This window comes from Xanthomonas sp. NCPPB 1132, assembly GCF_056629235.1.
This window is the reverse complement of sequence record NZ_CM152819.1, coordinates 1,670,240-1,900,925: the sequence shown is the minus strand read 5'-3', so window position 1 is coordinate 1,900,925 and position 230,686 is coordinate 1,670,240. Positions and strand designations below refer to the sequence as shown.

188 protein-coding genes, 1 pseudogene and 1 riboswitch (1 of these 190 only partly in view) are annotated in these 230,686 nt (G+C 68.7%); of the genes and pseudogenes, 103 read left to right on the top strand and 86 right to left on the bottom strand.

Annotation, left to right across the window (positions count from 1 at the left end):
- Positions 1 to 120: 120 nt before the first annotated feature.
- Positions 121 to 948: a DUF4349 domain-containing protein gene (locus AC1G9L_RS08020; protein ID WP_481071063.1), complete on the bottom strand. Its 828-nt coding sequence runs from the start codon at positions 946 to 948 to the stop codon at positions 121 to 123.
- Between the two features lie 254 nt (positions 949 to 1,202).
- Here AC1G9L_RS08020 and AC1G9L_RS08015 point away from each other — a divergent pair, with 254 nt between their 5' ends.
- Positions 1,203 to 3,017 (top strand): DUF885 domain-containing protein, encoded by a 1,815-nt coding sequence (locus tag AC1G9L_RS08015; protein ID WP_481070633.1) that lies wholly within the window; start codon positions 1,203 to 1,205, stop codon positions 3,015 to 3,017.
- A 243-nt stretch (positions 3,018 to 3,260) separates the two neighbouring features.
- Here the strand turns inward: AC1G9L_RS08015 and AC1G9L_RS08010 are convergent, their stop codons facing one another.
- From AC1G9L_RS08010 to AC1G9L_RS08000, 3 genes are all read right to left on the bottom strand, one after another.
- On the bottom strand, positions 3,261 to 5,099 hold the full coding sequence (locus tag AC1G9L_RS08010) for a S8 family serine peptidase (protein ID WP_019799597.1): 1,839 nt from the start codon (positions 5,097 to 5,099) through the stop codon (positions 3,261 to 3,263).
- A 319-nt stretch (positions 5,100 to 5,418) separates the two neighbouring features.
- The gene (queA, locus tag AC1G9L_RS08005; RefSeq protein ID WP_019799598.1) at positions 5,419 to 6,468 is read right to left on the bottom strand and encodes a tRNA preQ1(34) S-adenosylmethionine ribosyltransferase-isomerase QueA; all 1,050 of its coding nucleotides are present in this window, start codon (positions 6,466 to 6,468) and stop codon (positions 5,419 to 5,421) included.
- Positions 6,469 to 6,605: 137 nt separating this feature from the next.
- The gene (locus tag AC1G9L_RS08000; protein WP_010344072.1) at positions 6,606 to 7,037 is read right to left on the bottom strand and encodes an Lrp/AsnC family transcriptional regulator; all 432 of its coding nucleotides are present in this window, start codon (positions 7,035 to 7,037) and stop codon (positions 6,606 to 6,608) included.
- Positions 7,038 to 7,165: 128 nt separating this feature from the next.
- On the opposite strand from AC1G9L_RS08000, the gene AC1G9L_RS07995 reads away from it, so the two are divergent.
- The 4 genes from AC1G9L_RS07995 (at position 7,166) to AC1G9L_RS07980 (ending at position 13,410) form a co-directional block, all read left to right on the top strand.
- On the top strand, positions 7,166 to 8,662 hold the full coding sequence (locus tag AC1G9L_RS07995) for an aminotransferase class III-fold pyridoxal phosphate-dependent enzyme (RefSeq protein WP_019799599.1): 1,497 nt from the start codon (positions 7,166 to 7,168) through the stop codon (positions 8,660 to 8,662).
- Positions 8,663 to 9,284: 622 nt separating this feature from the next.
- Positions 9,285 to 11,579 (top strand): catecholate siderophore receptor Fiu, encoded by a 2,295-nt coding sequence (locus AC1G9L_RS07990; protein WP_481070632.1) that lies wholly within the window; start codon positions 9,285 to 9,287, stop codon positions 11,577 to 11,579.
- Positions 11,580 to 11,642: 63 nt separating this feature from the next.
- Entirely contained in the window at positions 11,643 to 12,335 is a 693-nt protein-coding gene (locus AC1G9L_RS07985; RefSeq protein ID WP_019799601.1) for a Fe2+-dependent dioxygenase, read from the top strand.
- Between the two features lie 100 nt (positions 12,336 to 12,435).
- On the top strand, positions 12,436 to 13,410 hold the full coding sequence (locus tag AC1G9L_RS07980) for an FAD:protein FMN transferase (protein WP_481070631.1): 975 nt from the start codon (positions 12,436 to 12,438) through the stop codon (positions 13,408 to 13,410).
- 297 nt (positions 13,411 to 13,707) lie between these two features.
- On the opposite strand, the gene xopAW is transcribed toward AC1G9L_RS07980, so the two are convergent.
- The 5 genes from xopAW to AC1G9L_RS07955 all read right to left on the bottom strand — a co-directional run bounded on the left by xopAW (position 13,708) and on the right by AC1G9L_RS07955 (position 16,803).
- On the bottom strand, positions 13,708 to 14,466 hold the full coding sequence (xopAW, locus tag AC1G9L_RS07975) for a XopAW family type III secretion system calcium-binding effector (protein WP_019801686.1): 759 nt from the start codon (positions 14,464 to 14,466) through the stop codon (positions 13,708 to 13,710).
- 332 nt (positions 14,467 to 14,798) lie between these two features.
- Positions 14,799 to 15,032, bottom strand: a complete 234-nt coding sequence (locus AC1G9L_RS07970) for a winged helix-turn-helix domain-containing protein (protein WP_481070630.1) — start codon at positions 15,030 to 15,032, stop codon at positions 14,799 to 14,801.
- A gap of 75 nt (positions 15,033 to 15,107) precedes the next feature.
- On the bottom strand, positions 15,108 to 15,506 hold the full coding sequence (locus AC1G9L_RS07965) for a response regulator transcription factor (RefSeq protein ID WP_481070629.1): 399 nt from the start codon (positions 15,504 to 15,506) through the stop codon (positions 15,108 to 15,110).
- 117 nt (positions 15,507 to 15,623) lie between these two features.
- Positions 15,624 to 16,232 (bottom strand): HutD/Ves family protein, encoded by a 609-nt coding sequence (locus AC1G9L_RS07960; RefSeq protein ID WP_010344080.1) that lies wholly within the window; start codon positions 16,230 to 16,232, stop codon positions 15,624 to 15,626.
- A 238-nt stretch (positions 16,233 to 16,470) separates the two neighbouring features.
- Positions 16,471 to 16,803 carry a ComEA family DNA-binding protein gene (locus AC1G9L_RS07955; RefSeq protein WP_010344081.1) on the bottom strand — a complete coding sequence of 111 codons (333 nt, stop codon included), beginning with the start codon at positions 16,801 to 16,803 and terminating at the stop codon, positions 16,471 to 16,473.
- Positions 16,804 to 17,007: 204 nt separating this feature from the next.
- Here AC1G9L_RS07955 and AC1G9L_RS07950 point away from each other — a divergent pair, with 204 nt between their 5' ends.
- The 4 genes from AC1G9L_RS07950 to murU all read left to right on the top strand — a co-directional run bounded on the left by AC1G9L_RS07950 (position 17,008) and on the right by murU (position 20,883).
- Positions 17,008 to 18,498, top strand: coding sequence for a M20/M25/M40 family metallo-hydrolase (locus AC1G9L_RS07950; protein ID WP_019801688.1), 1,491 nt, complete (start codon positions 17,008 to 17,010; stop codon positions 18,496 to 18,498).
- Between the two features lie 276 nt (positions 18,499 to 18,774).
- On the top strand, positions 18,775 to 19,044 hold the full coding sequence (locus AC1G9L_RS07945) for a GlsB/YeaQ/YmgE family stress response membrane protein (protein ID WP_010344083.1): 270 nt from the start codon (positions 18,775 to 18,777) through the stop codon (positions 19,042 to 19,044).
- Between the two features lie 73 nt (positions 19,045 to 19,117).
- On the top strand, positions 19,118 to 20,146 hold the full coding sequence (locus AC1G9L_RS07940) for an aminoglycoside phosphotransferase family protein (RefSeq protein ID WP_481070628.1): 1,029 nt from the start codon (positions 19,118 to 19,120) through the stop codon (positions 20,144 to 20,146).
- Entirely contained in the window at positions 20,143 to 20,883 is a 741-nt protein-coding gene (gene murU, locus AC1G9L_RS07935; protein ID WP_019801690.1) for an N-acetylmuramate alpha-1-phosphate uridylyltransferase MurU, read from the top strand. Before AC1G9L_RS07940 ends, murU begins: the two co-directional genes overlap by 4 nt.
- Positions 20,884 to 21,032: 149 nt before the next feature.
- On the opposite strand, the gene hda is transcribed toward murU, so the two are convergent.
- Genes hda through AC1G9L_RS07920 form a run of 3 tightly spaced genes read right to left on the bottom strand, consistent with a single transcriptional unit; the run spans position 21,033 to position 24,018 of the window.
- Entirely contained in the window at positions 21,033 to 21,752 is a 720-nt protein-coding gene (gene hda, locus AC1G9L_RS07930; protein WP_481070627.1) for a DnaA regulatory inactivator Hda, read from the bottom strand.
- Positions 21,749 to 22,918 (bottom strand): AI-2E family transporter, encoded by a 1,170-nt coding sequence (locus AC1G9L_RS07925; protein ID WP_019802122.1) that lies wholly within the window; start codon positions 22,916 to 22,918, stop codon positions 21,749 to 21,751. The genes hda and AC1G9L_RS07925 overlap by 4 nt, the downstream gene beginning before the upstream one ends.
- Entirely contained in the window at positions 22,915 to 24,018 is a 1,104-nt protein-coding gene (locus AC1G9L_RS07920; RefSeq protein WP_010344088.1) for a DUF2066 domain-containing protein, read from the bottom strand. The genes AC1G9L_RS07925 and AC1G9L_RS07920 overlap by 4 nt, the downstream gene beginning before the upstream one ends.
- A 106-nt stretch (positions 24,019 to 24,124) precedes the next feature.
- Here AC1G9L_RS07920 and purM point away from each other — a divergent pair, with 106 nt between their 5' ends.
- From purM to AC1G9L_RS07890, 6 genes are all read left to right on the top strand, one after another.
- A complete protein-coding gene (gene purM / locus AC1G9L_RS07915) occupies positions 24,125 to 25,183 on the top strand; it encodes a phosphoribosylformylglycinamidine cyclo-ligase (RefSeq protein WP_481070626.1) in 1,059 nt (352 codons plus the stop codon).
- A 5-nt stretch (positions 25,184 to 25,188) separates the two neighbouring features.
- Positions 25,189 to 25,818 (top strand): DUF2238 domain-containing protein, encoded by a 630-nt coding sequence (locus tag AC1G9L_RS07910; RefSeq protein WP_019800412.1) that lies wholly within the window; start codon positions 25,189 to 25,191, stop codon positions 25,816 to 25,818.
- A gap of 8 nt (positions 25,819 to 25,826) precedes the next feature.
- A complete protein-coding gene (locus AC1G9L_RS07905) occupies positions 25,827 to 26,273 on the top strand; it encodes a hypothetical protein (RefSeq protein WP_481070625.1) in 447 nt (148 codons plus the stop codon).
- Positions 26,270 to 26,923: a phosphoribosylglycinamide formyltransferase gene (purN, locus tag AC1G9L_RS07900; protein WP_481070624.1), complete on the top strand. Its 654-nt coding sequence runs from the start codon at positions 26,270 to 26,272 to the stop codon at positions 26,921 to 26,923. The genes AC1G9L_RS07905 and purN overlap by 4 nt, the downstream gene beginning before the upstream one ends.
- A 63-nt stretch (positions 26,924 to 26,986) precedes the next feature.
- Positions 26,987 to 27,841, top strand: a complete 855-nt coding sequence (locus AC1G9L_RS07895) for a DUF3108 domain-containing protein (protein WP_481070623.1) — start codon at positions 26,987 to 26,989, stop codon at positions 27,839 to 27,841.
- Between the two features lie 2 nt (positions 27,842 to 27,843).
- Positions 27,844 to 28,527 carry a DUF3108 domain-containing protein gene (locus tag AC1G9L_RS07890; RefSeq protein ID WP_010344095.1) on the top strand — a complete coding sequence of 228 codons (684 nt, stop codon included), beginning with the start codon at positions 27,844 to 27,846 and terminating at the stop codon, positions 28,525 to 28,527.
- Between the two features lie 419 nt (positions 28,528 to 28,946).
- Here the strand turns inward: AC1G9L_RS07890 and AC1G9L_RS07885 are convergent, their stop codons facing one another.
- Genes AC1G9L_RS07885 through AC1G9L_RS07875 form a run of 3 tightly spaced genes read right to left on the bottom strand, consistent with a single transcriptional unit; the run spans position 28,947 to position 30,820 of the window.
- Positions 28,947 to 29,261, bottom strand: a complete 315-nt coding sequence (locus AC1G9L_RS07885) for a hypothetical protein (RefSeq protein WP_019799405.1) — start codon at positions 29,259 to 29,261, stop codon at positions 28,947 to 28,949.
- The gene (gene murA / locus AC1G9L_RS07880) at positions 29,258 to 30,532 is read right to left on the bottom strand and encodes a UDP-N-acetylglucosamine 1-carboxyvinyltransferase (RefSeq protein ID WP_019799406.1); all 1,275 of its coding nucleotides are present in this window, start codon (positions 30,530 to 30,532) and stop codon (positions 29,258 to 29,260) included. The genes AC1G9L_RS07885 and murA overlap by 4 nt, the downstream gene beginning before the upstream one ends.
- A gap of 45 nt (positions 30,533 to 30,577) precedes the next feature.
- Positions 30,578 to 30,820: a BolA family protein gene (locus AC1G9L_RS07875; RefSeq protein WP_019799407.1), complete on the bottom strand. Its 243-nt coding sequence runs from the start codon at positions 30,818 to 30,820 to the stop codon at positions 30,578 to 30,580.
- Between the two features lie 52 nt (positions 30,821 to 30,872).
- Here AC1G9L_RS07875 and AC1G9L_RS07870 point away from each other — a divergent pair, with 52 nt between their 5' ends.
- The 13 genes from AC1G9L_RS07870 (at position 30,873) to ptsP (ending at position 41,098) form a co-directional block, all read left to right on the top strand.
- Positions 30,873 to 31,874: a KpsF/GutQ family sugar-phosphate isomerase gene (locus tag AC1G9L_RS07870; RefSeq protein WP_481070622.1), complete on the top strand. Its 1,002-nt coding sequence runs from the start codon at positions 30,873 to 30,875 to the stop codon at positions 31,872 to 31,874.
- Positions 31,875 to 31,962: 88 nt separating this feature from the next.
- Positions 31,963 to 32,511, top strand: a complete 549-nt coding sequence (locus tag AC1G9L_RS07865) for a KdsC family phosphatase (protein ID WP_017910666.1) — start codon at positions 31,963 to 31,965, stop codon at positions 32,509 to 32,511.
- Positions 32,508 to 33,074 carry an LPS export ABC transporter periplasmic protein LptC gene (lptC, locus tag AC1G9L_RS07860; RefSeq protein ID WP_019799409.1) on the top strand — a complete coding sequence of 189 codons (567 nt, stop codon included), beginning with the start codon at positions 32,508 to 32,510 and terminating at the stop codon, positions 33,072 to 33,074. The genes AC1G9L_RS07865 and lptC overlap by 4 nt, the downstream gene beginning before the upstream one ends.
- On the top strand, positions 33,052 to 33,636 hold the full coding sequence (lptA, locus tag AC1G9L_RS07855; protein WP_029562261.1) for a lipopolysaccharide transport periplasmic protein LptA: 585 nt from the start codon (positions 33,052 to 33,054) through the stop codon (positions 33,634 to 33,636). Before lptC ends, lptA begins: the two co-directional genes overlap by 23 nt.
- Positions 33,636 to 34,355 (top strand): LPS export ABC transporter ATP-binding protein, encoded by a 720-nt coding sequence (lptB, locus tag AC1G9L_RS07850; RefSeq protein ID WP_019799410.1) that lies wholly within the window; start codon positions 33,636 to 33,638, stop codon positions 34,353 to 34,355. The genes lptA and lptB overlap by 1 nt, the downstream gene beginning before the upstream one ends.
- Before the next feature lie 43 nt (positions 34,356 to 34,398).
- Complete coding sequence (locus AC1G9L_RS07845; RefSeq protein WP_019799411.1) at positions 34,399 to 35,862, top strand: RNA polymerase factor sigma-54; 1,464 nt, start codon at positions 34,399 to 34,401, stop codon at positions 35,860 to 35,862.
- 50 nt (positions 35,863 to 35,912) lie between these two features.
- The gene (hpf, locus tag AC1G9L_RS07840) at positions 35,913 to 36,230 is read left to right on the top strand and encodes a ribosome hibernation-promoting factor, HPF/YfiA family (RefSeq protein ID WP_010344105.1); all 318 of its coding nucleotides are present in this window, start codon (positions 35,913 to 35,915) and stop codon (positions 36,228 to 36,230) included.
- Between the two features lie 21 nt (positions 36,231 to 36,251).
- Positions 36,252 to 36,704: a PTS sugar transporter subunit IIA gene (locus AC1G9L_RS07835; protein WP_010344106.1), complete on the top strand. Its 453-nt coding sequence runs from the start codon at positions 36,252 to 36,254 to the stop codon at positions 36,702 to 36,704.
- Entirely contained in the window at positions 36,701 to 37,651 is a 951-nt protein-coding gene (gene hprK, locus AC1G9L_RS07830; protein WP_010344107.1) for an HPr(Ser) kinase/phosphatase, read from the top strand. Before AC1G9L_RS07835 ends, hprK begins: the two co-directional genes overlap by 4 nt.
- Positions 37,648 to 38,526 (top strand): RNase adapter RapZ, encoded by an 879-nt coding sequence (rapZ, locus tag AC1G9L_RS07825; RefSeq protein WP_019799413.1) that lies wholly within the window; start codon positions 37,648 to 37,650, stop codon positions 38,524 to 38,526. The genes hprK and rapZ overlap by 4 nt, the downstream gene beginning before the upstream one ends.
- A 152-nt stretch (positions 38,527 to 38,678) precedes the next feature.
- Positions 38,679 to 39,071, top strand: coding sequence for a PTS sugar transporter subunit IIA (locus AC1G9L_RS07820; RefSeq protein ID WP_010344109.1), 393 nt, complete (start codon positions 38,679 to 38,681; stop codon positions 39,069 to 39,071).
- Positions 39,064 to 39,333 carry an HPr family phosphocarrier protein gene (locus AC1G9L_RS07815; protein WP_010344110.1) on the top strand — a complete coding sequence of 90 codons (270 nt, stop codon included), beginning with the start codon at positions 39,064 to 39,066 and terminating at the stop codon, positions 39,331 to 39,333. Before AC1G9L_RS07820 ends, AC1G9L_RS07815 begins: the two co-directional genes overlap by 8 nt.
- A 58-nt stretch (positions 39,334 to 39,391) precedes the next feature.
- Complete coding sequence (gene ptsP / locus AC1G9L_RS07810) at positions 39,392 to 41,098, top strand: phosphoenolpyruvate--protein phosphotransferase (RefSeq protein ID WP_481070621.1); 1,707 nt, start codon at positions 39,392 to 39,394, stop codon at positions 41,096 to 41,098.
- Positions 41,099 to 41,293: 195 nt separating this feature from the next.
- Here the strand turns inward: ptsP and AC1G9L_RS07805 are convergent, their stop codons facing one another.
- Positions 41,294 to 42,217, bottom strand: coding sequence for an IS110 family RNA-guided transposase (locus AC1G9L_RS07805; RefSeq protein WP_481070620.1), 924 nt, complete (start codon positions 42,215 to 42,217; stop codon positions 41,294 to 41,296).
- Between the two features lie 437 nt (positions 42,218 to 42,654).
- On the opposite strand from AC1G9L_RS07805, the gene mgtE reads away from it, so the two are divergent.
- The 6 genes from mgtE to AC1G9L_RS07775 all read left to right on the top strand — a co-directional run bounded on the left by mgtE (position 42,655) and on the right by AC1G9L_RS07775 (position 49,425).
- Positions 42,655 to 44,013 (top strand): magnesium transporter, encoded by a 1,359-nt coding sequence (mgtE, locus tag AC1G9L_RS07800; RefSeq protein WP_010344112.1) that lies wholly within the window; start codon positions 42,655 to 42,657, stop codon positions 44,011 to 44,013.
- A gap of 177 nt (positions 44,014 to 44,190) precedes the next feature.
- Positions 44,191 to 45,009, top strand: coding sequence for a carboxylesterase family protein (locus tag AC1G9L_RS07795; protein ID WP_481070619.1), 819 nt, complete (start codon positions 44,191 to 44,193; stop codon positions 45,007 to 45,009).
- Positions 45,010 to 45,101: 92 nt separating this feature from the next.
- Positions 45,102 to 45,842: a tetratricopeptide repeat protein gene (locus AC1G9L_RS07790; protein ID WP_481070618.1), complete on the top strand. Its 741-nt coding sequence runs from the start codon at positions 45,102 to 45,104 to the stop codon at positions 45,840 to 45,842.
- 313 nt (positions 45,843 to 46,155) lie between these two features.
- Complete coding sequence (locus AC1G9L_RS07785; RefSeq protein WP_481070617.1) at positions 46,156 to 46,608, top strand: hypothetical protein; 453 nt, start codon at positions 46,156 to 46,158, stop codon at positions 46,606 to 46,608.
- 259 nt (positions 46,609 to 46,867) lie between these two features.
- The gene (locus AC1G9L_RS07780; RefSeq protein ID WP_041500366.1) at positions 46,868 to 48,136 is read left to right on the top strand and encodes an arsenic transporter; all 1,269 of its coding nucleotides are present in this window, start codon (positions 46,868 to 46,870) and stop codon (positions 48,134 to 48,136) included.
- Positions 48,137 to 48,453: 317 nt separating this feature from the next.
- Entirely contained in the window at positions 48,454 to 49,425 is a 972-nt protein-coding gene (locus AC1G9L_RS07775) for an IS110 family RNA-guided transposase (RefSeq protein ID WP_481070616.1), read from the top strand.
- A 266-nt stretch (positions 49,426 to 49,691) separates the two neighbouring features.
- Here the strand turns inward: AC1G9L_RS07775 and AC1G9L_RS07770 are convergent, their stop codons facing one another.
- Positions 49,692 to 51,068, bottom strand: a complete 1,377-nt coding sequence (locus AC1G9L_RS07770; RefSeq protein WP_481070615.1) for an amino acid permease — start codon at positions 51,066 to 51,068, stop codon at positions 49,692 to 49,694.
- A gap of 502 nt (positions 51,069 to 51,570) precedes the next feature.
- On the opposite strand from AC1G9L_RS07770, the gene AC1G9L_RS07765 reads away from it, so the two are divergent.
- Positions 51,571 to 52,053: a hypothetical protein gene (locus AC1G9L_RS07765; protein WP_019801155.1), complete on the top strand. Its 483-nt coding sequence runs from the start codon at positions 51,571 to 51,573 to the stop codon at positions 52,051 to 52,053.
- Positions 52,054 to 52,203: 150 nt separating this feature from the next.
- Here AC1G9L_RS07765 and AC1G9L_RS07760 read toward each other — a convergent pair whose 3' ends face one another.
- From AC1G9L_RS07760 to AC1G9L_RS07730, 7 genes are all read right to left on the bottom strand, one after another.
- Entirely contained in the window at positions 52,204 to 54,459 is a 2,256-nt protein-coding gene (locus tag AC1G9L_RS07760; RefSeq protein WP_481070614.1) for a methyl-accepting chemotaxis protein, read from the bottom strand.
- Between the two features lie 787 nt (positions 54,460 to 55,246).
- Complete coding sequence (locus AC1G9L_RS07755; RefSeq protein ID WP_481070613.1) at positions 55,247 to 57,505, bottom strand: methyl-accepting chemotaxis protein; 2,259 nt, start codon at positions 57,503 to 57,505, stop codon at positions 55,247 to 55,249.
- 447 nt (positions 57,506 to 57,952) lie between these two features.
- Positions 57,953 to 59,017 (bottom strand): pectate lyase family protein, encoded by a 1,065-nt coding sequence (locus AC1G9L_RS07750; RefSeq protein WP_019799374.1) that lies wholly within the window; start codon positions 59,015 to 59,017, stop codon positions 57,953 to 57,955.
- Positions 59,018 to 59,427: 410 nt separating this feature from the next.
- Positions 59,428 to 61,434, bottom strand: coding sequence for a M1 family metallopeptidase (locus AC1G9L_RS07745; protein ID WP_481070612.1), 2,007 nt, complete (start codon positions 61,432 to 61,434; stop codon positions 59,428 to 59,430).
- Between the two features lie 211 nt (positions 61,435 to 61,645).
- Positions 61,646 to 62,593 (bottom strand): aspartate carbamoyltransferase catalytic subunit, encoded by a 948-nt coding sequence (locus AC1G9L_RS07740; RefSeq protein ID WP_019801784.1) that lies wholly within the window; start codon positions 62,591 to 62,593, stop codon positions 61,646 to 61,648.
- Positions 62,594 to 62,612: 19 nt separating this feature from the next.
- On the bottom strand, positions 62,613 to 63,095 hold the full coding sequence (ruvX, locus tag AC1G9L_RS07735; RefSeq protein WP_481071061.1) for a Holliday junction resolvase RuvX: 483 nt from the start codon (positions 63,093 to 63,095) through the stop codon (positions 62,613 to 62,615).
- 7 nt (positions 63,096 to 63,102) lie between these two features.
- Positions 63,103 to 63,669, bottom strand: coding sequence for a YqgE/AlgH family protein (locus tag AC1G9L_RS07730; RefSeq protein WP_010344126.1), 567 nt, complete (start codon positions 63,667 to 63,669; stop codon positions 63,103 to 63,105).
- 105 nt (positions 63,670 to 63,774) lie between these two features.
- On the opposite strand from AC1G9L_RS07730, the gene AC1G9L_RS07725 reads away from it, so the two are divergent.
- The 3 genes from AC1G9L_RS07725 (at position 63,775) to AC1G9L_RS07715 (ending at position 67,110) form a co-directional block, all read left to right on the top strand.
- Positions 63,775 to 65,568, top strand: coding sequence for a DUF4153 domain-containing protein (locus AC1G9L_RS07725; protein WP_481070611.1), 1,794 nt, complete (start codon positions 63,775 to 63,777; stop codon positions 65,566 to 65,568).
- A gap of 14 nt (positions 65,569 to 65,582) precedes the next feature.
- Positions 65,583 to 66,122: a DNA-3-methyladenine glycosylase I gene (locus AC1G9L_RS07720; protein WP_019802197.1), complete on the top strand. Its 540-nt coding sequence runs from the start codon at positions 65,583 to 65,585 to the stop codon at positions 66,120 to 66,122.
- An 85-nt stretch (positions 66,123 to 66,207) separates the two neighbouring features.
- A complete protein-coding gene (locus AC1G9L_RS07715) occupies positions 66,208 to 67,110 on the top strand; it encodes a DUF72 domain-containing protein (protein WP_481070610.1) in 903 nt (300 codons plus the stop codon).
- A gap of 267 nt (positions 67,111 to 67,377) precedes the next feature.
- On the opposite strand, the gene AC1G9L_RS07710 is transcribed toward AC1G9L_RS07715, so the two are convergent.
- From AC1G9L_RS07710 to AC1G9L_RS07670, 9 genes are all read right to left on the bottom strand, one after another.
- On the bottom strand, positions 67,378 to 68,520 hold the full coding sequence (locus AC1G9L_RS07710) for an FAD-dependent monooxygenase (RefSeq protein ID WP_481070609.1): 1,143 nt from the start codon (positions 68,518 to 68,520) through the stop codon (positions 67,378 to 67,380).
- An 18-nt stretch (positions 68,521 to 68,538) separates the two neighbouring features.
- Entirely contained in the window at positions 68,539 to 70,605 is a 2,067-nt protein-coding gene (locus AC1G9L_RS07705) for a LodA/GoxA family CTQ-dependent oxidase (RefSeq protein ID WP_019800749.1), read from the bottom strand.
- 37 nt (positions 70,606 to 70,642) lie between these two features.
- A complete protein-coding gene (locus AC1G9L_RS07700) occupies positions 70,643 to 71,989 on the bottom strand; it encodes a hypothetical protein (RefSeq protein WP_481070608.1) in 1,347 nt (448 codons plus the stop codon).
- A gap of 557 nt (positions 71,990 to 72,546) precedes the next feature.
- Positions 72,547 to 73,221, bottom strand: coding sequence for a YitT family protein (locus AC1G9L_RS07695; RefSeq protein WP_010344133.1), 675 nt, complete (start codon positions 73,219 to 73,221; stop codon positions 72,547 to 72,549).
- Positions 73,222 to 73,415: 194 nt separating this feature from the next.
- On the bottom strand, positions 73,416 to 74,012 hold the full coding sequence (locus tag AC1G9L_RS07690) for a hypothetical protein (RefSeq protein ID WP_019800751.1): 597 nt from the start codon (positions 74,010 to 74,012) through the stop codon (positions 73,416 to 73,418).
- 489 nt (positions 74,013 to 74,501) lie between these two features.
- The gene (locus tag AC1G9L_RS07685) at positions 74,502 to 76,001 is read right to left on the bottom strand and encodes a GGDEF domain-containing protein (protein ID WP_481070607.1); all 1,500 of its coding nucleotides are present in this window, start codon (positions 75,999 to 76,001) and stop codon (positions 74,502 to 74,504) included.
- Positions 75,998 to 77,278 (bottom strand): PQQ-binding-like beta-propeller repeat protein, encoded by a 1,281-nt coding sequence (locus AC1G9L_RS07680; protein ID WP_019800706.1) that lies wholly within the window; start codon positions 77,276 to 77,278, stop codon positions 75,998 to 76,000. The genes AC1G9L_RS07685 and AC1G9L_RS07680 overlap by 4 nt, the downstream gene beginning before the upstream one ends.
- Before the next feature lie 155 nt (positions 77,279 to 77,433).
- Positions 77,434 to 78,564: a PilT/PilU family type 4a pilus ATPase gene (locus AC1G9L_RS07675; RefSeq protein WP_010344137.1), complete on the bottom strand. Its 1,131-nt coding sequence runs from the start codon at positions 78,562 to 78,564 to the stop codon at positions 77,434 to 77,436.
- Positions 78,565 to 78,691: 127 nt separating this feature from the next.
- A complete protein-coding gene (locus tag AC1G9L_RS07670; RefSeq protein ID WP_010344138.1) occupies positions 78,692 to 79,729 on the bottom strand; it encodes a type IV pilus twitching motility protein PilT in 1,038 nt (345 codons plus the stop codon).
- Between the two features lie 122 nt (positions 79,730 to 79,851).
- Between AC1G9L_RS07670 and AC1G9L_RS07665 the strand changes: the two genes are divergently transcribed.
- The 4 genes from AC1G9L_RS07665 to AC1G9L_RS07650 all read left to right on the top strand — a co-directional run bounded on the left by AC1G9L_RS07665 (position 79,852) and on the right by AC1G9L_RS07650 (position 83,296).
- On the top strand, positions 79,852 to 80,508 hold the full coding sequence (locus AC1G9L_RS07665) for a YggS family pyridoxal phosphate-dependent enzyme (protein ID WP_481071059.1): 657 nt from the start codon (positions 79,852 to 79,854) through the stop codon (positions 80,506 to 80,508).
- 317 nt (positions 80,509 to 80,825) lie between these two features.
- Positions 80,826 to 81,854 carry a hypothetical protein gene (locus tag AC1G9L_RS07660; RefSeq protein WP_010344140.1) on the top strand — a complete coding sequence of 343 codons (1,029 nt, stop codon included), beginning with the start codon at positions 80,826 to 80,828 and terminating at the stop codon, positions 81,852 to 81,854.
- 129 nt (positions 81,855 to 81,983) lie between these two features.
- Entirely contained in the window at positions 81,984 to 82,829 is an 846-nt protein-coding gene (proC, locus tag AC1G9L_RS07655) for a pyrroline-5-carboxylate reductase (protein ID WP_481070606.1), read from the top strand.
- A 14-nt stretch (positions 82,830 to 82,843) separates the two neighbouring features.
- Positions 82,844 to 83,296 (top strand): DUF4426 domain-containing protein, encoded by a 453-nt coding sequence (locus AC1G9L_RS07650; protein WP_019801954.1) that lies wholly within the window; start codon positions 82,844 to 82,846, stop codon positions 83,294 to 83,296.
- A gap of 281 nt (positions 83,297 to 83,577) precedes the next feature.
- On the opposite strand, the gene soxR is transcribed toward AC1G9L_RS07650, so the two are convergent.
- Entirely contained in the window at positions 83,578 to 84,015 is a 438-nt protein-coding gene (gene soxR / locus AC1G9L_RS07645) for a redox-sensitive transcriptional activator SoxR (protein WP_019801955.1), read from the bottom strand.
- Between the two features lie 101 nt (positions 84,016 to 84,116).
- Between soxR and AC1G9L_RS07640 the strand changes: the two genes are divergently transcribed.
- Entirely contained in the window at positions 84,117 to 85,502 is a 1,386-nt protein-coding gene (locus tag AC1G9L_RS07640) for an MFS transporter (protein ID WP_481070605.1), read from the top strand.
- Positions 85,503 to 85,649: 147 nt separating this feature from the next.
- Here AC1G9L_RS07640 and AC1G9L_RS07635 read toward each other — a convergent pair whose 3' ends face one another.
- Entirely contained in the window at positions 85,650 to 86,450 is an 801-nt protein-coding gene (locus AC1G9L_RS07635) for an ABC transporter substrate-binding protein (RefSeq protein ID WP_019801170.1), read from the bottom strand.
- A 70-nt stretch (positions 86,451 to 86,520) separates the two neighbouring features.
- Complete coding sequence (pdxH, locus tag AC1G9L_RS07630) at positions 86,521 to 87,120, bottom strand: pyridoxamine 5'-phosphate oxidase (protein WP_019801171.1); 600 nt, start codon at positions 87,118 to 87,120, stop codon at positions 86,521 to 86,523.
- 133 nt (positions 87,121 to 87,253) lie between these two features.
- Between pdxH and AC1G9L_RS07625 the strand changes: the two genes are divergently transcribed.
- Positions 87,254 to 87,796: a shikimate kinase gene (locus AC1G9L_RS07625; RefSeq protein WP_010344147.1), complete on the top strand. Its 543-nt coding sequence runs from the start codon at positions 87,254 to 87,256 to the stop codon at positions 87,794 to 87,796.
- Positions 87,793 to 88,902: a 3-dehydroquinate synthase gene (gene aroB, locus AC1G9L_RS07620; RefSeq protein ID WP_481070604.1), complete on the top strand. Its 1,110-nt coding sequence runs from the start codon at positions 87,793 to 87,795 to the stop codon at positions 88,900 to 88,902. Before AC1G9L_RS07625 ends, aroB begins: the two co-directional genes overlap by 4 nt.
- Before the next feature lie 58 nt (positions 88,903 to 88,960).
- Here the strand turns inward: aroB and AC1G9L_RS07615 are convergent, their stop codons facing one another.
- Entirely contained in the window at positions 88,961 to 89,779 is an 819-nt protein-coding gene (locus AC1G9L_RS07615) for a cupin domain-containing protein (protein WP_019799675.1), read from the bottom strand.
- Positions 89,780 to 89,890: 111 nt separating this feature from the next.
- Here AC1G9L_RS07615 and AC1G9L_RS07610 point away from each other — a divergent pair, with 111 nt between their 5' ends.
- Entirely contained in the window at positions 89,891 to 90,916 is a 1,026-nt protein-coding gene (locus AC1G9L_RS07610) for an alpha/beta hydrolase fold domain-containing protein (RefSeq protein WP_019799676.1), read from the top strand.
- Between the two features lie 69 nt (positions 90,917 to 90,985).
- Here the strand turns inward: AC1G9L_RS07610 and AC1G9L_RS07605 are convergent, their stop codons facing one another.
- From AC1G9L_RS07605 to AC1G9L_RS07585, 5 genes are all read right to left on the bottom strand, one after another.
- Complete coding sequence (locus AC1G9L_RS07605) at positions 90,986 to 92,431, bottom strand: efflux transporter outer membrane subunit (RefSeq protein ID WP_481070603.1); 1,446 nt, start codon at positions 92,429 to 92,431, stop codon at positions 90,986 to 90,988.
- Positions 92,431 to 95,631 (bottom strand): efflux RND transporter permease subunit, encoded by a 3,201-nt coding sequence (locus tag AC1G9L_RS07600; protein ID WP_481070602.1) that lies wholly within the window; start codon positions 95,629 to 95,631, stop codon positions 92,431 to 92,433. Before AC1G9L_RS07600 ends, AC1G9L_RS07605 begins: the two co-directional genes overlap by 1 nt.
- A complete protein-coding gene (locus AC1G9L_RS07595; RefSeq protein WP_019801436.1) occupies positions 95,628 to 96,818 on the bottom strand; it encodes an efflux RND transporter periplasmic adaptor subunit in 1,191 nt (396 codons plus the stop codon). The genes AC1G9L_RS07600 and AC1G9L_RS07595 overlap by 4 nt, the downstream gene beginning before the upstream one ends.
- A 365-nt stretch (positions 96,819 to 97,183) precedes the next feature.
- Entirely contained in the window at positions 97,184 to 97,507 is a 324-nt protein-coding gene (locus tag AC1G9L_RS07590) for a cupin domain-containing protein (protein WP_019801435.1), read from the bottom strand.
- Positions 97,504 to 98,127, bottom strand: a complete 624-nt coding sequence (locus AC1G9L_RS07585) for an isochorismatase family protein (protein WP_019801434.1) — start codon at positions 98,125 to 98,127, stop codon at positions 97,504 to 97,506. Before AC1G9L_RS07585 ends, AC1G9L_RS07590 begins: the two co-directional genes overlap by 4 nt.
- 91 nt (positions 98,128 to 98,218) lie before the next feature.
- On the opposite strand from AC1G9L_RS07585, the gene AC1G9L_RS07580 reads away from it, so the two are divergent.
- The 7 genes from AC1G9L_RS07580 to mdtD all read left to right on the top strand — a co-directional run bounded on the left by AC1G9L_RS07580 (position 98,219) and on the right by mdtD (position 104,384).
- A complete protein-coding gene (locus AC1G9L_RS07580) occupies positions 98,219 to 99,172 on the top strand; it encodes a GlxA family transcriptional regulator (RefSeq protein WP_481070601.1) in 954 nt (317 codons plus the stop codon).
- A gap of 63 nt (positions 99,173 to 99,235) precedes the next feature.
- Positions 99,236 to 99,490, top strand: coding sequence for a WGR domain-containing protein (locus AC1G9L_RS07575; RefSeq protein WP_010344159.1), 255 nt, complete (start codon positions 99,236 to 99,238; stop codon positions 99,488 to 99,490).
- 10 nt (positions 99,491 to 99,500) lie between these two features.
- Positions 99,501 to 100,577, top strand: a complete 1,077-nt coding sequence (gene hemE, locus AC1G9L_RS07570) for a uroporphyrinogen decarboxylase (protein WP_019802529.1) — start codon at positions 99,501 to 99,503, stop codon at positions 100,575 to 100,577.
- Between the two features lie 265 nt (positions 100,578 to 100,842).
- Positions 100,843 to 101,784 (top strand): hypothetical protein, encoded by a 942-nt coding sequence (locus tag AC1G9L_RS07565; RefSeq protein WP_481070600.1) that lies wholly within the window; start codon positions 100,843 to 100,845, stop codon positions 101,782 to 101,784.
- A complete protein-coding gene (locus AC1G9L_RS07560) occupies positions 101,781 to 102,068 on the top strand; it encodes a hypothetical protein (RefSeq protein WP_481070599.1) in 288 nt (95 codons plus the stop codon). Before AC1G9L_RS07565 ends, AC1G9L_RS07560 begins: the two co-directional genes overlap by 4 nt.
- A 174-nt stretch (positions 102,069 to 102,242) precedes the next feature.
- On the top strand, positions 102,243 to 102,629 hold the full coding sequence (locus AC1G9L_RS07555; protein WP_019802527.1) for a VOC family protein: 387 nt from the start codon (positions 102,243 to 102,245) through the stop codon (positions 102,627 to 102,629).
- 324 nt (positions 102,630 to 102,953) lie between these two features.
- Complete coding sequence (mdtD, locus tag AC1G9L_RS07550; protein ID WP_019802526.1) at positions 102,954 to 104,384, top strand: multidrug transporter subunit MdtD; 1,431 nt, start codon at positions 102,954 to 102,956, stop codon at positions 104,382 to 104,384.
- A gap of 176 nt (positions 104,385 to 104,560) precedes the next feature.
- Here mdtD and AC1G9L_RS07545 read toward each other — a convergent pair whose 3' ends face one another.
- Both AC1G9L_RS07545 and AC1G9L_RS07540 read right to left on the bottom strand, forming a co-directional pair.
- Positions 104,561 to 108,115 (bottom strand): hybrid sensor histidine kinase/response regulator, encoded by a 3,555-nt coding sequence (locus tag AC1G9L_RS07545; RefSeq protein WP_481070598.1) that lies wholly within the window; start codon positions 108,113 to 108,115, stop codon positions 104,561 to 104,563.
- A 112-nt stretch (positions 108,116 to 108,227) separates the two neighbouring features.
- The gene (locus tag AC1G9L_RS07540; RefSeq protein ID WP_481070597.1) at positions 108,228 to 111,791 is read right to left on the bottom strand and encodes a hybrid sensor histidine kinase/response regulator; all 3,564 of its coding nucleotides are present in this window, start codon (positions 111,789 to 111,791) and stop codon (positions 108,228 to 108,230) included.
- Positions 111,792 to 112,022: 231 nt separating this feature from the next.
- Between AC1G9L_RS07540 and AC1G9L_RS07535 the strand changes: the two genes are divergently transcribed.
- From AC1G9L_RS07535 to AC1G9L_RS07525, 3 genes are read left to right on the top strand one after another with little or no spacing between them, the layout of a single operon-like run.
- Complete coding sequence (locus tag AC1G9L_RS07535) at positions 112,023 to 112,691, top strand: YceI family protein (RefSeq protein ID WP_481070596.1); 669 nt, start codon at positions 112,023 to 112,025, stop codon at positions 112,689 to 112,691.
- Positions 112,688 to 113,254 (top strand): cytochrome b, encoded by a 567-nt coding sequence (locus tag AC1G9L_RS07530; protein WP_017907780.1) that lies wholly within the window; start codon positions 112,688 to 112,690, stop codon positions 113,252 to 113,254. The genes AC1G9L_RS07535 and AC1G9L_RS07530 overlap by 4 nt, the downstream gene beginning before the upstream one ends.
- Before the next feature lie 12 nt (positions 113,255 to 113,266).
- Complete coding sequence (locus AC1G9L_RS07525) at positions 113,267 to 113,836, top strand: YceI family protein (RefSeq protein WP_010344166.1); 570 nt, start codon at positions 113,267 to 113,269, stop codon at positions 113,834 to 113,836.
- Between the two features lie 77 nt (positions 113,837 to 113,913).
- Here AC1G9L_RS07525 and AC1G9L_RS07520 read toward each other — a convergent pair whose 3' ends face one another.
- Complete coding sequence (locus AC1G9L_RS07520; RefSeq protein WP_481070595.1) at positions 113,914 to 114,153, bottom strand: glutaredoxin family protein; 240 nt, start codon at positions 114,151 to 114,153, stop codon at positions 113,914 to 113,916.
- Positions 114,154 to 114,239: 86 nt separating this feature from the next.
- Between AC1G9L_RS07520 and AC1G9L_RS07515 the strand changes: the two genes are divergently transcribed.
- The 6 genes and pseudogenes from AC1G9L_RS07515 (at position 114,240) to AC1G9L_RS07490 (ending at position 122,523) form a co-directional block, all read left to right on the top strand.
- Complete coding sequence (locus AC1G9L_RS07515; protein ID WP_019802316.1) at positions 114,240 to 115,622, top strand: L-serine ammonia-lyase; 1,383 nt, start codon at positions 114,240 to 114,242, stop codon at positions 115,620 to 115,622.
- Between the two features lie 114 nt (positions 115,623 to 115,736).
- Positions 115,737 to 118,826: a two-component regulator propeller domain-containing protein gene (locus tag AC1G9L_RS07510; protein WP_481070594.1), complete on the top strand. Its 3,090-nt coding sequence runs from the start codon at positions 115,737 to 115,739 to the stop codon at positions 118,824 to 118,826.
- 68 nt (positions 118,827 to 118,894) lie between these two features.
- Positions 118,895 to 119,905, top strand: a complete 1,011-nt coding sequence (locus AC1G9L_RS07505; RefSeq protein WP_019801752.1) for an alpha/beta fold hydrolase — start codon at positions 118,895 to 118,897, stop codon at positions 119,903 to 119,905.
- A 425-nt stretch (positions 119,906 to 120,330) separates the two neighbouring features.
- Positions 120,331 to 121,071: pseudogene (locus tag AC1G9L_RS07500) on the top strand (Ig-like domain-containing protein); the annotation flags it as partial.
- Positions 121,072 to 121,134: 63 nt separating this feature from the next.
- Positions 121,135 to 122,382 carry a glycoside hydrolase family 18 protein gene (locus AC1G9L_RS07495; protein WP_481071057.1) on the top strand — a complete coding sequence of 416 codons (1,248 nt, stop codon included), beginning with the start codon at positions 121,135 to 121,137 and terminating at the stop codon, positions 122,380 to 122,382.
- Between the two features lie 6 nt (positions 122,383 to 122,388).
- On the top strand, positions 122,389 to 122,523 hold the full coding sequence (locus tag AC1G9L_RS07490; protein ID WP_019801750.1) for a hypothetical protein: 135 nt from the start codon (positions 122,389 to 122,391) through the stop codon (positions 122,521 to 122,523).
- Between the two features lie 22 nt (positions 122,524 to 122,545).
- Here AC1G9L_RS07490 and AC1G9L_RS07485 read toward each other — a convergent pair whose 3' ends face one another.
- The 3 genes from AC1G9L_RS07485 to metX are packed head-to-tail and all read right to left on the bottom strand — an operon-like array spanning position 122,546 to position 125,879.
- Entirely contained in the window at positions 122,546 to 123,595 is a 1,050-nt protein-coding gene (locus tag AC1G9L_RS07485) for a homoserine dehydrogenase family protein (protein ID WP_481071055.1), read from the bottom strand.
- Between the two features lie 32 nt (positions 123,596 to 123,627).
- Positions 123,628 to 124,845: an O-succinylhomoserine (thiol)-lyase gene (locus AC1G9L_RS07480; protein WP_019801240.1), complete on the bottom strand. Its 1,218-nt coding sequence runs from the start codon at positions 124,843 to 124,845 to the stop codon at positions 123,628 to 123,630.
- Complete coding sequence (gene metX / locus AC1G9L_RS07475) at positions 124,842 to 125,879, bottom strand: homoserine O-succinyltransferase MetX (protein ID WP_481070593.1); 1,038 nt, start codon at positions 125,877 to 125,879, stop codon at positions 124,842 to 124,844. Before metX ends, AC1G9L_RS07480 begins: the two co-directional genes overlap by 4 nt.
- Positions 125,880 to 125,949: 70 nt before the next feature.
- Positions 125,950 to 126,068: riboswitch (SAM riboswitch) on the bottom strand.
- A gap of 148 nt (positions 126,069 to 126,216) precedes the next feature.
- Between metX and AC1G9L_RS07470 the strand changes: the two genes are divergently transcribed.
- From AC1G9L_RS07470 to AC1G9L_RS07440, 7 genes are all read left to right on the top strand, one after another.
- Entirely contained in the window at positions 126,217 to 127,047 is an 831-nt protein-coding gene (locus AC1G9L_RS07470) for a M23 family metallopeptidase (protein ID WP_481070592.1), read from the top strand.
- 64 nt (positions 127,048 to 127,111) lie between these two features.
- Entirely contained in the window at positions 127,112 to 127,507 is a 396-nt protein-coding gene (locus AC1G9L_RS07465) for a GntR family transcriptional regulator (protein ID WP_010344176.1), read from the top strand.
- Complete coding sequence (locus AC1G9L_RS07460) at positions 127,500 to 128,411, top strand: ATP-binding cassette domain-containing protein (protein WP_019801563.1); 912 nt, start codon at positions 127,500 to 127,502, stop codon at positions 128,409 to 128,411. Before AC1G9L_RS07465 ends, AC1G9L_RS07460 begins: the two co-directional genes overlap by 8 nt.
- Entirely contained in the window at positions 128,408 to 129,796 is a 1,389-nt protein-coding gene (locus AC1G9L_RS07455; protein WP_481070591.1) for a hypothetical protein, read from the top strand. The genes AC1G9L_RS07460 and AC1G9L_RS07455 overlap by 4 nt, the downstream gene beginning before the upstream one ends.
- Before the next feature lie 76 nt (positions 129,797 to 129,872).
- A complete protein-coding gene (locus tag AC1G9L_RS07450; RefSeq protein WP_019801561.1) occupies positions 129,873 to 131,477 on the top strand; it encodes a peptide chain release factor 3 in 1,605 nt (534 codons plus the stop codon).
- Between the two features lie 109 nt (positions 131,478 to 131,586).
- Positions 131,587 to 132,258 (top strand): PAQR family membrane homeostasis protein TrhA, encoded by a 672-nt coding sequence (gene trhA, locus AC1G9L_RS07445; RefSeq protein WP_010344180.1) that lies wholly within the window; start codon positions 131,587 to 131,589, stop codon positions 132,256 to 132,258.
- 52 nt (positions 132,259 to 132,310) lie between these two features.
- A complete protein-coding gene (locus AC1G9L_RS07440) occupies positions 132,311 to 134,281 on the top strand; it encodes an AsmA family protein (RefSeq protein WP_019801560.1) in 1,971 nt (656 codons plus the stop codon).
- A gap of 154 nt (positions 134,282 to 134,435) precedes the next feature.
- On the opposite strand, the gene AC1G9L_RS07435 is transcribed toward AC1G9L_RS07440, so the two are convergent.
- The 3 genes from AC1G9L_RS07435 to mtgA all read right to left on the bottom strand — a co-directional run bounded on the left by AC1G9L_RS07435 (position 134,436) and on the right by mtgA (position 136,789).
- Positions 134,436 to 134,864 (bottom strand): CBS domain-containing protein, encoded by a 429-nt coding sequence (locus AC1G9L_RS07435; RefSeq protein WP_371181462.1) that lies wholly within the window; start codon positions 134,862 to 134,864, stop codon positions 134,436 to 134,438.
- Positions 134,824 to 135,846, bottom strand: a complete 1,023-nt coding sequence (locus tag AC1G9L_RS07430) for a glycosyltransferase family 2 protein (protein WP_481070590.1) — start codon at positions 135,844 to 135,846, stop codon at positions 134,824 to 134,826. The genes AC1G9L_RS07435 and AC1G9L_RS07430 overlap by 41 nt, the downstream gene beginning before the upstream one ends.
- 199 nt (positions 135,847 to 136,045) lie before the next feature.
- Entirely contained in the window at positions 136,046 to 136,789 is a 744-nt protein-coding gene (gene mtgA, locus AC1G9L_RS07425) for a monofunctional biosynthetic peptidoglycan transglycosylase (RefSeq protein ID WP_481071053.1), read from the bottom strand.
- An 81-nt stretch (positions 136,790 to 136,870) separates the two neighbouring features.
- Between mtgA and hslO the strand changes: the two genes are divergently transcribed.
- From hslO to AC1G9L_RS07410, 3 genes are all read left to right on the top strand, one after another.
- On the top strand, positions 136,871 to 137,764 hold the full coding sequence (hslO, locus tag AC1G9L_RS07420) for an Hsp33 family molecular chaperone HslO (RefSeq protein WP_209029673.1): 894 nt from the start codon (positions 136,871 to 136,873) through the stop codon (positions 137,762 to 137,764).
- Between the two features lie 115 nt (positions 137,765 to 137,879).
- A complete protein-coding gene (locus AC1G9L_RS07415) occupies positions 137,880 to 138,740 on the top strand; it encodes an XOO1806 family protein (RefSeq protein ID WP_371182839.1) in 861 nt (286 codons plus the stop codon).
- A 222-nt stretch (positions 138,741 to 138,962) separates the two neighbouring features.
- Positions 138,963 to 141,842, top strand: coding sequence for a TonB-dependent receptor domain-containing protein (locus AC1G9L_RS07410; protein WP_019801554.1), 2,880 nt, complete (start codon positions 138,963 to 138,965; stop codon positions 141,840 to 141,842).
- Between the two features lie 127 nt (positions 141,843 to 141,969).
- On the opposite strand, the gene AC1G9L_RS07405 is transcribed toward AC1G9L_RS07410, so the two are convergent.
- A complete protein-coding gene (locus AC1G9L_RS07405) occupies positions 141,970 to 142,581 on the bottom strand; it encodes a TetR/AcrR family transcriptional regulator (RefSeq protein WP_010344192.1) in 612 nt (203 codons plus the stop codon).
- 139 nt (positions 142,582 to 142,720) lie between these two features.
- On the opposite strand from AC1G9L_RS07405, the gene AC1G9L_RS07400 reads away from it, so the two are divergent.
- The 3 genes from AC1G9L_RS07400 (at position 142,721) to AC1G9L_RS07390 (ending at position 146,669) form a co-directional block, all read left to right on the top strand.
- The gene (locus tag AC1G9L_RS07400) at positions 142,721 to 143,641 is read left to right on the top strand and encodes an alpha/beta fold hydrolase (RefSeq protein ID WP_019801553.1); all 921 of its coding nucleotides are present in this window, start codon (positions 142,721 to 142,723) and stop codon (positions 143,639 to 143,641) included.
- Positions 143,638 to 146,124, top strand: coding sequence for an acyl-CoA dehydrogenase (locus tag AC1G9L_RS07395; protein ID WP_019801552.1), 2,487 nt, complete (start codon positions 143,638 to 143,640; stop codon positions 146,122 to 146,124). The genes AC1G9L_RS07400 and AC1G9L_RS07395 overlap by 4 nt, the downstream gene beginning before the upstream one ends.
- A gap of 68 nt (positions 146,125 to 146,192) precedes the next feature.
- Complete coding sequence (locus tag AC1G9L_RS07390) at positions 146,193 to 146,669, top strand: DUF4442 domain-containing protein (RefSeq protein WP_019801551.1); 477 nt, start codon at positions 146,193 to 146,195, stop codon at positions 146,667 to 146,669.
- Positions 146,670 to 146,703: 34 nt separating this feature from the next.
- Here AC1G9L_RS07390 and AC1G9L_RS07385 read toward each other — a convergent pair whose 3' ends face one another.
- Positions 146,704 to 147,057, bottom strand: coding sequence for a DUF1304 domain-containing protein (locus tag AC1G9L_RS07385; RefSeq protein ID WP_010344196.1), 354 nt, complete (start codon positions 147,055 to 147,057; stop codon positions 146,704 to 146,706).
- Between the two features lie 82 nt (positions 147,058 to 147,139).
- Entirely contained in the window at positions 147,140 to 148,486 is a 1,347-nt protein-coding gene (locus AC1G9L_RS07380; RefSeq protein WP_019801550.1) for an MFS transporter, read from the bottom strand.
- Between the two features lie 208 nt (positions 148,487 to 148,694).
- On the opposite strand from AC1G9L_RS07380, the gene AC1G9L_RS07375 reads away from it, so the two are divergent.
- The 3 genes from AC1G9L_RS07375 to AC1G9L_RS07365 all read left to right on the top strand — a co-directional run bounded on the left by AC1G9L_RS07375 (position 148,695) and on the right by AC1G9L_RS07365 (position 153,647).
- Positions 148,695 to 150,293: a choline dehydrogenase gene (locus AC1G9L_RS07375; protein ID WP_019801549.1), complete on the top strand. Its 1,599-nt coding sequence runs from the start codon at positions 148,695 to 148,697 to the stop codon at positions 150,291 to 150,293.
- Positions 150,294 to 150,621: 328 nt separating this feature from the next.
- Entirely contained in the window at positions 150,622 to 152,010 is a 1,389-nt protein-coding gene (locus AC1G9L_RS07370; RefSeq protein ID WP_481070589.1) for a serine hydrolase domain-containing protein, read from the top strand.
- A 713-nt stretch (positions 152,011 to 152,723) separates the two neighbouring features.
- Positions 152,724 to 153,647, top strand: coding sequence for an IS110 family transposase (locus tag AC1G9L_RS07365; RefSeq protein WP_481069675.1), 924 nt, complete (start codon positions 152,724 to 152,726; stop codon positions 153,645 to 153,647).
- A 767-nt stretch (positions 153,648 to 154,414) separates the two neighbouring features.
- On the opposite strand, the gene AC1G9L_RS07360 is transcribed toward AC1G9L_RS07365, so the two are convergent.
- From AC1G9L_RS07360 to nudE, 11 genes are all read right to left on the bottom strand, one after another.
- Positions 154,415 to 154,870, bottom strand: a complete 456-nt coding sequence (locus tag AC1G9L_RS07360) for a hypothetical protein (RefSeq protein WP_010344200.1) — start codon at positions 154,868 to 154,870, stop codon at positions 154,415 to 154,417.
- 314 nt (positions 154,871 to 155,184) lie between these two features.
- The gene (locus AC1G9L_RS07355) at positions 155,185 to 155,568 is read right to left on the bottom strand and encodes a hypothetical protein (RefSeq protein WP_481070588.1); all 384 of its coding nucleotides are present in this window, start codon (positions 155,566 to 155,568) and stop codon (positions 155,185 to 155,187) included.
- A gap of 461 nt (positions 155,569 to 156,029) precedes the next feature.
- Positions 156,030 to 156,425, bottom strand: coding sequence for a glycine cleavage system protein GcvH (gene gcvH / locus AC1G9L_RS07350; RefSeq protein ID WP_010344201.1), 396 nt, complete (start codon positions 156,423 to 156,425; stop codon positions 156,030 to 156,032).
- Between the two features lie 92 nt (positions 156,426 to 156,517).
- Complete coding sequence (gene gcvT, locus AC1G9L_RS07345) at positions 156,518 to 157,624, bottom strand: glycine cleavage system aminomethyltransferase GcvT (protein WP_019798982.1); 1,107 nt, start codon at positions 157,622 to 157,624, stop codon at positions 156,518 to 156,520.
- Positions 157,625 to 157,840: 216 nt separating this feature from the next.
- On the bottom strand, positions 157,841 to 158,272 hold the full coding sequence (locus AC1G9L_RS07340) for an NfeD family protein (RefSeq protein ID WP_019800279.1): 432 nt from the start codon (positions 158,270 to 158,272) through the stop codon (positions 157,841 to 157,843).
- Between the two features lie 3 nt (positions 158,273 to 158,275).
- Complete coding sequence (locus AC1G9L_RS07335; protein ID WP_010343188.1) at positions 158,276 to 159,238, bottom strand: SPFH domain-containing protein; 963 nt, start codon at positions 159,236 to 159,238, stop codon at positions 158,276 to 158,278.
- 66 nt (positions 159,239 to 159,304) lie between these two features.
- A complete protein-coding gene (locus tag AC1G9L_RS07330; RefSeq protein WP_019800278.1) occupies positions 159,305 to 159,607 on the bottom strand; it encodes an Mpo1-like protein in 303 nt (100 codons plus the stop codon).
- A gap of 202 nt (positions 159,608 to 159,809) precedes the next feature.
- The gene (locus tag AC1G9L_RS07325; protein ID WP_019800277.1) at positions 159,810 to 160,133 is read right to left on the bottom strand and encodes a YnfA family protein; all 324 of its coding nucleotides are present in this window, start codon (positions 160,131 to 160,133) and stop codon (positions 159,810 to 159,812) included.
- Positions 160,130 to 160,906, bottom strand: a complete 777-nt coding sequence (gene mazG / locus AC1G9L_RS07320) for a nucleoside triphosphate pyrophosphohydrolase (protein WP_481071051.1) — start codon at positions 160,904 to 160,906, stop codon at positions 160,130 to 160,132. The genes AC1G9L_RS07325 and mazG overlap by 4 nt, the downstream gene beginning before the upstream one ends.
- Positions 160,907 to 161,034: 128 nt before the next feature.
- On the bottom strand, positions 161,035 to 161,835 hold the full coding sequence (gene cysQ / locus AC1G9L_RS07315; RefSeq protein WP_010343192.1) for a 3'(2'),5'-bisphosphate nucleotidase CysQ: 801 nt from the start codon (positions 161,833 to 161,835) through the stop codon (positions 161,035 to 161,037).
- On the bottom strand, positions 161,832 to 162,386 hold the full coding sequence (gene nudE / locus AC1G9L_RS07310) for an ADP compounds hydrolase NudE (RefSeq protein WP_481070587.1): 555 nt from the start codon (positions 162,384 to 162,386) through the stop codon (positions 161,832 to 161,834). Before nudE ends, cysQ begins: the two co-directional genes overlap by 4 nt.
- 74 nt (positions 162,387 to 162,460) lie before the next feature.
- Between nudE and bioA the strand changes: the two genes are divergently transcribed.
- Positions 162,461 to 163,852, top strand: coding sequence for an adenosylmethionine--8-amino-7-oxononanoate transaminase (gene bioA, locus AC1G9L_RS07305; protein WP_481070586.1), 1,392 nt, complete (start codon positions 162,461 to 162,463; stop codon positions 163,850 to 163,852).
- Positions 163,843 to 164,574 carry a 16S rRNA (uracil(1498)-N(3))-methyltransferase gene (locus tag AC1G9L_RS07300; RefSeq protein WP_371181448.1) on the top strand — a complete coding sequence of 244 codons (732 nt, stop codon included), beginning with the start codon at positions 163,843 to 163,845 and terminating at the stop codon, positions 164,572 to 164,574. Before bioA ends, AC1G9L_RS07300 begins: the two co-directional genes overlap by 10 nt.
- 135 nt (positions 164,575 to 164,709) lie before the next feature.
- Here AC1G9L_RS07300 and AC1G9L_RS07295 read toward each other — a convergent pair whose 3' ends face one another.
- Positions 164,710 to 165,732 carry a glucokinase family protein gene (locus AC1G9L_RS07295; protein ID WP_481071049.1) on the bottom strand — a complete coding sequence of 341 codons (1,023 nt, stop codon included), beginning with the start codon at positions 165,730 to 165,732 and terminating at the stop codon, positions 164,710 to 164,712.
- Between the two features lie 875 nt (positions 165,733 to 166,607).
- On the opposite strand from AC1G9L_RS07295, the gene AC1G9L_RS07290 reads away from it, so the two are divergent.
- From AC1G9L_RS07290 to AC1G9L_RS07225, 14 genes are all read left to right on the top strand, one after another.
- Positions 166,608 to 169,259, top strand: a complete 2,652-nt coding sequence (locus AC1G9L_RS07290; RefSeq protein WP_019800836.1) for a TonB-dependent receptor — start codon at positions 166,608 to 166,610, stop codon at positions 169,257 to 169,259.
- Between the two features lie 100 nt (positions 169,260 to 169,359).
- A complete protein-coding gene (locus AC1G9L_RS07285; protein WP_019800837.1) occupies positions 169,360 to 171,054 on the top strand; it encodes an alpha-L-fucosidase in 1,695 nt (564 codons plus the stop codon).
- A complete protein-coding gene (locus AC1G9L_RS07280; protein WP_019800838.1) occupies positions 171,054 to 172,106 on the top strand; it encodes a glycosyl hydrolase family 18 protein in 1,053 nt (350 codons plus the stop codon). Before AC1G9L_RS07285 ends, AC1G9L_RS07280 begins: the two co-directional genes overlap by 1 nt.
- Before the next feature lie 119 nt (positions 172,107 to 172,225).
- The gene (locus AC1G9L_RS07275; protein WP_481070585.1) at positions 172,226 to 174,718 is read left to right on the top strand and encodes a beta-N-acetylhexosaminidase; all 2,493 of its coding nucleotides are present in this window, start codon (positions 172,226 to 172,228) and stop codon (positions 174,716 to 174,718) included.
- Positions 174,719 to 174,734: 16 nt separating this feature from the next.
- Positions 174,735 to 177,434, top strand: coding sequence for a beta-mannosidase (locus tag AC1G9L_RS07270; protein WP_481070584.1), 2,700 nt, complete (start codon positions 174,735 to 174,737; stop codon positions 177,432 to 177,434).
- A 200-nt stretch (positions 177,435 to 177,634) separates the two neighbouring features.
- Entirely contained in the window at positions 177,635 to 180,163 is a 2,529-nt protein-coding gene (locus AC1G9L_RS07265) for a glycoside hydrolase family 3 C-terminal domain-containing protein (protein WP_481070583.1), read from the top strand.
- Positions 180,164 to 180,799: 636 nt separating this feature from the next.
- On the top strand, positions 180,800 to 183,772 hold the full coding sequence (locus AC1G9L_RS07260) for a TonB-dependent receptor (protein WP_019801086.1): 2,973 nt from the start codon (positions 180,800 to 180,802) through the stop codon (positions 183,770 to 183,772).
- A gap of 1,009 nt (positions 183,773 to 184,781) precedes the next feature.
- Entirely contained in the window at positions 184,782 to 186,701 is a 1,920-nt protein-coding gene (locus AC1G9L_RS07255) for a beta-galactosidase (protein ID WP_481070582.1), read from the top strand.
- Complete coding sequence (locus AC1G9L_RS07250) at positions 186,698 to 188,068, top strand: amino acid permease (RefSeq protein ID WP_019801088.1); 1,371 nt, start codon at positions 186,698 to 186,700, stop codon at positions 188,066 to 188,068. The genes AC1G9L_RS07255 and AC1G9L_RS07250 overlap by 4 nt, the downstream gene beginning before the upstream one ends.
- Positions 188,065 to 189,000 (top strand): carbohydrate kinase family protein, encoded by a 936-nt coding sequence (locus AC1G9L_RS07245; RefSeq protein WP_481070581.1) that lies wholly within the window; start codon positions 188,065 to 188,067, stop codon positions 188,998 to 189,000. The genes AC1G9L_RS07250 and AC1G9L_RS07245 overlap by 4 nt, the downstream gene beginning before the upstream one ends.
- Positions 188,975 to 190,417: a family 4 glycosyl hydrolase gene (locus AC1G9L_RS07240; protein ID WP_019802112.1), complete on the top strand. Its 1,443-nt coding sequence runs from the start codon at positions 188,975 to 188,977 to the stop codon at positions 190,415 to 190,417. The genes AC1G9L_RS07245 and AC1G9L_RS07240 overlap by 26 nt, the downstream gene beginning before the upstream one ends.
- Positions 190,418 to 190,587: 170 nt before the next feature.
- Positions 190,588 to 192,027, top strand: a complete 1,440-nt coding sequence (locus AC1G9L_RS07235) for a glycoside hydrolase family 125 protein (RefSeq protein WP_481070580.1) — start codon at positions 190,588 to 190,590, stop codon at positions 192,025 to 192,027.
- Positions 192,028 to 192,138: 111 nt separating this feature from the next.
- A complete protein-coding gene (locus tag AC1G9L_RS07230; RefSeq protein WP_481070579.1) occupies positions 192,139 to 194,481 on the top strand; it encodes a GH92 family glycosyl hydrolase in 2,343 nt (780 codons plus the stop codon).
- Between the two features lie 117 nt (positions 194,482 to 194,598).
- A complete protein-coding gene (locus AC1G9L_RS07225; protein WP_481070578.1) occupies positions 194,599 to 196,443 on the top strand; it encodes a glycoside hydrolase family 35 protein in 1,845 nt (614 codons plus the stop codon).
- Between the two features lie 489 nt (positions 196,444 to 196,932).
- On the opposite strand, the gene AC1G9L_RS07220 is transcribed toward AC1G9L_RS07225, so the two are convergent.
- Positions 196,933 to 197,532 (bottom strand): XAC0095 family protein, encoded by a 600-nt coding sequence (locus AC1G9L_RS07220; protein ID WP_019800004.1) that lies wholly within the window; start codon positions 197,530 to 197,532, stop codon positions 196,933 to 196,935.
- 485 nt (positions 197,533 to 198,017) lie between these two features.
- Here AC1G9L_RS07220 and hsdR point away from each other — a divergent pair, with 485 nt between their 5' ends.
- The 4 genes from hsdR to AC1G9L_RS07200 all read left to right on the top strand — a co-directional run bounded on the left by hsdR (position 198,018) and on the right by AC1G9L_RS07200 (position 205,647).
- The gene (gene hsdR / locus AC1G9L_RS07215) at positions 198,018 to 201,491 is read left to right on the top strand and encodes a type I restriction-modification system endonuclease (RefSeq protein WP_019800016.1); all 3,474 of its coding nucleotides are present in this window, start codon (positions 198,018 to 198,020) and stop codon (positions 201,489 to 201,491) included.
- Between the two features lie 88 nt (positions 201,492 to 201,579).
- Positions 201,580 to 202,782 carry a DUF4172 domain-containing protein gene (locus AC1G9L_RS07210; protein WP_019800017.1) on the top strand — a complete coding sequence of 401 codons (1,203 nt, stop codon included), beginning with the start codon at positions 201,580 to 201,582 and terminating at the stop codon, positions 202,780 to 202,782.
- Positions 202,779 to 204,317, top strand: a complete 1,539-nt coding sequence (locus AC1G9L_RS07205; RefSeq protein WP_019800018.1) for an N-6 DNA methylase — start codon at positions 202,779 to 202,781, stop codon at positions 204,315 to 204,317. The genes AC1G9L_RS07210 and AC1G9L_RS07205 overlap by 4 nt, the downstream gene beginning before the upstream one ends.
- Before the next feature lie 16 nt (positions 204,318 to 204,333).
- Positions 204,334 to 205,647, top strand: coding sequence for a restriction endonuclease subunit S (locus tag AC1G9L_RS07200; protein ID WP_481070577.1), 1,314 nt, complete (start codon positions 204,334 to 204,336; stop codon positions 205,645 to 205,647).
- Between the two features lie 18 nt (positions 205,648 to 205,665).
- Here the strand turns inward: AC1G9L_RS07200 and AC1G9L_RS07195 are convergent, their stop codons facing one another.
- Positions 205,666 to 206,019 carry a JAB domain-containing protein gene (locus AC1G9L_RS07195; RefSeq protein ID WP_481070576.1) on the bottom strand — a complete coding sequence of 118 codons (354 nt, stop codon included), beginning with the start codon at positions 206,017 to 206,019 and terminating at the stop codon, positions 205,666 to 205,668.
- A 220-nt stretch (positions 206,020 to 206,239) separates the two neighbouring features.
- On the opposite strand from AC1G9L_RS07195, the gene AC1G9L_RS07190 reads away from it, so the two are divergent.
- A complete protein-coding gene (locus AC1G9L_RS07190) occupies positions 206,240 to 206,671 on the top strand; it encodes a hypothetical protein (protein ID WP_019799657.1) in 432 nt (143 codons plus the stop codon).
- On the top strand, positions 206,668 to 209,409 hold the full coding sequence (locus tag AC1G9L_RS07185; protein WP_019799658.1) for a hypothetical protein: 2,742 nt from the start codon (positions 206,668 to 206,670) through the stop codon (positions 209,407 to 209,409). Before AC1G9L_RS07190 ends, AC1G9L_RS07185 begins: the two co-directional genes overlap by 4 nt.
- Positions 209,410 to 209,485: 76 nt before the next feature.
- Here AC1G9L_RS07185 and AC1G9L_RS07180 read toward each other — a convergent pair whose 3' ends face one another.
- Positions 209,486 to 210,493 (bottom strand): zinc-binding dehydrogenase, encoded by a 1,008-nt coding sequence (locus AC1G9L_RS07180; RefSeq protein ID WP_019799659.1) that lies wholly within the window; start codon positions 210,491 to 210,493, stop codon positions 209,486 to 209,488.
- Between the two features lie 150 nt (positions 210,494 to 210,643).
- On the opposite strand from AC1G9L_RS07180, the gene AC1G9L_RS07175 reads away from it, so the two are divergent.
- Positions 210,644 to 211,030 carry a winged helix-turn-helix transcriptional regulator gene (locus AC1G9L_RS07175; RefSeq protein WP_019799660.1) on the top strand — a complete coding sequence of 129 codons (387 nt, stop codon included), beginning with the start codon at positions 210,644 to 210,646 and terminating at the stop codon, positions 211,028 to 211,030.
- Positions 211,031 to 211,190: 160 nt separating this feature from the next.
- Here the strand turns inward: AC1G9L_RS07175 and AC1G9L_RS07170 are convergent, their stop codons facing one another.
- From AC1G9L_RS07170 to AC1G9L_RS07150, 5 genes are all read right to left on the bottom strand, one after another.
- A complete protein-coding gene (locus AC1G9L_RS07170; RefSeq protein ID WP_481070575.1) occupies positions 211,191 to 212,048 on the bottom strand; it encodes a Crp/Fnr family transcriptional regulator in 858 nt (285 codons plus the stop codon).
- 216 nt (positions 212,049 to 212,264) lie between these two features.
- Positions 212,265 to 212,606 (bottom strand): RebB family R body protein, encoded by a 342-nt coding sequence (locus AC1G9L_RS07165; protein ID WP_010343221.1) that lies wholly within the window; start codon positions 212,604 to 212,606, stop codon positions 212,265 to 212,267.
- 69 nt (positions 212,607 to 212,675) lie between these two features.
- Entirely contained in the window at positions 212,676 to 213,002 is a 327-nt protein-coding gene (locus AC1G9L_RS07160; protein ID WP_010343222.1) for a RebB family R body protein, read from the bottom strand.
- 437 nt (positions 213,003 to 213,439) lie between these two features.
- The gene (locus tag AC1G9L_RS07155; protein WP_019799662.1) at positions 213,440 to 214,003 is read right to left on the bottom strand and encodes a hypothetical protein; all 564 of its coding nucleotides are present in this window, start codon (positions 214,001 to 214,003) and stop codon (positions 213,440 to 213,442) included.
- A 43-nt stretch (positions 214,004 to 214,046) separates the two neighbouring features.
- Positions 214,047 to 214,496: a hypothetical protein gene (locus AC1G9L_RS07150; RefSeq protein ID WP_010343224.1), complete on the bottom strand. Its 450-nt coding sequence runs from the start codon at positions 214,494 to 214,496 to the stop codon at positions 214,047 to 214,049.
- Between the two features lie 7 nt (positions 214,497 to 214,503).
- On the opposite strand from AC1G9L_RS07150, the gene AC1G9L_RS07145 reads away from it, so the two are divergent.
- Positions 214,504 to 214,917 (top strand): hypothetical protein, encoded by a 414-nt coding sequence (locus AC1G9L_RS07145; RefSeq protein WP_481070574.1) that lies wholly within the window; start codon positions 214,504 to 214,506, stop codon positions 214,915 to 214,917.
- A gap of 52 nt (positions 214,918 to 214,969) precedes the next feature.
- Here the strand turns inward: AC1G9L_RS07145 and AC1G9L_RS07140 are convergent, their stop codons facing one another.
- The 5 genes from AC1G9L_RS07140 to AC1G9L_RS07120 all read right to left on the bottom strand — a co-directional run bounded on the left by AC1G9L_RS07140 (position 214,970) and on the right by AC1G9L_RS07120 (position 219,519).
- Positions 214,970 to 215,203, bottom strand: a complete 234-nt coding sequence (locus tag AC1G9L_RS07140; RefSeq protein ID WP_010343225.1) for a RebB family R body protein — start codon at positions 215,201 to 215,203, stop codon at positions 214,970 to 214,972.
- Positions 215,204 to 215,362: 159 nt separating this feature from the next.
- The gene (locus AC1G9L_RS07135; RefSeq protein ID WP_019802142.1) at positions 215,363 to 215,929 is read right to left on the bottom strand and encodes a sigma-70 family RNA polymerase sigma factor; all 567 of its coding nucleotides are present in this window, start codon (positions 215,927 to 215,929) and stop codon (positions 215,363 to 215,365) included.
- 240 nt (positions 215,930 to 216,169) lie between these two features.
- Positions 216,170 to 216,478, bottom strand: coding sequence for a hypothetical protein (locus AC1G9L_RS07130; protein WP_481070573.1), 309 nt, complete (start codon positions 216,476 to 216,478; stop codon positions 216,170 to 216,172).
- Positions 216,475 to 218,679, bottom strand: coding sequence for a hypothetical protein (locus AC1G9L_RS07125; protein WP_019799112.1), 2,205 nt, complete (start codon positions 218,677 to 218,679; stop codon positions 216,475 to 216,477). Before AC1G9L_RS07125 ends, AC1G9L_RS07130 begins: the two co-directional genes overlap by 4 nt.
- A 714-nt stretch (positions 218,680 to 219,393) precedes the next feature.
- Positions 219,394 to 219,519 (bottom strand): hypothetical protein, encoded by a 126-nt coding sequence (locus tag AC1G9L_RS07120; RefSeq protein ID WP_019799111.1) that lies wholly within the window; start codon positions 219,517 to 219,519, stop codon positions 219,394 to 219,396.
- A 558-nt stretch (positions 219,520 to 220,077) separates the two neighbouring features.
- Between AC1G9L_RS07120 and AC1G9L_RS07115 the strand changes: the two genes are divergently transcribed.
- Positions 220,078 to 221,166: an exo-alpha-sialidase gene (locus AC1G9L_RS07115; RefSeq protein ID WP_019799110.1), complete on the top strand. Its 1,089-nt coding sequence runs from the start codon at positions 220,078 to 220,080 to the stop codon at positions 221,164 to 221,166.
- Between the two features lie 168 nt (positions 221,167 to 221,334).
- Here AC1G9L_RS07115 and AC1G9L_RS07110 read toward each other — a convergent pair whose 3' ends face one another.
- The 7 genes from AC1G9L_RS07110 to AC1G9L_RS07080 form a co-directional block, all read right to left on the bottom strand.
- Positions 221,335 to 222,054, bottom strand: coding sequence for a copper homeostasis protein CutC (locus tag AC1G9L_RS07110; protein ID WP_481071047.1), 720 nt, complete (start codon positions 222,052 to 222,054; stop codon positions 221,335 to 221,337).
- A 14-nt stretch (positions 222,055 to 222,068) separates the two neighbouring features.
- Positions 222,069 to 223,130 (bottom strand): isoaspartyl peptidase/L-asparaginase, encoded by a 1,062-nt coding sequence (locus AC1G9L_RS07105; RefSeq protein WP_019799108.1) that lies wholly within the window; start codon positions 223,128 to 223,130, stop codon positions 222,069 to 222,071.
- A 214-nt stretch (positions 223,131 to 223,344) separates the two neighbouring features.
- Positions 223,345 to 223,812, bottom strand: a complete 468-nt coding sequence (locus AC1G9L_RS07100; protein WP_481070572.1) for a YbbD-related protein — start codon at positions 223,810 to 223,812, stop codon at positions 223,345 to 223,347.
- A gap of 12 nt (positions 223,813 to 223,824) precedes the next feature.
- Positions 223,825 to 224,199 (bottom strand): hypothetical protein, encoded by a 375-nt coding sequence (locus AC1G9L_RS07095; protein WP_481070571.1) that lies wholly within the window; start codon positions 224,197 to 224,199, stop codon positions 223,825 to 223,827.
- Entirely contained in the window at positions 224,189 to 228,886 is a 4,698-nt protein-coding gene (locus tag AC1G9L_RS07090; RefSeq protein WP_481070570.1) for an RHS repeat-associated core domain-containing protein, read from the bottom strand. Before AC1G9L_RS07090 ends, AC1G9L_RS07095 begins: the two co-directional genes overlap by 11 nt.
- Before the next feature lie 318 nt (positions 228,887 to 229,204).
- Positions 229,205 to 229,681 (bottom strand): chemotaxis protein CheW, encoded by a 477-nt coding sequence (locus tag AC1G9L_RS07085; RefSeq protein ID WP_019799106.1) that lies wholly within the window; start codon positions 229,679 to 229,681, stop codon positions 229,205 to 229,207.
- 73 nt (positions 229,682 to 229,754) lie between these two features.
- Positions 229,755 to 230,686, bottom strand: the 3' portion of a protein-coding gene (locus AC1G9L_RS07080; protein ID WP_481070569.1) for a chemotaxis protein CheB. 406 nt of this gene lie beyond the right edge of the window; only the last 932 of its 1,338 coding nucleotides appear in the window; its start codon lies beyond the right edge, outside the window; the stop codon is at positions 229,755 to 229,757.

Sequence of the window (230,686 nt, the reverse complement as noted above, 5' to 3'; positions counted from 1 at the left end):
TGCCCGCTGCTGCTGGACGAGCTGCCACCGCTCCGTCGGCAACGCATCGCAGCACCGCTGCTCGCGCATCACCTCCATCCGTTCCCGCCCGATCCCGTCGGACGGGAACCGCCTCCCCCGCTAGGCGGAACGACGCCGACGTCGGCGCCAGGCGATCAGCCGCCACAACGCATAGCCGAGCAGCACGAACGGGGCCAGCCCCACCACCGCGCGAATCGCCCAAGCGATCGATCCGGCGAAGATTTCGCCGCTGTCGTGCAGCGCCTCGCCGATGTCGCTGCGGCTCCGCTCGGCGGTCGGCGCCGAGAACGTCAGCGTCACCCGCTGCGTATCCAGGCGCCGGCGCTGCTGTGCGGCTTCCTGGCTGGTGGCGAGCAGTTGCGTCTCCACCGCGGCCAGCTTCTCCGACAGCGCAATCATGTCGGCCACGCTGAGATCGCGGTGCTGCTGGAACTCCTGCAGGCGCCGCTGCTCGGCCTGCAGGCGCTGGCGCTGCGCGTCGTTGTCCTGCACCGCCTGCGCCAGGTCCTCGGCATGGGTGGTACGGCTCTCGATCTGGCCGCCCTGGCCCGCCTCCGCGATCAACGGCTCGACCCCGGTGGGCGCGATCCGCACGCTGAGTTCGCCGCGCGGCCGCTCGCCGCCGCGCTGTTCGACCTGCAACACCGTGCACGCGCCGAAACCGGATGTCCGGCAGCGTTCCTGCAACTGCTTGAGCCGTGCGGGAATCTGCGCTGCCGGCAGCGCCACATCGACCTCGTGCTCATAGGCCAGGGACGGCGCGGCGTTCACCTCGCCACTCGGCGGGGGCGCTGCGACGGCCGCCTCTGCCGCCTGCGCCGTGGCCTCGGCGGCACTGGCCGCGCTACTGGCGGCATCGGCGGAATAGAGATGGGCGGCCGGCAGTGCCGCGCTCTCGCCGCCGCGGCTGCAGGCAGCGATGGACACCGCCAGCGCCAGGGAAGCGCCCCAGCGACACCAGCGCCGACGCGCAGGCGCGACGACATCGACCGTGCCATCCGCTGCTGCAACGCCCTCCGGATCGATCGCGGTGTCGCGCACGACATGGCCATGATGGCGACGTCCCTTGTCCTGCATTGCAGTGCTCCTGATTGGCGAAAGCCTTCAGGGTAATCCAATGGCAGGGGCGCTGGCAGCACGGCACGGCTACCCTGGCGGATCGACCCACTCCAGGAACCCCGATGCGCAAGCACCTGCTCGCCGCCGCCCTGCTCGCCGCCCTCGCCGGCTGCCAGAAACCCGCCGACGCGCCCGCCGCCAGCAACGCAGCCCCCAGCCAGGCCGCGGCCGCGCCCGATGCAGCCGCCGACGCCAGCTTCGCCGCGCTGTCCAAGCGCGCCGTCGACACCTGGATGCAGCTGTCCCCGGTCGGCGCCACCCAGACCGGCGACCATCGCTACGACAGCGAACTGGACGACCTCAGCGCCGCCGGCCGGCAGAAGAGTCTGGACGCGAGCAAGCAGTTGCTGGCCGAACTGGACAAGCTCGACGTGGCCAAGCTCTCGCGCGAGAACCAGGTGGACGCGGCGATCCTGCGCAACCAGTTGCAGTCGGACATCTGGAACAGCGAGGTGGCGCAGGGCTGGGCGACCGATCCGCAGGTCTACAACGGCCTGGCCGGCGGCGCGATCTACGGACTGATGGCGCGCGAGTTCGCGCCGCTGCCGGAGCGGCTGAAGTCGGCCACTGCGCGCATGGAGAAGATTCCGGCGCTGTTCGCGCAGGCGCGCGCCAACCTCGACCCGGCCCGCGTGTCGGAGATCAGCGCCAAGACCGTGGCCAAGCAGAACCGCGGCATCCTCAGCATCGTCGACAGCTTCATCGTCCCGCACATCCAGGAACTGCCGCAGGCCGACGCACAGCGCCTGCAGGCGGCGATCGAAGGCCTGAAGAAGGCCGTGGCCGAACAGCAGACCTGGCTGGACCAGACCCTGGTGCCCAACGCCAAGGGCGACTTCCGCCTTGGGGCGGAGAAGTACGACCAGAAGCTGAAGTTCGCGCTCAACTCCTCGCTGTCGCGCGCCGAGATCAAGCAGCGCGCCGAGGCCGAGCTCACGCGCGTGCGCCAGGACATGTACGGCATCGCCCGCACCGTGCTCAAGGACAAACCCGGCGCGCCGCCGCTGGTGGATGCGCCCAGCGACGAACAGCAGCAGAAGGCGATCGAGGCGGCGCTGGAGCTGGCCTATGCGCAGCATCCGGCGCGCGACAAGGTGGTCGAAGCCGCCAAGGCCTCGCTGGCCGATGCCACCGACTTCGTGCGCAAGAAGGATCTGGTGACCCTGCCCGATGCGCCGGTGGACATCATCCTCATGCCCGAATTCCAGCGCGGCGTGGCGGTGGCGTACTGCGATTCGCCCGGTCCGCTGGACAAGAACCTGAAGACCTTCTACGCGGTGTCGCCGATTCCCGACGACTGGACCGCGCAGCAGGCCGATTCGTTCCTGCGCGAATACAACAGCCGCATGATCCACCTGCTGAGCATCCACGAGGGCGTGCCCGGGCATTACGTGGAAGGCTGGCATTCGGCCAAGTTCCCGTCGACGCTGCGCGGCGTGCTGCGCTCGGGCGTGTTCGCCGAAGGCTGGGCGGTGTACACCGAGCGGATGATGCAGGAGCAGGGCTACCTGGACAACGACCCGCTGTTTCACCTGGTGCAGTTGAAGTTCTACCTGCGCAGCATCGCCAACGCGCTGCTCGACCAGGGCGTGCACGTGGACGGCTGGAGCAAGGAACAGGCGCTGCACCTGATGGTCCACGACACCTTCCAGCAGCAGAGCGAGGCCGAGGGCAAGTGGGTGCGCGCACAGCTGACCTCGGCGCAGTTGCCGACCTACTTCGTCGGCGTGCAGGAGCACCTGGACCTGCGCAAGGCGATGCAGGACAAGCTCGGTGCCAAGTTCAACCTCAAGGCCTACCACGACCAGGTGCTGTCCTACGGCGCGCCGCCGGTGCGGTTCGTGCGCGAGCTGATGCTGGACGAGCCGATCAAGTAGTCGGGATTGGGGATTGGCAACGGCGGCATTGCTGACATGCTCAGAGAAAAAAGCCCCCTCGCTTGAGGGGGCTGCCGCAAGCGGCGAAAAACGTGCGGTCCGGATTGTGTGGCTGGAGCTGATGGTCGCAGCGCAAGCAGCCATCTTGCTGCGATCGCACCGCGATCGCGTCAAGCCGATGCGTGACCAGTAGCGCCAAGGCGCTTTGCCAGGCGCCGCCGTCAGCGGCGACGCCTGCGCGGCTCACTCGCCGTACACCTCGATTTCCGAGTAGGCCAGCCACGAATACAGGTTGTTGGCCTCGATCTTCAGGTACTGCGAGACACTGCCATCCAGGGCGATGTACACCGGCGCCACGTCCGACTGGTCGGGCTCGGTGTAGTACTGCGGATTGTCGAAGTACACCGGTCCCGGGCTGGAGCTCCCGCCGAACACCGCGCCGTGACGGCCAGCGGAGACGGCGAAGTCGATCGGCTGCGGCGTGCCCGCGGTTTCGCTGGCTGCGGTGCGCACGGTGATGCGCACGCCGGTGACCTTGCGCATCTGTCCCAGGTTCACGGTGACGCTGCCCCAGTTGGTGCGCGCGTTCCAGTACTCCGTGTCGCTGAAGAAGCGGCCGTCGTACAGCGAGGCCAGGTTGTCCGAATTGGTCGGCGAGGTCGCACCGATGATCGGCAGGCGCTTGATCAGGTTGAGCGAGGACGGCGCCACGTACTGCACCTTGCGTAGCGGCAGGCCCGCCTCGCTGTAGCCGGTGTTGCTCAGGCCGGCCTTGATGTAGGCCTCGCGCTCGATCGGCCGCGTCTGGGTGTTGCCGTAGCGCGAGGCGATCGCAGCGACGATCGGCGCGGCGAACGAGGTGCCGGAAACCGCTTCGGTGAGCCCTTGGGACAGGAGGGTGATTTCGTGCGCGGGCGCCCATGCCTCGATGCAGGGACCCACGGCCGAGCCCTTGGCATAGCCGCCCCAGTTGTCGCTGTTCTGCGCGCCGGCGAATCGTGAGCCGTCACGCTGCAGCCCGCCGACGACGACGATACCATCCATATCGCGCGCATAGCCCTTCTGGGTCTGCGCATCGACGTAGCCGAACGCAACCTTGCATGCGTCCTGCTCCTGCGGCGAGAGTCCGACCGTGTAGGCATTGCCGGCAGATTCGGTAATGAAGAAACGATTACTCGCCGCTCGTATCCTGCGCCCCCACTTCCGATTCGCATCGAACGGATTAGGACTTACGCCGGCGCTCTGGTTGAATGACATGTTCAGCACCGCGAATTCGCCGACCGACTCGGCGTAGCGCACGGCGGCGTTCAGCGCCGTAGCGACGGCGTCCTCTTCAAGGTCGGCCAGCCCGAACGCCTTGATCGGCTGTCCGGGATTGATGCCGCGCACCAGGTACCCATTCTGCTTCCCGCCCACCAAGCCGCCGATTGCCGTCGCATGATCCCTGGGATACACGAACGGTGGGTTCTGCTGATAGGCGACATTGAGTTCCTGGTCCGGATTGTCCATCACCCCGTCGAGCAGATAGAACGGGTTGGTCGTGGTGACCCCATCGTTGGTCTGCGTATACGGCAATGCCCACGACGTGATCTCGCCACCATTGACGATGTCGCCCGCGGCCGAGAACGTGGCGTGCGCCGCCTCGACCCCGCGCACCGACACCACCCAGTCGGCCTTGAGCAGTTGCGCCGCGGTGCGCTCCGGCATCCAGGCATAGACGGTGCTGGAGACCGTGGACAGCACCCGCTCGATCTTCACCCCCGGCAACTGCGCGATCTGGTCGGCGAAATGGACCATGCCGGTGCTGTTCTCGTGCGCGCGGATCGCCGGATCCAGCGTGCGGTAGTCCGAGGGACGGGACTTGGCATACAGGCGCGTGGTCTCCTGCAGCACGAACGGGTTGAGATCGATCGCGTACAGGCGTCGCCCCTGCGTATCGGTGCGCGGCATGGTCGCTTCCTGCAGCATGCGCTTGGCCGGGAACTTGCCGCCGCCGGCCGCTTGCGGCTGCGCGTGCGCGGAGGCGACGGACAGGCTCGCCAGCAGCGCGGCCAGCAGCAGTTCGGTCGATGTCTTCTTCATGGACTCATCCTTTGACTGGGGGATGCCCCGCTCATCGGGGCACCGGAACAGGGGTTCCACCCATCAAGGACGAGAGGCATGCGCACCTCCCCTACCGCATGCGCGGCATCGTCTACTCAGGCAGACGCTGCACGCTGCGCATCACAGTCCGCGCATGTGTCGCATCGCTGCAGCAGCGTCGGCAAGGCGATAGAGAGTAGGCACCGATGTCGCGATGCGATGACGCAAATCCTGTGCGCATGCGCGATGCCTGGCATGCGCAGATCCAAGGCACGAGGCGTCGCAGCGCGCCCGTGTGCGGGCGCGGCGACGCGGCGCGTTATCCGACGCGTTCTGTCGGCGTCTCGCTGCTCCACAGCAGCATCGCGTCGCCGTAGCTGAAGAAGCGGTAGCGCTGGGCGATGGCGTGGCGGTAGGCGGCGAAGATGCGCTCGCGGCCGGCGAAGGCCGAGACCATCATCAGCAGCGTGCTCTCGGGCAGATGGAAGTTGGTCACCATCGCGTCGACGCTGCGGATGCGGTAGCCGGGCAGGATGAAGATCTGCGTCTCGCCGGCGAACGGATGCAGCTCACCGTCCTTGGACGCGCTCTCCAGCGCGCGCACCACCGTGGTCCCGACCGCGATCACGCGGCCGCCGGCCGCACGCGTGCGCCGTACCTGCTCGACCAGGCTTGCACCGACATTGAGCCACTCGCGGTGCATCTGGTGCTGCTCCAGCGCTTCCACCCGCACCGGCTGGAAGGTGCCGGCACCCACATGCAGGGTCACGTGCCCGACCTCGACCCCGCGCTGCTGCAGCGCCTGCAGCAACGGCGCGTCGAAATGCAGCCCGGCGGTCGGCGCGGCGACCGCACCGGCCTCGCGCGCGAACACGGTCTGGTAGCGCTCGCGGTCGTCCAGGCCCGGCTCGCGGCGGATGTACGGCGGCAACGGCAACCGCCCGGCCTGCTGCAGCCAGTGCTCCAGCGCGCCGTCCACATGGAACTGCAACTGGTAGAACTCGCCATCGCGGCCCAGCACCTCGGCCTCGCCGCCGGCATCCAGGGCGATGCGTGCGCCGGCCTTGGGCGACTTGCTCACGCCCAGTTGCGCCCGCGCGCGCTGGCCGCCGAGCAGCCGCTCGATCAGGATCTCGACCCGCCCGCCGGTGCTCTTCTGCCCGAACAGCCGCGCCGGGATCACCCGCGTGTCGTTGAAGATCAGCAGGTCGCCGGCACGCAGCAACTCGGGCAGATCGCGCACATGCCGATCGGCGAAGAGCGCCGGTGCCGGCGGTACCAGCAACAGCCGGCTGGCCGAGCGCTCGGCCAGCGGCTCCTGCGCGATCAGGTCTTCAGGCAGGTCGTAGTGGAAATCGGACTTTTTCAAGGCGCCGGGACGATCAGGAACGGGGCCGGCCATTGTAGCGGCGCCGGGATTGGGGATTCGGGATTGGGGATTCGTTGAAGCAGAAGCGGGATCGCGCTCTTACGAAGCCTCACTCCCTAATTCCGAATCCCGGCCTCTCACCGCTCGAACTTGGTGGACAGAATGATCGACGAAGTGGTGCGCTCCACCCCATCCAGCGCGCCGATGCGGTCGGTCAGTTCGTCCATGTCGTTGACGCCCGGCACCACGCCGAGCGCGATCAGGTCGAAGGAGCCGCTGACCGAATGCAGCACGCGCACCGCATCGATCTCGCGCAGCGCCTTGACCACCGAGGTCATCTTCTTCGGCAGCACGGTGATCAGGATGTGCGCGCGGATGTGGCCCTGTTCGTAGTCGTCGCGGGTGCGCACGGTGTAGCCGCAGATCACCCCCTCGCGCTCCAGGCGCTCGATCCGGCTCTGTACCGTGGTGCGCGACAGGCCGAGGCGGCGGGCGATCTGGGCGGTGGAGGCGCGCGCATCCTCGCGCAGCAGCGACAGCAGGGCGTCGTCGGAGGCGGTGATCTTCATGACCACGGATTTTCGTCGAATCGACGAAATCGCGTCAATTCCTGCACGGATTCACGCTGCCATTCGACGATCCTGTCCCGATAATAGACAGGATCGTCACCAGACAGCCCGCCTTCAGGAGATCGCCCATGACTGTACTCGGCCCCCTCGCCCCGCTCCGTGCCCATGCCGGCGACCGCCTGACCCATGGCCTGGACGACGCCAGCATCGAACGCCTGGCGACGTCGCATCCGGCACTGCGCGCGGCGATCGAGGCCGCAGGCGACGACTACGCGCGCATCGCTGCCGAATTCGGCGAGTTGCTGGAACTGGACGAGGCCGAGCAGATCCGCCGCCTGCAGGCCGGGTTCGTCAATTTCTACGCCGACGACGCGGTGACTCCCTACGTGGCGCTGAGCGCGCGCGGCCCGTGGGTGGTCACGCTCAAGGGCGCCGTGCTGTACGACGCCGGCGGCTACGGCATGCTCGGCTTCGGCCACACCCCGGAGGCGGTGCTGGAGGCGATGGCGCGGCCGCAGGTGATGGCCAACGTGATGACCCCCAACCTGTCGCAGCTGCGCTTCGAGCGCGCGCTGCGCGCGGAAATCGGCCACCGCCGCGGCGGCTGTCCGTTCGCGCGCTTCATGTGCCTCAACTCCGGCTCCGAAGCGGTGGGCCTGGCCGCGCGCATCGTCGACATCAACGCCAAGCTGCAGACCGATCCCGGCGCGCGCCACGCCGGCGCCAAGATCAAGCGCCTGGTGGTCAAGGGCAGCTTCCACGGCCGCACCGACCGGCCCGGCATGTATTCCGATTCCAGCCGCAAGACCTATCTGCAGCACCTGGCCAGCTACCGCGGCGACGATGCGCTGATCGCCATCGCGCCCTACGACGTGGAGGCGCTGCGCCGCGCCTTCGCCGAGGCCGAGCAGCACGGCTGGTTCATCGAGGCGGTGTTCCTGGAGCCGGTCATGGGCGAAGGCGACCCCGGGCGCGCGCTGCCGCCGGCGTTCTACGCCGCTGCGCGCGAACTGACCCGCACCCACGGCAGCCTGCTGCTGGTCGACTCGATCCAGGCCGGGCTGCGCGCGCACGGCGTGCTGTCGGTGGTGGACTATCCCGGCTTCGAGCAGCTCGACCCGCCGGACCTGGAAACCTATTCGAAGGCGCTCAACGCCGCGCAGTATCCGCTGTCGGTGCTGGCGGTGACCGAGCACGCGGCGCAGGTGTACCGCAAGGGCACCTACGGCAACACCATGACCAGCAATCCGCGCGCGCTGGACGTGGCGACCTCGACCCTGGCGCAACTGACCCCGCAGGTGCGCGCCAACATCCGCGAGCGCGGCGCCGAGGCGGTGCAGAAGCTGGAGAAGCTCAAGGCCGAGCTCGGCGGCGCCATCACCCAGGTGAAGGGCACCGGCCTGCTGTTCTCCTGCGCACTGGCCCCGCAGTACAAGTGCTACGGCGCCGGCTCCACCGAGGAGTGGCTGCGCCAGCACGGCGTCAACGTGATCCACGGCGGCGAGAATTCGCTGCGCTTCACCCCGCACTTCGCGATGGACAGCGACGAGCTGGACCTGCTGGTCGGGCTGATCGGCCGCGCCCTGCGCGAAGGCCCGCGCGTCGCCCAGGCCGCGGCGGCCTGAAGCCCGCGCTGACGGCGCCGGCACATCGGCGCCGCAGCAGCCAGATCGCGCACGCATCATCGGCGTGTGTTGTCATTGGCCGGCCGGCATACGCCGTCCCGGCCCGGCCTCGTCGTCAACCGCACAGGAAACACCATCGCGGCACCGGAGCGGGCACGGCGCAGCGCTGCGTGGCCGTGCATACCGCGGATGTTGTGCGACGGCCCGACCGCGCCGATGCACCGTCGGCACCAGGCCATCCCCAGGTACATGCGCTGCCTGACAGCGGCGCTCATTTCTGATCCTTCGCCTCGGACTTTCACGCAGCCACAGCGCTCGCATCGCCGCGCTCGGCGGCGCCGTCCAAACGGCGAACCCGTCGCCACCCTTCCCAATGGTCCGCCTAGGCCAATGGAGCACGCCTTTTGTGTGTGCTGGCGGCATGCAAGCAATCGCGGATCGGCGCCAACCGCAAAAGATATTGCAAACAATTCGCATTTGCATAGAAAATGAACGCCCTGCCTGCAGCGCGTCCGCGGCAGACACCCTTTCGGCCAACGGCCCGATCGAGCCGCCGTCGCTCCCAGCAGGGACGACGGCGCACGTGATCGGGCCGCCCTTCATCCTGCAAACCGAACCGCCCATGACCTCTCCGATCAAGCGCCGCAAACACACCGTGACCCGTCAGGCCCCGGCACCGACCCTCAGCACCGCCGTGCTGCTCGGCGGGCTGAGCCTGCTCTCCACCGCGCATGCGGAGACCGGCGACCAGCCCACCACCCTGGACAAGGTCGACGTGCAGGCGCAGCGCGCCAAGCGCTACCTGGTGGAGGTGCCGGACTCGCCGAAGTTCACCCAGCCGCTGATCGATACCCCGCAGACCCTCAACATCATCGGCAAGGACCTGTTCAACGAACAGGGCGCCACCACCCTCACCGAAGCGCTGCGCAACAGCCCCGGCGTGGGCACGTTCTATGTCGGCGAAAACGGCAATACCAGCACCGGCGATGCGATCTACATGCGCGGTTTCGACAGCTCCAGCAGCATCTTCGTCGACGGGCTGCGCGACCTCGGTTCGATCTCGCGCGACGTGTTCAACATCGAGCAGATCGAGGTCGAGAAAGGCCCGGCCGGAACCGACAACGGCCGCAGTGCGCCGACCGGGGCGATCAACCTGGTGAGCAAGCAGGCGCACCTGGACAACGCCAGCAGCGCCACCCTGTCCGGCGGCGACCATGGCCAGCGCCGCGCGACCGCGGACTGGAACCAGGCGCTGGGCGCCAGCAGCGCGCTGCGGGTGAACGTGATGGGCCAGGACAGCGACGCCATCGGCCGCGACCATGTCGCCAACAAGCGCTGGGGCCTGGCCTCGTCGCTGGCGTTCGGTCTCGGCACCGACACGCGCTACCTGCTCGACCTGCTGTACGTGAAGCAGGACAACGTGCCCGACGGCGGCGTGCCGACCATCGGCCTGCCCGGCTACAGTTCGCCCGATCCCACACGGCCGTGGCTCGGCAGCGCGGCGCGTGTGGACCGCAGCAACTTCTACGGCACCCGCGCCGACCACGACGACGTGACCGCGAAGATGGCCACCTTCCGCATCGAGCACGACGTGTCCGACACGGTCAAGCTGACCAATACCGCGCGCTGGGGCCGCAACGAACAGGATTACCTCTTGTTCGCGTTCATGCCCAACGCCGCCAACCTGCGCACGCCGAATCCGGCCGATCCGGCGACCTGGACGGTGGCGCGCAGCCTGCCGACCTTCAAGGACCAGCAGTACACCCTGCTCGCCGACCAGTTGAACCTGCGTGTGGACTTCGCCACCGGCGCGGTACGGCACAACCTGAGCACCGGCGTGGAAGCCTCGCGCGAGGAACTGCGCAGTTGGGGCCACAACCTCGTCGACCGCGCCGCCTGGCTGGCGGCCAATCCGGCCAACCTGTATGCGCCGGACTGGAACACCACGCCGCTGCGCACCGCACGCAACGGCGCGCGCAGCCACGGCACCACCACCACCTACTCGGCCTATGCCTTCGACACGCTGAAGTTCGGCGAGAGCTTCCTGATCACCGCCGGGGTGCGCGCGGACCGCTACAAGACCGACTTCGACAGCCTGGTGTGCAGTTCCGCCACCTCCACCGCCGCGCCCTGCACCACCGTGGTCGGCCTGGACACCGACATCGCCGACACGTTGTTCAGCTGGAAACTCGGCGCGGTCTACAAGGCCAACGAGGACGTGAGCGTGTACGCGAACTTCGCCACCTCGCAGCAGCCGCCCGGCGGCAGCACGCTGGAACTGAGCGCCTCGGCGAACAACGCCAACAATCCGCGCTTCGATCCGCAGAAGGCCAAGACCGCCGAGGTCGGCACGAAGTGGAATTTCCTCGACGATGCGCTGTTCGCGACGCTGGCGCTGTTCCGCACCGACGTGAACAACGAGATCGTGCAGGGCAGCGACGGGCTGTACTACCAGAGCGGCGCAAAGCGCGTGCAAGGCGTCGAACTGTCGGCGGTGGGCAAGCTGACCGAGCGCTGGTCCGTGTCCAGCGGCTACACCAAGCTGGATGCGCGGGTGCGGCAAGGCACGACGGTCTCGCAGGACGGCAGCCAGGACCTGGCCTATACCCCAGACAGCGCGTTCACCGCCTGGACCACCTACACCTTGCCGTTCGGACTGACCGTCGGCGGTGGCGTGCGCTACTCGGGCGAGATGAAGCGCGGGCGCGACGGCGCGGTCGGCACGCCGGCGTTCGTGAAGTCGTACACGGTGTGGGACGCTGTGCTGAGCTACCCGGTCAACGACCACGTGGCGCTGCGCCTCAACGCCTACAACCTGTTCGACAAGGACTACGTCGCCGCGATCAACAAGAGCGGCTTCCGCTACACGCCGGGCGCGCCGCGCTCGGTGCTGCTGACCGCCGAGGTCCGGTTCTGACCGACCGCGCCTTCCAATGCGCGGTGGACGCCCTATCCTGGGCGTCCACCGCCGGAGCGCCGCATGCTGCTGCATATCCCCTACATCCTCAGCGCCGATGAGGTCGCACGGTTCCGCCAGGCGCTGGCGTCCGCCGACTGGGTGGACGGCCGCGAAACCGTCGGCGCGCAGGGCGCGCAGGTCAAGCGCAACCAGCAACTGGCCGATGCCTCGCCGCTGAAGCAGGAACTCGGCCAGGCAGTGCTGAGCGCGCTGGCGCGCAGCCCGCTGTACTTCGCCGCGGCGCTGCCGTTGCGCACCATCCCGCCGCGCTTCAATCGCTATGCCGGCGGCGGCAGCTACGGCCTGCACGTCGATGGCGCGGTGATGACCCAGGCCGCCACCGCCGCGCAGCCGGCGCTGACCGTGCGCAGCGACCTGTCCTGCACGCTGTTCCTCAGTGCGCCGGAGGAGTACGACGGCGGCGAACTGCTGATCCACGACACCTACGGCGAACACGAGGTCAAGCTGCCCGCCGGCGACCTGATCCTGTATCCGTCCAGCAGCCTGCACCGGGTCGCGCCGGTGACCCGTGGCGCGCGGCTGGCTTCGTTCTTCTGGGTGCAGAGCCTGGTGCGCGACGCCGGCCGCCGGCAGACGTTGTTCGATCTGGACACCGCGATCCAGGCGCTGACTGCCAGCGGCGCGGACGCGGCGGCGCTGCTGCGCCTGACCAACGTCTACCACAACCTGCTGCGCGACTGGTCGGAGACCTGAACGTGCGCGGCGACGCGGACGCGGCCCGCACCGCCAGCGTGCGTGCGCGCAGCGCCGGGTGCCGGCGTCCCGGCATTGCAGCGCAGCGCGTGGTCGACGCATGACCGCCGCATCCCGCCCCAATGCCGGCATCGCCACCCTGCACGGCCGCAGCATGGGCACGCACTGGAGCGCCAGACTGGTCGCACCGCGCGCGCATGACCTGCCGGTGCTGCGCGACGCGATCCAGGCCCGGCTCGATCTGGTCGTCGCGCAGATGAGCACCTGGGACGCGCAGTCTGATCTCGTCCGCTACAACCGTGCCGACGCCGACAGCTGGCACGCCTTGCCGGCCGCGCTGGATACGGTGCTGCGCTGCGCGCTGGAGGTGGCGCAGCGCAGCGACGGCGCCTTCGACCCCACCATCGGCGCCGTGGTCGGCCTGTGGGGGTTCGGCGCCGAGGCCGGCGATCGACGGGTGCCCGGCGTCGCGGCACTGCAACAGGCCCGCGCCGCCGGCGACTGGCGCCGGCTGCACGTCGACGGCGCTGGCCGCTGGCAGCAGCCGGGCGGGCTGCAGTTGGATCTGTCGGCGATCGCCAAGGGCTACGGTGTCGACCTGGCGGCGGCGGCACTGCGTGCGCATGGCGTGGAGAGCGCATTGGTCGAGGTCGGCGGCGACCTCTACGGCTTCGGTCGCAAGCCGGATGGACAGGCGTGGCGCGTGCTGATCGAGGCTGCGCCTGCAGAGGAACGACGTGGCGACGTGGCGCCACGCGCGCTCGCGGTCGACGGCCTGGCGGTGGCCACGTCCGGCGATCGCTGGCACCACTTCGAGCAGGACGGCCGGCGCTACGGACACATGCTGGACCCGCGCAGCGGCCGCCCGATCGCCGCGACGCTGGCCGCGGTCACGGTGGCGGCTGCCGATGCGATGCGCGCCGATGCCTGGGCCACGGCATTGGGCGTGCTTGGGGTCGAGGCCGGACTGGCCTGCGCCGAGCGCGAGGGGCTGGCGGTGCGCTTCCTGCTGCGCCACGCCGACGGCGTGCAGGAACGGCTCAGCAGCGCCTTCGCCACGTTGCTCGACGCATGAGCGTGCGCCGGTCGCGATGGCCGCGCTTCGGCACGAGTGCGTAGACAGCCCGTTGCCTGCCGCCGTTTTCTGCCACCAGTGTCTGCAGTGTCATCACGAGCGCATCGATCGCGCCCCGCCTCCACCGCGCGATGCTCGAAGGCGTGATCGCGCGACATCGGGTACAGCACAGGCGGCGCACCGTGTCGGGCCGTCGCATGCCGGCCGGATGCGCATGTAGCGGGAGGCTCGACAGCGATTCCCGCCTCGCGTCGCGCGCCGATGGCCACGGTCCGCCGCGAAGGCGGACCGTCGCGGTTACGCGGCGACCGAGAACGAGGTCGACGCGCTGGCGTTGCTGCCGTAGCTGCGATACTGGTCCGACGCCAACTTGAGCAGCAATGCGTAGGCATCCTGCGCGCTGCTGGTACTGGAGGCGGAGCTGGAATCGGAACTGCTGGCAGAACTGGAACTCGAACTGCTGGCGGCGCTGCTATCGGCACCGCTGGTACTGTCAGTGGCACTGGCGCTGGCACCGCCCTCGCCACCCCGCGGCGGCGGCGGCCCCATCGGGCGCATGCCGCTCTTCAGTTCCTGCAGGCTGATGCCGCCGTCCTTGTCGCTGTCGAGCTTGGCGAACAGATCGCTGCTGTCGCTGCCATTGGCGGCGGCGCTCAGTTCCTTGCTGCTGATGACGCCGTCGCCATCGGTATCCAGGCTGCTCAGGATCGACTTGGCGTCCTTGTCGGCACCGCCCTGCGGCGGCGGCGGCGGTGCGAGGGCCTGGGAAAACTCGCTCTCGCTGACGGTACCGCCACCGTCCTGGTCCAGCATGCTCATCAGGCCATCGATGTCGATGCTGGAACTGCTGTCGCTCTTGCTGGACTTCAGCGCCGCGCTCAGCTCGGAACTGCTGAGGCTGCCGTCGTTGTCGCTGTCGATGCTCTTGAACAACTTCTGCAGCGGATTCTGCTCCGCGGTTTGCGTCGTTTGCGCCGTTTGCGCGGACGCACTGCTGGCCGTACTGAAGCGGCTGGCAGCATAGGCCGAACTGCCACTGCTGATGCTGCTGATCATGCGAACCCCCTAGTGTCATGAAGTGCAGTCGTGGAATGCAGCGATCGCTGCGGTCATGGCTGCTCCGACGGATCAACCCGACGCCAGCAGTGTCGGGGCATGGGTTGTCAGCAAGATATCGGCTTTGTATCAGAACTGAAACACACGCTGAATTGACATCTAGCGTGCCGGGGGGCGTGTCAGCGGCTGATGTCGCGCGGCACCCGCGCACCGGCGCATGCCCGGGCCAGACGACGCCGCCCATCGGTGAGGCAGCAACGCTGCGGGGCGGAAAACGCAGGTCCGGCAGGACCGGGCACGCCGCTGTGGGCACGCGGCCAGGCCGGCCCCGCTCAGCGGACGGCGGGCGCCCCCACCTGATGCGGCTCGAACAGATACCCCTTGCCGCGCACGGTGCGGATCCATTGCGGCACCAGCGGGTCGTCGCCGAGCTTCTGGCGCAACCGCGAGACCTGCAGATCGATGCCGCGGCTGCCCGCCGCGGCGCTGGCCTCGCCATCGCCCAGTGCGGTGCGCAGCGTCTCGCGCGTGAGCACCTCGCCGGGCTGCTCGAGGAAGACCGCCATCAACCGCAGTTCGCCGGGCGACAGCGGAATCGTCCGCCCGTCCGGCGCCACCGCCTGGTGACGCGCGGCATCGACCTACCAGCCGCCATGCGCCGCCGGCGGCGGCTGCGTGGCACGGACCCGGCGCAACACCGCATTGAGCCGCGCCACCAGTTCGCGCAGGTCGGGCGGCCGCACCAGGAAGTCGTCAGCGCCCAGATCCAGCCCGATCACCCGGTCCACCGGCTCGGCGCGATCGGCCATCATCACGATGGCGATGTCGCCGCGATCGCGCAGATGCCGGCACAGGCGCAGGCCCTCCGCACCGTCGAGACCGGCATCGAGCACCACGGCGTCGTAATGCCCGGCCGCCAGTTGCGCCTGCAGCTGCGGCGCACTGTCGGCGTCGTGGGTCTGCAGGTTGAAACAGGCCAGGTAACCGCGGATCCGGTCGCGCAAGGCCGCGTCCGCGTCCGCCACCAGAATTTTCGCCATCCACCTGTTATCCGAGACCACCTGTCGGCTTCCGCTGTTCGGCCCGGGTGGCCGCGTCCGCGCATTGGACGCGGTCGGCGCCGACGCCGCAAGACCCGCGCGCACGGCGTCGCAGGCTCAGTCGGCGGGGGTCGCCAAGGCCTCGATGCGCATCGCCAGCAACTCCCCGCCCCCGCTCAAAGCGAAGCGGCGCCTGGCATCGGCGGCCAACCAGGCACTGTCGCCGGCCGCCAATGGCGGCAGTCCGCTGGCCGCATCGAACTGCGCTTGCCCTGCCAGAAGATGAACGGCCCAGGCGACACCGGGTTCGGCGAAGAACAGCATCGGCCCGACCAGCGGCCGGTGCAGCAGTTGCGTGCGCAGCCGGTCGCGTCGCCACATGAGGTTGAAATCGTGGGTCGGGCCATCCAGCAACTCGCCGCGCAGCGGCCGCTCGCCGGCGAAGCGCAGGCGCGCGCACGGGTCCTGCAGCACCTGCTCCTCGCCGTCGTCGAAGCGCAGGCGCACGCCATTGCCACGCAGCAGGACCAGTTCGCGATCGATCCCGGGAAACGGTGAAAAGGCGGCGTCCTGCTCGATCTCGGCGATGGACAGGCGCAGCAGCCAGTCATCGCCGACCGCCGGCAGTCGCAGGATCTCCCGGGTCCAGCCCAGGCCGTTGCGCCAGCGTTCGCGGCGATACTCGTTGGCGGGAATGACCCGCGCAGACAGCGTGCACCCATCCATCCGCACATTCTGCCCGATCGCGGCGATGGCACCGGTTCCCCGGCCCGCCCGCGGGGACGCGGGGCAACGCAAGACGCGCCATGGCCCCAAAAAAACATCGCCCGGCTGCACGTCACTGTGCAACGCCGGGCGACGATGTACCTCCCTGTCGGCTTCCTGCCTTCCCCCTTCGCGTCCTGCTCAGTGAGGCTGCGGCCGCGCATCCAGCGCCGGCCCTATCCTTTCGTTGCAAATCCCTTTAACGCCTTTCCACCGGCTTGGCAGCTGCCTGCTTGGCGGCTGTCGGCGCGGGTGCCTTCGTGGCGCCCACATCGATCCGGTCGCGGTTCCGCTCGACCGTCTTGAGTCCGATGCCCTTCACCAGTGCCAGTTCCTCGGCGCTCTTGAAAGGTCCGTGCGCCTGCCGGTAGTCGACGATCGCCTGAGCCTTGGCGGCTCCCACGTTCACCAACACCTGGTCGATTTCCTCCGCTCCAGCGGAGTTGATGTTGACCTTGTCCGCAGCGAGCGCGGAACCGGACAGCATCAGGGCAACGACCAGCGACTTCAGGACCACGATAAAAGACTGCATGGCAACGCTCCTTGTGACTTGGATGGGGACTTCGCCGGCCTTTCCTGCCGGCGTGGTCAGCATCGCTCGCCACATGGGTACAGCCTATCGTCGGAGCGCGTCACAAACAGCAGGTAAACGGCGCGTCGCCGTGTAGGAAAAACCCTACACGGGCACCGGGGCGTAGAATGGCTGCACACGTGTGCAATCACCCCGGAGTTTTTCATGGACAGTGCCAATATCGACCGTTTCCTGAGCGAAAAGTGGGATGACGACATCGTCCCGCAACTGGTCGATTACATCCGCATCCCCAACAAATCGCCGATGTTCGACGCCGATTGGGTCGCGCACGGCTATATGGCCGATGCGGTGGCGCTGATGGAGCGCTGGGCGCGGGCGCAGGCGATCCCCGGCCTGCAGGTGGAGGTGGTGCAACTGGAAGGCCGCACGCCGTTGATCTACCTGGAGGTGCCGGCCAGCAGCGATGCCACCGGCGAGGACACCGTGCTGCTGTATGGGCACCTGGACAAGCAGCCGGAAATGACCGGCTGGGACGCCGACCTCGGCCCGTGGACGCCGGTGCTCAAGGGCGACCGCCTGTACGGTCGCGGCGGCGCCGACGACGGCTACGCCCTGTTCGGTTCGCTGGCGGCGATCCAGGCGCTGCAGGACCAGGGCATCCCGCACGCGCGCTGCGTGGTGCTGATCGAGGCCTGCGAGGAATCGGGCAGCTACGACCTGCCCGCCTACGTCGACCACCTGGCGGCGCGGATCGGCAAGCCCTCGCTGGTGGTGTGCCTGGATTCGGGCTGCGGCAACTACGAGCAACTGTGGTGCACGACCTCGCTGCGCGGCCTGGCCGGCGGCAACTTCAGCGTCAAGGTGCTCAGCGAAGGCGTGCACTCGGGCGACGCCTCCGGCGTGGTGCCGTCGAGCTTCCGCGTGCTGCGCGACCTGCTGTCGCGGCTGGAGGACGAAGCCACCGGCAAGATCAAGGTCGACGGCCTGTACGCCGACATCCCCGAGGAGCGGCTGGCGCAGGCGCGCAAGGTCGCCGAGGTGCTGGGCGACGAGGTCTACAGCAAGTTCCCGTTCCTGCCCGGCATGCGTCCGATGCACGAGGACCTGTCCGAGCTGGTGCTCAACCGCACCTGGCGCCCGGCGCTGTCGGTGACCGGTGCCGACGGCCTGCCGCCGCTGGCCTCGGCCGGCAACGTGCTGCGCCCGGAGACCGCAGTGAAGCTGTCGGTGCGCCTGCCGCCGACGCTGGACGGCAAGCGCGCCGGCGAACTGCTGAAGGAGGTGCTGCTGCGCGACCCGCCGTACGGCGCCGAGGTGTCGCTGGCGCTGGAGAAGTCCTCCTCCGGCTGGAACGCGCCGGCGCAGTCGCCTTGGCTGACCGATGCGATCGAATCGGCCTCGCAGGCCGCGTTCGGCAAGCCGGCGATGTACATGGGCGAAGGCGGCTCGATCCCGTTCATGGGCATGCTCGGCGAGAAGTTCCCCGGCGCGCAGTTCATGATCACCGGCGTGCTCGGCCCGCATTCCAACGCACACGGCCCCAACGAGTTCCTGCACATCCCGATGGGCAAGCGGGTCACCGCCTGCGTGTCGCGGGTGATTGCGGCCCACCACGCCGCAAGCCTGCGCGGCGAGACCACCGGCAGCGCCGCGGTCGCCGGCGGCGAGCAGCATGGTGGGCATGGGTGCTGTTGATGGAGCCGGGATGACCAGCCATTCGGCTGTGTAAAAGCGGGGATTCGGGATTCGGGATTGGCGGAGCCGGTTTCCTGAGTGCCTGATTTTCCCTGGTTTTCTGCAGGAGAGGCGTCGTCTAAACGCGACGTCCTTCCCTAGCGTTGACCATTGGACAGGGCGAGCGGCCAGCCCCCTTGGGCGTGCCGCCTGCGCGGCGCACGCAAGCATCGACGCCATCACAGTCGATCTGGCACGATCCGATGCTGATTCCCTTCCGCGTCCGGATCGCTCTCCATGCACACTCTGTTCGGCAGCGACAGCTGGCTCTACATCATCCTGGTGGGCTTCGTGGTCGGCCTGCTGGCGCGCTTCCTCGGCCCCAGCAGCGGGCGCTCCGGCTGCCTGTTCACCGTGTTGCTGGGCATCGCCGGCGCGTTGCTGGCCGGCTGGTTCGGCCACTACATGGGCTGGTACAGCCGCGGCGAGCCGGCGGGCTTCCTCGGTGCGCTGCTCGGCGCCATCGCCCTGCTCGCCTTGTTGCGGCTGTTCTCCAGCAAACGCTGAGGCACGCGGCGCCGCTCGCCACAGCGGCGGCGCCCGTTTACGCTGTGCGGCTCGTTTCCGCCACAGCCTGCCGATGAGCGCCAGCCCCACCGTTCCCGATGTCCTTGCGGCACGCGCCGCGCACCGCCTGGCCTGGGCGCGTACGGCGCTGGGCGATGCACAGGCGACGCTGGAGCGCGCCTCGGTGGACGCCGGCCAGCGCAGCTACTGGCGCAGCCACGGCCGCGGCATCAGCCGCATCGTGATGGATTCGCCGCCAGACCTGGAAGACGTGCGGCCGTGGCTGCGCATGCACGCCCTGCTGCAGGGTGGCGCGGTGCGGGTGCCGGAAATCCTGGCGCAGGACGCGGAGGCCGGTTTCCTGCTGCTGGAAGACCTGGGGCAACCGACCCTGGCACAACGCCTGGACACGACCACGGCGGACGCGCACTTCGACGCGGCGCTCGGCCAGTTGCTGCGGCTGCAGGCCATCGCGCCGCCACCGGGACTGGGCGTGTTCGGCGAGGCGCTGCTGCAACGCGATGCCGGGCTGTTCGAAGACTGGTTCCTGCAGCGCCACCTGGGGATCACCCTGGAGGCCGACGAGCGCGCGGCCCTGCACGGGGTGCAGCGCCAGCTCATGGACAACGCGCTGGCGCAGCCGCAGGTGCTGGTGCATCGCGACTTCATGCCGCGCAACCTGATGCCGGCAGCCGACGGCCCGGCGGTGCTGGATTTCCAGGACTGCGTGGTCGGGCCGGTGGCCTACGACCCGGTCAGCCTGTTCAAGGACACCACGGTCAGCTGGCCGCTGGCGCAGGTGGACGCATGGCTGGCCGGTTATCACGCGCGCGCGCTGCAGGCCGGGATCCAGGTGCCGCCGCTGGCGCAGTTCCTGCGTGACGCCGAGTGGATGGGCATCCAGCGCCACCTGAAGAACCTGGGCATCTTCGCGCGGTTGAACTATCGCGACGGCAAGGCCTGGTACCTGGACAACGTGCCGCGCTTCATCGCCTACCTCGACGAGGCGTTGCCGCGGCACTCCACCTTGCAGCCGCTGGCGCAGCTGCTGCAGACGCGGATCAAGCCGGCCCTGGCGCAGCGCGCGGCGGCTGGCGCATGAAGGCACTGATCTTCGCCGCCGGTCTCGGCGAGCGCATGCGGCCGCTGACCGCGCACACGCCCAAGCCGCTGCTGGCGGTGGGCGGCACGCCGCTGATCGTCTGGCACCTGCGCAAGCTCGCCGCGCTGGGCGTGCGCGAGGTGGTGATCAACACGTCCTGGCTGGCCGAGCAGTTCCCGCAGACGCTCGGCGACGGCAGCGCGTTCGGGCTGCATATCGCCTATTCCTATGAAGGCGCCACGCCGCTGGAAACCGGCGGCGGCATGCTGCACGCGCTGCCGCTGCTCGGCGAGGCGCCGTTCCTGCTGGTCAACGGCGACATCTGGACCGACTTCGATTTCGCCCGGCTGGCGCCTGAGCCGCCCGGTCTGGCGCAACTGGTGCTGGTGGATCCGCCGGCCTATGCCGCGCATGGCGATTTCGCCCTGCAGGACGACGGGCACGTGCACAACGCCGGCGAACCGCTGCTCACCTACGCCGGCATCGGCATGTACCGCCCTGCCCTGCTGCGCGACTGGCAGACCATCGCCGCCCCGGCGCCGACCGCGCCGGGCGTGCCGCCCCGCTTCTCGGTGGTGCCGCTGCTGCGCGCGCATGCAGACCAGGGGCAACTCCATGGGCTGCGGCACCACGGACGCTGGACGGACGTGGGGACACCGCAGCGGTTGGCGGAGTTGGATGAGGTGCTGGGAATGGGGAATCGGGAATCGGGAATGGGAAAAGCCGAGGTCCCATAGGTTGCCTGCGCCACGGCGGCAAGCGGGCATCTCCAGAACCCTTCGATTCCGAGCACGACACCCGGAACATCAGCGGCGCCGTGCCCGGTCACGCGGCGCGAAGCGCGGTTTTTCTCGAATGCCGCAGTCCGGCTTCGGTTGCGGGAATCTCAGTTTTTCCCCATTCCCGATTCCCCATTCCCGATTCCCACCCTCCGCAAAAACGGCACCGTCACCCGCCGCTGCGCCGCCAGCGATTCGCGGTCCAGGCGTTCCAGCAGGCCGATCAGGCCGGCCAGGTCGCGTCCGGCATGGGTCAGCAGCCAGTCGATCGCCGCATCCTCCAGCACCAGACCGCGGCGCTGGGCGCGCTCGCGCAGCACCGCGGCGCGGCCGGCGTCGTCCAGCGGCGCCAGCGCGATGCGGGTGCACTGCGACAGCCGCGAGCGCAGGTCCGGCAGGCTGAGCGCCAGGCCATCGGGCATGGCCTGCGCGGTGTACAGCAGGGTCACCCCGGCGCTGCGCGCACGGTTGTGGAAATCGAACAGCGCCACCTCGTCCTCGCGCTGCCCGGCGATCGCTTCCAGACCGTCGAGGGCGACCAGATCGCGACCCTCCAATGCTTCCAATGCATCGCGCAGGCGGCCGGCAGCGGCCTGCAGCGGCAGGTAGGCGGCGCTGCGCCCGGCCTGTTCGGTGGCCGCGCACAGCGCCAGGGCCAGGTGGGTCTTGCCGGTGCCGGCGGGGCCGGACAGGTACACCCAGTCGTCGGCGGCGCCGTCGGCGACCGCCTGCAGCTGCGTCAGCAGCCCGTCCGGCGCGCCCAGATAGCGGTCCAGGCGCTGCTCCGGCGGATAGCGCAGGGCCAGCGGCAGTTGCGGCACGCTCACGGCTGGTCGGGGCTGCGCGGCGGCAGTTCGATGATGGTGGTGCGCTCGGTGGCGGTGTCCAGCAGGATCGCCGACTTCTCGCCAGCATACAGATCGCTCTGCCGGTACTGCTCGTGCAGGTAGTGCAGCAGCACGTTGGCCACCGCCGCCACCGGCAGCGCCAGCAGCATGCCGAGGAAGCCGAACAACTGGCCGCCGGCCATCACCGCGAAGATCACCGCCACCGGATGCAGGCCGATCTTGTCGCCGACGATGCGCGGGGTCAGCACGTAGCTTTCCAGCAACTGGCCGACGGTGAACACCACGCCGACCAGGATCAGCAACTGCAGATCGAAGCCCTTGGCCTGCACCAGCGCGGCCAGCACCGCCAGCAGGATGCCGGTGGTCGCCCCCAGGTAGGGAATGAAGCTGATCAGGCCGGCGACGATGCCGATCAACAGGCCGAGCTTGAGCCCGACCAGGGTCAGGCCGCCGGCGTAGATCACGCCCAGCGCCAGCATCACCAGGAACTGGCCACGGATGAATGCGCCCAGCACCTCGTTGGACTGCAGTGCCAGGCGGGTGATGGTGGCCACGTGGTTGCGCGGAATGGTGGCGGCCACGCGCGCGACCAGCAGGTCCCAGTCGCGCAGGAAGTAGAAGGTCAGGATCGGCAGCAGCACCAGGTTGACCACCCAGGTCACCATCGCGAAGCCCGAGCGCGACAGGTAGCCGAAGAAGGTCGCGGCGACGCCGCCGGCCTGCTGCCAGTGCCCGCGGATCCAGTCGATCAGCCGCTCCGGGTCCAGCCAGCCCATCAGCTCCAGCCCAGTCTTGTGTTCGGCCCAGGGGATCGCGGTGCCGATGAACCAGTCGCGCGCCTGCGGCAGCACGTCGATGAAGGTGACGATCTGCCGCTCCAGCATCGGCACCAGGATCACCAGCGCCAGCACCAGCAGCAGCACCATCAGCACGAACACCAGGGTCACCGCCATGTTGCGCGAGCGCCCGGCGCGCTCCAGGCGGTCCACCAGCGGGTCGCCGAGCCAGCCGAGCAGCAGCGCCAGCACGAACGGGGTCAGGATCGGCGCCAGCAGCCACATCACCCACAGCACGCCGACGATCACCGCCGTCCATTTCAGGCGGCGCAGGAACAGCGCGATCTCGGCTTCGGGCGACAACGTCATTTCAGGCGGTACTCCGTCGGCTCGCTGTTGAGGATCACCGGACCCTCGACCGGCGCGACCACCGGCTGCAGCGCGGCGTCCGGGCCGAGCATGCGGTTCAGCCCGGACACGCCGCTGAGCAGGTCCAGATCCAGTTCCAGGCGATCGCCATCGGCGCGGATCGGCACGATGCGCCGCACCACCGAGGCGTTCTGCAGCGCGGCGGAGGCGCGCAGGTAGTCGTCGGCGCTGCGGATGCCGGTGATCACCACCCGGTAGATCCCGGCCGGGCCGGCGCTGACCGCCTTGGCGTAGCGCTTGACCAGGGCGTCGGCGGCACCGTCGGCGCCGCTGGCCATGGCGCGGCGGGCATCGGCGTCGCTGGCCGACCAGGTCGACAGCACCTTGCCGCCATCGACGAAGGTCCAGTCCGCGGTCCAGCCGCCGGCCTTGCCGCGGTACAGCTTGCCGATCAGTTGCATCGGCGGGCTGTAGCGCGACGAGGCGCTGGCCACCGCGGCGGTGTCCTGGCGCCAGATCGCGCCGGCCAGGGCCTGCTCGGCGGCGTTGCCGGTGGGCAGGCCGAGGCGGAAGCCGCGCTCGATCGCCCGGTCGAGCAGGCTGCGCGCGGCGTTGGACTGCTGCACGCCCACCAGGCGCGGGCCGCTGCCGTCGTCGATGGCCAGCCACACCACCGGCTTGGGCCGCGGCTGCGGCCACACCGGCAGCCCCAGCGCCGCGGCCAGGCCGTCCACGTCCTGCGGGCGGAAGCGCGCCACCAGGATGGTGCGGAAGGTGGGCGCGCCGCTCGGCGAGGTGCCCTGGTCCTGGCGGTAGTCGAAGGTGTCGACCAGATTCTTGGCGTTGCGCAGCGCCTGGGTCACCCCGGGCCGCGACATCACGCCCTTGTCGCCGGAGATCTTGCCCAGCACCACGCCGAGCGCGCGGGACAGGGCGCCGTTGCGGTCGGCCTCGCTCTGGCTGTTGACCGGCACTTCGGCGTCGTAGGGGCCGGTGGCGCCGGCCACGTCGCCCTCGGTGCGCAGCTCGGCCTGGGCCAGGGCGCTCACGGCAGGCAGGCACAGCGCGAAAGACAGGAGGAAGGCAAGGCTGCGGCGCATGAAGGGTCCAGTACTCGACGTATCCGGGGCGAATTGTTGCCCGAATGCGGGCCTAGCGCCAATGCGGCCTGTTAAAATCGCCGCCTTTCCGCCGACCCCGCCGCCCGTGACCACTTCCCAGCCCCCCGCCGCCGCCCCGTTGACCTACCGCGACGCCGGCGTCGACATCGATGCCGGCAATGCCGTCGTCGAACGCATCAAGCCCCTGGTCAAGCGCAGTTTCCGCCCCGAGGTGATGGGCGGACTGGGCGGCTTCGGCGCGCTGTTCGACCTGTCCGGCAAGTACCGCGAGCCGGTCCTGGTGTCCGGCACCGACGGCGTCGGCACCAAGCTGAAGCTGGCGCAGCAGCTCGGCCGCCACGACACCATCGGCATCGACCTGGTGGGCATGTGCGTCAACGACGTGCTGGTGCAGGGCGCCGAGCCGCTGTTCTTCCTGGACTACTTCGCCACCGGCAAGCTCGACGTGGAGACCACCGTGGCGGTGGTCGGCGGCATCGCCCGCGGCTGCGAACTGGCCGGCTGTGCGCTGATCGGCGGCGAGACCGCGGAAATGCCCGACATGTACCCGCCGGGCGAGTACGACCTTGCCGGCTTCACCGTCGGCGCGGTGGAGAAGTCGCAGCTGCTCGACGGCGCCCGCGTGCGCCAGGGCGACGTGCTGATCGGCATCGCCTCCTCCGGCCCGCACTCCAACGGCTACTCGCTGATCCGCCGCATCTACGACCGCGCCGGGCGCCCGGCCGACCTGCAGGTGGGCGGCGTGGCCCTGGCCGACGCGCTGATGGCGCCGACCGCACTGTACGTCAAGCCGATCCTGTCGCTGCTGCGCGAGCAGGGCGAAGGCATCCACGCCATGGCGCACATCACCGGCGGCGGCCTGACCGAGAACATCATCCGCGTCATCCCGGAGGGCCTGGGCCTGGACATCCGCGCCAGCGCCTGGACCCTGCCGCCGGTGTTCGAGTGGCTGCAGCGCGAAGGCGCCGTGGCCGACAGCGAGATGTGGCGCACCTTCAACTGCGGCATCGGCTTCGTGCTGGTCGCCGCGCCGGCGCAGGTGGCCGCGCTGGAGCGCAGCCTGGACACCCTCGGCCTGGCGCACTGGCAGATCGGCGCGGTGGTGGCCGCCGCGGACGCTGGCGAACGCGTCCACATCGGCTGAGCCGCATGGCGGCGGCCAAGCGCGCCTGGCTGGCGCTGGCGCTGGCGGTGTTCGCCGCCAGTTGGCTGCGGCCGCTGTGGCCGGCGGAACAGGCCATGCACAGCTCCCTGGCGGTGCTGGGCCTAGCCTGGCTGGTCTGGCACGACCGGCGCTGGCCGCTGCGCACCGGCCATTTCGCCGCCATCTGCCTCTTCATCAGCGTGCACAACGTCGCCGCGCACTGGCTCTATTCCAATGTGCCCTACGACCAGTGGCTGCGCGCGCTGACCGGTGGCTGGTCGCCGAGCGCGGCGTTCGGCTGGCAGCGCAATCACACAGACCGGCTGATCCACCTGCTGTTCGGGGCGTGCTTCGCGCCGGCGCTGCGCGACCACGCGCGCCAGCGCTGGCCGGCGCTGTCGGCGCGGCAGGCCTTCGTGCTGGCGACGATGACGATCATGTGCGCCAGCCTGGTCTACGAATGGCTGGAGTGGTTGATCGCGCTGTTGCTGTCGCCGCAGCAGGCCGAGTCCTACAACGGCCAGCAGGGCGATCCCTGGGATGCGCACATGGACATGCTGCTGGCCACGCTGGGCTGCGCCAGCGCCTGTCCATGGCGACGTGCCGCGCCGCCGCTCCCCTCCACGCCGCGCTGAGACCGACGATGTCGCTGCCACCGCCTCTTCCCGCACGCGGCCACCCCGACACCGAGGTGGCGCGCGCCAACTTCGACTTGAACACCCTGTCGACCTTGTATGGCGTGATGGCGGGGATGCAGATGGTGGCGATGCTGCTGGTGGGCGCCGTCCTGGCCTACGGCGTGCACGAGGAGGCGCAGCTCAACGCCGTCGGCCAGAGCCCGGACGAGGCCCAGGGTGGCGTCGTCGCGATCGCGATGCTGTCGTTCCTGTTGGGCGTCATCCTGCTTTCCCTGATCCTCAACATCCTGGTAGCGCAGGCCTTGCGCCAGCGTCGCCGGCTGCGGCTGTGCTACGCCGGCGCCGCGATCACCTGCTTCGGCTTCCCGCTGGGCACTGCGCTGGGCATTGCCACCTTGCTGACGCTGCAACGCCCCGCGGTGGGCGCCCTGTTCCGGAACCCTGTCCGATGACGCTTCGCCTCGCCGTGCTCGCCTCCGGCCGCGGCTCCAACCTGCAGGCCATCCTCGCGGCGATCGCCGCCGGCACCCTGGATGCCGAGGTGGTCGGCGTGTTCGGCGATCGCCCCGAAGCGCCGGCGCTGGCGATGGTGGCGCCGGACCGCCGCTGGGCGGCCCAGCCCAAGACCTTCCCCGACCGCGCCGCGTTCGACCAGGCGCTGGGCGACGCCGTCGCCGCGGCGCAGCCGGACTGGGTGGTCTGCGCCGGCTACATGCGCATTCTCGGCGCCGGCATCGTGCAGCGCTTCGGCGGACGCCTGCTCAACATCCACCCCTCGCTGCTGCCCAAGTACCGCGGGTTGCACACCCACGCCCAGGCCTTGGCGGCCGGCGACACAGAGCACGGCGCCAGCGTGCATTTCGTGGTGCCGGAACTGGATGCCGGCGCGGTGATCGCGCAAGTACGGGTGCCGGTGCAGGCCGGCGATGGCCCGGACGACCTGGCGCGGCGCCTGCTGCCGCGCGAGCACCGGCTGCTGTGCGCCGTGCTGCGGCTGGCGGCCGCGGGCCGCCTGGCTGAACGGGACGGCAAGGTGTGGCTGGACGGTCAGTGCCGGTTTAGTCCGCTGCGCCTAGATTGCGACGACGTGCTGCTTCCCTGAATGCGCTGCCGCACCTGTCCGCGGCCCCTCCCCTCTTCCCTCCCGCTCACGCCAGCCGATCCCATGAAGCTCGCTCCGCGTCCGTTCGCCCTCCTCGTCGCGTCCGGCCTCGGCCTGCTGGCGCCCATCGTCGGCGCACAGGTCGCGCCGGCGCCCGCCGCGCAGCCGGCGCCGCAGACCGCTCCCGCACCCACGACGCCTGCCACCGGCTCACCCGCGCCAGCTTCCGCAGCGGCGCCGGCGCTGCCGGCGGAGGCCTGGACGCCGCCGCCGCTGCAGCCCTTCGTCGCCACCTACGACGCCCTGTACAAGGGCAAGCCGGCCGGCGACGCGCGCATGGACGTGGTGCATACCGGCGGCGACCAGTGGCGGGTCGACCTGGGCGTGCACGGCCGCAGCGGCTTCGCCAGCATCCTCGGCCTGAACATCGAGCAGAGCACGGTGTTCACCGTGCAGGACGGCCGCTACGTCCCGCAGAGCCAGAGCACGGTCAAGAAGGCGGTGTTCTTCGGCAAGAAGGTCACCGGGGTGTACGACTGGAAGCAGGGCGTGGCGCGCTGGGACGGCGACCTGAAGAAGGACCGGCAGGCGCCGATCCCGCTGCAGCCCGGCGACCAGAGCGCGCTGCTGCTCAACCTCTCGCTGATGCGCGACGCGCAACCCGGCAAGACCATGACCTATCGGTTCGTCGACGTCGGCCGGGTACGCGAACATGTGTACCGCGCCGCCGACCAGACCGAGACCGTGCAGGTCGGCGACATCAGCTACGACGCATTGCGGGTGTCGCGCACCAACGGCGGCCGCAATGAGACCATCCTGTGGATCGCCAACGGCGTGCCGACGCCGGTGCGCATCCTGCAGCGCGAAGACGGCGAAGACCGCATCGACCTGCGCCTGACCGAATACCAAGGAGCCTGACCATGACCCGCATCGCCCGCCCGCTGACCGCCCTCGCCGCCGCCCTGCTGGCCACCGCCAGCCTGCCCGCCCTGGCCCTGGAGCCGTTCACCGCGGACTACCAGGCCAGCTACATGGGCATGCAGGCCAACGGCGTGATGACCCTGGCCAAGCAAGGCGGCGACCGCTGGCGCTACAGCCTGGCGATCAAGAACCAGGTCGCCGACCTCAGCCAGAGCACCGTGTTCGAGGAGAAGGGCGGGCAGTTGCGTCCGCTCAGCAGCGACGACCGCTCGGTGTTCCTGATCAAGAAGAAGGCGGTGACCGCCAACTACGACTGGAGCACCGGCCAGGCGACCTGGGGCGGCGACCTCAAGGCCGACCGCCGCGGCCCGGTGAAGCTGCAGCCGGGCGACATGGACGCGCTGCTGATCAACCTGGCGATCGCGCGCGACGTCAACGCCGGCAAGACCCCGAGCTACCGCATGGTCGACGAGGGCCGCGCCAAGCCGATGACCTACCGCATCGCCGGCAAGGAAGCGGTCACCGTCAACGGCAAGACCGAACAGGCGACCAAGGTCAGCCGCACCGACGGCTCCAAGGAAATCGTGGCCTGGATCGTGCCGGACATGCCGGTGCCGGTGCGCATCCTGCAGCGCGAGAACGGCCAGGACGCGCTGGACCTGACGATCAAGGCGTTGCGCTGAAGGGCCGGGATTGGGGAATGGGGATTGGGAAATCGTGAAAGCGGTTCCCTGGGCGTGATCGTTCCCGTGTGAGGGCTGGGATTGGGGAATCGCAACGGCGGCTTCCCCGCCCGGGTTTTTCCCATGTAGGAGCGGCTTCAGCCGCGACGCGCTGAGCCGGGATTCGGGATTTGGGATTTGGGATTCGGCGGAAATCGCAATAGCAATTCCCTGCCCGTGGTGTTTCCCATGTGGGAGGGGCTTCAGCCCCGACGCGCGGATGCGAATCGTCTTGCGGAAACCAGTTGGCGACTTGCAGCAGACCCCAAGCGGCGCGCGTCGACTCCTATCCACGGCACATGGACCGTGACGACCGACGGGCCTTTCTCTACAGCACTCCCCACGCGGGCGCCACCTAGGCGGCGCCCTGCCCCACGCCGTTACTTCTTCTCCGCCGGCGCGGCCTTGAAGGTAGTGCGGCAATCCACGCGGATCTGCGCGCCGGTGCTGCGCCAGTAGAACGTGCTGCACTCGCGCGGGCCATTGTGGGTGCGGCTGACGCCGACCGCGTAGAACGACTGCCAGATCTCGTCGCGGGTGACCTGGCCGTCGCCGTTCCAGTCCATGTCGCGCTCCTCGATGCCCTGGGTGATGGCGATGCCGGTGTACCAGGCATAGCCCACCCAGGCCAGCAGCACCACCACGATCGCCAGCAACACCTTGCGCCGGCGGCTGAAGCGGCCGCTGAGGATCATGCGACGCGCCGGATGGACGCGCCCAGCGCCCCCAGCTTCTCCTCGATGTTCTCGTACCCCCGGTCCAGGTGGTAGATGCGGTCGATGGTGGTGTCGCCGTCGGCGACCAGGCCGGCCAGGATCAGCGAGGCCGAGGCGCGCAGGTCGGTGGCCATCACCGGCGCGCCGCTGAGCCGCTCGGCGCCGCGCACGATCGCGGTATGCCCTTCGATCTGGATGTCCGCGCCCAGCCGCAGCAGTTCGTTGACGTGCATGAAACGGTTCTCGAAGATCGTTTCGTTGATCACGCCGACGCCGTCGGCCACGCAGTTGAGCGCCATGAACTGCGCCTGCATGTCGGTGGGGAACGCCGGATACGGCGCGGTGGTCAGGCTGACCGCGCGCGGGCGTTTGCCGTGCATGTCCAGGCGGATCCAGTCCTCGCCGGTCTCGATGCTGGCGCCGGCCTCGGTGAGCTTGTCCAGCACCGCGTCGAGAGTGTCGGCGCGCGCGCGGCGCACGGTGACGCTGCCGCCGGTCATCGCCGCGGCGACCAGGAAGGTGCCGGTCTCGATGCGGTCCGGCAGCACCGCGTGGCGACCGCCGGACAGGCGCTCCACGCCGTGCACGACGATGCGCGAGGTGCCGGCGCCTTCGATCTTCGCGCCCAGCGCGTTCAGGCAGTCGGCCAGGTCGCTGACCTCCGGCTCCATCGCCGCGTTTTCCAGCACAGTGGTGCCGTCGGCCAGGGCCGCGGCCATCAGCACGTTCTCGGTGCCGGTGACGCTGACCATGTCGAACACGTAGCGGCCGCCCTTGAGCCGGCCGTTGCTGCTGGCCTTGATGTAGCCGTTCTCGACGCTGATCTCCGCGCCCAGCGCCTGCAGGCCCTTGATGTGCTGGTCGACCGGCCGCGAACCGATCGCGCAGCCGCCCGGCAGCGACACTTCGGCCGCGCCGAACTTGGCCAGCAGCGGTCCCAGCACCAGGATCGAGGCGCGCATGGTGCGCACCAGCTCGTACGGGGCGACGTGCTGGTCGACCTTGCGCGGGTCGACGGTGATCGCGCTGCCGCGCGCCAGCGTGCCTTCGTCGATGGTGACTTCCGCGCCCAGCTCGCCGAGCAGCTTCACCGTGGTGATCACGTCGTGCAGTTGCGGCACGTTGGTGATCTCCACCGGCGCATCGGCCAGCAGGGTCGCGCAGAGGATCGGCAGCACGGCGTTCTTGGCGCCGGAAATGTTCACTTCACCGTGCAGCGCGTTGCCGCCGGTCACTACGATTTTGGCCATGGGTCTCGTGGGGGAAGGGAAAAAGGGAAAAACGGGCGCGGCGGCTCAGCCGGCGGCGTGCCCGGCCTGCTCGGGGGTCAGGGTGGTCAGGGCCAGCGCGTGGATCGCCCCGCCCATCAGTTCGCCCAGGGTGGCATAGACCATGCGGTGGCGGGCCAGCGGGAGCTTGCCGGCGAAGGCGGCGCTGACCACGGTGGCCTCGAAGTGCACGCCGTCGTCGCCCTGCACCTGCACCTGCGCGTCCGGCAGGCCGGCCTCGATGAGTTTACGGATGGTTTCGGCGTCCACCGGGCTTTCCTAATAAAATGATCGGCCATTCTACCCTCCGACCGGCACCCGCATGGATGTATCGCCCCTGTCTCCCACGATGCCCGACGACGCCGGCCTGGTCGCCAGCGGCCGTCGCGTGGTCGAGATCGAACAGGCCGCGCTGGCGGCGGTCGGCGCGCGCATCGGTGCCGACTTCGCCGCCGCCTGCCGATTGATCCTGGGTTCGCGCGGGCGCGTGGTCGCCACCGGCATGGGCAAGTCCGGCCACGTGGCGCGCAAGATCGCCGCCACCCTCGCCTCCACCGGCACCCCGGCGTTCTTCGTGCACCCGGGCGAGGCCGGGCATGGCGACCTGGGCATGATCACCGACGCCGACGTGGTCCTGGCCTTGTCCTACTCCGGCGAGTCCGACGAGATCCTGATGCTGCTGCCGGTGCTCAAGCGCCAGGGCAACGCAGTGATCGCGATGACCGGCCGTGCGCAGTCCACGCTGGCGCGCGAGGCCGACCTGCACCTGGACGTCAGCGTGCCGGCCGAGGCCTGCCCGCTGGACCTGGCGCCGACCTCCAGCACCACCGCCTCGCTGGCGCTGGGCGATGCGCTGGCAGTGGCGCTGCTGGACGCACGCGGTTTCACCGCCGACGACTTCGCCCGCTCGCACCCGGCCGGCAGCCTCGGCCGCCGCCTGCTGCTGCACATCACCGACGTCATGCACCGCGGCGACGAACTGCCCAAGGTCCGCGAAGACGCCAGCCTCAGCGAGGCGCTGGTGGAGATGAGCCGCAAGCGCCTGGGCATGACCGCGGTGGTGGACGCCGACGACCGCCTGCTCGGGCTGTTCACCGACGGCGACCTGCGCCGGGCGCTGGACAGCGCGCTGGACGTACGCCAGACCCGCATCGCCGAGGTGATGACCCGGCAGCCGCGCACCATCGGCGCCGACCAGCTCGCCGCCGAGGCCGCCCGGCTGATGGAGACGCACCAGATCAACGGCTTGATCGTGGTCGACGCTGCCGGCCGCGCGGTCGGCGCGCTCAACATTCACGACCTGTTGCGCGCCAGAGTGGTTTAACAGACTGAACCCGTTCACTGCCCGCGGCGCCCCACGCCGCTGGCCCTGGCCGCTGGAAAGCCGGCCTCCCCGCCCCGATATCCCGAACATGCCCTATTCCCCGCTGGCCGACCTCCCCGCCGACCTGATCGACCGCGCCGCCCGGATCCGCCTGGCGTGCTTCGACGTCGACGGCACACTGACCGACGGCCGCCTGTACTACGACCGCGACGGCAACGAGAGCAAGGCCTTCAACGTGCTCGACGGCCAGGGCCTGGTGCAGTTGCGCCGGCACGGCATCGACGTGGCGCTGATCACCGCCCGCCCCAGCCTGGCCGCGGAGAAGCGCGGCCAGGAGCTGGGCCTGCTGGTGCAGATCGGGGTCAAGGACAAGCGCGCCGGCGTGCAGGCGCTGTGCGACGAGCGCGGCATCGGCCTGGAGCAGGTCTGCTTCATGGGCGACGACCTGCCCGACCTGGCGCCGCTCCGCGTGGTCGGCCTGGCCGTCGCCCCGGCCAACGCGCATCCCTGGACGGCCGAACACGTGCACTGGACCACCCGCGCCCGCGGCGGCGAAGGCGCCGCGCGCGAACTGTGCGACGTGCTGCTGGCCGCACAGGGCCATGTCCCCTCACTGCTGCAGGAGCACGGCGCATGAACTGGCGCACCACCCTCGGCGGCCTGCTGCTGGTCGGGGCGCTGATCAGCGGCTGGTCCGCCTGGAACCAACGCAGCAAGCCGAGCCGCAATCCTTCCGACGAAGCCAGCGTGGACTACATCGCCCGCGACTTCGAGATCGTCAGCCTGGACAAGCAGGGCAAGGAAGCGATGACCCTGCGCGCGCCGCAGATGGAGCGCAGCCGCGCCGACCAGACGATGTCGATCGTGACCCCGCTGTTCCTGCTGCCCGACGCCAACGGCCAGCACTGGGAAATGCGCAGCAAGACCGGCTGGGTCAGCGCCAACGGCGACGAACTGCGCCTGCGTGGCGACGTCGCCGGCGACAGCCCCAAGGTGCCCAGCATCCCGCCCACCACGTTCCGTACCCAGAGCCTGGACGTCTTCCCGCAGACCAACAGCGCGCGCACCGCCGACCCGGTCACGATGACCCGGCCCGGTATGATGCAGACCGGCGTCGGCTTCCAGGTCGACCTGAAATCCCGGCAGTACAAGCTCCTTTCACAGGTCAAGTCCCGTTATGAACCGAATGCTGCCCGCTAAGCTCGCCCTGCTCGCCCTGCTGCTGCCGACCCTGGCGCTGGCCAAGTCGACCGACCGCAACCAGCCGATGGACATCAAGTCCGATGCGCAGGACGGCAACATGATGGCCGACGACGGCAAGGTCCGTTTCTTCGGCAATGTCGTCATCATCCAGGGCACGCTGGAGATCCATGCCGATACCGCCGACCTGTTCCGCAAGAACGGCGACATCGATCGCGTCGTGCTGACCGGCAAGCAGGCCACTCTGAAGCAGGAACTGGACGACGGCTCGCCGATGGACGCGGTCGCCGACAACATCGACTACAAGGTGCCCACCGACACGGTGATCCTCACCGGCAATTACCGCATGACCTCGCCCAAGGGCACCAATGCCGGCCAGCGCATGGTCTACAACACCAAGACCGGCGACATGCAGGGCGGCGGCGACGGCACGCGCGTGCACACGGTGATCCAGCCGAAGAACGCCGGCGCTGCTCCGGGCGCCACGCCTGCCAACGGCGCCAAGCCCGCCGCCAAGCCGGCCGCGGCACCCGCCAAGCCGGCCAAGCAAGGAGGCCAGTGATGCTGCTCGCCGAAGGCCTGCGCAAGCGCTACAAGCAGCGCGAAGTGGTGCGCGACTTCGCACTGACCCTGGAAGCCGGCGAAGTGGTCGGCCTGCTCGGCCCCAACGGCGCCGGCAAGACCACCTGCTTCTACATGATCGTCGGCCTGGTCGACGCCGATGCCGGGCGCATCGTGCTCGACGGCAACGACATCACCGCGTTGCCGATGTACAAGCGCGCCAAGCTCGGCGTCGGCTACCTGCCGCAGGAACCGTCGGTGTTCCGCAAGCTCAGCGTCGCCGACAACATCCGCCTGGTGCTGGAACTGCGCGAGGACCTGGACGCCGCCGGGCAGGAACGCGAACTGGTGGCGCTGCTGGACGAACTGCAGATCAGCCACGTCGCCGACCAGCTCGGCGCCAGCCTCTCCGGCGGCGAGCGCCGTCGCTGCGAGATCGCCCGCGCACTGGCGGCCAAGCCGCGACTGATGCTGCTCGACGAGCCCTTCGCCGGCGTCGACCCGATCTCGGTCGGCGAAATCCAGCGCATCGTCACCCACCTCAAGCAGCGCGGCATCGGCGTGTTGATCACCGACCACAACGTGCGCGAAACCTTGGGAATCTGCGACCGGGCGTATATCCTCAACGAAGGCAGCGTGTTGGCGCAGGGGGCGCCGGAAGCGCTGCTGGCCAACAGCGACGTGCGCCGCGTCTACCTCGGGGAAACCTTCAGGCTCTGACCGCGCACGCGCCGGCTACGCTCCTTCCGCGCTCGGTACAGGCATGAAAGCACGGCTGCAGACATCGCTGGGACAGCACCTGGTCATGACGCCGCAGTTGCGGCAGGCGATCAAGCTGTTGCAGATGTCCAGCGCCGAGCTGGAGGTGGAGATCGCCGAGGCGGTGGAGAGCAATCCGCTGCTGGAATGGTCCGAGGACGCCGCACCCGCGTTCGAACGCAGCGAAGGCGCTGACCAAGGGCTTGACCACGACCACGCGGCAGGCGACACACCCAGCGACGGCGATGGCGACCGCGGCGAATCCGCGCCGGCCAGCGACGGTGCCGACTGGACCGACGCCGAACCGGCCTGGGCCGGCGGCAGCGGCGGTTCGTTCGACGACGACGACCTCGGCAGCGCGGCCGAGCGCGTGGCCGAACCGGACACACTGATCGACCACCTGCTGTGGCAGCTGCACCTGTCGCCGCTGTCGGCGCGCGACCGCAGCATCGGCGCGGCGCTGATCGACGCGCTCGACGACGACGGTTACCTGCGCGAGCCGCTGGCCGCGATCGCCGAGACCCTGCGCCCGGACATCGCCGCCGAGGAGGACGAGATCCTCACCGTGCTGCACCAGATCCAGCGCTTCGACCCGGCCGGCATCGCCGCGCGCAGCCTGGGCGAGTGCCTGACCCTGCAGTTGGACACCCTGCCCGAGGACACGCCGGGCCTGGCGCTGGCCCGCATCATCGCCAACGGTCCGCTGGAGCGGTTGCCGCGCAGCGGCGTGGCCGGGCTGGCCCATGAACTCAAGCGCCCGGCCGCCGAGGTCGACACCGCGGTCGCGCTGCTGCGCTCGCTGGACCCGCGCCCGGGCAAGCAGATCGGCGAGCTGGGCAGCGACACCTACGTGGTGCCGGACTGCGTGGTCTGGCGCCAGCGCGGCGTCTGGCATGCGGCGCTGTCGGCGCACGCCCAGCCCAAGGTCACCATCCACCGCGGCTACGAGCGGCTGATCCGCCAGTGCGGCGAAAGCGACGCCGGCTACCTGCGCGGGCAACTGCAGGAAGCGCGCTGGCTGCTGAAGAGCCTGGAGGCGCGCGGCGAGACCCTGCTCAAGGTGACACGTTGCCTGCTCAAGCAGCAGGCCGGCTTCCTGGAGTTCGGCGAACAGGCGCTGCGGCCGCTGACCCTTCGCGAGATCGCCGGCGAACTGGGCCTGCACGAGAGCACCATCTCGCGCGCCATCGCCCGCAAGTACGTGCGCACCCCGCGCGGCACCATCCCGCTGCGCGCCTTCTTCGCCTCGGGCATCGACACCGACAGCGGCGGCGAGGCGTCCAGCACGGCGATCCAGGCGATGATCCGGCGGTTGATCGAGGCGGAAAATCCGCGCAAGCCGCTTTCTGACGCCAAGCTGGCCGACCTGCTGAAAAGTGCCGGCGTGCCTGTAGCGCGCCGCACCGTGGCGAAGTATCGTGAGGCCATGAGCATTTCCGCCTCCCACGAACGCGTTCGAATCGGCTAGCGGCGGCGGCGATGGTTCATAGGTGTGAAACCCGAACCAAGGAGTATCCGATGCGTATCGAGACCTACGGCCAGCAGATCGAAGTCACCCCCGCCCTGCGCGAGTATGTGGAGACCAAGCTGCAACGGCTGAAGCGACACTACGAGGAAACCATCGAGGTCCGCGCCCAACTGGCGCTGCGCAAGCCCGACCACCACGTCGAGGCCACCGTCAATGTCCCCGGCCGCACCCTGCACGCCGACGCCAGCGCACAGACCATGTACGCGGCGATCGACCTGCTCGCCGACAAGCTGGACCGGCTGATCATCAAGCACAAGGAAAAGAAGCACGACCACCATGCGGCCGAGGTGCGCGACAATCTCGCGTGATCCTCCCCACGTTGCGCCGCCATGCCCTTGACCGATCTGATGGCGGCCGTCAGCACCCAGGTGCTTCCGGCCGCCGATCGCGACACCCTGCTGCACACCGCCGCCGGTCTGCTGGCCTGCCAGCAGGCCGGCGCCGATGAACTCTTCGCCAGCCTGCGCGAGCGCGAGCAGCTCGGCAGCACCGCCATCGGCCATGGGATCGCCATCCCGCACGGCCGTGCGCCGGACCTGGACGCCCCGCGCGGCGCACTGCTGCGCCTGCAACAGCCGATCGATTTCGACGGCCAGGGCACCCTGGTCGACCTGATCTTCGCCATGGCGGTCCCGGCGCACTACACCCACCAACACTTGATGCTGCTGTCCGAACTGGCCGAGCAGTTCTCCATCGAGGAATTCCGCGACGCCCTGCGCAGTGCGCCGGACGCCGCTGCACTGTATGCGCTGCTCGGCGGCGCGCCACGGGCCGCCGCATGAACACCAGCATCGACGCACGCGAACTGTTCGACCAGCAGCGCGACCGCCTGGGCCTGCGCTGGCTGGCCGGGCACAAGGGCGAACACCGGGTGCTGGAGGCCGGCAATGCGGTCTCGCGGCGGCCGTCGCTGGCCGGCTACCTCAACACCATCTACCCCAACAAGGTGCAGATCCTCGGCACCGAGGAGCTGGCCTGGCTGGACTCGCTGGACGCGCGCCAGCGCTGGGAGACCATCGAGAAGATCGTGCAGGTGCGGCCGCTGGCGCTGGTGGTCACCAAGAACCAGTCGTGCCCGGAGGACCTGCGCGCGGCCGCCGACGAATCCGATACGCCGCTGTGGGTCTCGCCCAAGCGCGGCCACGAACTGCTCAATCACCTCTCCTACCACCTGGCACGCACGCTGGCGCCGCGGGTGATCCTGCATGGCGTGTTCATGGAGATCTACTCGATCGGCGTGCTGATCACCGGCGAGGCCGGTTCGGGCAAGAGCGAGCTGGCGCTGGAACTGCTCAGCCGCGGCCACCGCCTGGTCGCCGACGATGCCCCGGAATTCACCCAGATCGCCCCAGACGTACTCGACGGCACCTGCCCGGAACTGCTGCAGGACCTGCTGGAAGTGCGCGGGCTGGGCGTGCTCAACGTGCGCGAGATGTTCGGCGACACGGCTGTAAAGAAGAACAAGTATCTTCGGCTCATCGTGCACCTGACCCGGCCCATGACCGAGCCCACGCCCCACGGCTACGAGCGCCTCACCGGCGATTCCGGCACCCGCCACGTGCTGGACCTGGACGTGCCGCTGATCACCCTGCCGGTGATGCCCGGCCGCAACCTGGCGGTGCTGACCGAGGCCGCCACGCGCCTGCACATCCTGCGCACCAAGGGCATCGATCCGGCGGCGATGTTCATCGCCCGCCACAGCAACCTGCTGGAGCGGCGCAATCCATGACCGCCGGCGCCAACACCTCCACCCTGGTCATCGTCAGCGGCCTGTCCGGCTCCGGCAAGTCGGTGGCGCTGAAGACCTTCGAGGACCTGGACTACTACTGCGTCGACAACCTGCCGGTGGAACTGCTGCCGGCCTTCGTCAAGAGCCTGGTGCGCGAGGACGCCGGCCCGAGCAAGCTGGCGGTGGGCATCGACGTGCGCAGCCGCCACAGCGACCTGACCCAGCTCTCGCGCTGGCGCGAGGCGGTGGCGCAGTTCGGCCTGGATGCGCGGCTGCTGTTCTTCGACGCCAACGACGAGGCCCTGATCAAGCGCTACGCCGACACCCGCCGGCGTCATCCGCTGTCGCACCAGAGCCTGTCGCTGCCGGAGGCGATCGAGCGCGAGCGCGCCCTGACCGAGCCGCTGCGCGAGGCGGCCGATGCGGTGATCGACACCAGCACGCTCAACGTGCACCAGTTGCGCCGGCGGGTCACCACCGAGTTCGCGCTGTCCGCCGAGAACACCTTGTCGCTGCTGTTCGAGTCCTTCGCCTACAAGCGCGGGGTGCCGGCCGAGGCGGATTTCGTGTTCGATGCGCGAGTGCTGCCGAATCCGCACTGGGACCCGGAGCTGCGCCCGATGACCGGCCGCGACAGCGGCGTGCGCGAGTACCTGGACGCGCAACCGGACGTGCAGCGCTACACCGCGCAGCTGATCGACTTCCTCGACACCTGGCTGCCGCGGCTGCGCAACGACACCCGCAGCTACGTGACCATCGCCTTCGGCTGCACCGGCGGCAAGCACCGATCTGTCTACCTGGCCGAACGCCTGGCCCGCCACGCCCGCGAACAGGGCTGGCCGGAAGTGGCGACCTTCCATCGCGAGCAGGATTGATCGAAAAGCCGGGATTCGGGATTCGGGATTGGGGATTCGGGATTGGCAAAAGCGGCATTGCTCTGGCTCTTGCGAATCCCCAATCCCGAATCCCCAATCCCAGCTCCCCACAGGCATTCCCTGCGCCCTGCCTGACCTGTTAACGTTCTCCCATGGCCTGTGGCATTCTTCTCATCACCCACCCTGGGATCGGCGCCGCGCTGCTGAGCGTGGCGACCCGGCTGTTGCGGCAATTGCCGCTGAAAACCGAAGCGTTCGACGTGCCGTTCGATGCCGACCTCGACGCGCTGCTGCCGCAGGCGTCTGCGGCGTTGCGGCGGGTGGACGATGGCGATGGCGTGCTGGTGGTGACGGATCTGTACGGGGCCAGCCCGAGCAACCTTGCCGCGCGGCTGGCGCGCCTGGGCACGCCGGTGCGGCGCGTTTCGGCGCTGAGCCTGCCGATGCTGCTGCGGATCATGAACTACCCCGAACAAGGACTGGAGCAGTTGCCCGCGACCGCCGCCGCCGGCTCGCGCAACGGCGTGGTGATCGACGATGCTTGAACGCGAACTGCTGGTCTCCAACCGCCTCGGCCTGCACGCCCGCGCCACCGCCAAGCTGGTGCAGACGCTGTCCTCGTTCCGCTGCAATGCCACGCTGGCGGCCAAGGGCCGCGAGGTCAACGCCAAGAGCATCATGGGCGTGATGCTGCTGGCCGCCGCGCAAGGCACGCCGGTAACGGTGCGGGTGGACGGCGCCGACGAAGCCGAGGCGCTCAAGGCCGTGGTCGACCTGTTCGAGCGGCGCTTCGACGAGGACAGCTGAGCATGCGCCGCCGGCGGCCGCAGGCAGGGACGCGGTGCTGCCGCACGGGGCACGCGCGGTGAGCGTGCGCATCGCCGGCCATGGCGCCTCGCGCGGCAATGCCCTGGGCCGGGCGCGGGTGCGCCTGCCGCATGCGCTGGAGGTGGCCGAGCAACGCATAGCCGCCGCACAGATCCCCGAGGAACTCGATCGCCTGCACCGCGCGGTGGACGCCGCGCGCGAGGAGATGCACGGCCTGCGCCAGCGCTTGCACGGCGCCCTGGCCAAGGAGGTCGGCGAATTCCTCGACCTGCACGCGCTGCTGCTCGACGACCCCGAACTGCTGCACGGCCTGGACGAACTGATCCGCACCGGCCGCTACAGCGCCGACTACGCGCTGCGCCTGCAGCGCGACCGCCTGGCGACCGTGTTCGACGACATGGAGGACGCCTACCTCAAGAGCCGCATGGACGATCTGGACCATGTGATCGGGCGGATCCATGCGTTCCTGCAGAAACGCCAACCGGACAGCGAAGGCCTGGCCGGCGAGATCCTGGTGTGCGAGAACGTGGCACCGTCGGAGCTGGCGCAACTGCAGGCGCAGGGCGTGGTCGGCATCGTCACCAGCGCCGGCAGCACCTTGTCGCACAGCGCGATCCTGGCGCGCAGCCTGCATCTGCCCCTGGTGGTCGGCGTCGCCGACGCGCTGCAGAAGATCAACGACGGCGACGTGCTGATCGTCGACGGCACCCAGGGCGCGGTGCTGGTCGACCCGACTCCGGACGACCTGCGCGACTACCGCAGCCGCGTACGCGAGCAGGCCAGACTGCAGCGCGGCCTGAGCAAGCTGCGCTCCAAGCCCAGCCGCACCCGCGACGGCGTGGACATCACCTTGCTGGCCAACGCCGAGTCGCGCGACGACGTCACCCGCGCGCATGCACTGGGCGCCGACGGCCTGGGCCTGTACCGCACCGAATTCCTGTTCCTGCAGCGCGACGCCCTGCCCGACGAGGAAGAACAGTTCCACACCTACCGCGACGCGGTGCTGGGCATGAGCGGGCGGCCGGTCACCATCCGCACCCTGGACCTGGGCGCGGACAAGGCCGATCGCACCGGCCTGACCATGAGCAATGAAGAAAACCCGGCACTGGGACTGCGCGGCGTGCGCCTGTCGCTGGCCCGGCCCAAGGTCTCCGACACGCAGTTGCGTGCGCTGCTGCGCGCCTCCGCGTACGGGCCGGTGCGGGTGCTGGTGCCGATGGTCAGCGCGCGCGAGGAACTGCTGGCGATGCGCCGCCACCTCAAGCGCATCGCCGCGCAGTTGCGCCGCGATGGCCATGCCATCGCCGAGCAGGTGCAACTCGGCGCGATGATCGAGGTACCGGCGGCGGCGCTCGCGCTGGACACCTTCATCGACGTCATCGACTTCCTGTCGATCGGCACCAACGACCTGGTGCAGTACCTGCTTGCCGCCGACCGCAACAACGAGGCGGTGGCCGAGCTGTATTCGCCGCTGCATCCGGCGGTGCTGCGCCTGATCGCGCAGGTGATCGCCACCGGCCAGGCCCACGGCAAACCGGTGGCGGTGTGCGGCGAGATCGCCGGCGACCCGGCGCTGACGCCGATGCTGCTGGCGCTGGGGTTGCGCGAGTTCAGCCTGCACCCAGCGACGATGCTGGAAGTGCGCCAGGTGATCCGCGACACCGACCTGCAGGCCCTGCGCCAGCGCGGCGCCAAACTGCTGCAGGCCCGCGACCGCAAGGGCATCGAGCGTTGGCTGGCTTGAGAGCCGGGATTCGGGATTCGGGATTCGGGATTCGGGATTCGGGATTCGGGATTGGGGATTGGGGATTGGGGATTGGGCAGGATGTCCTTCCTTTGATCGCAGGCAAGCGATTTTCTGAAAGGCGCGCGGCTTGGTCTCTGCGAGCACAGCGCTCTCTCGTCAAGAAACCTATCGATTTTCTGTAGGAGTCAACTGTCATGCACCTGCGATGGCAGGAGGAGCGTACGAGGCCTGATCGCGCGCGATGGCATTGAGCCAGCGCAGGAACTTGTGCATGCAGGCGACGATGGCGACCTTGGCCGGCTTGCCCGCTGCGCGCAGGCGCGCGTAAGTGTTGGCCAAGGGGGATTTGGCGCGGATGCTGGCCCAGGTGGCCATGTACAGCACGCGCCGCACGTCGGCACGTCCGCCTTTGATGCGGCGCTGGCCTTTCCAGCAACCGCTGTCGTGATTGAACGGGGCCAGCCCGACCAGGGCAGCGAGCTTGCGTGGCGGCAGCGTGCCCAGCTCTGGCAGCCGCGCGGCCAGAACCGCGCGCAGGATCGTCCCGAGCCCAGGCACCTTGGGTAGGCTTGAGCAGGTCTTGCCCTGCCGCTCGATCTCCTGCGTCAACGTCTGGATCTGCTGGTTCAGCAGGGCGATCACCTCTCGGCAGCGGTGTTGCACCTTGGCGCTGGTGATGTGCTCCAGGCGCCGCCGATGGACATCACGCTGGCTCACCAGGGTGGCACGCAGGTCCAGCAGTTCGCGAAGAGACTGCTGGTGCCCGGGCACCACGGGCGTGGGGGTGGTCGGGATGTGCTGGGCGGCGATGGCCAGCAGGCGCGCGTCCAGGGCATCGGTCTTGGCATGCAGGCCCAAGGCCTGGGCGAGCTTGCGCGGACGATCGGCAGGCATCCGCACCACGGGCAGGTCGGCCTGCCGCAACACTTGCAGCACGGCATGTTCGTAGCCGCCACTGGCTTCCAGCACGATCCGCTCGCAGCCCAGCTCGGCCAGGCGCTGGGCCAGCGCACGCTGCCCCTGTGGCGTATTGGGTTGGGTCCAGGTCTGCTCGTCCGGCAGGACATGAATGACCAGTTCGGCCTTGGATACATCGATCCCGACATGGCGTCGCATAGACGTTCTCCGCAGTAGACTTATGGACGAGAGCGCTCCTGCCGATGCCCATGCTTGTGGAGTTCGAGCTCGTCACTCGGGCAACTGTTCGGGCTTGTCAGGCAGGAGAACCGGAGTGCGGCGGCGCTGACTCCTACTCGTGCTTGCTGGCACTGCGGCTAAACGGCCTGCCGCACTCCGCTCTCACCTGCAACGATAGACCCTTATTTGACACAAGCGGCTTCAGCCGCGATGGGCCTTCCCGGGAATGCCGTCGCGGCTGAAGCCGCTCCTACATGCGCAGACGTCCGGGTGCGGAAACCCGCGAATCCCCAATCCCGACTCCCCAATCCCGGCCGTCCACTGTGCTTCCCGCAACATGCAGGCGATAATGTTGGGATGAACATCTGACCGACCGCGTTTCTCCGGAGCGCGGCCTCACCCAAAGGGAGCAGCGCATGGCCGACGCCGTCCGCCACGACAAGACCGCGCGGCAGCTGCGCATGCTGTCCGATGCGCTGGACAGCGGGCGCCTGGGCCCGGTGCGGCGCCTGGTCAATACGCTGGCACCGGCCGAGATCGGCAACCTGCTGGAGTCGTTGCCGCCGGGCAAGCGCGAGGTGGTGTGGGGGCTGGTCGATCCGGAGGACGACGGCGAGGTGCTGGTCCACGTCGGCGAGGAAGTGCGCGAGAGCCTGCTCGCGGACATGGACCCGGACGAAATCGTCGCCGCGGTCGAAGACCTGGACATCGACGACCTCGCCAACCTGGTCGAGGACCTGCCGGACACGGTCATCGACGAAGTGCTCAAGTCGATGGACCGCGAGAACCGCGAGCGGCTCGAGCAGGTACTGTCGTATCCCGAGGACAGCGCCGGGCGCCTGATGAACCCGGACGTGGTCACCGTGCGCGCCGACGTCAATGTCGATGTGGTGCTGCGCTACCTGCGCCTGCGCGGCGAACTGCCGGACCACACCGACCACCTGTTCGTGGTCAGCCGCCGCCACCAGTATCTGGGGCGGGTGTCGCTGGCGGCGCTGGTGACCCACGAGGATTCCACCCCGATCAACCGGCTGATCGACGACGAGCAGCCGGCGATCGACGTCGGCGAAGGCGCCGACGAGGTCGCGCGGCAGTTCTCCGACCACGACTGGATCTCCGCGCCGGTGGTGGACGACAACAACATCCTGCTCGGCCGCATCACCATCGACGACGTGGTCGACATCATCCGCGACCAGGCCGAGCACCAGGCGATGAGCGCGGCCGGCCTGGACGAGGACGAAGACCTGTTCAGCCCGGTGCGGCGCGCGTTCCGGCGCCGCCTGCTGTGGCTGACCATCAACCTCGGCACCGCCTTCATCGCCTCCAGCGTGGTCGGCCAGTTCGAAGGCACCATCGCCAAGCTGGTGGCGCTGGCCGCGCTGATGCCGATCGTGGCCGGCATGGGCGGCAACGCCGGCACCCAGGTGCTGGCGCTGATGGTGCGCGGCCTGGCCCTGGGCCAGATCGGCGCCTCCAACGTGATCGTGCTGCTGCGCAAGGAGCTGTCGGTGGCGCTGATCAACGGCCTGGCGCTCGGCATCGGCCTGGGCCTGATCGTGCTGCTGTGGTTCAAGCAGCCGCTGCTGTCGCTGGTGATCGGCTCGGCCCTGACCATCAACCTGCTCACCGCCGCGCTGGGCGGCGTGCTGGTGCCGCTGACGCTCAAGCGCCTGGGCTTCGACCCGGCCCTGGCCGGCGGGGTGATCCTGACCACGCTGACCGACGTGATGGGCTTCCTCAGCTTCCTCGGCCTGGCCACCCTGGTCCTGCTGTAGAACGTGCGCGTGCGCGGCGACTGCACGCGTCGCCGCAACCACCCCGGCACAGCGCGCACGCCGCGCCGGCACGCGCCTTGGCCGCCGGCTGACTGGCGCATGTCCGCCGCCGCTGTCCGGGTTGTCGGAAAGACGCCAAGGCCACGATACTGCGGGCTCACCACCCGAGGGCCAGCCATGTCGATGCGTTCGTTGCTGCTTCTGCTGTGCCTGTCGATGGTCGGCTGCAGCAGTTTGCCCAGCGACCCGGCCACCGGCCACTTTGTCAGCCGCCAGCTCACCCTCGATGGACGCATCTACCGCTACCAGGTGTTCGTGCCGGCGCCGGCGCATCGCCAGGGCCCGGTGCCGGTGGTGCTGTTCCTGCACGGCTCTGGCGAGCGCGGCGACGACGGCCGCGACCAGACCACGTCCGGCCTGGGCCCCTACCTGCGCCGCCACCTGGCTGATTTCCCGGCCCTGGTGGTGATGCCGCAGGCGCCCGACAGCGAGGAATGGAACGGTGCCAACGCGACCATGGCGCTGCAGGCGCTGGACGACAGCAGCGCCGAGTTCAACGGCGACCCGCAACGCACGTATCTGACCGGCATGTCGATGGGCGGCTACGGCACCTGGGAGATCGCCCTGAAGCAGCCGCAGCGCTTCGCCGCGCTGGTGCCGATCTGCGGCGCGATCCTGTCCCCGCACGAGGACCGCGAGTACCTGGTGGTGACGCCGGTGGCCTATCTGGCCGATCCCTACAGCGCGCTGGCGCAGCGCCTGCGGCACGTGCCGGTGTGGATCTTCCACGGCGCCCAGGACGACGTGGTGCTGCCGCACGACGACCGCAAGATTGTGCGTGCGTTCAAGAACCTCGACGCCGACGTGCGCTACACCGAATACCCGCAGGGCAACCACAACGCCTGGGATGCCACCTACCGCGACCCGAAGATGTGGCAGTGGCTGTTCGCGCAGAAGCGCAGCGACGCCGCCACGCCGACCACCGCCGACAACTGAGTGCTGCAGCCATGCGCTGCGCGCTTGCCTTGGTGTAACCGGGATGCTTACCTGACAGCGACTTTCCACCACCGTTCGATGCAGGGGGATGCATGCGACACAAGGGGATGCTGCGCGCCACAGCGTGCGCGCTGTTGGCCTGCGCCGGCCAGGGCGCGGCGGCACAGGCGCTGACCGAGCCGGTCACCACCTACCTGCAAGGCAAGGCGGCGACCGCACGCCCAGGTGTGGAGTACCGCAAGGACATCGCCACGCTGCAGACACGCTTGGACAGCATGGATGCGGCGGACATCGCCCTGCTGGACCGGATCATCGCCCATTGCAGCAGCTGGCAACGGCCCGGCCTGCGCGTGATCAGCGTCGCCGACGTGCACGAGTACGAGGCCTACATGGCCGCGCATGACGACGGCCAGCCGACCGAATGGATCGACCTCAGTTGCGCCAACGCGCTGCAAATGCGCGGCTTTGCCGCCGCCGCACAACGGCAGTGGTCGGAGGCGCTGACATGGCTCGACCAGGCGATCGCGCTCGGGCCGTATCTGTTCTCCGCCTATACCGAACGCGGCTATGCGTTGCGCAACCTCGGGCGCACGGACGAAGCGCTCGCCAGTTATCGGCAGGCGCTGGCGCTGGCCGACGTCTCGCCACGGGCGCGCGCGGGCCGCGCGATCGCGCTGCGCGGCATCGGCTCGCTGTTGATCGACACGCCGGACAAGGCCGGCGCCCGCGCGGCCCTGCAGCAGTCGCTGGAGCTGGAACCCGGCAATGCCGTCGCCCTGCACGAACTGCAGTATCTCGACCGGATGGAGGCAGCAGCGTCGCCACCGCATTAGGCGCCGCCCACGCTCCCGCGCATATCGCGCCATGTTCGTAGACGCCTGCGGCAAACAACGACGCAGATCTGTACGCGCCAATGCGCCACGGCCAGGCCTGTCGACTTCGGCCTGCCATTACGCGCGGCATGCGTCGGCGGCCAGCACCACCGCGGGTGCGATCGGGCACGACGCGGCAAACATGGAGCGCGGCGCTGCAGGCAGGGCGCAGCGGTCCTGCGGTGACGCAGGACAGTCTCCATCGCGCGACGCCATCACCTGTCGGCGATGCGCCAAACCGCGTACAGTCCGCGCTTTCGCGCACAGGGCCGGCATGGCGACCATTCCTTCCGCATCGCAGACCGCCTTCCACGCCCGCCTGCGCGCCCTGGATCCAGGTGCGGCGACGATCCCCGGTGCGGCGATTCCACCGCTGCTGCTGCCGGCATGCGACCACGATGCCTCTCCCCTGCAGCTCAGCGACAGCGGACGCTGGCTGTTGCAGGTGCTGGACGCACTGGACGCCCTGCACCAGGCCGCGCAGGCCAGCCGCCTGTCCGCCGATGCGCTGCGTCGCGACCAGAAGTTCGCCCCGCCCGGGCGGCCGTCGCTGCACCTGGTGCAGTTGCGCCAGCAGCAGGCGGCCGCGCAGCAGGCCGTGCGTCGCGCCAACCAGGCACTGGCCCAGGCCGCCACCGGCTTCGTGCGCAGCGCCGGGCTGACGCCGCCGCCACGGACCGGGCCGGTGGCGTTCGTGCAAGGGTGGATCGCACGCCATCTGGGGTAGCGGCACCGCGGTGCCGCGCGGCCCTGCCATGCAGGGATGTGCGGACAGCCCGGCGACGCGTGTCTACGCAAGCTAAACCGCGGGCGCCGGAGCGCCCATGTCGGCCCGGCCTGCACCTGCCCCGCTGCTATCCTGCACGCCCCTCGGACTGCGCTGCCCGACGCCCCATGCCCGTTCCCTCCCCCATCGCCCTCCCCTGCCTCGTTCCAGCGACCTCTTCGCGCGCGCGCATCGGCGCCCGTGCCACGGCAGCGGCGGCATGAGCATGCCCGTCGCGCATACGGCCAATCTCGCCACCTGGAGCATCTGCGCGCTGGCCACCGCCGGCGTGATCGCGCGGCCGTTCAAGCTGCCCGAGGCGTGCTGGGCGGTGGGCGGCGCGCTGCTGCTGATGGTGCTGGGGCTGATGCCCGGCGGCGAGGCGTGGCAGGCGGTGCTCAAGGGCCTGGACGTGTACCTGTTCCTGATCGGCATGATGCTGCTGTCGGAGACCGCGCGCGCCGAAGGCCTGTTCGATTGGGTGGCGATGCATGCGGTGAACCTGGCCAAGGGCTCGACCCAGCGTCTGTTCGCCCTGGTATTCGGCGTCGGCATCGTGGTCACCGCGTTCCTGTCCAACGACGCCACCGCGGTGGTGCTGACCCCGGCGGTGTACGCGGCCGCGCGCAAGGCCGGCGCCAAGCCGCTGCCGCTGCTGTTCGCCTGCGCGCTGATCGCCAACGCCGCCAGCTTCGTGCTGCCGATCTCCAACCCCGCCAACCTGGTGCTGTACGGCGGCAAGATGCCGACCCTGGGCGCGTGGATGGCCGCGTTCGCGCTGCCGTCGCTGCTGGCGATCGGCGTGACATTCGTGATGCTGCGCTGGGCCGAGCGCAAGGACCTGACCGGCCATTGCGCCGCGCGCGTGGACACGGTGCCGCTGACCCGTGGCGGCACCTTCGCCCTGGTCGGCATCCTCGCCACCGCGGTGCTGCTGGTCGGCGTCTCCGCGCTGGGCCTGGACCTGGGCCTGCCGACCTGCCTGGCCGGCCTGGCGACGCTGGGCGTGGTCTGCCTGGGCGGCCGGCAGTCGCCGCTGCCGATGGCCAAGGCGGTGTCGTGGTCGGTGCTGCCGCTGGTGGCCGGCCTGTTCGTGCTGGTGGAGGCGCTGTCGCGCACCGGCGTGATCGGCCTGCTCGCGCGCACCCTGGCCGACGCTGCCGCGCACTCGCCGCAGGCCACCGCCGGCGTCGCCGGCACCCTGCTGGCGTTCGGCTCCAACCTGATGAACAACCTGCCGGCCGGCCTGATCGCCAGCACCACCGTGGCCCAGGCACAGCCGCCGCAGTTGGTGGTGGATGCGCTGCTGATCGGCGTGGACCTGGGGCCGAACCTGTCGATCACCGGCTCGCTGGCGACCATCCTGTGGCTGACCGCGATCCGCCGCGAAGGCGAGGACGTGGGCTTCTGGCGCTTCCTCAAGGTCGGCGCGCTGGTGATGCCGCCGGCACTGCTGTGCGCCCTGGGCGCACGCCTGCTGCTGGGCTGAGCGGCGCGCGTGCACGTCGTGGATTCGGCCGCGGCGGCTTTCATCGCAGCGCGTCGCGGCTGAAGCCGCTCCTTGTATCTGGACATGTCGCCCTTAAACAGGCGTCATGTCTTCCGACTGATCATCGGAGGAGGTGTGGGAGGTCCAGTCGCTCCTAAAGCTTCGAGCTTGCATCGTAGATCGGCTCCGCCCTCCACATGCTGGCCCTTGTGTGTCCGAACGGTATCCAGAGTCCGCCCTCGGGCGTGAACTCGCATCGACAAGGCAGGACCGGGCCCAGCGCCGATCATGACCCTGACACGATGGAGGAATCGCGTATGTCTCCCGTCATAGGCATCGACGTCGCCAAACGCAGTTTCGATGTGGCCATCGATCTGACCAATGGCAAGCACCGTACCAAGGCCAAATTGTCCAACGATGCCAAGGGCTTCCAGACCCTGCAGGCATGGCTGCAGACGCATGCGCAGCCCGATAGCTGGATCGCCATGGAGGCCACCGGCACCTACCACCAGGCGCTGGCCGAGTTCCTCCACGCACGCGGCTATCGGGTGTGCGTGCTCAACCCGGCGCAGACGGCCGCGTACGCACGCAGCCAGCTCAGCCGGGTCAAGACCGATCGCAGCGATGCCAAGCTGATCGCCAGTTATGCCCTGCGTCATCGCGAGCAGTTGCGCCGTTGGTCCCCTGATCCGCCGGCGCTCAAGCAGCTCAAAGCGCTGGTGCGCCGGCGCCAGGACCTGCAACAGATGCTGCAGATGGAGCGCAACCGGCTGGAGGTCGCTCCGGCCCAGGTGAAGGACTCGATCCAGGTCCATCTGGCCGATCTGCAACACCACATCGCCCAGATCGAGCAGGCCATCGATGACCATATCGACCAGGATCCGACCTTGCGTGGGCAGCGCGAGCTGCTGGTGAGCATCCAGGGCATTGCCGACACCAGCGCGGCCTTGATGCTGGCCGAGCTTGGCGATGTGAGGCGCTTCGCCGATGCCGCGGCGGTAACCGCCTTCGCGGGCCTGAATCCGTGCCTGCAGGAATCGGGCGAGCGCAAAGGCCACGTCTGCATCTCGCGCACCGGCTCGCCCCGCCTGCGCGCGGGCCTGTTCATGCCGGCCCTGGTGGCCATGACCCACAACCCGATCATCCGGACGCTGAAACAGCGGCTGAGCGAACGCGGCAAAGCCGGCAAGCAGATCGTGTGCGCTGCCATGCGCAAGCTGCTGCACCTGGCCTACGGGGTTCTCAAATCGGGCACGGCGTTCGACCCGAAAAGGGGCCTTGCCTGCTAGGGGGTAAGACGGTATCTACAAGGGCAGGTCCGCGAGCTGTCGGTGCCGTCGCAGGAGCGGCTTCAGCCGCGACAGGCCTTACCGCGACACCTGCCGCGGTTGCTCCATGAAAAGCAACACGCGCCGCCGCTGCGGCGACACACGTGACGCGCGCAAAGCGCTGTCATGCAGCCGCGACGAACAAAGCAAACGCCGTCCGATACCCTCACGCGTCGGGACTGAAGTCCCTCCCACAACGGCGTGCCGCCACCGCCGGAGCGCGCACCCTACCCCGCGCGCAGCCGCCGCGCCACGCCGCTGACCACGGCGATCACCGCGGTCAGCGCCGCCATCGACAGGAACTGCGTGCGGGTGTCCGGCGAGGCCACCAGCAGGCCGAAGATCAGCGCCAGGATCGCCAGCGCCAGCACGGTGAGCACCGGATAGCCACGCATGCGGAACGGCAGGCGGGTGCCGGCGCGGTCGGCGCGCGCGCGCAGGATCAGTTGCGACAGCAGCGAGATCGTCCACACCAGCAGGCAGGTGGCGCCGACGATGTTCAGCAGTACCGGCAGCACCCGGTTGGGATACAGCAGCTCCAGCACCGCGGCGACGAAGCCGAACAGCACGCTGGCCAGCACCGCCAGCCACGGCACCTGCTGGCGGCTGGACGCGGCCAGCGCGCGCGGCGCTTCGCCGCGCTGGGCCAGCGAGAACATCATCCGCGAGGCGCCGTACAGATTGGCGTTGAGCGCCGACAGCAACGCGATCACCGCGATCAGGGTGATGCCGGTGGCGGCGCCGGGGATGTTGGCCACCTGCAGCACCGCGGCGAACGGCGAACTCAGCGCCTTGCTCTGCCAGGGCACCACCGCGATGATCACGCTCAGCGAGCCGATGTAGAACACCAGGATGCGCCAGGCGACGGTACGGATGGCACGGGCGATGCTGCGCTCCGGGTCGGCGGTCTCGGCCGCGGCCACCGCCACGATCTCGGTGCCGCCGAAGGCGAACACCACCACCAGCAGCGCCGCGCCGATGCCGGCCAGGCCCTTCGGCGCAAAGCCGCCGTTGCCGGTGACGTTGGACAGGCCCGGCGAGGGAACACCAGGCAGCCAGCCGGCCAGCAAGGCGATGCCGACCAGGATGAAACCGACGATCGCCGCCACCTTGAGGATGGCGAACCAGAATTCGAATTCGCCGAAGTTGCGCACGCCCAGCAGGTTGATCGCGGTGAACGCGGCCATGAACGCGATCGCGGCCGCCGGCACCGGCAAGCCCGGCCACACCGTCGCCAGCAGGCCGGCCGCGCCCACCGCCTCGGCGGCGATCACGATCACCAGTTGCAGCCACCACAGCCAGCCCACGGTGGCGCCGGCGGTCGGCCCCATCGCGTCGGTGGCATAGACCGAGAACGCGCCGCTGGCCGGCTTGGCCGCCGCCATCTCGCCCAGCGCGTTCATCACGATGATCACCAGCGCGCCGGCGACCAGGTAGGAGATCAACACCGCCGGCCCTGCCGCGTGCACGCCGACGCCGGAGCCCAGGAACAGACCGGCGCCGATCGCGCTGCCCAAGCCCATCATGATCAGTTGCCGTGGTTTCAGCGCATGGCGCAGAGCGGGAGCGGCGGCAGGCGGGACAGGCGCGGACGGATGCGGCATCGGCTCGGTCGGGTGCGGAAAACGCGACACGATACAGGCTGACGGCGACGACGTGCGGCTGCGCATGCGTTTGGCCGCTTGCGGCCGCGGATCGGCCCGCCGCAGCGGGACGGCTGCTGCAACGCAGCGCGGATCCGCGCACGTGGTTGCCAGCGACACCGCGCGGGGATGCCGACGGCCGCCTTTCGCTGCAAACGACACGGCGGAACGGCCCAACCCTGCCAATGTACGGAATCCCCTTACATCCGACACCAACGCCATTCCCGCTTACATGGTTGATTTTTCTTATTGACAGAGATACTAACGTCAGAAATACTGAACTCGACGCCTGCAAAGTCTCCTATTTCCGCACCTGCCGATGAGGGCGAACACGGAGCCGGGAGGACCGCAGGCGACGACGGACCGGGAGACGGCCCGTTGCGGGCGCCCCGGCCGGAAAGGACCACGGCTGTCGCTCGTCCCATGGCGTACAGGTCCGTACATCCAGACAAGGAGAGACACCATGATCAAACCGCTGCTGACCCTCACCGTACTGGCGGCTGCGCTGGCCGCGCCCTGCCTGCAGGCCGCCCAGCGCGCGCCGCTCAACGCCGCCGACGCGATCCAGGGCATGGGCGAACGCCTGCCCATCGGCAAGCAGAACGTCAGCCTGTCGCCGCTGTTCAAGGTCTACACGTTCGAGAAGGCCGGCCTGCGCTTCGTGCAGATCAACTCGCTGCAGGACGAGGTCATCACGGTGCTGAGCGCTACGCCCGGCACCGACACGCGGCTGCCGATCGGCAGCGCCGCCGAGGAGCAGATGATCGCGGTCAACGACGCGAAGAACCAGCCGCTGGGCATGGTGACCGCCGCGGCCAGCTGCCCGTGCAACGCCACCGTGGTCTACCGCGATGCCAACACCACCATCGTGGTGGTCTATGACTCCAATGGCCAGTACATCACGTCCTACGTGATCAGCACTCCGCGGGGCACGGCGCCCAAGTAAGCTGACATGTGTGTCTTTGCTGCGTCCTGCAGCGAAGGAAAGTGATTTCACGCACTTGGGGTTACCGCCCCACAGCGTTCGCACGGCATGACCCCCTTCTATCTGAGGGGGTCACGCACGCTGCAACTCAGCAATGCCAGGCTGACAGGCTCAGAACTCCTGCCAGTCCTTGTCCAGCGCCACCGCCGCGGCGAACGCCGGCGCGCGTCGTGCCGGTGCGGCCGCGGCCAGCGGGCGCGGGCCGCGCATGGCCGTCGGCACGGCAGTCCTGGCACGCGCCTGCACCGGTGCTGGCGACGGCGCGGCAACGGGTGCGCCGTCCAGCTTGAACAGCGCCACCGCCTGGGTCAGCTCCACCGATTGCTGCTCCATCGAACGCGCGGCCGCGGTGGCTTCTTCCACCAGCGCCGCATTCTGCTGCGTGCTTTCGTCCATCTGGGTGACGGTCTGGTTGACCTGCTCGATGCCGGCAGACTGCTCCTGCGAGGCCGCGGAGATCTCGCCCATGATGTCGGTGACGCGCTGCACCGAGGCGACGATCTCCTGCATCGTGCTGCCGGCGCGATCGACCAGCGCCGAGCCCTCGGCAACGCGGGTCACCGAGTCGTCGATCAGCGTCTTGATCTCCTTGGCGGCGTTGGCCGAACGCTGCGCCAGGGTCCGCACTTCGCTGGCGACCACCGCAAAACCGCGACCCTGCTCGCCGGCACGCGCCGCTTCCACCGCGGCGTTGAGCGCCAGGATATTGGTCTGGAAGGCGATGCCGTCGATGACGCCGATGATGTCGGCGATCTTCTTCGAGGACGCCTCGATCCCGCTCATGGTCTCGACCACCTGGCCCACCACCACGCCGCCCTGCGAGGCCACCGAGGCCGCACCGCTGGCGAGTTGGTTGGCCTGGCGCGCGTGTTCGGCGTTCTGCTTCACCGTGGAGGTTAGCTCCTCCATCGAGGCCGCGGTCTCCTCCAGGCTGGCGGCCTGCTGCTCCGTGCGACGCGACAGATCGTCGTTGCCGGTGGCGATTTCGGTGGCGGCGGCATTGATGCTGACCGCCGCGGTCTGGATGCGGCCGACGATACCGGTCAACTGGTCGGCGGTGGCATTGGCGTCGTCGCGCATCCGCGCGAACACCCCGTGGAACTCGCCGTGCATGCGCGCGGTGAGATCGCCGGCGGCGATGGCCTGCAGCAGGGACGACAGCTTGCCCAGGTTACGATCGCTGACCTCCATCATCGCGTTGAGGTCCTGCACCATCAGCCGGAAGTCGTGCTGGAAACTGGCCGCATCGCCGCGGGCACTGAAGTCGCCGGCCGCGGCCGCCGCCGCCAGACGCTTGATCTCGGTATTGATCGCCAGCAGGCTGGCCTTGGCCGCGTCCATCGATTCGTGCAGCACCGCGCGGCTGCCGGGCAGGCGGCGGGCATCGCGGCGCAGGTCGCCGTTGGCGTATGCGTTGAGCACGTCGATGGCGTCGACGATGGCGTCCAGGTGCTCGAACATCATGGTGTTTATGCCCTTGCTCAGTTCACCGTACACGCCGGGGAAGTCCTGCGGCATGCGGTGGCTCATGTCCTTGTCCGCGTGCAGCTCGATCATCAACGTGGTTTCGCGGGAGAAGCGCTGCAACTGCGTCTGCATCCCATTCATCGCCAGCAGCAGGCGGCCAGGTTCGTCGCGCGCGTCGGTGGCCACGTCGTTGTCCAGGCGGCCGGCTGCGATGGCCTCGGCGGCACGGGTGGCGCGATTCAGCGGCACGGTCAGGCTGCGGGTGATCAACCAGGCCAGCACGCTGCTGACCAGCACCACCGCCAGGCCGCCTGCGATGAGCATGGCGCGCCCACGCGCCATCGCCGCCGTCGCCGCCGCATAGGCCTCGTTGCTGCGGGTGGCCTGCAGATCGGCGTAGCGGGCGATGGCGTCCTGCCACTTCTGCGTCAGCGGCGCGGACTGCCCCATCAGCAGGGCCAGTGCTTCGTCAGGCTTGTAGTGCATGCCCAGATCGATGACGCGGTTGTTGACGTCCACGGTCAGCTGCCGCGCGCGATCGACTTCCGCCAGCACGGCCTGGCTCTGCGCACCACTGGGAATGGCGCCCGCCCGCTTGCGCGCCTCCTGGTAGCGCGCGCGCTGCTCGGTAATGACCTTGGCGAAGCGGATGTTGTCCTCCTGGGAGGTCGGCAACACGATGTTGCGGACATTGATCGCCACGGCCGAGCTCGCGTTGAGCATCTCGCTGGAAGCGCGGATCGCGGCGATGTTGCGCTGGACGATGCCGTCCAGCCGCTCGCGTGCCTGGAACAGGGTGAACAGCCCGGCAACGACCAGCGCCGAGGACAGCAGGATGAGGAGGCCGAACGCGGTGGCGAGCCGGGCACCGACGTTGTAGCGCTGAAGGAATGCAATCATGGAATGGCCTGTTTGGGGGAATTTGAAAGGGGCGATCAGGTGCCCCGGACCGCGCACGCCGACCAGTCGCCGTTGTGCGCGCCCGCATCGAATCAGGATGAAGAAACCGTGAAAAAAGCGTTTCAAATCAAACGCTTGATACCGCACCCTGCTCAATGTGCGGGCGATGTAACGGCCCCCCGTGGCCGGACTTGAGAGGCGATTGCAGAGAATTTATTGAACACCCTCAGGCATATGACAGGGGTGTGGAGAGCCCATGCGCGCGACGCGCGAACCGACGGTTTTGCGTGAAAGGCGTGTGCATTCCTTGTTGCAACAAGCGGCATGACGTTTGCTTGCAGCACGCACGCGCGGCGAACGGGAAATGGGTCGATCCGATGGCGCACGCCCCCATCCGGATGCGCGGCACAGGCGGGGAAACGCGATCGCGTTCGCATTGCCGCATCTGTCGGAGAAGAGAAGTTGCGCGACGGCGCTCGGCGCGTGCGCGACATGGAGGCACGTCGACGGTGACGCGCGATGGATGCACGGATGACGGCGACGCATGCGGCAGACTGCGCGCGCGCCTGCGCAGGAGGAGCAACGTGACGGCGATGCACGGCGCAAAGGCACGCGGTGGCGACGCCCTCCGGCCAGTCGCCGCATCGACCAGGATGCGGTCGCTCGGCTGCCGCACGCGGCGCCCGGATCGGCTGGACACGACACCGGCGGCACCAGGGCCGCCGGCCTTCGACAGAGCGAGCGGCGCGCACTGCGCCGCCCGCCCGATGACACAACCTCGTGCGGCTCAGAACTCCTGCCAGTCCTTGTCCACCGCCATCGCCGCTGCCGGCTGTGCCGCACGTCGTGCCGGCAAGGCCTTCACGACTGCCGGACCGACGCTGCGCTTGCCTGCGGGCGCCGGGGCGGCGTGCTGACGCGGCGCCTGGACCACCGGCGTGGCCGCCGAGGCGTCCAGCTTGAACAGCGCCACGGCCTGGCTCAGTTCTACCGCCTGCTGCTCCATCGAGCGCGCCGCCGCACTGGCCTCTTCCACCAACGCAGCGTTCTGCTGGGTGCTCTCGTCCATCTGCGTCACGGTCTGGTTGACCTGCTCGATGCCGGCCGACTGCTCCTGCGAAGCCGCGGAAATCTCGCCCATGATGTCGGTGACGCGCTGCACCGAGCTCACGATCTCGGTCATGGTCTTGCCGGCCTGGTCGACCAGCGCCGAGCCCTCGGCGACACGGCTCACCGAGTCGTCGATCAGACCCTTGATCTCCTTGGCAGCGCTGGCCGAACGTTGCGCCAGGGTGCGCACCTCACTGGCGACGACGGCGAAGCCACGGCCCTGGTCGCCGGCGCGCGCCGCTTCCACCGCGGCGTTCAAGGCCAGGATGTTGGTCTGGAAGGCGATGCCGTCGATCACCGAGATGATATCGGCGATGCGCCGCGACGCATCCTCGATCCCGCTCATGGTGGTCACGACCTGGCCGACCACCGCCCCGCCCTGCGAGGCGACCAAGGCGGCGCCCACCGCCAACTGGTTGGCCTGGCGGGCATGCTCGGCGTTCTGGCGCACCGTGGAGGTCAACTCCTCCATCGAGGCTGCGGTTTCTTCCAGGCTGGCGGCCTGCTGTTCGGTGCGGCGCGACAGGTCGTCGTTGCCGGCGGCGATCTCGGTGGCCGCGGCATTGATCGACACCGCCGAATGCTTGATGCGGCCGACGATGCCGGCCAGTTGTTCGGCGGTGGCGTTGGCGTCGTCGCGCATCTGCGCGAACACGCCGCGGAAGTCGCCGTGCATGCGCGCGGTCAGGTCGCCCGCGGCGATCGCCTGCAGCAGCGTCGACAGCGCCTGCAGATTGCCGTCGGCGGTGGCCATCAGCTGGTTCAGGCTCTCCACCATCACCCGGAAGTCGTACTGGAAGCGCTCGGCGTCGCCGCGCGCGCTGAAATCGCCGTCCGCGGCGGAGGTGGCGAGTTGCTTGATCTGCCCGTTCATCGCCGACAGGTTGGCCTTGACCTCGTCCATGGTCTGGCTCAGCACCGCTTCTTCGCCCGGCAAGCGGTCCATGTCCTGCGACAGGTCGCCGATCGCGTAGCGGCCCATGATCTGCGCCAGGCGCGTCTTCACCGCCAGGTGCGAGGCGACCAGCGCGTTGGTCTCGGCGGCCATGCGGCCGTAGTCGCCGGGGAAGGCCTGCGCTTCGATGCGATGGCTGACTTCGCCGGCGTCATGGCGCTTGGCCATCTCCAACTGCGCGCCGATCAGGTTGCTGACCTGCTGCTGCATGCCCTGCATCGCGACCAGCAGGCGCCCGGTCTCGTCGCGGGCATCGGTGCGCACGTCGTTGTCCAGCTTGCCGCTGGCGATGGCCTCGGCGACGCGCGTGGCACGGGTCAGCGGCACGGTCAGGCTACGCGTGATCAGCCACGCCAGCAGGCCGCTGACCAGGACCACGACGATGCCGCCGGACACCAGCAGGCTGCGGCCGCGGTCCATCGCCGCGTTGGCGCTGGCGTAGGCTTCGGCGCCGCGCACGCGCTGGCGGTTGGCATAGGCGGTGATGGCGTCCTGCCATTGCTTGTTCGCCGGCGCGGCCTGGCCCAGCATCACCTTCAGAGCTTCGTCGGGCTTGTAGTGCATGCCCAGCTCCAGCACCTGCTGGTTGGCCGCGCGGGTGCGCTGGTAGGCGTCGTCGATCTGCTTGCGCATCTGCGTGCCGGTGGCGTCGCTGACCGGAATCGCATAGAGCTTGTCGTGGATCTGGTCGTAGTAGCGGCGTTGCTCTTCGACGATCTTGGTGAAGCCTTCGTTCTCCTCCTGCGTGGTCGGCAGCACGATGTTGCGCAGGTTGATCGCGATCAGCGAACTGGCGTTGCGCATCTCGCTGGTGTAATCGAGGATCTGCATGCGTCGGTTGACGATGGTGTCCATCATGTCGCGCGCCTGTTTCAACGTCAGCAGACCGGCGACGACGAGCGCACAGGACAGCAGGATGAGGACGCCGAAGGCGGACGCGAGCCGCGTCCCGACGTTGTAGCGTTGCAGGATTCCGATCATGAGCAGGCACCAAGTAAGAAAAGGAGAGCGACCCGCGCCACGATCTGGATCGCGCAGGACGCCCTCAGGCCAACGGCCTGGGCGCGATGCGACGGAGAAGAAGGAAAGGACACTTCCAGCCCCGACCGCATCGGCGATGTCCCGTGCGGGTACTCGCAGTAGGTAACGGCGGTCGGCTGCGATTCTTGATGCGCAACTGCGCACAGTTTTTTGAATTGGGTCAACCTTGTGACCGGCGCGTGCACGCCGCACGGGGACCGTTCCCCGATCGGTCCGCACGTGTGAAATCCATGTGAATTAATGGCCTGCTCTGGCGTCGCCGATGCGATACGGCCCGAGCGGCCGTTGCCGCGGCCGCGACGCGGGTGCGGCCGACATGCGGCAAACGACACACAGTTCAGCCGCCGTCGACCGCCTCCGCGCCATCGGGCACGGAGGCGGGGCGCTTCATTCGGCCAGATTGGTGCCTGCACCGGCGGTGGCGATGACCTTGGCCTTGACTTGCGCGGCGGGGATCGCCGTGTACAGATAGCCCAGCGGCTCCGGGTAGGTCTTGGACGAAATCCAGGTTGTCGCGTTGGCGTAGGGCTTGCTGGTGCTTTCCGGCACGGTCCAGGTGATGCCGCTGCCGACGTAGTTGTTGATCAGGTCCCAGTAGCCGATCTCGCTGCTGTCGCGCGAGGTGACCGGGTTCTTGATGTTCTCGAAGTAGTTGGCCTCGATCAGCGCCACGCCGCCCATGCGCACGTTGATGCCGGAGGTGAAGACGTTGTTGAAGTAGTTGTTGTAGATGTGGCTCAAGCCGCGCCGCTGCAGCGGCAGGCGCGATTCCACGTTCTCGAAGCGGTTGTGGTGGTAGGTGGTGCGTGCGGCGGCATTCTGGGTGTCGCTGTCGCTGTAGCCGTTGAGCGCGACCTTCTGGTAGTCGTGGATGTAGTTGTAGGACACGGTGACGTGGTTGACGCCCTTCTTCATGTCGATGCCGCCGTCGAAGGAGGCGTCGCCGGCGCCGGCGCACTTGGTCAGCGAGGCGAAGATGGTGTTGTGGTCCACCCAGATGTTGGACGGCTGGCCGCTGGAATTGCCTTCCAGGGAGATCGAATCGGCATCCTCGCCGCCGGGCAGCAGGCCGATGGTCATGTTGCGGATGATGACGTTGTGCGCGTTGCCGACCACGCGCACGCCGAAGTTCGCCGACGAGCCATTCGCGCCCTTGATGGTGATGTCGCGCTTGTTCTTGATCTGCACGGTCTTGGCCGGCAGCTTCCATTGCGTGCACACGTCGGTGATGCTGGCGAAGTTGAAGCTGCCGGTGTAGTTGAGCACCAGGCCGCCGGAGCCGGCGTAGTTGTCGATCGCCGCCTGCATCGCCTCCATCGTGGCGACGTTGACCGGGATGGCACTGCCGCCGCCGGTGGTGTTGGCCCCATAACCGACCGGGCCGGCGAAGGCCGGAGCGGCGCACAAGGCCAGAGCGAGCGCCAATGCGCCCTTGCGGAACTGCTGCTGCATGATCTCTCTCCCATCTGTCGCGATGAGTGCAGGCCACATGGCAGTGCGCGCATGCGCCAACACGGGGGCGTGGGGGCCGGCGCATTCTTGGAATGCGCGCGGCGGCCCACGCAATCGCCGCGACACCGAACTGGAATCCCACACTCCGTTCGCCGCACAGGACAGGACAAGCGGACACGCACGGTCCGCAGGAGACAGACAGCGACAGGCGGAGACAGGCCGTCTGCACGCGCGCCACGGTGGGCGCCGGCCGCCGGCAACGACGGCGAACGCACGCGCATCGCACGCGCCGCCAACACCAACGGCGCGGCGAACAGGGACAGGCGCGCGCCGATGGCGGGCGGCCGCGAATGTTGCGGCCGCAGCACGTTTGCGCGGGCGCGGCGGTACTGCGGACCGCCGCGCGCGGCTCAGCTCACCGTATCGAGGCGGTTGTCGCTGCGGTCGGCGTCGGGCAGCACGTGGTCCGGATCCAAGGTCACGTGCAGCACCTTCTGCGTGCTCGGCACACGGATCTGCGGCTGGGTCTGCTGCATCCAGGTCTCCACCGGCACGCGCTGGTCGAGGTGGCTGCCGTCGGCGAAGTCAATGCGCAGGGTCGCCGGCATCACCAGCTTCTGGCGGCTGCGCAGGGTCACCAGCAGGCCCTTGGCCGGGTCGTGGTCGACGTAGGCGGCCGCGCGCACGCCCATGTCCAGCTGCCAGTTGTTGAAATACCAGCCGCGCCACCACCAGCTCAGGTCCTCGCCGGACTCGCTCTCCATCAGCCGGAAGAAGTCCGACGGCGTCGGGTGCTTGTAGGCCCAGGTGGCGATGTACTTGCGGAACGCCGGATCGAAGCGCGCCGGCCCGAGGATCTGTTCGCGCAGCAGCACCAGGCCCAGCGCACCCTTGAAGTAGGTCAGCGGATGCCGGTAGGTCTCGCTGGTGGCGTCGGCGCGATCGAGCAGGGTCGGCGCTTTCGCGTCGGCCAGCAGCGGCAGGATTTCGTCCACCGGGTTGCCGCCGCCGGGCGCGTACTCGCCATCGCGCTTGGGCGCGAATTCGCCGTGATTGATCGCGTCGGAGGCGTAGACGTCAATGAAGGTGTTGAAGCCCTCGTCCATGAACGCATGCCGGCGCTCGTTGGAGCCGACGATCATCGGGAACCAGCCGTGGCCCAGTTCGTGCGCGGTGATCCAGAACAGTTGCTTGCCGCCGTCCTCCATGTCGTCGAAGACGATGCCCGGGTACTCCATGCCGGCGCCGTGGCCGCCCAGGTTCACCGCCGCCGGCCACGGGTACGGATACCACTGCGAGAAGTGCTCGATCGAGGCCTTCACGAACTCGGTGGAGCGGCCCCACTTGTCACTGCCGACCGCGCTGCGCGGATACACCGACATCGCCAGCGCATGCTTGCCCGCGGGCAGGTTGATCCGCGCCGCATCCCAGACGAAGGCCGGCGAGGCGGCGAACGCAACGTCGCGGGTGTGGTCCATGTGGAAGCGCCAGGTCTGGGTGCCGCTGGCGCTGGGCCGGCTGGCCGGCGTACCCACTTCATCGGCGCCGCGGATGGTCACGGTGCTGTCGCTGGCGGCCGCCTGCGCCAGACGCTGGCGCTGGGTGGCGGTGAGCACCTGCGCCGGGTTCACCAGTTCGCCGGACCCGGCGACCAGGTAGTCCCACGGCACCGTCACCGCGTAGTCGAAATCGCCGTACTCCAGGTAAAACTCCGCGCCCAGGTAGGGCTGGGTGTCCCAGCCGCGCAGGTCGTCGTACACCGCCATGCGCGGATACCATTGCGCGATCTCGTAGATGTCGCCATCGGCGGTGGGCGTGACCGCGGTGCGGCCGCCCCAGGTACCGGGCACGGTATAGGCGTAGTCGATGTGCAGCTTCAGCGCCTTGCCGCTGGCCAGCGACTGCGGCAGGTCCACGCGCATGCGCGTGTCGTCGATCAGGAAGGTGGCCGGCACGCGCTTGCCGCCCTGCTCCAGTTCGACCTTGGCGATGCGGTAGCCGTCGGTGCTCTGCGGTGCAGGCCGGTCGGCGCGCACGGCGCGCAGGGTGCGGGCGCGGGCATCGGCGCGGTACAGGTTCTGGTCCAGTTGCAGCCACAGCACGTCCAGGGTGTCCGGGCTGCGGTTGCTGTAGGTGATGGTCTCCTGGCCGCGCAGCGTGTGCGTGGCCGGTTCCAGGGTGGCGTGCAGGTCGTAGTCGGCGCGGTTCTGCCAGTACTGCGGGCCGGGCACGCCGCCGCCGCTGCGGTGGGCGTTGGCCGGCTGCGGCAACTGCAGCGGTGCGAACAGCGCCTGCGGATCGTAGGTGCCGGCGCTGTCCGCGGCAGCCGTAGCAGCAGTGGCGGCGTCGGCCTGGGCGGCGGCGACAAGGGAAACACAGGCCGCGGCGAACGCAGCGCGGCGCAGGACAAGGATCATGGTGGCGTCCGTGGGGAGGATCGCTACCGATGGTAGGCCGAATCGGGATGGCGCGGATGTGCCGATCGCCATCTTCGGCAGCGGATGCATGGCAAGACGGGGTAGGAGCGGCTTCAGCCGCGACAGGCCTTACCGGGAATGCCTGTCGCGGCTGATCCCCGAAAGGGGGACAAGAGCCGCTCCTACGACAGCGGGGAGACACTTGCCGCGCTCAGCCCAGCAAGGTCTCCAGCACCGCCATGCGCACCGCCACGCCGTTGGCAACCTGGCGCAGGATGCACGACTGCGCGCCGTCGGCGACCTCGTCGGTGATCTCCACGCCACGGTTGATCGGGCCCGGATGCAGCACCACCGCGTCCTTCGACGCACGGCGCAGCCGCTCGGCGGTGAGGCCGTACTGGCCGTGGTAGTCCTCCAGCGAGGTCACCAAGCCTTCCTCCATGCGCTCGCGCTGCAGGCGCAGCATCATCACCGCGTCCACGCCGTCGAGCATGGCGTCGAAGTCCTCGCCCACCACGCAGCCGTCCAGGGTGCCGTCGTCGGGCAGCAGCGCGCGCGGGCCGCAGACGCGCACCTCGCCGGCACCGAGGGTGCGCAGCGCGTGCAGGTCCGAGCGCGCCACCCGCGAGTGCTTGACGTCGCCGACGATGACCAGCTTGAGCTTGGAGAAATCGCCGCCCTTGGCGTGGCGCAGGGTCAGCATGTCGAGCAGGCCCTGGGTGGGATGCGCGCTGCGGCCGTCGCCGGCGTTGATCAGCGCGGTGCCCTCGCCCGCCGCCTCGGCCAGGCGCTCCACCGCACCGTCCTCGGGGTGGCGCACGACGAAACCGCGCACGCCCATCGCTTCCAGGTTCTTCAGCGTGTCGCGCGCGGTCTCGCCCTTGCGCGTGGACGAGGTGGAGGCGTCGAAGTTCAGCACGTCGGCGCCGAGCCGCTGCGCGGCCAGGTGGAACGAACTGCGGGTGCGCGTGGACGGCTCGAAGAACAGCGTGCACACCGCGGTGCCGGCCAGCACGTTGCGCTTGCCGACCCGGCCCACCGCCGCGTCGCGGATCTGCCCGGCGCGGTCCAGCAGTTGCAGCAGGGTCGCGCGCGGCAGCCCTTCCAGGGTCAGCAGGTGGCGCAGGCGCCCGTTCGAATCGAGTTGCGGATCAGTCATGGCGGGTCCGGGCTGTGGATCAGGAAAGGGGAATGGCGTCGTCGGGCGCGGCCAGCCAGCGCTCCACGATCACCGCGGCGGCGACCGCGTCCAGCGCGGCGGCATCGCGGCGGCGCTTGCGGCCGGCGGCACGGTCGACGGCGAAGCGTTGCGCAGCCTCGACCGAACTGGAGCGTTCGTCGACCAGCACCACCGGCAGGCGGTAGCGCGTGCCGAGCTCGCGTGCGAAGGCATGCGCACGCTTGCGGTTGGGCTGGTCGGCGCCGTCGAGGGTGAGCGGATCGCCGACCACCAGGCCGTGCGGCCGCCATTCGGCGTGCAGGCGGTCCAGCGCCGGCCAGTCCGGCCCCTGCGCGTGCACGTCGATCACCGCCAGCGCGCGCGCGCCGGTGCCGAACGGGCTGCCGACGGCCACGCCGATGCGGCGGTGGCCGACGTCGAAGCCGAGCACGGTGCCGTCGCGGCGGATCGTCGCGGGCGCCGGCGCACCAGCCTCAGGCAGGCCGGACTCAGGCATGCCCGCTGTAGTCGGTGAGGCGGAACAGGTCCACGCCGATGCGCCCGGCCGCGGTCTGCCAGCGCCGCTCCAGCGGCAGCTCGAACAGCAGTTCGGCATCGGCCGGTGCGGTCAGCCAGCTGTTCTCGCCCAGTTCGTACTCCAGTTGGCCGGCGCCCCAGCCGGCGCAGCCCAGCGCGACCACCGCGTTGCGCGGGCCTTCGCCGCGCGCCATCGCCTCGAGCACGTCGCGCGAGGTGGTCAGGTACAGGCCGTCGGCGAACGCCAGGCTGGAATCCCAGCCGTGCGCGCCGTCGTGGATGACGAAGCCGCGCTCCGGATGCACCGGGCCGCCGCTGAGCACCACCTGCTCGCGCAGCGTGGCGTCGATGGTCTCGATGCCCATCTGTTCCAGCACTTCGCCCAGGGTGTATTCGGAGGCGCGGTTGACCACCACGCCCATCGCGCCGTTTTCGTCGTGCTGACAGATCAGCGCCACGCTGCGGGCGAAGTTGGGATCGGACAGCGCCGGCAGCGCGATCAGCAGTTGGTTGGCCAGAGGCGTGGGCAAAGCGGACATGGCCCCATTCTATCGTCCCTCCCGCGTGCGCGCTGCCCGGGCGGCGGCGGGCTGCCATAATCCGCCCGACCGCGGCCGCGACCGGTCGCCCAGGAGCACGCACGCATGGACACGCCCCCCGACCTGCCACGCCAGACCCGCGCCTTCATCGTGCTGGTGGCCCTGCTGCAGGGCGCGCTGCTGTACCTGGCGCAGCGCGGCGCCGAGAGCGGCCTGTGGCCGTTCGGCTCCCTGGGCGGTCAGGTGTGCTGGTACACCCTGGTGCTGACCGTGCCGACCATGACCCTGCTGTCGGTGCGGCACCTGGGCGCGCTGCGCCTGTGGCAGCACACCATCGCCGTGGCGGTGCTGGTGGCGGCCCTGTCGGCCTGGGCCGTCTGGAACGCCACCGGCGCGCCCGGCCTGCGCGCCAGCGAGGTGCTGGGCCCGTTCGGCGCGACCCTGGCGCTGGCGATGTTCGTGCTGCTGCCGTGGCTGCAGTGCCGACTGCAGTACGGGCGCTGGCACGCGCCGTACCGCGACCTGTTCGAGCACGCCTGGCAGAACGCGCTGACCCTGGCGCTGGCGCTGCTGTTCGTGGGGATCTGCTGGCTGGTGCTGTGGCTGTGGGGCGCGCTGTTCGCGCTGGTCAAGCTAACCCTGTTCCGCGACCTGTTCCGGCAGACCGCCTTCGTCTATCTGGCCACCGGCACCATGTTCGGCCTGGGCATCCTGATCGGCCGCACCCAGCAGCGCGCGGTGCAGGTGATGCGGCAGATCCTGTTCGCGATCTGCACCGGGCTGCTGCCGCTGCTGGCGTTCGTGGCGGTGCTGTTCGCGCTGAGCCTGCCGTTCACCGGTCTGCAGCCGCTGTGGGAAACCCGTGCGGCGGCCAGCATCCTGGCCGCCGTGGTGGTCACGCTGGTGGTGTTCGTCAATGCGGTGTACCAGGACGGCACCGCCGACGCGCCCTACCCGGCCTGGCTGCAACGGGTGATCGACGCCGGGCTGCTGAGCCTGCCGCTGTACGCAGGGCTGGCGCTGTACGCGCTGTGGCTGCGCATCGCGCAGTACGGCTGGAGTACCGAGCGCTTTGCCGGCGTGCTGGTCGCGGTGGTCGCCTGCGGCTACGCATGTGGCTATGCCTGGGCGGTGCTGCGCCCGGGCGCACGCTGGCTGCAGCCGCTGGCTCCGGTGAACCGGGTGTTGTCGTGGGTGGTGATCGGCGTGGCGCTGGCGACCAGTTCGCCGCTGCTGGACCCCTACCGCCTGGTCGTCGGCAACCAACTGCAGCGCCTGGCCGATGGCCGCACCAGCGCCGCGCAACTGGACCTGGCCTATCTGCGCTTCGACAGCGGCCGCCGTGGCTACCGCGCGGTGCAGGCGCTGCGCGAGGTGCCCGCGTTCGCCGACGATCCAGTGCAGCGCGAGCGCCTGCAGCGGATGCTGCAGCGCCAGAAGCGCTGGGGCGACGAGGACGACGAAACGCCGCGCAGCGACGATCCGCTGCAGGTGCGCCAGCGCGTGGTGGTGGCCGCCGGCAGCGTCGATCCCGACGCCGCGTGGTGGCAGGCGCTGCTGGCCGGGCGCATCGAGGACGCCAACTGTCGGCGCGAGCACGCGCACTGCGTGGCGCTGCGCCGCGACCTGGACGGCGATGGCCACGACGAGGTGCTGCTGTGCAATGCCAGCGTCGGCTATGGCGTCGAATGCCGCATCCACACCGACCCGGGCAGCGGCTGGCGCGACGTGGCGCGGACGCATTTCTTCCCGCGTCGTGGCGACAACGCCGAGGCGCTGTACCAGGCACTGCGCGACGGCAAGCTGCAGGTGCTGCCGCGGCGCTGGCCCGACCTGCAACTGCCCGGCACCCAGCGGACCGAGCTGTACCCCGCCGACCCCAACGACCAGATCGACTGACGGACACCCGCCGCATGAGCAGCTATTGCGATATCGCCCCTGGCCATCCGGTGCATGGCCACTACCACGACCACGAGTATGGCGTCCCGCAACGCGCCGAAGCCGACCTGTTCGAGCGGCTGGTGCTGGAGATCAATCAGGCCGGGCTGAGCTGGGAGCTGATGCTGAAGAAGCGCGCCGGTTTCCGCGCCGCCTACGCCGGCTTCGACGTGGACACGGTGGCGGCCTTCGGCGAGGCCGACGTGCTGCGCCTGCTCGGCGATGCCGGCATCATCCGCAACCGGCTCAAGGTGCAGGCGGCGATCCACAACGCGCAGGTGATCCAGGGGCTGCGGGCCAGCCACGGCAGCTTCGCCGCGTGGTTGGACGCACACCATCCGCGCAGCAAGGCCGAGTGGATCAAGCTGTTCAAGCGCACTTTCCGCTTCACCGGCGGCGAGATCACCGGCGAGTTCCTGATGAGTCTGGGCTACCTGCCCGGCGCGCACCGGGAAGACTGCCCGGCGTTCGCGCGCATCGCGCAACTGGATCCGCCGTGGATGCGCGCCGGCTGAGGACGCCGGCACGCAAGCGCCGGCACGACGTCGCCTTGGCGCGGCCTGCACGAGCGCTGCACGACAGCGACGGCATGGTCGGCGCATGGCTTTGCGCATCGGCATTTCCGGCTGGCGCTACCCGCGCTGGCGCGGCGTCTTCTACCCGTCCGAGCTGACCCAGCGGCGGGAGCTGGAATATGCCGCGCGATGCTTCCGCTCGGTGGAACTCAACGGTTCGTTCTATTCGCTGCAGACCCCGAAGAGCTACGCCGCCTGGCACGACGCCACCCCGGGCGGCTTCGTGTTCGCGGTCAAGGGCCCGCGCTCCGTCACCCACCTGAAGCGGCTGCGCGACTGCGAGCAGCCGCTGGCCAATTTCTTCGCTTCCGGCCTGCTCGCGCTGGGACCGAAGCTCGGGCCGCTGCTGTGGCAGTTGCCGCCGTCGCTGGCCTTCGATCACGACCTGCTGGATGCCTTCCTGACGCTGCTGCCGCGCACCAGCGAGGCCGCCCTGGCGCTGGCGCGCAAACGCGACACTGCGCGCATGCGCGAACGCAGCGTGCTGCGGATCGACCGCAACCGGCGCCTGCGCCATGCACTGGAAGTGCGCCACCCCAGCTTCGCCACGCCGGAGGCGGTGGCCTTGCTTCGGAAACATCGGGTGGCGCTGGTGCAGGCCGACACGGGCGGCAAGTGGCCCTACCTGGAAGACGTGACCGCCGACTTCCTGTACCTGCGCCTGCACGGCGATGCGCAACTCTATGCCAGCGGCTACGACGACAAGGCGCTCGACGCCTGGGCCAGGCGCATCGACGCCTGGCACCGCGGCGGCGAGCCGGCCGACGCACAGCGAGTCGGTCCTCGCGCCCCGACGCGGGCGCGCCGCGACGTGTACTGCTATTTCGACAACGACATAAAGGTGCACGCACCGTTCGACGCGCGGCGCCTGGCGCAACGGCTGGGCGTGCCGACGCCGTGCCCGGCGCGCGGCGACAGCGACGATTGAGCGGCCCGCTATGCCGGGACTACGCGTCACACCACGGCGCTGTCCCGCCGCTATCGCGTAGGAGCGGCTCTTGTCCCCTGTTTGGGATCAGCCGCGACGCGGCGTTACCGGCCATGCCTGTCGCGACTGAAGCCGCTCCTGCGCACTGCCTTTCGTCATGATGAAAGGATCGCGGACGTCACGCCTGCGCGTGCTTGCCTCTCCCATCGTGCTCAAAGACGCGATACGCACTGGGCAAGCCAGGCGCCGCGCTCCAGTGCCGCCGCATCACTCCGCCAGCCGCGCCTGCCAGAACGGCGCCTGCGCCCAGCGCCGCTCGCGCGCGTACAAGGCCCCGCGCTCGCGCAGGTAGGCGCGGAAACGCGCGAACACACCGTCCTGGTACGCCGCCAGCGGTGACGGGCCAGCACCTTGCAGATGCGCCGCCAGCGCATGCGCGGCTGCCTCGCCGTCCTGCAAGGCCTTGACGATGCCGTGGGCGGTCAGCGGATCGTAGGCGCTGGCCGCGTCGCCCACCGCCAACCAGTCGGCGCCCACCACGCGGCTGAGAATCGCCGACGGCCCCAGCGCCGCGATCAGGCCATCGGTCTCGGGCGCGCGCGCCGCGCCCTGCGCCAGCCACTGTGCAACATGCCGGGTCTGGTGTGCCGCCGCCAGCCACGCGTCGCGGTGGAGGAAGTCCCGCTGCCGGCGCGGCTCCAGCGCCAGGGCCAGCATCAGGCGCTGGCCCGGCAACTTCGCCGCATACCACCAACCGTCGGCGCAGGCCTCCAGCAAGGCCTGCGACGGAATCGCCTCGGCCCGCTCCAGTGCGAACACGCCGGCGACGAAGGCCAGGCAGTCCACCTCGTTGCGGGCAACGCCCAGCCGACGCACGGCTGCGGCGGCGATGCCGCTGGCATCCACCAGGAACCCGGCGCGCAGCCGGCGCACGTCGCCCTGCGCGCCGTGCAGCTCCAGCACGTGATCGCCATCGGCGGCGCGGCCGACTGCACCCAGGCGCAGACCGCGCAACAGCGTCCCGCCCTGCGCCGACACCGCCGCGGCCAGCATCGCGTCGAAGGCGGCGCGGTCCACGTGCCAGCCCTTGCCCTGGCCGGCGACGATGAAGTCGTTGTAGCCCAGCTCCGGCCGGCCCCAACTGGCACAACTGCCGGCCGAGGCCAGCGGCCGCTGCGCCAGGAACGGCTCCCACACGCCCAGCCGCTGCAGCGCCGCGCTGGCGGTCGGCGCCAGCGCCTCGCCCAGCCGCCAGCCCGCGGCGCGACCCATGTCGACCACCACCACGTCCTCGACCCCGCGCGCGGCCAGCGCCAGCGCGGTGGCGCAGCCGGCGGCGCCGCCGCCGACGATGGCCACCGCATGGCGCGCATCCGGCGTCGTCGCTGCCGCCGGCTCAGCCACGCGCATCGCACTCCACGTGCGCGCTCATGGCAGATCCGGATCGACTGGCACGTTCGCCATCGGCCAGGGTGCGACGAACTCCTTGCCCGGATCGAACCGGCTCGCCACTTCGAGAAACAACTCGGGCGGATACGGCGGCTTGCCGGGCACCTGGGCGATCCGCGCGCCGCTGATGACGAAGCCGACCTTGGACCAGTTGGCGACGAAGTCCGCATACGCCTGGAAGCGCCCTGCCCTGGTCGGATACGGGCTGTCGGTGCCGGTGCCGCGCACCGAGTACACCTGCGGTCCCAGGTACCAGGTGTCGTCGTCCGGATCGACCTGGCACAACTGCGCCGGATACACCGCGAACGGCCGCTCCGACGGCCACGACCAGAACAGGGTGTTGTTCGGATTCACCGTGTCCTTCCCCGGATTGGGATCGGGCAGATGGGTGGCGCAGGAGTTGTAGTCGGTATGCCACGGCACCGACATGAACTTGGACAGGTCGCCCGGCTCCACCGGATGCGTTTGCAGCGGCACATAGCCGAAGCTCAGCAGCGCGCTGTCCTTGCTCGCCTTGCTGTAGTCCAGCGGCGCCTGGTTGATGCGGAACGGCCCGCAGTCCTTGGCCTGCCAGTCCTGCACGTAGAGATTGACGTCGCGGATCGGGAACGACACCTCGATCCCCGGGCTGTAGCGCCCGCCCAGGCAGTTCTGCAGGGTGACACGGTCCAGCACTTCGCCGGCACCCAACACGGGTGCGCCGCCTTGCGCGTAGTTCTTGCCGTGCCATTGGCTCAGCAAGAAATACTGGGTGGAACTGACGCTGAGGAAGCTCTTCTGCGCGTCGCCTAGAGAAAGCGGCATCATCGGCGAGCCGGTCTTGGCATCGTCGCTGGAGGCCGGGTCGCGGATCAGCGTCTTCAGATTGGGGATCTTCACGGTCGGGTCGTCGGTCGGCTGGATCGCCCCGATCATGTCGTGTCCCTTGATCGCCCCCTTCGGCAGGTTGGTGTTCCACCGCTGCAGCATCGCCGCGTGGAAGATCGGCTGGATGTCGTCGCTGAAGGACGGCCGGTAGCTGGCAAGGAAATCGCCGTTGGCGTACAGCGACGGCACCAAGCCCAATTCGCGTACCCACACGTCGTAGACGTCATCCCAGGTGGAGACCACGTTGCGCGTCTGCGGCGCATAGCCCGGATCGCCGGTGACGTACCACGCGCCCTGCACGCTGGCGGTGCTGCCGTCGGTGAAGAGCAACACGGCATTGACCGGGCCATCGGCGGCATCGTCGTACCACAGGCCGTTCTCGGTCGGGTCGCCCAACTCCGGATACTTGCCGTCGGCCCCTATCACCGCCGAGGTCCGGGCGAAGCCGCCGGCGACGATCAGCGCGCCTGTGCCCGGCTCCACCCGCATGTCGCCGAGCGAATCCAGCGGCCCCAGCGGCTCATGAAGCTGATGGAAGTCGGCCGGGAAGCTGCGCGGATAGTCCGGCTGCTGGCGGATAGCGCCACTGGCATCGGCATAGCTGGCCGGAGTGCGCGTGTCGAAGCCGACCACGGAGGCATTGGCAGCCGCGGCGCTGATCGCGCGCGGGCCGGGATCGATCACCAACTGCCGAAGGCGCACCGGGTCGTTGGGGTCGCCGGACTTGGTGTAGTCCGCATTGCGCAGTTCCAATAGGCTGGGTGACTCGTATGCGCCGATGCCGCGAAACTTGCCGTCCTTGCTCACCGTCGAATAGTTGTTGAGCTTTTTGTTGGCAAGATGCACGGTCCAGACGATGTCCTTGACCCGCTTGCCATCGACGACGCTACCCACGTCCACGCGCACGCCGCCGCCGTTGGGATAGGTGCCGGAACTGCCGCTGGGATAGGCGTAGATATGGAAGCGCGCCGCCTGGCGCTTGACGTTGCCGGCGGCATCGCGGAAGTCGTGCTCGGAGATCGGCGTGGACTCGGTTCCCGGTTGCACCGGCAGTCCGCCGAACAGGCCGTCGGCGTCGCGGGTACCGGCCGCGGTGACCGGTGCCAAATAGAACTCCTGGCTGTCGCCGACGCGGCCGATACCGATCGCCGGATGCACGCGAAACACGTTGCTGGTCATGATGACTTGCTCCTGATCCGGGTGAGAGGGGCGCGCTTCAGCGCGGCGTGGCCGGCCGCGCTGCCGGTGGTGCCTTCTGCGGCACCTGCGCCTGGAAGTAGTCGTTGATCACCACGTGGCTGATGTTGACGTTCAGCCCCGGCAACGACTGCGCGCGCGGATCGGACGAGATGACCTGCGTGGTGTTATGGCAGGCGAAGCAGTTGTTCTGCGTGCTCTGCACCTGGGTGAAGGTCTCGATGGTGGAGTTGGACAGCTTGATCGAGCCGGTGATCAGCGGCGGCGCACCCGCGGGTGTCGGCTTAGGAATGCACTCCAACGCCGACCCGGGCTGGAACGTGCAATTGGGCTTCAAAGCATCGGGGGCGACGAACCAGATGGCACCGACCTCGAAGTAGTTCTTCCACACATCGTTCAACTGGGTCTGTACCGAGGCATTGAGCGCCTTGATGTTGTCGATGTTGCAGTCGCTGCCGCTACACGGCTTTTCTCCGCCATAGGGCTCCATGCGGCATACCTGGGTGACGGGACTCAGCGTCTGCGCCGTCTGGTTCAAGGTGAGCGCACCGGCACCGGCCGCGTTGACGTTGCATTGCTCGATCGGGGTACCGGCCTTGTAGAAGGTCCAGTCTCTCTTCGAGACGGGCTCGCCAGGATTGAGGTTCTTCGTCACGTCCGGCGCGTTGTTGCGGTGCTCGAAGGTGGCCCAGATCATTTCCGGGTGGCCCTTGACCGTGCCGCCAATGTGGAAGCCGACCAGGGCCACGGTCTCGGTCCTGGGCACGGTCTTGCCCGACTTGTCCGTGCTCACGATCTTGCCCTTGCGTGTGTAAAGTGTCGCGATCTCCGCCTGGCGGGTATAGAACCCGGACACATCCTCGCCCGGTTGCACCACTTTCCAGGCCGCCTTCAGGGTCATGCTGCCGACCGGGAACGGCGTGTCGGCATCGAAGTGGCGCAGCGTCTCGGGATCCTTCAAATTTTTGCTGGCGATGAAGTTGCCGAACACGTCGTTGGAGTGGATCGAGTAGTACACCGCGCGTCCGTCGCGATCCACCAGCACGCCATCCGGCCCTGCCTGCTCGATCAGTTCAACGGTGCGCGCCTGCTGCGAGCGCCCGATCAGCGGGTCGAGCACGCCATCGGGGATACCGGCGATGCCGTCGGCGGTCATGCTCAGGAAGCGCGGCTGCCCTTCCCCCACGTCCTGAGTCAGCCACAGAAACGCATTCCACGACCACTGATGGAACTGGCAATTGGTCTCGAACGTAAATGACGCCAGGTTCGGGTCCTGCGTCTTCGCGTGCGGGAACCAGCTCGGGAAGTCGGGAGAGGGGGGCGGCGGCAGGCATGGTCGTGGTGCTGGTTGGTCGGTACTGGTCACCACACTGCTGTTGGGGCCGGGGCCCGTGTCAGGACGTCCATTGGCACCCGGATTCACGGCAGAACACGCCGCGACCACCACACAGACCAATGCCGCGAATCCCATCGCACGTTTCATCGCACTGTCCTCGTTCCGTGGAAAAGCTGTAGGCGCCGGCATCCGCCGCAGTGCACCGGACAGGCGGCACCGCGCCGCCGCGCAGGCGCGGCGTCGAACATCGTGGTCATGTCGTGCAGGTGGATCGCGCTCCCCGCGATCGCGTGCGCCGTCTGTGCGCACTCACCTTTTCTGCAAGGTCAGCATGCGCTGCGTCACACTCGGGCGGCAAGACCATTCCGTAGACACCGCGGAGATTCCGTAGACAGTTGCCGTGCTGCGCGGCGGCTGTTGCGCGCAGCACGGCGCGACAGTGCGTCGTTGGCCTGCAGCCAGTGCATGCAGGTCATGCGTAACCAGATGCGGTGCGTGCAGATCGCGAGACGTTCGCGCATCCGCGAGGAACATCTGCATGCGCGATGAGCACAGCGCCGATCGCGCGACGGCGACCGGCCGTGGACTCACACGCCCATGTAGCGCCCGGCGCGATGGTTGAACATCAGCACCAGGCTCAGCACCACCGCGCCGATCGCCGAGTACAGCACCTGCTGCGGCGCCAGCAGCCAGAACGCCACCGCCATCAGCGCCGCGTCGAAGCTCATCTGCACCTTGCCCGCGCTCCAGCCGCGGCTGCGCTGCAGGTAGACCGCCAGGATGCCGACACCACCCAGGCTGGCGCGGTGGCGGATGAAGAACAGGATGCCGAGCCCGACCAGCGCGCCGCCGACCAGTGCCGAGAACAGCGGCGTCATCCTCGCCCACTGCGCCCAGCGCGGCAGCAGATCGGTCAGCAGGCCGCAGGCGGCGACCGCGACGAAGGTCTTGAGGGTGAATTCCCAGCCCATGCGCCGCACCGCCAGCCAATAGAACGGCAGGTTGACCAGCACGAACATCAGGCCGAAGTTCCAGCCCAGCGCGTAGTGCAGCAGGAAGGCCACGCCGGCCATGCCGCCGATCATCAGGCCGCCATGGGCGAACACCGCCAGCCCCAGCGAGGCCACCAGGGTCGCCAGCACCATCCCCTGCACGTCCTCGGCCACGCTGTGGCGCAGCGCGCGCGCATCCTGCACGGTGCCGGCCGAATCCGGCGGCGGGGTCAGCGGTCCGGCGGTGACGACGGTGCCGTCGTCGGGCAATGGGTCCAGGTCCGGACGCAGATCGGAATCGGGAAGGCTCACGGGAGGGGCACAGCGTGGGGGGCGGTATTAGACACCAGCCAGGAGGTGGTTGCACATGAAACTTTGAAGACGCGCAGCGGATCGTCCCTGCCGCGTGTCGGCGCCGGATGCCGACCTTGTGGCCTTCCCCGATTCCGCCGAGCGTTTGGGACCTATCGCTGCGGCAGATCGATGTCGATGGGGAGGCCGACGGTCACCGCCCTCACCATCGAGATCACCACCAGCAGCACCACCGGCCCAGCGATGGCCAGCCACGTCCACGTCCAGGCGTTGAACCGCTCCACCGCGCTGCGCGGCAGCCCGCGCGCCTGCTTGAACCGCGCCAGCCGCTGGTTGACCAGCACGACCGGCGTCCACGTCAGCAGCGTCAACAAGGACAACGCGGAGGGCCACGCGCCCAGCAGGCTCAGGCAGACATAGGCCAGCGCCGGCCCGAGCCAGCCGACCAGCGCGCCGCGCTGCGCGCCGACGGTGCGTTCAAGCCCGCGAAAGCAGGCGAACACCCAGATCAACGAGAACACCGAGCGCCACACCGGGGAGATGCGCCGGCGCCCGGGCAGCAGGCGCAGGGCGCGCCAGTTGCGGTAGAACCAGTACAGCGCATACCAGCCGAAGCTGGTCGCGCACAGCAACGCCAGCTTGGCCGCCGAGGGCGCGAACAGCGTGGAGAGGGGGTCGGTGGTCGCCGCAGCGGTCTCGGTGTCGGGCAGCGTGGCGACGGGAGCGGCGTAGGGGTTGTCTGTTTGCATGGTGGCATTCTGGCTTACCGCACCCTCATCCGCCCCTTCGGGGCACCTTCTCCCGACGGGAGAAGGAACGGCTAAAGCCCCTCTCCCCTCGGGAGAGGGGTTGGGGTGAGGGTACAGCGCGAAGCGTCTCGCAGCGCCAGGACGCACGAGGCTCCGCCCGTACCCTCATCCGTCCCTTCGGGGCACCTTCTCCCGAGGGGAGAAGGAACAGCAAAGCCCCTCTCCCCTCGGGAGAGGGGTTGGGGTGAGGGTACGGCGCGAAGGCGTCCCGCCGAACCAAACCACGAGGCTCCGCCCGTACCCTCATCCGCCCCTTCGGGGCACCTTCTCCCGAGGGGAGAAGGAACGGCTAAAGCTCCTCTCCCCTCGGGAGAGGGGTTGGGGTGAGGGTCCGGCGCGAAGCGTCCCGCCGAACCAAGACCACGAGGCTCCGCCCTCCCCTCATCCGCCCCTGCAGACCACCTTCTCCAGACGGGACAAGCGGAACCCTCAGCGCACCGCCACGGCGCGGCGCTGCCGCTTGTCCGCGTACATCTCCGCATCCGCACGTGCGAGCAGTTCCTCCAGCGCTTCCGCATCCAGATCCCGCAAGCTGCACAGGACCAGGCCGAAACTGGCCGACAGGGCGGTCGCGAAGCCGTCGTCGTCGCCGGGTTTGGCCAGCGCCCCGCGCAGGGCATCGATCAGCGCGTCCGCCCGCTCCGGCGTGGTCAGCGGCAGGTACAGCGCGAATTCGTCGCCCCCACGACGCCCCAGCAACTGGCCCGGCCGCAGGCAGCGCCGGCAGCGCTTGACGAAGGCGCGCAGGGCGGCATCGCCGGCGGCGTGTCCGAACTGGTCGTTGATCGCCTTGAGGTTGTCCATGTCGGCGACGATCACCGCCAGCGGACGCGGATCCTGCGCGGCCAGTTGCAGATCGTTGAGCACCTGCTCCAGGAATCCGGTCCGCGACAGCGCGCCGGTCACCGGATCGCGTACCAGCGCATGGCGCAACCGCGTGTTGTCGGCGTAGAGCCCGGGGACCGCCAGCCCGAAGTAGCTGTTCGCCGCCAGGCTGATCATGGCGAACTGCAGCGCCAGCGCCTGCGCCTCGAGCCGCAGCAAGGGCGTGGCCAGGGCGATCAGCAGGCTGAAGGCGGCAATCGCCACCAGCGCCTGCAGCATCCCGTGGGTATGCACGATCCACAACTGGATCACCACCACCACGAACAGCGCGAACACCACCGCCGGCTGCCGCGGCAACGCGGCCGCCAGCGCCATCACCGCCAGGGTGACGCCGAGCAGCAGCGCCAGCTTGACCAGATAGCCCGACACGCTGCCGGTGGGCGCGATCATCCCCGAGAAGCGCGGGATGCCCGGCTGCGGCACGATCCGCAGCGCCTCGGCCAGGCGCAGCACCGCGACGATCGCCAGCGGGCCGAGCGCCAGCAGGCCGGCGTAGTCGCCGATCGCCCATGGGATCGACTGGGCAAGCAGGGTCGGCAGATCGATGGCGCCGGTGACGGCCAGCCCGGCCCCGCCCAGGCAGGCCGACAGCAGCGCGGCCACGCCGCCGCCCAGGATGAAGGAGGTGACCACGCGCGGCAGGCTGGTCGAGGACGCGCCACGGCCCACCCGGCGCAGCAGCCAGGCCAGCCCACCCCAGATGCAGAACTGTTGCGCGGTGAACAGCAGCGCATAGGCCAGCACCGCACGGTCGGGGACGGCCGCGTGGTCGCTCGCGCGATAGAAACTGAGCAGCGTGGCCAGCACGCAGGCCGTGGCGATCGCCGGCGCGCCGCGCCAGCCCAACACCATGAACGTGGCCAGCGTCACCGCGACCGGCGGGAACCACAGGCTGGTGTGCGGCTGATAACCCAACACCCGCGCCAGATCGAAGACCGCCAGCCACGCCACCACCAGCACCGCCGACAGCAGCACCAGCACGCCAGGGCGGCGCGGCGCCGCGGCGCGCGTGCGAAACGGCGCCTCGGCGTCCCTGCCTGTCATCCATCCGACTCCGCGCGGCCACGGCCGATGGCCGAACCGGGGCCGACGAAGGCGGTGACCGTGCTGTCGTCGCTGCCGCCCACCACCACCGTGGCACCGCTGTTCAGACGGATCGGCCAGCTCATGTTGCCCGTGCCATAGGACCATTGCTGGGTGCCGTCGCCCGCGTTCCAGAGCGTGAACGCGCCGGGCGTGCCGTCGGGATGGCCATCGGCCAGCCCCAGCCACTGTCCGTCCGGGTCGAACGCCAGGTCGTTGGGCGAGTGCGCGCTGTGCGCGGTCCACTGCAGCGTCGCGGCGGTGCCGGCATCGGCGTACACGGCGACGATGCCACCGCCGCTGAGATTGCCGGCGATCGCGACCTTGTCGCCGGCACGATCGCAGGCCACCCCGTAGATGGTCGTGGCGCCTTCGGGCACCGTCTGGGTCCAGGCCGGCCCAGGGGTTTTCTGGAACGTCGCCACGTCGAACGCGTACAGCGTGCCGTCGCTGGCACCGGCATAGGCCCGGCGCCCATCGCCCGACAGCGCCGCGGCATGCACGCGGGCCTGCTTGGGCAACTGCCAACGCGTCAGCGTCCCCGGTTGTCCCGCGGCGATCGGGAACAGGATGATTTCGCCCTGCGCGCTGGCCACCAGCCCGATCGTGCCATCGGCGGCGATGCCGGTGGCGATGACGCTGTCGGCGCTGTCGCCGGTGCCCCCGGCGGTCAGCGCGATGCACGCGGGCGTGGCGGAGAACGCCGCATCGCCCTCGCGGTAGAACAGATAGCCCTGCTCGGCGCCGGCCAGCAAGGTCCGCCCGCCCGCGTCCAGCGCCACCATGTTGCCGCGGACGGGGAGCGCGAAGGACAGCAGCTCGTCGCCGCCGGGAACCGCCCAGGCACCGACGAAGCCCGCATACGGCGACTGGCTCTTCCAGCCGCAGCTGGCCATGGTGCCACCGTGCGCCGCCACGTCGACCCAGTACACGCCCTGCCAGCCGTCGAACTCCTTCGTCAGCAGACGGTTGCCGGCGCGATCCCAGGCATAGGTGCCGAAGCAGCCCTGCTGGTTGCCGCCGACGTCGCTGCGGGTGGCCGCAGGCGCGATGCGCTCGAAGATCTTGCGCTGCTCGACCGGCACCGCCTCCAGCCCGGGAATCTGCGACAAGCCGCCGTACTGGTGGAAAAAGGTGCCGGCGACGATGACATTGCCATCGTCGGACACCGCCACCGAGTTGATGTAGTAGCCGGCATGCGGCTGGGTCGACCAGAGCAGTTCAGGCACGTCGTTCATCGCGGCTTTCTCCCTTCGGCTGAAGCGTCCGTCCTCCACCGACGGAAAGCAGACGCTGGACTGAAACACGACACCCGTGAACGACGCCGAGCGTGCAGCCGCGACGTGGGGCCCTCAACCGCCCCGGGCGCCGACGCGCGCGCCTGCCGGACGGCTCAGCGCACCTCGGCGATCTCGACCCCGTCCAGGCCCTGCGCCAGGGTGCGCGCGTCGCCGCCCTGGGCCAGCTTGATGCGCAGGCGCACCTCGTTCTGCGAATCGGCGTGGCGCAGCGCATCCTCGTAGCTGATCTCGCCGGCCTGGTACAGCTCGAACAGGCTCTGGTCGAAGGTCTTCATGCCCAGGTTGGTGGACTCCTTCATCACGTCCTTGAGCTTGTGGATCTCGCCCTCGCGGATGTAGTCCTGCACCAGCGGCGTGCCGAGCATGATCTCCATGGCCACGCGGCGGCCCTTGCCGTCCGGGGTCGGGATCAGCTGCTGCGCGACCACGCCGCGCAGGTTCAGCGACAAATCCATCAGCAACTGGCTGCGGCGGTCTTCGGGGAAGAAGTTGATCACGCGGTCCATCGCCTGGTTGGCGTTGTTGGCGTGCAGGGTGCACAGCACCAGGTGGCCGGTCTCGGCGAAGGAGATGGCGTGGTCCATGCCCTCGCGGGTGCGCACCTCGCCGATCATGATCACGTCCGGCGCCTGGCGCAGGGTGTTCTTCAGCGCGTTCTCCCAGCTGTCGGTGTCGATGCCGACCTCGCGCTGGGTGATGATGCAGCCCTCGTGCTTGTGCACGAACTCGATCGGGTCCTCGATGGTGATGATGTGCCCGGTGGAGTTCTGGTTGCGGTAGCCGATCATCGCCGCCAGCGAGGTCGACTTGCCGGTGCCGGTGGCGCCGACGAAGATGATGATGCCGCGCTTGGTCATCGCCAGGGTCTTGATGACCGGCGGCAGGTTCAGCTCGTCCACGCTGGGAATGCGCGTCTCGATCCGGCGCAGCACCATGCCGACCTGGTTGCGCTGGTAGAAGCAACTGACGCGGAAGCGCCCGACCCCGGCCACGCCGATGGCGAAGTTGCACTCGTGGGTCTTCTCGAACTCCTCGCGCTGCGCCGGCGTCATCACGTTCAGCACCAGGTCGCGGCTCTGCTGCGGCGTCAGCGGCGTCTGCGTGATCGGCGTGATCTTGCCGTGCACCTTGATCGCCGGCGGCATGCCCGAGGTGATGAACAGGTCCGACGCCTTCTGGTGCGCCATCAGTTTCAGGAAGGAGGTGAAGTCGATGGTGCTCATGGTCGGCTCCTTCGGAGCTGAGAATCGGGAATGGAGAATCGGGAATCGCAACAGCGGGCATCCGGAAGCGGGAAGGATGGGGCCGTTGCTCTTCCCATTCCCGATTCCCTGCTCCCGATTCCCGGCCTCACTCGAACAACCGCTTGTCCTTGGCGTATTCGCGGGCCTGGTTGCGGGTGATCAGGCTGCGCTTGACCAGGTCCTGCAGGTGCTGGTCCAGGGTCTGCATGCCGTTCTGCTGGCCGGTCTGGATCGCCGAGTACATCTGCGCCACCTTGTCCTCGCGGATCAGGTTGCGGATGGCGGGGGTGCCGACCATGATTTCCCAGGCCGCGGTGCGGCCGCCGCCGACCTTCTTCAGCAGCGCCTGCGAGATTACCGCGCGCAGCGATTCGGACAGCATCGAGCGCACCATCGGCTTTTCGCCGGCGGGGAACACGTCGATGATGCGGTCGATGGTCTTGGCCGCCGAGCTGGTGTGCAGGGTGCCGAACACCAGGTGGCCGGTCTCCGCCGCGGTCAGCGCCAGGCGGATGGTTTCCAGGTCGCGCAACTCGCCGACCAGGATGATGTCCGGATCTTCGCGCAGCGCCGAGCGCAGCGCCTCGTTGAAGCCGTGGGTGTCACGGTGCACCTCGCGCTGGTTGATCAGGCACTTCTGCGAGGTGTGCACGAATTCGATCGGATCCTCGACGGTGAGGATGTGGCCGTATTCGTTCTTGTTGATGTAGTCGATCATGCCGGCGAGCGTGGTCGACTTGCCCGAACCGGTCGGCCCGGTGACCAGGATCAGGCCCTGCGGCTGGTCGATCAGTTGGCGGAAGATCGGCGGGCAGCCGAGGTCTTCCAGGGTCAGCACTTCCGAGGGAATGGTGCGGAACACCGCGCCGGCGCCGCGATTCTGGTTGAACGCGTTGACGCGGAAGCGCGCCAGGCTGGGAATCTCGAAGGAGAAGTCGACCTCGAGGAATTCCTCGTAGTCGCGGCGCTGCTTGTCCGACATGATGTCGTAGACAAGCGCGTGCACCTGCTTGTGGTCCAGCGCCGGAATGTTGATGCGGCGGACGTCGCCATCGACCCGGATCATCGGCGGCAGGCCCGCGGACAGGTGCAGGTCGGACGCCTTGTTCTTGACCGAGAACGCCAATAGTTCAGCGATATCCATACGCTGCTTTTCCCCTTGGGCTGCGACTGGAAGGATGATTCCCCGGCCGGCAGTATAGCGCCCTTCCCTTTGCCGGAACGCCGCCCGTGCCCCTCTCGCCGCTGCAACAGATCCGCCTGGACATGGACCGCGCCGCCGACGCCGCAGGGCGCCCGCACGCGCACTTGCTGGCGGTGTCCAAGACCCAGCCGGCCGAGGCCGTGGCAGCGCTGGCCGCGCAGGGACAGCGCGCCTTCGGCGAGAACTACGTGCAGGAAGCGGCGGCCAAGATCGCCGCGCTGGCCGAGGCCGGACTGGAGTGGCATCTGATCGGCCACCTGCAGTCGAACAAGGCCGAACAGGCCGCGACGCTGTTCGACTGGGTGCAGACGGTGGACCGGCCCAAGCTGGTCGCCGCCCTGGCCAAGGGCCGTGCGGCTGCGCCGGCGCGCGCGCCGCTGAACGTGTTGATCCAGGTCAACATCGACGACGAGGCCAGCAAGCATGGCTGCCAGCCCGACGCCGTGGACGCCCTGGCCGCGGCCCTCGCTGCACAGCCGGCGCTGGCCTTGCGCGGGTTGATGGCCATTCCCGCGCCCTGGCCGGAGGCCGAGCGCCGCATAGACGCATTCGCGCGCATGCATGCCTTGTTCGTGCGGCTGCGCGCCGCCCATCCGCAGGTCGACACCTTGTCGATGGGCATGAGCGGCGACTTCGCCGATGCCATCGCCGCCGGCGCCACCATGGTGCGGGTCGGCACGGCCCTGTTCGGCGCGCGCGGCCCGCGCGTTTCCGGCTGAACCGGCTGCTGCCGCGCCGCATTACCGCATCGCCCGTGACATCGTGATGATTTGTCTACGACACCTTCAAAAACGATTCACCAACATCGGAATTCTGTCGTAGCCGATCTACTTGAAAACCATAGAGTTTCAGGATGAATGAAAGGTTCGCGCCGACAGCGCTTCCTGAACCATGCGACACGGTTGCGAACCGTTAATTCAGTCACGTTTCAGACGCAGGCGCTTCGCTTCACATGGCGGCCGACCGCGGGTCCTCCGCAGTCCATCGCCGAATGCGCTCGGCTCGAACGAGGTCACAGATGCAAGCATCCACCCGATTGCTGTTCGCTTCCTGCTTCATCGGTCTGCTGCACGTCCCCGCGGCCATGGCCGCGCCGACGGCGACGCCGGCCTGGACCAACGAAGAAGCGATGATGTCGCCGGCGGAAGTCCAGGCGCGCACCGCCTGGCGCGAAACCATGGCGCATCAACCGACGCCGGCGGAAGGCTGCTTCCATGCCAGCTACCCCGACACGCAGTGGCAAACGGACGTCTGCAAGACCCTCACCCGCCACCTGCACCCGGTGCCGCACAAGATCCGCTTCGGCGCCACCGAAACCACCGGCAACGGCTACGACTACGCGCTGCGCTCCAGCACCCTGATCAGCAAGGCCGTGGGCAGCTTCCCGCAGGTCACCGGCGTGACGTCGGAGAAAGGCGTCGGCGTGGCGGCCTTCGGCGGCGGCGGCATCCTCGGCCCGAACGAGTACTCGCTGCAGATCAACTCCAACTACGACGCCACCACCAGCGTCTGCGGCGGCCGCTCCGGCTGCACCGTGTGGCAGCAGTTCGTCTACGCCACCGACTACGAGACCCAGGGCCAGGCCGCGGTGTTCATGCAGTACTGGCTGATCGGCTACGGCAGCAGCTGCCCGAGCGGCTGGATGAGCGGCGGCGGCTCGGACTGCTACCGCAACAGCAACGCGGTCAGCGCGCCGGACGTGCCGGCCACGCAGCTGGCCAACCTCAAGCTGACCGGTTCGGCCACCGCCAACGGCAACGACACCATCACCTTCACCAACAACGGCACCGCCTACAGCGTCAGCGCCAAGGACAGCGTGGTCAAGCTGGCCACGGTGTGGAAGGACGCCGAGTTCAACGTGGTCGGCAACGCCGGCGGTTCCAGCGCCAACTTCAACTCCGGCTCGTCGATCACGGTGAAGGTGGCCGCCACCAACGGCTCCACCGCCGCCCCGACCTGCGCGGCCAACGCCGGCAGCACCGGCGAGACCAACAACCTCAACCTGGGCAGCTGCTCGACGGCCGGCGGCAGCACGCCGTCGATCACCTTCACCGAGTCCAACTGAGTCCGTCGCGCCGGTCAGCACACAGCGGCCGGCGCGTTCTCGCCTGGCACGATCCGGTTGCGCCGCACCGCAGCAACGCGGCGCGGCGCAGCCGCTACCATGGCGCTCCCTCTTCGCGACGGTGCGCACATGGCTTCCGCTTCCCCCGATTCCCACGCGGCCGATATCGCCTTCATCGGCGGCGGCAACATGGCGCGCAGCCTGATCGCCGGGCTGGTCCGGCAAGGCACCGATCCGCACCGCATCCGCGTGGCCGAGCCGGTGGCGGCGCTGCGCGAGGCGCTGGCCGCCGAGTACGGCGTCCACGCGGTCGCCTCCGCGGCCGAGGCCGCCGACGGCGCGGCGCTGTGGATGTTCGCAGTCAAGCCGCAGGTGCTGCGCGGGGTCTGCACCGGACTGGCCACGCTGGCGCAGGCGCAGCGGCCGCTGCTGGTGTCCATCGCCGCCGGCATCACCACCGCGCAACTGGACCGCTGGCTCGGCGGCGGCCACGCCCTGGTCCGCGCGATGCCCAACACCCCTGCCCTGCTCGGCGCCGGCGTCACCGGCCTGTTCGCCAGCGCCGGCGTCGATGCCGGCCAGCGCGCCCACGCCGAGCGCGTGCTGGCCGCCGCCGGCGTCACCGTGTGGGTCGAGGACGAAGCGCTGATCGATGCGGTCACCGCGGTCTCCGGCAGCGGGCCTGCCTACGTGTTCCTGCTCGCCGAGGCGATGGAAGCGGCGGGCATCGCCCAGGGCCTGCCCGCCGACACCGCCCGCACCCTGACCCTGCAGACCGTGCTGGGCGCGGCGCGCATGCTCACCGAGTCCGGCGAGGCGCCGAGCGAACTGCGCCGCCGGGTGACCTCGCCCAACGGCACCACCCAGGCCGCGATCGAGACCTTCCAGCACGGCGGCTTCGAGGCGCTGACCGCGGCCGCGATCGCCGCGGCGGCCGCGCGCGGCCGTGCCCTGTCCGCCGCCAACGACGACTGATCCGGAGAACGCCGATGCGTGTCCTGCCCGCTGCCCTGCTGTGCCTGGCCCTGGCCGCCTGCTCGGACCAGGACACCCCACGTCCGGCGACGCTGCTCGCCGCCACCCCGGCGCAGGCCGATTTCGGCGCGCTGCGCGTGCACTACAACGCCTTGCCCACATTGGCGATGAGCGAAGACGTCGCGCGCCGCTACGGCATCGCCCGCGAAGCCGACACCGCCCTGGTGATGATCGCGCTGCGTACCCTGCACGGTGGCGAGGAAGCGCCGGCGGTGGGCACGGTGGAGGCGGTGGCGACCGACCTCAGCGGCCAGCGCCAGCCGGTGGCGCTGCGCGCGGTCCGCACCGACGCCTACACCGACTACGTCGGCACCGTGCGCAGCAGCGCCCACGACCAGTTGCGCTTCGTGGTGCAGGTGCGCAGCGCCGACGGCAGCGGCACGGTGCGGTTCACCCGCAATTTCTAGCGCGTGTCCGTCCACGCTCCGCAGGCCACACAAGCGGCAATGCCACGACATCCACCGGCGTCGCGTCGGGGCTGAAGTCCCTTCCACAGCGTCTGGGTTCGACATAGCGGTACCGTCGCGTTATCGCGACGCCCGTCGCGGCTGAAGCCGCTCCTACGGAAAGCTGGACAGACCGACCGACGCACAGCGAGCGCGGTCCATTGTGGGAGGGACTTCAGTCCCGACGCGGTAACGGTGGACGTGGCGGCATTGCGCGCGGCTGCTGCGCGCAGACGCAGCGATCACTCCTCCGCCCAGCGCTGCGGGCCGTCGCCGTACGCGGCCAGGGTGTCGGCCGGGTTGCTCAGCCGGCAGCGGCGCAGCGACAGGCAGCCGCAGCCGATGCAGTCGGTGAGCTGGTGGCGCAGGCGGGTCAGCTGCAGGATGCGTGCGTCCAGTTCCTCGCGCCACACCGCCGACATCCGTGCCCACTCGGCGCGGGTCGGGGTGCGCGCGTCGGGCAACTGCGCGAAGGCGGCCTTGACGCTGTCCAGCGGCACGCCGACGCGTTGCGCCACGCGGATCACCGCCAGCCGGCGCAGCACGTCGCGGGTGTAGCGGCGCTGGTTGCCGACGGTGCGCATGCTGCGGATCAGGCCCTTGCTCTCGTAGAAATGCAGCGCCGACACGGCCACGCCGCTGCGCGCGGCGACCTGCCCCACGCTCAGTTCTTCCTGCATCGCTTGACCTCGAGTCCGGTTGAGGTTGCATGCTGCATGGCCTGCAGGCGCCCACGCAAGTCGCCACCGGCAGCCGTCCAACCGCTTTTCCAGGTATCCCGATGCAAGACCACAGCACCACCGCCGCTGCCCCGTCCGCCCCCGTCGTTGCCGGATCCGTGCTGGCGCCGGCCTACCGCGCCACCACCATCGGCATGGTCGCACTGGTGTCGCTGATCGCCTTCGAGGCGCTGGCGGTGGCCGCGGCAATGCCGACCGTGGCGCGCGAACTGGATGGCTTGCGGCTGTACGCGCTGGCCTTCGGCGGCACGCTGGCCACCAGCGTGATCGGCATGACCGTGGCCGGGCGCTGGAGCGACCTGCACGGGCCGGCGGCGCCGCTGTGGGCCGGCCTGGCCTGCTTCGTCTGCGGCCTGCTGCTGGCCGGCTTCGCTCCGTCGATGGACGTCCTGCTGGCCGGCCGGCTGGTGCAGGGCCTGGGCGCCGGCGCGATCTCGGTGGTGCTGTACGTGCTGGTCGCGCGGCTGTATCCGCAGGCGATCCGCCCGCGCATGTTCGCCGCGTTCTCCGCCGGCTGGGTGGTGCCGTCGCTGATCGGCCCCAGCATCAGCGGGCTGATCGTCGAACACGCCGGCTGGCGCTGGGTGTTCCTGGCGGTGCCGCTGCTGGCGCTGCCGGCGGCGGCGCTGCTGTGGCCGGCATTGCGGCGCCTGCCGCCCGCCGCCAGCGCGGACGGCAGCAGCGGCGCGTCGCGGCTGTGGTCGCTGGGCGCGGCGGCCGGTGTCTGCCTGCTCTACCTGGGTGGCCAGCAACGCGGGCTGTGGGCGGCACTGCTGTTGCCATCGGCATTGGCGCTGCTGGTGCTTTGCACCTGGCGGCTGCTGCCTGCGGGCACGCTACGCGCCGCGCGCGGCCTGCCCAGCGTGATCGCGCTGCGTGGCATCGCCGGGTCGGCATTCTTCGGCTGCGAGGCGTTCCTGCCGCTGCTGCTGTCGCGCGAACGCGGGCTGTCGCCGGTGTGGGCGGGCGTGGCGCTGAGCGCCGGTGCGCTGGGCTGGTTCGCCGGCTCCTGGTACCAGGGCCACTACGGCCGCGACGCGACCCGGCTGCGGCGGCTGCGCCTGGGTGCCGCGCTGATGGCCTTGGGCATCGCGGCCACCACGCTGGCACTGCTGCCGGCGGTACCCGCCGCGCTGGCGATCGGCGGCTGGACCGCCACCGGCCTGGGCATGGGCCTGATCTACCCGACCCTGGCGGTGCTGACCCTGACCCTGTCGCCGCCGGCGCGGCAGGGCCGCAACAGTTCGGCGTTGCAGTTGAGCGAGGCGATCGCGGTGGCGACCACGCTGGCCGTCGGCGGCTCGCTGTTCGCCGCGCTGCTGGCGTACTCGGCGGCCGTGGCCTACCTGTCGACCTTCGCCGTCGCCGCGCTCATGGCCCTGCTCGGCCTGGGCATCGCCGGCCGTACCCAGCCGGCGTCTGGCTAGAGGCATCATCGCGCCCGGTCGCCGCCGCGTCGTCGTGACGGGCGCATCGCAAGAGGATGCGAAGCGGCCGTTCTTCCGCGACACACGATGCCGCGGCCACGGACGCATCGCGACCGCTTCGACTGCGGCCTGGCAGGCAGCCCCGCCCTAGCGCGCGCCCACGCCCCTGGCCCAGGCCTGGATGATGTCGGCGATGGCGCGCACGCCGTCGGTGAGCGCGGCCGGCCCCGGCTGCAGGATCAGCGGCGACTTGATCTCGAACAGTTGCCCGTCGCGCACCGCCGGAATCGCCGACCAGCCCGGCCGCGCGGCGACGCGCTCGGGGCGGAAGCGCTTGCCGCACCAGGAGCCGAGAATGATGTCCGGCGCGCGCCGCACCACCTCGTCGCCATTGGCCAGGATCCGCGCCTTGGCCAGCGGCTGCACCGACAGTTCCGGGAACACGTCCTGGCCGCCGGCGATGCCCACCAGTTCGGCCACCCAGCGGATGCCGGTGATGATGGGCTCGTCCCATTCCTCCAGGTACACGCGCGGCCGCCGCGTCAAGGTGGCGGCCTGTGCGGCGATGGCGTCGAGGCCGCGTTGCAGCTCATCGGCGTAGGCATCAGCGCGCGGCCCGGCGCCGACCAGCGCGCCGAGCCGGCGCACGTAGTCGAGGATGCCGTCGACGCTGCGATGGTTGGCGATCCACACCTCCACCCCGTGCCGCACCAATTCGGCAGCGATGTCGGCCTGGATGTCGGAGAAACCGATCGCCAGGTCCGGCTGCAGCTTCAGGATCTCGCCGATCTTGGCGCTGGTGAAGGCGCTGACCTTGGGTTTGTCGCGGCGCGCCTGTGGCGGACGCACGGTGAAGCCGCTGATGCCGACGATGCGCTGTTGTTCGCCGAGCGCGTACAGCGTTTCGGTCGGCTCTTCGGTCAGGCAGACGATGCGCTGCGGGCCCATGCTCAGCGCGCCTCGTGCGGGCACGGGTCGACCGCGGCGGCAGCGGCGCGGCAGGCCGGGCCTGCCCCCCTCACGGGAACAGCATCCGCTTGCTCCAGTGGCCGGCTGCGTCGGCCTCGTAGCGCCAGCGCTCGTGCAGGCGGTACTTGGCGCCGTACCAGAACTCGAAGCTGCGCGGCACCACGCGGAACCCGCCCCAGCCGTCCGGGCGCGGCACCTCGCGGCCCTCGAAGGTGGCCTCGGCCTTGGCCACGCGTTCCTCGAATTCCTCGCGCGAGGCCAGCGTGCGCGACTGCGCCGAGGCCCAGGCGCCGATCTGGCTCATGCGCGGGCGCGATGCGAAATAGGCGTCGGCTTCGGCCGCGGCGACCAGTTGCACCTCGCCGTCGATGCGCACCTGCACCCCGTCCTCGCGCATGCGCCGCCACAGGAACAGCAGCGAGGCCTGCGGATTGGCCTGCAGCTCGCGACCCTTTTGGCTGTCCAGGTGGGTGTAGAACACGAAACCGCGCGTGTCGTAGGCCTTCAGCAGCACCACCCGCGACGACGGGCGCGCCTCCAGCGTGGCCGAGGACACGACCATGGCGTTGTATTCGGCCTCGTCGCTGGTGCGCGCCTCGGCGAACAGGTCGGCGAACGTGGACAGGGCTTCGGCGTAGAGATCGGGCATGGCGACAGGCACTCGGCGGACGATGCGCCATTGTCGCGCCATGCACCGCGCGACGCACGCTTCGCCGCGCGAGGCCCTGCGCACGCGCCTGCGCGGCGCGCGGGGCGGCATCGGTGTCTGCTAGCATCGGCGGATGAATCCCGCCCCCAACCTGGTGCTGGTCGGCCCGATGGGCGCCGGCAAGAGCGTCATCGGTCGCCGCCTGGCCGAGCGCTTCGGTCTGGTTTTCGTCGACAGCGACCAGACCATCGTCGAGCGCACCGGCGCCAGCATCGCATCGCTGTTCGAGCACGCCGGCGAAGCCGGCTTCCGCGAACACGAGCGCGCGGTGCTGGAAAGCATCCTGAGCACGCCCGGCCACCTGATCTCCACCGGCGGCGGCGCCGTGCTCAACGCCGACAGCCGCCGCGAGATGCGCGAGCACGGCTTCGTGGTGTACCTGCGGGTCGGCGTGGCCGCGCAACTGCAGCGCCTGCACCGCGACCGCAGCCGCCCGCTGCTGCAGCGTGGCGACCGCGAGCAGGTGCTGCGCGACCTGCACGCGGTGCGCGAACCGTTGTACCGCGAGGTCGCTGACCTGATCCTGGACACCGACCACCTCACCCCGGCCGAGGCCACCGCGCAACTGGTCGTGCGCCTGGCCGCGTCGTGGAAACTTCCGGAACCCACTGCATGACCGCACCATCGCGCACGGTCGAGGTCGCTGGCGACCCGGCCTACACCATCCGCATCGGCCCCGGCCTGCTCGACGACGGCGCCGCCCTCGCCGCGCAGGTGCGCGGCCGCCACGTGTTGCTGCTCAGCGATAGCCAAGTGGCGCCGCTGTACGCCGCGCAGGTCCGCAGCGCGCTGCTGGCGACACGCCCCGAGTTGCAGATCGGCGAGTTCGTGATTCCCGCCGGCGAGGCCTCCAAGACCCTGGACAACTTCGCCGCGGCGATCGCCGCGCTGGCCGCGCTGGGCGCCACCCGCGACGCCTGCGTGCTGGCGCTGGGCGGCGGCGTGGTCGGCGACCTGGCCGGGTTTGCCGCCGCCTGCTGGATGCGCGGCGTGGACTGCGTGCAGCTGCCGACCACGCTGCTGGCGATGGTCGATTCCTCGGTCGGCGGCAAGACCGCGGTGGACATCCCGCAGGGCAAGAACCTGGTCGGCGCCTTCCATCCGCCGCGCGCGGTGCTGGCCGACACCGCCACGCTGCGCAGCCTGCCACCGCGCGAACTGCGCGCCGGCCTGGCCGAGGTGATCAAGTACGGCGCCATCCGCGACCCGCTGTTCTTCGAATGGCTGCATGCCGAACGCCGCGCACTGCTGGCCGGCGAGCCGGCGGCGCTGGCGCAGGCGATCGCGCGCAGCTGCGAGCACAAGGCCGAGATCGTCGCCCGCGATCCGCTGGAAAAAGGCGAGCGCGCCCTGCTCAACCTCGGCCACACCTTCGGCCACGCCATCGAGACCGAACAGGGCTACGGCGCCCCGGACAACGCCAACCTCAACCACGGCGAAGCGGTGGCGGTGGGCATGGTGCTGGCCGCGGAACTGTCGGCCCGGCTGGGCATGGCCAGCGCGCAGGATACGGAGAAACTGCGCGCGCTGCTGCAGGACTTCGGCCTGCCCACCGCGCTGCCGGCCGGGCTGGCGCCGCAGGCGTTGCTGGCGCGCATGCGCCTGGACAAGAAGAACCTGGCCGGCCGCCTGCGGCTGGTGCTGTGGCGCGGCATCGGCCACGCCGAGATCGTGCCCGACGTGGACGAGGCCGAAGTGCTGGCGGTGCTGGCCGCCGGCTGAGCGCGCAGGCCGCCGGGCGCGTGTCCGCGCGCGCCCGGCTAGCCGCGACTGCCCCCGCTCAGCGTGCCTGCCGCCACGCGCGCGGGGTCTGCCCGACCTGCGCCTTGAACACACGCGACACCGCGGCCTCGCTGCCGTAACCCACCTCGTCGGCAAGCTGCTTCAGTGGCCGTCCCTCGCGCAGGCCGCGCTGCACCAGGGCGATGCGCCAGTCCTGCAAATATTGGCCCGGCGTGCCCCCGAGCGTCTCGCGAAAACTGCGCGCGAACGCACTGCGCGACATGCCGGCACGCGCGGCCAGGCTCTCCAGCGTCCACGGCTGCGCCGGGGCGTCGTGGATACCGGTCAACGCCAGCCGCAGCCGCGCATCGGCCATGCCGGCGAGCATGCCGCCGTCGGTGAGCCCCTGCTCCATCAGTTCGCGGATCACGTGCACCAGCACCACCTCGAACAAGCGATTCAATACCGCCTGGCGCCCGCAATGTTGCGCGAACGCTTCCTCGAACAGCAGGTGCAGCAGCGTCTCACCCTGGCGCAGCGCGTCCAGCGGCAGGCAGATGCAGGCCGGCAGGGCGCGCACCAGCGGATTGGCCGCGCCGCCACTGAAGCGCAGGTGCGCGCAGGCGAAATCCGCGCCGCGTTGCGCATCGGTCTCGAAGCGGTGCGGCATGGCCTGCGGGTACAGCAGCAGGCTCGGCCGGTCGATCCGCAGCACGTTCCCGTCACCGTTGTGGACGACCACGCTGCCCTGGCGCAGCAGGTGCAGTTGCCCGCGGTCGCCGTCGTCGAGCCGGTGCAGCCCGCACAGCGTGCCAGCGTGGAAGACCTCGGCGCTGACCGAGAAGTGGGTCAGCAAGGCGGCCAGGCGGTCGGCCATTTAGGACTCCAGGGAAAGTTTTATGGACGATTCGCCACCTATCGTATCGCCTTGACGCGCAAAGTCACTCGTGTCGCCGGCACACCGCCCGGCATGCCCCAGGAAACCGCCATGAAGACCCTGCTTCCCTTGCTCGCCACCTCGCTGCTGGCCGGTGCGATCGGCACCGCCACCGCCGCGACGCCGGCCGACCAGCCCGCGCCGCTGCGCCCGGTCGCGACGTTCCTCGATGCGCTCAACGGCAGCGGCGGCAAGCCGATCGAGCAGCTCACGCCGGCGCAGGCGCGGCAGGTGCTGCGCGACGCCCAGGCCAATACGCCGTTGCCGCCGGCCGAGGTCAGCCGCACCACCATCCAGGCCGACGGCAAGCCGCTGAACCTGGTGATCGTGCGGCCGCCGCACACGGGCGGCCAGGTGTTGCCGGCCTTCATGTTCTTCCACGGCGGCGGCTGGGTGCTGGGCGACTTCCCGACCCACGAACGCCTGATCCGCGACCTGGTCAACGCCTCCGGCGCGGTGGCCGTCTATGTGGACTACACGCCGTCGCCGGAAGCGCAATACCCGGTCGCCATCCACCAGGCCTATGCCGCCACCCGCTGGGTCGCCGAGCACGGCGCGCAGATCGGCGTGGACGGCAAGCGCCTGGCGCTGGCGGGCAACAGCGTCGGCGGCAACATGGTCGCGGCGGTGGCGCTGCAGGCCAAGGCCGCGGGGACGCCGGCGCTGCGCTACGACCTGATGCTGTGGCCGGTGACCGATGCCCGCTTCGACGATGGCTCGTACCAGCAGTTCCAGAGCGGCTACTTCCTCACCCGCAACATGATGACCTGGTTCTGGGACAACTACACCACCGACCCCAGGGCCCGCGCCGAGATCACCGCCTCGCCGCTGCGCGCCACCCCGACGCAGCTGGCCGGCTTGCCGCCGACGCTGATCCAGACCGCCGAACTGGACGTGCTGCGCGACGAGGGCGAAGCCTTCGGTCGCAAGCTGGACCAGGCCGGCGTGACGGTCACGGTGACTCGCTACAACGGGCTGATCCATGACTTCGGCCTGCTCAATGCCCTGCGCGACGTGCCTGCGGTGCGGACCGCGATTCAGCAGGCGGGCGACGGCCTGCGCGAGCACTTGAAGTAAGCGCACGTTGGGCGGCACGCCCTGCAGCGCTCCCGGCTGCAGCGTGCCGCCCACTCGCATCCAACGCACTCAGGGCTGGGTGCGCTCCAGCGAGGCATCCCCGCCCAGGGTGCGATACAGCGTCACCCGATTGGTGGCCGCGGTCAGTTCCACCGCAACCAGACTGCGCTGCGCGGCGTAGTAGCTGCGCTGCGCATCCAGGTTGGACAGCGCGCTTTCCACGCCCTCGCGGTAGCGCTGTGCGCTGGCGTCGTAGGTGTTGGCGGCATCGGCGAGGAGCGCGCGCTGCGCCTGCACCTGCGCATCGATGGTGCCGCGCCGGGCCAGGGCATCGGCCACTTCACTGAAGGCGGTCTGCACGGTCTTTTCGTAGCCGGCTACCGCGGCATCGCGCTGCGCCTCGGTGTAGCGCACATTGGCGCGCGCCGCGCCGCCATCGAACACGGTGTAGGCGACGCCGGCGCCCACCGATGCGGTGCGCGCGTCGTGGGTGAACAGCTGCGACAGCGCGGTGCTGGTCAGGCCCAGCAGGCCGCTCAGGCTGATGCTGGGAAACAACGCCGCGCGCGCCGCACCGATCTGGGCATTGACCGCGCGCAGTTCGTATTCGGCCTGCACCACGTCGGGCCGACGCAGCAGCACGCTGGTGTCCAGGCCGGCCGGCGGATCGCCGATGCTGGCCGCGACCTCCTCGATCGAGGCCGGCAACAGCGCCGGATCGACCGGAGCGCCCACCAGCAACTGCAGCGCATTGACGTCCTGCGCCAGCGCCGTGGTCTGCGCAGCCAGGTCGGCCTGCGCGGCATGCAGTACCTGGTTGGCCTGGTCCAGGTCCGAGTGCGGCACGATGCCGCCATCCACCCGCTGTGCGGTCAGCGCCACGCTGGCGCCGGCGCTGCGTTCGGTGTCCTGCGCGAGCGTCAGCAGGCTGCGGTCGCTGGCGTAGGTCAGCCAGGTTGTGGCGATGTCGCCGACCAGGGTCAGGCGCGTGGCCCGGGCCGCGGCTTCCTGTTCCAGGTAGCGCTGCTGCGCGGCCGTGCTCAGCGCGTGCAGACGGCCGAACAGGTCGAGTTCGAAGGCGGTGACGCCTACGCCCAGGTCGTAGTTGCTGGCATAACCGGCAGCCGGCGCGGCCGCTGCGTTGCCGCCCTGGGTCGCGTCGTTGGCCGGCGCCGCGCCCTTGCCGCGGTAGGAGCGCGTGTAGGTCGCGCTGGTCCCCACCTCCGGCAGCAGCGCCGCGCGCTGAATCCGGTACTGCGCGCGCGCCTGGGCGATGTCGGCAAGCGCGATCCGCAGGTCGCGGTTGTGGTCCAGCGCCTGCGCGATCAGCGCCTGCAGCCGCGGGTCGGCGAACACCTGCCGGTAGCTCAGCGACGGCAGCGTGGCCTCGTGCTGCGCCAGGTAGGCGTCGCCCACCGGCCACGACGGCGGGATCGGTGCGGCGGGACGCACGTAGGCCGGCGTCAGGCTGCACGCCGACAGCAGGCACGCGGCGCCAAGCGCGAGCGCGCGCATCAGGCCGGCTCCGGCCGCGTCGGCGCCGACGGCGGCGCGGCGCCGTTGCGACGTGCGCGGCGGCGCGCCAGCCACTCGGCCATCGCGATGTGGAAGGCCGGCGTCAGGTACAGGGTCAACGCCTGCGAGAACAGCAGGCCGCCGACCACCGCGATGCCGAGCGGGCGCCGCGCCTCAGCGCCGGCGCCGAAACCCAGCGCGATCGGCAACGACCCCAGCACCGCTGCCAGGGTGGTCATCATGATCGGGCGGAAGCGCACCGTGGCCGCTTCCAGCATCGCCGCACGCGGCTGCTGCCAGCGTTCCTCGCCCGAGCGCTCCAGGTCCAGCGCGTAGTCCACCATCATGATGCCGTTCTTCTTGACCAGCCCGACCAGCAGGATCAGGCCGACGAAGCTGAAGAGATTGAGCTCCTGGCGGAACAGCACCAGCATGAGGATGGCGCCGAACCCGGCCAGCGGCAGCGAGGTCAGGATGGTGATCGGGTGCAGCGCGTTCTCGTACAGGATCGCCAGCACGCCATAGATCAGCAGCACGGTGATCAGCAGCAGCATCGGCAGCGTCTTCATCGAATTCTCGAAGGCCTGCGCCGAGCCGGCGAACTGGCCGCTGATGGCGCGGGCGTCGTCCTTGCCCAGGGTCTGCGCCATCAGGTTGCCGATGCCGGCGGCGGCCTCGCCCAGCGACACGCCCGGCGCCAGGTTCATCGACAGGGTCACCGCCGGCAGGCCGGCGTAATGGTTGATCGCCACCGGCCCCACGCCCATGCGCACGTCGGCCACCGCGCGCAGCGGCACCATCGGGCCGCCGGCGGCGGTCAGCACCGCACTGGTGCCGGAACTGCTGTTGGAGGTCTGCGTGCCGATCGCGGTGATGCCGGGATTCTGGTTGCCGTTGAACGACAGCGCATCCAGGCCGTTGAGGTCGGCCTGCGCCGCGGGATCGACCTGCAGCAGCACTTCGTACTGATCGGTGTCGCCGTAGATGGTGCTGATCTTGCGGCCGCCGTAGGCGCTGGCCAGGGTGTCCTGCAGGCCGGCGGCGGTGACCCCCAGCGCGGCGGCCTGCTCGCGGTGCAGCACCACCTCGATCTCCGGGTTCTTGAGTTGCAGGTCGCTCTGCGGATCCTGCACGTCGCGCAGTTGCCGCAGGCGCTGCAGGATGGTGTCGGACTGGGCGTACAGCGCCTTCTGGTCGGTGGACTGCAGCACGTACTGCAGCGATCCGTTCGAGGCGGTCGGCCCCATGTCGATCGCCGGCGGATTGCGCATGTTGAGGGTGATGCCCTGGATTGCGGCGACCTGCTTGCGCACGTCCTGGATCACCTCCTCGGCGCTGCCGCTGCGCTCGGACAGCGGCTTGAGCCCGATCAGCAGGCGCCCGCTGTTGCTGAGCGAGTTGTCCGAACCGATCACCGATTCGACGTTGGCCACGTTGGGATTGCGCTGGATGATCTTCACCACCGCCGCCTGCTTGGCGACGAAGTCGGCGAAGGCGGTGCCCTCCGGCACGCGGGTGTCGCCGTCGATCTTTCCCGAATCCACCTGCGGGATGAAGCCCTTCTCGACCACGGCATAGACGCCGGCGGTGCCGACCAGGGTGGCCACGCCGATGACGCACATCAGACCGATGCGCTCGGTCGCCCAGGCCAGCGAGCGCGCGTAGCCGCGTTCGCTGGCGTCGACCAGCCGGTCGAAGCGCTCGAACACCCAGCCCGTGCTCTTCTTCGGGTCCAGCCAGCGGCTGGCGAGCATCGGGGTGAGGGTCAGCGAGACGATGCCGGACAGGATCACCGCGATCGCGATCACCATGCCGAACTCGGAGAACAGCCGCCCGACCAGCCCGCCCATGAACACGATCGGCAGGAACACCGCCGACAGCGACACCGTCATCGACAGCACGGTGAAGCCGATCTCGCGCGAGGCGGCGATGGCCGCGTCCATCCGACTGGCGCCCTGCTCGGCGTGGCGGACGATGTTCTCGATGACCACGATGGCATCGTCGACGACGAAGCCGACCGACAGGGTCAGCGCCAGCATCGAGATGTTGTCCAGACTGAAGTGCAGCAGGCGCATCACCGCGAAGGTGCCGATCAGCGAGGTCGGCAGCACCAGCGCCACGATCAGGGTCGCCATCCAGTTGCGCAGGAACAGCAGGATCACCACGATCACCAGCACCAGCGAGCCGACCAGGGTCCACTCCACGTCCTCCACCGAGGCGCCGATGTAGTCGCCGCGGTCGTAGAGCACGTCGAGCTGGGCGTCGCCGGGCAACTGCGCGCGAATCCCCGGCAGCGCCGCCTGGATGCCCTGGGTCACCGACAGCGTGTTGGCGCCCGGCTGACGGTGGATGTTGATCTCGATCGCGCGCTGGCCGTTGAGCGAGGCCGCGGTCTGCAGGTTCTCGACGCTGTCCTCGGCATGGCCGACGTCGCGCAGGCGCACCGGCGCACCGTCCGCATAGCTCAGCACCATGGCGTCGAAATCGGCCGCGCGCTTGAGCTGCCCGTCGGCGCGCACGGTGTAGGACCGCGCGCGCCCCATCAGCGTGCCGGCCGGCGCGTTGCTGTTGCCCGCCTGCACCGCCGACACCACCTGGTCGAAACCCAGGTGGCGGGCGGCGAGCAGATGCGGATTGACGAACAGGCGCACCGCGTACTTCTGCGCGCCGTTGACGTCGATCTGGCCGGCGCCCGGCACCGAGGCCAGGCGCAGCGCCACGCGGTCCTTGGCGAACTGGTTGAGCAGCGGCAGCGCGATGGTCCTGGAGCGCAGGATCAGGTGCATGATCGGCGCGGCGCTGGGATCCTCCTTCTGGATCTGCGCCGGATTGATCTCGCGCGGCAGCAGGCCGGCCGCCTGCGACACCGCGTTCTGCACGTCCTGCGCGGCGGCATCGACATTGCGGCTCAACGCGAACTGCAACACGATGCGGGTGCTGCCGACGCTGCTGGTCGAGCTCATCGTGTCCAGCCCGGGCAGGCCGCTGAACTGCCGTTCCAGCGGCGTCGCCACCGCCGCGGCCATGGTCTCGGGATTGGCGCCGGGCAGCGACATGTTGACAGTGATGGTCGGGAAGCTGACGTCGGGCAGCTCGCTCACCGGCAGCGCGAAGTAGGCCATGCCGCCGGCCAGCACCAGCCCGATCATCAGCACCGAGGTCATCACCGCGCGGCGGATGAACAGCGCCGACAGGTTCACGCAGGCCGTCCGGTCGCCGCCGCGTTCGGCGTGGCGTGCGGGTTGCCGGATTGCACGGCGCTGCCGTCGCGCAGTTCGTTGGGCACGGTGAGGATGACGCGGTCGCCCGCGCGCAGGCCCTTGGCGATCACCGCCTGCCCGTCGACCATCCGCGCCACGGTGAGCGGCCGCGCCGCGGCGTGGCCATCGACCACGCAGTACACGTACGGCCCCTGCTGTCCCTGCTGCAGGGCGCTCTCGGGCACCGACAGCGCCTGCGGGTCCTCTGCCAGGATCACCCGTACGGTGACGAACTGCCCCGGCCACAACGTGGCGCCGGCGTTGGCGAAGCGTGCACGCGGCTCCAGCGTGCCGCTGCTGGTGTCGAAGGCGTTATCGAGAAACGCTACCTTGCCGCGATCGAGCAGCGTGCCGCTCACCGCATCCAGCGCCAGCACCGGCAGCCCCAGGCCCTGGTGCCCCAGCGGCGCGGCGCGCACGGCATCGACCTGCACATGCGCCAGCGCGAAGCGCACCTCGATCGGGGTGCTGACGTTGAGCGTCACCAGGGCGGTGCTGGACCCGCTGGACACCAGGTTGCCCGGCTTGACCGCGATGGCACCGGCGCGGCCGTCGATGGGCGCGCGGACCTGGGTGTAGGCCAGCGACAGCTGCGTCTGCTCGACCTGCGCCTGGTCGGCGGCGACGGTGCCGCGCAGCGAGCGCAGCGTGTCGGCCGCGGTGGTGTAGGTCTTGGGATCGACCGCGCCGGTCCTGGACAGCTTGGCATAGCGCGCCTCGGTATCGGCCGCATCCGCCGCCAGCGCCTGGTCGCGGGCCAGGGTGGCGCGTGCCTGCGCCAACGCCGTCCGCAGCGGCCGCGGGTCGATGGTGAACAGCAGTTGCCCGGCGTGGACCTGTTCGCCGTCATGGATCAGCACCGACTGCAGCACCCCGTCGGCCTGCGCGCGCACCTCCACGGTCTGTGGCGACAGCAGGGTGCCCGAGGTCTCGATGATGTCCGGCACCCGGTGCTGCGCGACGGTCATGGTCTGCACGCGCAAGGGTTCGGGCGCCGGCGCGGGTTGCTGGCGATGTGCGCGCCAAACCCACACGCCGAGGATCAGCAGGCTCACTGCGACGAGGCCGGCCAGCAGTGCGACCCGGCCCAGGCCGCGCGCAGCGTACGCCGTCGCATACTTCGCCACACGCCGGCGTGTTGTGCGCGGCGCCGCACTGTCATCGTGGATGGCAACGTGGCGCGCGGCGTGATCGCGTTCCGCGCCGACGTTTGGGTGCTGCCCAGGGAACCGCCCATCGCTCTGGCTTCGCATGCCGGCCGCGTCCGCACTCGTGGTGATTGGCGATGCCGTGACACCAGGATCTCTGTGCGCACGCAGCGGCATAGCCTGTCCCAATGAGGCCAGATCGACAGTGATGGCTCCGTGATAGAGCGCACATGATTAGGCGCGGTGTGCGCCGCGCTGTGCACACGTCATCGACGGACCCACGTCTCCGCCCACCGTGTGGACAAGGACCGCAGCGCACGCCGGCCAGGGGTGCGCCCGAACGCTCACGGACTGCCGTCGCGCTCCACCACCAGCACCCGCGCCGCGCCCTGCGGGTGCGCCACGTGCTCGGTACCCTCCGGCGCATGGAACACATCGCCGGCCTGCAGCAGCGCGGCCTGTTCGACGCCGTGCACGCGCCAGCGCATCTGCACCTGTCCATCCAGCACCACGAACACCTCCTGACCGTCGTTGACATGCCAGACATAGGGCTGGTCGGTCCAGTGAATGCGCACGCCGACGCCGTCCAGCAGCGCCACCGGCAGCGCCTCCCAGGCGCGGCTGCCGGTGAACTCGCGCGCCCGCAGCACCCGCGGCGCGGCGCTCATGCCAGACCCCGCGCGCGGCGGTTGGACTGCAGCACGCTGTCGCGCGGCAGCGACTGCCCTGCCTGCACCGTCGCGATCCACTGTGCGGTGTCGGCGGCCGCGGCGAAGTTGCTGTGGAACACCACCCCGAACACCCGGTGGATCTCCTCGGCGCTGGCCTGGCCGGCGGCGTTGGCGTAAGGCAGCGCGCCGCTGGCGTCGCCCAGCACTTCCACCGCCAGCCCGCGATGGAAGGCCTCATACACGGTGGAGGCATTGCAGTTGTGGGTCATGTAGCCGGCCACGGTCAGCGTGTCGATCGCGTGCTGCTGCAGCCAGTCGGCCAGGTCAGTATCGGCGAACACGCTGGGCCGGGCCTTGCGCAGCAGACGCGCATGCGGCCGCGCGGCGACCTGCGGGTGCAACGCCCAACCGGCGCTGCCGTCGGCGAACACCGGCGCCTGCGCCGGCGCGGTGTGCTGCACCACCAGCACCGGCACGCCGTGCGCCTGCGCGACATCCATCGCCTGCAGGATGTTGGGCAGCGATTGCGCCACCGGCGGATGGGCGATGGGCAGCGCGCCATCGAAATACTCGTTCTGGACATCGATGACCAGCAGGGCGCGGCGGGGAGAGGACATGCGGTGGCTCCGAGGCGAGGGGCATCCAGTGTCGGCGGCCGCACCTGCGCCGACGAGTGGCCCGAAACACCGTTTTCGCTAAAATCGGGCCATGTCGCCGCATCGCATCGCTGTGGTCGCCTTCGACCGCATCAGCCCCTTCCACCTGGCGGTGCCCTGCCAGGTGTTCGAGGCGCGGCCGGACACCGACCTGCCGGCCTTCGACCTGCGGGTCTGTGCGGCCGACCCAGGCCCGCTGCGCACCGACGCCGGCTTCGCCATCCAGGTGCAGCACGGCCTGAAGGCGCTGGAGGGCGCCGACACGGTGATCGTGCCGTCCTGGCGCGATGCCACCGAGCCGGCACCGGCGGCGCTGTGCCAGGCGCTGCGCCGCGCCCACGCCGCCGGCGCGCAGGTGGTGGGGCTGTGCCTGGGCACCTTCGTGCTGGCCGATGCCGGCCTGCTCGACGGCCGCCCCGCCACCACCCACTGGGCGGCGCTGGCGCGCTTCGCGCAGCGCCATCCGCAGGTGCGGCTGCAACCGGACGTGCTGTACGTGGACGACGGCGACGTGCTGACCTCGGCCGGCACCGTGGCCGGCATCGATTGCTGCCTGCACCTGGTGCGGCGCCGCCACGGCGCCGACGTCGCCAACCGCATCGCCCGGCGCCTGGTGGTGGCGCCACATCGCCAGGGCGGGCAGGCGCAGTACATCGAACAACCGCTGCCGGCCAGCCGCCGCGACGCCCAGTTGGGCCCGACCCTGGACTGGATGCTGCAGCGCCTGGACCAGCCGCAACGGCTGGATGCGCTGGCCGCGCACGCGCGGATGAGCCGGCGCAGCTTCACCCGGCAGTTCCGCCAGGTGACCGGGACCACTGTGGTGCAGTGGCTGGCGCACCAGCGGCTGGTGCGCGCCCAGCAGTTGCTGGAGCGCACCGACCTGCCACTGGAGCGCATCGCCGCCGACTGCGGCTTCGGCAGCGCCGGCGCGCTGCGCCTGCAGTTCACGCGCGATCTGGGGTTGCCGCCGTCGGCGTATCGCCGCGGCTTCCGTGCCGGCTGAGCGGCCGCTGCGTTCCGCCGACCGGGCCACGTCGCCTGCACCGGCACCCGCTACAATCGGCGCATGCGCGTCTTCCTCCAGCAACGCCCCGACGGCAACGAGCCGCCACGCTACCTGCAGCTGACCCTGCAGCCGGACCTGCTCGGCGGCTGGGAACTGTTGCGCGAGAGCGGCCAGATCGGTGGCCGCGCGCAGCTGCGGCGCGAGCTCTATCTGCAGCAGGAAGACGCCAACGCCGCCTTCGAGAAAGCCCGCGACGCCCAGCTCAAGCGCGGCTTCCAGGTCATGTTCACCCGTGGCGCCGACGCGCCGCGCTAAGGAATCCCCCATGCTCAAGAACGACCGCCTGCTGCGCGCGCTGCGCCGCGAGCCCGTGGACCAGACCCCCGTGTGGCTGATGCGCCAGGCCGGGCGCTACCTGCCCGAGTACCGCGCCACCCGCGCCCGCGCCGGCAGCTTCCTGGCCATGGCCAAGACCCCGGAACTGGCCTGCGAGGTGACCCTGCAGCCGCTGGCGCGGTTCCCGCTGGACGCGGCGATCCTGTTCTCGGACATCCTCACCATTCCCGATGCGATGGGCCTGGAGCTGTACTTCGTCGAAGGCGAAGGCCCCAAGTTCCGCCACCCCGTGCGCGACGCCGCGGCGATCGCCCGGCTCGGCGTGCCGGACATGGAGACCGAGCTGCGCTACGTGATGGACGCGGTGCGGGTGATCCGCCGCGAACTGGACGGCAGCGTGCCGCTGATCGGCTTCTCCGGCAGCCCCTGGACCCTGGCCTGCTACATGGTCGAGGGCGGCGGCAGCGACAACTACGCGCGAATCAAGGCGCTGGCGCTGAACGACCCCGCGGCGCTGCACGCGCTGCTGTCGGTCAACACCGACGCGGTGATCGCCTACCTGGCGGCGCAGCGCGCGGCCGGCGCGCAGGCGCTGCAGGTGTTCGACACCTGGGGCGGCGTGCTGAGCCCGGCGATGTACCGCGAGTTCTCCCTGCCCTACCTGCAGCGCATCGCCCGCGAACTGGCGCGCGGCGACGGCGCCGAGCGCACCCCGCTGATCCTGTTCGGCAAGGGCAATGCGCCCTACCTGGAAGAGCTGGCCGGCTCCGGTGCGGAAGGCGTGGGCGTGGACTGGACCATCGACCTGGCCAACGCCGCGCGCCGCACCGGCGGCCGCGTCGCCCTGCAGGGCAACCTGGACCCGGCGATGCTGTACGGCGCGCCGGAGGCGATCGACCGCGAAGTGCAGCGCGTGCTGCGCAGCTATGCCGACGGCAACGGCGGTTCGCTGGACGGACATGTGTTCAATCTCGGCCATGGCCTGTCGCCGGACATGCAGCCCGAGCATGTCGGCGCGCTGGTGGAGGCGGTGCAGCGGCATAGTCGGCGCCACGTACCGGGGTAAGCCATATGGCCAGCGGTAGCCGCCGCTGAGCCGCTGGCGAATATTGCACCTGCCTGCCCAGGGTCAGACTGCCGCATTATGCGTCGCGGAGGCGAATGCCCAAGTCTGCGCATTGTCTACCCGCGCAAGACCTGAAGATTGTAACTTTGAACAGCATCAAGGACGTTCTATCACCCCTTCGCAGCGAGGGCATTGCTTTACAAGCACGCCGCATCGCACCGCATGCCCAGCATGCGGTCTTATCGAAAAATCAAGGACGATTTTTATGAAAAAAATACTCGCAGGATTATTTTCACTCCTCTTCGCATGTTCGTTTTTGGCAAAAGCAGATGATACTGCATCCGTATGCAACGGATGCTCGAACCAAGCGCTTAGATTTCAAGCGCAGGATCTCGGCAATGGACATCACTACTTTTGGGATTTCACCAATCGCAAGCTGACACATTACCTCACGCAGGGCATAACCACTCCATATGCGCACATCCAAAAAAATAGCATTTCATTTGCAAGCAAAATTTCCGTTACAGTGATTCCACTGACACCCGAAGACTCGCAACTACTGAACTACGGGCTAGAACTTTACGATTCCACCGGAAGTACGGATATACGGTCCACCATCGCATCCGACTTTGACATCCCCACCGCTTCAGCGCGATCAGAATTTAGAACAGCAAGCGAGACGACTCGCAAAATGACGGCATTCGATGCGGTGACCACACCAGCCTATCGAGAGGCCGTGATCAATATAAACTTCAGCTACAACAACCTCGGACCTTTCTATTGGGCCCACGACAGAATCCGCACAGCCCTCTCAACCCTTACAAATTTCGCAGCGGTCACCGGCCTAAAAACCCCCTTCACAATAGTAAACAACATCCAGCTTCCTGATGGATCTTATTTTCAGGTCGGCTGGGACTTCAATACCAGAGCATATACCTATCTAAAGGGCTCGGCACATGACGCTGCAGGAAACCGCATACCTGAAAACGTGGTTGATGCGGGCGGCGGCCTCGGAGGAAGTACAAACTACGCCTATCCAGACACCGTCTCGGGAGTAACAACGGGAGGCGAAATGACGGATCACCTGGGCTCGCTTGGCGTAAAGTGGAATACACCAGCAGGCGCCCCAGTAAACCAAGGATTTATAATCGGATGCTCCTCTACCCCTTCCGGCACGTATTGCACCATACAGCCCCTGACCCGATGAATACCATCCCCGTCGGTAACACTCCTCTCGTCCGCTCGTTCCTGTTATTGTTTTTCGCCATCGGCCTGGCATCGATCGGGTGGCAATCGACAAACGATCTGGATTGGCGAGCAGCCTTGTTATATGGCGGCATGATTGCTGTGTATGCCACTGGCGTCATCTTCTACTACAGGTCCCTGCAGAAGCGCAGACCGTTCGTCAATTACGGGTATTCCACTTTCTTGTTGCTTACTAGTCTGCTGGCGCTCATCAGTGGAGTAGTTACGTTGTTGGTGCGCCTGTAGCGCAGGAACGCGGCCCCGCTGCCACAGGTCCATCCGTGGCAGCGAGGCTGTCCGCTATCGCACTCGTAGAACACGTCCACTGTCGTTACGGCGCTCTGAAGCGTCCCACGCGCGCGCCGGACCAGCCACGACGCCGATGGCGCGGCACTGCAGCCCCTCCGCCCCGCCATCCGCATGAACCCTGTCATCTACTTCGAAATCCCGGTCGCCGACCTGGAGCGCGCCATCGCCTTCTACGGCGCCGTGTTCGGGCCCACGTTCGAACGTGCGGACGTGGACGGCAACGCGATGGCGTTCTTCCCTTACGCGCCGGACCGTCCGGGCGCCAGCGGCGCGCTCGCCCAGGGCGACAGCTACACGCCTGGCCACGCTTGCGCGCGCCTTTACTTCACGATGCAGGACATCCGCGCCACGCCCGACAAAGCAGTCGCCGCCGGAGGCCGCGTGCTGTATCCGCCGACCTTGGTCGACGTTTTCGGCGAGGTCGCGGAAATCGAGGATTGCGAAGGCAACTGCGTGGCGCTGCAGGCGCCGCCGCTCGCCGCCGACACCGCGGCCTGACGGCCCCCGGAAGCATCGACTCCTGAATAGAATCGCTGTCACGCGAACTGATGAAAGAAGTGGCGATTTTCTTGTAGAAGGGTCTTCAGTCCCGACGGGCTTTCACGGTAATGCCTGTCGGGACTGAAGTCCCTCCCACAGTGCAATGGCAACCGCGGTGCACGCTTGGTGGGCGCAATACCGGCTACCGGGTAGCGGATGTCGCCCTTTCAGCGTCATCTCTGAGCGCCGACTAGACGGCAAACGCCTCACGCGCGCAACTGCACGACACGGCGACGCGATCTGCGCGATCCTAGTGCTCCCCCCGCGTCACCCTGCGTGCCGATGTCCGCGCCCTCCTCCGATCCGATCGCCGTTCCCAACGCGCGCAGTTTCCGTCCGCTGCTGTGGCTGGTCTCGCTGGCCATCTTCATGCAGATGCTCGATGCCACCATCGTCAACACCGCGTTGCCGGCGATGGCGCGCAGCCTGGGCGAAAGCCCCCTGCAGATGCAGTCGGTGGTCTTCAGCTATGCGCTGGCGGTGGCGATGTTCATCCCCGCCTCCGGCTGGATCGCCGACCGCTACGGCACGCGCCGCACCTTCCTGACCGCGATCGTGCTGTTCACCCTCGGCTCGCTGCTGTGCGCGGCGGCGCCGCGGCTGCCGTATCTGGTGGCCGCGCGGGTGCTGCAGGGCATCGGCGGCGCGATGCTGCTGCCGGTGGGCCGGCTGGCGGTGATGCGCTCGGTGTCGCGCGCGCAGTTCCTCAGCGCGATGAGCTTCATCGCCATCCCTGCGCTGATCGGGCCGCTGGTCGGGCCGACCCTGGGCGGCTGGCTGGTGCAGGTGGCGTCCTGGCACTGGGTGTTCCTGATCAACCTGCCGATTGGTGCGATCGGCTTCGCCGCCGCGCTGAAGATCATGCCGGACTTCTACGGCGAACAGCGCACCCGCTTCGACCTGATCGGCTACGCAATGCTGGCCTTCGGCATGGTCGCGCTGTCGCTGGCGCTGGACGGCATCTCCGAGCTGGGCCTGCGCCACGCCTTCGTGATGCTGCTGGCGATCGCCGGGCTGGCGGCGCTGATCGGCTACTGGCTGCACGCGGCCAACGCGGCGGCGCCGCTGTTCCCGCTGCATCTGTTCAAGGTCACCAGCTTCCGCATCGGCATCCTCGGCAACCTGTTCTCGCGCGTGGGCAGTGGCAGCATGCCGTTCCTGATCCCGCTGCTGCTGCAGGTGGGCCTGGGCATGAGTCCGATGAACGCCGGCCTGATGATGATCCCGGTGGCGCTGGCCGGCATGGCCTCCAAGCGCGCGGCGGTAAAACTGGTGGAGCGCTTCGGCTACCGCCGCGTGCTGATGACCAACACGGTACTGGTCGGCACCGCGATGGCCAGCTTCCTGCTGTTCGACGCCGGCCAGCCGCTGGGCTGGCGGCTGCTGCAGCTCGCCCTGTTCGGCGCGGTCAACTCGCTGCAGTTCACCGTCATGAACACCGTGACCCTGCGCGACCTGGACCGCGACCAGGCCAGCGCGGGCAACAGCCTGCTGTCGATGGTGATGATGCTGGCCACCGGCTTCGGCGCCGCGGCCGCGGGCAGCCTGCTGGCCGCGTTCAACACCCACCTCGGCGATACCCACGGGGCCACCGCGGCGCTGCATGCGACCTTCGTCTGCGTCGGCGCGATCACCCTGACCTCGACCCTGATCTTCTGGCAGTTGCCGGATACCCGGCCGCTGCCGAAGCAGGTGGAGGAAGTGGCGGAGTAGCCGAAAAGCGGGGATTGGGGAGTCGGGATTGGGGATTCGCAACGGCGGCGGTATCGCGGTCTGCAGGATCCGTTGAAACGCGTAGGAGCGGCTTCAGCCGCGACCGGGCGTTCTCGGCAATGCCCGGTCGCGGCTGAAGCCGCTCCTACGACGGTGGCGGTGGCGCGGCGAACGCGCTAAGGGCGATCGTCGCTGCCGTGCTTCCCCGTTTGCGGTGTTTCTTCCAGGCCCGGCTCACCCTCCACCGCCTTCGCCAACATCTCGCCCGTCACCGGCTTGCGCAGGAACCCGCTGAAACCGGCGGCACGCGCCTGCGGTTCGGCGTCGGCGTCGGCGCGGGCGGTGACCGCGATCAGCGGCATGACGTAGCCGAAGGCGCGCAACTGCCGCGCCAGCGCCAGGCCGTCCAGGCCGGGCAGATCCAGGTCCAGCAGAGCGATGTCGAAGGGGCTGGCCGCCGCTTCGGTCAGCGCGGCCAGCGCGTGCGCGGCGTGGGTGACGTGGTGGCCGCGCGCGCGCAGCAGGCCGCCGACCACTTCGGCCACGGTCGGGTCGTCCTCGACCAGCAGGATCCGCCGCGGCGCTGCGGCGCCGGCGGACGCGCTGGCGTCGCGCGGTGCCTGCGGCAGCTGCACCGGCGCCCACGGCAACGGCAGATCGACCACGAAGCGTGTGCCGGCACCGAGCCGGCTGCTCAGGTCGATGCGCCCGCCCATCGCCACCGCCAGTTCCTGGCTGATCGCCAGGCCCAGGCCACTGCCGCCGTAGCGCGCGGCGGTGCGCGGCCCGTCGGCCTGCTCGAAGCGCTGGAACAATCGCGCCTGCTGTTCGGCATTGATGCCCGGCCCGGTATCGGCGACCTCGAAGCGCACGCCCTGCTGCGGCTGCAACGGCGCCACCCGCAATTGCACGCTGCCGTGCTCGGTGAACTTGATGGCGTTGTTGAGCAGGTTCAGCAGGATCTGCCGCACCCGCGTGGCGTCGCCGCACGCGGTGACCTGCGGCGGCATGGCGTTGTCCAGGGCGAAGACCAGCCCGCGGCTGCGCGCCATCGGCCCCATCATCGCCTCCAGTTCGGCGATCAGCCGGCCCAGGTCGAACGGCTGCTGCTCCAGTTCCAGGCGCCCTGCCTCGATCCGCGCCAGGTCCAGCGCATCGTTGACCAGACGTAGCAGATGCGAGCCGGCGTCGTGGATCGACTCGGTGTAGCGTCGCTGCTTGGCATCCAGCGACGTGGCCAGCAGCAGTTCGCTCATGCCCAGCACGCCGGTCATCGGCGTGCGCACCTCGTGGCCGAGCGTGGCCAGGAAGCGGGTCTTGGCCAGCGAGGCCTGCTCGGCCACCTCCTGCTTGTGCACGGCCAGTTGCCAGGCAGCGCGGCGGCGCAGGCGCCGCCGGTAGAGGTAGGCGAGCAGCCACAGCGCCAGGGCGGCCAGCGCCGCCAGCCCGGCCACGCCCCAGGGGCTGCGCCACCAGGGCGGCAGCACGCGGAAGCGCAGCGTGACCACCTTCGACCATACCTTGTCGGCAGTACGCGCCTGCATCTCCAGGGTGTAGTGGCCCGACGGCAGCCGCGAGAACAGGCGCTCGCCGCTGGCGCCCACGTCGACCCAGTCAGGGTCGTAGCCGCTGAGGCGGAAGCGGTAGGTGTTGGCGTCGGTGTCGGAGAACGACAGCAGGCGCGCGACCACATGCAGATCGCGATCGCCTTCCTGCAGCACGATGTGGTCGGCGTGCAACAGATCCAGCCCACGCTCGCCGCGGCGCACGCCGATGTGCTCGATCACCAGCGGCGGCTGCCGCTGCGACGGCACCACCTGCGACGGCTCGAACAGCACCACCCCGTCCGGGGTGCCGCCGAGGATCTGCCCGCTGCGCGCCTGCACCAGGCTGCGGGTCTGGAACTCCTGGTTGGGCAGGCCGTCGTGCACGCCATAGAAGCGGATCGCCTTGCTCGCCGGATCGACCCGGATCAGGCCGCGCATGCTGCTCAGCCAGGCCACGCCGCTGGCATCGACCACCAGGCCGTTCGGCGCCAGCGCCGGGAACTCCTGCTCGGCATCGATGCGGTCGAGCAGGCTCAGCCGGCTGCCATCCCACAGATAACGCTCGAGGCAGCCGACGCTGGCCAGCCAGACCACGTTGCCGTCGCTGATCGCCAGCGCGCTCAGCGGGCGCTGCGGTGCGCCGGGCACCGCTTCGAATCGCGCGCGCGCCGGGCTCCAGGCGAGCAGCCCGTGCTGCCCCAGCAACCAGGGCTGGCCCTGCGGCCCGAGGCTGGCCTCCTGCACGGTCAGATCCGCAGGCAGGCCGGCGTTTCCCGGCGCCATGGTGCGCAGCACGTGGCCATCGAGGTCGCGCACCTGCACGCCGCTGATGTCGCTGAAGATCCAGAGGTGGCGGTCGCTGCTGAAGACGATCCGGTCCACCTGCTCCATCATCGGCGCATCGGCACCGGCGTCCTTGCCCCAGCGCCGGACCTCGCCGCTGGCCGGGTCGTAGCGCAACACGCCTCCGGCGGCCGCCGCCCACAGCCGGCCCTGCGGGTCCTCGGCGATCGCCCGCGTCCAGTCCAGACCGAACAGCGCGCGCATGTGCCGACGCACGGCACCGGTGGCCGGGTCGAGCTTGTCCAGCACCCCGCGCGTGCCCGCCAGCCACACGCCGCCGTCGCGGGAAGCGGCGGTGGCCAGCACGTAGGGATTGCCCATCGACTCCGGGTCGTCCACCCGGTAGGACAGCACCGAGAACTGCTGCCAGTTGGCCGGCAGGTGCCACAGGCCGGCATTGCCGCTGGCGAACCACAGGCCGCCCTCGCGGTCCTCGAAGGCCAGCGACCAGTTCGGCTTGACCAATCCGTGCGCGGAGTTGCTGTACAGCGGTACATTGCGGATCAATCCGGACTCGCTTTCGCGGCCCAGCCCGTCCATGGTGTCGAACCAGCGCGTGCCGTGGCGGTCGTGGACCAGCATGCCCAGCACGCTGTCGCTGGGCATGTTGCGCCAGTACGGCTCCACCACGCTGGCGTCGGCGCGCACCAGGCGCGCCCCGCCGGTGGTGGCGACCCACACCGTGCCATCGCGTTCGGGGGTCAGCCCCTGCACCTCCGGCCGCGGCAGCGCGGCAGCATCGAGTCGCTGGAAATCGTGCCCGGTCCAACGCGCCAGACCACCGCGGGTGCCCACCCACAGGGTGCCGTCCGGCGTGGTCGCCAGATGGGTGACGCTGGCCGAAGGCAGGCTGTGCGCGTCGCCGGGGATCGGCATGAAGCGGCGCAGGCGGCCGTCCGGCTGCAACTGGTGCAGGCCACCAGCGGCGGTCCCGAACCAGACGCTGCCGTCCGGCGTGGACGCGATGGCCCACACGGTGGTGGAGCCGATCTGCGGATAGGTGCTGCGATCGTAGTAGCGGAACTGGCGGCGATCGGCGGAGAGCATGCCCAGGCCGGCACCGTCGGTACCGAACCAGACCCGGTTCTGCGCATCGACGTGCACCGACCAGATCTTGTTGGCGTGCAGGCCGTCCTCGATCCGCCAGATGCGGTAGCCGCGTCCGTCGAAGCGCGCCAGGCCGTCACCGCTGGCCAGCCACAGATAGCCGAGCTTATCCTCGGCGAAGCCATTGATGCTGTTGGACGGCAGGCCGTCGGCCACGGTCAGCTGGCGCGGCTGCGGCGTCGGCGGCACTGCCGCGCCGGCGACCGCGGACCACGCCAGCAGCAGCCATCCCAAGATCCGTCTCGACCGCATCGCCTCTGTCTCCCCCCGACGGGCATCCGTCCCGCGTCACCGGCGCCATCGTCGGCGATAAACGCCAGCGCTGGCAACCGCGGCATGCATCGGCTCAGAACGGCGGTGGCGCGCCGTCCAGCACCGCGTCGATGGCCGCTTCCAGCATCTGCCCGGTGACCGGCTTGCGCACGAATCCGGCGAATCCGGCAGCGCGCGCGGCGGCCTCGGCCTCACCGTCGGAGCGCGCAGTCACCGCCACCAGCGGGAAGCCATGGCCCAGCGCACGCAACTGCCGCGCCAGCGCCAGGCCGTCGAGCGCCGGCAGGTCCAGGTCGAGCAAGCCGATGTCGAAGCTGCCCTGGCTGGCTTCGGTGAGCGCTTCCAGGCCGTGCGCGGCCCAGGCCACTTGGTGGCCGCGGCCCCGCAGCAACTCGATCATCACCTGCGCCACGGTCGGTTCGTCCTCGACCAGCAGGATGCGCAGCGCAGTGCGCGCCCGCGGCGCCACCGCCGGCGCCGCCGGCTCCTGCGCCAGGCGCCAGCGCAGCGGCAGGCCCACGCGGAAACGCGCGCCATGCCCGAGCCGGCTCTCGACCTGGATGCGCCCGCCCATCGCCATCGCCAGTTCCTGGCTGATCGCCAGGCCCAGGCCGCTGCCGCCCTGGCGCACCGCGGTGCGCGGCCCGTCGCCCTGCTCGAAGCGCTGGAACAGCCGCGCCTGTTGTTCGACGCCGATGCCCGGGCCGGTGTCGGCGACCTCGATGCACAGCCCGTGGCCGTCCTGCGTCGGCGCGACCGTCAGCGCAACCGAACCGCTGCTGGTGAACTTGATCGCGTTGCCGAGCAGGTTCAGCAGGATCTGCCGCACCCGCAGCGCATCGCCCTCCACCGTGGTCGGGCCGGGCATGGCGTCGTGCAGATCGAAGCGCAGCCCGCGCGCCTGCGCCAGCGGCGCCATCAGGTTGACCACTTCGGCGATCAGCGCCTGCAATGCGAACGGCTGCGACTCCAGGCGCAGGCGCCCGGCCTCGATCCGCGCCAGGTCCAGCGCGTCGTTGACCAGGTGCAGCAGGTGCGTGCCGGCGCGGCGGATCGACTCGGTATAGCCGCGCTGCTTGGGGTCCAGCGGCGTGGCCAGCAGCAGTTCGCTCATGCCCAGCACCCCGGTCAGCGGCGTGCGCACCTCGTGGCCGAGCGTGGCCAGGAAGCGGGTCTTGGCCAGCGAGGCCTGTTCGGCCAGTTCCTGCTTGTGCAGGGCCAGTTCCCAGGCGTGCTGGCGGCCCAGGCGGCGCCGGTAGGCGCGCAGCGACACCAGCAGCAGCAGGCCGGCCGCGGCGAGCAACCCGACGATGCCCCAGACGCTGCGCCACCACGGCGGCTGCACCTGGAACGGCAGGCGCAGCGTCGGCGACCACGCGCCATTGCGGGTGCGCGCCTGGATCTCCAGCACCTGCGCGCCGTCGGGCAGTTGCGGCAGGGTGCGTTCGCCGCTGGCGCCGGTGCTGACCCAGTCGCGGTCGTAGCCCGGCAGGCGGAACCGGTAGACGATGTGTTCGGGATCGATGTACGACAGCAACCGCACCGCCACGCGCAGGTCGCGATCGTCCGAGCGCAAGGTGAAGTCGCCGCGCGTCGGCAGGCTCAGCAGGCGCGGGCCGCGCCGCACCTGCACGCTCTCCATGCTCAGCGCCAGCGGCACCGGCACCGGATCCGGCTGCTGGGTGTCCAGCAGCGCCACGCTGCCGTCGGCGGCCGCGGCCACCAGTACCCCGTCGGCGGTCATCAGCAGGCCGCGCCGGACCAGTTCCTGACTGCCGAGCCCGTCGCGGGTACCGAACGCGCGCACCGCCGGGGTGCGCCGCGGATCGACCCGGAACAGACCGCGGCGCATGCCCAGCCAGGCGCGCCCCTGCGGATCGGCGACCAGTGCGCTGGACTCGGTGGCCGGCAGCCCGTCGGCCACCGCGTAGCGCTGGCTGCGCTGCCACCTGCCGCCGGTGCGCCGCCACAGTTCCAGCCCGGACAGCCGGTGCACCCACAGCGTGCGCGCGTCGGCGAAGGCGAACGACTGCACTTTCTCGCCGGCCAGTTCCGGCGGCGTGCGGAACTGGCCGGCCGCGTCGTCCCACTGCTGGAACTGTTCGGCGGCCACCCACGGCGTGCCGTCCGGCGCCATCGCCAACGCCGCGATGTCGGTGCCGGCCAGGCCGTGCTGGCCGCCGGGAATGTTCTGCAGCACGCGGCCGTCGCCATCCCGCACCTGCACGCCATAGCCCGGTGCGCCGATCCACAGCCGCTGGCGCGCGTCCAGTTGCAGCCAGGCAAGCGTGCCGTCCGGGATCGCGTCTGCCTCGCCGGCGGCGCGGGTCCAGCGCTGCAGGGGGCCGCCGTCCAGCGGGCCACGCAACAGCACGCTGCTGCCGCCGATCCACAACGCGCCGCGCGGGTCGTCCAGCACCGACAGCGTGCGTCCGCTGGGCGCGCCGTTGGACCAGTGCGGCGCGCTCAGCGCACCGCTGGTGGTATCGAGGCGGAACACGCTGGCGCCGGCGCCTAGCAGCCACACCCCGCCCGCGCGCGCCGGCGCCAGGCCGACGTACTGGTCGGCGGGCAGGCCCTGCGCGGTGCCCAGCACCGCCAGCCGGCGCCAGTCCGGACGCAGGTAGCCCAGGCCGCGGGTCGGCAGCGGCACCCACAGGCCGCCCTCGCGATCGCGCAGCAGGGTCTCCACCACGCTGGCGCCGGACACCGCCGCGCCGCCGGTGTCCACCCGCCGCGCCGGCCCGTCGGCCGGCTTGTGCCACAGGCCTTCGCCGTTGCCGAGCCAGTAGCCGCCGGCACCGTCCTCGGCGATCGCGTTGGCGGCGCGGTGCAGCGCGCCGATCCAGTCCGCACGCAACCAGCGCCCGGCACGGTCGCGCCGGAACAGGCCGGTGTTGCCGCTGAACCACAGGCCATCGCTGAGCCGGGTGATCGACATGATCACCTGCTCCTCCTGCGGCATGCCGTCGTCGATGCGGTAGGCGCTGGCGTGGCGGCCGTCGTAGCGCACCAGGCCCTTGAAGGTGCCCACCCACAACACCCCGGCGTCGTCGAAGGCCAGAGTCAGCACCGCGCTGTCGAGCAGCGCGTCCACCTTCGGGTCGCCGGCACGGATGCGCTGCACCCGGCCATCGTCGCCCAGCCGGTACAGGCCGCCGCGGTAGGTGCCGAAGAACACCGCATCGCCGCGGCTGGCGATGGCGAACACCTCGTCGCTGCGCATCGCCGGCTGCGTGGCCATGTTGAAGTGGCGGAAGCCGCGCCGGTCCGCGCCGAGCATGCTGAGGCCGCCGCCCTCGCAGGCCACCCAGATGCGGTCGCGCGCGTCGATGTGCAGGTCCTGCACGTAGTTGCAGCGCAGCGACGCCGGATCGGCCGGGTCGTGGCGCCAGACCCGGAACTCGCGCCCGTCGTAGCGGGCCAGGCCATCGCCGCTGGCGATCCACAGATACCCGTCGCGGTCCAGCTGCAGCCCGGAGATGTCGCTGGACGGCAGCCCCTGCTCGCTGGAGAACACCCGGAAGCGCGGCAGTTGCGGCACCCCGGCCCAGGCGTCGGCGCAGACGCCGGCCAACGCCAACAGGCAGGCCAGCCCCCAGCAGCGCCACCGGCGTGGGGGATGCGGGATGGGCATGGACATCGGCTCCGGCAAAGGACGTCGGCGGATGAACACCGGCGCACTGCCGGGGCCGGACGCGCGGGGCGGCCGCTCCGTATGCCGCTCGCCGCGGCAGCGTTCTTATACCGCGCGGCCGCGGAAAAATCACACCTGTCGCGGCGTGCAACGAACCGTTACGTGGCGCAGGTGCGCAGCCGGGCCGGACTGTGACTAGAATCCGGCGACCCTCCCAGCGCGGCCCGCTTCATGCTCAAACCCTCTCTCGTGGCGCTCCTGCTGGCCTTGCCGGGCGCCGCCCTGGCCGCGCCGGCGCAGTACGCGCTGGACCCGGTACACACGCGGGTGCTGTTCGCGATCGAGCACGCCGGCTTCTCCAAGGCGCTGGGTACCGTGTCCGGCAGCACTGGCACCCTGGTGTTCGACCCGGACGACTGGCGCAGCGCCCGGCTGCAGGCGCGGGTGCCGTTGCAGCGGCTGGATCTGGGCGATGCCAAGTGGAACCGCGCCGCGCTGGCGCACAACCTGCTCGACGGCGACCGCTACCCCGAGGCGCAGTTCGTCTCCACCCGCGTCGAACCCATCGACGCGCAGCACGCCAAGGTGATCGGGCAGTTGACCCTGCACGGCGTCACCCGCGAGGTGACCCTGGACGTGACCCTGAACGCGGTCAAGCGCCATCCGCTGCCGCCGTTCCGCCGCACTGCCGGCTTCTCCGCCACCACCACGCTGCAGCGCGCCGACTTCGGCATCAGTGCCTGGCCGTCGGTGATCGGCGGCACGGTCGAGTTGCGCATCGAGGCCGAGGCCACCCGCGAAGGCGGCGCCAAGGCCGAGCCGGATCCGGCACCGGGCACCCCGCCCGTCACTCCCACCGACACCACCACCGCGCCGAATGCGCAGGACGGCACCCCATGAGCGCCCGCAACACTCCCGACCGCTGGGGCAGCGTCAGCCAGACCCTGCACTGGCTGATCGCCGCGCTGATCCTGCTGCTCGGCGTGGTCGGCCTGACCATGGGCGAGCTGCCGAAGACGCCCAAGTATTTCTGGGTCTACACCGCGCACAAGTCGCTGGGCCTGACCGTGCTGGCGTTGGTGATCGTGCGGCTGGGCTGGCGCCTGTACGCCGGTGCGCCCAAGCCGGTGCCGGGCACGCCCGGCTGGCAGGAGCGCATCGCCGACGCCACCCACGCCTTGCTGTACGTGATGATCTTCGCCATCCCGCTGTCCGGCTGGCTGTACGACTCGGCCAGCGGCCTGCGCCCGTTCCGCTGGTTCGGCCTGGTCGCCGTGCCCAAGCTCAGCGCCCCGAACGAGCACCTGCGCGACCTGTCGCACACGGTGCACGAATGGGGCTTCTGGCTGCTGATCGCGGTGGTCCTGGCGCATGCCGGCGCCGCCTTCTACCACCACCTGTTCCAACGCGATGCCACCCTGGCGCGGATGCTGCCGCGCGGCTGGCTCACCCCCAAGTCCTGAGGAGCTGTTTCGATGTCCACCCGTTTCGCGTCCCCCGCCGCCGTTGCCGCCAGCCTGGTGGCCCTGCTCGCCGCCGCCCCCGCGGTGCGGGCCGCCGACTATGTGCAGGCCCCCGGCTCCACCCTGGTGTTCGCCAGCAAGTACGACGGCGAAGTGTTCACCGGCCAGTTCCCCGGCTTCGACACCAAGCTCAGCTTCGACCCGGCCAACCTGGCCGGCGCCAAGCTCGACGTGACCATCCCGCTGGCCGGCGCCAAGAGCGGCAACACCGACCGCGACTCCACCCTGCAGGGCGCGGATTTCTTCGACGTGGCCAAGTTCGCCACCGCGCACTACCGCGCCGACAAGTTCCGCGCGCTGGGCAACAACCAGTTCGCCGCCGACGGCACCCTGGAACTGCGCGGCGTGTCCAAGCCGGTGACCCTGACCTTCACCTGGACCCCGGGCGCGCAGCCGGTGCTGGCCGGCAAGGCCACGGTCAAGCGCCTGGACTTCGGCGTGGGCGGCGGCGACTGGGCCGACACCAAGACCATTCCCAACGAAACCGCAATCAGCACCAAGGTGGTGTTCAAGGCGAAGTGATTCGCCACAGGCCGCGGGCGCGCGGCCGCTGAGCGGCGGATTTCCTCGTCGGGTCCGCCGCTTTTTTTATGCGCGTCTTACACGCGTTCGGCCGCAGCCGCCAACCAGGCGCGCACGCCGTCCGCATCGAACGGCCAGTCCAGTTCGCACCCGTCGGCGGCGCGCAGCACCGGCACGCGCACGCCATAGCGCGTCTCCAGCTTATCGTCGTCGTCGATGAAAACGCTTTCCAGGTCGGCCACGCGCGCCTGCGCCAGCACCTGCAGGGCCTGGTCGCACAGATGGCAGTCGTCGCGCTGGTACAGGGTCAGGGACATGCTCGCGTCCAATGCTGCGCTGCGGACCTGTGCCGCGCGCCGGAAGCATAGAATAGACGGTCTTTCGCCCACCCTTCGGCACGCGCATGGCTGTCAGTACCTTCGACCTGTTCAAGATCGGCATCGGGCCGAGTTCCTCGCACACCGTGGGGCCGATGCGCGCCGCCGAACGCTTCGTGCACCGCTGGCTGTTCGACCAGGGCCGCCTGCAGGACGTGGTGCGGGTGCGTGCCGAAGTGTTCGGCTCGCTGGCCCTGACCGGGCGCGGCCACGGCACAGACAAGGCGGTGCTGCTGGGCCTGGAAGGCCAGCGCCCAAACCTGATCGACCCGGACATCATCCCCGGCGCGCTGGAGCGCATCCGCGGCAACAAGCGCATCAACCTGCTCGGCCAGCACGAGATCGCCTTCGACGAGAAGCGCGACCTGGCGATGAACAAGCGGCAGAAGCTGCCGTATCACACCAACGGCATGCGCTTCACCGCCTACGCGGCCAACGACGAAGTCGTCGCCACGCGCGACTACTACTCGGTCGGCGGCGGCTTCGTGGTCAACCAGGACGACGCCGCCGACGACCGCATCGTCGCCGACGAGACGCCGCTGCCCTACCCGTTCAAGAGCGGCGACGAGCTGCTGGCGCAGGCCGCGCGCAGCGGCCTGAGCATCGCCGCGCTGATGTTCGAGAACGAGAAGTGCTGGCGCAGCGAGGACGAGATCCGCGCCGGCCTGCGCGAGATCTGGGGCGCAATGCAGGCCTGCGTGACGCGCGGCATCCGCGAGGAAGGCACGCTGCCCGGCGGCCTGCACGTGTCGCGGCGCGCGCCGGCGCTGTACCGCGAACTGTCGTCCAAGCCGGAAGCGGCGATGCGCGATCCGCTGACCACGCTGGACTGGGTCAACCTGTACGCGCTGGCGGTCAACGAAGAGAACGCGGCCGGCGGCCGCGTGGTCACCGCGCCCACCAACGGCGCGGCGGGCATCATTCCGGCAGTGCTGCACTACTTCGACCGCTTCTGCCCCGGCGCCGACGAACAGCGCGTGTTCGACTTCCTGCTCACCGCCGCGGCGATCGGCATCCTGTACAAGGAGAACGCCTCCATCTCCGGCGCAGAAGTGGGCTGCCAGGGCGAGGTCGGCGTGGCCTGCTCGATGGCCGCCGGCGGCCTGGTCGCCGCGCTCGGCGGCAAGCCGGGACAGATCGAGAACGCCGCCGAGATCGGCATGGAGCACAACCTCGGCCTGACCTGCGACCCGATTGGCGGCCTGGTGCAGATTCCGTGCATCGAGCGCAATGCGATGGGTGCGGTCAAGGCGATCAACGCCAGCCGCATGGCGATGCGCGGCGACGGCAAGCACAAGGTGTCGCTGGACAAGGTGATCCGTACCATGCGCGACACCGGCCGCGACATGCAGGACAAGTACAAGGAAACCAGCCGCGGCGGGCTCGCGGTGAACGTCACCGAGTGCTGAGCCACCCCGATGGACGCTGGCCCACCCGATCACCAGCGTCCTGACTGCCGCGCGCATCAAGATCCGCGCGGCGTTGCCGCTAACCACAGAGACGTCGGCCGATCCGGCATTGGCATGCTCTTGCGGTTCCCATACGCCTCCTGGCGCCTGCTGGCGCTACAGCTGGCCATGCTCTCGACAGCGTGGAGCGCGTGTGTGCCGCAGGCGCGGGCATTGCAGCCGGACAAGCAGTTCAACCACTACGAGCGCGAAGGCTGGGGGCTAGACCAGGGCCTGCCGCAGCTGAGCGTGCAGGCGTTCGCACAGGACCGCCAGGGCTATCTGTGGATCGGCACGATGGGCGGGCTGACCCGCTTCGACGGCGTGCGCATGACCTCGTTCAACGAGGGCGCGCCGGCGCACCTGCCCGGCAACCTGATCAAGGCGCTGCACGTCGACCCCGCCGGCACGCTGTGGATTGGCACCTACCGCGGCCTGTCGCGCTACCGCGACGGGCGCTTCAGCACGCTGCTGCCACAGGATCCGCAGGCGCCACTGCTCAACATCGAGGCGATCGCGACCGATGCGCACGGCACCGTGCTGGTCGCGGCGCAGGATGGCGTGTACGCGGTGCAGGGCGATCGCCTGCAACTGCGCCACCGCATCGCCGGCGGCGCCTCTGCGCTGTTGCCGCGCGCCGACGCGCTGTGGGTGGGCACACGCGGCGAAGTGCTGCGCTTCGTCGCCGGCCAGGACGCGCCGGTCTCGCTGCCGTTGCCGCAGGAGGCCGCCGCGGTGCCGGTGCAGCATCTGCTGGAGGCGCAAGGCACGCTCTGGGCCGGCACCCGCGATGGCCTGCTGCTGCGCCGCGACGGGCGCTGGCAATGGCTGCCCGATGCAGACGGGACCAGCCGGCGCGCCGTGCAGGCGCTGTTCGAGGACAGCGACCGCAACCTGTGGGTGGGGCAGCCCGGCGCGCTGCTGCGCGTGCGCGATGGCGCCATCGTCGAACGCACCCCGGAAAACAAGCCGAACGTCGGCGTCAACGCGATCTTCGAGGATCGCGAGCGCAACCTGTGGCTGGGCAGCAGCTGGAACGGCGCCACGCGGCTGTGGAACGGCTGGACGCGTCGCTACAGCACGCACGAGGGCCTGGACGATGCGCTGGTGTGGACCCTGGCGCGCGATCCGGACGGATCGCTGTGGGCCGGCACCGACAGCGGCCTGTCGCAACTGCGCGATGGCCGCTACCAGCAGCGCCTGAACCTGGCGCAATTGCACAACGAAGCGCCGTACACCTTGCTGGCCGAGCCAGGACAGCTGTGGATCGGCACCCGCCACGGTGCCGCCCTGTACCGCGACGGCCGGCTCGGCCAGCCGGACTGGCTGGCGCCGCTGCGCGACCTGCAGATCAGCGGGATCGTCCGCGATCGCGCGCAGCGGCTGTGGTTCGCCAGCACCGACGGCCTGTTCCGCGTCGACGGCACGCGGCTGCGCCGCTACGGCACGGCCGAGGGCCTGCGCGATCCGCGCGTGCGGCTGATCCACGAGACCCGCGACGGGCGCCTGTTGATTGGCGCGCAGTCGGGCCTGTACGCACTGCGCGGCGAGCGCCTGGCCGCACTGGCGCCGCCGGGCTCGGCGCTGGCCAGCGCCGACATCACCGCGATCCACGAACTGCCCGGCGGGCAATGGCTGGTCGGCACCCTCAACGAGCAGTTGTGGCTGTTCGACGGCACGCACTGGTACGCGTTCGGCGAGCAGGACGGGCTGCCGGTGAACGCCGCGTTCTTCATCGCCGACGACGGCCGCGGCGCGATCTGGGTGGCCGGGCTGCGCGGGGTCTACCGCGTGCGCCTGGCCGACCTGCAGCGCCACGCGGCGTCGCCGCAGGCGCCTCTGAACGCCGAACTGATGCTCACCGAGCGCGCGCAGCGCCACGGCGGCGTGCAGGGCATGTGCTGCAACGGCGCCGGTAACGGCAAGGGCCTCATCGAGCACGGCACGCTGTGGCTGCCCAGCCGCGATGGGGTGGTCGCGCTGGACACCGCCGGCATCGTCAAGAATCCGGTGGCACCGCAGCCGGTGGTGGAGCGGGTACGTGCGCTGGGCCTGTGGCTGACGCCGCAGGCGCTGCCCACCCCGCTGCCCGAAGCCGCGCGCGACCTCGACTTCGAGTTCACCGCCGCATCGTTCCAGGCGCCGCAGAACGTCGAGCTGCGCTACCGCCTGCGCGGCTACGACCGCGGCTGGCGCACCCTCGACGACATCCGCCAGCGCTCGGTCAGCTACACCAACCTGCCCGGTGGCGACTACGTCTTCGAAGTCACCGGCAGCAACAACGCCGGCGTGTGGGCGGCAGCGCCGGCGCAGTTGCCGCTGCGGATCGCGCTGCGCTTCCAGGAAACGCCGTACTACAGGCTGCTGCTGACGCTGGGCGCGTTCGCCCTGCTGCTGTGCGCGGTGGCGCTGGCGCGGCTGCACAACCGGCGCCAGCGCGACATTCTCGAACGCCAGGTGCGCGAGCGCACCCAGGCATTGCAGGCGGCCAACCAGCGCCTGCAGGAGGCCAGCTTCACCGACGAGCTGACCCAGTTGCGCAACCGCCGCTACCTGTCGCTGCACATCCCCAGCGACATCGCGCTGTACCGGCGCATGGCCGCCAACGACGAGGACATGCTGTCCTCGGGCATGCTGTTCGCGCTGATCGACATCGACCATTTCAAGTCGATCAACGACAGCGGCGGACACCACACCGGCGACGCGGTGCTGCAGCAGATGGCGCAGTTGCTGGTGCGGCTGACCCGCGAGAGCGACTACGTGGTGCGCTGGGGCGGCGAGGAATTCCTGCTGGTGCTGCGCTCGGCGCCGCGCGAGAACCTCACCATGGCCGCCGAACGGCTGTGCCGCTCGGTCGCCGCGCACCCGTTCGTGTTCGACCACGGGCGCCAGGGCCGGGTCACCTGCTCGATCGGGCTGGCCGAATTCCCGTTCGTGCACGACCCCGACAATCTGCTCGGCTGGGAGCAGTTGCTGGTGCTGGCCGACCGCGCGCTGTACCAAGCCAAGGCCAAGGGCCGCAACGGCTGGGCCGCGTACCGGCCGGTGCTGGGCGCGCATGCCGAACAGGTGCTGGCGGCGCTGCAGGAGCCGCTGGCGCAGATGGAGCGGCACGCCTGCCTGACCCTGGTGCACAACGGCGGCAGCCTGCCGCCACCCGCGTGACGCGTTGACGCCTGGCAAGCGCGCGCCGGGCTAAGGTCGTGCTCCTTCACGTCTGCCGTCCCGCTCCCATGCGCCACTGCCTGCTGCTCGCCGCCCTCGCCCTGTCGCCGCCCGCATCCGCCGCGGCCACCGACGCACCGCCGCGCTATGGCGCGCAACTGGAAGGCTTCGCCTATCCCTACCCGGTGCACTGGTACCGCTTCGACTCGCAGCGCCAGCCGCTGCAGATGGCGTACATGGACGTGGCCCCGACCGGCACGCCGAACGGCCGCACCGTGGTGGTGCTGCACGGCAAGAATTTCTGCGCCGCGACCTGGGAATCGACCATCGCCGCGCTGGTGGCACAGGGCTACCGGGTGCTGGCGCCGGACCAGATCGGCTTCTGCAAGTCGAGCAAGCCGCAGGCCTACCAGTTCACCTTCGCGCAACTGGCGGCCAATACCCACGCCTTGCTGCAGCAGGCCGGCGTGCGCCGCGCCGCGATCGTCGGCCATTCGATGGGCGGCATGCTCGCCGCGCACTACGCGCTGCAGTACCCGCAGGACGTGAGCCAGCTGCTGCTGGTGAACCCGCTCGGGCTGGAGGACTGGAAGGCCGCCGGCGTGCCGTGGCGCAGCGTCGACGACTGGTATGCCAAGGAGCGCAAGACCGATGCGGCCTCGATCAAGCAGTACCAGTTGAACGCCTACTACGGCGGACAGTGGAAACCCGAGTACGACCGCTGGGTGAGCATGCAGGCCGGCCTGTATGCCGGCCCCGGCGGCGATCGCGTGGCCTGGAACCAGGCGCTGACCTCGGACATGGTGTTCAACCAGCCAGTGGTGCAGCGCTTCCCGCAACTGCGCGTGCCGACCACGCTGTTCATCGGCCACCGCGACCGGACCGCGATCGGCAAGGACCTGGCGCCACCGGCACTGGCGGCGACCCTGGGCGACTACCCGACCCTGGGCAAGCGCGCGGCCGCGGCGATTCCCGGCGCGCATCTGGTCGCCTTCGACGACCTCGGCCATTCACCGCAGGTGGAAGCGCCGCAGCGCCTCAACGCCGCGCTGCTCGAGGCGCTGGACAAGACGCCCTGATCCCAGGCGCCACACCAGTCGTGCCTGCACGGCGGCGCGAACGCGTCTTGTCGCGCAGTTTGAGTGATCGGGGCAGCGTGCCGGTAGCGACAGCACGTCGCCTGGGCGCTGCACGAACCTGGCCGCCATGCGCCGTGCCAGCCCCGCCGCAAACGCGGATGCACCCGACGCTGCAGCCATTGCGCTGCAGCATCGGCCGTCCATGAAAACGTTGTCATCGCAGTGATTCTGGATACATCTCGCATTCGCCCGAATTGTCTGTTGACAACGTTGTCTTCTGGCCAGAACCCTGCGCCTGCCCGGTCCGCGCACGAACGCCACACGACGTCGGCGTCAAACGCTCCCGGGTGATCGGATCCAAGGAACCAGACAGCGGCGAACCGCCGCTCCTCAGTCGCGTTACCTACCGCATCGGAGGCGTCACCATGCACACGAAATCCGCTGGATCGTGGTTGCTGTTCTGTTGTCTCGTCCTCGCCGGCCTCGCGCCCGGCCAGGCCTCGGCCGCCGCGTGCAGCGGCGTCGCCGCATGGAACCCGGCCACGATCTACGCCGCCGGCGACACCATGACCTACGCCGGCCACCTGTACCGCGCCAATGGTCCGATCTGGAACACCGCGCCGACCTACTGCACCAGTTGCGGCTGGTACCAGGACCTGGGCACCTGCGACGGCAGCACCAGCAATCAGCCGCCGAGCGTGGCGCTGACCGCGCCCACGAGCGGCACCCGCTTCGTGGTCGGCACCACCATCACCCTGCAGGCGTCGGCCAGCGATCCCGATGGCAGCGTGGCGCGGGTCGAATTCTTCCGCGGCAGCACCTCGCTCGGCAGCGTCAGCGGCGCGCCGTACACGCTGTCCTGGAGCGGCGCAGCGGCCGGCGACTACAGCCTCACCGCCGTGGCCACCGACAACGCCGGCGCCCGCACCACCTCGGCCGCCGTCGCGATCAGTATCGCGGCGGCGTCGACCGATACCACCGCGCCGAGCGTGCCGACCGGCCTGGCCGCAGCCACGCGCGCCAGCAACGCCATCACCCTGAGCTGGAACGCGGCCTCCGACAACGCCGGCGGCAGCGGCCTGGCCGGCTACGACATCCTCCGCGACGGCAATCGCGTGGGCACGTCCAGCACCACCGCTTACACCGATTCGGCGCTGACCGCCGACACCGCGTACACCTACGCGGTGCGCGCCCGCGACAATGCCGGCAACGTCTCGGCCAGCAGCGCCATGCTGAACGTGCGCACCCTCCCCGCCAGCGCCGGCGGCGGCAAGCGCGTGATCGGCTACTTCACCCAGTGGGGCATCTATGGCCGCAACTACCAGGTCCGTGACATCCAGACCAGCGGCGCCGCCGGCTACCTGACCCACATCAACTACGCCTTCGGCAACGTCCGCAACAACCGCTGCGAAGTCGGCGTGACCCAGCCGTCGGACAGCAGCACCGGCGCCGGCGGCGACGCCTTCGCCGACTACACCAAGGCGTTCTCCGCCGCGCAGAGCGTGGACGGCGTGGGCGACACCTGGGACCAGCCGCTGCGCGGCAACTGGAACCAGTTGAAGAAGCTCAAGGCCGCACACCCGGGGCTGAAGGTGCTGATTTCGCTGGGCGGCTGGACCTGGTCGCGCGGCTTCTCCAGCGCTGCACGTGCCGAGAATCGCCAGGCGTTTGTCGCCTCGTGCATCGACGCCTACATCCGCGGCAACCTGCCGGTCACCGACGGCGCCGGCGGCAGCGCGGCCGCGGCCGGCGTGTTCGACGGCATCGACATCGACTGGGAATACCCGGTGGCGTGCGGCATCGCCTGCGGCAGCGCCGAGGACCGGCAGAACTTCACCGCGCTGCTGGCCGAATTCCGCCGCCAGCTCGACCAGGTGCGGCCGGGGCTGCTGCTGACCGTGGCGGTCGGCGCCGGCATCGACAAGATCCGGGTCACCGACCCGAACCTGTACGCGCAATACCTGGACTACCTCAACGTGATGACCTACGACTTCCACGGCGCCTGGGATCCGCAGACCAACCACCACTCCGCCCTGTTCGAGTCGTCGGCCGATCCGTCCAGCGGCGACCAGCGCTACTACAACAGCAACGACGCCATCCAGGCCTTCCTCGACCGTGGCGTGCCGGCCGCCAAGCTCAACCTCGGCATCGGCTTCTACGGGCGTGGCTGGACCAACGTGCCCAACGTCAACCGCGGGCTGTACCAGAGCGGCAGCGCCGCGGCAGGCACCTACGAAGCCGGCATCGAGGACTACAAGGTGTTGCGCGGCCGCAGCGGCACCGACTACGTCGATGCCCAGGCGCACGCGCACTGGAAGTACGACGGCAGCACCTTCTGGAGCTACGACAACCCGGCGCTGGTCACCGAGAAGATGCAGTACGTCAAGACCCAGGGCCTGGGCGGCGCGTTCTTCTGGGAATTCAGCGGCGACTACCAGGGCGAGTTGCTGAAGACCATGGGCCAGGGCCTGCAATGAGCTGAGGTGCCGGCCGTCGCGCAACGCGCGACGGCCGCGCTGCAGCACATGGCGTGCCCGCATCGCATCGGCTTTGCGGGCGATGCCGGCACCACGCTGGTGGGTATCGACGCCAGTCCGAACCGCGACGCCCGCACGTGATGGCGGGCGTCGTTGGCTTCGCTCAGCGCACCGCGATCCGCAGCACGTCGTCGAGCAAGGCCGCCGCAGTGACATCGGCACCGGCGCCCGGCCCCTGGATCAGCAGCGGCTGCTGCAGGTAGCGGTCGCTGTGGATGGCGACGCGGTTGTCAGTGCCGGCGCCGCTGGCCAGCGGATGCGTCAGCGGCAGCGCGCGCAGGCCCACCGATGCGCCATTTGCATCGAAGCGACCGACGAAGCGCAGGCAGGCACCAGCGGCCTGTGCCTGCGCCAGGCGCGCCGCCAGCGGCGCGTCCAATTGTTCGAGTGCGGCATCCAGCTGCGCCAGCGGCACCGTGGCCAGCGCGGCCGGCACCAGCGACTCCACCTGCACCTGCTCGGCGCGCAACGGCAGGCCGGCGGCGCGGGCCAGGATCAGCAGCTTGCGCCGCACGTCCTCGCCGGACAGGTCCTCGCGCGGATCGGGCTCGGTGTAGCCGGCGGCCGCGGCCTCGCGCACGCAAGCGGAGAAGGCACGGCGGCCGTCGTAGCGATGCAGCAACCAGGCCAGGGAGCCGGACAGCACGCCTTCCACCACGTGGATGTGGTCGCCGCCGGCGACCAGCGCGCGCAGGCTGCTCAGCAACGGCAGCCCGGCACCGACCGTGGCGCTGTCGCCGTAGTGGGTGCTGGCGGCATGCCGTGCGGCCTGGATCTGTTCGGCCCGCGCCAGCGCGGCGCCCTGGCCGAGCTTGTTGGCGGTGACCACGTGCACGCCGCGCCGCAGCCATTCGGCATGGCGCTGCGCCACCGCCTCGCTGGCGGTGGCGTCGACCACGATGTCGCCACGGCCCAGGTCCTCCGGCAGCGTCACTGCCTGCGCTGTGCGCGCGGCGGCATTGGCCGCGGCCAGCGCCTGCGCCGGCGTCACCGCACAGTCGGCGACCGTGCGCGAATTGGCCAGCCAGGCGAAGGTCGGCAGGCCGGGCCGGCGCTGCTGCAGCGCCTGGTAGCGCGCGACGAAGGCGCGGCCGACGGTGCCGGTACCGAGCAGGCCCAGCCGCGCGGTGGCCGCGACGGGCGCCGCACGCAGCGGCGCCGATGGTGCATCGGCCAGGCCGCTGCTCACGCGTCCACCCGTTTGCGTGCCAGCGCCTCGCCGGCGCGCTGCGCGCGCTGCAGGCCCGCCTGCAGGTCGGCGACCAGATCCGCGCTGGATTCGATGCCCACCGACAGGCGCAACAGGCCGTCGGAAATCCCGGCCTTGGCGCGCGCCTCGGCGGTCATCGCCGCATGGGTCATGGTCGCCGGATGCGCGACCAGGCTCTCCACGCCGCCCAGCGATTCGGCCAGGGTGAAGTAGCGCAGGCCGTCGACGAAGGCGCGCACTTCGGCCTCGCCGCCGGCCAGTTCGAAACTGATCATCGCGCCGAAGCCGCGCTGCTGCCGCGCCGCCACCGCGTGGCCCGGGTGCGAGGCCAGGCCGGGGTAGTACACCTGGCGCACCGCGGCATGCGTGGTCAGCAGTTCCACCACCGCCTGCGCGTTCTCCTGGTGCGCGCGCAGGCGCGCGTCCAGCGTGCGCAGGCCGCGCAGGGTCAGGAACGCGTCGAACGGCGAGCCGGTGAGGCCCAGCGCATTGGCCCACCACACCAGTTGCTGGTGCAGCTCGGCATTGGCGGCGATCACCGCGCCGCCGACCACGTCGCTGTGGCCATTGACGTACTTGGTAGTGGAGTGGATCACCAGGTCGGCACCGAAGGCGATCGGGGTCTGCAGCGCCGGCGACAGGAAGGTGTTGTCGACCACCGCCAGCGCACCGGCCTTGTGCGTGGCGTCGATGACGAAACGCAGGTCGGTGATGCGCAGCAGCGGGTTGGACGGGGTCTCGATCAGCACCAGCTTCGGCGCCTGCGCCAGCGCATCGGCCAGCGAGCGCGGATCGGTCAGGTCGGCGGTGATCAGCTCGAAGTGGCCCTTCTTGGCCAGCGCGTTGAACAGCCGCCAGCTGCCGCCGTACGCATCGTGCGGCACCACCAGCTTGTCGCCGGGCTGCAGCAACGCGTTGAGCACCAGGTTGATCGCGCCCATGCCGGTGGCGGTGATCACGCCGCCGGCGCCGCCTTCCAGTTCCGCCAGCGCTTCGCCGAGTAGGTCGCGGGTGGGGTTGCCGCTGCGGGTGTAGTCGTACTGGCGCTTGTTGCCGAAGCCGTCGAAGCTGAAGTTCGACGACAGCACGATCGGCGGGGTCACCGCGCCGTAGGCGGTATCGCGGTCGATGCCGGCGCGGACCGCGGCGGTGGCGGCACTACAGGGCAGATCGGTGTCGTGGGCAGTGCTCATGCGGCAACTCCGGTGGGGCGAAGGGCGGTGGCGAGGATCGCGTCGATGCGATCGGTTTCTTTCAGGAAGGCGTCGTGGCCGTAGGGCGAACGCAGCACGCGCAGGCTGCCGCGTGGGCCCAGGCCTTCGACCAGGGTGACCAGGTCCGACAGCGGCACCAGGCGGTCGCCTTCGACCGCCACCACCACCGTGGGCACGGCGACGGCGGCCGGATCGATGCGGTGCAGGTCGATGGATTCGGACAGGCGCAGGTAGGCGTTGACCTGGGTGCGCGCGACGTACTGCGCGCCGGCGGCGTCCAGGTAGTCTTCGGCGGCGACGCGGACGCGGCCGTTGATCACTTCCGGCGCCGCATCGAAGCGTTCGCCGAATTCCTCGGGGGTGCGGTAGCTGAGCATCGCGAACTGCCGCGCCAGCGACAGCCCGTGGCTCTCGGCGCACTGCAGTTGGCCCAGCGCCACCGCGCGACGCTGCAGCGCGCGCCAGGCCGCGGCATACGGATGCGCGCGGTGCGCGCCGCTGACCGCGATCAGCTTCTGCACGCGTTGCGGATGCCGCACCGCCAGTTGCAGGCCGACCAGCGCGCCGTAGGAGTAGCCGACGAAACCCTGCAGTTGCGCGATGTCCAGCGCGTCCAGCAGCGCGGCGATGGCATCGGCCTGGTCGGCGCTGTCGATCGGCGCATCCAGGCTGCCGTCGGCGCCGACGAAATCGAACGCCAACAGCCGCCGCTGGGTGGGGTCCAGCGCCCGCCCCGGCCCGACCAGGCCTTCGGCCCAGCCCTTCTCGGGGAAGCTGGCGTTGGCGGCGAGATGGCGGTGCGCGGAGATGCCGCCGGCGACGAACACCACCGACGCGGCAGCGGGGCCGCTCAGTTCGTAGCGCAGGCGCAGCAGTTGCACGCCGGCGTGGCGCAGCGGCAAGGCGACGGCGATCTCGCCACGCATCGCGTGCACGCCGTCGGCCGGCGCGGCAACGCGGTCGTGGGACGGAATGGCGGAGGTGGGGCGATCAGGCGAGTTCACGAGGCGCATGGCGGTATCCAGGGAGGAACGGCCATCGAGCTTCGCGGAGCTCGCGTTCGCCATGCAGAAGGCATGGATCGAACCATCTTTCGGCGGACGCGTGGGTCCCCGCAGGATTTGGCACCTACACGAACGCTTGCGCGTCCGCTGGCTGCCCCGGCATCAAAGGGCCTGTCCCTCCGCCGGTCTCGATGGTGAAGCCACGATGCCAGCGATTTTCCGCAATGTCAATCTCTTTATTCGGATGAAGCGATATGATTTTTCGATCCCTGGCCTCGGCCATACTCCGCTTCCCCCATCGCTGTCCCTGTCCGTGCGCCGACGCCGCCCCCGCCGCTGGCTTGCCGTGGTCCTGTCGCTGGCGGCAGCGACCGGCGCGCCCGGGCAGCCGCTGCTGCGCTGGAATGCACCGCGACCCGTGCCGCCACCGCCCCCGGCATGGCTGGAGGTGCAGGCCCGCGACAGCGGCCTGCGCGAGGTGGTGCTGGGCAATCCGCTCGGCGGCCCGGTGCAGATCCGCCTGTTCGGCGACAGCGCCGGCTTCACCACCGTCCCCGCGCTGCCGTTGACCGTGGAGCTGGCCGCCGGCGAGCGCCGCGTGGTCGCGCGCCTGTATCCGTCCGGCGACCTGGCCGAGACCGACGCTGGCGACGCCCGGCTGCGCATCGAGGCGGTGCCCGGCTCGCCGCGTGCCCATGCCGACGTGGCGCTGTACGCCCTGCCCTTCGCCGATCGCCCGGTGCGCATCGACCAAGGCTTCGGCGGCGCCTTCAGCCATCGCGATCCCGCCAACGCCTATGCGCTGGACTTCGCCCTGCCCGAAGGCACGCCGGTGCTGGCCGCACGCGAGGGCGTGGTGATGGAGGTGCGCGACGACTTCCGCGAATCCGGCACCGACCCGCGCCTGGGCCAGGCCGCCAACCTGGTGCGGGTGCTGCACGCCGACGGCAGCATGGCGATCTACGCGCACCTGGCCGCCGGCGGCGTGCAGGTGCGGGTCGGCCAGGCGGTGCGGTGCGGCGAGCGTCTCGGCCTGTCCGGCAACACCGGCCTGAGCAGTGGCCCGCACCTGCATTTCGCCGTCCAGCTCAATCGCGGCCTGCACCTGGAATCGGTGCCGTTTCGCATGGCTGGCCCGCTGGGCGAACTGCGCTTCGCCCATCCCGCCCCACCCTGAGCGCGCCTACCGTTCGTCGGCAGACGCATTGACATCTGCCAAGTGTATTGATGTATTAATACACATGGATGCAACCCACCTCCACGTCCAGCCCAGCGCCCCCGAGCCGATCTACCGGCAGATCGCCGAGCAGATCCGCCGCCTGGTCGCCGCCGGGCAATTGCGCCCAGGCGATGGTCTCCCCTCGGTACGCGAGGTCGCCGCCACCCACGCGGTCAACCCGATGACGGTGTCGCGCGCCTACAGCCAGCTCGAGGCCGAGGGCGTGCTGGAGCGCCTGCGCGGCCGCGGCATGGCCATCGCCGCGACCGCCGCCGCGCCGCAACGGCAAGGACAGCGCCTGGAACTGATCGAACCGCGCCTGCAGGAATTGGTCCGGCATTGCCGGGAACTTGGCCTGCCGTCGCCTCCCGTGATCGAACGTCTTGAACAGTTGTTTGGAGAACCTGGCGATGAGTAGCGTGGTACTGCAGAGCGCAATCCAGGCCGACCTGGACATGGACCTGCCGCTGGCGGCGCACGACCTGCACCTGGCCTTCGGTACCAGCAAGGTGCTGCAGGGCGTGAACCTGCAGGTGGCGCGCGGCGAGGTGGTCGGCCTGATCGGCCGCAACGGCGCCGGCAAGAGCACCCTGCTGGCCTGCCTGCTGGGCCTGCTGCAACCGCAGCGCGGCCAGACGCGGGTGTTCGGCGGCCCGGCTTTGCGCCTGGACGATGCGCGCAAGGCGCAGTTGGGCTTCGTGCCGCAGCAACCGCAGGCCTTCGGCTGGATGCGCGTGGAGGAACTGCTCGCCTTCGCCGCGCAGCTCTATCCGCACTGGGACGTGCAGCGCGCGGACACGCTACTGCGCCGCTGGGAGTTGGATCGGACCCAGAGCATCGGCAAGCTCTCGCCCGGCCAGGCCCAGCGCCTGGCCCTGGTCCGGGCGCTGGCCGCGCGGCCGGCGTTGTTGGTGCTGGACGAACCAGCCTCGGCGCTGGACCCGGTCGCGCGTCGCGACCTGATGCGCGAGATCGTCACCGAAACCTGCGACGCCGGCACCACCGTGCTGTTCTCCAGCCACATCGTCAGCGACCTGGAACGCGTGGCCTCGCGCGTGGCCTTCCTCAACCAGGGCCGGCTGTTGCTGGACCAGCCGCTGGACGAACTCAAGGACCGGGTCCTGCGCATCGGCATCCCGGCGCCGGCAGCGGCGACGCTGGACGCGCCGTTGCGCGGCGAACTGGCGCGCCGCCACGCCACCGACGGCGGTGTCGTGGTGGTGCTGCATGCCGACGAGCTGCCGTCCGCGCTCTTGACCGTCCCCGGCATCCGCATCGACCGGCTGGGCCTGGAAGACCTGTTCATCGAGGTGGTCGGATGAACCGTCTTCCTGCAGATCTGCGCCTGCTCTGCCGCGCATCGGGCGTGACCGGATGGCTGTATCCGCCCACCCTCGCCGCCGCCTTCGCCTGCACCTGGCTGCCTGAAAAAGCCGCCAACCTGCTGCCGCTGGTCCTCACCGCGATCCTGGCGATGTTCGTGTGGATGTTGCTCGGCGCTCGCCTGCTGGGACTGCTGGAACAAGGACGCCAACTGCGTCTGCCGTCCATGGCAGCGCGCTTCGTCAACCTGTTCGGCGCCGCACTGGTCTTGACGGTACTGCTGCCGACGCTGCTGTTCGCCGTGCGCGGCGTCGAGCCTGGCCTGTCCCTGTCGGTCCTGCTGCTCAGCGCAAGCTTCGGCATGTTGGTCGCCACCCTGCCGGCCTGGTGTGCGCCCTTGATCGGCATCTTGCCGGGGACATTCGGCGGCTTTTTGCCCAAGGCCAGTTTCGTGCCGCTGATCCTGCATCCACGCGCCAGCCTGCTGCTCGCTGCGCTCGCCTGCGCGCTGATCAGCCTGTGGTCGTACCGATACTTGCGTGGTCGCCCGGCCGATGCGCTGTCGGCATGGTCGCGCCCGATGTGGATCGGCGTGCAGCAGCGCCAGCCCGGCGACGGCACCACCAAGCAGGCCGTCGAATCGCAGAGCGGGCGCCTGGGCTGGATCCAGGGCATCGCGCGTCCCGCCTTTCCCACCGATCTGCGTCATCAACCGGAACGCGCCATGCGCTATGCCCTCGGCCCGGGCTTCGCCCCCGGCAACGCCGCCGGCACCTTCCTGGCCGCATTGGTCACGCCGGCGCTGCTCCTGCTGCTGTGGACGCCCCTGTTGCTGCGCGCGCAATCGCCGACGCTGCCATTGGTCATGGCCAACGTCATGGCCAATCTGTCCAGCGTGAAGTTCCTGCAACGGCTGTGGCTGTGGCGCAAGCACGGCAACCTGGGAATGATGGAAAGCGCGCTGCTGCCGGGCCTGGGCGCCCCCGGGCAGGCGGGCAAGCTGTTCAACCAGGTGATCCTGAAGCGCGCGCTCGCGGCGATGCTGCCCTGGCTGGGCCTGTCCTGGCTGCTAGGCGCGCTCAAGCATGCGCCGGCGGCCTATTACTCGCTGACCGTGTCGATCACCCTGACCGCGACGCTCGCCGCCAGCAGTCTGCTGTTGGCCTGCATGCGTTGGCCGCGCGGCGCGCTGTTGCTGACCGTGACCCAGTTCGTCCTGGCCATGCTCGGCGGAATCAGCATCGGCCAGGTCGGCCTGCCCGGCGCGGTGGCGCCGCACTGGCTGGCGCCGGCCTGGAGCCTGCTGCTGCTCGGCATGGTCGTCGCCTACAACCTGGTGGCCCGCCAATCCAGCAAACGCCCGCATCCCTGGCTGCTCAACTGAACGGCCCTTGCGGGAAGCCCGCTATAATCGGCGGCTTCCTCCGTTGCCGATGACGCCCCTTGCGGGCGTGCCGCCCATGTCCGAAGTCGCCACCGAAGCTGCGCGCCGCCGCACCTTCGCCATCATTTCCCATCCCGACGCCGGCAAGACCACGCTGACCGAAAAGCTGCTGCTGTTCGGCGGGGCGATCCAGATGGCCGGCTCGGTGAAGGGCCGCAAGGCCGCGCGCCATGCCACCTCGGACTGGATGGCGCTGGAAAAGGAACGCGGCATCTCGGTGACCTCGTCGGTGATGCAGTTCCCGTACGAAGGCAAGATCATCAACCTGCTCGACACCCCCGGCCACGCCGACTTCGGCGAGGACACCTACCGCGTGCTCACCGCGGTGGACTCGGCGCTGATGGTGATCGACGTGGCCAAGGGCGTGGAAGAGCGCACCATCAAGCTGATGGAGGTGTGCCGGCTGCGCGACACGCCGATCATGACCTTCATCAACAAGCTCGACCGCGAGGGCAAGGATCCGATCGACCTGCTCGACGAGGTGGAGACGGTGCTGGGCATCGAATGCGCGCCGGTGACCTGGCCGATCGGCATGGGCCAGCGCCTTAAGGGCGTGGTGCACCTGGTGACCGGCGAAGTGCACCTGTACGAGCCCGGCCGCAACTTCACCCGCCAGGACTCGACCATCTTCCCGTCGCTGGAGGCGCCCGGCCTGGCCGAGAAGATCGGCGAACAGATGCTGGCCGAACTGCGCGAGGAACTGGAACTGGTGCAGGGCGCCAGCCACGCCTTCGACCTGGACGCCTACCGCGCCGGCAAGCAGACCCCGGTGTTCTTCGGCTCCGGCGTCAACAACTTCGGCGTGCAGCCGCTGCTGGACTTCTTCGCCGAGCACGCGCCGCCGCCGCAGCCGCGCGCCACCACCGGCCGCCAGGTGCAGGCCGGCGAGGACAAGCTCACCGGCTTCGTATTCAAGATCCAGGCTAACATGGATCCGCAGCACCGCGACCGCGTCGCCTTCATGCGCATCTGCTCCGGCCGCTTCGCTGCCGGCATGAAGACCCTGCACGTGCGCACCGGCAAGGAGGTCAAGCTGGCCAATGCGCTGACCTTCATGGCCAGCGATCGCGAGATCGCCGCCGAGGCCTACCCCGGCGACGTCATCGGCATCCACAACCACGGCACCATCTCCATCGGCGACACCTTCACCGAGGGCGAATCGCTGTCGTTCACCGGCATCCCCAACTTCGCCCCGGAACTGTTCCGCCGCGCACGCCTGCGCGACCCGCTCAAGCTCAAGCAGTTGCAGAAGGGCCTGGCGCAGCTGTCCGAGGAAGGCGCCACCCAGTTCTTCCGCCCGCTGATGAGCAACGACCTGATCCTCGGTGCGGTCGGCACGCTGCAGTTCGACGTGGTCGCCTACCGGCTGAAGGACGAGTACGGCGTGGACGCCAGCTTCGAACCGGTGGGCGTGGTCACCGCACGCTGGGTGCACTGCGACAACCCCAAGAAGCTGGAAGAGTTCCGCGAGAAGAACGCGATGAACCTGGGCATCGACGCCGCTGGCGAACTGGTCTACCTGGCGCCGACCCGGGTCAACCTGCAACTGGCGCAGGAACGCGCGCCGGACGTGCGCTTCGCCGCCACGCGCGAACACGCACACAGCGTGGCAGTGGAATGACCGTCATGTGACCGCGGGCGTGCGCCGGCTGAGCGCACGCCCAACCGGCGTCGCAGTGCTGCGCCGCAGCGGATGCGAACCGCTCGCAATTGCGCTACCGTGCGGCCCCATGGATGCAGACCGGTCGCCCGCCTACTCGAACGCCGACGCGCAGCCTTCCACGGACTGGCGCGACGAACTGGCCAGTGCGCTGACCCACGGCCTCGGCGCCATCGCCGCGCTGGCCGGCGGCTCGGTGCTGATCACCCTCGCCGCGATCTACGGCGACGGCTGGCAGCTCGCCACCGCGATCGTGTTCAGCGTCACCTTGCTGCTGCTGTACGTGGCCTCGACGCTGTACCACGCCATCCCGCATCCCGGCGCCAAGGCGCGCCTGCAGATCTTCGACCACTGCGCGATCTACCTGCTGATCGCCGGTACCTACACGCCGTTCACCCTGATCGGCCTGCGCGGCCCGTGGGGCTGGGGCCTGTTCGCGGCGATCTGGACCATCGCCGTGGCCGGGGTGATCTTCAAGCTGTTCTTCACAGGCCGCTTCCGCCTGTTGTCGACCATCCTGTACATCGCGATGGGCTGGCTGATCGTGGTGGCGATCGAACCGCTGCTGCGCTCCATCGATGCCTGGACCCTGGGCTGGCTGCTGGCCGGCGGCCTGTTCTACACCCTGGGCACATATTTCTACCAGCGCGACACCGTCCGCTACTTCCACGCCATCTGGCATCTGTTCGTCCTCGCCGGCAGCGTCTGCCACTTCGTGGCGGTGACAGGCCAGGTGCTCTGAGACAGCCGATCGCTTTCGCACCCCGTGCACAGCAGCGGCCTAGGATGGCCGCATGGCTCGCGACCCCGTTTCCGCATCCGGCGCACGCCGCCGCTCCTGGCCCTGGCGGCGCAACGACGGCCGCCTGCGGCGTTGGCCGTTCGTGCTCGGCGCGCTGGTGCTGCTGCTGCTCGTCATCATCCTGATCTTCGACTGGAACTGGTTCAAGGCGCCGGTCGAACGCGCGGTGCAGGCACGCACCGGGCGCGCCTTCCATATCGACGGCAACCTCGACGTGGACCTGGGCCGCATCATCACCGTGCGCGGCGATCGCCTGCGCTTCGCCAACGCCGACTGGTCGAAGCAGCCGCAGATGGCCAGCGCCGACCGCGCCGAACTGGATATCGCGCTGTGGCCGCTGCTGCGCGGCCGCGTGCGCATCCCCGAGATCCGCCTGACCAAGCCCGATCTGCTGCTGGAGACCGGCCCGGCCGGACAGCCCGGCAACTGGGCGTTCGGCCAGTCCGACGACAGCGGCAGGCCGGTGGTTCTGGGCGCCTTGCTGGTGCAGCAGGGACACCTGCGCTTCCAGGATCCGGTCGGGCGCACCGAGATCGATATCGCCGTCGACAGCCAGGTCGGACAACGCCGCCGCGGCGATGCCGCACCGCCGATCGCGGTCAGCGGCGATGGCCGCTGGCGCGGCAACCCCTTCACCCTCAAGGGCAATACCGCCTCGCCGCTGGAACTGAGCGAGAGCGACCATCCGTTCCGCGTCGACCTGCGCGGCAGCGCCGGCAGCACCCGCGCGCACATGCGCGGCACCCTGACCAATCCGTTCCAGTTGCGCGTGTTCGACTTGCAACTGCAATTGGCCGGCACCGACATGGCGCATCTGTATCCGCTGCTGGGCATCGCCATTCCCTCCACCCCGCCCTACCAACTGGATGGGCGCCTGCAGCGCGACGGCGATCGCTGGCGCTACCAGGACTTCCGCGGCCGTGCCGGCGACAGCGACCTCGCCGGCACCGTGCAGATCGATACCGCCGGACAACGCCCGTTCCTGCGCGCCGACCTGCGTTCGCAGCGGCTGGATTTCGACGACCTGGCCGGCTTCGTCGGCGCGCCGCCGCGCACCGGTGCCGGCGAGACCGCCAACGCCGAGCAGAAGGCGCAGGCAGCCAAGCTGGCCGCCACCGACAAGGTGCTGCCGTCCACGCCCTACGACCTCGGCAAGCTGCGCGCGATGGACGCCGACGTGCGCTGGAGGGCGCAGCGCATCAATGCGCCATCGCTGCCACTGGACGACATGGACGCGCACCTGAAGCTCGACGACGGCGTCCTGCTCCTGCAACCGCTGAACTTCGGCGTCGCCGGCGGCGACCTGCGCTCGGACATCCGCATGGATGCACGCAAGCCCACGCTGTTCACCCGCGCGCAGGTGTCGATCCGCGGCGTGCAGCTGGGCAAGCTGTTCCCCGACGGCAAACTGGCCAAGGAAGCGGCGGGCGCGATCGGCGGCGAGATCGCGCTGGCGGGCAGCGGCAACTCGATCGCGCAGATGCTCGGCAGCGCCGACGGCAGCGTCGCCGTCGGCATGGGCAAGGGCCGCATCAGCAACCTGGTGATGGAGCTGGCCGGGCTGGATATCGCCGAATCGCTGAAGTACCTGGTGACCAAGGACCGCGAGATCCCGGTGCGTTGTGCGTTCGGCGACTTCGGTGTCCAGCACGGATTGATGACCTCGCGCGGCCTGGCCTTCGACAGCACCGACACCCTGCTGGTCGGCAGCGGCACCATCGACCTGAGCCAGGAACGCCTGGACCTGCTGCTGAAGGCGCAACCCAAGGACCACAGCATCCTCGCGCTGCGCTCGCCGCTGCGCGTCGGCGGCACCTTCAAGGACCCCAGCTTCCGCCCCGACCTCAAGGCCCTGGGCCTGCGCGGCGCCATCGCCGTCGCCCTCGGCAGCATCGCCCCGCCAGCCGCCCTGCTGGCGACCATCGAGACCGGGCCGGGCAAGGATATTCAGTGCGGCCGTTGAAGCCGGGAGTGGGGAATCGGGAATAGGGAATCGCAAGATCAAAAGCGAATTCCGCGCATCCATCGTGTCGGGCCACCGATGTCTCAAGGTGGATTAAGGAGATCGGCGCTTTTGATTTCCTATTCCCAATTCCCCATTCCCGACTCCCAGCCCCTCAACTCCTGATGTACTCCTGCAACTGATCCAGCTCCTCGCGCTGCTCTTCGATCACCGCCTTGACCAGGTCGCCGATCGAGATCACGCCGATCACGCGGCCGGCGTCCACCACCGGCAGGTGGCGGATGCGCTGCCCGGTCATCAGTTCCATGCACTGCTGCACGCTCTGCGCCGGGTCCACGGTGTGCACCTTGCTGCTCATGATGTCGCGCACCGGCGTGGTCGCCGAGGAGCGGTCCTGCAGGACCACCTTGCGTGCGTAGTCGCGCTCGGACAGGATCCCGGACAGTTGTCCGTCCTGCATCACCAGCACCGCGCCGATGCCCTTGGCGGCCATCAGCCGCAGCGCCTCGATCACCGCCGTGTCCGGCGCGACCGCGTGGATCTCATTGCCCTTTTCGCTCAAGACCTGCCGTACCGTACGCATCGCTGCCTCCCGGTTCGCTTGATCGCACGGCCGAGCATACTCCTTCGCCCGGTGCGCGCCAGGTCTCCACCAGGTACAGCGGTCGCTGTTTGGATTCCTCGTACAGCCGGCCCAGGTATTCGCCGATCAGGCCCAGCGCGATCAGTTGCACGCCGCCCAGGAACAGGATGACCGCCATCATCGTCGGCCAGCCCGCCACCGGGTCGCCCCATAGCGCCGCCTTGACCACCACCCAGATCGCGAACAGGAAGGCGCCGACCGCGGTCGCCAGCCCGAGATAGGTGGCCACCCGCAACGGCGCGGTGGAAAACCCGGTGATGCCGTCCAGGGCGAAGTTCCACAGCCGCCACAGGCTGAACTTGCTGCGCCCGGCCAGGCGCGGCGCGCGCCGGTACGGCACCGCCAGGCGGCGGAAGCCGATCCAGCCGAACAAGCCCTTCATGAAGCGATGGCGCTCGCGCAACTGCCGCAGCGCGGCCAGCGCGCGCGGCGACAGCAGGCGGAAATCGCCGGTGTCGGCCGGGATCGGCGTCTTCGACAGGCGCCCGATCACCCGGTAGAACAGCGCCGCGGTGCCGCGCTTGAGCCAGCCCTCGCCTTCGCGCACCAGGCGCGTGCCGTAGATGTCGTCGTAGCCGGCGCGCCAGTGCGCGACGAACTGTCCGATCAGTTCCGGCGGATCCTGTCCATCGGCGTCCAGCAGCATCGCCGCGCCGCGATCGACGCAGTCCAGCCCGGCGGTCAGCGCCAGTTCCTTGCCGAAATTGCGCGACAGGCGCAGCGCACCGACCCGCGGATCCGACGCGGCCAGCGCCTGGATCGTCTCCCAGGTGGCATCGCGGCTGCCGTCGTCCACGTACAGCACCCGCCCCTCCAGCCCAGGCACGGCGTCGAGCGCGGCAAGGATGCGCGGGTGCAGCAGCGGCAAGGTCTGCGCCTCGTTGAACGCAGTGACGACGACGGTGAGGCGTTCGGATTCCATCGGCGGATGGTACGGAGCGGCCTGCGCGTTCACCAGCGGCGCGCGTATCCCTGGCAAAAGCGGGAGCTCCTCCCTTCTCCCACTGGGAGAAGGTGCCCCGAAGGGGCGGATGAGGGTGCGCCTGCCGCCGAACCCCACCAGGCTCACGTGCGGCCCTACCCTCACCCCAACCCCTCTCCCGGGGGGAGAGGGGCTCAAGCTACGGCGCCTGCAGGTAGGACGGGCCGCCCAGTTGCCGGGTCTGGCGTTGGATCCAGTTGGCGCGGCCCTGCACGTAAGGGCCGGGACGCGTGGCGTTGTAGCGCTGCGGCGCCGGCAGCACCGCCGCCAGCAGCGCGCTCTGCGCCGGCGTCAGCTGCGCCGCGTCCTTGTTCCAGAAGCTGCGCGCGGCCGCCTGCGCGCCGTACACGCCGTCGCCGAACTCGGCGACGTTGGCGTACACCTCAAGAATGCGCTGCTTCGACCACAGCGCCTCGATCAACACCGTGTACCAGGCCTCCAGCCCCTTGCGCAGCCAGCTGCGGCCCTGCCACAGGAACAGATTCTTGGCGACCTGCTGGCTGATCGTGCTGGCGCCGCGCAGGCGCCCGCCGCGGGCGTTGTGGTCGCGCGCCTTCTCGATCGCATCCAGGTCGAAGCCATGATGGCTGGGAAAGCGCTGGTCCTCCGCGGCGACCAGCGAGATCGGCAGGCTCGGCGCGATCTGCGCAGAATCGCGCCAGTCGTAGGCGATGCGGTAGGACCAGTCGCCGCCGGCCCAGGCACCGAGCTGGCGCTCCAGCATCATCGCCGAGAACGGCGGATCGACGAAGCGCAGCAGCAGCACCTGCGACACGCTGGCCAGCACGAACAGCAACGGCGCCAGCAGCAGCCAGCGGCGCCATCGCCTGGTCCGTGGACGCGGCGATGCGGCGCCACTTGCATCGCGGCGCCCCGCCCCCATTCCTATGCTTTCTTCGATCTGGTCCACCATGACGATCCACGTTCGTGCGGTCGCCATCTTCCCATGCGCAGCGAGGCCGCAATGCATTCTTCCGACGATCGTCTGACCCGCTTCCTGCTCCCCGGCGCCGGCGTGCGCGGCGTGCACGTGCGCCTGCACGACACCTGGCGCGAGATCCTGGCGCCGGCCAGCTACCCCGCCGCGGCCACCGAATTGCTGGGCGAGGCCTGCGTCGCCGCGGCCCTGTTCACCGGCCACACCAAGGTCGACGGCCGCCTGTCGGTGCAGTTGCGCAGCCAGGGCGCGCTGCGCACCTTGTTCGCCGAATGCACCGCCGCCGGCACGCTGCGCGGCATCGTCCAGTTGGGCGAGGGCCAGGACGCGCCGCGCGACCTGCGCGCGCTCGGCGACGACGCCCTGCTGGCGATCACCATCGAGAACCCCGGTCTGGATCCGCGCGAACCGCAGCGCTACCAGAGCCTGGTGGCGATGTCCTCGGCCGAACTGGACGAGGCCTTCGAGGACTACTTCCGCCAGTCCGAGCAGTTGCCCACGCGGCTGATCCTGGCCGCCGACGGCAGCCACGCCGCCGGCCTGCTGCTGCAGAAGCTGCCCGGCGACGCTGGCGACGAGGATGGCTGGAACCGCGCCGGGGCGCTGTTCGAGACCGTCGGCGAGGCCGAATTGCTGGCCACGCCGGCCGAAACCCTGCTGCACCGGCTGTTCCACGAGGAGACCCCGGAGCTGCTCGGCGACCGCCCGCTGCGCTTCGGCTGCTCGTGCTCACGCGAGCGGGTGGCGGCGATGCTGCGCTCGCTCGGCGAGGAAGAAGCGCGCGCCGCCGCCGAGGCCACCGGCCAAGTTGAGATCCGCTGCGAGTTCTGCGGCCGGCACTATGACTTCCCCTTGACGGAATTCGGAGTATTGTTTGCCGTAACGCAGGCTGAACCGGCATCCTCGGAGCGCTTGCACTAGCTGAAATGCGCGTCGCGACCGGGGAGTCCGACTTGTTAAAGAAACATAAACCCACTAGCATCGACCACCCTGCCTGGCGGGAACTTTCGTTCCCGCCCCAAGTCTCAGATTGCTGATGCGACCCTTCCTGCGCCTACCGCTCGCCCTGCTGATCGCCCTTGCGGCGAGCACGGGCGCGCACGCGCAGAGCAAGCCGGCCAGCGGCCAGGACCGCACCGTCCTGCCGGTCTGGAACAAGGGCAGCGGCAAGGTCGAGGCGCTGCTGTACCTGGAGCCCACCGGCGAACAGGCCGTGGGCGCGCGCTGGCATTTCGGCCGCAACTCGCTGGATGCCGCGTTCGGCCTGTCCTCCGGCGACTCGCTGGGGCTGCTCTGCAACAGCGCCAGCGGCAGCAGCATCAGCGGGCTGGCCAGCCACTGCATGCTGGCCAGCCTGGGCGACGACGACGGCACCACCGGCCACCACGTCGCCGCCACCACCACCTTCAACCGCCCCGGCGGGCGCCTGTCGCTGTCGGCCGGCACCGGCCGCGAGAACCTCCCCGCTTGGCTGGCCGGCGCCAACAAGACGCCATCGATGCGGATGGAGCAGAACGACCTGACCGTCTTCGCGCAGCAGAACATCGGCCGCGAGGGTTTCGTCTCGATCGGCGGCACCTACGCCAAGGCGCGCCTGGTGCCGATCGCCGACGCCACCCCGGCCATGCTCGACCGCTGGGACAGCAAGAGCCTGAGCATCGGCGGCGGCTACGGCTCGTTCAGCGCCAACGTCATCGGCCGCGTCGTCGACGCCCCCGGCCAGCCCGGCAAGTGGACCGGCCTGGGCGTAGGCCTGACCTGGCGCACGCCGTGGAGCGGCCAGCTGACCGTGGGTGCCGAGAACGTCATCACCCGCGGCAAGAACCCGTTCTCGCCGAACAACATCAGCACCGAAGAGGGGACCATCCCCTACGTGCGATACGAGCAGGACCTGTAGCGAGCAGCCTGCGGCATATGCCGCCCCATCACAATGCATTTTGTGATGGAGACGTGATTTTTAATCGAATTCACGTCAAAACACTCCCTTGTTAACGGGACTTTAATTCTTCCTCCGACCGGGATAACATCCAGGCACCCTGAAGGGATTTGGAATCGCGCTTTCGATTCCGCCCACAGGCAAACCTTGGGCTTTACCCAATCTCATTCGGAGAGATAGCTAATGAATTGCAAGACCAACAAACTGCGCGACGCAGTGGTGCTCGCGCTGGTCGTGGGCGCTGGCGGCAGCACTGGCGCAGCCTTCGCTCAGGACGCGAGCACCAGTGGCGCCACCAACCTGGATCGCATCGAAGTCACCGGTTCGCGCATCCGTTCGGTGGACGTCGAGACCGCCCAGCCGGTCTTCACCGTATCCTCTGAGGAGATCAAGAAGTCCGGCCTGGTGAGCGTCGGCGACATCCTGCAGAACCTCACCGTCTCCGGCACCCAGACGTTCAGCAAGGCAGCGGTGCTGACCTCGAACGCGGAACAGGGCGGCCAGTACGTCAACCTGTACAACCTGGGCGAGCAGCGCACCCTGGTGCTGGTGAACGGCAAGCGCTGGACCTCCAGCCTGGCCGGCTACACCGACCTGTCGACCATCCCCAGCGCCCTGATCGATCGCATCGAAGTGCTGAAGGACGGCGCCTCGGCGATCTACGGCTCCGACGCCGTTGCCGGCGTGGTCAACATCATCCTGCGCAAGAATTTCGAAGGTGCCGAAGCCTCGGCGCTGTTCGGCCAGAACGGCCGCGGCGACGGCCAGAAGCAGTCGTACTCGATCACCCTGGGCGCCAGCGGCGACCACTCCTCGCTCGTGTTCGGCGCCAGCTACACCAAGGAAGATCCGGTGTTCGCCAAGGACCGCGAACTGACCCGCACCACCTTTGGGCCGAACCACCCGCTGGACGGCCTGAGCGCCACCGGCCCGTGGGGCCGCTTCAACTACAACGGCAGCACCTACGTCCTCAACCACACCGGTTCGTGGGACGGCAACGGCGTCGGCGCCGATTCGCGCAACCTCGCCAACTACCACAACGGCCTGACCACCGACGATCGCTTCAACGTCACCCAGCAGATGATGCTGGCGCAAGGCAATGAGACCAAGTCGGTATTCACCTCGGGCAGCTTCGATCTCAACGAGAACATCACCTTCAAGTCGACGGCGATGTACTCCGAGCGCGATTCCACGCGCCAGGTCGGCGGCTATCCGCTGAGCGCGACCTCGCAGCGCACGTTCCCGGTCTCCATCAGCGGCCAGAGCTACTACAACCCGGTCGGCCAGGACATCACCTCCTGGTTCCGTCGCATCACGGAAGTTCCGCGCGTGTCGGAAAACGACGTCAAGAGCTTCCACTTCGACGCCGCTCTGGAAGGCGCGTTCAATGTCGGCACCCATGGCTGGAACTGGGACGTCGGCATGAACTACAACAAGTACGACGTCACCCAGATCAGCACCGGCAACGTCAACTTGCTGGCGCTGCAGAAGGCCCTGGGGCCGTCCTTCCTGAATGCACAGGGCGTGGTCCAGTGCGGTACCGCGGCCAACCCGATCGCGCTGGGCACCAACCTGGCTGCCGGACAGTGCACGCCGTTCAACATCCTCGGCGGCCCGTCCGCGTCCACCGCCGACGCGTTGAAGTACATCAGCACCCTGGGCCAGGCCACCCAGCAGAGCGTAAGCAAGCAGTACTTCGCCAACATCACCGGCGGCCTGTTCGACATGCCGGGTTCGGCAGGCGAATTCGCGTTCGCGGCAGGTGTCGAGCACCGCGAAGTCAGCGGCTACGACTACCCGGACCAGCTCTCCAGCGCCGGTTACACCACCGACCTGGCCGCCGCGCCGACCACGGGCAAGTACAAGACCAACGAAGCGTACCTGGAACTGATGATTCCGGTCCTGAAGGACGTGCCGTTCGCCAAGGAACTCTCGTTCGACGTGGCGAGCCGCTACTCGGACTACGACCGGTTCGGCAACACCACCAACAGCAAGTTCAGCCTGACCTGGAAGCCGGTCGAGGATCTGCTGGTGCGTGGCACGTACGGCAAGGGCTTCCGCGCCCCGACCCTGGACGACACCTTCGGCGGCGGCTCGCAGTCCTTCGATCCGTTCACCGATCCGTGCGATGCACGCTTTGGCCAGCTGTCCACGCCGGCCGTGGCAGCGCGCTGCGCGTCGGAAGGCCTCTCGACGAACTTCCGCCAGACCGACAACGCCGGCCAGCCTGTCAGCGCCCGCGAAACGCAGAGCAACACCGCGTTCCAGGCCGGCGTGGGCAACGCCGAGCTGCAGCCGGAGTACAGCAAGACCCGCACGGTCGGCCTGGTCTTCAGCCCGCACTGGGTGCAGGGCCTGGACTTCTCGCTCGACTGGTACAAGATCAGCATCTCCAACGTGATCACCGCGGTCAGCGCGACCTATGTGCTGAACCAGTGCTACAACGGCGTTACCTCCTTCTGTAACTACACCCGCGATGCGGCCACCGGCCAGGTGGTCAGCCTGAGCCGCGGCAACACCAACCTGGGTGCGCTGGAAACCGAAGGCTACAACTTCGTCGCGAACTATCGCCTGCCGGAATTCGCGGTCGGCCAGTTCTCGCTGCGACTGGACAGCAACTACCTGGTTGCGTTCCGGCAGCAGAGCGACAACGGCAGCCCGTGGAACGACTACGCGGGCTACTGGAACTACCCGCGCGTTCGGGCCACGCTCGGCGTGAACTGGGTCAAGGGCGACCTGTCGGCCAGCTGGAACCTGCGCTACTACGGCGGCTACCGCGATTACTGCCAGTACGCCGAAGAGTGCAACGAGCCCGACTACCAGACGCCCAACGCCGGCTGGGGCGGTGGCGTGGGCGCCAACAAGAAGGGCGCCATCACCTATCAGGACGTCTCGATGACCTGGTCGGCCCCTTGGAACGGCGCGGTCACCGTGGGTGCTCGCAACGTGTGGAACAAGCAACCGCCGATCACCTACTCGCTGACCAACAACAGCTCCTCGTCCATCGATCCGATGCTGGACTACGACCGTTACCTGTTCATGCAATACACCCAGCGGTTCTGATACAGCAGATGTAGCGACAACAAAAACGGCCCCGAAAGGGGCCGTTTTCTTATGCAGCCAGCTTTTTCAATACAAACAAATCGGCCAGCTAGCGTCGCATTCAATACGAATGCAAATGCTGCAGGAATCAGCCGGGAATCAAGGTCACGATGACGTGTTCGACGTAGGCCTCGAAGTCCTCGCGCGCCTGCTTGGGCTGGTGCAGTTGCAACGACAGCTGCAGGAAGCCGACGTAGGCGGCATAGGCCAGGCGTGCGCGATGTTGGGCGTCGGTGCGACTGAGCCCGGCCTGGCGGAACGAGGCGATCAGGTACTCCATGCGCCGCTGCGAGACCCGGTCGATCACCGGGCGCACCGCGGGATGGTCGAGCGCCTTCAGCAGCTCGCTGTAGATGACGTGCGGCTTGACCTCATGCGCGACCAGTTGAAACAGCGCGCGCAGCCGCGTGCGCGGATCCGGCACTTCTTCCAGGCTGCCGAACACCTGCTGCTGCTCGACCAGTTCCCAGCGTTCCAGCGCAGCCTGCAGCAGCGCATCACGCGAGGGGAAATGCCAGTAGAAGCTGCCCTTGGTGACGCCCAGGCGCCGCGCCAGCGGCTCCACCGCCACCGCGCTCACGCCCTGTTCGGCGATCAGGTCGAGGGCGGCCTGCGCCCAGTCTTCGGCACTGAGCCGGTTGTTGCGGCCACCGCCGGAAGCGGCGCCGTCGTCGGAGGAAGAAGCGGGCGCGGTATTCATCCGTGGATTTAACCATACGGGGACGTCAGTTGCAGTATGTGGCCTTCGCGCGGTGGGCGCAAACGCCCGGCAGCATTGGCTTTTCGCACCCATACTGCATCGTATTGACATGCCGCGCCGGGCGACCATACTATCTCGTATGGTTTCTGCTTCCGCCACTGTCGCGCAGTCCGTCCCGGCCACCCTCTCGGGCGCTGGCGAGCTGGCGCTGGCTGCGACCGTCACTGGTCCCGGCGAGGCAGGCTCGGTGCTGTTCGCACATGGCTTCGGCCAGACCCGGCACGCGTGGTCGGCAACCGCCGCGGCGCTGCAGGCGCACGGCTACCGCAGCGTCGCCTACGACGCGCGCGGCCATGGCGACTCCGCACGCAACCCGGCGGACCTGCCCTATCGCGGCGAGCAGTTCACCGACGACCTGATCGTGGTCGCCGGCGAGATGTCGCCACCGCCGGTGCTGGTTGCCGCGTCGATGGGCGGACTGTTCGGGCTGATCGCCGAATCGCGCTGGCCGGGCCTGTTCCGCGCGATGGTGCTGGTGGATATCACCCCGCGCTGGCAACCGGCCGGGGTCGAACGCATCCTCGCCTTCATGACCGCGCACCCTCAGGGTTTCGCCAGCCTGGACGACGCTGGCGACGCGATCGCCGCGTATCTGCCGCAGCGCGCGCGCAAGTCGCCCGAGGCCTTGCGCAGCGTCCTGCGCCAGCACGCCGATGGCCGCTGGTACTGGCACTGGGATCCGCGCCTGGTCGAAGAGCTGGCGCGCGACAGCGACCAGCATCAGGGCGCGATCGCGCAGGCCGCCGCGCACGTGCAGTGTCCGCTGCTGCTGATCAGCGGCGGCCGCAGCGACCTGGTCACGCCGCAGACTATCGAAGAATTCCTGTCGCTGGTGCCGCACGCGCAGCACGCGCATCTGCCCGAGGCCACGCATATGCTGGCCGGCGACGACAACGCCGCATTTACCGCCACTGTGTTGCACTACCTGGACGCCCTGCCACCGGCCTGCGCCGGCGCATCGTCCGCCGTCACCGAGTACCTCCCCGGAGCACGCCCATGAGCATCATTGCCCCCTTCCTCGTGTTGTTGCTGGCCGGCGCGTTCGCCGCCTATCACCGCATGCGGCTCGCCGTCTGGGCCGCGTTGAGCGCCACGCTGCTGGTCGCGTGCTGGCTGCTCGGCGCCAACCACGTCGCCACCATCGTCGCGGCCGTCGTGCTGGCGGTGGTCGCGGTGCCGCTGCTGTTGCCGTTCGTGCGCAAGCCGCTGCTCACCGCGCCGATGCTGAAGGTGTTCCGCAAGGTGCTGCCGCCGCTGTCGCAGACCGAGCGCATCGCCCTGGAAACCGGCTCGGTCGGCTTCGAAGGCGAACTGTTCACCGGCGATCCGGACTGGCAGAAGCTGCTGAACTATCCCAAGCCGCAGCTGACCGCCGAAGAGCAGGCCTTCCTCGATGGCCCGGTGGAAGAACTGTGCCGGATGACCAACGACTGGGACATCACCCATGTCCATGCCGACCTGCCGCCGGAACTGTGGAGCTTCATCAAGAAGAACAAGTTCTTCGGCATGATCATTCCGAAGGAATACGGCGGCCTCGGCTTCTCCGCGCTGGCCCACCACAAGGTGATCCAGAAGATCGCCTCGGTGTCGAGCGTGGTCAGCTCCACCGTCGGCGTGCCCAACTCGCTGGGCCCGGGCGAACTGCTGCTGCACTACGGCTCCAAGGAGCAGAAGGACTACTACCTGCCGCGCCTGGCGGTGGGCCAGGAAGTGCCCTGCTTCGGCCTGACCGGTCCGTTCGCCGGCTCCGATGCCACCTCGATCCCCGACTACGGCATCGTCTGCAAGGGCGAGTGGAACGGCGCCAACGTGCTCGGCGTCAAGCTGACCTTCGACAAGCGCTACATCACCCTGGCCCCGGTGGCGACCCTGGTCGGTCTGGCGTTCCGCATGTACGACCCGGAAGGCCTGATCGGCGACACCAAGGACATCGGCATCACCCTGGCGCTGCTGCCGCGCGAGACCCCGGGGGTCGAGATCGGCCGCCGCCACTTCCCGCTGAACTCGCCGTTCCAGAACGGCCCGATCCACGGCCGCGAGGTGTTCATCCCGCTGAGCCAGCTGATCGGCGGCGTGGAGATGGTCGGCAAGGGCTGGAACATGCTCAACGAGTGCCTGGCCGTGGGCCGTTCGATCACCCTGCCCTCCACCGCCAGCGGCGGCGCCAAGTTCGGCGCGGTCGTCACCGGCGCGTATGCGCGCATCCGTAAGCAGTTCGGCCTGTCGGTCGGTCGTTTCGAAGGCGTGGAAGAGGCGCTGGCGCGCATCGGCGGCAAGGCCTATGCGATCAGCGCGCTGTCGCAGGCCACCGCCGCGGCGGTGGACCGCGGCGACGTGCCGTCGGTGCCGTCGGCGATCGCCAAGTACCACTGCACCACGATGAGCCGCGAGGTCATCAGCGACGTGATGGACGTGGTCGGCGGCAAGGGCATCATCCTAGGCCCGCGCAACTTCGCCGGCCGCAGCTGGCAGGCCGCGCCGATCGCGATCACCGTGGAAGGCGCCAACATCATGACCCGCAGCCTGCTGATCTTCGGCCAGGGCGCGATCCTGTGCCATCCGTGGGTGATGAAGGAGATGAAGGCCGCCGGCAATCCGGACCACAAGGCCGGCGTCGACGAGTTCGATCGCAACCTGTTCGGCCACATCGGCTTCGCCATCTCCAACGCGGTGCGTTCGCTGTGGTTCGGCCTGACCGCCGCACGCATCGGCGCCGCGCCGGGCGATGCCTACACCCGCCGCTACTTCCGCAAGCTGGATCGCTACTCGGCGAACCTGGCGCTGATGGCCGACGTGTCGATGCTGATGCTCGGCGGCAAGCTGAAGTTCAAGGAGTCGCTGTCCGGACGCCTGGGCGACGTGCTGAGCCACATCTACATGACCAGCGCGATGCTCAAGCGCTACCACGACGACGGCGCGCCGGCCACCGATCAGCCGCTGCTGGCCTGGGCCTTCCACGACAGCGTGCACAAGATCGAGCTGGCGCTGTCGGCGGCGCTGCGCAACTTCCCGATCCGCCCGGTCGGCTGGTTGATGTGGGCACTGATCTTCCCGTGGGGCCGCCGTGCCGAGGCGCCGGGCGACCGCCTGGGCCATCGCGTCGCCGCACTGCTGATGACCCCCAACGAAGCCCGTGATCGCCTGGGCCAGGGCGTGTTCCTGACCCCGTGCGAGAACAACCCCGGCGGCCGCATCGCCAGCTATCTGACCAAGGCGGTGCTGGCCGAGCCGGTGGAGCGCAAGTTCCTGAAGGCGCTCAAGAGCAAGGGCATCGAGGCGCTGGACTTCGCCTCGCAGCTGGACGAGGCGGTGCGCCAAGGCGTGCTGTCGGCCGACGAACGCCGTCAGCTGGAGGAGTTGCGCGAGATCACCATGGACACGATCAGCGTCGACGACTTCGACACCGACGAACTGCGCTCGGCGAGCTACTACCAGCGTGCCGCGGCCGCGGCCGCCGACGGGCATTCGCGCGAAGCGGCCTGATCCTTCTGGTCATGCGACACCCACGACGGCGGACTTCGGTCCGCCGTCGTGCGTTTGAGGACACAGTCATGAGCCAACTGCTTTCGCTCTATCGCCGCATGCAACGCTGGCCGGCCGGCTCCTGGCTGTTCGCGCGCGCGGTGTGTTTCAAGGCGCCCTACTTCGCCAGCATCGCCCCGCGCATCACCGTGCTGCAGCCGGGCCGCTGCGAGGCGCGCATCGCGCACCGGCGCCGCGTCAGCAACCACATCGGCACCGTGCATGCGATCGCCCTGTGCAACCTGGCGGAACTGGCTGGCGGCCTCATGGTCGACGCCAGCCTGCCGTCCTCGATGCGATGGATTCCCAAGGGCATGCAGGTGGACTACCGCAGCAAGGCGGTGGGCCCGATGCATGCGGTGGCCACGCCGGACGTGGCGATCGTCGCCGCCGAGCGCGGCTACGACCTGCCGGTCAGCGTGGAGATCCGCGATACGCGCGGGCAGGTGGCGTGCGTCGCGCGCATCGCCATGTGGGTGTCGCCACGCACGCCGAGCACCGCCTGATCGCCGCGCTACGTGTCTGCAGCGCGGGTGCGGCTCAGTACGCCAGCAGCACCGCCGCGATCGCCAGCGCCGCCGGCAGCGCCTGCACGAACACGATGCGGCGGCTGACGCTCCAGCCGCCGTACAGGCCGGCCACGACCACGCAGCCGAGGAAGAACAGCATCACGTCGACCCGCTGCGCGACCAGGCCCCAGGCCAGGCCGGCGGCGAGGAAGCCGTTGTAGAGCCCCTGGTTGGCGGCCAGCACTCGCGTGGCCTGCGCCTTCTCCGGGCTGTTGCGAAACACCTTCATGCCCAGCGGACGCGTCCACAGGACCATTTCCAGCACCAGGATGTACAGGTGCAGCAGCGCGACCGCGCCGACCAGGATCGAAGCCAACAGGATCATCGTGCTATCCGGCACAGGAGACAGGGCGCCAGCATAGCCAGCGTCCCGATGGGCGGCCAGTCCTCGGCCACGCGGCGACGGCTCAGCGCGTCGGCGGCGTGCGTTCCGGCGGCAGCTTGGCCGCCTCGCGCAGCAGCCGCCACGCGCCCAGGGTCATGCCGGAGGCGGCCAACAGGCCCGCGACGAACACCACCTGCGAGCCGAACCCCGACAGCAGCTTGTACAGCCAGGCGAAGCTGAGGTCGCTGCCACGGTAGATCACCGTATCGATCGCCGCGCCGGCCTTGTAGCGCCATTCGCGGCCGACCCGGGTGTACAGGGTCTCGCGCGCCGGCTTGGCCAGGGAGAACTCGCCGGCGCGGGTCACCACCTGCACCACCGCCACCAGCATCGGCAGCGGCGACACCGCCAGCACCGAATAGCCGAGCAGGATCGCGCAGCCGGGAATCAGCAGCGCCGGTCCGATGCCGAAGCGCGACAGCAGCGCGCGGGTGACCAGCAACTGCATCACCAGGGTCACCGCGTTCACCGCCAGGTCGATGTTGGCGTAGAAGGCGGTACTGGCCGCCGCATCGGTGTACAGGCGGCGCACGATCGCCGCCTGTTCGTTGTACAGCAGGGTGCCCACGCCCACGCCGAACACCGACATCAGCGCCAGCCAGCGCAACAGCGGTTCGCGCGCGATCAGCTTCAGCCCGGCCAGCACGTCGCCGCCCATCGGCGCCTCGCCGCCGACCACGCCGCGCTCGCGTTCGCGGGCGACCGCCCACAGCCGCAGGCGCAGCAGGCACACCACGCTGACCACCAGGAAGCCGGCCGACACCAGCATCAGGTTGGCGATGCCGACGCGCTCGACCAGGCTGCTGGCGATCACCGGCCCCAGGAACGCACCGAGCGTGCCGGCGGCGCCGATGTAGCCGTAGCAGGCGCGCGCTTCGGCGTTGCTGAAGACATCGGCCATGAAGCTCCAGAACACCGCCACCGCGAACAGGTTGAACACCGAGATCCACAGGAAGAAGGCCATGCCGCGCCCGGGCACGCCGCTGTCGAACAGCACGTAGAACAGCAACAGCGTGGCGATGAAGAAGCCGTACACCACCGGCAGGAACACCCGCCGCGGATAGCGGCTGACCAGCGCGCCGTAGATCGGCTGCAGCAACAGCATGATCAGGAAGGTGCAGGTGAACAGCACCTGCAGCGCGAACTCCTTCAGCGGCATGCCGTGCGCCGCGAAGAACGCGATCATCGCCGGCGGGAACACCGCGGCCACGTCGGCGGAGGCGCCCATCGCCTCGCGCACCGGCCGCAGCACGTAGTAGCCGCTGAGCAGCGAGAAGAAGTACAGGAACGCCCACGCAAGCGGCGGCGAATCGCGCAGGGCGCCGCGCAGCCGCGCCAGCGCACCGGGAGCATGCGGGGTGGCGCTCATCGGCGGCGGACCCTGGCGCAGGAACGGGACATGGCGATTTTCGGGGGGCGGAAAACGCGCACGGTAGCTGATGCACCGCAACACCGCCAGCGCGTGCGCGATCCGCAGCCCGCGCCATACGCGCCTTGTGTCCGGCGGCGGCCGCGCCGAGCATATGCTCTATCCTCGGCGACTAGCGTCGGCGCCAGGAACTCAGGGGACACCGCGGGTGTACGACTACATCATCATCGGCGCAGGCTCGGCCGGCTGCGTGCTCGCCAACCGCCTGAGCGAGGACCGCGACTGCAAGGTGCTGCTGATCGAGGCCGGGCCGCGCGACCGCAATCCCTTCATCCACATGCCCGCGGGCCTGGCGCGCCTGGCCAGCAACCGCCGCATCAACTGGAACTACCTGACCGAGGCCGAGCCGGCCTTGAACGACCGCCGCCTGTGGTGGCCGCGCGGCAAGGTGCTGGGCGGCTCCAGCTCGATCAACGCGATGTGCTACGTGCGCGGCGTGCCCGCCGACTACGACGACTGGTCGGCCGACGGCGCCGACGGCTGGGACTGGCGCGGCGTGCTGCCCTACTTCCGCCGCAGCGAACGCAACAGCCGCGGCGGCGATGCGCTGCATGGCGGCGACGGACCGCTGCACGTCTCCGACCTGCGCTACCACAACCCGCTCTCGGACGTGTTCATCGCGGCCGCGCAGGAAGCGGGTTTCCCGCACAACCCCGATTTCAACGGCCCGCAGCAACAGGGCGTGGGCCTGTACCAGGTCACCCAGAAGGACGGCGCACGCTGCTCGGCGGCGGTGGCCTACCTGGCGCCGGCGCGCGCGCGGGACAACCTGCAAATCGTCACCGACGCGCTGGTGCTGCGCCTGCTGATCGAGGGCGGCCGCGTGGTCGGCGTCGCCTATGCGCAGGACGGCCGCGAGGTGCAGGCGCGCGCCGCGCGCGAGGTGCTGCTCAGCGCCGGCGCGGTGAACTCGCCGCAGCTGCTGATGCTCTCGGGCATCGGCCCGGCCGATGCGCTGCGCCGCCACGGCATCGCGGTGCACCTGGACCAGCCGCAGGTCGGCGCCAACCTGCAGGATCACCTGGACGTGTGCACGCTGTACCGCACCCGCCCCGGCATCAGCTACGACCGCCGCAACCAGGCCAAGATCGCCTTCGACTATTTCCTGCGCGGGCATCGTGGCGCCGGCAGCAGCAACATCGCCGAGGCCGGCGGCTTCATCCGCTCGCCGCTGGCGCCGGACGCGCGCGCCGACATCCAGTTGCATTTCGTGCCGGCCATGCTCGACGACCACGGACGCAACCGCCTGCCCGGCGACGGTTTCACCCTGCATGCCTGCCACCTGCAGCCGCGCAGCCGTGGCCGCATCGCGCTCAACGACGCCGACCCGCGCACGCCGGCGCGGATCCAGGCCAACTACCTCAGCGATCCCGATGGCTTCGACCTGCGCATGCTGGTGGAATGCGCGCGGCTGGCGCGGCACATCCTGCGGCAGCCGGCGTTCGATGCATTTCGCGGCGCGCCGCTGCTGCCGGCACGCGAGGACCTGGACGAGGCCGGGCTGGTCGCCTTCATCCGCGCCAAGGCCGAAACCATCTATCACCCGATCGGCACCTGCCGGATGGGCAGCGACGCGCAGGCGGTGGTCGACCCGCAACTGCGCCTGCGCGGCCTCGACGGCCTGCGCGTGGTAGACGCCTCGGTGATGCCGCGGCTGGTCAGCGGCAACACCAACGGGCCGACGATGATGATCGCCGAACGTGCTGCGGATCTGATCCGTGGGCGGGCTGTGCTGCGGGAGGGGTGAGGCGGCGGCTGCGTGCCGCTGCGCGGAGGGGGCGAGCGCACGAGTATCGCGGCGGTAGATCCGCTGCTAGGCGACCTACCCTCACCCCAACCCCTCTCCCGGGGGGAGAGGGGCTAGGCAAAGCCGTGCGCGGCACGGTGATTGCATGTCCGTGGGCATCCGCCGCAGTCCCCGCCACCGCTCCGCCGGCAGGCCTGCGCACCCCCGCACGAGGCGGGAAATCCCCAGCAGGATCAAGGCGATGCCTATTCATCTTCTCCCAGTTTGTGCATTCGAGAAATCCGGCGCTAGAATCGTTGCCGGCAGCACCTCACAGGCCTCAGGCGCAATGACACAGAACAGCAGGCACCGGCTCCTTCGACCGGTGGCAACCGGGTTGCTCGGGGCATTGCTGCCCTTTGCGATGTCCTCCACCGCACAGACGCCGGCGCCCGCACAACCGTTGCCGCCGCCGCTGCACACCGAAGCCACGCGCTACACCTCGCCGACCCAGCCGCTGCCCTACCGCGCCTCGCTGACGCAGAGCCAGGTGCTGCCGCTGGCCCGGGACTTCGACGTGGCCGCGCTGGAGTCGGCCGCCGAACAGCTCACCTACGGCGAGCGCGTACCCGGCCTGGCGATGGCCATCGTGCACAACGGCCAGGTGCTCAGCGCGCGCGGCTACGGCGTCACCGACGTCAACCGCCCCGAGCCGGTCGATGCGCATACCGTGTTCCGCCTGGCCTCGCTGTCCAAGGCCTTCGCCGGCACCATGGCCGGCCTGCTGGTTACCGACGGCACCCTGCGCTGGGACAGCAAGGTCGTCGACTACGTGCCGGGCTTCCAGCTCAGCGATCCGGTGGCCACGCGCAAGTTGAATGTCGCCGACCTGCTAAGCCACCGCGTTGGCCTCACCTACAACGCCTACGACCGCGACGTCGAATCCAACCTCGACTACTACACGCTCAGCCACAAGCTGGCCTATGCGCCGCTGAAGTGCGCGCCGGGGGAGTGCTACGCCTACCAGAACGTCGCCTTCAGCCTGATCGGCGACGTGGTGTTCGCCGCGTCCGGCAGCTTCTATGAGCAGTCGGTGGAACGGCGCATCTTCAAGCCGCTGGGCATGAACGACGCCAGCATGGGCCTGGCCGGCATCCAGGCCAGCCCGCGCTGGGCGCGCCCGCACGTGCGCAGCCGCAACGGCTGGGTCTCGCTGACGCCCAAGCCGACCTACTACCGCCTGGCGCCCGCCGCCGGCGTCAATGCCAGCATCAGCGACATGGCGCAGTGGCTGATCGCGCAGACCGGGCATCGCCCGGACGTGTTGCCGGAGCCGTTACTGGCGACCCTGCACGCGCCGCTGATCCTCACCCCGGGCGAGATGCGCTCCGGCTGGCGCCGCGCCCGCGTCAACTCGGCCAGCTACGCGCTGGGCTGGCGTGTGTTCGACTACTCCGGCCACCAGGTGATCTTCCATGCCGGCGCGGTGCAGGGCTACCGCGGCCTGATCGCGCTGGTGCCGGAACGCGACTTCGCCGTGGCGATCCTGTGGAACGGCGAGAGCGGCCTGCCCTCGGGCCTGCTGCCAACCGTGCTCGACCGCGCCATCGGCCTGCCGGCGCAGCGCTGGCTGGACGTGGACACCGACTTCGGCAGCGACAACCTGATGGCCGAGCGTCCGGACCCGAAGGACAAGAAGGGCGCGTCCTCGTCCAAGTCGGTGGCCTCGCCGCACTGAGCGCGGTCTCCGAGCAGCACCCTCGCAGAAGGCGGCGCAAGCCGCCTTTCTGCTGTCTGCGGCACTGACCTGCGCTGCGTTGTGCGGTCCCGCTGCCCCATCGCGGCGATGCAGCCTTGTCGCGTTGCGACGGCGTGGCGATGCGGCGGCGCGATCGCCTCGCCCGAGTGCCGCCGCAATGGCCGAGCTGACGCCACAAGGAAATTCAGCGCCCGCATCGCCCTGACGGCAGCGCGCGCTCGTGGTGCCCGCCGATGGCGCGCACCGTCGCTTCCACGGATAACGCACAAGGCGCGCAGCGCACGTTCTCGCCGCCGTCCACGATCTCATCGTGGACATGTCACGCCACGTCGCCTCACGCCGGGGCGGGCGTGCTGGCAACGGGATGATGCGCTGTCGCACAAGAGCGCTGGGCACCTGCTAGGCAAGATACATCCTTGTAGGAGCGGCTTCAGCCGCGACAGGCGGTCCGGGTAGCCCGTCGCGGCTGAAGCCGCTTGTGTCAAATAAGGGTCTATCGTTGCAGGTGAGAGCGGAGTGCGGCAGGCCGTTTAGCCGCAGTGCCAGCAAGCACGAGTAGGAGTCAGCGCCGCCGCACTCCGGTTCTCCTGCCTGACAAGCCCGAACAGTTGCCCGAGTGACGAGCTCGAACTCCACAAGCATGGGCATCGGCAGGAGCGCTCTCGTCCATAAGTCTACTGCGGAGAACGTCTATGCGACGCCATGTCGGGATCGATGTATCCAAGGCCGAACTGGTCATTCATGTCCTGCCGGACGAGCAGACCTGGACCCAACCCAATACGCCACAGGGGCAGCGTGCGCTGGCCCAGCGCCTGGCCGAGCTGGGCTGCGAGCGGATCGTGCTGGAAGCCAGTGGCGGCTACGAACATGCCGTGCTGCAAGTGTTGCGGCAGGCCGACCTGCCCGTGGTGCGGATGGCCGCCGATCGTCCGCGCAAGCTCGCCCAGGCCTTGGGCCTGCATGCCAAGACCGATGCCCTGGACGCGCGCCTGCTGGCCATCGCCGCCCAGCACATCCCGACCATGCCCACGCCCGTGGCACCCGAGCACCAGCAATCTCTTCGCGAACTGCTGGACCTGCGTGCCACCCTGGTGAGCCAGCGTGATGTCCATCGGCGGCGCCTGGAGCACATCACCAGCGCCAAGGTGCAACACCGCTGCCGAGAGGTGATCGCCCTGCTGAACCAGCAGATCCAGACGTTGACGCAGGAGATCGAGCAGCAGGGCAAGACCTGCTCGAGCCTACCCAAGGTGCCTGGGCTCGGGACGATCCTGCGCGCGGTTCTGGCCGCGCGGCTGCCAGAGCTGGGCACGCTGCCGCCACGCAAGCTCGCTGCCCTGGTCGGGCTGGCCCCGTTCAATCACGACAGCGGTTGCTGGAAAGGCCAGCGCCGCATCAAAGGCGGACGTGCCGACGTGCGGCGCGTGCTGTACATGGCCACCTGGGCCAGCATCCGCGCCAAATCCCCCTTGGCCAACACCTACGCACGTCTGCGCGCAGCGGGCAAGCCGGCCAAGGTCGCCATCGTCGCCTGCATGCACAAGTTCCTGCGCTGGCTCAATGCCATCGCGCGCGATCAGGCCCCGTACGCTCCTCCTGTCATCGCAGGTGCATGACAGTTGACTCCTACGGCGCGTGCGACGTTCGGCTTGAACGGGGCCAAGCAGGTGACCCAAGATTCCCTGCGATCTACGCAATGCGCGGAAACAGCTTTGCGGTGTCGAGCGTCGGGCAAGGCCACGCTGACGCGCTGCGCGCGTGGCGCAAGACGGCTGGGCTGGTCCGAGGATGCCAGAAGCGTCTCGATAACTGCAGCGGGTCCGATTGCGGCGACCGGTCGATCCACATTCGGTCGGTGCATTCAATCCGATACCCCGCTGCACTGCAGGCCGCCGCCGTGCGGTGGCTGGCCTATCGCGTTCGCGCAGGTCCCTCGCCGAACCCGCTTGCTCACGCGTGCTGCGCGCTTGATCGGCAGGGCGACAAACGCAGTGGGGAAGACCGGATGGATGCGCAGCCATCGCCGCAGGCACCCGATCGCGGAGCGGTGGTCCCGATGCAGGCTCGTTCCAATGCGAGAGACGCAGGCAGATCCCTACCTGCCGACCTGGCGATCAAGGCAAAGAGGACAGTCGACGTGGGTTGGAAACAGGCGAGCGGCGGGTGGCCGCGAGTCAGTGGGGCGAGATATACGGCACGATGTGCACGTCGCGACCTGGCACGCTGGGCGCAGAGCGCGGTCTTCGATGGTCGAGAAGACGAACGCCACCTGTACCGTCAGGCAGAGAGGCGCGCTGCGATCGCACCGCAGGATGCCGCACATAAAAAACTCCCTCCCCGCTGGGCACCGGGGAGAGAGTCTAGGAACAGCGATCGGGATGGATCAGATCAGCGGCGCGGGCGTGGCCGGCAGCGCGACCGGAGCGGCCTTCTTCTTGCGAGCGGCCGGCTTCTTCTTCGCCACGGTCTTCTTGGCGGTGGCCTTCTTCGCAGTTGCCTTCTTCGCGGCCGGCTTCTTGGCAGCCGACTTCTTCACCGTCTTCTTGGCAGCGGTCTTCTTGGTCGCAGCCTTCTTCGCGGTCTTCTTTACGGCCTTCTTGGCGACGGCCTTCTTCGCGGTCTTCTTGGTGGCGGCCTTCTTCGCCGTCTTCTTCACTGCCTTCTTGGCAACGGCCTTCTTGACCGCCTTCTTCACCTTGGCGACCTTCTTGGCCACCTTCTTGGCGACCTTCTTGACCGCCTTCTTTACCGAAACCTTCTTCGCTGCCGGCTTCTTGGCGGCAGTCTTCTTGACCGCCTTCTTAGCGGCCGGCTTTTTCGCAGCTTTTTTCGTGGCCATGGGATGGCTCCTCGTCAGTGAACTATGGATTGAAAATGCCCAGTTAAAGCAACCTCGCGGCGATGCTCCGCCTGCGGGAACCGCCGGCGCGCGCTGCGGGCCGGATCGGATACAGAAACACCCGTACCGGATAGCGATACGGGTGCGATGCCAGGGGAGACGTTGCGTTTCTCGGAGGGAAGCGACTCCAACTCCACCATCTTCGGGTTCCTGGCGGATGTCCAAGTTGTGCTTCGCGTTTTGATGTCGATCCGATTCACTCGCTTGCGCAGCAACGTCTGCTGGGCGAAACCTAATCACGGTTTTTTTTACTGTCAACACTTCCGCGCAATTTTTTTTTCGCTGGCGCGCACTCCACGACCGCCGCATGCCGCGCCAGCCGCCTTGCCGACGCCACCGATCGCCGATGCCGGCACCACAAGGAAAACGGCGCGCGCAAAAAAAGCAGGGAAATTTCCGTGTTTTCTGTAACGACGCGACGCGGCCATCGCGTTGCGGACGGGTCGCGACAACGCGTCGGCAGCAATCGCGGGAGCACACGCCAGGCTGTCCGCTAGCTGAAAAAAAATTTCGCGACCGCGTGCGGTTCCGGCATCGCACAAGTGCAAATGCGCAAAAGTGCGCAAACTTTTTTGCGTCGTGCGCCGGTCGCGACGCACGCGATGCATCGCGCTGGGCGTCGCCGCGACGTGGCGCATCGCGCCACTGCGACGCGACCTGCACTCACCTCGTCGCCACGCCACAACGCAGGCGACCACCTCGCCCACCTCCACGCCATGCCGCCACCGACAGCTTCGCGCGGGTACATCGACCGACACGGATCGCACAGGTCGCCGGCTGGCGCCGGCACGCACCGCTACGGCGCGCTGCACCGCACCGCACCCTGCGCCGCGTCGGAAAACCGGCGCCGCCGGGCATGCGCGTCGAATGCATCGGACACCGCCACGCGGCAACCACGCTGCGCTCGAAGTGCAGTCCAGCGACAACCTCACACCGTCTTCGCATCAACACACGCCGCGACGTCAGCGACACGGGTTGCCGCAACGGCCATGCCGAGGAGGGCGACGCCGATGCGGACAGCGGTGGCCGCTGCGTGGCGCCCAAAAAGAAACCGGCCGCACGAGGCGGCCGGTTCGGGTGTCGCGACAGGGCGGTCGGCTCAGTGGCCGTCTTCCTCGAGCAGTTCGGCGTACTCGTCCGGCGACAGCAGTTCGTTCAACTGCTCGGCGTCGTCCGCTTCCAGCACCAGAATCCAGCCTTCGCCATAGGCGTCTTCGTTGATCGTTTCCGGCTTGTCGCTCAGCGCGGTGTTGACCTCGACCACCTTGCCGCTGAGCGGGCTGTACACGTCGGAGGCGGCCTTGACCGACTCGACCACGGCCACGCCGTTGCCGGCCTCGACGTGATCGCCGACGTTCGGCAGTTCGACGTAGACCAGGTCGCCGAGCAGGCCCTGGGCATGATCGGAGATGCCGATGGTCACGCGACCATTGCCCTCGACGCGGGCCCATTCATGGGACTTGAGGAATTTGAGGTCGCCAGGGATCTCGCTCATGGGGCTGCTCCGGAAGAAGACGGTATCGAGGATGGGAGGCTAGTGTAGCGAACCGCGCGCGTAGGGAAGAAGTCGCGCGCGGCGAATGGAACTCAGCCGAGCACGCCGGGCTGGACCTGGCCTTCGCGCACGAACGGGAATTTGACCACGCGCACCGGCACTTCCTTGCCGCGGATGTCCACGCGCACCGCGCCCGGCTCGCCGGCCGGCACCCGCGCGAAGGCGATCGCCTTGCCCAGCGTCGGCGAGAAGGTACCGGACAGGATCTCGCCGTCGCCGTTCGCGGTCAGCACCTTTTGCCCGTGGCGCAGCACGCCCTTCTCGTCCATGACCAGGCCGATCATCTGCCGCGGCGCGCCGCCGGCCTTCTGCGCTTCCAGCACGGCGCGGCCGATGAAGTCGCGGCCCTCGTCGAGGGTGACGGTCCAGGCCAGCGCGGCCTCGTAGGGCGAGACGCTGTCGTCCATGTCCTGGCCATACAGGTTCATGCCCGCCTCCAGGCGCAGCGTGTCGCGCGCGCCCAGGCCGGCCGGCTTGACCCCGGCGCCGATCAACGCCTCCCAGAACGCCGGCGCCTGCTGCTGCGGCAGCACGATCTCGAAGCCGTCCTCGCCGGTGTAGCCGGTGCGCGCGACGAACAGCGGCACGCCGTCGATCGAGGTCGCCTCGATCGCGGCGAAGCGGCCGAGCTTCTGCGCGGCGGCGCGGTCTTCCTCGCGCAGCAGGCCGATCGCCTTGGTGCGCGCGTTCGGTCCCTGCACCGCGATCATCGCGAAGTCGTCGCGCTCGCGCACCTGCACGCCGAAGGCCTGTGCCTGCTCGCCGATCCAGGCCAGGTCCTTGGCGCGGGTGGCGGCGTTGACCACAAGGCGGAAGAAGGTCTCGGACATGTAATAGACGATGAGATCGTCGATCACCCCGCCCTGCGGGTTGAGCATGCAGGTATACAGCGCCTTGCCCGGCGCCTTCAGCTTGTCCACCGAATTGGCCAGCAGGTGGCGCAGGAACGCGCGGACCTGCTCGCCGTGCAGATCGACCACGGTCATGTGGCTGACGTCGAACATGCCGGCGTCGCGGCGCACCTGGTGGTGCTCGTCGATCTGCGAACCGTAGTGGATCGGCATGTCCCAGCCGCCGAAGTCGACCATCTTGGCGCCGAGGGCGCGGTGGCTGTCGTTGAGGATGGTCTTCTGAGTCATGGCGCGGGTCCGTGAGAAAAGTCCCCCATTATCGCTGGCTGGGGGCCGGGATTGGGGAGTCGGGATTGGGGGTTCGTAGGAGCGGCCGTCCTGAGCCGAAGGACTCCGCTTGATCGCGTGGTGTCGTAGTGCCGTAGGAGCGGCTTCAGCCGCGACCCGTCATCGGCCCCAGGTCGCGGCTGAAGCCGCTCCTACGAATCCCCAATCCCGGCTCTTTCAAGCCGCCTGGACCAGCAGCGTCATCCCATCCACGCCAACGATGCGCACCGTGCTGCCGACCGGCAGGTCGGGGCCGCCGACCACCCAGAAGGCGTCGTCGACCTTGGCGCGGCCGCGGCCGCCGTGGATCGGCTGGTCCAGCGTCACCACGCGGCCGATCAGTTGCTCGGCGCGACGGTTCAGCAGCGGCTGGTCGCTGGCCCGGGCGCGGTTGCGGAACCAACTGCGGTACACCTGGATCGAGACGAAGCTCAACACCACGAACGCGCCGACCTGCAACAACAATGGCATGCCCGGAACCACCAGCAAGGCCAGGAAGACCGCCGCGGCAGCGAAGCCCATCCACAGCATGAAGGCGCCCGGCGCCAGCGCTTCGGCTGCGAACAGCAACAAGGTCAGGGCACCCCAGGCCATCACCTCGATGCGCATGGCTCAGACTCCGCTGCGCGGCGGAACGCGCGGCACTGCCGGCGGCGTGCCCTGCTTGTTCAGCGCCTCGCGCGCCAGTTCGGCGATGCCGGCGATCGAGCCGATGATGCCGCTGGACTCCATCGGCATCAGCACGAACTTCTGGTTCGGCGCCGTGGCCAGTTCCTTGAACGCCTCCACGTACTTCTGCGCAATGAAGTAGTTGATCGCCTGCACGTCGCCTTCGGCGATGGCCTTGGACACCATCGCCGTCGCCCGCGCTTCGGCCTCGGCCAGGCGCTCGCGCGCCTCGGCGTCGCGGAACGCGGCCTCCTTGCGGCCTTCGGCCTCCAGCACCGCGGCCTGCTTCTCGCCATCGGCGCGCAGGATCTCCGACTGCCGCGAGCCCTCCGCCTCGAGGATCTGCGCGCGCTTCTCGCGCTCGGCCTTCATCTGCCGGGCCATCGCATCGACCAGGTCGCGCGGCGGCTGGATGTCGCGGATCTCGATGCGGGTGACCTTGATGCCCCACGGATTGGTGGCATGGTCGACCACGTTCAGCAGTTGCGCATTGATGGTCTCGCGCTGGCTCAGCGACTCGTCCAGGTCCATCGAGCCGATCACGGTACGGATGTTGGTCTGCACCAGGGCGATGGTGGCGATCTCCAGGTTGGACACTTCATAGGCAGCCTTGGCCGCATCCAGCACCTGGAAGAACACCACCCCGTCCACGCGCACCACCGCGTTGTCCTTGGTGATGACGTCCTGGCTGGGCACGTCCAACACCTGTTCCATCATGTTGACCTTGCGGCCCACCCCGTACACCACCGGAATCAGGAAATGCAGGCCGGGCGACAGGGTGTGGGTGTAGCGACCGAAGCGCTCCACCGTCCACTGGAATCCCTGCGGCACCATGCGCACAGTCTTGAACAGAATGATCACGCCGGCGGCCAGCAGCACCACCGCGAAGAAGAACGTGGACGGCATCAGGTTGCTCCATTAACCAGAAAGAAATCGAATCCGCAGTATAACGAGCGCCGCCGCGGGCGCCGGTTACCAGCGGATGCGGCCCAGCAGCATGTCCTTGAACATCACCCAGTCGCCGGCAAGCGAGTACAGCGGGTGTTTGAACGTGGCCGGCCGGTTCTTCTCGAACACGAAATGGCCGATCCAGGCGCAGCCGTAGCCGCAGACCGGTGCGGCCCACAGCCAACGCGGCTGGCCGGTGCACAGCGCCAGCAGCAGGCTCGCCAGCACGCCGAGGCTGCCGACGAAATGCAGCCGCCGCGACACCCGATGCCGGTGTTCGCTCAGATAGAACGGATCGAACTCGCGGAAATTGGCGAAGCGGCGCATGCGATGGCCCTCCCGAGGCGACGCAGGCGTCCAGCATACGCCGTGCGCGCGGGCGTGGCGCGCCGTACAAGGACGCGACGCGCGGGTGTCATGCGGCCACGACGCGCAACGTGGCGCGGCTCTGATGATGCAATGCGTCGGGACTGAAGTCCCTCCCACAGTGCACTTGCCGAGGTCGCCGCAAGCGCATGTGGGAGCGGCATCAGCTCTGCCGCGGCGCGAACATGATCACCGCCATGCCGGCCAGGCACAGGCCGGCGCCGAGCAGATCCCAGCGCGTGGGACGCATGTCCTGCACCGTCCACAGCCACAGCAACGCGACGGCGACATAGACGCCGCCGTAGGCCGCGTAGACGCGGCCGCTGGCGGCGGGATGCAGGGTCAGCAGCCAGACGAAGGCCGCCAGGCTGCCCGCGGCGGGCAGCAGCAGCCAGGCGCTGCGCTGTTCGCGCAGCCAGAGATAAGGCAGGTAGCAGCCGACGATTTCCGCGATGGCGGTCAGCACGAACAGCAGCAGGGTCTTCATCCGGCCGCGGCGCGCTCTTCGTCCTTGGCGCGCTGCCAGTACGCCTCCTGCTGCGCCAGCGACAGGCCGTCGAGCGCGCCGCCGTCCTGCTGCGCCAGCCGTTCCATCGCGCGGAAGCGACGCTCGAACTTGAGGTTGGCGTGGCGCAGCGCCGCACCGACATCGACCTTGGCATGCCGCGCCAGGTTGGCGCAGACGAACAGCAGGTCGCCGATCTCGTCCTGCAGCCGTGCCGGATCGACGGCGGCGCCATGCGCCAGTTCCGCGCGCACTTCCTCCAGCTCTTCCTGCACCTTGTCCAGCACCGGCGCGGGGCCGGGCCAGTCGAAGCCGACCCGCGCCGCGCGCGACTGCAGCTTCAGCGCGCGCTGCCATTCGGGCAGCCCGCGCGCGATGCCGGCCAGCGCCGAGGCATCGCGCTCGCCGGCGGCGGCACGCTCGGCGCGCTTGATCTCTTCCCACTTCAGCGTCTGCTGCTCGGCATCGGCCACCTGGCTGTCGCCGAACACGTGCGGATGGCGGCGCACCATCTTGTCGCAGATCGCCGCGACCACGTCGTCGAAGCCGAACGCGCCCTGCTCGCGCGCCATCTGCGCATGGAACACCACCTGCAGCAACAGATCGCCGAGCTCGTCCTTCAACCCGGCCAGGTCCTGGCGGTCGATCGCATCGGCCACTTCGTAGGCCTCTTCGATCGTGTACGCGGCGATGCTGGCGAAATCCTGCTTCAGGTCCCAGGGACACCCCTGCGCGGGATCGCGCAGGCGCGCCATGATGTCGAGCAGGGCGGGAAGATCGTAGCGAGTGGGAGTCACGGGCGGGTTCCGGTGCGACGGCACCGCTGCCGCCACCGCCTAGTGTGGCAGAGCGCGCGTCGCGCGGCGCGCGCTCGCGGTGCGGCTCAGCCCAGCCAGTCGCGCCAGGGCAGCGCCGGATCGCCCAGCGCCACGAAGTCGCCGTTGAGCAGCGATTCGCGGCGGTTGTAGCGGAACGGCTTGCCGGTCGCGGCGGCCAGCAGCGCGCCGCCGGCGGCCTGCAGCACGCACTGCCCGGCGGCGGTGTCCCACTCGGAGGTTGGGCCGAAGCGCGGGTAGACGTCCAGGTCGCCGTCGGCGATGCGGCAGAACTTCAGCGACGAACCCTGCGCGACCAGTTCGATCTCGCCCATGCGTTGCAGCAGCGCGTCGGTGCGCGCATCGCGGTGCGAGCGGCTCGCCGCCACCCGCAACGGCGCGGTGGCCGGGCGCCGGGTGTTCAACGCGGTATCGCGAAAGCCTTCGCGGCGGTACGCCTGCTCGCCACGCACCGCATGCCAGACGCGGCCGTCCACCGGCGCCTGGACCACGCCGAACACCGGCGCGCCCTGGTGGATCAGCGCGATGTTGACGCTGAATTCGCCGTTGCGCTTGACGAACTCGCGGGTGCCGTCGAGCGGGTCGACCAGCCAATAGGTGGTCCAGTGCTCGCGCACCTCCCACGGAATCTGCGCCGATTCCTCGGACAGCACCGGCAGGTCCGGGGTCAGCCGTTCCAGGCCCTCGACGATGATCTGGTGCGCCGCCAGGTCGGCCTGGGTCAACGGGCTGGTATCGGCCTTGTGCTCCACCTCGAAGCCGGTGGCGTAGACGGACATGATCGCCGCGGCGGCATCGATGGCGATGGCGATCACGGTTTCGCGCAAATCACTGGTGAGACGGATCATTCGGCGCGACCCAGCCACTCGCGGGCAATGAACAGCGCCGCCAGCGAACGCCCCTCGGAAAAATCTTCACGCAACATCAGTTGATCCAGTTCAGCCAGTTTCCAGGGCACCACTTCCAATTCCTCCGGCTCGTCGCCGGCTAGTCGTTCGGGATAGAGATCTTGCGCCAGCACCAGCCACGACTGGTGGCTCATGTAGGTCGGCGCCAGGGTCATCGCGCGCAGCACGCGCAATTGCCGCGCGCCGTAACCGGCCTCTTCCTTGAGTTCGCGGTCGGCCGCCTGCAGCGGGGTCTCGCCGGCATCGATGCGGCCCTTGACCAGGCCCAGCTCGTAGCGGTGCACGCCGGCGGCGTATTCGCGCACCAGCAGCACGGTCTGCGCATCCAGCATCGGCACCACCACCACCGCGCCGTGGCCGGGGGCCTTGAGCCGATGGAACACGCGACGTTCGCCGTTGCTGAACTCCAGGTCCAGTTCCTCGACCCGGCGCTCGGCGGCCGATTCGCTGCGCTCGCGCACGGCGTGGATGATCGGCAACGGACGGGTCACGCCGGCACCCTGCGGCGCCGGGCGGCGTCGGTCGATAGAATGCGCGGAGCGAAGAACCTGTTCATGAGCGCGAAATGCTATCAGACCTGACCGCAGCACAGATGGCCGAGGCGTGGCGCCAGCGCGACCTCGCCGTGCTCTGGCACCCGTGCACGCAGATGCGCGAGCACCCCGACACCCTGCCCCTGGTCCCGATCGCGCGCGGCGAAGGCGCCTGGCTGATCGACCACGGCGGCCGCCGCTATCTGGATGCGGTGAGCAGTTGGTGGACCAACCTGTTCGGCCACGGCGAACCGCGCATCGCCGCGGCCATCGCCGCCCAGGCCACGCAACTGGAGCAGGTGATGCTGGCCGGCTTCAGCCACGAACCGGCGGTGCTGCTGGCCGAGCAGTTGCTGGCGCTGGCGCCGCGCCAGGACGGCCGCGCGCCGCTGGCCAAGGTGTTCTATGCCGACAACGGATCGGCCGGCGTGGAAGTGGCGCTGAAGATGGCCTTCCATTATTTCCAGAACCGCGGTGAACCCGGGCGCACCCGTTTCGTCGCGCTGGAGAACGGCTACCACGGCGAGACCATCGGCGCGCTGGCGGTCGGCGACATTCCGCTGTATCGACGGGTGTACGCGCCGCTGCTGGCCGAGGCGCTGTTCGCACCCTCGCCCGACGCCTACCAGGCCGAGCCGGGACAGAGCGCACGCGAACGCGCCGATGCCGCCGCCGATGCGCTGGCCGACCTGTTCGACCGCCATCCCGGCGAGATCTGCGCGGTGATCCTGGAGCCGCGCCTGCAATGCGCCGGCGGCATGCGCATGCACGATCCGGCCTATCTGCGCCGGGCGCGAGAACTGTGCGACGCCAACGGCGCGTTCCTGATCGCCGACGAGATCGCCACCGGGTTCGGCCGCACCGGCACCCTGTTCGCCTGCGAGCAGGCCGGGGTGATGCCGGACCTGCTGTGCCTGTCCAAGGGCCTGACCGGCGGCTTCCTGCCGCTGTCGGCGGTCTTGGCCACCCAGCATCTGTACGACGCCTTCCTCGACGACAGCCGCGAGCGCGCCTTCCTGCATTCGCACAGCTACACCGGCAACCCGCTGGCCTGCGCGGCGGCGCTGGCGTCGCTGCGGATCCTGCAGGAGGACGACGTGATCGCGCGCAACCGCAGCAACGCCGAAACCATGCGCGCGCTGTCGGCGCCGTTCGCCGAGCATGCCCACGTGGCCGATGTGCGCCAGGCCGGCATGGTGGTCGCGTTCGAACTGACCCGCAACGGCGACAAGCGCACGCCCTTCCCTGCGTCCGCGCGCGTCGGCCTGCATGCCTATCGTGCCGCGCTGCAACGCGGGGTGGTGCTGCGTCCGCTGGGCGACGTGCTGTACTGGATGCCGCCGTACTGCGTGGACGCCGCACAACTGGCGCTGCTGGCCGAGACCACGCTGGCGGCGATCGACGAGGCCGTGGCATGCGCCTGACCCGCTGCCACGTGGAGCTGCCGCTGCATGCCGGTGCCGAAGTGGCGCTACCGGACGATGTGGCCAACCACCTGCTGCGCGTGCTGCGGCTGCGCGAAGGCGACCCGTGCGTGCTGTTCAACGGCGACGGCTGCGACTACGACGCCGAACTGCTGCAGGCCGGCAAGCGCAACGCCAGCGTGCGCATCGGTGCGGCGCGGCCGGCCGACAACGAATCGCCGCTGGCGATCACCCTGCTGCAGGGCGTGGCGCGCGGCGAGAAGATGGACCTGATCCTGCAGAAGGCCACCGAACTCGGCGTCGCCGCGATCGTCCCGGTGTGGGCCGAGCGCACCGAAGTGAAGCTGGATGCGGCGCGGGTGGACAAACGCGTGGCGCATTGGCGCAGCGTGGTGATCGCGGCCTGCGAACAGTCCGGTCGCGCGCGCGTGCCGCAACTGAGCGCGCCGCTGGCGCTGGCCGATGCGGCACGCGCCGCGGCGGACAGCCCCTGCCGGCTGATCCTCGACCCGCAGGGCGAACAGCGCCTGCGTTCGCTGGCCATCGGCGGCGATGCGGCGACGATCGCGATCGGCCCGGAAGGCGGCTGGTCGCCGCGCGACCGCGCCACGCTGGAGGCGGCCGGCTTCGTCGGCCTGCGCCTGGGGCCGCGCATCCTGCGTACCGAAACCGCCGGCCTGGCCGCGATCGCGGCGCTGCAGGCGCATCACGGCGACCTGTGAGTTCGCGCACGCGATGACGCTGCAGACAGCGGCGTCACCACGCAGGCGCTGATGGCATAGACATATATATGTGTCGACGCGCTCGGCACGCCAGGCGCGCCGCCCATCGGCGCGGCCATCGCCGCGCCGGGCCGCTCAGTGGCGCTGCTGCAGGAACCAGTTCGCCGCGCCGATCACCCCGAGCTGGCCGTGTTCGACCAGCTTCACCGGGATCTGCTCCAGCGCCGGACGCATCGCGCCCTTGTTCAAGTAGCGCTCGACGAAACTGCTGGCGGACAGGAACGCGCCGATCTGCGGCAGGAAGCCGCCGGCCAGGTAGACGCCGCCCTGCACGCCGTACAGCAATGCCATGTCGCCAATCACGCTGCCGAGCAGGCCGCAGAAGGCGGACAGCGCCTCGTGCGCCAGCGGGTCGCCGCCGGCCAGCGCGGCCGCGGTGATGTCGCTCGGTGCAGCAAGCGCGGGCGTGGCGCCACGCAGGTCGCACAACGCGCGATAGAGATTGAGCAGCCCCGGGCCGGACAGGAAATGTTCCATCGGCACATATGGACGGTCGCGCAACAGGCGCTGCGCCAGCGCCAGTTCCAGATCGTTGCCGACCGGCAACGCGGCATGGCCGGCCTCGGTCGCCAGCACCACCGCGCCGCCATGGGTCGGAATCCACACCGCCGCACCCAGGCCGGTGCCGGGACCGATCACCAGTGCCGGCCCGCGCTGCGCCTTGCGCGGCCCGGTCAGATGCAGCACTTCGCTGGCGTCCATCGACGCGGCGGCATACGCCACCGCTTCGAAATCGTTGACCAGATGCAGCGCCTTCAGGCCCAGGCGCTCGCGAATCTCCGGCGGCGACAGCGTCCACGGCAGATTGGTGGTGATGACGCGGCCATCCTCGAGCGCGTAACCGGCGCTGGCGATCACCCCGCGGGTCGGCTTCGGCCCCTGCACCTGCTCGAGGAATTCGCCAATGATCTCAGCCAGGCCGGGGTAGTCGGCGCAGCGATACTTGCGATAGTCCAGCACGTCGACCGACGGCGCCGGGCCGACATCGGCAACGCGCGCGACCAGGCCGATCCGGACATGGGTTCCGCCGACATCGGCAGCAATGAAGGGCTCGGCGCGCGGCACGGCCGCTGCCACTGATGAACTGCTTGCGGACACATCTTCTCCCGTTGCGCCAGAGCAGGCGCACGCCGATTCGGCAGATTGATCGATCGAGTGTCGGACCACCTTGACAACGTTGTCAAGATGAATTTCATCGGTTTGTCGTTTTGGCTTCACCACCCCGACGTTATGAGCGGGTCGCCTGCCGGAGCAGAGAGTCGATCACGAGGGCGCGTTGCATTGGTGAACACCCGTCGCAAAATTTCGCCGCATCGCACAAATTTTTGCCGCACGCCTGTCACGCCGGCAGCGCCTGCCGCACCGGGGCCTCCCGGCCACCATGCCGACGCCGCCACCCGTCTCCACCATGTTTTCTTTTGTAGACAAGCACCTAGCGCGGGCCTGCGGCGGGACCGGAAAGGCTCCGGAAAGATGTCCAGGCAAGGCTTGACTGCAATCGTCAAAAGTGTGTGAAACGGGTGTTGACAACGCTGTCAGCGCTACGACAGACTCGGCTCACACAAGTTTTACAACTTCAAGACATGCCACGTTCAGGGGATTCAGAAACAGCGACGCATTGCCGCTCCTCCCGCGCCAAGTGGCAGGACGCACGCTGACGCTGCGACCGGCACCCCCGAACCGACGAGACCACGCCCCAAGCCGGGCCCGAACGCAGCGGCGTGCGGATCAGGCCACAAGGTGCACTGCTGTATTGCTGGACTTGGTTGTTACCTGCAGGAACACAGGAAGGACCGGCGCCCTCGATGCCGCCGGTTGGCTAACTTCCGCGTCAGCGACCGGACGACGCGCATCGAGATGCGATCCGCGCAGCGCCACCAGGCGCGGCGCCATCCACAAGGCCGGGCAGCGGCCAGCACACCGGAACATCGGTTGGCACCTCATGCCCAAGTACTCACCCAGAGGTTTAGCCAATGAATAGCCGCACCACTACCCTAGCCATCAGCATCATGGCCGCGCTGTACCTGTCCGGTAACGCCGCCGCGCAGGAAGCGCCCGCTTCCGCCAGCGCGGATTCCAAGAACGTCCAGCAGCTGGATGCCATCACCGTCACCGGCTACCGCGCCTCGCTGGAGAAGAGCCAGTCGGTGAAGCGCTCGGCCAACTCCATCGTCGATGCGATCAGCGCCGAGGACATCGGCAAGTTCCCGGACACCAACGCCGCCGAGTCGCTGGCGCACCTGCCGGGCATCAGCGTGGACCGCCAGTTCGGCGAAGGCGAGAAGGTCAGCATCAACGGCACCGACCCGGCGCTGAACCGCGTGCTGCTCAATGGCCAGACCATCGCCTCGGGCGACTGGGGCGGCAACCCGACCGACACCAGCGGCCGCACCTTCAACTACACCCTGCTGTCGCCGGAAATCATCGGCCTGATGGAGGTCTACAAGACTCCGGAAGCGCGCATCGACGAAGGCTCGATCGGCGGCACCGTGATCGTGCACACCCGCAAGCCGCTGGACCTGCCGAAGAACACCATCCGCGGCTCGATCGGCTACAACTACAACGACCGTTCGGAAGAAGGCAATCCGCGCGGCTCGGCGCTGTGGAGCTGGAAGAACGACGACGAGACCTTCGGTGCGTTGATCTCCGCCACCCACGACAAGCAGGACCTGTCGCGCGCCGGCATCGAGTTCTTCGGCTACAACACCGGCTCGGGCATCTCGCCGACCGCCAATATCTCCGGCGACGGTGGTAACGTCGCGACCGCCAAGATCCCGGTGGGCATCAACAGCGCCTTCTTCCAGCAGACCCGCGAGCGCAACGGCCTGCAGGGCGCGCTGCAGTGGAAGCCGAACGATCAGAACGAGTTCAACCTGACCGGCATCTACATCAAGGGCAAGTACAACAACTTCAGCGAATCGCGCTACGTCTGCCCGGGCTGCGGCGACCAGGACAAGATCACCAGCGCCACGGTGCAGAACGGCTACATCACCCAGGCCACGGTCACCGACGGCGCCGGCAACGGCAAGCAGCCGTATGCGCAGCTGGACACCAACTACCGCGAAAGCACCGTCACCACCAAGAGCCTGAACCTGCGCCACGACTTCTATGGCGACAAGTGGGTGTTCACCACCCAGGCCGGCACCACCGAGGCCACCGGCGGCAAGAACCCCGAGTACCTGATGAAGTTCCTGCTGCAGGATGGCGGCTACAACTTCAACTATGACGGCACCAACACTGGCGTTACCTACGACAACAACAGCGCTAGCAACTGGGGCCTGAAGTCGGGTCAGCAAGCCGGTGGTATCGAATACACCACCACCAAGGACAAGGAGAAGTACTTCCAGTTCGATGCAGCGCGCGATCTGGATTGGGGCCCGCTGAACAAGCTGCAGGTCGGCTACAAGTACATCAACCACGAAAACGGCCAGGATTCGCGCGGCAATGCGATCTATGCGAACCAGGACATTCTGCTGACGTCATTCAACCCGGGCACCACTCCGAGCGGTCTGTACGACGGACTCCACGCCAGTTCGGACCTTGTCAACTGGCCGACCGCCAACCTCAACTCGGTGCTGTCCTATCTGAAATCTCTTCCGCAGGGGGCCTTGGAGAGCAAGTACGGCCAGATGTTCGATGTCAAGGAGATCACCAGTGATCTCTATGCGCAGATGAACTTCGAGTCCGGCAAGTGGCGCGGCAACTTGGGCGTGCGCTATGTGGACACCAAGGACAAGTCGCAGTACTGGCTCAGTTCCAATGGCGGCACCTACACCCCGGTGACCTCGACCAAGCAGTACTACAAGCCGTTGCCGAGCTTCAATATCGCGTACGACCTGGATGACAACAAGGTTCTGCGCTTCTCTGCAGCGAAAGTGATCGCACGTCCTCGCTACCAGGATCTTGCAGGATCTGTTTCGCTCAACAGCACCAGCAGCGATGGCACGACCTGTAACGGCAATACGTCGTGCAACCTGACCGGCAGCGGCGGCAACCCGGACCTGAAGCCCTACCAGTCGACCAACTACGATCTGGCCGCGGAATGGTATTTTGCTCCGTCCAGCATGCTGTCCGGTGAAGTGTTTTATCGGGACATCAGCTCCTACATCGTGACCGTTACCACCGCGCAGCAGTTGACCGATCCGATCAACGGGGTGAGCGGCATCTACCAGATCAGCTCGCCAGTCAACGCCTCCGATGCCAAGGTCAAGGGCGCCTCGCTGAACTACCAGCAGGCCTACGGCTACGGCTTCGGTCTGCAGGCGAACTACACCTACGCCACCGCCGACGCCAGCACCGGCCTGAACCTGCCGTACCTGTCGAAGAACACCTACAACGTGATCCCCTACTGGGAAAACGGTCCGTGGATGGTGCGCCTGAACTACAGCTACCGCTCCAAGTACTTCACCCAGGTCGGCCGCCTGAACTCGCAGGTGTTCACCGACGAGTACAAGCAGCTGGACCTGACCGCCTCGTACGAGGTCAACGACTGGATGAGCGTGAGCTTCAGCGCGACCAACCTGCTCGACTCGACCTACTACTGGTACAACGAGGTCAAGTACGCGCCGATCGGCATGTACAAGAACGGCCGCGGCTACCAGGCGCAGCTGAACTTCAAGTTCTGATGTAGCACCGGCGCGCCACCGTCCCTCCACGGTGGCGCGCTTTTTCGTGTCCGGCGCGGCGGCGCCGGCATCGTTCCCTGCAACAAAGGAGTGCCGTTCCATGACGACCGAGACCCGCCCCCGTGCGGACCGATCCCGCCACGCCGGAGCCGCACGCCAGACCCTGGCCAGCGCGCTGGCCCTCATGCTCGCGCTGACGGCCCTGCCCGCCGGCGCCGCGGATGCGCCGTCGCCGACCGCGCCCACCGCCACCACCCTCAGTCCGGAACAGATCGACCAGCAGTGGCTGCAGGCCACCGCCAAGTACGCGCCCGAACGCGCGCGACTGGTGCGCGAAGCCAACGACGGCGCGCGCGGCGGTCCGTTCCGACCCGACTGGACCTCGCTCAAGCAGTACCGCTCGCCGTCCTGGTACGACAACGCCAAGTTCGGCATCTTCATCCACTGGGGCGTGTTCTCGGTGCCGGCCTTCGGCAACGAGTGGTACTCGCGCAACATGTACCAGCAGGGCAGCAAGGATTACCTGCACCACCGCGAGACCTACGGCCCGCAGTCGCGCTTCGGCTACAAGGACCTGATCCCGCTGTTCACCGCGCCCAAGTTCGATCCTCAGGCCTGGGCCACGCTGTTCCGCGACGCCGGCGCCCGCTACGTGGTGCCGGTGGCCGAGCACCACGATGGCTTCGCGATGTACGACTCGCAGCTGTCGGACTGGACCGCGGTGAAGATGGGTCCCAGGCGCGACGTGATCGGCGAGCTGTCCAAGGCGATCCGCGCGCAGGGCCTGCATTTCGGCCTGTCCTCGCACCGCGCCGAGCACGACTGGTTCTTCGACGGCGGCCGCCAGTTCGACTCGGACGTCAACGACCCGCGCTACGCCGGCCTGTACGGCCCGGCGCAGGTGCGCCTGCCGGGCAAGGACGACGCCGACGTCACCAACGACTGGACCCACGTGTCGCAGGCCTGGCTGGACGACTGGCTGGCGCGCAACACCGAGCTGATCGACCGCTACGACCCGGACCTGATCTATTTCGACTGGTGGATCGCGCACCCGACCTTCCGCGGCACGCTGCCGACGATGCTCTCGTACTACTACAACCACGGCGCGGCCAAGGGCGGCGTGGTGGTGAACTACAAGCTCGGCGCCTTCCCCGAGGGTGCGGGCACCCTGGACATCGAGCGCGGCCAGCTCACCGGCATCCATCCCACGCACTGGCAGACCGACACCTCGGTCAGCAACGCCTCGTGGGGCTATGTCGAGAACGACACCTACAAGACCCCGACCTTCATCATCCACATGCTGGTGGACGTGGTCAGCAAGAACGGCAACCTGATGCTCAACATCGGCCCGCGCGCCGACGGCTCGATCCCGGACACCGAACGCGCGATCCTGCTGTCGATCGGCAAGTGGCTCAAGACCAACGGCGAGGCGATCTACGACAGCACGCCGTGGCGCACCTACGGCGAAGGCCCGACCGAAGTGGTCGGCGGCACCTTCCAGGACACCAAGACCAAGCCCTACACGCCTGAGGATTTCCGCTTCACTACCGGCCACGGCGCGCTGTATGCGATCGAGCTGGGCTGGCCGGCCGATGGCCAGGCGCTGATCCGCTCGCTGAAACCGGCCGATGGCGTGCGCGGCGTCACCCTGCTCGCCAGCGGTAAGCCGGTGCCGTTCGAGCAGCGCGCCGACGGCCTGCACCTGCGCCTGCCGGCCAACCCGGTGGGCGACCACGCCTACGTGTTCCGCATCGACCTGACCTCCCCCACTCCGCCAACGGATCCCTCCCGATGATGAAGCGTTTCGCAGGGCTGCTGTTCGCCCTCGCCCTGGCCTGCGGGCCGGCCATGGCCAAGAACCCGACCGCGCTGTTCTATCTGATGAACACGCAGAAATCGACCAATTCGTTCCTGGCGCACGTCGACAAGATCGACGTGGTGGTGCCGACCTGGTACGGCGTGGACCAGAGCGGCCTGGTCAACGGCACCCCGAACATGTACCTGTACGAGATCGCCAAGCAGCACAAGCTGCGGGTGATGCCGATCCTGTCGATGACCGCCGGCCGCGAGGGCTTCCACAAGCTGCTGCACGACGAGGACGCCAAGCAGCGCATGATCCAGGCGCTGCTGATCCACGGCCGCAAGCACGGCTACTACGGCTTCCAGTTCGATTTCGAGAGCATCGCCTGGACCGACCGCGACGCCTACTCGCTGATGGTCAAGCAGACCGCCGAGGCGCTGCACAAGGCCGGCTTCAAGCTGTCGGTGGCGGTGGTGCCGAACGCGCCCGGCTATGCCGAAGGCGGCGCCTTCGCCAAGTGGATGTGGGAGTACTGGCGCGGCGCCTACGACCTCAAGGCACTGAGCGCCTCGGCCGACCTGATCAGCCTGATGACCTACGACCAGCACACCCGCTGGACCGCGCCCGGCCCGGTCGACGGCATGGTGTGGATGAAGAAGCACCTGGACTACGCGCTGACCCAGGTGCCGAAGGACAAGCTGTCGCTGGGCATCGCCACCTACGGCTACCGCTGGTACACCGGCAATCCGGTCAAGCCCGACGGCACCGAAGCCTCCAACATCACCGCCGACTACATCGACGCCGACGAGTCGTTCCCGCTGGCAGTGGAGCAGAACGCCACCGTGCAATGGGACCCGGTGGAGCAGGAATCGTGGTTCTACTTCTACCGCGACGACATGCGCGAATGGGTGTTCCGCCCGGACGCGCGCAGCTTCCGCGCCCGCTACGAGCTGACCAAGCAGTACGGCCTGGAAGGCTTCAGCTGCTGGGTGCTGGGCGCCGAAGATCCCAAGGTCTGGGACGAACTGCCGACCGCGGCGCGCTGAGCGGCCGCACGATCGCGATGCGATACAGGAGGCATGCGGCGCGCGGCGAACGCGCCGCGCTCACCTCAGGCTACCCCGCAGCCTCTACGATATGCATCTCGATCGCTTGAGGTAGACCGATGACTGCAGTGGGTGCACACCCCCGATTGCCGCACCGCCCGATGCCCGCCGCCGCGCGCATCGCGGCGGCCTCCCGCAACGCCTGGCTGGGGTTGTCCCTGCTCGCCTGTGGCAGCCTGCTCGGCGGCTGCGACCGCGCTCCGCCGCCGGCACCGGCGCCCGCGGCCAAGCCTGCCGCAGCGCCGCCGCCGGCCCCGAAACACGATGACGACGACGACAAGACGCCGCTGCCGCTGATCCCGGCGCCAGCCAAGGCCGAGCGCGACGGCGGCACCCTGACCATCGGCACCGGCGCCGTGCTGTCGGTGCCTCTCGACGACGCCGGCGCGCAGCGCGTGGCGCAGCAACTGTCGCAATTGCTGAGCAAGACCCGCGGCCTGTCGCTGGAGGTGCGTGCGGAAACCATCCCCGCCGACGGCAGCATCCGCCTGCAGCTCAATCCCAATACCGAGGTCGCGCAGGCCGAGGGCTACACGCTGGACGTGGACCCGCGCACCATGCTGATCCAGGCGCGCGAGGAGCGCGGCCTGTTCTATGGCGCGATCAGCGCCTGGCAGTTGATGACCCCCGATGCCGGCAAGGGCGAGGTGGACGTGCCGCAGGTGCACATCCGCGACTGGCCGCGCTTCGGCTGGCGCGGCGTGCTGCTCGACGTGGCGCGGCACTTCCATGGCCCGGACACGGTCAAGCGCCTGCTCGACGCCATGGCCCAGCACAAGCTCAACGTGCTGCACCTGCACCTGACCGACGACCAGGGCTGGCGCATCGAGATCAAGCGCTATCCCAAGCTCACCGAGATCGGCGCCTGGCGCACCCCGCCCGGCGCGGGCAGCCACGGCCTGCCCGATCGCTACGGCGGCTTCTACACCCAGGACCAGATCCGCGACCTGGTGGCCTACGCCGCCGAGCGCCACATCACCATCGTGCCGGAGCTGGACATGCCGGGGCACGCGCAGGCGGCGGTGGCTGCGTATCCGGAACTGGTCGGGGTGACCCGGCAGCGGCCCAAGGTGTCGGTGGACTGGGGCGTCAATCCCTACCTGTTCAACACCAACGACAAGAGCATGACCTTCATCCGCGGCGTGCTGGATGAAGTGCTGCAGCTGTTCCCCTCGCCGTACATCCACATCGGCGGCGACGAAGCGGTCAAGGACCAGTGGGAACGCTCGCCGGCGGTGCGCGCGCAGATGCGCAAGCTCGGCATCAAGGACGCGCACGCGCTGCAGGGCTGGTTCAACCAGCAACTGGCCGACTACCTGACCCAGCACCAGCGGCGCCTGATCGGCTGGGACGAGATCCTGGAAGGCGGGCTGCCGGCCAGCGCCTCGGTGATGTCCTGGCGCGGCGTGGACGGCGCGGTCGCCGCCGCCAAGCAGGGCCACGACGTGGTGCTGGCGCCGGCCGGCTGGATGTACCTGGACAATCTGCAAAGCGCGCGCAACGACGAGCCCAACGGCCGTCTGGCGACGCTGCCGCTGCAGAAGGTCTACGGCTTCGACCCGGTGCCGGCGGCGCTCAGCCCAGAAGAGAGCAAGCATGTGCTCGGCGTGCAGGCGGCACTGTGGAGCGAGTACATCCCCTCCACCTGGCATATCGACCATGCGCTGTTCCCGCGGCTGAGCGCGGTGGCCGAGGCCGGCTGGTCGCCGATGGCCGCGCGCGACTGGAACGGCTTCCTGCAGCGCATGCCGGCGCAGCTGGACCGCTACCGCCTGCAGGGCATCGCCTACGGCGACGGCGCCTTCGCCCCGGACATTGCTGTGCAGGGCGGCAATAACGCGGCGCTGGACAGCGGCCAGGCCACGGTGGTGCTGGGCAACCAGGCCAAGTTCGGCAGCTTCCGCTACACCACCGACGGCAGCGAGCCCAAGGCCGATTCGCCGCGCTACACCGCGCCGTTCGCGGTGACCCTGCCGGTGACCGTGCGCGCGGCCACCTTCGCCGACGACGGCCGCCTGCTGGCCGCGCCGCGCAGCCGCATCCTCGACCGCGCCAACCTGCTCAGCCGCGACACCCAGGGCCTGGCCTCGTGCGAAGGCGGCGAACTGGGCCTGCGCGTGCCGCTGCTGCCGGACCTGGCCGACCAGGACACGCCGGTGTTCAACATCGACCTGTTCACCAGTTGCTGGCGCTACGCCGACGCGCGCCTGGACGGCATCGACCGCATCCGCATCGACGCCGCCCGCCTGGCGCGCAACTACGGGCTGGCGCACGACCAGGCCAAGGTCAAGCGCTACCCGGCGCACAGCGCGCGCGGCGAGTTCGAAGTGCGGCTGGGCGACTGCAAGGGCAAGCTGCTGGCGCGGCTGCCGTTGCCGGCCGGCAAGACCCTGGGCGACCAGTTCGCGCTGGAAGCGCGACTGCCCAAGCAGCGCGGCGTGCATGACCTGTGCCTGCGCTCCACCGCGCCCATCGCCGGGCCGTACTACGCCATCGGCGCCGTCCATCTGATCGACACCGCGGCGCAGGCGCCCCCCGCCGCCGCGCACTGACCACGGAGACCCTCGCATGACCCAGCCGCCCCGCCGCCCCCGTTCCGCGCCGCGCACGCGCCTTCCTGCCCGCCTCGGGTTGCTGCTGGCGCTGGCCTTGCCGGCGCTGGGCCAGGCGGCGGCGCCGACGACGCTGTCGCTGCAACAGGGCTGGCAGGTGCGGCTGGCGCCTGGCGACGCCAATGCCAAGGCGCATCCGAAGGCGGCGCAATGGCTGCCGGCGCAGGTGCCGGGCACGGTGCAGACCGACCTGATCGCCGCCGGGGTGGTGCCCGATCCGTTCTATCGCGACAACGAAGCGCAGATCCAGTGGGCGGGCCTGAGCGACTGGCAGTACCAGACCCGGTTCCAGGTCGACGCGGCCCTGCTGGCGCGCCCGCACCTGGAACTGGTGTTCGACGGGCTGGACACCTTCGCCGAGGTCTACCTCAACGGCAAGAAGCTGCTCGCCGCCGACAACATGTTCCGGCAGTGGCGGGTCGACGCCAAACCGCTGCTCAAGCGCGGCGACAACGTGCTGGAAGTGCGCATCGCCTCGCCGATCAAGAAGATCCAGCCGTGGCTGGCCACGCAGCCGTACGCGCTGCCCGGCGCCTACGATTCGGCGTTCGGCGACGAGCCGGTGGCGCGGCACAGCTCCACCTACGTGCGCAAGGCGCCTTACAACTTCGGCTGGGACTGGGGCCCGCGCATCGTCACCGCCGGCATCTGGCAGGGCGTGCGCCTGGAGGCCTGGGACGAGCTGCGCGTGGACGGCCTGCGCATCGCCCAGCAGCGCGTCGACGCCAACGCGGCGCAATTGCTGGCGCAGTTGCAGGTGCAGGCCGGCCGCAGCGGCGAAGTCCAGCTGGACCTGGACGTGCTCGGTCCCGACGGCCAGCGCGTCGGCCAGTTCAGCCAGCGCGCGGTCGTCGACCCGGGTGCCAACACCCTGACCGTGCCGGTGCGCATCGCCAAGCCGCAGCGCTGGTTCCCGGCCGGCTATGGCCGCCAGGACCTGTACACGTTCAAGGCGCACCTGCACGATGCCGCGGGCGAGCGCTTCGAGGCGCAGCGCGTCACCGGCCTGCGCAGCGTCGAGCTGCGCCGCGAGAAGGACCAATGGGGCAAGAGCTTCGCCCTGGTGGTCAACGGCATCCCGGTGTTCGCCAAGGGCGCCAACCTGATCCCGTTCGACAGTTTCCCCACCCGCGTCGACGCCGCGCGCATGCGCGGCTTCCTGCAGTCCGCGCGCGACGCCAACATGAACATGCTGCGCATGTGGGGCGGCGGCCATTACCAGCCGGACAGCTTCTACGAGGACGCCGACCGCCTGGGCATCATGATCTGGCAGGACTTCATGTTCGGCGGCGCCATCCCGCCCTACGACGTCGCCTTCCGCGAGAACACCCGCGCCGAGGCCGAGGAGCAGGTGCGGCGCCTGGGCGACCATCCCAGCATCGTCATCTGGTGCGGCAACAACGAAGTGCAGACAGGCTGGGAGAACTGGGGCGACCGGGTCAAGTTCAAGCAGTCGATCGACCCGGAAGAGCGCGAGCGCATCGTCCGCGGCATGACCACGCTGTTCGGCACGGTGCTGCGCGAGGCGGTGCAGAAGTACGACAGCGACACCCCGTACTGGGCGACCTCGCCGGGTACCGATTTCGACGGCGCTGCCGACCAGCCCGACGACGGCGACATGCATTACTGGAAGGTCTGGGGCGGCCCGGCGCTGCCGGTCACCGAATACCTCAACGTGACCCCGCGCTTCATGTCCGAATACGGCCTGCAGTCGTTCCCTGAACTGCGCACGATCCGCGCCTTCGCCGAACCCGGCGACCTGAAGCCGGAATCGCCGGTGATGCGCGCGCACCAGAAGTTCGACAAGGGCAACGGCAACCAGCGCCTGCTGCTGTACATCCGCCGCGCGTTCGGCGAACCCAAGGACTTCGCCAGCTTCGTCTATTTGAGCCAGATCATGCAGGCCGAGGGCATCACCCTGGCCGCCGAACACCTGCGCGCATCGCGGCCGCAGACGATGGGCTCGCTGTACTGGCAGCTCAACGACGTGTGGCCCGGTGCGTCGTGGTCGAGCGTGGACTACTTCGGCCGCTGGAAGGCGCTGCAGTACCACGCGCGCCGCTTCTACGCGCCGGAACTGATCGCCGCACTGCGCGACGACAAGGGCCAGACCACCGTATCGCTGGTCTCCGACCGCACCACGCCGCTGGCCGCGCGCTGGCGCATGCGGGTGATGGACCTGTCCGGCAAGGTGCTGAGCAAGACCGAGAAGCCGGTGACCCTGGCGCCGCTGTCCAGCGTGCGCGTGGGCAGCTTCAGCGATGCGCAGTTGCTGCGCCGCGCCGATCCGCGCCGCAGCGCGGCGGTGTTCGAGCTGCTCGACGGCGAGCGCGTGCTGTCGCGCACCCTGGTGTACTTCGACGCGGCCAAGCGCCTGCAGTGGCCGCAGGCCGACATCCGCAGCGACCTGCGCGCCGATGGCGACGGCTACGCGCTGACCCTGAGCAGCGCCACGCTTGCGGCGCAGGTGTGGCTGAGCTTCGGCGATCTCGACGTGACCCCGTCCGACAACGCCTTCGACCTGCTGCCGGGCGAGCCGCTGACCGTGCGCGTGCACAGCAGCGCCACGCTGGAGCAGGTGCGTGCGGCACTGCAGGTGCGCGACCTGGGTGGGACCCTGGCCGGTGCGCCGGCCGAGCCGGCGGAGGCGAAGTGATGGGCATGCCGATGTCGCGGGCGGGCGTCACCTTGTGGGAGGGACTTCAGTCCCGACGGGGCGTTACCGGTAAAGCGTCGGGACTAAAGTCCCTCCCACAAAGGCGCATCTACCTGGCGCTGTGCGCGATCGGCCTGCTCGCCGCCCCGCTCGCCCATGCCGACGACGCAGAAGACCGCGCCGCCGCGCTGGTGGCGAAGATGACCCGCGCCGAGAAGATCGCGCAGGCGATGAACGCTGCGCCGGCGATCCCGCGCCTGGGCGTACCCGCCTACGAATGGTGGAGCGAGGGCCTGCACGGCATCGCCCGCAACGGCGAGGCCACGGTGTTCCCGCAGGCGATCGGCCTGGCCGCGACCTGGAACGCCGAGTTGCTGCACGACGTCGGCACCGTCACCTCCACCGAGGCGCGGGCCAAGTTCAACCTCGCCGGCGGGCCCGGCAAGGATCATCCGCGCTACGCCGGGCTGACCATCTGGTCGCCCAACATCAACATCTTCCGCGACCCGCGCTGGGGCCGCGGCATGGAGACCTACGGCGAGGATCCCTACCTCACCGGACGGCTCGCGGTCGGCTTCATCCACGGCCTGCAGGGCGACGATCCGGCGCATCCGCGCACCATCGCCACGCCCAAGCACCTGGCCGTGCACAGCGGGCCGGAACCAGGCCGCCACGGCTTCGACGTGGACGTGTCGCCGCACGATTTCGAGGCGACCTACTCGCCCGCCTTTCGCGCCGCCATCGTCGACGGCCAGGCCGGCTCGGTGATGTGCGCGTATAACTCGCTGCACGGCACACCCGCCTGCGCCGCCGACTGGCTGATCGACGGCCGCGTGCGCGGCGACTGGGGCTTCAAGGGGTTCGTCGTGTCCGATTGCGATGCGATCGACGACATGACCCAGTTCCACTACTACCGCCCCGACAATGCCGGCTCGTCCGCGGCCGCGCTCAAGGCCGGGCACGATCTGAACTGCGGCACCGCCTACCGCGACCTCGGCATCGCCTTCGACCGCGGCGAAGCCGACGAAGCCTTGCTCGACCGCTCGCTGGTGCGCCTGTTCGCCGCGCGCTACCGGCTCGGCGAACTACAGCCGCGGCGCAACGATCCGTACGCACGGCTGGGCGCCAGGGACATCGACAGCGCCGCGCACCGCGCGCTGGCGCTGCAGGCCGCGCAGCAATCGCTGGTGCTGCTGAAGAACGCCAACGCCACCCTGCCGCTGCGCCCGGGCCTGCGCCTGGCCGTACTCGGCCCCAACGCCGATGCGCTTGCCGCGCTGGAAGCCAACTACCAGGGCACCTCGGTGCAACCGGTGACGCCGCTGCTGGGCCTGCGCACGCGCTTCGGCGCCACCCAGGTCGCCTATGCGCAGGGCGCGCCGCTGGCCGCCGGCGTGCCCGGCATGATCCCCGAGACCGCGCTGCGCAGCGATGGCAAGCCCGGGCTGCGCGGCGAGTACTTCGACAACCTGGACCTGGCCGGCACGCCGCGCGTGCAGCGCCAGGACCGCGTGGTCGGCTTCAACTGGGACCACGTGGCCCCGGCCAAGGGCGTGGACAAGGACCGCTACTCGGTGCGCTGGAGCGGCGAACTGCTGCCGCCCGGCCCCGGCGACTACACCCTGGCGGTGCGGGTGGCGCGCTGCTTCGACTGCGCCGGCCACGACCCCGTGCGCCTGTACGTCGACGACCAGTTGGTGATCGCCGGCAACGCCGAGGACAAGCACCTGCCGGCCGGCATGCACAACGCCGACGGCCGCAACGTCGAGGCGGTGCTGCATTTCGACGACGCGCGGCCGCGCCGCATCCGCCTGGAGCTGGAGCACCGCGGCCAGGACCAGGGCCTGCGCCTGGAGTGGCTGGCGCCGCCGGCGCTGCAGTTGGCCGAGGCCGACCGTGCGGTGGCGCAGGCGGACGCGGTGGTGGCCTTTGTCGGCCTGTCGCCGGACGTGGAAGGCGAGGAACTGCGCATCGACGTGCCCGGCTTCGACGGCGGCGACCGCAACGACCTGGCCCTGCCGGCGGCGCAGCAGGCCTTGCTGGAACGGGCCAAGGCCAGCGGCAAGCCGCTGGTCGTGGTGCTGATGAGCGGCAGCGCGGTGGCCTTGAACTGGGCCAAGCAGCATGCCGACGCGATCATCGCCGCGTGGTATCCGGGCCAGTCCGGCGGCACTGCCATCGCCCAGGCGCTGGCCGGCGACATCAATCCCGGCGGCCGCCTGCCGGTGACCTTCTACCGCTCGACCAAGGACCTGCCGCCCTACGTCAGCTACGACATGAAGGGCCGCACCTACCGCTACTTCAAGGGCGAGCCGCTGTTCCCGTTCGGCTACGGGCTGAGCTACACCCAGTTCGCCTACGACGCACCACAGCTGTCGGCCGCGACGCTGCAGGCCGGCCAGCCGCTGCAGGTGAGCACCACCGTGCGCAACACCGGCGCGCGCGCCGGCGACGAGGTGGTGCAGGTCTACCTGCAGTACCCGCAGCGTGCGCAGTCGCCGCTGCGCAGCATGGTCGGCTTCCAGCGCGTGCACCTGCAACCGGGCGAGGCGCGCACGCTGAGCTTCGCATTGGATGCGCGCCAGCTCAGCGACGTCGACCGCAGCGGCCAGCGCGCGGTCGAGGCCGGCGACTACCGCCTGTTCGTCGGCGGCGGCCAGCCCGGCACCGGCGCGCCCGGCGAGGACGCCGCGTTCTCGATCAGCGGCCGCATGGCCCTGCCGAAGTGAGCGACGGGGGCCGCCGCCCGCAGCCCCTGTCTACAAAATGCGCCAGCGCATGCGGCGGTGCAGCGTAACGGCCCGGCGCGCTCCCACCGCCGGGCTCCAGCTCCCTGCGTTTCAGCGCCCTGCTCATTTATTTTTCACGACCTATTGACAGTCTTCCGGGACAGAGGTATCGATAAAACGTCGGTGCCACGCGCCGACGATGCCAGACGCGCCGAACGCCGCAGCACTTGCGGCGTTTTCCAGGGCAGTTCCAGGGGTGATGTGCCATGTCATGCAGTCGTCGCAGCCAGGATCGATGCCTCGCCGGAGTTCCGGCGCCCTGCCTGTCGTCCGCGTTCCGCGCGGGCACGCACGGGAGCCGCTGCGCATGACCCGTCGCTACAAGCTGAGCGCGCTGCGTTCGCGCTCCAAGTGCATCGCTGGCTACTCGCCGCCACGCCACTGATCACCATCTAACGGTCCGCCCAGCCGGCAGACGCCTCGCGTCGGTCGCCGCTCGCTCTGTCCTGTTCGCACGCCGTCCGGCGTGTGGTTCGAGCGCGCGCGCCTTCCGTCCACCGTGTCTGCCATCCAGGAACGCAGCGGCGCGTCGCCTTCGGCGCGTGCCCGCCCCGATCACGATCAGCGAGGTGTCACGTGGCAACCCATCCCCATTGCAAGCGCAAGGCGCTGTGCGCCGCCATTCTGGCCATCACCGGCCTCGCCGCCACCGCACCTGCGCTGGCCGGCACCGTGCAGGGCGAACTCAAGGAGCGCAGCAGCGGCAAGCCCGCCGCGCACGCCAAGGTCGCCATCGCCGGCACCGCACTCAGCGCCGTCACCGACGCGCAGGGCCGCTTCGCCATCGCCGACGTGCCGGCCGGGCAGTACGCGCTGCAACTGGACTACCCCGGCTTCAGCGCCCCGGAAACCACCGTGCAGGTCGCCGACAGCGGCGCCGCCACGGTGTCGATCGCGCTGGACGAGGCCAAGCAGTTGCAGACCATCAGCGTGGCGGCCAACCGCTACGACGCCAGCACGCTGAAGATGAACTCCTCGAACACGGTGGACGTGCTCTCGGCCAACGACCTTGAGCACACCGCCGTGCACAACGTCGCCGAGGCGCTGGGCCTGATCGCCGGCATCAACATCACCTACAGCGGCTCGGGCTACTTCGGCGGTGTCGACGGCGCCGCGCGCGGCGAAGGCATGTTCGCCTCGGTGCGCGGCCTGCCCTCCGAGTACAACGTCAACCTGATCGACGGCGTCACCGTCGCCCAGGGCATGCCGTACAGCCGCAGCGTGCAGTTGAGCCTGCTGCCGCCCTCGGGCCTGCAGACCATCGTCGCCAACAAGACCTCCACCGCCGACATGGACGGCGACGCGATCGGCGGCACCCTGGATTTCCGCACGCCCACCGCCTACGACTACAAGGACGCCACCAGCGGCAGCGTCACCGTCAGCGGCCGCGTCGAGAGCCGCGCCCGCGACTACGGCGGCGACGGCCTCGGCGGCGGCCTGGCCGGCGAGTTCCAGCACAAGTTCGGCGACGAGCAGCAATTCGGCTTCTACGCCAGCGCCTACTACGACTACCGCACCTCGACCAACAGCGAGGTGGCCGCGGCCACCAGCGCGCTCAACGACGGCTCCTGGAAATTCCTGCACGCCAACGCCGACGGCAGCAACGCCGCCGGCTACGCGCCGCAGGACAACCTGACCAGCACCGGCATGAACGTCGGCGTGGTCGCCGGCTGGGAGCGCCGCTACGGCGGCAATGCCGCCTTCGACTGGAACGTGGACGAGACCCTGTCGCTGTACGCGCGCGCCACCTACGCCTACGCCAAGACCGACCAGGGCACCACCTTCGTGCAGTTGCTGCCGCAGGACGTCAGCTTCGTACCGACCGCCACGCCGGGCGTGTATTCGCCCAACATCAACCGCATCGCCGCGCGCTTTTGGTACGAGACCAACCCGGAAATCGCCGACCTGGCCACCTTCCAGGTGGGCGCGCGCAAGACCGTCGGCAACTGGACGCTGTCGCCGAACCTGTTCTACAGCTTCGGCGACAACGACCGCCCCGACCACATCGAGATCGACGGACGCGAGGACAAGTTCAGCCAGGCCAACTTCGCCTACTCCGGCAGCAGCCTGATGCAATACGGCAGCGGCGCCTTCCCCTATCCGCAGCTGACCCCGGCGCTGCTGGCGCAGGTCAACAACATCCCCTCGCTGTACGCCAGCAGCTACGGCGAATCGACCAAGATCTACTCCGGGCAGAAGAAGGGCGGCGCCAAGTTCGACGCACGCTACGACTTCGCCGACGGTGCGCTGACCGCGCTGCAGTTCGGCGTGAAGTACAGCAAGAGCAGCCGCCACTACAGCAACCGCGACTGGTGGACCGGCCCGGTGCCCGACACCAGCACCCTGGGCGACCTGGGCATCTTCAACGGCGGCTACGCGGCGATCTTCCCCGGCAAGTACCACTGGGCCACGCCGCGGGTCAGCGAAGGCGCCGTGGCGCAGGTCATCGCCAACCACCTCACCGACGACGACCTCGACACCTGCGGCAGCGCGTTCTACGTCAACAACTACAACTGCAACACGATGCGCGGCACCGAGGCGGTCAGCGCCGCCTACGCGATGGCGACCTTCTCCTTCGGCAGCCTGGAAGTGGTGCCGGGCGTGCGCTTCGAGCACACCAGCATCCACAACACCTTCTGGACCACGCCCACCGACAGCGACGGCAACCAGCAGGTCGGCTACTTCGCCGCCAACAGCACGCACTACGACCAGCCGCTGCCGAGCGTGTTCCTGACCTGGCGCCCGGACAGCGCCACCACCTATCGCGCCGCGCTGTGGACCAGCTATACGCGTCCGGCGTTCGTGCAGTTGGGCGGCGGCACCCAGATCAACATCTCCAACGGCATCACCACCATCACCCAGGGCAACCCCGACCTGAAGGCGATCACCTCGACCAACCTGGATCTGTCCGGCGAGTGGGCAACCGACCACGGCGGGTTCTTCTCGGTGGCCGGCTTCTACAAGCGCCTGCACCACTACATCTACGACGCCGGTTCCGGCCAGGCCAATTCGGGCACCAGCGGCAGCGGCACGGTGTTCTACCAGATGCCGACCAATGGCGGCGACGGCCGCGTCTACGGCGTGGAAGTCAGCGCGCGGCAGCGCTTCCAGGATCTGCCGGCGCCGTTCGACGGGCTGGGCGTCAGCGCCAATGCCACGCGCCAGCATGCGCACGCGGATCTGGGCATGGTCGGCTTCGAAGACGAACAGATGCAGTCGGCGCCGAATGCGATGGCCAATCTGGAGTTGTTCTACGAGCGTTCGAAGTTCTCGGTGAACCTGAGCTATCACTTCAGCAGTTCGTATCTGCTGAACTACGATTTCCTGCACCAGAACGCGCCGTGGGACGATCTGTGGGCGCGGCCGACGCGGCGGGTGGATCTGCATGCGGGCTATCGGTTCGACAATGGGGTGAATGTGGATCTGTCGATCTCCAATCTCACCAAGGAATACAGTTACTGGGGGCATGTGGGCCGGCACAATCTGGCGGTGTCGGACATCGTGGATGCCGGCATGATGACGCTGTTGACCGTCAAGTACGCGTTCTAGGGCGCGGCGGCGTGCGCACTGGGATGCCATCGCGGAGCGGTGCCAGGGTCTCTGCGGGGGCTTCTTCAGTCCCGACGGGCCTTATCGACTTCGCCTTGGCCACGCTTTTTGTGGGAGGGACTTCAGTCCCGACGAGCTTTACCGATGCGGCCTGGATCAGGCCGCATCGGCAGCCCGCTCGCGCAGCGCGCACCCCGCTTGTCGTAGGAGCGGCTTCAGCCGCGACAGGCTCCACCGACAAAGCCTGGACCATCGCTCTTGTGGGAGGGACTTCAGTCCCGACGGGCGTTACCGATGCGGCCTGGACCAGGCTGCATCGGCAGCCCGCTCGCGCAGCGCGCACCCCGCTTGTCGTAGGAGCGGCTTCAGCCGCGACGGGCTCCACCGACAAAGCCTGGACCATCGCTCTTGTGGGAGGGACTTCAGTCCCGACGGGCTTTACTGGGAATGTTGGAAGGCAAAAGCAAAAGCTTTCGCCTGGCGGCGAGTCACTTTTCTTTGCTTGTGCAAAGAAAAGTAACCAAAAGAAGCCGCTTTACAGCAGCCGAATGGCTGATCAAGCACACCCCGACTCAGCGCCCGCTGCGCGGGTCCGCTCCGCTAGCGGGATTTTCGGACGGGGCTTGTCTGCTTCGCAGCCAAGTCCGGGGCAGTCGCCTCACGGCGCCAGCCCGCCCGCCGGGGCGAAGCAGTGCTTCGCCTTTTCCCGGCGAGCCCTGCCCCGGCCGAAAACGGCGCACATCCTTGTGCGCCGCCCCCCTGCGGGGGGTTTTACCCGCCAGCTCCGCCGCTGCGGAGGGGACCCGGGAAGAGCAAAAGCTGAAGAGCAACAGCAACAGCAACAGCAAGATCAGCATCAGCATCAGCAATACGAGGTTAATTCGTGGATCGACACCGTCGATGCAGTTGGTGTCACGACGCCCGACTTTGTTTCCTGCATCCAACACTCCTCTCCTTCCTTCGGGACTTCGGTCGCCACTGAGCGCCGCCAAACATCCTGGAGCGCGCAATGAAACGCCGCACCTTCTGCAGGTTCGGGTTGCTCGCGCCATTGGGCTTGGCGGCGATGCCGATGCTGCGCGCGGCGGCGCCGGCATCAGCGCCGGTGCCGGACGGGCGGCCGCACGCATTCGGCTTCGCCCAGGGCCGCTTCACGCTTGACGGGCAACCATGGCAGATCCGCAGCGGGGAACTGCATCCGCTGCGGATCGCGAAGGCGGATTGGTTGCATCGGATTCGCATGGCCAAGGCGATGGGGTTGAACACCATCGCGCTGTACCTGATGTGGAATGCGCTGGAAACGGCGCCGGGGCAGTTCGATCTGGACAGCGGCGAGCGCGATTTCGTCGGCTTCATCCGGCTGTGCCAGCAGGAGGGGCTGTGGGTGTATCTGCGGCCGGGGCCGTATGTGTGCGCGGAGTGGACGCTGGGCGGGTTGCCGCCGTATCTGCTGCGCGAGGCGAACATCCGTCTGCGCGATCGCCACGATGCGCGCTACATGGCGGCGGTGGAGCGCTACATCGGGGCGATCGCGCCACGCATCGCGCCGTTGATGGCCAGTGCCGGTGGGCCGGTGCTGATGCTGCAGATCGAGAACGAATACGCGATGCACGGCAGCGACGTCGGCTATCTGCAGGCACTGGCCGCGCTGTGGCGTTCGCATGGGGTCGACGGGCCGTTCTCGCTGGCCGAAGGGCTCAAGGATCTGCGTCGGCGCCAGGCCATGCTGCCCGGCGCCGCGCTTGGCCTGGATGGTCCCGATCTGCACGATCTGCAGGCGGCCACCGCCTTCGCTGGGCAGGCGCCGGTGTGGGTGTCCGAGGGCTACCCCGGCTGGCTCACGCATTGGGGCGAGCCGCAGTTCGCGCGCCGCGACTATGCGCCGCTGCTGCGCCGCATCGCCGCCGCCGGCTATTCGTTCAATCTGTACGTAGTGCACGGCGGCACCAACTTCGGCCTCAGCGCTGGCGCCAATGCCGAGGACGACGGCTCGCAGTTCCAGCCGGCGCTGACCAGCTACGACTACGGCGCGCCGATCGACGAGGCCGGCCGTGCCACGCCGGCGTACTTCGCGCTGCGCAAGATCATCGCCGCGCAAGCCGACACGCCACCGCCGCCACTACCAGCAGCACCACGCCGCGCGCACTTCGATGCGGTGCAGGCCAGGCCCGTGGCCGCGCTGTGGGACAACCTCGGCCCCGCGCTGCAGACCGACACCCCGATCGACAACCAGCGCCTGCTCGGCCAGGACCAGGGCCTGGTGCTGTATCGGCGCCGGATCGGCGCGGGCCAGGCACTGCACCTGGGACAGGTCCACGACTACGCGGTGGTGCATCTGGACGGGCGCGAACTCGACCACGTGTCGCGGGTGCGGCATCCGCGCCTGCACAGCGCGCTGCAGTTGCGCCTGCCCGATGCAGCGCAGGACACCCGAGATCTGGAGGTGCTGGTCGACAGCTTCGGCCACATCAACTTCGGCCCGGCGCTGGGCGATCGCAAGGGGCTGCTCGGTCCGGTGCGTCTCGATGGCCAGGACCTGCACGGTTGGGAGGTGCGCGGGCTGGCGCTGGACGCAGACCCGACGCCGTCGCTGCGTCCGCTGCAGGCGCCGCCGCAGCGCCCGGGCCTGTTCTTCGCCTCAGAATTCACCCTCGACCAGCCCGGCGACGTGCACCTGGACATGCGCGATTGGCGCAAGGGCTATCTGTGGGTCAACGGGCGCCTGCTCGGCCGCTATTGGGACATCGGCCCGCAGCAATGCCTGTACTGCCCCGGCGCCTGGCTGCGCGCCGGTGCCAACCAGGTGCTGATCCTCGATCTGCATCGTCTGCAACCGGGCCTGGTGCGTTGCGCCGACGGTCTCGTCCCCACGCCTGCCACGCAGGCCTCCGCTCTCCTTCCCTCCCCGCAGGATCGCGCATGCACATGACGTCGCTCGCCGCCCCCGTCGCGTCCTCCGCCGAGGACCAGGGCGCGCCACCACGCACGCTGGGCTTCTGGAGCGCGCTGTCGGCGAACCTGCTCAACATGATCGGGATCGGCCCGTTCATCACCATCCCGCTGGCGCTGTCGGCGCTGGCCGGGCCGGCGGTGCTGCTGGGCTGGGTGGTCGGCGCGCTGCTGTGCCTGTGCGACGGCCTGGTGTGGGCCGAACTGGGTTCGGCGATCCCGCGCTCGGGCGGGCCCTACCACTACCTGCGCGAGGCCTATGGCCGCGATCGCGCCGGGCGCCTGTTCGGCTTCCTGTACCTGTGGCAGACGCTGCTGACCGCGCCGCTGTCGGTAGCGGCGGCCGCGGTCGGCTGCGCGCAGTACCTGGCCTACCTGATGCCCGGGCTGAGCCACACTGCGCTCACCGGCATCGCCATGGCGCTGTGCCTGTTCAACACCGCGCTGCTGTACCGGCAGGTGCGCTCGGTGCAGTTGCTGTCGCTGCTGGTCAGTGCGGTGGTGATCGCCGCCTGCGTGTGGATCGTGCTCAGCGGCGCGTTGCATTTCGACATGGCGCTGGCGCGCGAGTTCCTGCAGGCGCGGCCGGCCTCGCCGCACGGCTTCTGGCTGGGCTTCGGCGCGGTGGCGCTGATCGCGGTGTACGACTACGGCGGCTACAACAACGTGTGCATGCTCGGCGGCGAGATCCGCAAGCCGCGCCGTACGATTCCGCGCGCGGTGCTGTGGTCGATCCCGATCGTGGCGGTGCTGTACCTGGGCTTGAACGTGACCCTGCTCGGCGTGCTGCCGTGGCAGCAGGCCGCGCAGTCCAAGGCGGTGGTGGCCGACTTCATGCAGGCCATCTACGGCCCGGTGGGCAGCACCGTGGCGGTGGCGCTGATCGTGCTCGCCAGTTGGGGTTCGGCGCTGGTGGTGCTGCTGGGCTATTCGCGGGTGCCGTATGCCGCGGCCGCGTCCGGCCAGTTCTTCGGCGTGTTCGCGCGGCTGCATCCGCGCGGGCGCTTTCCCACCGTGTCGCTGCTGTTCGTCGGCATCGCCTCGGCGCTGGCCTGTCCGCTGTCGCTGGACGACCTGATCGCCACGCTGATGATCATCCAGATCCTGTTCCAGTTCCTGGCGCAATGCCTGGCGGTGGTGCTGCTGCGGCGGCAGCCGCGGCGCCGCGCCCGCTTCGCCATGCCGCTGTATCCGTGGCCGCTGCTGATCAGCGTCTGCGGCTGGCTGGCGCTGCTGGCCACCAGCCCGCTGCCGCGGTTGCTGGCGGCGGTGCTGGCGCTGTGCTTGGGTACTGCGCTCTATCTCATCCAGGCCAAACGCGAGGCAGCATGGCCCTTCCAGCAATGAAAACCCACGACGTCGCGGTGGTCGGCGAGGTCTATCTCGACCACATCTTCAGCGGCTTCACCGCCTGGCCCGGGCCGGGCGAGGAAGCGATGGCGCGGCACTACCATCGCGACCTCGGTGGCGGCACCGTCAACACCGCCTGCGGGCTGGCGCGGCTCGGACGCAAGGTCACGCTGATCGGCGCGATCGGCGCCGGCGACCGCGACTGGTTCGCGCAGCGCCTGGGCGCGTTCGGCGTCGGCACAGAAGGCCTGGTCGACCACCCCGCCGGCACCGGCGTCACCGCCAGCGTGTCGCTGCACGACGACCGCTCGTTCTTCACCTATCCCGGCGCCAACGCCGAGTTGGAACCGCTGTTGGGCAGTGCGGCCGCGCTGCAGGCGATGTGCGCCGCGCGCCATGTGCACTTCGCCCTGCCGCTGCCGGCGACGCTGGCGCGCACGCTGCTGCCGGCGTTGCGCGCGGCCGGCTGCAGCACCTCGCTGGACGTCGGCTTCAACCCGGCGTGGCTGGCCGATCCGGACAACCACGCCACCTGCCGCGCGGTCGATCACTTCCTGCCCAACCAGAAAGAGGCGGCACTGGCCGGCTGCACGGGCGATGACGTGGCGTCCTGCCACGCCTGGGCGCAGGCGCTGGGGCTGGCGCAGGTCACGATCAAGCTCGGCGGCGCCGGCGCCTGCGTGGTGGATGCGGCCGGCGCGCGACGGGTCGCCGCGCCCGCGGTCGCCGTGCAGGACACCACCGGCGCCGGCGACGCCTTCGATGCCGGCTTCATCGACGCGCTGCTGGACCACCTTTCCCTCGATGCCTGCGCGCAGCGCGGCTGCCTGTGCGGCGCCGCCTGCTGCACCGCGCTCGGCGCGCTCGACGGCCTTCCCGATCCCCCACGTCTCAGGAGTCTCCATGAGCAGTTCCTTTCCCAACCGTAAGCTCGCCCTGATCGGCGGCGGCGGCGTGCGCGCGCCGCTGGTGGTGTACGGCGTCAACGACGCCGCCGAAGCGCTCGGCGCGCGCGAGATCGTGCTCTACGATCCCGACCAGGAGCGGCTGGCGCTGATGGTCGCGCTGGGCCGCGCGGTGGTCGCCGAGTTCGGCGGCGACCTGCAGGTCAACGCGGCCAGTTCGGCGGAAGCGGCGATCGACGGCGCGCACTTCGTGCTCAACAGCATCCGCATCGGCGGCATCCATCAGCGCGCCACCGACGAGCACACCATCATCCGCCACGGCTACGCCGGGCAGGAGACCACCGGCCCCGGCGGCGTCGCCAAGGCGCTGCGCACGGTACCGGTGGCGATCGAGCAGGCGCGGATGGTGGAGCGGCTCAGCCCCGATGCCTGGCTGGTCAGCTTCACCAACCCGGCCGGGCTGATCACCCAGGCCATCAGCCGCCACACCCGCGCGCGCGTGGTCGGCATCTGCGACACGCCGGTGGAGCTGTTCCACAACATCGCCCGCGCGCTCGGCGAGCCGCCGGCGGACGTGGACTGCGAGTACGTCGGCCTCAACCACCTGGGCTGGATCCGCGCGGTGCGCGTGCGCGGCGAGGACGTGCTCGACCGCATCCTGGCCGACGACGCGATCCTGCGCCAGCTGTACCTGGCGCCGCTGTTCGACTTCGACATGCTGCGCACGCTGCGGCTGATCCCCACCGAGTACCTGTACTTCTACTACGAGCGCAGTCGCGCCCTGGAGAACCAGCGCGCCAGCGGCGCCAGCCGCGGCAGCGAGATCGAACGGCTCAACCACACCCTGATCGCCGACCTGCGCAGCCGCCTCAACGCCGGCGACGGCAGCGGCGCGGTACAGACCTACGCCGCCTACCTGCAGCAGCGCTCCGGCTCGTACATGCGGCTGGAGGCCGAGGCCGGCTCGGCCTTCGCCGACGACCTCGCGCCGCAGCCGGACCCGTTCCGCGCCAGCACCGGCTACCACCGCATCGCCGTGGACGTGATGAGCGCGCTGACCGGCGCGCTCCCCGGGCGGCACGTGGTCAACGTGCGCAACCAGGGCTGCATGCCGGAACTGGCCGACGACGACATCGTCGAGATCTCCTCCACCATCGAGCGCGACCGCATCACCCCGCTGCCGGCGCGGCCCATGCCCGAGGCGATCCAGGGCCTGGTGCGCACGGTCAAGGCCTACGAGCACGCCGCCATCGACGCCGCGCTCAGCGGCAGCCACCTGGACGCGTGCAAGGCGATGCTGATCCACCCTGCCATCGGCGAGTGGAGCCCGTCGCGGCGGCTGCTGGAGGCATTGTTCGGCCATGCCGGCAACGGCGACGACGACGGCGAGTGCGTGTGCTCGGGACCGATGCACTGGCACGGCGCGCATCACCATCCGTGAGCGGGCCGGTTGTGCAGTCGCAGGATGCATCGGACGGCCACACATTGTAAGGTCGTCGCAAATTGGTCCGTCATAGGTACCATCAACCTGCCCTCCCGGCCGCGGCCGGCACCTCCCCGGTGCCGGCCCGCGCCGGGAGCGTTCGTCGATTCCACGGAGCGTTCCAGGCCATGCCCACCCGCCGCGACATCCTCCACTTCCTCGGCGCCAGCGCCGGCGCCGCGCTGCTGAGCGGGGCGCTGCCGGCCGCCGCCGCGGCCTCGGCCTCCACCGCGCTGCCCAGCAAGCGGCCGCCGCCGGGCAAGCGCCGCTTCGTCAGCGCCGCGGTCGAGCGCCAGTTGCGCACGGTCAAGGCCGGCATCGCCGATCCGCGCCTGGCCTGGCTGTTCGAGAACTGCTACCCCAACACCCTCGACACCACCGTCGAAACCGGCACCCGCAACGGCAAGCCGGACACCTTCGTCATCACCGGCGACATCGAGGCGATGTGGCTGCGCGACTCCTCCGCGCAGGTGCATCCCTACGTGCCGCTGGCCAAGCGCGACCCGGCGCTGCGGCGCATGTTCCATGGGCTGATCCAGCGCCAGGCCGCCTGCATCCGCCTGGATCCCTACGCCAACGCGTTCCTGCCCGACGGCACCAGCCAGCGCCTGAAGTGGTCGGTGGCCGACATCACCGAGATGAAGCCCGGCGTCGGCGAGCGCAAATGGGAAGTGGATTCGCTGTGCTACCCGATCCGCCTGGCGCACGAGTACTGGCGCGCCAGCGGCGATGCCGCGCCGTTCGACGACGACTGGCGCGAGGCCATGCACGTGGTGGTACGCACCTTCCGCGAGCAGCAGCGCCTGCACGGCCGCGGCCCGTACAGTTTCCAGCGACCCTCGCCGCTGGCCACCGAGACCCTGGTGCTGGACGGCTACGGGCAGCCGACCCGGCCCAACGGCATGATCCACTCGATGTTCCGCCCGTCCGACGACGCCTGCCTGTACCCGCTGTTCGTCCCCGCCAACCTGTTCGCGGTGACCTCGCTGCGGCAACTGGCGGCGATGAGCGAGGCGCTGCATCACGACACCGCCTTCGCCGGCGAATGCCGCGCCCTGGCCGACCAGGTCGAGACCGCCACCCGTCAGTTCGGGCAGATGCGCGATGCCGACGGCCAGCCGTTCTGGGCCTACGAGGTGGACGGCTACGGCAACCAGTTGTTCATCGACGACGCCAACGCGCCCGGCCTGCTGAGCCTGGCCTACCTGGGCTGCTGCGATCGCCGCGATCCCGTGTTCCTGCGCACCCGGCAACTGGCCTGGAGCGAGCGCAACCCGTACTTCTATCGCGGCCGCGCCGCCGAGGGCGTGGGCAGCCCGCACAGCGGCCTGGGCACGATCTGGCCGATGTCGCTGATGCAGTACGCCCTGGCCAGCGACGACGACGCGCAGATCCGCCAGTGCCTGCAGTGGCTCAAGACCACCGACGCCGGCAGCGGCTTCATGCACGAAGCCTTCGACAAGGACAACCCGAGCACCTTCACCCGCGACTGGTTCGCCTGGGCCAACACCTTGTTCGGCGAGCTGATCATCGACCTGCATCAGCGCAAGCCGCACCTGCTGTCGTAGGAGCGGCTTCAGCCGCGACCGGGCGTTCCCGGTAACGCCCATCGCGGCTGAAGCCGCTCCTACAAAAAACCAAACCCCCACCGCACCGCCGCACACCCCGAGGACAGCACCATGGCTACACGACGCGGTTTCCTGCAGGGCGCCATCGCCCTGGCCCTGTTCGGCAGCAGCGGCATCGCGCGCCTGGCGCAGGCACGCGCCGGCAGCTACGCGCTGCCGGCCGACGCGCGCGCCAAGGCCGAGCTCATCCGCAACGTCGACGTGTTCATCGGCACCGGCGGCCACGGCCACACCTTCCCCGGCGCCACGCTGCCGTTCGGCATGGTGCAGCTGAGCCCGGACACCTACAACGCCGACTGGGACGCCTGCTCCGGCTACCACGCCGACGACAGCTCGATCATGGGCTTCTCGCACACCCACCTGTCCGGCACCGGCGTCGGCGACATGCTCGACTTCCTGGTGGTGCCGGCCACCGGCCCGGTGAAGCTGCAGCCCGGCACGCGCGAGCATCCCGAGACCGGCTACCGCTCGCGCTTCGACCACGCCGACGAAGCCGCCTCGCCCGGCTACTACCGCGTCCGTCTGAAGGACAGCGGCGTGCATGCCGAGCTCACCGCCACCGCACGCGCGGGCCTGCATCGCTACCACTTCGCCAAGGGCAAGCCGGCACACCTGCTGCTGGACCTGTGCCACGGCATGCAGGACAAGCCGGAGATCCCCACCCGCGTCGAGGACGCCAGCCTGCGCCTGGTCGACGCGCAGACCGTCACCGGCGGCCGCCGCGTCTACCAGTGGGCCAAGGGCCGCTACATCTACTTCGCCATGCGCCTGTCGCGGCCGTTCGCCAGCGCGCAGCTGTATGCCGACGACCAGCCGCTGGCCGCGAGCGCGCGCAGCGCCGACGGCAACCGGCTGAAGCTGGCCCTGCACTACCCGGATGCGGCCGATGCGCCGCTGCTGGTCAAGATCGGCCTCTCCGCAGTCAGTGCGGAGAACGCCCTGGCCAACCTCGACGCGGAACTGCCCGACTTCGACTTCGCCCGCGTGCACGCCGCCGCCGTGGCCGAGTGGGAGAAGGAACTGGGGCGGGTACGCATAGACAGCGACGACGAGGCGCAGCGCCGCATCTTCTACACCGCGCTGTACCACAGCCTGATCGCGCCGACCCTGTTCAGCGACACCGACGGCCGCTACCGCGGCATGGACCTGCAGGTGCACCAGGCGCCGGCCGGCTACCACAACTACAGCACCTACTCGCTGTGGGACACCTACCGCGCCCTGCATCCCTTGCTGACCCTGGTGCAGCCCGAGCGCGTGCCCGACCTGGTGCAGTGCCTGGTGCGCGGCGCCCACGAATCGCCGCAAGGCGTCGCCATCTGGCCGCTGCAGGGCGTGGAGACCGACTGCATGATCGGCTACCACTCCGCCGTGGTGCTGGCCGAGGCGCATGCCAAGGGCTTCACCGGCATCGACTGGAAAGCCGCCTACCCGGCCTGGCGCAAGCGCGCGATGGACGACGACGTGCACGGCCTGGCGCTGTACCGGCAGATGGGCTACATCCCCTGCGACAAGGTCGACGAATCGGTCAGCCGCACCCTGGAATTCGCCTACGACGACTGGGCGGTGGCGCACCTGGCGCAGGCAGTCGGCGCCGACGACGATGCCAAGCACCTGCGCGAACGCTCGCGGCAGTACCGCAATGTGTTCAACCGCGAAAGCCGCTTCGTGCAGCCGCGCCTGAGCAACGGCCAGTGGGCCACCCCGTTCGACCCGCGCGCGATGGGCCACAGCACGCAGTGGCGCGACTTCACCGAGTCCAACGCCTGGCAGGCCACCTTCCTCAACCAGCACGACCTGTACGGCTACATGGACCTGTTCGGCGGCCGCGACCACTTCGTCGCCAAGCTCGACGAACTGTTCACCACCAGCTCCGAACTGCCGGCGGACGCGCCGCCGGACATCGACGGCATGGTCGGCCAGTACGCGCACGGCAACGAACCCAGCCACCACGTCGCCTATCTCTATGCCTACGCCGGGCAGCCGTACAAGACCCAGGCGATGGTGCGGCGCCTGCTGCGCGAGCAGTATCACGACGCGCGCAACGGCCTGTCCGGCAATGAGGACTGCGGGCAGATGAGCGCCTGGTTCGTGCTCAGCGCACTGGGCCTGTATGCGGTGGACCCGGTCAGCGCCAACTACGTGCTGGGCAGCCCGCTGTTCAAGCGCGCCGAACTGGACGTGGGCAACGGCCGCACCCTGCGCATCGTCGCCCACGGCAACAGCGCGACCAACGTCTACATCCAGAGCGCACGCTGGAACGGCAAGCCCTACACCCGCAGCTGGCTGCGCCATGCCGACCTCGCCGCCGGCGGCACGCTGGAACTGGAGATGGGGCCGAAGCCCAACACCGCGTTCGGTGCGGGCAAGGACGACCTACCGCCATCCTTTAGCTGATCCTCGCGTCTCGTAGGAGCGGCTTCAGCCGCGACCGGGCCTTCCCCGCAACGCCCGGTCGCGGCTGAAGCCGCTCCTACACGTAAAACCCGAACTCGCTACCGGAAGAAACCCCACATGCTGCGCCGCTCCCTGTCCGCCCTTGCCATGTCGCTCCTGCTGTCGCTCCCCGCAGCCGCGCAGCCGACTCCAACCACCGCCTGGCCCGCCTTCACCACCCAGGGCGATCACTTCATCCGCGACGGCAAGCCGTACCAGGTCATTTCCGGCGCCATCCACTTCCAGCGCATCCCCCGCGCCTACTGGAAGGACCGCCTGCAGAAAGCGCGCGCGATGGGCCTGAACACGGTGGAGACCTACGTGTTCTGGAACCTGGTGGAACCGCGGCCGGGCCAGTTCGACTTCAGCGGCAACAACGACATCGCCGCCTTCGTCGACGAAGCCGCCAAGCAAGGTCTCAACGTGATCCTGCGCCCCGGCCCCTACGTGTGCGCCGAGTGGGAAGCCGGAGGCTATCCGGCGTGGCTGTTCGCCGAACCCGGCATGCGCGTGCGCAGCCAGGACCCGCGCTTCCTCGCCGCCAGCCAGGCCTATCTCGACGCACTCGCCGCCCAGGTCAAAGCGCGGCTCAACGGCAACGGCGGCCCGATCGTGGCGGTGCAGGTGGAAAACGAATACGGCTCCTACGGCGACGACCACGCCTACATGCGCCGCAACCGCGCCATGTTCGTCCAGGCCGGCTTCGACAAGGCGCTGCTGTTCACCGCCGACGGCCCCGACGTGCTCGCCAACGGCACCCTGCCCGACACCCTGGCCGTAGTGAACTTCGCCCCCGGCGATGCCAAGAACGCCTTCGAGACCCTGGCCAAGTTCCGCCCCGGGCAACCGCAGATGGTCGGCGAATACTGGGCCGGCTGGTTCGACCAGTGGGGCGAGAAGCACGCGGCCACCGACGCCACCAAGCAGGCCAGCGAATTCGAATGGATCCTGCGCCAGGGCCACTCCGCGAACCTCTACATGTTCGTCGGCGGCACCAGTTTCGGCTTCATGAATGGCGCCAACTTCCAGAAGAACCCCAGCGACCACTACGCCCCGCAGACCACCAGCTATGACTACGACGCCGTGCTCGACGAAGCCGGCCGCCCCACCCCCAAGTTCACCCTGTTCCGCGACGCCATCCAGCGCGTCACCGGCATCGCCCCGCCGGCGTTGCCCAAGCCGATCCGCTTCGCCGAACTCCCCGCCACGCCGCTGCGCGAATCTGCCTCGCTCTGGGACAACCTGCCCGCCCCGGCCGCCACCACCGACACCCCGCAGCCGATGGAGCGCTACGGCCAGGCCTACGGCTACATCCTCTACCGCACCACCGTCACCGGCCCGCGCAAGGGCAGCCTGTACCTGGGCGAAGTGCGCGACTACGCCCGCGTCTACGTCGATCGCACACTGGCCGGCAGCGCCGAGCGCCGCCTGCAGCAAGTGGCCGTGGACGTGGACATCCCCGCCGGCCCCCACACCCTCGACGTGCTGGTGGAGAACACCGGCCGCATCAACTACGGTGCCCACCTCCCCGACGGCCACGCCGGCCTGGTCGACCCCGTGCTGCTCGACGGCAAGCCCCTCACCGGCTGGCAGACCTTCCCCCTGCCGATGGACGACCCGAGCAAACTCACCGGCTGGACCACCGCCAAGGTCGACGGCCCCGCCTTCCACCGCGGCACCGTCAAGATCGGCACGCCTGCCGATACGTTCCTGGATATGCGCGCCTTCGGCAAGGGCTTCGCCTGGGCCAATGGGCATAATCTGGGCCGGCACTGGAATATCGGGCCGCAGCGGGCGTTGTATTTTCCGGCGCCTTGGCAGCGCAAGGGCGGCAATAGCGTGATTGTGTTTGATCTGGATGGTGTGGCGGAGGCGAGTGTGCGTGGGGTTAAGGGGCAGGTTTGGAGTACGCCCAGTAATTGAGTTACTCGCGGAGCGCGCCGCCGGGTAAAGCTAGATGGCGCGGCATAAAAAAACTTGTCTACAAATTGAGGCCGCTGCGAGCAGCATCCCCAAGCTCCGTGATCCTTTGCCTGATCGATGACGTGGACCGTGAAGCGGACCGCGCCGTCGAAAACCGACCGTCCCCCCCGCGCAGGCGGGGGCCCAGCGCCTTCCCACAGCAAAGGCGCAAGACACTGCGCCCCCTCCCCCTGGGTCATCCCCGCGAAAGCGGGAAGCGCTCCACAGCGGTCCGAAGGACCGATCATCCAAGGACTTTCGAATCGAACGCGGCGGCGCCCGTTCCCGCCTTCGAGAGCACCAATCGGATGTTCCGAAGACAACTTTGGCCTTGAGCAGGAACATTACGACGAAGAAGCCCCCTGAAACCCGCCGCGAATCAGCGCCGACCATGCAAGGCCAGTCAATCCAAGGCGAGACCTCCCTGCCCCACCCAACCTGCCTCATGGATCAGTGCAAGCGCTCGCCGCCCACGGCCTGCGACACCCGCCCCACCGCATAGACCGCCCGCTCCTCGCGCACATCGCTTTTCGGCAATGGATGGCGCAGCGGCTGGCTTTCAATCTGCGTCAGCAGCGTACGCACTTCGGCCACCGCATCGAAGATCACGTCGCCCATTTCGGGCGGCGTCTTGCCGGCGCGCTTGGTCGCATCGCCAACCGCCACCACCCGCGCGTGGGCCGAGACAGTCTCGACCAGCAGGTTGAGCCGGTCGATCTGTTCCAGCGTGACCCGGAATCCGCCGCCCGCTGCTTGCGTCACCTCGGCGATGGCATCGGGCCGGGTAACACCCGTCTTGCCGGTACGTTGCGCTGGGTAGGACACCTCGTCCAGCACCAGGTCCACCTGCTCGGCGAGCAGCTCCAGGCAGAATGCCAGTTCGCCCATGCGCACCTTCGGCTCGGCGGCACGCTCTTCGGCTTGCGTGCGCGGCTGCGCCATGCGGGCCAGGAACCTGACGTGGTCGCTCAGCCTCGCCAGCCGGAACTGGCTTTCCTCCGGCAGGAAATAGCCGGGCATGTCTTCGTCATCCAAACGGTCGTACGACATCGCTGCCTCCTCGTTCCATCGAAGTGACCCGTCCGCCGCGAACGGCGGACGGGAAGTCGGGAGGCTCGAAACCGCACACAGCCGGCGGGCGTATTCCCCTTGCGGGTGTTGTATTAGCCGCCCTCCCGACACAGGCATCGCGTCGGCTGCGCCCGCAAAGAAACATGCGGGCACAAAAAACCCACCGGTTTGTCGGAGGTGGGTACCGCTGTGTGCGGAGTTTCGAGGCTCCGTGGGTCGAGAATGCTACTGGCAACCAGCCACGTCAAGACGTCCTTACGCCAACGAACGGTTGATTGCCCGGACCTGCTCAAATGGATAAATAACGACAAAAACCATTCCTACGCCTGCCGATGGATGTAGCCAGATCGCGCGGCACGATCATCACCCTGCATCCAGGCCCGATACCCACAACACCCGGCGTGGCCTACTATTCGCATCACAAGATGCGATTGGCCGCCCTGCCCCTCAGTACGGATACGCGAGTGACTGTCGACAGCAACTTTTCCTTCCTGCAGGAACACGATCCGGTCTTCTTCAAACTGGCCTCGATGGCCGAGCAGGTCTTTGCCAGTGATCCCAACACCACGCTAATCAAGCTCCGGCAGTTCGCCGAAGCACTTGCGCAGGATCTCGCGGGACGTGCCGGCATCATCCACGACCAACGGACAACCCAGGCAGATCTGATCTACCAGCTCGCGCGCGAGCTACGCCTGGACCGGCGGATCCAGGAGCTGTTCCACGTGCTGCGGGTCGAGGGCAACAAGGCGACCCACGGCTTCACCACGCCACACCGCGAAGCGATGGATGGCCTGAAGGTCGCTCGCGACCTGGCGGTCTGGTATCACCGAGCCTTCGGCAGGAACGCCGCCGAATTCAAGGCCGGTGCTTTCGTGCCCCCAAAGGATCCAGCCGCGCCGTTGCGCGAAGTGCAGGCCGAAGTCAGTCGCCTCAGAGCGGAGCTGGATACCGCCCGCCAGCAACATGACCAGAGCCAGGCGCTCGCCGAACTCAAGGACCGCGAAGCCAAGCTCAACGCCGATCTCGCCGAAGCGATGGATGTCGAAGCGCGTGCGCAGTCGGCGCTGGCAGTTCAACGTGAAAAGGAACTGCAAGGGCTTCGCGAGGACTTCGAACAACGCATCGCCAACCTGCAACAGCCCGACACCGGCCGCCAGGCCGCCACCCAGCAGGTCGCCGGCGCCACCCAGCAGGCCAGCAATAACTTCGACCTCAGCGAAGACCTCACCCGCATCCTGATCGACCAACAGCTACGCGAGGCCGGCTGGGAAGCAGACTCGCTCGACCTCACCCACGCCAAGGGCATCCGCCCGGAAAAAGGTCGCAACCTCGCCATCGCCGAATGGCCCACCAGGGTGCCGCGTGCCAACGCCGACTATGTGCTGTTCGCCGGCCTCACCCCGGTCGCCATCGTCGAGGCCAAGCGCAAGCAGATCAACATCGCCGACCGGATTCCCCAGGCCGAGCGCTACGCGCGCGACTTTGTGATGCGTGGCGAGCTAGCCCCCGCCTACCCGGCCACCAGCTCGATCGCAGGCTGGGCCGATGGCCAGGGCGGCCATTTCCAGGTGCCGCTGGCATTCGCCTGCAACGGCCGTCCTTATATCAAGCAGCTGGCCGAGCAATCGGGCATCTGGTTCCGCGACCTGCGCTCACCTGCCAACCTTCGGCGACCGCTGCAGAAGTTCCACACGCCCGAGGACATCGCCGATCTGCTCACCCGCGATCGCGACCAGGCCGAGCGCAATCTCGCCAACGAAGGCATGGCCTACCTCAACCTGCGCGACTACCAGCAGCGCGCGATCGAGGCTGTGGAAGGCGCGCTGGCATCGGGCTCACGCAACTGCCTGCTGGCGATGGCGACAGGCACCGGCAAGACACGCACGATGATTGGCCTGATCTACCGTTTGCTCAAGGCCGAGCGCTTCCACCGGATTCTGTTCCTGGTCGACCGCTCCGCGCTCGGCACCCAGGCCACCGAGACGATGCAGGACATGCAGCTGGAGCAGAACCAGACGCTGGCGCAGATCTACAACCTCGATGGCCTGGACGATACCCGCACCGCCGATGAGACCCGCGTGCAGGTCGCCACGGTGCAGGCGATGGTCCGGCGCATTTTCCAATCCGATGACCCGCCACCGATCGGCACCTTCGACTGTATCGTCGTCGACGAGGCCCACCGCGGTTACACGCTCGACCAGGAAATGACCGAAGGCGAGCTGGCCGTGCGCGACCACGCGCAATACCTGTCGCAATACCGCCGCGTGCTCGATTACTTCGATGCCTGCCGTATCGGCCTGACCGCCACGCCGGCCAAGCACACCACCGAAATCTTCGGCAAGCCGATCTACACCTACAGCTACCGCGAAGCAGTGGCAGATGACTGGCTGATCGACCACGAGCCGCCCATCCGCTACACCACCGCGCTCGGCAAGAACGGCATCCACTTCGATCGCGGCGAGCGCGTCAGCGTCATCAACACGCAGACCGGCGAAGTCGACACCGCAGACCTGGAAGACGAACTCGACTTCAATATCGAGTCGTTCAACCGGCGTGTGATCACCGCGGACTTCGACCGGGTCGTCTGCGAGCAGCTCGCCATCGAACTGGACCCGGACGGCGAGGAAAAGACCCTGATCTTCTGCGTCAGCCAGCCCCACGCCGAACGCGTCAAGAACCAGCTGGACGAGGCCTTCAAACAGGTCCATGGCGATTACTACAACCAGGCCAGCGTCGCGGTGATCACCGGCAAAAGCGACAAGGTCGACCAGCTGATTCGCAACTACAAGAACGAGCGTTACCCCAATATCGCCATCACCGTGGACCTGCTGACCACCGGCATCGATGTGCCGCGTATCGCCAACCTGGTGTTCATGCGCCGGGTGCGCTCGCGCATCCTCTACGAACAGATGAAGGGCCGCGCCACCCGCCGCTGCGACGACATCGGCAAGACCGTGTTCCGTATCTTCGATCCGGTCGATCTGTACACTGCGCTCGAAGACATCGACACCATGCGCCCGCTGGTCAAGGACCCCAATATCAGCATCGAGCAGTTGGTCCACGAGCTCGGCCAGCAGCGCAGCTTCGATGCCCCCGGCAGCAACGGCGGCAGCCATGCCGACGACGCGCTCGACCAGTTGAGCCAGCGCATCATGCGCGTGCTGCGCAAGGCCCAGCATCGCGCCGAGCAGCGCCCGGATCTGCGCGACAAGCTCAGCGAGCTGGAAACCTCCTGGGGCGTGGCGCCGGCCGTGCTGCACACCCACCTACACAAGCTCGGCGCGCGCAATGCCGCCAGCTTCCTCCGCGAACACCCGCGCCTGGTGGAGCAACTGGGCGAAGTGGGCGTGCTGCTGGGCACCGACCGCTACCCGGTCATTTCCGAACACACTGACACCCTGCTCGAACGCGCGCAGAACTACGGCGTCAACGAAGCCCCGGCCGATTACCTGGACAGCTTCAACGCCTTCATCCGCGAGCAGATCAACCAGTCAGCCGCGCTCAGCGTCATCGTCAACCGCCCCCGCGACCTCACCCGTGCCCAGCTGCGCGAGGTGCGCCTGCTGCTCGACCAGCACCGCTACAGCGAGGCCCACCTGCGCGGAGCCTGGCGCGACAGCACCCAGCAAGAAGTCGCTGCCAGCATCATCGGCTACATCCGTCGCGCCGCGCTGGGCGAGGCATTGGTGCCGTTCGAGCAGCGCGTCGACAAGGCCATGCAGGGCATCTATGCCCAGCGCAGCTGGACGCCGGTGCAGCGGCGCTGGCTCAAGCGGCTGGCCCAGCAGCTGATACACGAGGTGGTGATGGACCGCGACACCGTACAACGCAACTTCAGCGGCGACGGCGGCGCCCTGCAGTTGGACCGCCTGCTCGATGGCCGGCTGGACCAGATCTTGGGCGATCTGGGCGAGCATCTGTGGGATCAGACCGGCTGAGTCGGTGGTTCACACTGGCATATGAGCCGATTAGCCGGGATAATCGGCTCATCCAAAGAGCCAATTAATCCAGCCAATCGGCTCACCAATGTCCAACCAAGTAACCGAACCCCGGCCTCGCTGGATCTGGCAGCAGCCCGACTGGCCTCGCTTCCACTGGCAGGCCAATGCCCTGGCGGCACTGTTGCGCGACTGCCAGCACGCCCACGGCCAGCTGCTGGGCATGGCCGGCGCAGTCGCCGGCGACCAGCAGGCCGCCGAAGCACTGGACACTCTGCTCTCCAACATCGTCACCTCCTCGGCCATCGAGGGCGAGCGGCTGGATGTCGGCTCGGTACGCTCCTCGCTGGCCCGCCATCTGGGGCTGGCCGAAGACAGCCCGCGCCGCACCACCGGCCGCAGCGAGGGGCTGGCCGAGCTGATGCTGGACGCCACCGGCCGCGCCGACGCCCCGCTGGACCTGCCCCGCCTGCTGCAATGGCACCGCTGGCTGTTTGCCGAACAGGACAGCCTGCTGCCCACGCGCATCCGCATCGGCGCGCTGCGTGGCGATGAACCGATGCAGGTCGTCTCCGGCCGGCTCGACCGTCCCACCGTCCACTTCGAAGCCCCGCCGCGCGACGGCCTGGACGCCCAGCTCGCCGACTTCCTCGACTGGTTCGCCAGCTCGCGCAACGACGCCACGCTGGACCCGCTGCTGCGCGCCGGCATCGCCCATCTGTGGTTCGTCACCCTGCACCCGTTCGACGACGGCAATGGCCGCCTCACTCGCTCACTCACCGATCTCGCCCTGGCCCAGGCGCAACCGCAGGCGATCCGCCTCCATGCACTGTCGGCCAGCATCCTCGCCGACCGCAGCGGCTACTACCGCAGCCTGGAAACCACCCAGAAAGGCTCGCTGGACATCACCGGCTGGCTGCGCTGGTTCCTCACCACCCTGCACGACAGCCTGGTGCAGGCACTGCACCGTATCGATCGGGTACTGGCCAAAGCACGCTTCTGGCAGCAGCATCACGCACAGCCGCTGTCGGCCGAACAGGTCAAGGTGCTCAACCGCCTGCTCGATGGCGGCGAGCGCGGCTTCGAACACGGCATCAGCGCCTCGCAATACCAGGCCGTGGCCAAGGTCTCCAAGGCCACCGCCACCCGCCACCTGGCCGACCTGCTGGAAAAAGGCTGCCTGCGCCGCCTGCCCGGCAGCGGCCGCAGCACCCGTTACGCCATCAACACGCCGGCCTCCAGCATCGCGCTGCCGGCCCGCACCACTTCAGAACAAGGCAGCACCCCATGACCCATAACGACATCGTCCAGAAACTCTGGAACCTCTGCGACGTCCTGCGCGACGACGGCATCAACTACAGCGACTACGTCACCGAGCTGGTGCTGCTGCTGTTCGTCAAGATGGAATACGAGCAGGTGCAGAACAATCCCAACTTCGAGCACAAGCTGCCTGAAGGCAGCCGCTGGCCGGATCTGAAAAGCAAGTCTGGCCTCAACCTGCTCAACCACTACCGGCAAATGCTGCTGAACCTGGGCCAGAGCAGCGATCCGATGATCGCGGCCATCTACGCCGACGCACAGACCCGCCTCAAGGAGCCGCGCCATCTGGAAACGCTGGTCACCGCGCTGGACGGGCTGGACTGGTTCAGCGCGCGCGAGGACGGCCTGGGCGACCTTTACGAAGGCCTGCTGCAGAAGAACGCCAACGAGACCAAGTCCGGCGCCGGCCAGTACTTCACCCCGCGCCCGCTGATCGACGCCATCATCCGCTGCCTGCAGCCGCAGCCCGGCGAAACTCTGCAGGATCCGGCCGCCGGTACCGCCGGCTTTCTGATCGCCGCCGATGCCTACATCAAGGCCAACACCAACGCTCTGTACACGCTCGACGACAAGGCCCGCCGCTTCCAGCAGCACAAGGCCTATACCGGCATGGAGCTGGTGCCCGGCACCCGCCGCCTGGCGCTGATGAACTGCCTGCTGCACGGCATGTCCGGCGAAGGCGCCGGCGTGGTCCAGCTCGGCAACAGCCTCGGCAATGCCGGCGCCGCCTTGCCCAAGGTGGACATCATCCTGTCCAACCCGCCGTTCGGCACCGCCAAAGGTGGCGGCGGACCCACCCGTGACGACCTCACCTACAAGACCAGCAACAAGCAGCTCGCCTTCCTGCAGCACATCTACCGTGGCCTGAAGCCCGGTGGCCGCGCCGCCGTGGTGCTGCCGGACAACGTGCTGTTCGAGGCCGGCGTCGGCACCGACATCCGCCGCGACCTGATGGACAAGTGCAACCTGCACACCCTGCTGCGCCTGCCCACCGGCATCTTCTACGCACAGGGCGTCAAGACCAATGTGCTGTTCTTCCAGAAGGGCGCCGCCGCCAATCCGCGCCAGGACACCGGCTGCACGCAGGCGACGTGGGTCTACGACCTGCGCAGCAACATGCCCAGCTTCGGCAAGCGCACCCCGTTCGGGCCGACGCATCTCAAACCGTTCGAGCAGGCCTACGGCACCGATCCCAACGGCGCCAGCCCGCGCACCGATGAAGGTGACCAAGGCCGCTTCCGTTGCTTCACCCGCGCCCAGATCGCCGAGCGCGGCGACTCGCTGGATATCAGCTGGCTCAAGGACGCCGACAGCGTCGATGCCAATAGCCTGCCCGCACCCGAAGTGCTGGCCGCCGAAGCGATGGCCGAACTCAGCGAAGCCCTACGCGAACTCGACGCGCTGATGCAGGCGCTGGGTGCAGGCGACGAAGCACTGGAGCAGAAGCGGCTGCTGGCCGAAGTGATGGGGCTGGAAGTGACCAGCGGCGAGGTGGAAGGTGAGTGAGTTGCCAGGTGGATGGATGGAGCTCAAGCTCGGCGATGTTGTCAATTACGCAGACAACACAACCGTGCAACCGGATGCAATGCAAGAAGACGCATGGCTACTCGAACTCGAAGACATCGAGCGCGACTCGTCACGCATTCTCGCCTACGAAACGGTCGGCAAACGCAAACCACAAAGTGCCAAAAACAGCTTCCATGCCGGCGACGTGCTTTACGGAAAGTTGCGCCCTTATCTCAATAAGGTGGTTCGCGCAGACCGCAACGGATATAGCTCAAGTGAAATTATCGCAATTAAGCCCAATCAGCTAGACAGCGGCTATCTATTTCACTACCTCAAATCGCCACGCTTCCGCGACTACGTACAAGCAGTGACACATGGCGTGAGAATGCCGCGCCTCGGAACAGAACAAGCAAAAGCTGCCCCGTTTCTGCTGCCACCACTCGCAGAGCAAAAGCGCATCGCGCAGAAGCTGGATGCGCTGCTGGCCCAGGTCGACACCCTCAAGGCCCGCGTCGACGCCATCCCCGCCCTGCTCAAGCGCTTCCGCTCTTCTATCGTTGAGAGCGCGACTCGTGGAAGTCTGACCAGCGATTGGCGGACTCTGAACTCGACTACTGATTGGGTCAAAACGGTAATTGGCGAACTTCTCAAGGAGAAGCCAAGAAACGGGTACTCGCCCAAGCCGGTCGACTACGAGACAAAAACGCGCTCTCTGAGCCTATCAGCCACAACATCGGGAAAATTCAGGCCTGAGTTTTCAAAATTTATTGCCGAAACCATTCCTTCCGACTCACACCTTTGGCTTGAGCCAGGGGACATCCTGATACAGAGAGCCAATACACTGGAATACGTGGGTGTATCAGCCCTGTTTGATGGGCAAGCTGGCAATTTCATTTATCCAGATTTGATGATGAAGTGCAGGGCCAAGCCGAGCGTCGCCCCGGCATTTCTTCAACTTGTTCTCAACTCGAAATCAGTGCGCAAATACTTTCGAGACAACGCGACTGGCACGGCGGGTAACATGCCGAAGATCAATCAACAGACGGTGGTGAGTGCTCCAGTGGCGTTGCCCATTATTGAAGAGCAAGTCGAAATCGTCCGCCGCGTCGAACAACTCTTCGCCTACGCCGACCAACTCGAAGCCAAGGTCGCCACTGCCCAGCAGCGCATCGACGCGCTGACGCAGAGCCTGCTCGCCAAGGCGTTCCGCGGCGAACTGGTGCCGCAGGACCCCGGCGACGAACCAGCCAGCGTGCTGCTGGAACGCATCCGCACCCAGCGCGCCGCCTCGCCCAAACCAAAGCGCGGCCGCAAGGCGGCGACAAGCTGATCCGATCCATCCCATCCATCAAAAGGAAGCGAACCCATGACCACATTCGACAGCAACAAACTGCCATTGAAAGACCTGCTCCAGCGTGCGAATGTCCACCAGCGCCAGCGTCTGGCGACGCCGTGAAGTCATCGCCTTATCGGCCGCGCTCGCTCGGTGCCCTCCGCTCGGATGGTTGTGGGAAACGATGACCGCGGCCGCATTGAGCCGTAGCGCCTGCTTCACCACCTCGCGCCGATGCACGTCCGCGGCGTCGACCGTGCCGTGGAGCATCTCCACGTAGTAGATCAGACGATGCTTTGTGTCCAGGAACAACACCGCGAAGACCTCGTGCTCGAAGCCGGCCAACTTGGCCAGCAGGTACTCCTTCACTGCCGCCGGCGAAGTGAATGCCCCCCCCCCCCCCCCCCGCGGATAGTCAGTACATCCGCACAAGTCTCCCCATCGGGCGACGTCCAGAGTCCGTGTAGGGGAAGTGCACTGTAACTCTGGTTTTGCTCTCCTCCACTACAGTTGCGCCACTCCGCATCCCAGCGTAAAACTCCAGCGCGAGGGCCATGATCGTGCCCGACATCCCGAAGGAGCGACAGACATGGACCTGCACCAGCACCCCACTTTCGACTGGCTGCAGTTCCCCGAAGGCCGCGCCCGATTCTCCGGCGGCGTACGCGGCATTGTCGACGAGCAGCGTCATGAGACGTTCGCGGTAGAGGTCGACGCAGCTGAATACTTCGGCGAGATCCAAAGAGCCTTCCTGCCCGGCGGCAACGACTACAACATCGAAATCGTCTCGTTCGGCTACGGCCGCGATGGCGACGTCGGCATGCACATGCCGGGAACCTGCCGCGTCTTCAGTATCCCGGAAGTCGGCAGGATTCAGACGCTGGCAGTGCGCTTGATCGAAGCAGGCATGCAGTTCAACGACCGTCCGTCGCTCCTGACCGAGTATCCAAATGCGCACTTCATGGGCAAGGTTCTTTTCAGGGATGGCTGGATCCTGACCGATGCGGAGCGTGTGTCATGAGCGACGACTACGCCAAGCAAATCGATCAGATAAAGCGCGCGACGTCGCTTGATGAAATTCAGGCCCTGGCGCGCCAGTATTCGGCCAAAGCCTCCGGCGATGGCGGCATCCTCTACAGCCGAGATATCGGCAATGTATCGTCCGAAACGATCGCCCTCGAACTGGCGGGCAAGACCGGCGAACCGATCATCAACAGCACCCCCAGGGCGCAGTTCCTTGGCAATAAACAGGTCGAAGCAGCCGCGCGGTCCACTGCCGAACGCGTCTTCGTCTCTCAGGGACAAAGCCTAGCCGACGCGGAAAAAGCTGCTGGCCATTTCCTCTACGGCGACGCCAAGGCTGCTGCGCGAAGCGCTACCTCCCTCGAAGGTTGCCTATGGGGGGAAGCATCGCAGGAGTTCGCTGCCTCGCTGCGGGGCGACATCAAGCTGATCGCAACCAATGCCAACGTGGAGCGCGTCTTCGGCAAGGTGGAATTGCCGACGGTGCTGGACAATCCCAACGTCAGGACATTGGGTGGGCAGCCGGTCGCTGCGCTGAAGCCCATATACGCGCGCCAGGGCGCTACCGATGTGCTGCCCATGGTGCAGGCGCAGTTCATTGAAGCCGCGCCCAAGGGCATCTTCGTCGCACCCGATGGCGCCGGACCGAAAGTCACGAAGGTCGCGATTTCGCGAGAAGCAGCCGCTACGCTTGGGGCAGATGCTGCCAAGTTCCCGGCCGCTGCCGAACTCAGCGCCGCCGGTCTGGCCCGCGCACCGTTGGGACTCGGGGCAGCTCCCGCGGCCTCAGTCGGAGAGGCCGCCGTTGCCGCAGAGGCGGTCGGCGCCTCTCGCGGTCTTTCGCCAGGCGTGCTATCGAAAGGTGCGACCGCGGTCGCAGTTGCGGCAGTGGCCTACGACTTCGCTACCACCGGCCATCAGGTGGTGAAGCTGGAAGCGCAGGGCAACACCATAGGCGCCGAGTCGGCCAAGACCCATTTCATCGGTCGCAATGTCGGTGGCATTGGGGGGGGCATCGCACTGGGTTTCGTGGCAGGTGCCGGATATGGTCTGGCGGGCGGCGCGGCGACTGGTCCAGGCGCACTTGTCACATCCGGCGTCGGCGGCGTCGTAGGAGGCGTCGGTGGCGCGTTTCTCGGGGAAAAATGGGCGCAGCAAAAGGACCTCGAACGTGTTTTCACGCAACAGGATCGGGACGGGAACACGTGGAGCCGCGACCCAAAAGATCCGAAAGGCACGTGGACGCGCGTCGCCGAAGCGCAACACATCACTGCGGAAACCCACATCGGCGCAGGCCGCACGACACCGACCTACGGCAAGGTTCGCTATGTCGCTGGAGACATGCTGGCGAACGAACTGAACTACAAGTCCGCCAACGCGTCCTATGAACTGGGGCTGGCAAATCTGTCCGCCGCGCAGAATCCCTACTCCATTGCACCTGGCAATGGCGACACGCGCAGCGCGGATGGCGAAGGAAACTGGGTGCGCGACGCCCACACCCATGCGTGGTCACGTACCGTGGTCGATCAGTACCTTGAGCATGGCATGACGGCCAGCCATGTGGAGACGGCCTCTCCTCAGCGAGCCGCCGAGCTGGATCACGCAGCGAAGCTGATCATCGCGCAGAATGCCACCAATACGCCCGCCGCGATCGCGGGCCGGTACCAGATCGCGTATAACCAGTTCGGCTGGAACCGGCATGGGGAAGTGCCTGTCGCCGCCCAGAATGCGAGTACCCAGACCGAATCGCTCGCCGCCTCCGACGGCCATACGTATACGCGCAACGCGAACGGTGAATGGATGACACCGGGGATGATCTACGGCACCAATCAGGCCAGCGGCAATGTGCGCGACGAATTGAACGAGGTGTATCGGAGCCAGCAAGCCGGGTTGCAGCAATACGCGGTCCTGGCAAACGAGGCCCTTGCGCATCCGACGCTACCGCAACCCACCCCGATGCGTAGCCTGGTGGCGCATGCCTACGCCAACGCGGGGATTGCGCGTACCGAGGCCGACATTGATGCAGCCACCGCGGCAGTCGCTCGCACGCACGCACAGGCCGGACTCGACAGAGATGGGCGTCCCTACTCCCTCACGCTGCAACCCGATCAGAGCACAGGACGGCCAGGGCCGAACAGCGCCATCGTCACGATGATGGACGATGGTCAGAAAGGACTCTTCTCCAATAGCAGAATGGTGCCGAAGGCCGTCACCACGGCGGAAGAAATCAAGCACGCGGCACAGCCGACCCAGAGCGAACGCTCGACGCCGGTCGGTCCCGCTAGGACACCCGACGCTGCACCGCATACGGAACGGCCGGCGGCTGTTACGCCCAACGCCACCACGGCCAATGGCGCAGGGCACGCTACGCACGGCGATCAGCAACCGGGGCCACACGACGGCCTTTCGTCGAACGACCAGACGATGTTCTACAAGCTCAGAGCGGCGACCCCGCGTGAGATCTCCGACGAGCACGTCGCCCATGCCATGCTGTTGAGCAAGAAGGAGGGCATCACGGACGCCACCAAGATTGATGGCGTACGCATGTCTGGCGATACCTTGTGGGTCGTCGGGACCACACCAGGCTTCAAGGTGTCGCTGGATACCCGCGAGCCGGCTCCCCCCTTGCACGAGACGTCGCAACACGCCCAAGCCTTCGACCGGCAGCAGGCACAGCAATTGGCATACGACGCTTCGCAACAGGAAAGGGTTGCCCGAGGAGGCCAAGTGGTCTGAGTTCATCGGCCATGAATTCTGTCAGAGACCGGTATGGCCAAAAAACGGGCCGATCCCTTCTTCGTTACCCACGCAATCAGATCGATAGGCACAACTTCCCAAAATGCTTCCCCGCCGCCTGATGCGCAAACGCGTCGGCGATGTCTTCCAGCGCGAAGGTCTGGTCGACCACCGGCTTGATGCCGGTCGCGTCGAGGGCGCGGACCATGTCGCGCTGGTGGCGGCGGCTGCCGACGATCAGGCCCTGCAGGGTCTGGTGGCGTTGCATCAGCGCCACGGTCGGCACCTGGCCGGCAATGCCGGTCAGCACGCCGATCAACGCGATATGGCCGCCGATGCGGCAGGCGCGGATGGACTGACCCAGCGTGTCGGGGCCGCCCACTTCGATCACCACGTCGACGCCGCGGCCGTTGGTGTAGTCGAGCACCTTGGCCGCCCAGTCGGTGTCGCGGCGGTAGTTGATGGTGAAATCGGCGCCCAGCGCCTGCGCACGCGCGAGCTTTTCGTCGGAGGACGAGGTGACGATCACGCTGGCGCCCATGTGCTTGGCGAACTGCAGGGCGAAGATCGACACGCCGCCGGTGCCGAGCACCAGCACGGTGTCGCCGGCCTTCAGGTGCGCGTCCACCACCAGTGCGCGCCAGGCGGTGAGCCCGGCGGTCGTCAACGTCGCCGCTTCGGCGTGGCTGTAGCCGCGCGGGGCGTGCGTGAACCAGTGCGCGGGGCGAACGACGTATTCGCGTGCATAGCCGTCGACGCCATCGCCGGGCACGGTGGCGAAATCGGCGATGGTCGGGCCGCCCTCCAGCCAGGTCGGGAAGAACGTCGAGACCACCGCGTCGCCCACGGCAAACTCGTCCACGCCCTCGCCCACCGCCTCGACCACGCCGGCGCCATCGGACATCGGGATGCGGCCGTCGGCGCTGGGCATGCGCCCGGTCACCACGCCCAGGTCGTGGAAGTTGAGCGAGCTGGCATGCACGCGCACGCGGAGTTCGCCGGCGCCCGGCTGGCCGGGGTCGGGCAGATCGACGAGGCGGAGGTTCTCGAGGCCAGCGGGTTGGCGCAGGGTAATGGCTTTCATGGGCACGACATCCTTAGCGGAAAAGTGGCGAGGGGCAGCGCCGCATCGGTTGCAGCGAAACCGCATTGCAGGCATTGTCGGGATGCACTTCCTGCATCGCAAGAACGTACAATTTTCGCAGGTACTATCAATTTTGTAGGTACAACGACCATGCGTCTGAAACGTCTGGATGGCAAGAGCGGCTGCGCGGTCGAAGTCACGCTTTCGGTGATCGGCGGGGTGTGGAAGCCGGTGATCCTGTTCCACCTGCTCTCCGGCAAGAAGCGCTTCATGGAACTGACGCGCCTGGTTCCCAACGCCACGCAGCGCATGCTAACGCTGCAGTTGCGCGAGCTCGAGGAGGACGGCGTCATCGTGCGCCACGTCTATCCGCAGGTGCCGCCCAAGGTCGAATATGCGCTGACGCCGCTGGGCCACTCCCTTGCGCCGGTGCTGATCAGCCTGCGCGAATGGGGCGAGGCATATCGCAGCAGCGAACTGTCGCGCGCATCGGCCGCGGCCGCGGACTGCGTTGGTCGCGAGACAGTGGCGAGTTGATGGGCGCGTAAGCGCTCCCTGAGAGCGCGAGCACTGGTGTCGGTGCCGTTGGTATCGCATCGCCCGACGCCACTCGGATCTGCACCGTGTTGCGATCTCCGGCGTCGCGTGCGGCGAACGCGCGGCAGGCGTTCGATCCCGCCATCGGTGAGCAGTGGCCTCAGTCGGCGCGGCGATCGGTCCACGGCGGACAGGCGGCACGCGCCGGCGTGTCCTCGCCGTCCGACACCGACATCGCCGCCGCGCCCTGCAAACTGGCCTTGGCATACAGCGCGCCGAGGTCGTGGACGCGCAACAGGTGGCGGCGTCGGCTGACCAGGCCGCTGCGGACCCAGCGCTGCAGTTGCGCATTGAGTTTGGAGCGGCTGGCGTTGAGCATCGCCGCCAGGATGCTCTGGTTCGGCGGGAGCGCGACCGTGTCGCCGCCGCCCGCATGCGGCGCCTGCAGTTCGAGTTGATGCAGCACGTAGCGCGCTAGGCGCACTTCCAGGCGGTGCAGGCAGATGCTTTCCAGGCTGTCCAGGGTCTGCCGCAGGCGCAGACGCAGCAGCGCATCGATCCGCTGCTGGAACAGCGGCACCGTCATCAGCGCGGCGAAATGGCGGCGCGCGAGTTTCAGCACGCAACTCGGGCCGAAGGCGATGGCGGTGAAGCTGCGCCCATGCTGTTCCAGCAAGGCCTGTTCGTCGACCAGCCCGCCCGGCTCGATGGTGCCGACGATCAACTCCTGCCCATCGGGTCCGTACAGCACCTTGTACAGGCGCCCCTGCACCACCACCCCGACGAAACTGCTGGGATCGTGCTTGAAGAACAGCACGCTTCCCGCGTCCAGGGCGCATTCGCTGGCATGCGCGAGCAGGTAATCGAGCGCCGACGCCGGCATGCCCTGGAACACGGCCGAGCGCTCCAGCAACGGGCGATGGCGCGCACCGGCCGCATCCGCGGGCGGGGCGTCGCTGGCGTCGGCCGGCAGGATGCGGTCGGCGCGCTGCAAATCGGCGATTGCAGGAAGGTCCATAGTTCCCCTTCCCTGGGCGCAGGGGGCGTGGCGCCAGGGCCTCGAACGCACCCTGTCGCGGCAGGCAGCCAAGGCGCGTGCCGGTCGAGTGCAGTGGGTCATCAAAGGGCGGCAATGGCCGCGTGGTGATGGCGTCGCTCCGGCCCGTGTCGGGACCGGAGCGACGCGTCCAGCCGGCCGGCGCCACGCAGCCGCGTGACGTCGTGCCTTGCGGGCTTAGCCCTTGCTGTAGGGCGAACCCTGGAACGCCTGCAGCACGGTCAGCAGGCTGGTCAGGTTGTCCGACACGCCGGTCTGGGCGATCTTCTCCGACGCGCCCGCGGCCGCGGTGGTGTCCAGGCTGTACACCTGCATGACGCCCTGGTTGTTCGCCGCCTGCGCCAGCGTGTTCTGCTGCTGCTGCGCGGCGACCGCGTTCTCGTACAGGATGCCGCTGGAGTGCGCCAGGCTCTGGTAGATCGAGCCCATCGCGAAGGCCGGCGCTTCGCCGATGACCTTGACGTTGGACTGGGTGACGGCGTCGGTGATCTGGTTGTTGACTGCGGTGGGATAGGCCATGGAACGGTCCTCGTTAGGAAGGGAGTTGCATGGCTAGCGCCGCCTTGCGGCGGCGTTAGCGCGCGTGGCTTACGACTGCTTGAACGCGTTGAGCACGGTCAGCAGGCTGGTGAGGTTGTCGGACACGCCGGTCTGCGCGACCTTCTCGGTGGCGCCGGCGGCGGCGGTGGAATCGAGGCTGTAGATCTGCATGACGCCCTGGTTGGCCGCGGCCTGCGCCAGGGTGTTCTGCTGCTGCTGCGCGGAGACGGCGTTTTCGAACAGGATGCCGGTCGAGTGCGCCATGCTCTGGTAGATCGACGCCATCGCAAAGGCCGGCGCCTCGCCGATGACCTTCACGTTGGACTGGGTGACCGCATCGGTGATCTGGTCGTTGACCGCGGTGGGAAATGCCATGTGTTCGCTCCTGGTTGGGGTACGGCCCACGCCGTACGATCTCTGAAAACGGGACAGTGCAGAACCTGTGAAACCTGTGCGGCGTTTGTCTCGCCAGCGTCGTCGCGATGTGTGTGCGACGCAGGAACACCGACCGCGATACGCCGCGACCTCGACCGATGCGTGTTGCAACCACTGCGGCGCAGGCCGCCTCGCTGCCTCCGCCACCATGCAGTGCGATTCACCGGTACCGCAGTCGAACGGACGATGGCGAGCGACCTGACACCGACTGCATCACCGACGGTACGCAGCTGCGTTCGCTGCCGGGACGTGGCGCCACAGCCGACGCATGCCACACGCGCCACACGCCATGCCTGAGTTCGTGCGCAGCAGACACGCGCACACGGCGCACGCCTCCGCGTGGAATCCGCGGAGGCGCCGCCGTGCAGCGGAACGGCTCAGGCAGCCGGAGGCGACGATGGCGCGTGCGGCTCCGCGGCCGGCGTGGCCGCGATGAGCCCCTGCGCACGCGCCGCCTCGACCACCGCCTGCATCTGCTGGGCCAGGCTGCCGAACTCACGCTCGAAGCACGCGCGCACTTCGGCCTGCACGAGATTGGCCAGGCGATCGGCGATCTGCGACATCACCAATTGGTTGCTGCCGCCCTCGCCGCTCTGCGGCGGCCGCAACTGGCCCGGCCGCAGCTGATCCAGCGAATTGGCCGACTGGACCGCCCTGAGCACCGCCGCTTCGCTGGCCGCGGTGGCGCCGTTCAGGTCGCCGCGGGTGTTCTGCATCTTCTGCATCATCTGCTGGATCAGGCCCTGCACCCGCTGGCGCTCGGCATCGATCAGCGACGGCGAAGTGCCGACTGTTTCGGCGGCAGGCACTGCCGGCGGTGCGGACGTTTCCGACGCGAAGCGCCGCAGTTGCTCCTCCTCGGCGCCGACCAGTGGACGGCCCAGCCACTTCTCGGCGAACTGGCGCAGCGTGGCGAAATCGGATGCTTGGTTGTCTTGCATGGTGCTCCCCTGTGCGTGTGGTGAAACCGGTGGTGCGAACGGCCTAGGTAGACGCGGACTTGCGGCCGCGCATCAGGTCCGCGTACTTGGCGATGCTCTGGTCGATCTTGTCGATGGCGAAGCCGGCGGACTCGGCCTCCAGCGCGCCGGCAGCGGCCGCCACCGCTGCGGCGGCCCCGACCAGCACGTCGGTGGCCAGCACGCCCAGCGCATCCTCGGCGGCCTGCTCCATCTTGTTCTCGGCCAGGTTCTCGGTCATCTGCTTGAGCAGCACGCCCTGGCTGGCCAAGGCCATCTTGCTGACACCGTCGAAGTACACCGCCGCCGATTGCGCGATCAGGCCCGAGGCCTGGCTGATCAGCATGTTCGAGCCAACCACGATCTGCGACGGCGCGTAGGCCATGGTCTCGGCATTGGTGAGCTGCACGGCCTGCACGATCTTGCTGTTGAGCGCATCGCTGGCCGGGCTGGCCGCCGAGGCCTGCGCGAGCATGTGCGTATTGAGCGTCCTCAACATGGACGGCGGCGGTGGCGGCGGCGGCGAGACCGCAGCCGCAGGCGATGCCGTGGGCGGCGCGGCGCCATCGCCACCTGCCGCTGCTGCGGCATCGGCGCTGGACTCGGCTGTGCTGGGCGCGGCGGCGCCTGCGGCTGCAGCGGCCGGCGCGCTGTCGCTCGCCGGCGCTGTGGCGGACGGGTCGCTCGCCGCGGCCGTAGCTGGTGCTGCTGTGTCACGCACCGCAGCCGAGGGGGCTAGCGCTGCGTCGGTCGTCGCCGGTGCCGCCGCAGGCGCGTCCGGCGTCTGCGCCGCAACCGCGGCCGATGCAGGCGCCGTTGCCGCGCTGGCGGGCGCCGCGGCCGTGGGGGATACCGGGGGTTTCTTGCTTGCGAAAGGCCACATGCCACTCTCCTGATGGATGGATCGGTGCCCGCCTCAGCCGCCGCGGCGCGGGCCACGGCGCTGCATCACTTCTCGCCGATCGCCATGATCAGCGCCACCGCCTTGGACACCACGGCGTTGGAGACCTGGTTCAGCGCCTGCTGGCTGTGCACCGCGTTCTGCAACGCCAGCCCGGTGGAGTGGCTGGAGACCTGGTACAGCGAGGCGATCGCCTGGGCGGGCGCCTCGGCCACCACCTTGACGTTGGTCTGGGTGACCGCGTCGGTGATCTGCGAATTGACGAGCGTGTTGTCTGCCATGAGCCTGGTTCCTTGGTGAGTCGCCTGCCGGGGAGGCGCCGCGACGGGGATGGCCGGTGCCACGCCCCGCCGCGGCGCCCGCGATGCCGCGGCCCTGGACGGCCCGGCGTGGAGGGAAAACGCCGCCGTGGGCGGCTTGTGAAACAGCCGCCGACGCGCTCATTCGGCCACCATCGCCAGCCGCAGCCGCTTGCGCAGCAGTTCCACACGCTTGCGCGCCAGCGGCTGGTTGATGCGCAACAGGTTGGCGATGGCCGGATACGGCAACTCCTCGACGAAGCGATAGGCGAACAGGCGGCGCTGCTCCCGACTCAGCGCCGCCACCGCCGCCACCACGCGCTCCATCTGCTCCTCCAGCTCGGCGCGTTGCAGGGCGGTCATTGCTTGATCGGCCACGGCGTCCACTTCCTTAGCCTCGGATGGGCGGTCCAGCGGTTCGCCGCCGCCGCGGCGCCGTCGCACCAGGTCCAGGAACACGTGGCGCAGCACCACGAACAGGAATCCCTGCGGGTCGGTCATCGCCTCCGGCGAGCGGCGCATGAACAGCAGCGCCTTCACCGCGGTATCCGACAGCAGGTCCTCGGCCGCGTCCGCACGCCCGTTGGCCAGCCGCAGCGCACGCCGCCGCAGGTCCGGCAGCGTCGCGCGCCAGGCGCGGGTGAACATCTCGTCGGCCTCCACGAATCGCTTGGCGGTTGTGCCTGCCTTTTCCTTTGCCGTCTCCATCGCATGCTCCAAAATCCCGTTGTGCGACGAGTCTCTGTGGCGGTCGGCGGCAATAGCTGTTCCCTGGGTGACAACCGCAGGCGCGATGCACGCGCAGCCGCACGGCGTGTGGGGCGCGCGCGCGCTTTGTCTACGCCTGCATACGGCTGAAGCGGCGGCGCTGCGGTTATGTGGGCCAGTCGCGCAAAAAAATGGGCCCGCTTCACGGACAGCGGGCCCGAATCGTGTCTTGCGAGCGGCTCAGCGCAACAGCTTGATCAGCGCCTCCAGCACCTTCTGGTCGCTCAGCGCATGCAGCAAGCGCTGCATGTCCGCCGTGGCCTCGGTTGCCGGCGGCACCGGCGTCGGCGCTGGTGCCGGCGACTGCGACGACGGTGGCGGCGGCTCGTGCGGCGGCGTCGCGGGCGGTGCGGTCGCCGTGCCGGCCGTAGGTGTGGGGGTCGATGTCGGTGCGGGCGCGGTGACGGCCGCACCGACACGCGACAGTTCCGTGTGCCACAGGTAGGCGGCGACGTCGTCCGTCGCCGTCGCGTCCCAGGCGCCGATCATGCCGCTGCCGGCGGCGAACGCCGCACCACGACCACCGAGGCCGGGCCCTTGAAGCCATCCAGCGATTCCAGCCCGAGCAGGCTGCCAGTGACCTCCAGCGCGTTGGTCGGCCCCACCGTGGCGCGCCAGTAGCTCAACGCCAGCCGGCGCAGCAGCACGGCCATGGTCTGCAGCAGATCCACCTGCAGTTCGTTCTGGTTGCTCGGCAGCAGCTTGTAGATCAACAGCACCAGCATGCGCAGGTATTCGCGCTGCACGCCGGTGTGCTCCACGCCCTGGCCGTCGGCGCCCAGCAGGTAGGACCGCCAGTTCTGCACGACCAGCAGCGCACGCACCATGGCCTGGTAGCGCAGCGCTGCGGCCGGGGCGTCGCCGGCGCAGTACAGCACCAGCTTGCAATAGGTGCCGAACAGGAACTCGGCCTGCGCCGGGTCGTAGATCGGCTGCAGCGCCGCCTGCAGTTGCCCCTGCAGATACGCCTGGTTGTTGTTCAGCGTCTCGGCCAGATCGCCGGGCTGCTGGCTGATGGCGATGAACTGGGCGATCTGCGCCCGGTCCAGCCCCTGCGCCTCCATGCTCAGCACCGCATTGCCGACCACCTCCAGCACGTCGGTGTCGATGTAGCCGTCCAGTTGCCGATAGCCGCGATTGAGCCGGTAGCCCTGTACCGAATCGAACAGCGCCGAGGCACCGGTGATGGCGTTGCTGCCCAGGTTGGTGTCGAATGCCAGCCACGGGTAGCGTGCGGCCATGTAGCTGCGATAGTAGTAGTCGTGCCCCAGGCGGAACGCGTACAGCGGGTTGTTCTCCACCAGCGCGTGGTAGACGTCGCGACCGCCGTCGAGCGATGGCTGATCGAGCGCTTCGCTCAGCGCCATCACGTTGCGCTTGGCGTTGTAGCCGGCCAACTCGCGCGACAGCGGTGCGTTGATGTCGAAGCGACGCAGCACGTGCCCGTCGTGACTGAAAGCCGTGTTGCTGAACAACTCCTCGAACAAGCCCTGCGGGGTCGCGGTCCCGCGGGTGGGGCGTGGCGTGGCGCCGCGCTTGCCCTTCGCAGCGCTCCAGGCATCCAGCACGTGCACGGACAGCGCGGCGTAGAAGCGTGCATCCGGGTCGCCGATCTGGTGCAGGTAGTAGCCTGTCACCGAGCGGTTCTCCGCACCGAAACCGCTGCCCTCGCCGCAGTGGATGTGCACGATCGCGCGCAGCGCGCGCTTGCCGCTGCCGCTGCCGAAATTGGCGCTCAGCGCGTTGGCGTTGCGCTGCAGCCAGGTGAACAGTTCGGCGTAGTTGCCGACCTTGTTCTCCGCGCCGAGCAGGTCCAGCCCGACGATGGTCGAATCGCCTTTGCCGTGCCCGGTCAGCAGCGGCGCGATCTTCTTGTCCAGGAAGTCCTTCAGCTTGTCGTCGGCCATGTAGTGGTCGGCCGAATGCACCAGCAGGCGGTAGTCGGTGCCGTACTGGACGTTGTAGTCCTGCGCCAGCTCGGCCAGTTGCGGAATCTCGTCCTCGGTGGCGGCGGCCTGGATCAGCAGCACACCGTCCTCGCGCAGGTAGCCGAAGGTCGACCACACCCACAAGCGGTAATCGGCCTTCTGCGAGTCGCTCCAGGTGTTGTAATTGGCCGGATCGCCCTGGCAGAGCTGCTTCACGAAATGGCCGCGCAGCTTGTAGGCATCGTCGAACGGTGTGTACTTGCTGGCGCTGTAGAACTTGTTGTTGAAGTAGCGCACCAGGCTGCGCAAGTTGGCGCTGGGCCCCTCCGCCGAGGCCAGGGCCGGGGCGACGATCTCGGCGTCCACCAGCGTGTAGAGCATGGGCGATTGCGGCGGCAGCGCCAGTTCGCTGCGCGCATAGCCGTACTCGGCGGCGATCACCTGGCAGGCGATGTAGATGTTCTCCGCCACGCATTCGGCACGTTCGTACTCGGTGCGGTCGCGCTTGGCCAGCAGCTTTGCGAAGGGATTGCTGCCGCGCTCGCTCATCAGCTTCAGCGCATAGCGGAACAGCAGCAGCTCGCCCTTGGCCGACGCATGCGGATCGTCGGCATAGAAGCGCTGTGCCAGCAACTGCGCCAGCGATGGCCGCGTGTCGTCCAGGGCCTTGCGCTGGGTCGGCAGGATGCCGGTGAAGTGGCTGTGGAAATCGCAGACGTAGCGGTTCAGTTGAGTCTGCTGGGCAAGTTTGAAATAGGCCATGGCGGATCCTTGGAGGGAAGAGAACGGCAGCGGCAACCGCTGCCCGGGAACAGGGCCGCAGCCCGGTATGCAAGCGCTTTCCGCAGCGCGCCGACGTCGCCATGCGGAAGCGGGGAAGGACGCGCTTCGCGCGGCGGCGAAGATCGGCAAGACACGCAGACAGCTACGCCACGGCCGTGGACCGGCGCGAGCACGCGCAGCGCGTGCAGCAACGCCTGCGAGCTCAACGGCGCACTGCGCGCATCCCAGGACGGCGCCAGCGCCACCGCCAGGCAGGCCAGGGTCACGCACATGCCCTGGCGCAGACGCGCCCACTGCCGCAGCCGTCGACGCCGTTCGGACGACAGGGCACGGAACCGGGATCCACCTGCGCGATCAGGCATGGCGTTGCTCCACGATGACGGGACCACCCCGGCGGCTCGACCGCAGCGCGTCGGCGGCACGGCACGCGCCCGGGATGGGGGGCGACATTCCTCTAAACGTGGCCGCGGCGGCGGCGTGAATGTGACGCGTGTCGGATGCAATCGCACGCAGGCAGACGGAACGCGGCATGCGCACGCGGTGCGTGCCTCCAGATCGGCACGCGGTGCCTGTCGTGTGCTATTGCGTGCTCTCGTGGCGCAGGTCGCGACCGTAGGAGCGGCGTGCGGCCGTACCCTCACCCCCGGCCCCTCTCCCGGGGGGAGAGGGGGGAGTGCACGTCGCGGGCTGGGATCAGCGGGTGGCGGCAGCGCCCACGTTGAACAGTTGGAACGCGCGGATGTGCGCGGCATCCACGCTGGACAGGATGTTCAGGCGCACGCGCGAGGCGGTGACCGCGGGGAAGTAGTCGATCTTCATGTGGCCGCTCGCCTGCGCCTGCGCTCGGTGCCGTAGCGCGCCTGCAGCGCCTGGCCCATTCCTCCGGCCGCTGCACGTCGACCTCGGGCAGCAGGCCGCGCTTGTCCGGCACGATGCCCAGCCATCTGGCCGCCGCTGTCTTCCCAGATCTGCACCAGGCTCGTCGACGCTCTTGAGCGCCTGGTCGCTGTTCGGGTGCCAGAACCACTGCAGCCTGCGCAGCGGCGTGTCCACCTCGACCGGGCGTCAGCGCAGCCGTGGCGATCGATGGTGTTCCAGTTCTCGCCCTCGATCACCCCGGCCGCGTTGCCGACCCAGCGTACGTCGCCGTACTCGAACAGCGCGGTGCGGGCGAAGACTCGGCGAGCAGCGGCGGCGCGGCCAGCACAGTCAGGCCGAATGCGGCCAGCCGGCGGGGCGGAGACAGCGGACGGTCCGGACTGGCGATTCCGCGCAATCGTCGGTCGGGCAGGCAGGCGGCGTTATCGCTGGTGTCAGCATATGGTATTTAATTGATGCTAAATAGGTATCCCCATTTTCGGGCCAGGACCGTACCACATGATGTCGCCTTCGCTGTTCCCCCTGCTGTCGCTGTTCGCGGTGCGCGCCATCGCTGGTACGGCCGCCGTCGCCCCACCGCAGGCGCCGCCCTCGCCCATCGTCTACAGCGAATTCGTCAACGCGCAGGCGCCGACCGCGCAGTGCCACGCCTCCACCCTGGTGGAAACCCGCGACGGCCTGCTCGCGGCCTGGTTCGGCGGCCGCCACGAGGGCGCCGACGACGTCGCCATCTGGGTGGCGCGCCGCGACGCGCAGGGTTGGCAGCCGGCGCAGCGCGTGGCCGACGGCGCGCAGCCGCAGGGCAAGCCGTTGCCGACCTGGAATCCGGTGCTGTTCCAGCCCGCGCAAGGGCCGCTGCGGCTGTTCTACAAGGTGGGTCCGGACCCGAAACGCTGGTGGGGCATGCAGACCACGTCCAGCGATGGTGGCCATCACTGGTCCACGCCCGAGCGTCTGCCCGACGGCATCCTCGGCCCGATCAAGAACAAGCCGGTGCAGTTGCCGAGCGGCCGCATCCTCAGCCCCAGCAGCAGCGAAGACGCCGGCTGGGTGGCGCACATGGAATGGTCCGACGACAACGGCGCGCACTGGACCCGCGGCCCGGCGATGAACGACCCGGCCAGGATAGGCGCGATCCAGCCCAGCGTGCTGCTGCACAAGGATGGCCGCCTGCAGGCGGTGGGCCGCAGCCAGCAGAACCACGTGTTCAGCACCTGGTCGCGCGACAACGGCCGCACCTGGGAACCGATGACCCTGCTCGACCTGGCCAATCCCAATTCCGGCACCGACGCCGTGGTGCTGGCCGACGGCCGCTCGCTGCTGGTCTACAACCCGACCGAGGCAGGCAAGGACTGGTGGGACGGCCGCGGCGTGCTCGCCGTGGCACTATCCGACGACGGCCAGCACTGGACCCGCGTGCTGACACTAGAAGACAGCCCCAAGGACGAGTTCTCCTACCCTGCGGTGATCCAGACCCGCGACGGCAAGGTGCACATCAGCTACACCTGGAAGCGCACGCGCATCAAGCACGTGGTGCTGGATCCGAAGCGATTGAGCGGCACGCCTGCGGCAGGCGAGTCACGCTGACCACGCTTCGATAGTGCGCCGCGCACCACCCATCAGCGGTGCTCTGTGCGGTGCAGCCTCCCCCCAAACCGCCGCCCCGCGTAGGAGCGGCTTCAGCCGCGACACGCGAATCTCGTCACCATCCGCCGCACCGCTGCGATCCGATGCTCACCACGCATCGGCGGCGCCCTACTCCGCCAGCAACGCCACCATCCGCCGCACCCGCGCCACATCGGTCTGCATGCGATCGCCGCCGAGGCTGCGCACATGCGGATGCGGCGACATCGCCCGCGACGCCAGCGGCCCACGCGCCGAGCCATGGAACTCGCGCGCGCCGGTGCGCGCGCGCAACTGCGCCAGGTTGGCTTCGGTGACGCCAGATCCCGGCATCACGCTCAGGCGCGCACCGGCCTGCTGCACCAGCTCGGCGATCAGGTCGGCGCCCTCTTCCGCGGTCTCGCGCGCACCGGAGGTCAGCACGCGCTCGCAGCCCAGCGCGATCACGTCTTCCAACGCGCGCCGCGGATCGGCACTGACATCGAAGGCGCGATGGAAGGTGACGCCGAGCGGCCCTGCCGCGGCGATCAGCTCGCGCATCGTCGCCGTGTCCACCTCACCGTTTGCGGTCAGCGCGCCGAGCACCACGCCGTCGCAGCCCAGGCGCACGCACTGCTCCACGTCGCGGCGCATCGCCTCCACCTCCGCCGCGTCGAACACGAAATCGCCGACCCGCGGACGGATCAACACATACAGCGGGATGCGCAACCGATCGCGCACCGCCGCCAGCGTGCCGAACGACGGCGTCAGCCCACCGCCATCCAGGCCGCCGCACAATTCCACCCGCATCGCCCCGCCATCCTGCGCGGCCAGCGCCGAGCCGATCGCATCGGCCGCCACTTCCAGGCCCATCGGCACGCTCGCGCTCATGCCGCCGGCGCCGCGAAATGGCTCTGCCCGGGCAGCAGCAGATCCTGCCGCTGCGCATCGCAGACCGCATAGCTGAAACCGGGCTGGATCGCGAACGCACCGACCTCGCCGCGCTTGTTCATCGCCAGGAACCCCACCTGCAGATCGCGGGTGAGTTCCGGCTTGCGTCGCACGATGCGCATCACCACCTCGCGGCAGGCCTCGGCCGGGCTCTTGCCCTGCCGCATCATCTCCACCACCGCGAAACTGCCGACGTTGCGGATCACCTCCTCGCCGACGCCGGTGGAGGTCGCCCCGCCCACCTCGTTGTCCACGTACAGCCCCGCCCCGATGATCGGGCTGTCGCCGACCCGGCCGTGCATCTTCCAGGCCATGCCGCTGGTGGTGCAGGCCCCGGACAGATTGCCGTGCGCATCCAGCGCCAGCATGCCGATGGTGTCGTGGTTGTCCTTGCCGCCGGGCAGCGTGCCGCGGCGATAGGCACGGTTCTCGATATTGGCCTCGGGCGCGTAGTGCGACGTCTTCAGCCACTCCTTCCACGCCTGTTCCGACTCAGGGGTGAGCAGCTTGGTGCGCTCGAACCCCTGCGCCAGCGCGAACTGCAGCGCGCCATCGCCGACCAGCATCACATGCGGCGTCTTCTCCATCACCCGCCGCGCCACCGAGATCGCATGCACGATGTCTTCCAGCGCCGCGACCGACCCGCAGCCGCCGGTGTGATCCATGATGCAGGCATCCAGCGTGACCCGCCCATCGCGGTCCGGATAACCGCCCAACCCCACCGTGTGATTGTCCGGATCCGCCTCCGGCACGCGCACCCCGGCCTCCACCGCATCCAGCGCCGCGCCGCCGCGCGACAGCACCTGCCACGCCACCTGGTTCGCGGCGACGCCGAAGTCCCAGGTGGAGATCACCCGTGCTGCGCCCTGTGGCAAGGGGCCGACGTTGGTCTTGGCAGATGCCTTGGCCGCGGCGCGCGCGCCAGGCAGCACACCGCCCAACCCGGCGGCCAGAGCGCCGAAGGCGGCGGTTTTCAGGAAGTGGCGACGTTGCGGCATGGAAGGCTCCGGCGTTGGGAGGGCGCGCGGGATGGCGTGCGCTTAGCCTTACATCATGCGGCAGAGTTGGATGGGATTAAATGGTCTGCTCGGCGTTACCAGAGTTGGCTTGGCTACTTGCTCCGGCAGGATTGCATCGAAATATACCCGAACTTTATCAAACTCATCACGCACTTCAGAAGAGTGTCAACGTTAAACGTCAATCGTCCAGCCACTACAACCTGGCTGGCACTTTGCATAAAACTTCAAGCCCCCCACTAGAAACCGGCTCAATATAATAGAATATCTTTCCATCACGCGCCTTCAGCAGGCCGAGCCCCTCCCCACTACACCTATAATAATAACTACTCACCCCTCGAGGATACTTTGCAGGCGAGTGTACCAAAGAAAATGCTCCTTCAGCAGATGTAAAATACGAATCATCGAGCCTGGCAAAGCCCTTAAGGAAGTTGTCATTGGGCGCAGAGAAGACAACCGCAATCCCACCAGCATCAATACTATGCCGTTCATAGATATCCGCAGCATTCTGCGGCAAAAAGTCCGGCACCCACCCTTTTGCGATAGCGCCACCCGCCACCGCATCACCATAAGCCGCATAGAACTTTGAAGAATTATTCACGCACCCTGAAACATAAATAATTAACGAAAAAAATAAAATATAGACCCTAGCAGCGCGCACCATATACTGTGCGCCTCAGGAGTCATTGAAGGCTTGATATTCAACAGCCGCATTACGGACATCATTCCATGCAGCGTGGCTAAAATCCGAAGCCCCATCAACAGCTGCATCCGGAATACCTTCGGCCGCCATGACTATTTTTTTTATCGCTTCACGTTTTGATTTTGGAATTCCCCCCCATGCAATGAGTGGTTTACCGGATAGAAATTCCTGCTTAACTTCCCAAGCTGCACCCGGATGATCACCAAATATTTTGTGCAAATAGTCAACACCAAGACAGAAAGAAGATACAACCTCATCAAAATACAAAAGGCATTGCAACAATGATTCTTCAACAGAGATCCCCGAGTCATCCAGCGAACCTTGTCTAATTTCGAACTCATCTTTCATTATCTTCGTTCCTTATCGCTATATCTTGCTCTTCGGTAGCATTAAGCGAATCCGAATAAGTTGCAAAGAATGCACCCATACCCCACCTAGACGTGATTCCGAGCAAGCGAATCCATGGGATTTTGGTTGCGGGTGCAGGATGAGCCTGCTGTGCAGTCTGAGGTATCCCGTTAAGCTTATAACGTTGCCAAGACGTGCCTGGAGTCTTGGTTTTCCAATACGCCTTTGGCGCGGTTTTGGGGCCACCATTATTTCCATCCGGCACATATCTACATATTGCTCGGTCGGCGCCATTTTTTGGACCAAAAAATGTTCCAGGCGGCTGCCCCGGAGCTGGCATCCACGGACCGCCGGGGATATTATTTGGCGGAGTCGTTCCCGGCGAGTAGGCTTGCAGACCATATATATCAATTTCAGCAGCGGGATTTTGGCGCGAATATCCATATAGGCTTACTCCACCCAAAAATCCAATAGGATCACTCTGCACATAGCGCCCCGTACCGGGCTCGTAATCGCGGAAGTAGTTCTGATTAAGCCCACTCAGCGCGTCGTAGCGCTGACCCGGGAACCGCATATCGAACACGAAGGCAGTGCCATCCTTGTCCGGGTCCTGATCCGGCGCGGTGGCGCCAAAGGCTTCGCCCTTCAGGTCCCAGCGCCAGATCGCCACGTCGCGGACCGGGTCGATCACCGCGCGGGGGGTGCCCAAGTGATCCGGCTGCACGTAGCGCAGCGTGGTCTTGGCCAGCACGCCGACCGGTAGGTCATCCAGCCAGATCGCCTGCTGCACGACTGCACCATTGGCGTCGTAGTCGCCCAGCCAGTGGCCGCTCTCGTCGTACAGCGTGTAGACGTTGGTCTTGCCCACCCGCCGCACCTGCTCGCCGCGGCCGTTGTAGGCGTAGTTCGCCACGGTGGTACCGCTGCGCTTGACCTGTGTCAGCCGGCCATTGGCGCTATACACGTACTGCACGGCCGTGCCGCCGACCGCGGTGGTGTTGCCGGCCGCGTCGTAACTGCGTGCGGTACCGGCCACGCTATTCAGACGATGGCTGGTGGTCGGATAGCTATAGGTCTGGGTAGTGGTATTGACCTTGGCACTGAGGCGGTTGCCGGTGGCGTCATAGGTATAGCCGTCGATCACCGTATCGGTCGGACCATCCTTGAACGCGGTCAGCCGGCCCAGCGGGTCGTAGTCAAGTTTGATGACCGGCGCGGTGTTGCCCGGCGCAGTTAGCGCGCTGAGGTTGCCGACCGGGTCGAAAGCGAAGCCCACCGCAAGACCATCGCTGCGCGTGTCGTTGACCGCCAGCGGGCGGTAGTCCTGGTCCAGCACGCGCTGCATCGGACGGCCGTTGCCGTAGGTCCAGCCGGCCACCGGGCCGAACGGATAGTAGGTGGCCTGGTTCAGCAACACCTGACGGGTGCCGCCAGGCGGGGTCACCCCGACCTCGGTGGTCTGGCCCTGGGCGTTGCGCACGTAGTCCACCACCGCCCCATCCGGATAGGTCAGCCGGCTCAGCTGCCCGGCCTTGGTGTAGGCATAGCGGACCACGAACACCTTGCCGTTGGTGGTCTGCACCTTGCGCACCAGATCGCCGAAGCGGTCGTAGCAGTAGTCGGTGCTGCCGCTGCCGTCCTGCATCCGGGTCAGGCGGCCGACGCCGTAGGTCTCGCCGCTGGCGCAGGTGCTCTGGCTGACATCGTAGGTGTAACTGACGTTGAGGCTGGTGGTCGGATAGGTGACCTGGGTCAGCCGGTTCAGCGCGTCGTAGCCGTAGCTGGTCTTGATGTTGCGCGCATCGGTCTGGGTGGCGCGGTTGCCGGCGCTGTCGTAGGTGTAGGTGGTGCTGCCGGTGTCCGGGCTGGTGAGCTTGGTCAGGTCGCCCAGGCCGTTGTAGGCGTAGGTGGTATCCAGGCCCTTTGGATCGGTGACCTTGGTCAGGTTGTCCAGCGCGTCGTAGCCGAACTTCGTCTCGGCGGCGATGCCGCCCACGTCCTGCAGCGTGCGCGCCAGGCGGTTGAGCGGGTCGTAGTCGTTCTGGGTGGCATGCCCAAGCGCGTCGGTGACGGTCTTGGTGTTGCCGTTGGCATCGTAGCCGAAGTCGGTCGGATCGCCCTGAGCGGTGGCCTGCGTGGCCAGTTGACCAAGCTGGTTGTAGATGCGCGACAAGCTGCGCTTGAGCGTGCCAGACGCGTCCTTGGTGTCTTCCTTGGACCGGTTGCCGGCATTGTCCAGGGTGTAGTGGATGGTGTTGCCGGCGTTGTCGGCAATATCGGTCAGCCGCTGCGCTGTGTCGTAGGTGAAGCGGGTGAACGCGCCATCGGGCTGGGTCACCTGCTTGACCAGGCCGGTCGCCCAGTAGTCGATCGCGGTGATGCGGTCATCGCTCTCGCTGCTGTCGTCGGCTCCGCGCACCTTGCTGGCGGTCAGCCAACCGCGCGGGTGATAGGTGTAGTCGGTGACCACGCCATTGGCGTCTTTCACCGACAGCACGCGGCCGGCGCCGTCGTAGGCCAGGTACTCGGTGACCTGGCCGAGCGCGTTGGTCACCTTCCACAGGTCGCCCTTGCGGTGCGGGCAGGTGGTTGCGGACGTGGCGCAGGTGCTGTCGTCGGTGGCGTAGTAAGTGAAGCGGGTGATGTCGTTGACGTCGGTGCGCGCGCCATCGACCGTCTTGGGCAGGCCCAGGATCGGGCAGGTGCTGTCGGTCACCGCCACGTCCGCCGCTTCGCAGTAGCTGTAGGTGACCGTGCGCTGCTTGCCTGAAGCCGTATCGCTGCTCGCCATCTGCACCGGCTGCAGGCGATCGTTGTAGCTGTAGGACACGGTGCGCCCGCCGGTCTGCACCGACAGCAAGCGATTGCTGTCGGCCGCGGTGCGCGTCGTCGTGGTGCGCTCCTGCGGTTGCCCGACCGCCTCGCGCACGGTGTGAATGTTCACCGCGACACCGTTCTCGGTCGCTTCGGCATAGCTGTGCTGGGTCTGGATGCCACGGCGATCGGTGACGCTGCTGAGCCGGCGGCGGAAGTCGCTGGACTGATCGTTGTAGCTGTACTGGAGCGTCCCGTCGGCCCTGGCGACAGTGGCGACCTTCGGCGAGGCACCACCCGCCTCGGTCATCGTGTAATCGTTGACATCACCCAGCGCATCGGTGACACGAGTGCCGGAAGCCGAGTAAGACAACGTGATGCCGTCGATGCCACCGGCGTGCTGGCTGGAGATCGCCCGGCCGACCTCGTCGTAGGCGAAGGTGCTGAAGCGCTGGCCATCTTCCGTGGTCACGCCCGTCAGATGACGCGGGAAGCGCGTGTCCTCGTAGTGATAGATCCGGCTGTGGCCGTCGGCATAGGTAACGCTCGTCAGGCGCTGCTGATCGTAGCCGTAGCTCGCTAACTGCAACCCACCGGAGACGATGCCGGTAATCAGCGCATCGTCATTGTCATCGGCATACACGAGTTCGATGGAGCGGCCCTGCAACGAAGCGATACTCTGCAGGCGTCCATGCGCGTTGTAGCCGTACAGCCACCCACTGCCATCCTCGGCCATACGCGAGACCAGCTTGCCCTTGGCATCGAAGGTGTAGATCGCATCCTGGCGATACAGCACCCACTGGTCGCCATTGGCAACGATGCGTTCGCCCGAAGCATTGGCTGCGCGATACTCGGCCCCCAGCTTGCGGAACGGCACCGCATAGCCGCTCCCCTCGATCAGGCCCAGCGTATCGCCCTGGATGGTCAGGTGCAGACTGTGCGAGAAAGTCCAGCCTGGGCCGAATCCACCAGTGTTCAGCGCGATGCCGGAGTGGTAGTAGCGCGTCAGGGTGACCCAGCCCATATCCAGGTCGCGCTCGGTCTGAAATTTCTCGCCGGTCTTGACGTCGCAGGGGTTGCCACGCATGCCGGAGTTGCCACCATTTTGCGTCTCACATTGCAACGTCGAGACTTCGATGGTCGCGAAGATGTCCTTGTTCGTGCAGCCTTGGTCGCTGATGTGCCAATTGGTGTAGGGCTTTGGACACTCGGTCCGCTTGGACCTATCCATGTATGTGGTGTAGTCGGAGGTGCCACTGCAATCTTCAAAAAAAGCGCGCACCGTGTAAGCCCTGGACTGATGCACCATCCCAATGTCGTATTCCGGATACGGGCCTACTTGCATTCCCCATTCGCCTTGGGGAGCGACAGAGGCAGTTCCACATTGGGGAGCCATCTCGCTCACCTTCTGCACAAGTACAGCAGCGGTTTCTTCTTCCGTGGGAATCTTCTCAGAGCCCCAGACGGTATACATCCAATCCTCGTCCTTCGCCTCCTCACGCCCCATCCAGTAGGTGATCAGCCCCTTGCCGTCCTCTCCAATCACTGAACTCTTGATGGTATCGACGTACTTATAGGCATCTTCCATATTCTCCGGCCCAGGAATCGTCTTGATCGCGGCCTCGGCCTCGGCTTGGGTGGCATAGACACCGCGGTCATTCCCTTCCGCATCGCGCAGCTGGAATTGCTGCTTCTTCCCTTCTGCCGATGCGAATGCGCCCCCTGAGAGAAATAACAGCATCGCGATCAGAGGCACGAAGCGAATGGCGCCAGAGTAAGTGGGAGTGCGGGGCGTAGTGATCATTGCGTGTCCTTGCAAGAAGTCCATCAATTCGGTCGAATCAGGGAGCAGTCGGATGTCGAGCGGATCCATGGGACTCGACCGGCCTCCTTCTGGCGCGCAATAGCGCATAGCCAACGGCGGCCACTGATGCGGTCGCGAGATCGGGGACATCCAAATAAAACGCCCGGCATCGGGCCAGATCGGCCCATCCCTGAGCGAAGCATTACAGCGAACGGAAACCACACGTTGCGCATACGACAGTCCTTGTCATTACAAGAGGCGATGCTAGACGATTGCACTACCCACTGGCAACAAACCGAGGCGGTCTTCGCTCAAGCGCGCATAGCATCGACCAGGATGATTGCGGTACGCAGTCATAAGCAAGGCCGTTGCAAGACTGCTGCCGATCTAGATGACCACCGCAAACCGCTCCACCACCATCCCCTCGATCGCCTCCAGATCCGGCAGCAACGCGCTCTGCTCGCCCAGCAGCACGCGCATGTGCACGCCGGGCGGGAGGGTTTCTTCGGAGGCGTCGGCGAGCAGGCCGTCGCGGGGGACGGAGATCAGTTGCGGGAAGGATTGGGTCAGCAGGGCGACGTACGGCAGGTCGGGGTTGCCGCCCAGGGCCTTGAGCACGACGATCTTGTTGTTGGCGGCCACGATCTCGGCGCCCAGGCCGGTCAGGCGGGCGAAGGAGACCAGCGGCACTTTCCAGCCGTACCAGGCGATCTGGCCAAGCAACCAGTGCGGGGCGTCGGGCAGCGGTTCGACCGGCACGCGCGACATCACTTCGGCGATGGTGGCGTTGGGCAGCAGCACGCGCTCGCTGCCGGCCAGGATGAGGACACCGCGGATTTCGTCGTTGCTGGCGTAGCTGCTCATGGAGTGACTTCGTCCTGAAAACGGAAAAAACGCGCGATACGGGCGCAGCGGTGAATGGCGTGTGCCGCCTCGCTCAGCCGCTCCACCGCGCGGTCAAGGCCTGGGCCAGTTGCGCCGGATCGCCACCGGGATGGCCCTGCAGGATCAGCTGCGCGCCGGCGGCGGGGTCGTAGCAGCCGTCGCCGGATTGCCCGGCCACCCAGGCGCCCTGCGCGGCCAGCGCCAGCACGGCCTCCACCTGTTGCGGGTCGCTGCCGCTGAGCAGCAGCACCGCGCTGTGCGCGGCCGGCAGGCCAGCGACCACGGAGGCGCCGGCGTCCTGGGCGACGAAGCGCAGGCCGGCCGTGCCGTGCACGCCGACGTCGTCGGGCAGGATGTAGACGTTGCCTGGAACGACCGGCTCGCCGGCCTCGGCCAGCAGCACCGGCAGCGCGGACACGCGCGCGATCTGCTTGACCAGGTTGCCGTAGCGGCCGCCGTCCAGGCGCAACTGCACCAGCAGCGGCAGCGGGAAACTCTCCGGCAGCGCGGCGAGCAGACGACGGATCGCGTCCGGGCCGCCGATGCCGGCCATCACCAGCACCGCGCCGCGTGCGGCGGCGCCTGCACCGGCGCCGCTCGTGGCCGCGGGTTCTTCGGACTCCAGCGCGACCAGCGACAGGCCTTCGGTGGAGAATTGCGGGATGTGCTGCGGCGCGCGCGGCGCAGCGGCGGGCAAGGGCGCGTCGTCGTCGACCAGCGACCAGGCACTGGCCGGCAGCGCCGCGGGTGTGGCGGCGGGTGCAGCGGGTGTCGCATCGACGTGCGGCGCAGCCGGCTGCGCAGACGCTTCGCTGGCGGCGGCCTCGGCGCGGGCGAACTGCAGGTCCTCGAACCCGGGCGCGACGTCCGCCGGCGGCTGCCAGGCATACATGCCGTCTTCCGGCGCGGCCTCGGCGAAGCCGGCGGCTTCGTCGACGTGCAGGCCGATTGGCGCGTCGTCGTGCAGTTGCGCCGGCGTCGCCG

Excerpts from the sequence above, each read along its gene's own strand:
- AC1G9L_RS08015 (WP_481070633.1), top strand. The coding sequence starts at position 1,203 with ATGCGCAAGCACCTGCTCGCCGCCGCCCTGCTCGCCGCCCTCGCCGGC.
- AC1G9L_RS08010 (WP_019799597.1), bottom strand. The coding sequence starts at position 5,099 with ATGAAGAAGACATCGACCGAACTGCTGCTGGCCGCGCTGCTGGCGAGC.
- AC1G9L_RS08000 (WP_010344072.1), bottom strand. The coding sequence starts at position 7,037 with ATGAAGATCACCGCCTCCGACGACGCCCTGCTGTCGCTGCTGCGCGAG.
- AC1G9L_RS07995 (WP_019799599.1), top strand. The coding sequence starts at position 7,166 with ATGACTGTACTCGGCCCCCTCGCCCCGCTCCGTGCCCATGCCGGCGAC.
- AC1G9L_RS07990 (WP_481070632.1), top strand. The coding sequence starts at position 9,285 with ATGACCTCTCCGATCAAGCGCCGCAAACACACCGTGACCCGTCAGGCC.
- AC1G9L_RS07985 (WP_019799601.1), top strand. The coding sequence starts at position 11,643 with ATGCTGCTGCATATCCCCTACATCCTCAGCGCCGATGAGGTCGCACGG.
- AC1G9L_RS07980 (WP_481070631.1), top strand. The coding sequence starts at position 12,436 with ATGACCGCCGCATCCCGCCCCAATGCCGGCATCGCCACCCTGCACGGC.
- xopAW (WP_019801686.1), bottom strand. The coding sequence starts at position 14,466 with ATGATCAGCAGCATCAGCAGTGGCAGTTCGGCCTATGCTGCCAGCCGC.
- AC1G9L_RS07970 (WP_481070630.1), bottom strand. The coding sequence starts at position 15,032 with ATGGCGGTCTTCCTCGAGCAGCCCGGCGAGGTGCTCACGCGCGAGACG.
- AC1G9L_RS07965 (WP_481070629.1), bottom strand. The coding sequence starts at position 15,506 with ATGGCGAAAATTCTGGTGGCGGACGCGGACGCGGCCTTGCGCGACCGG.
- AC1G9L_RS07960 (WP_010344080.1), bottom strand. The coding sequence starts at position 16,232 with ATGGATGGGTGCACGCTGTCTGCGCGGGTCATTCCCGCCAACGAGTAT.
- AC1G9L_RS07955 (WP_010344081.1), bottom strand. The coding sequence starts at position 16,803 with ATGCAGTCTTTTATCGTGGTCCTGAAGTCGCTGGTCGTTGCCCTGATG.
- AC1G9L_RS07950 (WP_019801688.1), top strand. The coding sequence starts at position 17,008 with ATGGACAGTGCCAATATCGACCGTTTCCTGAGCGAAAAGTGGGATGAC.
- AC1G9L_RS07945 (WP_010344083.1), top strand. The coding sequence starts at position 18,775 with ATGCACACTCTGTTCGGCAGCGACAGCTGGCTCTACATCATCCTGGTG.
- AC1G9L_RS07940 (WP_481070628.1), top strand. The coding sequence starts at position 19,118 with ATGAGCGCCAGCCCCACCGTTCCCGATGTCCTTGCGGCACGCGCCGCG.
- murU (WP_019801690.1), top strand. The coding sequence starts at position 20,143 with ATGAAGGCACTGATCTTCGCCGCCGGTCTCGGCGAGCGCATGCGGCCG.
- AC1G9L_RS07925 (WP_019802122.1), bottom strand. The coding sequence starts at position 22,918 with ATGACGTTGTCGCCCGAAGCCGAGATCGCGCTGTTCCTGCGCCGCCTG.
- AC1G9L_RS07920 (WP_010344088.1), bottom strand. The coding sequence starts at position 24,018 with ATGCGCCGCAGCCTTGCCTTCCTCCTGTCTTTCGCGCTGTGCCTGCCT.
- AC1G9L_RS07910 (WP_019800412.1), top strand. The coding sequence starts at position 25,189 with ATGGCGGCGGCCAAGCGCGCCTGGCTGGCGCTGGCGCTGGCGGTGTTC.
- AC1G9L_RS07905 (WP_481070625.1), top strand. The coding sequence starts at position 25,827 with ATGTCGCTGCCACCGCCTCTTCCCGCACGCGGCCACCCCGACACCGAG.
- purN (WP_481070624.1), top strand. The coding sequence starts at position 26,270 with ATGACGCTTCGCCTCGCCGTGCTCGCCTCCGGCCGCGGCTCCAACCTG.
- AC1G9L_RS07895 (WP_481070623.1), top strand. The coding sequence starts at position 26,987 with ATGAAGCTCGCTCCGCGTCCGTTCGCCCTCCTCGTCGCGTCCGGCCTC.
- AC1G9L_RS07890 (WP_010344095.1), top strand. The coding sequence starts at position 27,844 with ATGACCCGCATCGCCCGCCCGCTGACCGCCCTCGCCGCCGCCCTGCTG.
- AC1G9L_RS07885 (WP_019799405.1), bottom strand. The coding sequence starts at position 29,261 with ATGATCCTCAGCGGCCGCTTCAGCCGCCGGCGCAAGGTGTTGCTGGCG.
- murA (WP_019799406.1), bottom strand. The coding sequence starts at position 30,532 with ATGGCCAAAATCGTAGTGACCGGCGGCAACGCGCTGCACGGTGAAGTG.
- AC1G9L_RS07870 (WP_481070622.1), top strand. The coding sequence starts at position 30,873 with ATGGATGTATCGCCCCTGTCTCCCACGATGCCCGACGACGCCGGCCTG.
- AC1G9L_RS07865 (WP_017910666.1), top strand. The coding sequence starts at position 31,963 with ATGCCCTATTCCCCGCTGGCCGACCTCCCCGCCGACCTGATCGACCGC.
- lptC (WP_019799409.1), top strand. The coding sequence starts at position 32,508 with ATGAACTGGCGCACCACCCTCGGCGGCCTGCTGCTGGTCGGGGCGCTG.
- lptA (WP_029562261.1), top strand. The coding sequence starts at position 33,052 with ATGAACCGAATGCTGCCCGCTAAGCTCGCCCTGCTCGCCCTGCTGCTG.
- lptB (WP_019799410.1), top strand. The coding sequence starts at position 33,636 with ATGCTGCTCGCCGAAGGCCTGCGCAAGCGCTACAAGCAGCGCGAAGTG.
- AC1G9L_RS07845 (WP_019799411.1), top strand. The coding sequence starts at position 34,399 with ATGAAAGCACGGCTGCAGACATCGCTGGGACAGCACCTGGTCATGACG.
- hpf (WP_010344105.1), top strand. The coding sequence starts at position 35,913 with ATGCGTATCGAGACCTACGGCCAGCAGATCGAAGTCACCCCCGCCCTG.
- AC1G9L_RS07835 (WP_010344106.1), top strand. The coding sequence starts at position 36,252 with ATGCCCTTGACCGATCTGATGGCGGCCGTCAGCACCCAGGTGCTTCCG.
- hprK (WP_010344107.1), top strand. The coding sequence starts at position 36,701 with ATGAACACCAGCATCGACGCACGCGAACTGTTCGACCAGCAGCGCGAC.
- rapZ (WP_019799413.1), top strand. The coding sequence starts at position 37,648 with ATGACCGCCGGCGCCAACACCTCCACCCTGGTCATCGTCAGCGGCCTG.
- AC1G9L_RS07820 (WP_010344109.1), top strand. The coding sequence starts at position 38,679 with ATGGCCTGTGGCATTCTTCTCATCACCCACCCTGGGATCGGCGCCGCG.
- AC1G9L_RS07815 (WP_010344110.1), top strand. The coding sequence starts at position 39,064 with ATGCTTGAACGCGAACTGCTGGTCTCCAACCGCCTCGGCCTGCACGCC.
- AC1G9L_RS07805 (WP_481070620.1), bottom strand. The coding sequence starts at position 42,217 with ATGCGACGCCATGTCGGGATCGATGTATCCAAGGCCGAACTGGTCATT.
- mgtE (WP_010344112.1), top strand. The coding sequence starts at position 42,655 with ATGGCCGACGCCGTCCGCCACGACAAGACCGCGCGGCAGCTGCGCATG.
- AC1G9L_RS07795 (WP_481070619.1), top strand. The coding sequence starts at position 44,191 with ATGTCGATGCGTTCGTTGCTGCTTCTGCTGTGCCTGTCGATGGTCGGC.
- AC1G9L_RS07790 (WP_481070618.1), top strand. The coding sequence starts at position 45,102 with ATGCGACACAAGGGGATGCTGCGCGCCACAGCGTGCGCGCTGTTGGCC.
- AC1G9L_RS07785 (WP_481070617.1), top strand. The coding sequence starts at position 46,156 with ATGGCGACCATTCCTTCCGCATCGCAGACCGCCTTCCACGCCCGCCTG.
- AC1G9L_RS07780 (WP_041500366.1), top strand. The coding sequence starts at position 46,868 with ATGAGCATGCCCGTCGCGCATACGGCCAATCTCGCCACCTGGAGCATC.
- AC1G9L_RS07775 (WP_481070616.1), top strand. The coding sequence starts at position 48,454 with ATGTCTCCCGTCATAGGCATCGACGTCGCCAAACGCAGTTTCGATGTG.
- AC1G9L_RS07770 (WP_481070615.1), bottom strand. The coding sequence starts at position 51,068 with ATGCCGCATCCGTCCGCGCCTGTCCCGCCTGCCGCCGCTCCCGCTCTG.
- AC1G9L_RS07765 (WP_019801155.1), top strand. The coding sequence starts at position 51,571 with ATGATCAAACCGCTGCTGACCCTCACCGTACTGGCGGCTGCGCTGGCC.
- AC1G9L_RS07760 (WP_481070614.1), bottom strand. The coding sequence starts at position 54,459 with ATGATTGCATTCCTTCAGCGCTACAACGTCGGTGCCCGGCTCGCCACC.
- AC1G9L_RS07755 (WP_481070613.1), bottom strand. The coding sequence starts at position 57,505 with ATGATCGGAATCCTGCAACGCTACAACGTCGGGACGCGGCTCGCGTCC.
- AC1G9L_RS07750 (WP_019799374.1), bottom strand. The coding sequence starts at position 59,017 with ATGCAGCAGCAGTTCCGCAAGGGCGCATTGGCGCTCGCTCTGGCCTTG.
- AC1G9L_RS07745 (WP_481070612.1), bottom strand. The coding sequence starts at position 61,434 with ATGATCCTTGTCCTGCGCCGCGCTGCGTTCGCCGCGGCCTGTGTTTCC.
- AC1G9L_RS07740 (WP_019801784.1), bottom strand. The coding sequence starts at position 62,593 with ATGACTGATCCGCAACTCGATTCGAACGGGCGCCTGCGCCACCTGCTG.
- AC1G9L_RS07730 (WP_010344126.1), bottom strand. The coding sequence starts at position 63,669 with ATGTCCGCTTTGCCCACGCCTCTGGCCAACCAACTGCTGATCGCGCTG.
- AC1G9L_RS07725 (WP_481070611.1), top strand. The coding sequence starts at position 63,775 with ATGGACACGCCCCCCGACCTGCCACGCCAGACCCGCGCCTTCATCGTG.
- AC1G9L_RS07720 (WP_019802197.1), top strand. The coding sequence starts at position 65,583 with ATGAGCAGCTATTGCGATATCGCCCCTGGCCATCCGGTGCATGGCCAC.
- AC1G9L_RS07715 (WP_481070610.1), top strand. The coding sequence starts at position 66,208 with ATGGCTTTGCGCATCGGCATTTCCGGCTGGCGCTACCCGCGCTGGCGC.
- AC1G9L_RS07710 (WP_481070609.1), bottom strand. The coding sequence starts at position 68,520 with ATGCGCGTGGCTGAGCCGGCGGCAGCGACGACGCCGGATGCGCGCCAT.
- AC1G9L_RS07705 (WP_019800749.1), bottom strand. The coding sequence starts at position 70,605 with ATGACCAGCAACGTGTTTCGCGTGCATCCGGCGATCGGTATCGGCCGC.
- AC1G9L_RS07690 (WP_019800751.1), bottom strand. The coding sequence starts at position 74,012 with ATGCAAACAGACAACCCCTACGCCGCTCCCGTCGCCACGCTGCCCGAC.
- AC1G9L_RS07685 (WP_481070607.1), bottom strand. The coding sequence starts at position 76,001 with ATGACAGGCAGGGACGCCGAGGCGCCGTTTCGCACGCGCGCCGCGGCG.
- AC1G9L_RS07680 (WP_019800706.1), bottom strand. The coding sequence starts at position 77,278 with ATGAACGACGTGCCTGAACTGCTCTGGTCGACCCAGCCGCATGCCGGC.
- AC1G9L_RS07675 (WP_010344137.1), bottom strand. The coding sequence starts at position 78,564 with ATGAGCACCATCGACTTCACCTCCTTCCTGAAACTGATGGCGCACCAG.
- AC1G9L_RS07670 (WP_010344138.1), bottom strand. The coding sequence starts at position 79,729 with ATGGATATCGCTGAACTATTGGCGTTCTCGGTCAAGAACAAGGCGTCC.
- AC1G9L_RS07665 (WP_481071059.1), top strand. The coding sequence starts at position 79,852 with ATGGACCGCGCCGCCGACGCCGCAGGGCGCCCGCACGCGCACTTGCTG.
- proC (WP_481070606.1), top strand. The coding sequence starts at position 81,984 with ATGGCTTCCGCTTCCCCCGATTCCCACGCGGCCGATATCGCCTTCATC.
- AC1G9L_RS07650 (WP_019801954.1), top strand. The coding sequence starts at position 82,844 with ATGCGTGTCCTGCCCGCTGCCCTGCTGTGCCTGGCCCTGGCCGCCTGC.
- soxR (WP_019801955.1), bottom strand. The coding sequence starts at position 84,015 with ATGCAGGAAGAACTGAGCGTGGGGCAGGTCGCCGCGCGCAGCGGCGTG.
- AC1G9L_RS07640 (WP_481070605.1), top strand. The coding sequence starts at position 84,117 with ATGCAAGACCACAGCACCACCGCCGCTGCCCCGTCCGCCCCCGTCGTT.
- AC1G9L_RS07635 (WP_019801170.1), bottom strand. The coding sequence starts at position 86,450 with ATGGGCCCGCAGCGCATCGTCTGCCTGACCGAAGAGCCGACCGAAACG.
- pdxH (WP_019801171.1), bottom strand. The coding sequence starts at position 87,120 with ATGCCCGATCTCTACGCCGAAGCCCTGTCCACGTTCGCCGACCTGTTC.
- AC1G9L_RS07625 (WP_010344147.1), top strand. The coding sequence starts at position 87,254 with ATGAATCCCGCCCCCAACCTGGTGCTGGTCGGCCCGATGGGCGCCGGC.
- aroB (WP_481070604.1), top strand. The coding sequence starts at position 87,793 with ATGACCGCACCATCGCGCACGGTCGAGGTCGCTGGCGACCCGGCCTAC.
- AC1G9L_RS07615 (WP_019799675.1), bottom strand. The coding sequence starts at position 89,779 with ATGGCCGACCGCCTGGCCGCCTTGCTGACCCACTTCTCGGTCAGCGCC.
- AC1G9L_RS07610 (WP_019799676.1), top strand. The coding sequence starts at position 89,891 with ATGAAGACCCTGCTTCCCTTGCTCGCCACCTCGCTGCTGGCCGGTGCG.
- AC1G9L_RS07605 (WP_481070603.1), bottom strand. The coding sequence starts at position 92,431 with ATGCGCGCGCTCGCGCTTGGCGCCGCGTGCCTGCTGTCGGCGTGCAGC.
- AC1G9L_RS07590 (WP_019801435.1), bottom strand. The coding sequence starts at position 97,507 with ATGAGCGCCGCGCCGCGGGTGCTGCGGGCGCGCGAGTTCACCGGCAGC.
- AC1G9L_RS07585 (WP_019801434.1), bottom strand. The coding sequence starts at position 98,127 with ATGTCCTCTCCCCGCCGCGCCCTGCTGGTCATCGATGTCCAGAACGAG.
- AC1G9L_RS07580 (WP_481070601.1), top strand. The coding sequence starts at position 98,219 with ATGTCGCCGCATCGCATCGCTGTGGTCGCCTTCGACCGCATCAGCCCC.
- AC1G9L_RS07575 (WP_010344159.1), top strand. The coding sequence starts at position 99,236 with ATGCGCGTCTTCCTCCAGCAACGCCCCGACGGCAACGAGCCGCCACGC.
- hemE (WP_019802529.1), top strand. The coding sequence starts at position 99,501 with ATGCTCAAGAACGACCGCCTGCTGCGCGCGCTGCGCCGCGAGCCCGTG.
- AC1G9L_RS07565 (WP_481070600.1), top strand. The coding sequence starts at position 100,843 with ATGAAAAAAATACTCGCAGGATTATTTTCACTCCTCTTCGCATGTTCG.
- AC1G9L_RS07560 (WP_481070599.1), top strand. The coding sequence starts at position 101,781 with ATGAATACCATCCCCGTCGGTAACACTCCTCTCGTCCGCTCGTTCCTG.
- AC1G9L_RS07555 (WP_019802527.1), top strand. The coding sequence starts at position 102,243 with ATGAACCCTGTCATCTACTTCGAAATCCCGGTCGCCGACCTGGAGCGC.
- mdtD (WP_019802526.1), top strand. The coding sequence starts at position 102,954 with ATGTCCGCGCCCTCCTCCGATCCGATCGCCGTTCCCAACGCGCGCAGT.
- AC1G9L_RS07540 (WP_481070597.1), bottom strand. The coding sequence starts at position 111,791 with ATGCCCATCCCGCATCCCCCACGCCGGTGGCGCTGCTGGGGGCTGGCC.
- AC1G9L_RS07535 (WP_481070596.1), top strand. The coding sequence starts at position 112,023 with ATGCTCAAACCCTCTCTCGTGGCGCTCCTGCTGGCCTTGCCGGGCGCC.
- AC1G9L_RS07530 (WP_017907780.1), top strand. The coding sequence starts at position 112,688 with ATGAGCGCCCGCAACACTCCCGACCGCTGGGGCAGCGTCAGCCAGACC.
- AC1G9L_RS07525 (WP_010344166.1), top strand. The coding sequence starts at position 113,267 with ATGTCCACCCGTTTCGCGTCCCCCGCCGCCGTTGCCGCCAGCCTGGTG.
- AC1G9L_RS07520 (WP_481070595.1), bottom strand. The coding sequence starts at position 114,153 with ATGTCCCTGACCCTGTACCAGCGCGACGACTGCCATCTGTGCGACCAG.
- AC1G9L_RS07515 (WP_019802316.1), top strand. The coding sequence starts at position 114,240 with ATGGCTGTCAGTACCTTCGACCTGTTCAAGATCGGCATCGGGCCGAGT.
- AC1G9L_RS07510 (WP_481070594.1), top strand. The coding sequence starts at position 115,737 with ATGCTCTTGCGGTTCCCATACGCCTCCTGGCGCCTGCTGGCGCTACAG.
- AC1G9L_RS07505 (WP_019801752.1), top strand. The coding sequence starts at position 118,895 with ATGCGCCACTGCCTGCTGCTCGCCGCCCTCGCCCTGTCGCCGCCCGCA.
- AC1G9L_RS07495 (WP_481071057.1), top strand. The coding sequence starts at position 121,135 with ATGCTGAACGTGCGCACCCTCCCCGCCAGCGCCGGCGGCGGCAAGCGC.
- AC1G9L_RS07480 (WP_019801240.1), bottom strand. The coding sequence starts at position 124,845 with ATGAGCACTGCCCACGACACCGATCTGCCCTGTAGTGCCGCCACCGCC.
- metX (WP_481070593.1), bottom strand. The coding sequence starts at position 125,879 with ATGCGCCTCGTGAACTCGCCTGATCGCCCCACCTCCGCCATTCCGTCC.
- AC1G9L_RS07465 (WP_010344176.1), top strand. The coding sequence starts at position 127,112 with ATGGATGCAACCCACCTCCACGTCCAGCCCAGCGCCCCCGAGCCGATC.
- AC1G9L_RS07460 (WP_019801563.1), top strand. The coding sequence starts at position 127,500 with ATGAGTAGCGTGGTACTGCAGAGCGCAATCCAGGCCGACCTGGACATG.
- AC1G9L_RS07455 (WP_481070591.1), top strand. The coding sequence starts at position 128,408 with ATGAACCGTCTTCCTGCAGATCTGCGCCTGCTCTGCCGCGCATCGGGC.
- AC1G9L_RS07450 (WP_019801561.1), top strand. The coding sequence starts at position 129,873 with ATGTCCGAAGTCGCCACCGAAGCTGCGCGCCGCCGCACCTTCGCCATC.
- trhA (WP_010344180.1), top strand. The coding sequence starts at position 131,587 with ATGGATGCAGACCGGTCGCCCGCCTACTCGAACGCCGACGCGCAGCCT.
- AC1G9L_RS07440 (WP_019801560.1), top strand. The coding sequence starts at position 132,311 with ATGGCTCGCGACCCCGTTTCCGCATCCGGCGCACGCCGCCGCTCCTGG.
- AC1G9L_RS07435 (WP_371181462.1), bottom strand. The coding sequence starts at position 134,864 with ATGCGTACGGTACGGCAGGTCTTGAGCGAAAAGGGCAATGAGATCCAC.
- AC1G9L_RS07430 (WP_481070590.1), bottom strand. The coding sequence starts at position 135,846 with ATGGAATCCGAACGCCTCACCGTCGTCGTCACTGCGTTCAACGAGGCG.
- mtgA (WP_481071053.1), bottom strand. The coding sequence starts at position 136,789 with ATGGGGGCGGGGCGCCGCGATGCAAGTGGCGCCGCATCGCCGCGTCCA.
- hslO (WP_209029673.1), top strand. The coding sequence starts at position 136,871 with ATGCATTCTTCCGACGATCGTCTGACCCGCTTCCTGCTCCCCGGCGCC.
- AC1G9L_RS07415 (WP_371182839.1), top strand. The coding sequence starts at position 137,880 with ATGCGACCCTTCCTGCGCCTACCGCTCGCCCTGCTGATCGCCCTTGCG.
- AC1G9L_RS07410 (WP_019801554.1), top strand. The coding sequence starts at position 138,963 with ATGAATTGCAAGACCAACAAACTGCGCGACGCAGTGGTGCTCGCGCTG.
- AC1G9L_RS07405 (WP_010344192.1), bottom strand. The coding sequence starts at position 142,581 with ATGAATACCGCGCCCGCTTCTTCCTCCGACGACGGCGCCGCTTCCGGC.
- AC1G9L_RS07400 (WP_019801553.1), top strand. The coding sequence starts at position 142,721 with ATGGTTTCTGCTTCCGCCACTGTCGCGCAGTCCGTCCCGGCCACCCTC.
- AC1G9L_RS07395 (WP_019801552.1), top strand. The coding sequence starts at position 143,638 with ATGAGCATCATTGCCCCCTTCCTCGTGTTGTTGCTGGCCGGCGCGTTC.
- AC1G9L_RS07390 (WP_019801551.1), top strand. The coding sequence starts at position 146,193 with ATGAGCCAACTGCTTTCGCTCTATCGCCGCATGCAACGCTGGCCGGCC.
- AC1G9L_RS07385 (WP_010344196.1), bottom strand. The coding sequence starts at position 147,057 with ATGATCCTGTTGGCTTCGATCCTGGTCGGCGCGGTCGCGCTGCTGCAC.
- AC1G9L_RS07380 (WP_019801550.1), bottom strand. The coding sequence starts at position 148,486 with ATGAGCGCCACCCCGCATGCTCCCGGTGCGCTGGCGCGGCTGCGCGGC.
- AC1G9L_RS07370 (WP_481070589.1), top strand. The coding sequence starts at position 150,622 with ATGACACAGAACAGCAGGCACCGGCTCCTTCGACCGGTGGCAACCGGG.
- AC1G9L_RS07365 (WP_481069675.1), top strand. The coding sequence starts at position 152,724 with ATGCGACGCCATGTCGGGATCGATGTATCCAAGGCCGAACTGGTCATT.
- AC1G9L_RS07360 (WP_010344200.1), bottom strand. The coding sequence starts at position 154,870 with ATGGCCACGAAAAAAGCTGCGAAAAAGCCGGCCGCTAAGAAGGCGGTC.
- AC1G9L_RS07355 (WP_481070588.1), bottom strand. The coding sequence starts at position 155,568 with ATGCGCCACGTCGCGGCGACGCCCAGCGCGATGCATCGCGTGCGTCGC.
- gcvH (WP_010344201.1), bottom strand. The coding sequence starts at position 156,425 with ATGAGCGAGATCCCTGGCGACCTCAAATTCCTCAAGTCCCATGAATGG.
- gcvT (WP_019798982.1), bottom strand. The coding sequence starts at position 157,624 with ATGACTCAGAAGACCATCCTCAACGACAGCCACCGCGCCCTCGGCGCC.
- AC1G9L_RS07340 (WP_019800279.1), bottom strand. The coding sequence starts at position 158,272 with ATGCGCATCGAGGTGATGGCCTGGGGTGCCCTGACCTTGTTGCTGTTC.
- AC1G9L_RS07335 (WP_010343188.1), bottom strand. The coding sequence starts at position 159,238 with ATGCCGTCCACGTTCTTCTTCGCGGTGGTGCTGCTGGCCGCCGGCGTG.
- AC1G9L_RS07330 (WP_019800278.1), bottom strand. The coding sequence starts at position 159,607 with ATGCGCCGCTTCGCCAATTTCCGCGAGTTCGATCCGTTCTATCTGAGC.
- AC1G9L_RS07325 (WP_019800277.1), bottom strand. The coding sequence starts at position 160,133 with ATGAAGACCCTGCTGCTGTTCGTGCTGACCGCCATCGCGGAAATCGTC.
- mazG (WP_481071051.1), bottom strand. The coding sequence starts at position 160,906 with ATGGCGCGCCTGCGCGATCCCGCGCAGGGGTGTCCCTGGGACCTGAAG.
- cysQ (WP_010343192.1), bottom strand. The coding sequence starts at position 161,835 with ATGATCCGTCTCACCAGTGATTTGCGCGAAACCGTGATCGCCATCGCC.
- bioA (WP_481070586.1), top strand. The coding sequence starts at position 162,461 with ATGCTATCAGACCTGACCGCAGCACAGATGGCCGAGGCGTGGCGCCAG.
- AC1G9L_RS07300 (WP_371181448.1), top strand. The coding sequence starts at position 163,843 with ATGCGCCTGACCCGCTGCCACGTGGAGCTGCCGCTGCATGCCGGTGCC.
- AC1G9L_RS07290 (WP_019800836.1), top strand. The coding sequence starts at position 166,608 with ATGAATAGCCGCACCACTACCCTAGCCATCAGCATCATGGCCGCGCTG.
- AC1G9L_RS07285 (WP_019800837.1), top strand. The coding sequence starts at position 169,360 with ATGACGACCGAGACCCGCCCCCGTGCGGACCGATCCCGCCACGCCGGA.
- AC1G9L_RS07280 (WP_019800838.1), top strand. The coding sequence starts at position 171,054 with ATGAAGCGTTTCGCAGGGCTGCTGTTCGCCCTCGCCCTGGCCTGCGGG.
- AC1G9L_RS07275 (WP_481070585.1), top strand. The coding sequence starts at position 172,226 with ATGACTGCAGTGGGTGCACACCCCCGATTGCCGCACCGCCCGATGCCC.
- AC1G9L_RS07270 (WP_481070584.1), top strand. The coding sequence starts at position 174,735 with ATGACCCAGCCGCCCCGCCGCCCCCGTTCCGCGCCGCGCACGCGCCTT.
- AC1G9L_RS07265 (WP_481070583.1), top strand. The coding sequence starts at position 177,635 with ATGACCCGCGCCGAGAAGATCGCGCAGGCGATGAACGCTGCGCCGGCG.
- AC1G9L_RS07255 (WP_481070582.1), top strand. The coding sequence starts at position 184,782 with ATGAAACGCCGCACCTTCTGCAGGTTCGGGTTGCTCGCGCCATTGGGC.
- AC1G9L_RS07250 (WP_019801088.1), top strand. The coding sequence starts at position 186,698 with ATGACGTCGCTCGCCGCCCCCGTCGCGTCCTCCGCCGAGGACCAGGGC.
- AC1G9L_RS07245 (WP_481070581.1), top strand. The coding sequence starts at position 188,065 with ATGAAAACCCACGACGTCGCGGTGGTCGGCGAGGTCTATCTCGACCAC.
- AC1G9L_RS07240 (WP_019802112.1), top strand. The coding sequence starts at position 188,975 with ATGAGCAGTTCCTTTCCCAACCGTAAGCTCGCCCTGATCGGCGGCGGC.
- AC1G9L_RS07235 (WP_481070580.1), top strand. The coding sequence starts at position 190,588 with ATGCCCACCCGCCGCGACATCCTCCACTTCCTCGGCGCCAGCGCCGGC.
- AC1G9L_RS07230 (WP_481070579.1), top strand. The coding sequence starts at position 192,139 with ATGGCTACACGACGCGGTTTCCTGCAGGGCGCCATCGCCCTGGCCCTG.
- AC1G9L_RS07225 (WP_481070578.1), top strand. The coding sequence starts at position 194,599 with ATGCTGCGCCGCTCCCTGTCCGCCCTTGCCATGTCGCTCCTGCTGTCG.
- AC1G9L_RS07220 (WP_019800004.1), bottom strand. The coding sequence starts at position 197,532 with ATGTCGTACGACCGTTTGGATGACGAAGACATGCCCGGCTATTTCCTG.
- AC1G9L_RS07210 (WP_019800017.1), top strand. The coding sequence starts at position 201,580 with ATGTCCAACCAAGTAACCGAACCCCGGCCTCGCTGGATCTGGCAGCAG.
- AC1G9L_RS07205 (WP_019800018.1), top strand. The coding sequence starts at position 202,779 with ATGACCCATAACGACATCGTCCAGAAACTCTGGAACCTCTGCGACGTC.
- AC1G9L_RS07200 (WP_481070577.1), top strand. The coding sequence starts at position 204,334 with ATGGAGCTCAAGCTCGGCGATGTTGTCAATTACGCAGACAACACAACC.
- AC1G9L_RS07190 (WP_019799657.1), top strand. The coding sequence starts at position 206,240 with ATGGACCTGCACCAGCACCCCACTTTCGACTGGCTGCAGTTCCCCGAA.
- AC1G9L_RS07185 (WP_019799658.1), top strand. The coding sequence starts at position 206,668 with ATGAGCGACGACTACGCCAAGCAAATCGATCAGATAAAGCGCGCGACG.
- AC1G9L_RS07180 (WP_019799659.1), bottom strand. The coding sequence starts at position 210,493 with ATGAAAGCCATTACCCTGCGCCAACCCGCTGGCCTCGAGAACCTCCGC.
- AC1G9L_RS07175 (WP_019799660.1), top strand. The coding sequence starts at position 210,644 with ATGCGTCTGAAACGTCTGGATGGCAAGAGCGGCTGCGCGGTCGAAGTC.
- AC1G9L_RS07170 (WP_481070575.1), bottom strand. The coding sequence starts at position 212,048 with ATGGACCTTCCTGCAATCGCCGATTTGCAGCGCGCCGACCGCATCCTG.
- AC1G9L_RS07165 (WP_010343221.1), bottom strand. The coding sequence starts at position 212,606 with ATGGCCTATCCCACCGCAGTCAACAACCAGATCACCGACGCCGTCACC.
- AC1G9L_RS07160 (WP_010343222.1), bottom strand. The coding sequence starts at position 213,002 with ATGGCATTTCCCACCGCGGTCAACGACCAGATCACCGATGCGGTCACC.
- AC1G9L_RS07155 (WP_019799662.1), bottom strand. The coding sequence starts at position 214,003 with ATGCAAGACAACCAAGCATCCGATTTCGCCACGCTGCGCCAGTTCGCC.
- AC1G9L_RS07150 (WP_010343224.1), bottom strand. The coding sequence starts at position 214,496 with ATGCTCGCGCAGGCCTCGGCGGCCAGCCCGGCCAGCGATGCGCTCAAC.
- AC1G9L_RS07140 (WP_010343225.1), bottom strand. The coding sequence starts at position 215,203 with ATGGCAGACAACACGCTCGTCAATTCGCAGATCACCGACGCGGTCACC.
- AC1G9L_RS07135 (WP_019802142.1), bottom strand. The coding sequence starts at position 215,929 with ATGGAGACGGCAAAGGAAAAGGCAGGCACAACCGCCAAGCGATTCGTG.
- AC1G9L_RS07130 (WP_481070573.1), bottom strand. The coding sequence starts at position 216,478 with ATGATCGGCGCCTGGGACGCGACGGCGACGGACGACGTCGCCGCCTAC.
- AC1G9L_RS07125 (WP_019799112.1), bottom strand. The coding sequence starts at position 218,679 with ATGGCCTATTTCAAACTTGCCCAGCAGACTCAACTGAACCGCTACGTC.
- AC1G9L_RS07120 (WP_019799111.1), bottom strand. The coding sequence starts at position 219,519 with ATGAAGATCGACTACTTCCCCGCGGTCACCGCCTCGCGCGTGCGCCTG.
- AC1G9L_RS07115 (WP_019799110.1), top strand. The coding sequence starts at position 220,078 with ATGATGTCGCCTTCGCTGTTCCCCCTGCTGTCGCTGTTCGCGGTGCGC.
- AC1G9L_RS07110 (WP_481071047.1), bottom strand. The coding sequence starts at position 222,054 with ATGGGCCTGGAAGTGGCGGCCGATGCGATCGGCTCGGCGCTGGCCGCG.
- AC1G9L_RS07105 (WP_019799108.1), bottom strand. The coding sequence starts at position 223,130 with ATGCCGCAACGTCGCCACTTCCTGAAAACCGCCGCCTTCGGCGCTCTG.
- AC1G9L_RS07100 (WP_481070572.1), bottom strand. The coding sequence starts at position 223,812 with ATGGTGCGCGCTGCTAGGGTCTATATTTTATTTTTTTCGTTAATTATT.
- AC1G9L_RS07095 (WP_481070571.1), bottom strand. The coding sequence starts at position 224,199 with ATGAAAGATGAGTTCGAAATTAGACAAGGTTCGCTGGATGACTCGGGG.
- AC1G9L_RS07090 (WP_481070570.1), bottom strand. The coding sequence starts at position 228,886 with ATGGATCCGCTCGACATCCGACTGCTCCCTGATTCGACCGAATTGATG.
- AC1G9L_RS07085 (WP_019799106.1), bottom strand. The coding sequence starts at position 229,681 with ATGAGCAGCTACGCCAGCAACGACGAAATCCGCGGTGTCCTCATCCTG.